The sequence below is a fragment of the Micromonospora sp. SH-82 genome (genome assembly GCF_051132485.1).
In the GTDB taxonomy this organism is placed as follows: Bacteria; Actinomycetota; Actinomycetes; order Mycobacteriales; family Micromonosporaceae; genus Micromonospora.
This window is the reverse complement of record NZ_CP148049.1, coordinates 4,934,048-5,164,733: the sequence shown is the minus strand read 5'-3', so window position 1 is coordinate 5,164,733 and position 230,686 is coordinate 4,934,048. Positions and strand designations below refer to the sequence as shown.

Here is a 230,686-nt window from a genome sequence, read left to right as displayed (position 1 = left end):
GACGGCGCAGAGCTGGTACCGGTGCTCGGGCCGGGACGGGAACCGCTCGCTCTGAACGAGGAACTCCTGAAGGCCCTTCACGCTGCCCGGACCTCGAGCAATACCTCACCACAACCCGCCGCAGGCTCGAACTGGGGCCGCACGGTCAGTATCTCCCTGACACCACAGGGTCTGGACGGCTGCGAGATCGAAGCGCGGTGGGTGGTAGGTCAGCCTGTTCGCGCAGTCAACGGCGGATTGGCCGAGGCACTTCGAGAAGCTCGTGCGGTCCTGCAGGATCGGGTGGCCCACCAGCAGGCTGAGGCCGAAAACCTGGCGACTCTCGCCCAGGACGCTCTCGCGACGCTGGCACGTCTGACCAGCAAGGAAGTGCAATCCGAGGTACGCCGGTGAAGCCGCCGAACCGAGATCAGGTCACTGTCGCCACCAACACGCTTCGACACGAGGCCACCGAATGGGACCGGCAGAGCGAAGCCGTCGGCGGAATCAGTAGGAAGGTCGCCGGTCTGGGCCTGAATCGGATCGAAGCCGGGCTGTTCCAGCTCATCGTGTCTCCGTACAACGACGTCGTCGACCAGGTCAGCGGGCGGTGCGACGAGGGCTGCAAGGAGTTGGCCGAGGTGGGGCGGACGCTGCGGTTCGTCGCGGACACCTACGACGAGGAAGACCGCACCAACGCCCACCGACTCAACAACCTCTACTGACGGGGGCTAGCCAGTGGACTTCAACAAGGCGCAGTACGAGGCCCTGATAGCCGACATCAGGGCGGGTTTGACCGACTTCGACCGGCAACTCGGCGTACTCTCGGCTGCCTCGATCGCTGCCGCAGGCCGCTGGTACATGCCCGCCCACGTCTCCGAGGCCGTCCTGACGATGGGTCGGGAGAGCGTCGACGCCGGGAAGCGGATCAAAGACCTGTACCTGGATCTGTTGCAGAGCGAGCTCGCGCCGATCTTCATGTTCGTCGACGCCTGGAACTGGATGGACGTACGGGGCGCCGCCACCGGGGTCGCCAGCGCGCTCACCACCCAGCACCTGGTGGTCGACGACTCCGACTGGTCAGGCAAAGCCCGAGACGCCTACGTCGGCAGCGTGGAAGGGCACTCCAAGGCCGCTGCCCAGATCGGATCGATCGCCTCGAGTACCGCCGTTCACCTGCTGGCCTGCGCCGCCGCCGGAGCGGCCTTCTACGCGACCCTCGCCGTCGTGCTGGCCAAGCTGATCGCCGCAACGGCACTGGCGATCGCAGCCCTCGGGTCAGCGGTCTTCTCCTGGGCCGGAGTGGCGCTGATCCTCGGCGAGGCCGGCTACAGCACCCTGGTCATCGGAACGGCCATCGGCACGTTGACCGCGTTCCTGGCAGCCCAGGCGACCGCTATGGTCAGCCTCCACGGCGAGGCGGTGGACTCGTCGTCGTTCCCCGGAGGACGATGGCCGCGCGCGAACTCCTCGACCTTCAGCGACGCGACTGTGACCGACGGAGACGCTGACTGGTCCCTGGCACCGAAGTAGTCACACGCGAGGGATCCTGTGGGGAACAGCGGTCTGCTGCTTGTGGCAGGCGATCGAGGTGAACACGGGCTACCGGCCGTCCTCCCACCGTGCTGCCTCCCACGCCTGCTCGAACTCCGCACGGTCGATCTCCTGGTTGGGCAGATGGGAGTCGAGGAGGTCCACGAGCGGCGGATTCAGGGGCCAGTCCTCGGCATCCGTTCTGACCGCGACTCCGTCCGTCACCTCCACCTGTCGGGTACGGCGGCCATCGGCGCCGACCTCCAGCAGGTACGTCGCCGGGTCGTCATCGTCCGGCATCCGACGCAGGTACAGCACCTCCCTGTCGGCGAGCGCACCGAAACCGGGCAGGCGCTTCTGCCTGTCTCGCACGGCACGGAGCTCGTCCAGCCCCGCAGGAAGTGTCTGCGCATCAGCGTGGACCTCGTCGAGAGTCCACCCTTCGGCTCGGGCGACCGCCGCAGGGTCGTCGACAACTTCGACTTCGGCGAAGGTCTCCCGCACCTCGCGGACCGACCGGGCGTGAATCCACCACCACAGTCCGCCCATGCCGTGGTCGTGAAGGACGAGATACCGCCGCGTCGACATGCGTCGAGCATGCCAGGCCCGTGACCGCCCTCAGCGCCGGGAAGGCCCCGGCTGTACGACCAGCCGGCCAGTGGTCGTCGAGGTCGTACAGCCGGCGTGGAGAAGCGGCCAGGTGTGGTCGCAACCGTGGACGGACGTTCTGCCCCCGTGTCGAATTGGTGATCGTCAGCCCCGAAGACCCGACACGAGGGGAGGGCTGACGTCTGCGTGTCGACGGTCCACCGTCGTTCTTCTCGTTCTGCTGGAGGTCATGTGTCCACGACGGAGCTTGCCCCTGTTCTGCCCGGTGAAGGCGCCACCGACTATGCCCGCTACATGCGTACCGATGAGTTGTTGTCCCTGCAGAAGGGGGCGGGGGAGTGGGTGCATCCGGACGAGCCGCTGTTCCAGATCGTGCACCAGAGCACCGAGTTGTGGTTGAAGCTGACGTGTCTGCACCTGTCCAGGGCGCTGGACCACATCGAGGGCGGAGATCCGGTGCTGGCGGAGCCGTTGGTGCAGCGTGCGGCCGACGCCGTGCGGCTTGTCACCGACCAGCTGCGCAGTCTTCGTCAGGTGTCCCCGGCGCAGTTCGCGGTCATCCGGACCGTGCTCGGTAACGGGTCGGGGTTCGAGTCCCCCGGATGGCGGCAGGTCCGTGCTCTGACCGGCGACCTGGACGTCGCCTTCGGCCGGGTGCTCGCTGCCGACGGGGTCACGGCGGTGAAGGTGTACCAAGGTTGTCCGACCGCTCCGCTGTACCGGCTGGCCGAGGCGTTGGTGGAGCTCGACGAGCGGATCGCCCTGTGGCGTACCGAGCACTACAGCATCGCTGTCCGGATCATCGGTCACGGTGTCCTCGGGACGGGCAGGACACCCGTGGACAGTCTGGCGCGTCTCATCACTCACCGGTGCTTCCCGCAGCTGTGGCAGGCCCGTACCGAGATCACCGAGACCGGCCCCGCCGGGCAGCCGGCGGGGGAGGGGCTGCGGTGACGGCGCCGACCTTCCGCCCGGCGACGGTGCGGCAACGCCTCACCGGACCGGTCGAGGGCAGCACCCACCTGGCCGCCTGCAGCGTCGCCCCGCGCACCCGAGACATGGACGACGCGGTGGCGACGATGCTCGACGACCTGTCCCGGCCCGGGTTCTGGGAGGCGTGCGAGCAACAGATGATCACAGCCCGCCGCCTCTTCGCCGGTCTCGTCGGCGCCGACGTGGACCAGGTCGCCATCCTGCCCAACGCCGGTGTCGCCGCCCACCAGGCGGTCGCAGGCAGGCGGTGGCGGCGCCGCCGTGACCTGCTGACCACCACCGCCGAGTTCCCGGGGATCGCGCACGTGTGGCAGGCGCAGTCCGGGGCCACCGTCCGCTGGTGCGGCACCACGGCCGGGCGGGTCCACGAAGGCGACTACCTGCGCTCGTTGACGACCCACACCGGGTTCGTGTCCGTCCCGGCCGTCACGTATCGCGACGGCGCGCGCCTGGACGTACGCCGGATCGTCGACGCCGCCCACGCCGTCGGCGCTGTGGTCTTCGTCGACGCCTACCAGGCGGCCGGGGTGATGCCGCTGCGGGTCGACGCCCTGCGCTGCGACTACCTCGTCGCCGGGACCGGAAAGTACCTTCTCGGGCTCCCCGGTCTCGCGTTCCTCTACGTCCGCGACCCGGACGGTCCCGCACCGACCCTGACCGGCTGGCTGGGCCGCACCGACCCGCACGCCTTCCGCACCGTCGGTCTGGACACCCCCGCGCAGGCCCGACGGTACGAGACGGGAACGCCTGCGGTGGCCGCCCTCTACACCGCCGCCGCCGGCCTGGCCCGGATCCAAACCCTGGACCTGACCCAGGTACGTCGCCACACCCAACGCCTCGTCGCGACCGCCGCGATGCGCCTCGCCGGACAGGGCGAGACCGTACGCGTGCACCCGTCGGACGCCCAGGGCGCGCACCTCGCCGTCGTCGACCCGTACGCCGAGGACATCGCCCGATGGTTGGCCGGACGCACCATCGTCACCGCCCCTCGTGGGGAGGTTCTCCGGCTCGCCACCCACGCCTACACCACGGACGACGACATCGACGCGGCCTGTGAAGCGATCGCCTCCTACCGCCACCACACCGGGACGCGGGGAGGACATCGGTGACCAGACCGCAGGCGTTGCCCCGATGGTTGGCGCAGCACCGGCCCACCGCCGGGACGTTCCCCTACGACGAGGTCGTCGACGCCTACCAGCGCCACGGCAAGCACCACGTACCGGCAGAGTGGATCACGCTGCTGCGTGCCACGCGTGAGAGACTGCCGCAGCTCGGCGACGCCCGGCAGCTCCCCGCCTTCCTCAACAGCGTGTTGGACAAGGCCGACGGCCGGTACGACTACCGCACCTACCTGGCCCTCGATCTGCTACCTATGCCCGACCCCGACGACGAATCCGCGACCGCCGGCCGGATGCTGGCCCGACGGGACCGGCTGCACGCACTTCTCCTGACGGACCTCATCAGGTTCGAGATGTTCGCCGCCGATACAGCCGCCGCGCCGCTGCCCCACCTCCGGCCGGGGCGGGACCTGGTGGTCAAACGGCTGCGTCACACGGTTCGCGCGGCGATGCCGGCACTACGCCGCCTCAGGATCCTCGACGACCCCGCCGCCGGGGACCCGGTGGCAGCGGCCCGGCACACCGTCGCCGCCGCCGACCTGGATCTCACAGCCGCCGACCGGCTCACCCTCCGCGCGACGATGCTTCCCGTCTCTACCGTCCACGACGAGTGGATGTTCATCCGTGTCCTGCAGACATTCGAGGTGACCTTCGCCCTGCTGGCCTTCGACCTCAACGCCGTCATCGCGGCGATCACCGCCGGGCGGATGTCGGCGGCGGGTAGGCGACTGTCGTGCGCCGCCGACCTGCTGGCAGAGTCCGGGGCGCTGTGGCCCCTCGCGGCCACCCTCCAACCCGAGGCGTTCCACGCCTTCCGCCCCTACACCGAGGGCGCGAGTGCCATCCAGAGCCGCCACTACAAGCTCGTCGAATCGCTGTGCCGGATGCCGGACACCGAGCGGGTCGACTCGCCGGCGTACCGGTCGGTCCCGGACGTCCTCGCCCTCATCCACGACGGGCAGCCGACCATCGACCGTACGCTGGCCGACCGCAACGACATCGCCGGGTCGACCGGAATGAAGAACGGTCTCGCCGACTTCAGCGCAGCCCTGCAGCAGTGGAGGCGGACCCACTACCGGCTGGCGGTCCGGATGCTCGGCCCCGAACGGACGGGAACGGGACACACCCTGGGCACCCCCTACCTCGCGCAGTGCCGCACGACCCCGGTCTTCACCTACGCCTTTGATCGCAGGTGACCGCCCGAGCCAGTGAAGGGACACAATCCTGACATGGTCATCGACACCCTCACTGATGCTCGGCAGGCCGTCGAATCCGCGCCTGACCCGGACGGCGTCGCCGTCCACCAGGCACTTCTCGTCGCCTACCAGGTGGGAATGTCCGCCGCCGACCTTTCCGACAATCACGCCGAGCAGTGGACATTCGCCAGCCTGGCCGTCCGGGAATGCCTCGACACCGTCGCCGACGATGCGTCCGACACCCTCACCGTCCCCGCCGGCACCACAGACACGAGCGGCATCGAGGCGGCCGAACTGGAACGGCACGTCCGCCTGCTCCTGGCTCAGGTGTCGACCGTCCTCGCCGACGCCACCGGCCGGGAAGCCGGCAACCCATGGCGACGACTGGCCTGGGCAAAGGCCCTCGGCCACCTCGACGACGCCCTCCGGGAATTGCCGTGACCTACGGCAGCCTCCTCGAAGAAGCCGCTGCCGCCCTGGCCAGCGCCCACCTCCACCTCCGCGACCCACCACCCGCGACGATCACCGACCACGCGGCCGCCGCCATCAGCCGCACCCACCTCTACCGCGCCATCGAACGACAGGTCAGGCAGCTCGTCAGGGGAACGACCAACGGACTCCTCCGGGAAGTCACCCACGCCACCTTCGTCACCGCCCCCGACATCCCACCGACTCCCGCCTTCGACCACCCGGTCGCATCGGCGCTGCACCGCGCCGCAGACGCCCTGCGACTCGGCAGCGACATCCTCCTCGCCCAGTTCGAAACCGCCACCGGCCACCCCCGGTCACCACAGGGACTCGCCATGCTGGTCGACACCTTCCGCCACAACGCCCTCGACCATCTGGCCCGCCTCGCGATCGCCGCCGCCCACGTCGACCACCCACTCGCCGACTGGCTCACCCAGGGCACCACCACCGGCAGCCGACAACCCATCGTCGTCACCGCCGCCGCCGACGCCCGCACCACGAGCAGAACCCTGCGCCACGCCGTCCGCGCCGTCGACACCCCACTGAACGAGATGCTCCACGCCCTCCAACCCCCACCCCTGGTCGACGAAGCGAACAGATGGACCACCATCCGATCACCCACAGACTGCGCGACAGCCCTCGACGCCGTACGCACCTGGCTCGTCCAACACCGCCGACACGTCACCGCAGCCGACCTCAGGACCCTCACTCGCTCCGGCATGGCCCTCTCGTACGAAGTCGACTACCTCGTCACCCTCCACGACGACCCACGACAACGCCGCCCGATCGACCCCCTCGCCTCCGCCTGGCGCGGAGCCGGACGAGCCGCCGACCACCTCCACACACTCGGACACGCCACCCCAGGAGTCGGCCCGAATGTCATGTCGGCCGCAGAGAAATGGCTCCGCGCCCACCTCCGAACCCACGGCACCTGGCGCAACCCACAAGACCTCCTCCGATCCCCGCAGGCACCGGCGTGGCAGTCAGCCGCCGTAGCCCTGGCCGCACGCCTGCCCGACCTCGTCACCCTCGTCCACGACAGCGCCCTCACCGCCGTCCGCAGCGGCACCCTCGTCGAACCCGATCCCCTGCACCGACCACGCCAAGACCTGACCTTCCGACCACGAATGGTCAAAGCAGGACCCGCCACCTACTGGGGCGCCACCCTCCTCCGCCACACCGGCCAACTCCGCCAAGAGAGCATGCTCCTGGTACGAGACGCGAAGACAACACCCCTCCCCGGCCTCTACGAAGCACTCGCCGACGGCCGCGCCCCATCCCGCAGCCGCAAACACCCGGCCCGCTCACCGGCGCAATCGCACCCCAACCCATCCGTACCGCGGCGGACACCGGCCCCCTCCGTCGGGCACGCCGCAGGACATCGTCAGCCCGCCCAGCCAGACGAGGTCAGAAGCCACGAGGATGGCCCGATTCTGTAGCTCCATGGGAGGGCACAAGCTGTCTAGCGCAGCAGACCCTTCGGTGCAGGGACCCTCCTAGGATGCCCGGCTCAAGTGAGGTGGCGCTCCCAGGAAGCGCTGGGAAGAAACGATGAGAAGCCCGGACCGTGACCGCCCACGTGTAGCGATCCCTGGAGGAGTGTGGGAACCCGGGCGGTGGGCGGGCAGGGCCACGGGTGGGATCACGAAGGACTGGGCTGTGGGCTGGGCCCCCGGCCCGCCCCCACCGGAGCCGCTGACCGCGTTGCGATCCCTCCAGGGGTGATGAGCGACCAGTGGGGCACCGCGGAGTACGGGCCGGTGGACCTGGTGTTGCGATCCCTCCAGGGGTGATGAGCGACGTCGGCGCGGCCACTCTCCAGCCGCCGGCCACACCGTTGCGATCCCTCCAGGGGTGATGAGCGACCATGCCGTTGAGCAGGTTGGCGCAACAGTTCGCCGAGTTGCGATCCCTCCAGGGGCGATGAGCGACATGAGGACACCTCCGGCACCCGCTCGAACAGGGCCTGTTGCGATCCCTCCAGGGGTGATGAGCGACTGGGGCAGCCCGGCAGCGTCACCCCCGAGCAGGTCCGGTTGCGATCCTTCCAGGGGTGATGAGCGACCCGTCAGCAGGTTCAGCCCCACACCGACCGCTGGTTGCGATCCCTCCAGGGGTGATGAGCGACACCGGGTGACCCGGGCGCGGGTGGCGTCGGTCGGGGGTTGCGATCCCTCCAGGGGTGATGAGCGACCTTGCGGGCGGTGGCGGCCGGGTCTCCGATGACGTGTTGCGATCCCTCCAGCGGTGATGAGCGACGACGCCGACCGCGAGGACCTGGCCGACGTCCTGGACGTGCCGTTGCGATCCCTCCAGGGGTGATGAGCGACAACCGCCATGTCCAGGATCACCGCCCACATGGTCGCGTTGCGATCCCTCCAGGGGTGATGAGCGACGCGTCATTCGCCGTCCAGTTTTCGCGGGGGAGAAAAAGGTTGCGATCCCTCCAGGGGTGATGAGCGACCTGTCGATCGGGTGGCGGGCCTCGCGGCCCCGGGGGTTGCGATCCCTCCAGGGGTGATGAGCGACCTCCCGGATGTCGTCCGCGCTGCCTTTCTCACCCTGTTGCGATCCCTCCAGGGGTGATGAGCGACCCGATTCTTAAGTCGCAGGTCAGAGGCGACTTTCGGACCCTGCTTCGAGCTATTTTTGCAGCGGTCCGCCGATTGTGCATCTGTGCTGGTCAGAGGGTCGAACCCAGGCGCTCGACCAGCGTCATGGCGGTCTCGTCCTGTCCGGTGTCTTCGGTTGCTGACGCTCGCCGCCTGCGCGTGCTGTCTTCTCGACTTGTAGGAGGTTGTCGATGATGGTGGCGATGCCGTCTTGGGCGGCGGGGGAGAGTTGGGTGATGGAGCGGGCCATGACGCGTACGCGGCGGTTGTGTTCTTCGTCTTCGGTCTGGTCGCCGAGGAGGTAGCCGGCGGTCGTTAGCTCAGTTTTGAGTTGTCAAGTTTCGGCTGGCAGGGTGGGTCGCGTAATGCCCGCGCTGCCATCATCGCTGGTCTCGTCCCTGTCCTGCGCACCGGATCTGACCGTTGTCGAAACACCGGTGTACGGCCAGAGGCGCTCGTCGGTCTTCCTGACGGCCGGGTCGTACGGCTTGGTGTCATCGGCCTCTGCTGGCCGCTCGTCCCAAGGTGCGGCCAACCCGAGCCCGGCAGGGCCGGCCCTGCTGCTCGCTTTGTCCGGTCCCCTGTTCAAGAAGGGCGACGGCAACGGCTGGTAACGCCGTTGCCAGAACCGGTCGAAGGAACGATTCGCGGGGGCGCCGGCGGCTCGGTCACGTCCGCAGGCGTTGCGTCGTCCTACTCGACCGTTTCCTCACCGGTCTCTCGTGCGAGGTGGAGGTGCGTGAGATCAACGTCCCTCCGGTTGGCAGGCGCGGAGGCGGGCGAACGGCGTGGAGAGGGCGGAGTCGTTCGATTGGCTGCAGTTGGCTGGAAGGAAGATTCCTCTGGTGGGCGATTGCCGTGCGTCCGGTCCCGGATGGCGTCGTCGATGATGTCTATTAATCGTTTGTGTTCGGTAAGCAGGTCGTCAACCGAATCCGGGTGACCGAAGCTCAGGCAAAGGGCTGCGTCGACCGCGTCCTGTAGCAGGGAGGGGACGTCCTGGGGTAGTGCGGCCTTTCCGGTCGGGCTGAGGCCACTCTTGGTGGCCAGGGCGTGTGCTGCCTCGGCGACTACCGCGTCCGGGTCGGTCTTCGTGCCATGGGTGATCGGCGCGCGATCACGGGCGGTGTTGAGGAGGAGCAGAATCTGAGCGGCCACTGCCTGCGGTCCGTCACGACGTGCAGCCACGCATCTCCACTCGCCGCGAACGTCACGGTAGTCCAGTGCTGACACCCCGCTTCTCTTTCGGGCAGCGATGGACGCTTCCATGGCGTCGGCCGCGAGGACCAGCAGCCGGATTCGTTCGGGCGGCGTCGCGGCGTGGGTGAGAGCTGCGCGGACAAGTGTCAGCCGCTGCGCGATCATGCCTGTCGTTCGGTGGGTCGAGTTGGCGTCCGAGGCGCGCTGTCGCTGGCCCCGGTGATCGTTTCGGACGCCGTCGCGGCTCGCGAAGGTGTCGGCCAGCATCCGGGCGTTGTCAGTGGCTTTCGTGTCGATGGCGGAGGCTGCCATGAGCCGCCAAGCAACGTCGAGTTCCAAATTGTGCAGAGCGCCCTTGGCTGCGGCGAGGAGGGGGAGGTCACCACCGGTCAGGGCTGGCCAGAGGTGTACGTGGAGGTAGCTGCCGGGGTCGTTCGCGTTCTGGCGGACGAACAGCGGAAGCCCGTGCTTGGCGCCGACCCGGCGCAGGGCACGGAGCAAGGTGAGCATCGCTGGTTTGTAGCCGGTGGGAATGAACAGCAGGGCGGCTGTGTCGCGGCTGATGCGGCTTTCGATGGTTTGCTCGACGGCCGCGGAGTCGGAGCCGGCAGGTCCGATGAGTTCCGTCCAGGCTTCGATGCCAGCCGTTCGCACTCTCAGGACGTCGTCGGTGGCGCGGTCGACGCTGGCTGGCGTGCCGTTGACGCCGAAGACGGCTGCCCGGATTTGGGGCTTCACGACACCGAGGTGTTGGGTGACGGCTACGGGCAGGCCATGGTCGATGAGTTGTTGCCCGACGGTTCCTACTGTCGGGTTGTCCTGAACCCCGGTGAGCCACACTGCCAGGACGGTGTGGGCCGGTGTGACCGGCGGGTCGGGTAGTCCGCTGTCCTGCCATCCGGATCCGTCGGTGTCGTACCTGGTGAGGTAGTCGCCGATGAGTCGCGCGTGGTCCGGGCCGGGTGGACGGAGGAGATGGCTGTCGTTGCCGACAAGCCTCAGCGCGTCGGCGACTTCTCCGGTCAGCCATGCGTAGGACGAGAGGCCGACTGAGGAGCAGACCGGCTCGGTGTTGCGCTTCTTCCTGATCTCTCCCAGCTTCTGCCCGAGCGTTCGAACGCTGCCCGAAGGCCGCCATTCGTAGTGGCTGAGCAGGTTCACGGCGTTGGGGTGAGTTTTTCGGTCGGCGTTGAGCAGTTCTTCGTACCGGCTGGTGATGTAGCGGCGGACGGCCAGGTTGGCGGTGCCGTCGCGGCGTACGACGGCGTCGGCGACGACGGCGCGCAGGGACGCGCAGTCACGGGCTTCGAAGCCGGCTCGGTGCCGCTCTGCGGCTTGTTGTACCAGGCGGCGCTGGGTGTCGGTGAGGAACACCGTGGACGGGTCCGTGTTGGCGGCGGCGTCCAGGGCGGCGAACATGCGCCACCGGACGAGGACACCGGCGACCGGGTCGGCGTCGAGGCCGTCCAGCGGGTCGACCACCTCGTACGTGGTCGGCTGGCTGGTGAGGAGGAGCTGCCACGGTAGTCCCGCCTGGGACAGGGCGGTGAGTACACCCAGGGCGAGGGAAGTGGAACCGGTGCCCCAGGTGAGCAGGGTCTGTTCGTATCGTGGCGCTTTACAGAGGTGGGCGGTGAGCGCGGCGGCCACCTGTTTCTCGGTCATCCCGGGGATGGCTACGGTAGCGGCCTTGCGGACTGAGTGGGTGTCGTCATCTGCGGCGGGCTGGTTGAGCAGGTCGGTGAGGGTCTGCGCGATCGGCAACGTGTCCAGCGAGTCGTTGCGGTTCTGGGCGGTGCCGAGCACCACGACGTCGAGGTCGGGCGTGGGGTGGAGGGTGGCCAGTGCTCCGAACAGCGGGCTGGGTGCCGGGGTGCTGAACGGTTGGTCGTGCCATGCGCCGTCGGTGAGCAGGCGACGGGCGGTGCGGGCGCCAGCCGGGCCGGCGAGGGTGGTGGCGAGTTGGGTGCGGCGTGCCGCGACCCGGTGGGCGCCGACTTCTGGGGTTCGGCCCCGTGAGTCGAGGAGGAGGTCAGCTTCTCCGGCTACGTGTACCAGCAGGCGCATTGGACCAGTGTGGACCAACACTTTTGTTGATCGTTACCGGGTGTGTCGTTGTGATGCCTAGGCTGTCGGGCATGGAGATCGCGGATGTTGTTCCCGACGTCGAGGTGGTCAATCTGACGCCGCACGTGGTGCGTCTGGTGGGGGACGAGTTGACTGTCGAGGTGCCGGCATCAGGTCCGCCTGCTCGGGTGGTGTTGCAGCCGGATGTCGTCGACGGGGCGGTGCGGGTCGGTGCACTGGTGGTTCCGTTGAAGCGGACGGCGGCATCCCCTGTGGTCGTGGGGGTGCCGGAACCTCGTCCGGGAATGCTGTTCATCGTGGCTCGGCCGGTGGCGGAGGCGCTGGCGGAGCGGGGTGACCTGGTCTATCCGCACGACACTGTGCGGGACGCCGAGGGCAGGGTTGTCGGATGTCGGTCACTGGCGCGGCCGGTGGTTGTCGCCGGGGGGTGAGATCAGGTGTGCTGGGGCACCTCGTTCGTTCGGACGGGTGGCATGGGGGTTCCTGGCGATTGAGCCGCCGACACGTTCAAGATTAGATACTTTTGTAGTTGAACTAGTGATGTATGGATCGGTAGTCTGCCTTCCGTGCACGCCTTCCCCGCTGAGATCCCCCCTGCCGAGGCTCGCCGCGTCGATGTCGTGGAAAGCCGGGTGGCCCGCAAGGTCGCGGTGCTGTTCGGTCTGGGCAGCGATCTCCCTCCGTTCCACCGCTCCTGGGTGTCTGACTTCACGGCGCTGTCGCTGGCGGAGATCGGTCGGGGAGCACCCAGCCCGAGCCGCGTCGACCGTTCCCGGCTGGAGTCCGCGCCGCCCCAGCCGACCGGCGCTGAATCCGCGGACTGGGCGTGGTCGGGTCGCGCGGTGTGGTCTGCACAGGGCACCCTGCCCGGGGCACTGACGAACGCGACGCTGAACCGGTACGGCCCGAACACCAAGGCCGCAGTCGTACTTGCTGCCGCGAACCGGATGCTTCAGGGGCCGACGGAGGCGGTGGGGGTCGTCTGCCGGCATCTGACCAGCACCGGCTGCGACGCCGAGGTTCGGCTCGCCGTGTGGGCCGGTCTGGTCCTCGAGGTCTATCGCGCCCAGCCGGCACTGGTGGTCGCAGCCGTTCAAGCCCGTCAGGTGCAACGGTCCCTGTCGGCGAGCTGGGGTACGCAGGTCGACCGGGCGGGAGTAACCGGGGCCGACACCCCGTCAGAGATCCATCCGCCGTCGGTGGAGACCGGGGGCACCGCCGAGCCGGACGAGGCGACGGCCCGCTGGCAACCCACTTCCCTGCACCTGGTCGACGCGACTCTGCCGGCCGTCGGGCTGGCCGACGACCCGGTGACCGGGCCGGGCCTGGTGACGACGGACGCACTCGACGACATCGCCTCGGCGTGGTGCCACCGGCTCCTCGGCGTCGGACGGCCCGGCCGGGGAGTGGTGTGGTTGACCGAGGACAGCGGCGGATCACGACGGGTCCACGCCATGGCGCGGGTGGGAGCCGTGGTGGCTCCGTTCGTGGCGGCCACTCTCGGCGGCACCTACAAGCCCGACCGGCCGGCCCGGTCGGTACTGCCGACGCTACCCACTGCTGCCGCGTTGGCCGACGCCCCGTTGCTGCACCGGCGTGCACACCTCCTGACGGCCCACATCACCGCGAACTACCTGAGATATCGCGACGAGCTGCTGCTCCTGACATGGCCGGAGCTGCGGCAGCAGACTCGGGAACTGGTGGCTCGTGCCGTCCGACGGTGTGCCCACGCCCTCGACTCCGACGATCCGGTGACCCTGCAGTTACGGGCGTACGAGGCGTACCTGGACGTGTGGGATCCGATGCATGCCGGGTCAACCGATTCAGGCTCATCCGCAGGCGGTGCCGCCGACCTGGCAGCGACCGTCAACAGTTTGACCGAGTCGCAACGGACCGTGGTGCAGGCATGGCGGTCAGAGCAGCTTGATCCCGGCGCGGCGGCGTACCTGCTGGAGATCGGCAACGTAGCCCTGCGGGACGCGGACGGTGACCCGTCCGTCGTCGGTGCCGCTTGGTCGGCGATTCTGGAGGCCCGGGGCCTTGATCCGGAGATCGACCTCGCGACGCAGGTCGATTCGCTCAGCGACGCGCAAGTGTTCCACCTGCACCACTACGCGGCGTGGCTCGCCCGTGGGCGGCGGCGGGTCGACCTACGGCGGGCGTTGACCGTGCAGGAACGGGTCGCCTCTGTCCGTGAACAGGTGGCCCGCCGTGAACCGGCTGGGTTCGCGGCCAAATCCGCCGCCGCCCGCGCCGGGTACGAGCTGGCCGCCGAGATCGCCACGGAGCTTGCGTTGGCCACACCCGACCGGGAAGGTCGAGCGCGAACCCAGGCCCTGCATACCGCCGTCCGATACGCCCAGCTGGTACTGGCCGACCCCAGCACCATGGAACTGCTGCGACCAGCCGGTTCGCAGCCCGCCACCCGGCGGACCGCCCGGGTGGTGGCGCGCGCCCTGTCCGTGGCCGCGACCCACGAGGTGGCGATCAGCGCGGCGGACGCCGCCACCGCCGTGGACCTGGTCGACGCCGTGACCGGTGACAGCGCGCATAGCCGCAGCGACGACGGCCACCGCGACGTCCGACCACTGAACGAGGCACAGCTGAGCGAGCTGCGCACCTGGCGCAGGCAGCTGGTCGACGTCCGCGACGCGGACAGCTCCACCTGAGGCCGGTGACAGACGCCGAAGCCCTTGTCCTTGTTCCATCCCCGAGAGACGAGATCCGGAGATGACCAGAGAAGCTCATGTGAGAGGACCCGGGGTCGACAGGCACTGGGTATTGATCGAGACCGGCGGCAACCAGGCGTACATCTTCGGCAGCAATCGGCTGCGGCACGTCGTCGGGGCATCGCAGCTCGTGCACGAGGTCGGCACCGAGTGGGTGCCCGACGCCGCCGCGACTCTCGCCATGTCGCCCGACTCGGTGGTGATGACCGCCTCCGGCAAAGCCCTACTGCTGGTGGACTCGGCGGCCGCCGGTAAGGCGGTGATCCGGGAGGTCACCCGGCGGGCGTTGACGCAGGCACCGGGGCTGCGGGTGACGGGAGTGGTCGGCCCGGGGTTCGACTCGACCGATGACACCGCGTACGAGAAGGCTCGCCGCGATACCTACACACTGCACAGCAAGGTCCGTGCCGCCCGGGCCGACCCGCTGCTGCGGGACCGGGTGTTCCCCTGGCACCGGCTGTGCCGGGACAGCGGCCGGCCCGCCGCCCGCGAGGAGGTGTACGGCGCCGGAGAGCCGCCCGTGCCGGCCTCGGCCGGAATGCTGGCCCGGTCGAGCGCCCGGAACCGGGCTCACCGGCGGCTCCGGAACAAGCTCGGTGGCCGCCTCGCTACCGTCATCCCCACGCACCTGGACGAACTGCGACACGATGGCTGGACGGCGGTCGTGCATGCTGACGGCAACGGTGTCGGGGAACTGTTCCTGAAGTTCGCCGCGCACGTCGCCACCATCGAGCGCGCCCAACAGGTTCCACTGGACACTTACGCCCGATACCAGCGGGACGTGGCCGCGCAGCTCGACGATGCCACCTGGGACGCCGTACGTGACGCGGTCGGCGCACTCGTCGACGAGCTACCCGACGACCTGACCGGGCGGCTGCTTCCGATCGTCGTCGGCGGCGACGACGTGACGGTGGCCTGTGACGCGTCACTGGCCGTGCCGTTCGTGCGGTACTTCACCGCCGCGTTCGCCCGGCGTACCGCCGAGCAGCCGACGCTGTCCGCCATCGCCCGTGTCGCGACCGGCCACGCCGGGCTCACCGCCTCCGCCGGGATCGCCGTGGTGAAGTCACACCACCCGTTCGCCACCGCGTACGGCCTGGCCGAGGCGCTCACCGTCTCCGCCAAGCAGCTGAAGTCGGACGGCCGGGCCCTGGCCGCCTTCGACATCCACGTGGCGCACACCTCGACACTGCGGGACCTCAAGCTGCTGCGCCAGTACGTCCGCAGCGACGACGGCACGCCAGTGGCCCGGCATGCTGGGCCGTACCTTATCGGCCGGGCCGAGGACCTGCCCGGCGAGTTGCGTCACCGCAGCGTCGAGCTGCTCGACGAGGTCGACGGCTGGCTCCGCCCCGACGGAGGGCTGTCCGCCGCGCAGGCCCATGCCCTGCGCGACGCCGCCGACCGCAGCCTGGCCGAGTACCACCATCAGCTGGAGCTTCTCCTGGCCCGGGTGGCTGATCCACAGCGGGTCCACGACCTGCTCGACGTGCAGTCTGACCCGGCGGTGACTGCGGGGGAGGCAGCGAATGCGACCGACGGATCCGAGGCGCGACCGGGCGACCCACCGCCGGTAGGGCAGTTCCTGCGACTGTTCGACGCGCTGCACCTTCGCGGCCTGCGCACTCGGTCTGCGGATCTTCCCCCTACGCAAGCCGTACCTGTCCTCGACGGTGGTGCCTCATGACTCTGCCCGTGACGTTCGACATCACCCTGGAGTTCCTCAGCGACTGGCACGTCGGCACCGGCCAGGGCCGGCTGGGCGTTGTCGACGCCGAGGTCCGACGCGATGCCGACAGGTTGCCGTTCGTGCCGGCCAAGACCCTGGTGGGGGTGTGGCGGGACGCCTGCGAAACGGTCGCCGACACCTTCGACCAGGCGGGCGACCGAACGGGAGCATGGACCGAATGGGTCACCTGGCTGTTCGGGTCCCAGTCCGCCCAGGGCAAAGACCCGACCGCACGAGCAGGCATGCCACCGGTACCGGCGGCTCTCCAGATCACCCCAGCCCAGGCACCGGCCTGGTTGCGGGTAGCAGTGCGGAACCGGCCCGCACTCGCACAGGCTGCCGTCGCCCTCCGGCCCGGCGTGACGATCGACGACGTGACCGGCACGGCCGCCGACCGGCTGCTGCGCGTCGAGGAACGGGCCATCCGATCCCTGCGGCTACACGCCGAGGTGCGCATCGCCATCCCCGGCACGGCCGACGCCGCGGAGGGGACCGGCGTCGGTCACCTTCCGGAACCGGCGGAACTGCTGCTCCGCGCCGGTGCCAGGCTGGTCGAAGGGGTCGGCGGCAAGCGGAACCGGGGCAGCGGGCGCGTGGCCGTCCTCCTTCCCGGCGCACGCATGGACGACACCATCGTTCACCCCACGGTCACTGACCCGCGACTGGCCGACCTACTGGCAACCGGGGCGCCGCCATCGCCGCCCGCACCGCCTGCCGCGCGGAAGCTGGTGGACATCTACCCGTACGCCCGGAGGCATGCTGACCAGCGACGCACCGTACGGGTCGCCCTCCGGGTGATCACTCCGCTGGTAGCCGCGCACGACGTGTTGGGTAACGTCATTTTCAGCCGCGACGCGATTCCCGGGACGGCGATGCTGGGCACGTTCCTGGGCCGCGCCGAGTGGGCACGTCGCGACGGTGATTCCCGCCCGGCCCGGATCGGGTTGGGGGATGTCAGTGTCGGTGACGCCGTTCCCGCCCACGCCGATCCGGGCGATCCGGCGTCGGTGACCCCCGCCTGCCCCGTGCCGAAGGTGTGGCACCGGAGCGACAAGGGCCGGGGCAAGGCCGTCCACAACATCCTGGCCACCGAGCCGACACGAGAAGACCGCGCCAAGCCCATGGCCGGGTGGATTGTGCCGGACGACGACGGCTGGCAGCACCTCGACCCGGTCAAGACCGTGTCCACCCACGCCATCGTCGACGACGACGCCCGCCGCCCCACGGTGGCCAGCGGCGGCGTCTACACCTACCTCGGCATTGCCCCTGACACGGTGCTGTGTACCGATGTCGTGCTGCCCGCAGAGATCCGACTCCGGCTGAAACGCGGGGATCGTCTCCGGTTCGGCCGCTCCCGCAAGGACGACTTCGGTCTTGTCGAAGTCGTCGAGGTGGTCGACCCGCTGCCGGTTCCACCCCCTCCGAAATGGGAGAAGGGTCTACTCCGGGTGTGGTGCGTCTCCGACGTCTACCTGCGCGACGAACGGCTCGCCCCCGACCCGTCGCCCCAAGCCCTGGCCCGAGCGCTGTCAGCCGCGTTGCCCTCGGCGACGTTCGAGGTGGTCGGTGACGGCACGGCAGTGGCGGTGACACGGCGAGAGGGCTTCGGGGTCGCCTGGTGCCGACCGCGCCCCAGCCAGGTCGCGCTACAGGCCGGAAGTGTCGTCACCCTCGCCGTGACCGGCGAGGTCGATCCGCGACGACTGGCCGAGATGGAACGCGACGGCGTCGGCGAGCGCACCGTCGAAGGGTACGGCCGGATCCGGTTCAACCCACCGGAGCTGGCTGTCGGCAGACCTGCCGTGGGCATCTCCGGCGTTTCCCCGTGCACGACGAAGAAGTCGGACAACGCAGGTGAGCCCCCAGTGGCCGCAGCCGACGTTCCCCCGCAGGCGCACCCGTTGGAGATCAATGCCTGGCGCAGGGCCATCCGCCGGGCAAGCGCCCGAACGCACCCTTGTGCACTGGTCCCGGGCATCGACGGGATGGCCGGGAACCGGGCCCAGCTCGGCTCGCTGCGGACGCAGTTGGAGCGGTTGACGCTGCCCAACGGCCCGGCCATGGTCAGCCACTGGCTGGAGGCCACGAGCGCGGTACCCGCCCGCCGCGAGACGTGGACCGAGCCCGTCCTCAAGGAACTCGCTGCGCTCCTTGTCGACGACCCGAGCCAGGTGTGGAAAAACCTCAAGCTGGACGGTGCCCAACCTGACCTGGTACTCGCCCCTGGCCGAGAGGACGACGTGCGGCAACACCTGCACACCGAGGCGGTGACGACAGCAGTCACCGACATGCTGCGGCGACTCGTACGGCAACGCCGTGGAACCACTGAAACGTCGACCACACCAGGCACGACAGCGAAGGAGCGGCGCTGATGGGCCAGTCGATCGGCACCCGCATCGAGATCCTCGGCGTCCTCACCTGCCTCGGCCCGGTCCACGTCGGCGGTTGGGACAACACCGCGGAGGCGGACCTGACCGTCGCCCGCGACGGCACGGGCCTCCCGTGCCTGCCCGGGACCTCGATCGCCGGTGCGCTACGGGCCTACCTCGCCGGGGTCGACGGCTTTCGGGGCGACCGTGCGGCCACATTGATGGACGCCCTGTTCGGGCACATCACCCAGACCGGTCGAGGAGGGTCGCCGTCCTGGATCCGCGTCGACGACGCGCACCTGATCGGCGACGACATCCCCCTGGGGGTACGGGACGGAGTCGGCATCGACCGGCGCTCGGCCAGCGCCGCCGCGAACTACCTCTACACCCGGCAGGTCCTACCCGCCGGAACCCGGTTCGCGCTGCGCCTGGTCGCCGACACCCCGACCACCGCCCTCACCCATCACTACCCAGGCGGCTGGTCGCGGCTGATCGACGACGCCGTCGAGGCGATGGTCGCCGGTCTGGCCCACGGCCGCGTCCCCATCGGCGCCGGCCGGGGCCGCGGCTTCGGAAAGGTGGAACTGAGCGAGGTCACGACACGTCGCGCCGACCTGTCCGACCCTGCCGGTCTTGTCGCTTGGCTCACCGGTACGGCCCCGGCCGTACCGTGCCAGCGGACCGGGAGCACCGCACCGGCCGACGGCCGACTGCGGGCCACCGTCACGTGGCAGCCGGCCAGCCCTCTGCTGGTCCGCGACTCGCTGCCCGGCACCGTCGTCGACGCAGTGCCGGTGACCGACACCGCCGCAGACGGAACAGTCCGGCTCCTGCTACCGGGCTCGTCGATCCGCGGTGCGGTCCGCGCGTACGCCGAGCGGATCGTCCGTACGTTGCAGGGCAGCGACGCCGCGCCCGACTTCGGTGACACGCTGGTCCACCCGCCACCCGGTGTCGACGTACTGTTCGGGGCCGCGCCCGCCCACAGCGCCGACCGCGAACGGGCCAACTCGGGTGGCCTCGCAGAGGTCGAGACGAGCCCAAACAATGCTGTTGGAGGCCGACGGGGTGTCTTGACCGTCGCCGACTGCCACAGCGTCGGACACGTCAGCACGGACCAGTGGAACAACATCGTCACCACCAGCCCCGACCCCGTTGATGCCGCCGGCAAGGAGATCCGGGAGGCACGCGGACAGCGCAACAGCGCACGCGACCAGGCCCGATCCGCCCTACACCGCCACTTGGACAGCACCAACGCCAGTTTCGCTCTCCGAGTCAGCGACCACGTCGCCATCGACAGGTGGACCGGCGGGGCCAGCGACCACCGGCTGTTCAGCGTCCTCGACCCCGACACCACCGTCAGGTGGGAACCGATCCACATCGACGTCGACACCACCCGCCTGAACGGCGACCACGGACCTGCCGAGCACACATCGACCGCACTGGCGCTGCCGCTGCTCCTGCTCGTCCTACGGGACCTGCGGGACGGGTGGCTGAGCGTCGGCTACGGCGGCACCCGCGGACGCGGCCAGATCGAAGTCACCGACGTGACCTTCACCGGCGACGGATTGACCGGAGCCTGGCAGGCACTGGCCGGACAAAACCTCGACACCATCCTCACCGACCCGCCCGCAGAGATCCTCCACACCATGACCACCTGGGCGGACACGTTCCCGGAGGCACCCGCATGAACACCGTCCACGAGGACGCGGCACTGAACGCCGTACGCGCCGTCCCAGACCTCACAGCGAGCGACGCTGTCGCCTGGTTCGTTCCCGGCACCCCGTCCGGGCGGCAGGTGATCGGCTACACCCTGTCGGCCCGAGCAGCCACCTGGCTGAGGGTCAGTCCCGCCGGAGTCGTCGAGGCAGCACCCGGCACCGGCGACATCCTCACCGAGGCGTACGAGATGGTGCTGTTCGACGGCGAGCGGGAGCTGCGCTGGTTGCGCAGCCCAGACGGGACCGGCCCGGCGATCGCCCTCGGCGAGGACCCGGCCCACCTACCGTCTGGGCGAGACGTCACCACTGACCCGCCGCCCAGACGGGGCGAGACCCACACTCGGCTGCTCGCCGGTAACCCCGATGCCCATGCCGTGGCCGGCTGGTCGACGTTGGGCAGCGAGCGCTACGCCGCCGCGCAGCTGCCGACGACGTTCACCGGCGGTGAGGTGCTGACCATCGAGACCGTCGAGTATCTCGTCGAGGACGGACACGGCAACGTCGACGTCGTCGACAGTCGAACTGTGGCCCTGCGATCGACCACCAAGGCGGCGGTGTCGGCCGTGGCTGCCACCATGACCGGCCAGGAAGGGACGGCGGCGTGAACGGCCCGGTGAACAAGCTGGAGAAGACCGTCTCGGCAGAGCTGACCAAGCGCGGCGACAGCCTTGAGGGGGTGATCCGGAGCAGCGATCGGGCCAAGGACAACAAGCCGAAGCGACTGGTCCGTTCCCAGTGGGACGGTGCCCTCGCCGAGCACGTGGACACGATGACGGACGGGGACACCGTCACCGTCGAGGTCACCACCAACCTGGCCGACAACGGCAAGCGGACCGCCCGGTTGGCCGGTGTCGCGTCGCTGGCAAAGGTCAACCAGGACCACGACCGGTCCACGCTCCTTGCGAAGACCGGCGGGTTCGTCAATCCGTACACCTTCGTGCCGACCCTGCCGCGCAGCGACCGCAAGGGCACCCGCCTGTCCGGCACCGACCTGGACGACGGCCCGCCGCGCAGCCACGCCTACCACGCGGACGGGCAGTGGAGCGGCACCCTGTCGCTGACCCTGACCACCGTCACCCCGCTGCTGCTGCCCGTGCCCGCCGCGACGCAACCCAAGGACGGCCCCCGAACCTTCGACGTGCGGGTCGATCCGCACGGACGGCCGCTCATCCACGGGGCGTCGCTCAAGGGTGCGCTGCGCAGCGCGTACGAGACGGTCACGGCCAGCCGGTACGGGGTCTTCGCCGAACACCACGAACGGCTCGCCTACCGCACCAACGCCAGCGCCGCGCTGAACCTGACCCCGGCCAGGGTGCACACCACCGGAGACGGCGAGATCGCCTTCCGCCTCTGTCGGGGCGACGCCGACTGGGCGCGGCACAGCCGCAGCGGCAACCAGGCCCAGTTCGCCGCCCTCGTCCCCGCCTACGGTCCTCGGCCCGCGAAGCTCCTCGGGGACCTGTCGGGCGAGCCCCTTTCAAGACATCACGGCTTCGAGGTCTTTGCCCGAGTCGTCCACGCCGGAGAGGACGGAAAGGGCAGCAGAGGGGCACGCACCTGGCGTGTCACCCACCTGGCGCGCACCGAGGAGGAACTGCAGACGTACCTACGGACCGACAGGTCCCGCCCGGCTGGCGGCAACGGTCGGCACCGCATCGTGCGGGGATGGTTGTCCGCCACGGGCCGGTCCATCGGCACAAAGCACCACGAGCGGCTGTTCGTGGAGACCCCAGGTCTGGACGTGCCCCGCACGGATGAGCACGTGAGCTACTGGAAATCGGTGCTGCGGGCCTACGACCTGGCCCAGGGGTACAACGACCCGCAAGCCACCTACCGCCGCGATCCTGTGACCGCGGAGGGGATAGAACGTTCCTGGCATGTGGTCAACAGCCCTCGGTTGCAGACACTGCCCGCCGGCACGCTCGTCTACGTCAAGTACGACGAGAAGCGACACGAAATCACCGAGGTTCATCCGGTCATGATCGGCCGGCTGCCGTTCGACGCCTCCCCCGGTGACTTGCTACACGAGAGCCTGCGGCCGGCGCAGACCCGTGACCAGCTTTCCCCGGCGGACCGGTTGTTCGGCTGGGTGCCGCCCGGTCGGAGCGACGACGGCACCGACACCAACGACGGCGCGTCGGGCTACCGTGGCCGCCTCCGGGTCCGGTCGATCACCTGCACCACCGACGACTGGCGGCCGTCGTCCTTTCCCGACCGCGGGGTCACCCTTGCACCGCTGAGCAGCCCCAAACCCACCCAGTTCCGTTTCTATGCGTCCCCCGACAAGGAAACCGGGGCACCCACGAGGCGTGGCATCCCGAAGGCTGACGGATACCCCATTGACGGCGGGCTTCGAGGACGCAAGATGTACCGCTGGCGTGAGGAGGAGCCCGGCTACTGGGAGCCGACCAAGGGCTGCGACGACCCGTCCCGGGGATACCTGGCGCTGAAGGACCACGAACAGCACGCTACGCAGGTGGTCTGCCACCGTGGTTGGGTGCGACCCGAGGTGACGTTCCAGGTCGACCTGTTCCTCGACGGGGTGCCTGACGCGGAACTCGGGGCGCTGATGTGGCTCCTCACCCGGGGTGAGGCAGCACCGCTGCGGCTCGGTGCCGGCAAGCCTTACGGGTTTGGCGTGATCACCGCCCAGCTCGATCTGGACCGTACCCGGATGTGGGACGCCGCCGGGGTCCGGACCGGCTGGATGCGTCTGTCCCGCCCGGAGCCGGTCGGCGCGGACCGGCTCACCGCCCTCGTGGACCGGTTCGACGCCACCGCCCGCGGCAACGAGGTCCTGCGGGAAGCCACCGAGTCGTACCTACGGGCAACGAAGCCCGTCGCTGAGCCGGTGCATTACCCGCGGATGACACCGACGCCACAGGCCGAGAGCTACGAGTGGTTCGTCGCCAACGACCGGGTCGTAGGCGGCAAGACGGTTCAGGGCTGGCCGTTGCCGCACGTCCGCGACGCCGACCAGAGGCTGCCCTACCTCGGCAGTGACCATGACGGACCCCAGCAGGCCGGACGCGGCGGGGCTGGGCGCCCAGAGCGCCGGGTGCCCTCCCCGCGCCCCGCGCCGGGAAAGGAACGACGCCCGCAGTCCGGGCAGGGCCTCGGCAAAGCTATCGGGGACGGTGCCAACCAGCGCGCGGCCGGCCGGGGACACCCGGGCGGCAAGGACAATCGCACCTCTCGTTGATCACGCGAGCCGGTGCCCCAATTCCCTATCGGACGAAGTCGGTATCCAGGCACCCCAGGGCCGTGTCCATCGCGAGCATTGCTCGTTTCCATGGTCGGGCTGACCAACGAACGGAGTTAGAACATGCGGTTCTACGTGGACGTGGCGGCACCCGCCGGTCAACTGCCCTGGAAGTACGTCCACGGCGTCGCCCACGCCGTCGTGTATAGCGTGATCGGCGACCAGGCGCCAGCCCTGGCCACGCAGCTGCACGACGCCGGCTGGGCGGGTAGCGCCCTGCGACCGGTGGGCATCTCACCCCCGGTCTTCGTGGGCGCGCCGAAGAAGCGCAGCGCCTACATGATGTCGCCGAACGGCCGCATCTGGTTCGGGTCGCCGGTGCCCGCGCTGGCCGCGTCGCTGCTGGCCGGGGTGACCAGCCGCCGCGAACTGCAATGGGGGCCGGTCACCCTGGCCGTCAAGGGCGCCCAGCTGGAACCCCTCACCGACCCGGAGTCCCCGACGGTGCTGGAGACCCGCACGCCCGTGCTGGTCAAGGCCAACGGCGACCGCTACCTGCTGCCCGAGGAGGACGGATTCGTCGCCGGCCTGGCAGCGAACATCCGCCACAAGGCCGACCTTCTCCGCCTCCCCGGCGACGTTGAGGTCGAGGTGCTGGCGGCCGGGCCGCGGCGGCGGTTCGACGTTTCTGGCGGAATCCGGATCGGGGCGACGGCCACCATTCGGCTGCACGCCGACCCTCGGCTGATCGGCGCGCTGCGCGAGTGGGGCCTGGGAGTGGGCAACATCCAGGGCTTCGGCTGGGTGAAATGACCACCACCCTCACAACCCAGCCAGCGCTGGCGTCGACCACCCATCCGCTGCAACGCTGCGGCGCCTGGGCCGTGGCCATCCTCGCCGACCGACCCGAACCTGGCGCGGTCACCCGAGATGACCTCGACACGGTCGCCGCCCGGCTGGTCGACGACATCACGACCGTGTCGACCCAGGCGGACAACCCGGACTGGTGGAAGGTCCTGTTCGCGCTCTACCCGAACGCGAAACCGACCCACGCCTCGCGGACCAGGGACGCGGTGACGCTCCGTCCGCTGGTGGCGGACCTGTTCACCCCCGACCGCCCCCACCCACACCCACTACCGTGCACGTTCTGCTCGGCACCGACCGAGGTGCGGTGGGCCAAGGTGCACCTTCCGCTGTTCGACACCGTCAACGCGCTGAACACCCGACCGCCGGGCTCGGCGGGATGGCCGGTGTGCCGGGGCTGCCGGGTGGCGATGTGGGCACTGCCCTACGGTGCCTGGGTGACGGCGGGGTCGGCGACCGTGGTGACATGCGCCGCCCCGGCCGTGGAACGCCGCTTCGCCGCCCGCAATGTCACCCGGGCGATGCGGGTCCAGCAGACAGGTTTCACGGGCCTGCCGGCCGACGCGAACGCCGAGGCGGTCACCCTGGCGGCGCTGCGGGCCCACGCCGCCGACGCCCCCGTCGACGCGGTGCTGTGGTCGTTCAAGAACGACAACCAGGAGCCATGGCTGCGGGTCAGCTCCACACGGCTGGCCATCGGCAGGCTCCTCGTCCGGATCGAGTCCGACCCGGCGTCCCGGCAGGGCTGGCACCGGCTGCGCCGCGCGCTGGCGCGGCGCGACAAGGATTCCGGCGGCTACGCGGCGGTCGCCAGGACGCTCTTCGTCGACGAGCACGGCTCGGCCGACCGGCTGCTGCGTGCCCTGCACCACCAGTTCACCACGGCACCGGCCGACCCCGTCACCACCGACGCGTGGCGGCGGCTGGCCCGCACCTACCAGGAGGAGATGTACGGGATGAACGTCGAACGTCTCGCACCAGCCCGTCGGCTGGTCGTGGCCTGGATCGTGGCCGAACGTAACCCGCGCGGCCGGTTCAACGAGTACGTGTTGGCCGCCGGGAACGCCTACGCCCTGCACAAGCTGCTGATGGAGGCCGGTGCCCGGCTGCTGCGCGACGGTGGCCAACCCGCGGACCTCAGCGGCATCGCGCCGACGCTGCTGTCCAACGGCCCGGAAGGCTGGCGGTGGCGGGCGCAGCTGTTCTTCGAGGTCGTGGCCGATCTTGTGGCCGCAAAGGCACCGATCGGGCGCAAGCCCACCGAGGATGACGCCGACGACGAGGTCGGCGACACCATCCGATTCGACCCCCACGCGGAAGAGGTGTACGCCTGATGGCCTACCTGGCCGGCAAGATCGTGCTCGCGGTGACAGCGGGCGCACCGAACAACGGTCGCGGTGAGGCGACGACGGGCCGGATCAAGAAGACCGTGATCCGGCACCAGACCTACCCGTACGTCTCGGCGCAGGCCTTCCGGCGCTGGCTGCGCGACACCATGACCGAGCTGGGGTCGCTGCCGTCACCGGCCGAGCGGATCGGCAAGAAGCAGGGCAAGGCGCAGAAGGCGACCACCGCAGCCGACCCGATCCGGTACGCCGACGACGACCTGTTCGGCTACATGAAAGCCACCGCCAAGTCCGACGACGCCGACACCACCCTGCGGGACAGCCCGTTCATGGTCGGTACGTTGCTGGCGGTGGAACCGGCCCGGCCGACGGAGGACTTCGGCGTGATGGCCCGGGGCATCGACGAGCCCGTGCTGCACACCCACGAGTTCTACACCGCCGACCTCGCCGCACCGTTCCTGCTCGACCTGCCCCGCATCGGCACCTTCACCCTGCCCACCGCCACGGGCGCGGGCAAGGCCAACTACCTGACCCAGGAGGCGGCCCTGCAGGTGGCCGACGCGGTCAGCGTCGGCGCGCAACCCCTGACCTTCCGGGGACAGCCTGCGGTGCGACTGCCGCTGGAGGTCCGGCGCGGGCGGGTAGCGCTGCTGTTGGAGGCCCTCGCCGAGATCGCCGGTGGGGCGAAGCAGGGCCTGCACTACGGCGACCGGACCCCGAGTCTGCTGATGCTGCTGCCCATGGCCGGCGGGGTCAACCCGTTGGAGTTCACCATCAGCGGCGCCGACGACGGCTCCGGGCTGCAGGTCCGCGCCGACGTCCTGCGAGCCGAACTGGACGCGTGGGGCGGGCACTGGCAGCCTCCGGTGCGGGTCGGCTGGCGACCCGGCTTCAAGGAGGTCACCCGCAAACAGTTCGAGGCGGACCTGGCAGTGCAGATCGACGCCGGCGAGGTCCTGATCGACCATCCCCGGACGATGCTGCGCGGGTTGGCGTCCGAGGTGCGCGACGGCGCGCACGACGCCTGGTTCGACGACCCGACGCGATGACGACCGACGCAGACCCGGAGCCGCCACCCGGCGGCACCGGAATCGAAGCCGTCCGGGTGGACCTGTTCGCGCCGACGGCCAGCTTCCGCGACCCGATGTTCCCCGGACTCACCCGGTGCCTGCCGGTGCCACCGCCGTCGTCGCTGCGGGGCATGCTGGCCGCCGCGACAGGAGCAGACACCGAGCCGGTATCCCTCGGCTACAGCGCTCGCGCGGCCGGCACCGGCGTGGACGCGGAGACCTACCATCCGATCGCCGCGGACGGCGCGAACCCGGCGGCCGGAGGGCGGGTCCGCGCGATCAAAGGCGGCACGACGCTCAAGGAACGACCGTTCCTCACCCACGTGACCGTGACGCTGTGGATCCCGGAACCCGACGGCACCCGGATCGCCGCCGCGCTGCGCCGCCCGGTCTGGGGGCTACGGCTGGGCCGCTCCCAGGACCTGGTGTTTGTCCGGTCGATCACCCCGGTGCTGCTTCAACCAGCCGACGCGGCCGTCGTGGGACACGCGGTGGCACCACCGGGCGGCCACGCCGCGAGGACCGCGATCACGGTACGACTCGCCGACAACGTCGCCGTCGACCGGCTGACCACCGACTACGGCGACTATCTGTGGTGCGCCGAGCCGGCAGGCCGCCTGCCGGTACGCGGCGCGCTGCGCGACGGCGACCGGGCGGTGTGGCTGCACCCCACGCCTAACCGGAGACTCCGACAGTGAACCCGACCCCTGACGTCCTCGCCGCGGCCCTCGACGAGGTGTGGGCCAAATCCGTCGACCGCAGCGGACGAACGGGCCGGCCAGGCCACGCGGAACGGCTCACCGAACACAGCCGCAACACCTGGTCGGCGGCGAGGGCAGTCGCCGACCGGATCGGGACCGCCGGGATCCTGGCAGCCTGGCCGTCCTTCTGGACACTGGTCGCGCTCGCCGCGTTGCTCCACGACGCGGGCAAGGTAGCCGAGGGATTCCAGCGGCAGGTCAAACACCGAGGACACCGGTGGGGCGAACGCCACGAGGTGCTGTCGCTGGCCTACGTCGACCTGTTCGCCGGCGCACTGCCGGCGGACGACCGGGCACTGGTCGCCGCCGGCGTCGGACTGCACCACCGCTGGCTACGGTCGGAGACCGGCAGCGGGGCACTGCGGGACCTGTATCCGCCGGCCGCGGCCTGGTACCGCAGGTTCGGCTACGACCCGGATCCGCCGTCCGGCCAACCATCCGGGCAGGTACCGGCGCGACGACACCGGACGCTCGTCGCCTGGTACGCCGACCAGCTCGGCGTACCAGTACCGGCCGACGGGGACCGGAAACTCTGGCAGCGTGCCCGGGATGAGTTCATGCTGCTGCGGTCCGCCTGGGAGGAACCGGTCGACCCGGTCCGAGGCCTCGCCGGTGTTCTGCTGCAAGGAGCGGTGACCCTCGCCGATCACTCGGCCTCCGCGCACGTTCCCCTGCAGACCCACCTACCCCTCCCCGCCGACTACCTCACCCGGTTCGAGTATCGGCCCTACCCACACCAGGAGCAGGCCGCAGACACCGAGGGGCACCTGATCCTGGTCGCACCCACCGGATCCGGTAAGACAGAATCCGGCCTCGCCTGGGCTTCGCGCCAGCTCCCCACCATGCCCGGACGGCCCCGCGTGGTGTGGGTCCTGCCGTACCGGGCGTCGATCGACGCAGCCGCCACCCGGTTCCGTCAAGATCTGCCGCCGGCGCCGGGGGAGACGGTCGCCGACATCGGAGTCCTGCACGGCTCGGCCGCGCTGTCCGTCCTCGCCGACGCGGTCCGCGAGGACTGTGCCGCCACCGCGACCGACGCCGGCAACGCGAGCGCCCGCGCGGGAGCCATGCGACTGTTCGCGCAGCGGTTCCGGGTGGCAACCGCCTACCAACTGCTCATCGGGGCGATCGCCGGCCCCCGGTACGCCAGTGTCCTACTCGAACAGGCCAACAGCCTGATCGTCCTGGACGAGCTGCACGCCTACGACCCGCAGACCTTCGGCCGGCTCTGCGCCTGCATGCGGCTGTGGGAGGACCTGGGCAGCCGCGTGGCGGTCGTGTCCGCGACCCTCGCCCCACCGATGGTGGAGCTGATCCGACAGACCCTCCGCCAGCCGGTGACCGTGCACCGCGCCCCGGCAGGGACAGCCCCCGACCGGCATCGACTCGTGCTCGACGACCAGCCGCTGAGCGCACCAGCCAGCCTGGAGATCGTCCGGTCGTGGCTCGCCGACGGTCACAGCGTGCTGCTCGTGGCCAACACCGTCGCCACCGCCCAGACCCTCTACGCCGCCCTGGCCCCGGCCGCCCTCGCCGCCGCCGACCCGGCAGACCGGGACGCCGCGCTGCTGCTGCACTCCCGGTTCCGTGCTCGCGACCGGGCGGCCATCGAACGGCGGCTCCTGACCCGGCACGGTGAACGCCGACCTGGTCAACCGGCCCGCCGCCGCGGCCTGGTGGTGGCCACCCAAGCCGTGGAGGTGTCGCTCCGGCTCGACTTCGACCGCGGTGCCACCGAACTCGCCCCGATCGAGGCCGTCGCCCAACGCGCCGGTCGGATCAACCGCCTCGGCCGACACCCGGACGGGCCGGTGGAATACCGGGTGCACCGTGGGGACACCCCACATCCGTACCAGCCAGAGGCCCTGGAGGCAGCGTGGTCGGCGCTGGCGGCGGCCCCCGGCCCGGTCATGTCCGAGCAGACCATCGACCACTGGTTGAACTTGGCCTACGACACCGACTGGGGACGGCGCTGGGCCGAACAGGCCCGCGACAGCCGCGACGCGTTCGGCGACACCTTCCTCACCTTCACCGAGCCGTTCTCCGACCGCGAGGAGTTCCTCGACGGACTCCGGGAATCCTTTGACACCGTCGAAGTCCTCCTCCAAGCGGACCGGCCCGAGTACGAGCGCCTGACCACCGGCCCCGACGGCCATGCCCTGCTCGGAGCCGGCCTGCTCATCCCGCTGCGGTACGGGCAGTGGCGCGCGCTGGGCTCGGTCGGCACGGTCGGCCGACACCGGATCCCCGTCGTCGACGCACCCTACAGCCTGGAGACAGGCCTCGACCTCAGCGGCACCGCCAGCCGAACCAGCACCGCCACCAGCCCCGAGGAAACCGTCCTGTGAACACCGACATCGACACCGACGACGAGATCGGCGGCGTCCACATCAAGTACCTGCTGCACTGCCCCCGCCAACTGTGGCTGTACAGCCACGGCTACCGACCCGAGAGCCGCAACGAGGCGGTCGCCTTCGGCGAGACCGTCGACGACACCACCTACCGCCGACACGCCGACATCGACCTTGGCGCAGCGAAGATCGACTGGGTGACCCGCGGAGCCGTCGTCCACGAGACGAAGTCCTCCCGGCAACCCTCACCGCAGCACGACGCCCAGGTCCTGCACTACTGCCTCCTGCTCGCACGACGGGGCGTGACCGTCCGAGGCGGAGTCGTGCACTACCCACTGATCCGCCGCACCACCACGATCACGTGGGACGCATCGGCCCGGCGCACGGCCGAGACCACCGAAGCGCAAGCCCGCCAGGCCATCACCGCCGACACACCCGCACCACGACTACCGCGCACCCGCTGCCGCGGATGCTCCTACCGTGACTACTGCTGGGGAGACTCATGAGCGCCCGGGGCCGCAGCTACTGGCTCACCGAACCCTGCCGCATCCGGCGTGAGGACAACAGCATCCGGATCGAACGCCCCGACGGACAACCCGTCCGCATCCCGATCACCGACATCCGTGATCTCGTCGCCTTCGACAACGTCGACATCAACACCGCAACGGTGTCGCTCCTCGGCAGGCACGGCGTCACCGTCCACGTGCTCGACCACTACGGCAACTACTCCGGCGTCGTAGCCCCCGCCGAAGACATGTCGTCCGCGCACGTGATCCGCGCGCAGGTCAACCTCACCGCCAACCCGGAAGTCCGGCTCTCCGTCGCACGAGCCCTGGTCACCGCGACCGCAGCAAACGTCGCCTGGGCCTTGGACACTCACCTGCTCGACGGACCACTCGAACGCCTCCCCGCCCAGGTCGAAGCCTGCACGTCGACCGAGGACCTGATGGGCGTGGAAGGCAACTTCAGGCGCACCGCGTGGGGGGTGCTCGACACCCTGCTACCGCCGTGGCTCAGGCTCGACGGACGAACCCGCCGACCACCCAGCAACGCGGGCAACGCCTTCGTCAGCTACCTCAACGCGATCACGTACGCGCGAGTCCTCACCGCCATCCGTTGCACGCCGCTGCACCCTGCGATCGGATTCCTGCACGCTGACAGCGACCGCCGTCGAAACACGCTGGCCCTCGACCTTGCAGAACCATTCAAGCCCTTGCTCGCCGAGCGGTTGCTCCGCCGGGCAGCCGCTCAGCGGACGCTGACCGCCGCCGACTTCGTGAGCGACGTCCGCAGCGCCTCCCTCAGCAAGGCCGGCCGGAAGAAAGTCGCTGTCATGGTGCGTGAGGAACTCGCCACCACGGTTCATCACCGCAGGCTGGGACGAAAGGTGTCCTACGAGGAGCTGATCCATCTGGAAGCGCTCAAGCTCGTCCGACTCTGCCTTGAGGGAACCCCGTACAAGGCCTTCCGACCGTGGTGGTGACACATGTTCGTCGTCTTGGTCTACGACACCGCCGTGGAACGCAACCCAGCCGCGTTGCGAACTTGTCGGCAGTACCTGCACTGGGTGCAGCGCAGCGTCTTCGAGGGTGAACTGTCCGCCGCTCAGCACCGTAGCTTGTTCGCCGCCCTCCGGCAGCAACTCGACCTGAGCTACGACAGCGTCCGTGTCTACCGGATGGGCTCGCCGCACCTCGTCGAGGTCGAGACTCTCGGCGCTGAACTCGGTCACCCGGACTCAGTACTCTGACCAGCACAGATGCACAACCGCCGGTCCGCTGCAGAATCCGCCCGATCCGGGGCGGAGAAAGCGGCTGTGACCTGCGACTTAAGGTTCGGGTCGCTCATCACCCCTGGAGGGATCGCAACCCCACGAGCACGACGACGTCGTGTCCTCGGGAGGCCAGGTCGCTCATCACCCCTGGAGGGATCGCAACAGGATGGACGGTCCCGGCGCGATCGTCACCGGCGGGCGTCGCTCATCACCCCTGGAGGGATCGCAACGCGGTGCCGAGGTGCACCCGCCAGCCCGCCTGACTGGTCGCTCATCACCCCTGGAGGGATCGCAACTCCACGAAGCCGGAGCAGCCCATGACCGGACCTGCCCCGTCGCTCATCACCCCTGGAGGGATCGCAACCTGTTCCTGGGTAAGGCTGCCCAGCTGGGTTTTTAGTCGCTCATCACCCCTGGAGGGATCGCAACACGTCCTTCCACCGCTTCAAGGCGCTGACCGGCTGCCGGTCGCTCATCACCCCTGGAGGGATCGCAACAACAACGGCTCGGGTTCAGCGACCGGCAGGGTGATCACGTCGCTCATCACCCCTGGAGGGATCGCAACTGGGGGTGCGTGGCACCCCGCCGCGGGCGTACGCGTCGCTCATCACCCCTGGAGGGATCGCAACCCCTCGGCCATGAGGGCGGCGACGGCCTCGGCCGCCTGCGTCGCTCATCACCCCTGGAGGGATCGCAACGCAAGTACCTGATGGAGCAGTACAAGACGCCGGAGTCGCTCATCACCCCTGGAGGGATCGCAACACGGCCTCGAGGCGACCACCACGGCGTGCAAGGAAGGTCGCTCATCACCCCTGGAGGGATCGCAACAGCAGCCGCCGCAACGCCATCGGCCACCCCGGTTCACCCGTCGCTCATCACCCCTGGAGGGATCGCAACCTCCCGGTCGGGGACATCGTCCGGATGGGTCCGCAGTCGCTCATCACCCCTGGAGGGATCGCAACGCCGACAGCGCGGCCGGGGGGCCGGAGACGGGCCGGGGTCGCTCATCACCCCTGGAGGGATCGCAACGCCAGCGCCGGTTGTGCGACGAACAACAGCCGGACGTGTCGCTCATCACCCCTGGAGGGATCGCAACCCATGCATCATGTGGATGCGCCGTGGCGGCCGGCGGACCTGTCGCTCATCACCCCTGGAGGGATCGCAACGTCTGGCAGGTCCGCTGCCGGTTGGGCTGCGCGTCATGTCGCTCATCACCCCTGGAGGGATCGCAACAAGGGCGTCCGCCCTCTCCCCTCGGACTGGATAACCCGGTCGCTCATCACCCCTGGAGGGATCGCAACCGGCGGGGAAGGGGAACGAGTTCGCATGACGACGTCGTTCATCACCCCTGGAGGGATCGCAACACGGTGGGGACCTGCCGGTGCTCCAGACTGCCGGGTCGCTCATCACCCCTGGAGGGATCGCAACTGGACGGCTTCGGCGACGGCGTAGGAGGCGTACTGTCGGGGTACTCGTTGGAGTGCAAAGGTGAGTACGGCTGATCTTGCAGAGGTCAGGTGTCGTGATGGGTGCCTTGTTCGTCACGGTGGGTTGCGTCTTGCAGGCGTAGGCGGGTGAGGCCGAGCATGTCGATCAGCCATCCGGGTCCGCGTGCCCTTGAGCAGCAACTCCGCCCGCAGCCACGCATCGACCACATGCGCGAACACGTCGATCAGCTGCCCACGAGCCGGCCGCGCCCCAACCGGCGGCACCACCTCGCCGCCTCCAGCAGCCAGGTACTTCTTCACCGTCCGCCAGTTCAGGCCCGTCTCACGAGCGATCTCCGAGACACTCGCACCAGCCTCGTGCAGCGCCCGGAACCGACGCACATCCCGCCACCGCTGCTCATCCAACGCCTTCACCACCAGCCGTCCCACGCCGGTCCGATCACGACCCGAGCAGCCCCACCCTCAGTCACCAGCTCACGACGGACAATCGGTGCGCACCTCTGCAAGATCAGCTGTACGTAGCTCTGCACTCCATGCCGTACCCCGACACGTACCGGTCGCTCATCACCCCTGGAGGGATCGCAACGGTGTCGCTGAGCAGGGAGTCGCCGACGATCCGGTGGTCGCTCATCACCCCTGGAGGGATCGCAACGCTCGGGTAGGGTCTGGGTCATCTGGACTCCTTGCGTGTCGCTCATCACCCTTGGAGGGATCGCAACTCGCTCACGTCCTGGCGGCCCTTGACGTCGCGGCCGAGTCGCTCATCACCCCTGGAGGGATCGCAACGCGACGTACCGGAGCGCCTCGTGGTCACGTCCGCGCTGGTGGTGTAGGAGACGGCCATCGCGGACGTGACCCGTGCTGCTGGTCGGTGCGTGAGTCGTAGGGTCAGCCGATCGTGGGCATGACCTCGGACGGTTCAGCGTGCGCTCACGAACTCGTCAACGAACTGCTCGGGCGACCGGCTCCGGACACTGACCGGGTGGTGGCGGTGGGGACTGCACCCGGTTTGGTTGACTCCTGATTTGTGAGGATGCGTTCCTCGCTGGAAGGATGTCTGTCATGCCGAAAGCGTTCCCGCCGGAGTTCCGCCGTGACGTGGTCGCGGTCGCTCGCAAGGGTGAGGCGCCGTTGCGGCAGATCGCGAAGGACTTCGGGATCTCCGAGGGCTGTCTGCACCGCTGGCTCAAGCTCGCCGACGTCGAGGACGGCGTCCGTCCGGGCGTCACCGGTTCGGAGTCGGCCGAGTTGCGGGACCTGCGACGGCGCAACAAGCTCCTGGAACAGGAGAACGAGATCCTCCGGAGAGCGGCGGCGTTCTTCGCCCGGGAGATCTCCCCAAAATGATGTACCCGCTGGTCGGTGACCTGGCCGCGGACGGGATCCCCGTCGCGGTGACCTGCCGGGTGTTGGGGTTCAGCAAGCAGGCCTACTACGCGTGGCGCGCCGACCCGGTGTCGCGACGCGACGTCGATGACGCCCACCTGATCAACGCCGCCCTGGACATCCACCACGATGATCCGGCGTTCGGGTACCGGTTCATCGCCGACGAACTCCCCGCCCACGGCGTCACCGCCGGCCGTAACCGGGTCGCCCGACTGTGTTCACAGCAGCGGATCTGGTCGGTGTTCGCCAAGCGCAAGGGCCTGACCAGGCGTGCCGGACCGCCGGTACACGACGACCTGGTACGACGCCGGTTCACCGCCGACGCCCCGAACCGGCTGTGGCTCACCGACATCACCGAACACCCCACCGCCGAGGGCAAGCTCTACCTGTGCGCGATCAAGGACGTGTACTCCGGCCGGATCGTCGGCTACTCCATCGACACCCGCATGAAGGCCTCCCTGGCCGTCACCGCCCTGCGCAACGCGATCCGACTACGGAACCCGGCCGGCACCGTGATCCACTCCGACAGAGGAAGCCAGTTCCGGTCGAAGAAGTTCGTGAAAGCACTACGCCGCAACGGTTTGGTCGGCTCGATGGGCCGCGTCGGCGCCTGCGGTGACAACGCCGCGATGGAATCGTTCTTCGCCCTGCTGCAGCGCAACGTCCTGGACCTCCAACGCTGGCACACCCGCCACGACCTACGCCTGGCGATGGTGACCTGGATCGAACGCACCTACCACCGCCGACGCCGGCAACAACGCCTCGGACGGCTCACCCCGATCGAGTTCGAGACAATCAACAGACCCGCACACGCGGCCTGAACCACTCAACCCCGCGAGTCAACCAGACCCGGGGCAGTCCCGTGTTGCATGCGCACGCGGCGACCTTGGCCTGGGTGCGGAACACGACCGGGGTGTGTACCCGGCCCCGGCGTGTGTAGCTCGCTGTCTCGACACGGCCGCGCATCGGTGCGGTTTGCCGGGACCCGGTGGTGGTCTTGGGTCAGACTGCAGTAAACGCTCTGGTGGCCTGGCGGACCGCCACCGAGTGAGCGGGTACGGCCTGGACGCCTTCCACCAGGTCAACCAGCCTGGACCCGCACAGGCGACACACCCCCTTGCATTCTCGCGCCAACCGCCCCCTCGTTGATGGGCTTGGTGGCACGGTCAGTGGTACGTCCGGTGGCCGGGGTGGTCCTCGGAGCGGCCGCCGGGATCACGGGCCGGCTCAGCGGCGGGGGAGCGGGATGGTCGACTCCCGGATCACCGGTCGGCCCGGTGGGCGGACGACGCCCTGCTGCCGTTGGTCGTCCAATGCCGCGAACGGGTGCTGCGCGGCGGTCGCCCCGAGCATCTCCCGGTCGAGATGGACAGTTCCCCGCCGTGCGCGTGTTTCGAACGTCAGGACGACTCGTCCGGCGGGGGAGTCCACGAGGGGGTGCTCTTGATGACCGTGTCGAGTAGGACGCGTAGTCGCTGGTAGTCCTCGTCGCCGAGCGAGTCGCGGATGTGGTTGTCCAGGTGCAGCATGATCCGGTCGGCTCTGGCCGTCTCGCGGCGTCCGCTGTCGGTGAGGTGCAGCTCCTGGATGTTGGCGTGGCGCGGGTGGGTCCGACGTTCGATCAGGCCGCGTTCGACGAGCTTCAGGACCAGCGGCGTGATCGCCTGTGGGGTCACCCCGACGACGCGGGCCAGCTCGGCGCCGGTCAGGCCGGGCGTCACTCCCAGGTTGGCCAGGACGGCGTAGAGCGAGCCTGAGACGCCGATCCTGCGCAGCGGCGGCTCCTTGGCGGCGAGGAGGGCGAGGTCGGCCCGGCGCAGTGTCGACGCGACGCGGCCGAGCATCTCCTCGCGGTCGAAGGTCGCTGCCGTTTCGTCGGTCACGGTCGCTGAGCTTACCGCACCTTGATTTGCCTTCACGTCTTGTGCTCTATCAAAGTCTTGATACTCTCCTGATGCGGGTCGATGTCACCGATCCCGCCGGCGATCCATCCACTCAAGCGAGCTGAGCACGGAAGGGGATCATGGTCATGAACTGGGCACAAGGGCCGGACCCGACACGGAGATCCCGCCATACCATCATCGCCAGGAGCCTCGCCCTCGGCCTGCTCACCGTCACGGGTGCCTGCGGCACCGACGGCGAAACGGCCGAGACGACCGAATCGGGCCTGACCCGACTCGTCATCGACTTCAGTCCGACCGCCAACAACGCGCAGCTCTCGCTCGGCATCGACCAGGGGATCTTCGAACGGCACGGGTTCGACATCGACCAGGTGCCGGGCTCCGGAGCCAGCGCCAACAGCGTGGCGCTGCTCCTGAACGGACAGATCCACCTGGCCGTCAGCGAGATCACCGCCGTGCCGGCCGCCGTCGCCGCCGGCTTCCCGGTGCAGATCGTCACCTCGCTGGTCACCGACTACGAGTCGCCGGAAGGTGACGCGTTCTCCCTGATCGTGCCGGAGTCCAGCGACATCCGGTCGTTCGCGGACCTGACCGGCCGGACCGTCGCCGTCAACGGTCTGGAGAGTTTCTTCGACCTGACCGTCCTCGAAGCGGTGCGCCGGGCGGGCGGCGACCCCGGCGCGGTCCGGATCCTCGGGGTGCCGTTCGAGGACCAGGTCGCCGCGCTGCGGCAGGGCCGGGTCGACGCGATCAGCACCCTGGAGCCGTTCGCGGGTCAACTGCTGACGGGCGACGGGTTCCGCTCCCTCGGCAACCCCGCCACCAGTGCGCTCGGCCCCCGCAGTGTGCCGAGCATCCTGATGGGCTCCCAACGGTTCACCGACCGGAATCCGGAGGTGATGCGCCGCTTCCTCCGGGCGTGGGGCGAGGCGACCGCGTACGCCAACGACAACCCGGAGGCGGTCCGCGCGACGATCGTCCGGACCACCGGCGCGCCCTCCGAGGCGGTGGCGGAACTACCGCTGCCCTGGTACGTCAGCGGGATCGACAGACGCTCGGCGGAACTCGTCGCCCGGCTGATGGTCGACCACGACCGGATCGACACCGCCCCGGCGCTGGACGAGTTCACCTGGTCGGAGTCGCCGGACGCGTCCGACCTCGCAACGCCCCCGCGCGGGCTCCGGGTCTCGGAGTAGCCGATGAGACCCGCCCCGCTGCTACCCGTACTCACCACCGCGGCGCTACTCGCCAGCTGGGAGGCGCTGTCCGGCACGGGCACTCTCCCGCCCGGGATCCCGCCGGTCTCCGCCGTCGCCGCCTGGCTCTGGGCCAACATCGGCACCGCAGACCTCTGGGCGGCCGTGGCGCAGACCCTGGCACACTGGGCACTCGCCCTGGTCGTCGGGGTCACGGTCGGCGCGCTCGTCGGTGCCACCATGGCGAGCGTCCCCGTGGTCCACGAACTACTGCTCGGCATTGTCGAGTTCTTCCGACCGATCCCGGTCGTGGTCTATCTGCCCCTCATGTTGCTGCTGTTCGGGGCCAGGCCGGTGGTGGTGGTCGTGCTGGCGGCGGTGGCGGCCCTGTGGCCGATGCTGCTCCAGACGCTCCACGGTGTGCGGGACGTCGACCCGGTCACCACCGACACGGCACGGGTGTTCGGACTGACCACACCGCAGCGCCTGGTCTGGGTGACGGCCCCGAACATGCTGCCGTACTTCTTCACCGGCCTGCGGATCGCGTCGACGGTCACGCTGCTGGTGGCCATCGCGATCGAACTCATCGGCGCCGTACCCGGCCTCGGCAACACCCTGGCCACCTACGCGGGCAACGGCCTGTACGACGCGACCTACGGGGTCATCGTCATCGCCGGCCTGCTCGGTGTCGGCCTCAACGCCGTCTTCGAGCGGCTGGAACGGCGGGCGCTGCGCTGGCACCCCACCCACCGGACGCAGTACTCATGAGGAGGCCAAGCGTGCGGAGAACCGGCCTTCGGCTGCTCGTACCCGTCCTGCTCGTGCTGCTCTGGTGGACCACGTCGGCCGGCAGCACCTCACCCTTCTACCCGCCGTTGCGCGAGGTGCTGGCCGCCTTCGGGGAGTCCTGGCTGTTCGCGCGACTCGGCTCGGACCTGGTCCCGAGCCTCACCCGGCTCCTGGTCGGCCTGCTGATCGCGACGATCGTCGGGATCGCCGTCGGCGCCGCACTCGGCCGCAGCCGACTGCTCCGGCAGGCCCTGAACCCGGCGGTGCAGTTCTGCCGTTCGCTACCCGGTGCCGCCCTGATCCCGGTCAGCGTCGTCCTCTTCGGCATCGGCGACGGCTCGAAGATCCTGGTCATCGCGTTCGTGTGCCTGTTCCCGGTGCTGTTGAACACCGTCGACGCGGTACGCGGGGTCGATCCGCAGCTGGAGGACGTGGCCCGTTCGTACCGGCTCACCCCGGCGCAGCGGCTGGCCTTCGTCCTGCTGCCGGCGGCGGCACCGCAGATCTTCGCCGGCATCCGCACGGCGCTGGGGATCGCCTTCATCATGATGGTCGTCACCGAGCTCTACGCCGCGACCAACGGCGTCGGCTTCGTCACCCTCAGCGCCCGCAACTCCTTCGACGTACCGCAGATGTGGGCGGGCACCGTGCTACTCGGCCTGCTCGGGGTGGCGCTGAGCGCCCTCTTCCTCGTCCTGCAACGACGCGTCCTGCGCTGGCACATCGGCATGACCGAAAGGACCTGACATGCTCTCGGTGACGAACCTCCGCAAGACGTACGGCTCCGGTGACCGGGCCGTCGAGGCGATCCGCGACCTGACCCTGACTGTCGACAGGGGGGAGTTCGTCTGCGTCGTCGGGCCGTCCGGCGCCGGCAAGACGACACTACTGAAGTCCCTCTGTGGCCTCATGAAACCGTCGTCGGGCACTGTCACCCTCGCCGGCGCCCCGGTCACCGGGCCGCCGAAGGAGATCGCCCTCGTCTTCCAGGACTACAGCCGGTCGCTGATGCCCTGGTTCACCGTGCACCGCAACGTCGGCCTGCCGCTGCGCATCCGGTACCCGTCGACGGCCGACCGCGCCGAACGGGTCACCACGGCGCTGGACGCGGTCGGCCTGAGCGGGTTCGGCGACCGCTACCCGTGGCAGCTCTCCGGCGGCATGCAGCAGCGCGTGGCGATCGCCCGAGGTCTCGCGTACGCGCCGGAGATCCTGCTGTTGGACGAGCCGTTCGCCTCGGTGGACGCCCAGACCCGCGCGGACCTCGAAGACCTGATCCTGCGGGTACGCGACGACACCGGCGTCACCATGCTGCTCGTCACGCACGACATCGACGAGGCGGTCTACCTGGCGGATCGGGTGGTGGTGTTGTCCGCCCGCCCGAGCGTCGTGCTCGAAACGGTGGAGGTCGACCTTCCCCGCCCACGTGACCAGGTGACCACCAAGCGCTCGCCCCGATTCGCGGAGCTGCGCGCACACGTCCTGACGCTGATCCGGCGCACCGCCCTCGACGGCTCGGCGTCGACACCCGACCACCACCCGACGACAGGGGAACGACGATGAGTACGCAGACTACGAGCAGCACGGCGACCCGGGACGGCGACCCGGACACCACCGGCGCCGAGGTGATCACCCTCGACCAGGGCACCGGCCTGGAACTGGCCCGCTACCCGGCGGCGGGTCCCGCGCAGGTGAGTGCGGCGATCCAGGTCGCGCGGACGGCCGCCGGACCGTGGTGGGACCTCGGATTCGAGGGACGGGCGGCGCGACTGCGTGCGTGGCGCCGGGAGATCGCCCGCGGCGGGGAGGACCTGGCGGCGCTGATCCACGCAGAGAACGGCAAGTCCCTGGAAGACGGCCGGGCCGAGGTGCTCTCCGTCGTCGGGCACCTGACCTTCGCGCTCGACAACGTCGAACGGGTCCTCGGCCGGCGCGAGGTCCCCGCTGCGGCCGCGACCCCGAACCAACGGGCGTGGGTGGAACACCTTCCGTACGGCGTGGTGGGCGTGATCGGGCCGTGGAACTTTCCGCTCGGCACCCCGGGAGCAATCGTCGTCCACGCCCTGGCCGCCGGAAACGCCGTCATACTCAAGCCCAGCCCGATCACCCCCGGTGTCGGCGTGTGGCTGGCCCGGTCCTGGCGTCGGGCCGTACCCGACCTGCCCGCCGCCCTGCAGACCGTCGTCGGCTTCGCCGCCACCGGCCAGCACCTCACCACCGGCGTGGACAAGATCGCGTTCACCGGCAGCGCCCGCTCGGGCCGGGCGGTGGCTGCGGCATGCGCCTCGCGCCTGACCCCGATGCTGCTGGAACTCGGCGGCAACGACGCCGTCGTGGTGGCCGACGACGCCGACCTGGACTCCGCCGCCGCCCACATCACCTGGGGTGCGCTCCAGAACGCCGGCCTGGGCTGCATCAGCCTCGAAGTGGCATACGTCGTGGACGCCGTGCACGACGCCCTGGTGGCGAAGATCGCCGCACACGCCGGGCGGGTGCACGCCGGCAGCGGCGACGACGACCTGATCGGCCCGGTCCCGCTGCCGGCCCAGATCCCGGTCATCCGCCACCACATCGCCGACGCCCTGCAGCGGGGCGCGACCGCCGTGGTCGGTGCACCGGCCGACGGGACCACCGCCGACCGGTACGTCCAACCCACGATCCTCGTCGACGTCCCGCCGGACGCCCTGGCCGCCACCGAGGAGACCTTCGGGCCGGTGCTGTCGATCGTCCGGGTCCGGGACGTCGAGGAGGCGATCACCCGGATCAACGCCGGCCCGTACGGCCTGGGCAGCGCCGTCTTCAGCCGCGACCGGGGCGAGGACATCGCCCGCCGCCTGCGCGTCGGCATGACCAGCGTCAACGACGCGCTCGCCTTCTCGCAGCACCCCGGGCTGCCGTTCGGTGGACGCGGCGACAGCGGCCACGGCCGTAAGCACGGCGACGAAGGACTCCGCGAATTCGGCTACCCGCACGCCGTCACCGTCAGGACCGGCCCCACCCCGGCACCCACGACCACCTTCGCCCGTCCACCCGAAACCATGGCCAGAGCCCTCGCCGCCGTGCGTGACCGGCTCGCCGAGGACGACCCGACCGAGAGGAACTGACCCGATGAGCGACCAGACGTCGCAGTTGCTGGAGCGGATCGCGGCTGGATTCAGCCACCCACCCCGCTCACCGGTGCTCCGCTCGCCGGGCGAGCTGGGGCTGGACTTCGAGGAGGTCACCTTCCCCTCCCACGACGGGGTGCCCCTGGAAGGCTGGTTCCTCCCCGCGCCCGGCTCGACCAAGCTGGTCATCGCGAACCACCCGATGGGTTTCACCCGCGCCGGTCTGCCCACCCATCTGGAGCCCTGGCACTCGGCCTGGGCAGCCAGCGGCAACGGGTTCGAGGTCGACTTCGTCCCCGACTACCGGATCCTGCACGACGCCGGCTACCACGTCCTCGCCTACGACCTGCGTAACCACGGCCTCAGCGGCGCCGCCAACGGGGGCATCAGCTCCAGCGGCCTCTTCGAGGCCCGCGACGTCGTCGGCGCACTCACCTACGCCCGCGACCGCCGGGACACCCATGGAGCAGCCATCGGCCTGTTCAGCCGGTGCCTCGGCGCCAGCGCCACCTTCGCCGCCATGACCCGGTTCCCTGCGGCGTTCGAGGGCGTACGCTGTCTCGTCGCAGCCCAGCCGGTGACCGCGCGTGTCATCATGGCCCGCCGCCTGGCGCTGCTCGGCGCGGCGGACCGGTTCGACGACCTGGAACAGCTCGTCCTCCGGCGTACCGGCATCGGCTTCGCCCGCCGCAGCCCGCAGGAATGGGCCCGCGACGTCCGCGTCCCCACCTTCCTGTACCAGGTACGCGACGACGTGCTCACCGACCCCGGCGACGTCCAGACGATGTACGACAACATCCCCATCGCCGAGAAGGAGCTGCACTGGATCGTCGGGACGACCGCGCGCTGGGACGGCTACCTGGAGTTCCAACGCCGCCCCCAACCCATGCTCGACTGGTTCGCGAGGTACCTGCCCTGACTGAGGTGATCGGTGTTTGCGGAGTGGGTCGTGGTCGAGGTCGGCGGCGAGAGACCTGTCTGCTCCGCCGGAGGTGACCATGGCACTTCGGGCGCACCTCACGAGATGGGGGCGCTCGCGATCTTCTACTGACCTGTGGGGAAGGAGCCGCCGGTCGTGTCCGGGTGAGGGGAATCCCCGGACAACGGCCGCGACCCTCCCGGACGGCCCTGTGCCCGCCCGTCGGATGGTTGTCCACCGACGGCCCCACGATCACCGGTACACAGGTGGCAGTCAGCCGTCGACTGCGAGACGTATCTGCGCGAGTGTAAGACGGAGCTGGAGCGCCTGAACCAGGACCAGGTCGGCGCCCTCGTCTGATCGTCCTTCCCACTATCCCCGGACTCCACGAGGGAGCATCCCTGATGGCGGATTTCATCACGTACGACTACGCCTCCATGGACCTCGCCGACATCCGCGGCATCGGAATCACCGGCATCGGATCGGTTGCCGCCAGCGGTACCCGCTACGCCGTGGCCCTCGTCGCGGGTACGGTCGCCCTGGTCCGGGCCGCGTACCCCAGCCTCACCCCGCAGCAGGTGGCGCACCGGGTCAAGGTGACCTCCGACCGGATGAGCGAGCTGCCCCCACCGGACGCCGGTTTCGGCTGGGGCCTGATCAACCCGGCCCGCTCGGTGACCGAGGTGCTGCCCGAGGTGGCCGCCGCCGACGGTGCCGGCCCTTCGAGCACCCGGTCCCTGCGTTCGGCCGGTGGGGCTCCCGCTCTGCTGGCCGTCGTGACGGTGGTCGCGCTGATCGTCGCCGTCCTGCTCGTACTCCGGATCCGTCGGCTGCTGCGCGAGCCCGACCCAGCCGCCTCGCGGGAGGAGCCGGAGACCCCCGCCCCCCGGACCCTCGCCGTCCCCCCCGGCCCCGACCCTGCCGGACTACCCACCCCTGTCGGCGGCAACCGGCTCCCCGGAGCACCGGGCGGTCCGGGTCGTGCTCGGGGAGCAGCCGCCGTCCCGACGGTGACAAGTTCCGCCACCGGCCAGGGTGCCGGACCCGGTGCTGCTGCGGGGGCCGACCCGAAGACCTCCACCACCTGGTCAACGCTCACGGCGGAACCATCACCGTGTCGTGCGGGTGGCCGCGAGGGTCAGGCCGATGCGGGTCGAGGCGGTGACCACGCCCAGGATGGCGACGGCGGTCAGGGCGTGCCCGAGGTCCGGCATCCACAACGACACGGTGGAGAGCCCGTCCGCACCGAAGAGTCGCGGCAGCCCCCGGACCGCGGCGGCGGCGAGCAGCAGGTACCCGATGCTCCAGGCCGTGCCGGTCACGACGGCCCGCCGGCCGGGTCGAGGCCCTGCCCGCAGCCGACGGACCCCACGGACCACCGTGGCGGCCAGGGCAACCGTGAGCCCCCCGGCGAGGGCCAGCAGCGCGGGCGCGAGCCAGGTCAGCACCGGGTCGGCGGCGGCCGGAGCGGCGCTGCCCCCGGTCAGCATCCGGACCAGGTCGAATCCGATGCCGGCCAGCGCGGCGTCGTCGGCGAGGGAGTATCGGTTGGCGAGGACGACCACCGCCAGCCCGGCGTCGGGTACCAGCAGCAGGTGGGCGAAGTAGCCCGGGGTGGAGCCGGCGTGCCAGACGATCCGTGTCCCGGCCGGGTCGACTTTGGTGTCGCGCCACCCGAGTCCGTAGGCACCACCCGAGGGTAGGGCGGTCGTCCCCCGCTGCATCTGTTCCACGGACTCCGGGGCGAGCAGCCGGGACTGTCCGTACCGGCCGCCCTCGAGTTGGGCGGAGGCGAAGCGGGTCAGGTCGGTCAGGCTGGCGGCGAGGTACCCGTACGGCGCCCCCGATGTGTCGTACGGCGAGTCGAACCGCTGCGGCCGCCCGAGGTAGGTCCGGTGTCCGGCCGGCAGACCGATCCGGGCTGCCTCGGCTGCGGTGGCGGCGGTGTGCCGCAGCTCCAACGGCTCGATCAGGGCGCTGCGTAGGTGGTCGGCGAAGGTCCGGCCGGTCACCGCCTCGACCAGCGCGCCGAGCACGATGTAGTTGGCGCCGCTGTACTCGTGGCGGGCGCCCGGTTCCGCGATCGGCCGCACGTCGGCCAGGTCCCGTAGGGATCGGGACAACCCGCCGGGATCGTTGTCGAACCGGTCGGTCAAGCCCCGGCCGGCGATCTCGGGTAGCCCGCTGGTGTGGTTCAGCAGGTGGCGAATGGTGACCCGGGCGGCGGTCGCCTCGTCGGCAGTCCGGAACGCCGGCAGGTGGCGGCGGACCTGGTCCTCCAGGCCGACCAGACCCTGCTCGACCAGGCCGAGCACCAGGGTGGCGGTGATCGGTTTGCTGACCGAGCCGATCAGGAAGGGGGTCTGGTCGGTGACCGGCTCGCCGTCGCCGCTCACCCCCTCGGTGTACGTCCGCAGGACCCGGTCGCCGTGCACTACGGCCGCCGAGAGCCCGGGTAGGTCCTCGCGGGCCTGGCGGTCCTTCAGGTACCCCGCGAGTCCGGCGGTGTCGGGTACCGGCCGGCGGTCGGATGCCGACGCGGCGGTGGCCGGTGCCCCGGTGAGCAGCATTCCGGCGACGGCCGCGATGGCCGCTCCCGATCGGATCAGGTACCGCATACCGTCTTCTCCCTTCGCCCGGTCAGCCGATCTGGCTCAGCAGTCGTTCCAGCTCGGACAGGCGGCGCGTCACCTCGCCGAGTTCCGCACGGTTGGCCTGGAGTTCGGTTCGCAGGGCGGTCAGCTCGTCGGCGGTGACCCGGGCGCTCTCGGCGGCGCTCTGCTGGGCCGCGCCGGTCTGCTCGGCCAGGGTGCGGTACTGCGCCTCCCGGGCCGCCGAGTGGCGCGCCCGGTAGACGCCGAGGGCCACGAAGAGCACGATCGCCACCAGGGCGACGACCATGGCCGTCGAGGTGATCATCGCTACGGTGGTGACGCTCGTGTCGTCGGCGGCGATGGTGTTCACTTCTCGTCCTTCCTGGACATGTCGAGGGTCGGTACGGCCGATGCCACGGTCTGTGGGGTGAGCTCCACCGCGAACGGGGCGATCTCGAACCACTTGACCGAGCTGCCGTCCGGCGCGGTCTCCAGCGTGCCGCGCACCAGCCCGGCCGCCTCCAGCTTCTGCAGGTGCATGTAGAGCAGCGGCCGGTTCATCGCCAGCCGCCGGGCCAGCTCGCTGACGTACGCCCGCCCCTCACTCAGCGCGGCGACGATGCGTAGCCGGTGCGGGCTGGCCAGCGCGGTGAGCATCCGGAGCAGCTCGTCGCCGTTCGGCGTGGTCTGATCCATGCCCTGCCCTCCCGGGTGTCAGAACTATATGACACCCCCCTTGTCAGAAGATGCTGACACCCAGGTAGGTGGCACGTCAACCGCAGGGGTACGACCGGCACCCGAACCGGGCGACCGGCTCGTGCCACACCACAGCGGCGGGGATGTCGAGGGGCCGGTACCCGCCGGCTGCTGAGATGGTGACGCCCCCGCACCGCGGCGACGCGTACCGGGGGGATCTGCGCCGTGGGTTCCCTCGGATGCACACTGACGGACCGGGAAGTCGACGTGCTGCGCGGGGCGCTCGACGTGGAGCGCACCGCGCGCGGTGTGCGGCCCCATCGGCTGCCGGTGTGGGCCCGCCCCCAGTACACCGACGGTCGGCTCGCGATGGTGGAGGCCCAGCCCGCAGGCGTGCGGCTGGCCTTTCGCACCCGGGCCACAGCCGTCGAGTTGGAGACAGTGCCCACCCGGTACAGCTACACCGGCCTGCCGGCCCGCCCCGCCGGCGTGTACGACCTGGTGGTGGACGGCCAGCTCACCGACCAGGCCGGCGGCGACACGGTGACCATCGACATGGCCAGCGGGAGCACGGAGCACCGGTCCGGTCCACCCGGCACCGTCCGCTTCACCGGCCTGCCCGACCGGGTGAAGGACGTCGAGATCTGGCTACCGCACCTGGCCCGCCGTTGCGGCGTCCCTCGGCGGCGTCGACCTGGTCAACCTCGGCTTCGGCGGCAGTGCCCTGCTCGACCCGTTCGCCGCCCGCGTCATGCGGGACACCCCGGCCGACCTCGTCAGCGTGAAGATCGGCATCAACCTGGTCAACACCGATGTGATGCGGCTGCGGGCCTTCGGCCCGGCCGTGCACGGCTTCCTCGACACCATCCGCGACGGCCATCCGACCACGCCGCTGCTGGTCGCGTCCCCGACCTACTGCCAGATCCACGAGGACACCCCCGGCCCCGGCTCGTTCGACCCTGCCGCCCTCGCCGTCGGGCAGGTGCGGTTCCGGGCCACCGGTGACCCGGCGGAACGGGCGAGCGGGAAACTCACCCTCGGCGTCATCCGCGACGAGCTGACGCGGATCGTCGCCCAGCGTGCGGCCAGCGATCCGCATCTGCACCACATCGATGGCCTGGACCTCTACGGGAAGACCGACTTCGCCGAGCTTCCGCTGCCCGACGGGCTCCATCCGGACACACCCACCCACCGGCGCATCGCCGAACGCTTCGCGAACCGGGCGTTCAGCGCGGACGGACCCTTCGCAGGGCACGAGACGGCATGACCTGACCGACGCTCAGTGGGCAGCGCGTGCGCCGCTGTTGCCCAGCGGGCGATACGCCAGGGCTTCAGCACTGACTCGACCACCGCTCGGGCGTATCAGTGCGCCGTCGGTGCTCTTCTCGGGAACCGGTCACAGATGGGGTGTCACGAGCGACACCACGCGGGCCTTGTTGGCCGGCCCGATCCAGGTCCCCACCACCTTTCCCCCTTGAACACGTGCAGCGTGGGGATGCTGTGGATGTTGTAGCGGGGCGGAGTCTCAGGGCTCTCGTCGATGTCGAGCCTCGCCACCGTGAGGCGGCCCGCGTACTCCTTGGCGACCTCCGCGAGCACGGGATCCAGCGCCGTGCACACGCCGCTCCACTCGGCGCGGAAGACTGCCAGTACCGTGCCCGTGGCCTTCGCCACCGTCCCGGGAAAGCTGCTGTCGGTCACGTCGATGACGGTGCCGCTCATGAGAGTCCTCCTTGATGGGGCCTGACCATGGGCGAAGGTTCTGCGTGGAAGTGCGGCAGACGCCCTGCAGCCGTGACCAACCGTCAGTTACCTTCAGTGAAAGCATGGATACCCTGTATTCACTCAAGTCGGTTGATCGCAAGCTGTGGATGCCCGGTAGCCCGGGTCCTCCCATTCTGCGCAGGACGGCGTCAGCGCCGTACCGAGTACTGGGCGATGATGACTCCTGTCGTGGTGGTGACGCTGCGCTGCAATTCGAGGTCGGCGCGGTCGGCGTCGCCGAACAGCCGTTGCCCGGAACCGAGCACGATCGGATGAATCTGCAGCACGTACTCGTCGACGAGGCCTGCCCGGTGCAGGCTCCGTACGAGGTCACCGCTGCCGAGGATCGTGAGGTCGCCGTCGAAGGAGGCGCGCAGCGCGCCGACGGTGTCGACCGCGTCGCCGGCCAGGAGCGTCGACTCCGGGTAGGCCAGGGTCGTGCTCGATGAGCGTGACACGACGTACTTCGGCGCGTGGGTGAGGAAGTCAGTGAACGGGTTCGACTCGGTCGCGTTCGTCCAGTAGCCGAGCAGGTCCTCGTAGGTGCGTCGGCCGAACAGCATCGCCCCCTCACCCGTCATGCCCTCAGCCATGAACGACATCGAGACATCGTCCTGATAGCCCTCGCCCCATCCACCGTGGGCGAAACCTCCGCGCGTGTCCTCGTCCGCTCGGCCCAGGCCTTGGATGACGCCGTCCAGGGTGATGCTCTCGGTCGCACTGACACGTCCCATGAAGTCTCCAGTCTTCATACTGACAAGTTTGATAAGTGAAACTAGACTGAGTGGTATGAAGAGTCAAGAGAGGCCCGGACCGGCGGACTCCTCGACAGCGCTGCGGCCGAGCTCCATCAAGAAGGTGCGGGCGATCATCGAGGCCGCCGAGGCGATCTTCTTGCGCTCGGGGTACGCCGAGGCGAGCATGGACGACGTCAGCACGCTCGCCGGCGTATCGAAACAGACCGTCTACACACACTTCGGCGCCAAGCAGCAACTCTTCGTCGCCGTCGTCACGCATGTCACCTCAGACGCCACGGCCCGGGTGCACTATGAGATCCCCGATCCCACTGACGTCAGCGCCATGCCCGCCTATCTCGAGGCCTACGCCCGCCGCCAGCTCGACGTCGTACTCGACGAACGGGTGCTCGCGGTCCGGCGGCTGGTCATCGCCGAGGCCACGCGCTTCCCGCAGCTCGCCGAGACGTTCTGGCAGCAGGGCCCAGCGAAGGCCATGGAGGAGATGCGGGTGCGCTTCACCCGCTTCGCGGACGTCGGCCTCATCGCCACACCCGATCCCGCCGCCTCGGCGAGCATCTTCAACTGGATGGTGATGGGGGGCGCCATCAACGCCGCGATGCTGCTCGGCGCGCCGGGCATCCCGGACGCCGACGCCCGCGCGCAGATCGCCGCCCACGCCACACGCGTGTTCCTCGCCGCCCACACCGCATAAGTGCGGCGGGGGCAGCGCGATCATGACAATGCCTTGACGCGCTGGCGGGAGCGGGACTGTAGGCGCCCCGATGGGCCGTCGTGGATCGTGGTTATCCCGGCGGCGATCCGGTCCTCGGACGTGACACCAGCCCATCCTTCCTCGGACCACTGTCTGGACTCAGGGTGTTCGGTCCGCAGGGGGGAAACTCAAACTGAAGTGACCCCTGTCGGCCGGACACCTCGGTGTCTGTCAGGGACTGTCGGTGGATCTTCTCGTAGGTGTCGGGGATGACGTTACCCAGACGGCTGTGCCGGCGTGGGTTGTAGAAGCCTTCGGTGTAGGAGAAGACTTCCCTGCGCACGTGCTGCCCCCCATCGCGCCGGTCACCGCGTGGTCTCCTCGCTCTTCCCGTCCTCGCGGCTTCTGGGCCTGACCGGCCCGGACTGATCACTCTGACGCGGGGACGGTTGGACGGGCAATGACCTGCGGGTGCTCTTCGGGAAGGCCCTGGCAACCGCTGCCGCAGCTGAGGACGTCCCCGACGGTTGCGAGATCGCGACCTGAGGCTCTGTCCGTGACCCTGCCGGCGTGCTTGATGAGTGGGTTTCACCGCGTGTAACCGTCAGCTCCGGACTTCGGGGCCGGGGACTGCGCCACGCCATCGGTGCGTCAGGGCTGTGGACGACCCAGTCGGTGTCCCGGAAATGAGAGGAGAGGGAACGGCCGAGCACTGTCGCGTCGAACGGTCCGCTGGACTCGAAGATCCCCAGGGACAGCGGCCTGCCCAGCGTCCTCTCCCATGCTCGGGACCACTCGGCCAAGGCGGGAAGGGCACCCATGGCAGCCTCTTTGTCCAGGTAGCCGTGGCCGTTCATGAAGTCGCCCAGGTAGCGGTCGGAGTGGTGGGATCGCCAGAACGTCCGCGCGGCGCGCACCATCGCGGTGCTGTTGATGTCGAGGTCGATGTCGCTCGGTTCTCGTTCTATGCCGAGGCGCCACATGGCGTCGTACGGGCGGCGCAGGGGACGGTCCTGGCCTGCGCCGAACCAGTCCCGGAGGCGCTGCCCGGTGATGGACTCTGCGGCGAGGTCCTGCTCTCGTGGCATCGTCTTGTGTTGCCCGGAGAAGAACCCCGCTCCGGTTCCTTTGATGCGGATGTCGACCTGTGCCGGGTCGATGCCGTCGTTGCGGAGCGCCTCCAGCATCTCCGCGCCGAACCGTCGGTAGAGGTCCGGGGTCATGCCCATGGGCGCCTCGCCGGTGAGCATCCACTTGACCTGGACCGGGTTGATGCCGAGGAAGTCCAGGTCCCGTCTGGTGACGGCGTAACCCGAGTCGTCCCGGGGCCACCACTCGGGGATCTCTCCTTGGCCGTCGAGGACGCGGATGATCCGCCTGTCCACCGGTTCGGCGGGGTCGAGCCGGGCTGTGATGGTCAGGGGGTCCCATCGCTTTGCCGGTACGTGCCGTTCGTCGGTGCCGTTCGTGGTGGCGTGTGCGGCATCTTCCAGGGACGGGGCGCCGAGACTGATGCTGCTGGCTGCGGTCTGTTCGGCTTCGACCGCCGGGGCGCTGCCGGTGACGACGCCATCCAGGGTGACCAGTCCGTCGCCCGGTAGTGTGACCAACTCCTTCTGCGCGAAGTAGCCCATCCCCGTGGCAGGGATGGAAAGTACGTCGCGAGCGGGCTTGCGGTCGACCAGGATCACGGCGTGGCCGCCGCGCTTCTCCAGCCAGTCGGCGACGATCTGCCGGTCGGCGGCCCAGCTCGCCAACGGCCGCTGACGTGCCTCGAAGGTGTCGCCGACGCTCAGGCCGGACCAGCTCGGCCGCGCTGCCCCCTCCTGCCAGGTCAGCGCCCGGTAGACGAGTACCTCGGTGATGTCGCGGCCGGCCAGGGTCTCTTGGGTCATCTCGTACTGGGTGCGCAGGAAGTCTCGTAGCGCGTCCCGGTTGTAGTCGAGTTCCAAGGCCACGGCGTTGCGGGTCTTCGAATCCATTCGCCACTCCAGCACCTCGGTGAGGCCGAACTCCTCCTTGGTGGCTTCCTGCAGGGCCAGTACCCGCACGTTGTTGTTGGATCCGTACGACCAGGAGCTCATGAGTTCGCTGACCCCGATCCAGCGCACGAGGTTCTCGGCGCGCGGATCATCCATGTGCACCACCCTGTCGGGGGCGTGTCGCGGGTTGGCCGCATCGAGCTCGTCGACGTGGAGGACGTCCGCCCCCATCGAGGGGTACTGCTCGTTGTGCGGCGCGAGGACGTACCGCCCGTCACCCAGGCGGTGCGCCATGTCGGTGCCGACGGCCAGACCGAACGCCGCCAGAACGAGTTCGGGTGTCGAGGACCGCATCCGCACGGCGATGGCCTCGATGGCGATGGTCTTGGCCTGGCCGGTTTCGGTGATCCGGCCGTCGTCGGTCAGCAGCGCCTCGCTGATCTGCTGATGGTCGGTGCGCTCCGGCGAGCCCGGAGGTGGGGCCAGGGGGGCGTGCCGCCGGGGTGCCGGGGCGGGGAGCGCGACCCGGTCTCCAGGGAGCAGTGGGAGCAGCGGAGCTGTCCCGACTGCATGCGCCGCGACTTGGCTGAACCGGTCCATGACCGTGTCATGCAGGTCCGAGCGGCCGAAGTGCTCGAAGACGGGGCGCAGGCCGTCCAGCTGTCGCCGCACGATCTCGACGTCGACGGCGGGGATCGGGTTGTCCACCCAGGCGAACACGTGGGGCTCGACCTGACGGTAGAACGTGTGGACGAAGGGGTTGGCCGCGTCTGGGAGGGCGCCGTACGAGGTGACTGAGTCGGTGACGGTGATCAGACTCTGCTGTGCGCCGAGGAGGACCTGGTCGACATCGACGCCGTGGGTGGCGGTGAGCGCGAAGAACAGACCGAGGCAGACGCCGTCGCGGGTCGCCGGTACACCGTCGTTCGCCAGGTGCGTGAGGCTGCGGTAGTGGGCGGAGGCCGGCTCGCCTGGCATGTGGTCGGTGTAGACGTCCCGGGAACCGAGTGGGTAGGTGAGAGGGACGCGGGCGCCGACCGCTCGACCGACATAGGCGTCGAGCACCTTGAGGTGTGCGTCCTGCACCTGCAGGTACTGCTCGTGGATCGCGAGGGTGCCATCGCTGAAGGTGACCAGCGCCCGGTGGGCGATGCCGTCACCATGGTCGAGTGCCGTCCGAGCCACCACCTGGGCACCGGTGGCCGGGTGCGCCGGCAACGACAGTCCGGTGGCTGCCTGCACGGTGGCAGGTGTCGCTACGGCCCTGGACGACTCGGTGCGCCACATGTCATCGAGGGCCGACTGGATCCTCGGCCAGCTCGCGGCGAAGCCGGGATGGAGTCGGAGGTCCTGGACCTCGGAAAGTGGCACCCAGTCCACCGCGACGGACTCGTCCTCGACCGGCCGTACCGGTGCGCGCTCGTCGAAGGAGACGATCACCGTGTCGTACGACCAGCCCCCGTGGTCATCGCGGACGACCAACTCGAAGCGAGCGCCGGCGGCAACCAGGTCACTCTCCTCGGCAGCCTCGCGAAGTGCGGCCTCCACCGCCGACTCGTGGCTGTCACGGGCACCACCGAGTAGCGCCCAGGTACCGCCCTGATCCGTGTGGGCACCCCGATGGTGCATGAGTACGTAGGCTTGTCCGTCGACGGCTCGGTGGACGGGCAGCAGTCCTGCCGCGCCGAACCTGCCCCAGTGCGCGTGGCCCTGGGCGCAGTTCACCCAACCGTCCCCGGCGATGGCGGGGAGGGCCGGCACCGACGTGTTCGCTCTGCTCGGGTCATCGGTGGGCTGTTCGTTCACCCGGGTTCTCCTGGTTGTGGTGTCCGTGTCCGGTCGCCCGCTGCTGCCTGTCACGTGACCGGGCGGTGGGTCCGGTCAGAGCTGGTCGAGGAAGGTTTCCGCTTGCCGGCGCAGGGTCGGGGGTGCGGCCGACCAGGCCGGGCTGCGCATCACTTCGCGAAGTTTGGCTGCCTTGACGTCTGCGGGGGCCGTGTTCCGGAGGCCTACGTGGGGCCACAGGTGGTCCAGGTCGTCGTACGGAAGGTCCCAGACGGTGCCGATGGTCGGCTCGCCGGCGGTGGTCGGCTGGTGGGGCGGGGTGTGGACCTCGTCGGCGGTGGCGGCGGGAGTGACCTCGACGAGGGTGAGGCCGAACTGCTCGACAGCACCGCGGAGCAGGGTGCGGTGGTCGGCGACGGTGTCGGCGGTGGGTGGGGTCCCCTCGAAGAACAGGGTGAGGACCCAGCCGGATTCACCGGTACGCGCGAGGTCGAGGACGAGGCGGTCGTCGGGGCTGTCGGTGACGACGCGGTGGGCGATGCTCGTCGCTGCTGCGGGTCCTTCGGTGCGGGGGATGTCGTCGAGTTGGAGCATGTGGCGGAGCTGTCGTTGCTGGCTCGTTGTCAGCTCTCCCTGGGAGAGCACCCGAAGCGCGGGCCAGAGCATGACGATGGTTCCCCTTCTGGACGTGAACGGCAGTGACCTGGATGCCGCGGTCAGTGGTCGTGACCGCGCAGGCCACCCGGTCGATGCCGGCTCAAAGATGGATCGGATTGGTCCAGGCGCGCTGTCCGTCGGAGTCCTCGACCGTGACTCGACACCAACCACGCTTGAACATCGCCAGGGGCAGAGAACACTCCTGGAGAGCCTCGCCGTGAATCACCTGGGCCCCGGGGTTGCCGCCCGTGACCAGTACCTTGCTGACGGGCGAGCAGGTGACCGTGACGAATCCCGCGTCGACCTGGACGTCGTGCAGTTCGGGGCCGGTGCTTGAGTAGTAGTGGCCGGCCTTGAGCGCGGCGAGCAGCGGGTCGGGGGCGAGGGACTCCGCACGTACCTGGACCCAGGCCGCGCAGCCCGGCGGATCCTGGGGCTGAAAGTGCGCGTCGTCGGCCGCATACGCGGTGAGCCGGTGCCCCCGGTTGAGCAGGACGTCGGTCAGATGCCAGCTGTCACCGCGGTCCTCGCGAGCCGCGAGTGCGTTGTAGACCTCGACGGCGTGCGCGGCATCCAGGCTCTCCGCGTCGACGGCGGTGAGCAGTGAGGCTGCCGGGTGGGCCATGCCGACGAATGCGCCGGCTGCTCGTGCCCGGCGTGCCAGCTGGGCTGCATCCTCGGTGGGTTCGGGCGGTGCGAAGTCCAGTGGCAGCCCGACGGCGAGGATGTGCCACTCCGAGGAGAACTCCGTACGCGGCGGGTGCAGCTCCGCGCCCAACAGTGTGGTGAAACCGGGGGAGCGCAGCTCACGGGTGTCTGCGAGCGGAAAGCCGTACGTGGCCCGGAAGTGGTCGGTGATGGCGAGGAAGTCGTAGCCGGCCTCCTGGTAGCGACGGCTGACCTCCTCGGGCGGCAGCGCCCCGTCGGAAAGGTTCGAGTGGGTGTGGAGATTCCCTCTCCAGAAGCGGCCGGGCCGGCGGAAGGGCAGGTTGATCACGGGCGGCACCGGTCAGTCACGTGTCCTCGTTTCATCCAACGGGGGTGGGGTCATGATTCCATCGGTCGACATGGTCCGGCTAGATTTCGTCCAGGTCAGGGAACTGGGCGAGGACCTCTGGCGGGGCTGGCTCGACGGGGAGTGGTCGGGGTTCGGTGTGCTTGTCGGGGTTGCAGCGGCTGAACGGTCCGTACTCGGCGGACAGCGCGGTGAGGTGGGGGTCGAGGTGGTCGCGCCACCAGATGCTCATGCCGGTCTGGGGGTCGTCGACCCGTAGGGTTTCCCAGGCTCGCCAGAGTGCGTAGAGGCGGGAGAGGGCTTCGGGGTGTGCCCACCAGCGGGGGCACCAGTTCATCCCGGAGGTCGGCCCGGAGGCGAGGCGGCGTTCGACGACGTGGGCGAGGTAGCCGGCAACGAACTCGTCGACGTTGTTGAAGGCCGGCTCGGGGGTGTCGGGGTCCTGGCTGGCCGTGTCGGGGTCGGGGCCGCTGGTGAGATGGTCGAGCAGGGTGGTTAGGTCGGCGACCGGGTCGTCGGCCGGTCCGGGTGGGGGTGTGGTCATGGGGTGGGCTCCGGCGGGGCGTCGGGGGTGAGGGTCCAGTCGGTACGGCCGTGGGGGTCCCAGTGCGCGATGGAGGCGCGGATCGCGGCGGCGTACGGGCCGTCCTGCCAGGGGGCGGTGCGGGCCAGTGCCGGTGGTGCGCCGGAGGCGTAGACGACCAGCCGTCCGCGGGGGAGGGCGTGGAGGTCGGAGACGTCGAGGATGCGTTGTCGGCGGGTGGCGTGGGAGACGGAGCGTTGGCCCCACCCGGAGCCGCTGCTGCTGGTCGACCGGGTGGTGACGTCGTGTTCGCCGATGAGTTTGGAGAGTTCCTCCAGCCAGTCGGGGTCGGCGACGCCGCCGCCGTAGGTGCGGATGTTCGCTGCGGACCACAGTTTGCGCATGCCCTCGCGGCCCCACACGTCGACGCCCTGCGGGTACGACTGGAGGATGGTGATGATGGGCAGCCCGTGGGAGCCGTAGTAGGAGTACAGGTTGGGCAGCTGCCGGAGGCGGCAGATGTTCGCGGCCTCGTCGAGGACGGCCAGCAGCGGCGGGTCGAGGCGTCGGCCGGGCGAGGTGCGGGCGCGGAGTTCTCCGGCGCGCAGGACGGCGTCGGTGAGGGCGGCGACCAGGGGGGCGGGGGAGCCGGGGCCGCCCTGGGAGAGCAGGTAGAGCACGTCGGTGCTGGTGACGTGGGTGTCCGGGGTGAACTCGGGGATCCCGCCTCGGGTGGGTGGGGTGACCCAGGCGGTGACCGACGGTTCGGTGAGGCACATGAGCATCTTCTGGGCGCCGGCGTAGATGCCGCCTCGGGTCTTGTCGGGCATGTTGACCACGCCGGAGACGGCGTCGGCGGGCATGGGGAGGCCGTTGTCGCGTAGCAGGAGGGCGGGTTCGTCGTCGCGGGGGCTGACGGCCCACCGGTACGCGGCGAGGATGTCCCGGCCGCCGACGGCGGCGGCGAGCAGGAGGTTCGCCACCAACTCCTCGGCGCTGGGGTCGAAGAAGGCGTCGCGGCTGACGCCGGGTTCGCGTTCGGCGGCGGCGAAGTGTTCGGCGAGGCGGCGGGCGTCGCTGATGGTGGTCACGGCGCGCAGGGGGTTCCACCACAGGCCCTGGTCGGGGCCGAGGAGGTGCTGCGGGTCGAACGTCCAGGCGGTGTCACCCCGGGCGGTACGGACGTCGCGGGTGGCGTCGACGATGTCGCCCTTGACGCTGGTGACCAGGGTGGGGCCGGGGGCGGCGACGATGGCGGGGATGGCCCGGCTGGTGGTCTTGCCGGTGCGGGGTCCCCAGATGTCGATGGCCATGTCCTCCCAGGACTGGCGTAGCGGCATCCCGCCGGCGACGGTGGTGCCGATCATGACGCCGAGCTGGTCGGGGTCGGGTCGGTCGACGTCGGCGAGGCTCGGGCGCAGTCGCCGGCCGCTGTCGGCGATGCCCTTGGGACCGAGGTGGGCGAGGTCGGTCCGGTTGGCCATCCGCCGGGCGGCCGAGTCGACCCGGGTACGGCGTCGTCCGACCACCTTCCGTATGCCGAGGATGCCGGCGGTCAGCAGGCCCAGGACGGCCACCTCGGCCAGGGCGACGAGGGTGCAGCCGAGGGTCCAGGTGACCTGCCCGCGCAGGACGGCGGCGACGGTGGCGATCGGGCCGCCGCCGGTGTGGCCGGGCGGGTCGGTGAGGGCGACGGGGAGCCACACCCCGCCGGTGACGACGACGGCGAGTGCGGCGAGGCCCCCGACGATCAGTCCGGCGTCGTCGTGGCCGCTGCGGGGGCCTGCGGGGCGGCTCATGTCATCGTCCAGCGGAAGTCGGTGTTGCCGAGCTGTTTCTCCACGTCGGTGGGTTCCAGGTGCACGGGGATCCCCGGGCGGGAACCGACCTTGATCAGGAAGTTTCCCCGTCCGACGGTCTCGCCGCCCTCGGCGGTGCTCCACGAGGGGGGAGCCGACCAGGAGAGCACCTCCCGTCGTTCCGCCTGGGACAGGGGCCGTACCCGGGCGACGGCGTCCAGCTCCTGGTCGGAGCAGGGGCCGATCATCAGGACGGCGGAGCGTTCGGCGAACCCGCGGGCCTTGGCCCGGTCGTGGGCGGTGGGCAGTGCCTCCAGGTCGGCCAGGGAGTGGGTGATGAAGGCCGTACCGGTGCCCTTCTGCCGGTTGAGGCGGGTGAGCCCGTCGGCCCGGTCGACCAGGCCGTGGCCGACGCGCAGCGCCCGCCACAGCTCGTCGAGGACGGTGAAGAACGTGCGGGCGGGGGCGAGGCCGAGGTCGGCCATCAGGTGTGCCGCCTCGACCTGCGCGAACCCGTACGACCAGGTGGCCAGCAGGGTCGCGGCGGTACGCAGTTCGTCGGTGTCGTCGATGCCGGAGATGTCGACGCACACGGCCGGGGTGTCGAGGCGGATCGCGGTGGTGGTCTGCCCCTCGAAGGTGCTGCCGAGCGGCCCGTGCAGCAACGCGAGGAGGGTCCGGTGCAACCCGGCGGTGTCCTCCCGGAACCGGGGGAGGTCCTCGTCCTCCTGCCACAGGGTGACCGCGCGGACCTCGTGCGGGGCGTCACGGATGACGGCCAGGACGTCGGAGATGACCGGCTGGGTGTCGGTCTCCCGTTCGGCGAGGTACCGCAGGGCGGCGGCGAGGACGGTGGTCTCGTCGGAGCTGACCGGCCCACGCCGGATCAGGGTGGCCAGGGCGACGAGCATGTTCAACCGCCGGTCGGTGACCGCCGCCCGGACGACGGCGCCGGTGCGGTCGTCGACACGGTCGAGGACCTGCCGCCACGGCCCGGCGTCGAGGGGGTTGATCCGGTCGAGGCCGGGGCCGATCCGCAGCACCTGCCCGCCCAGGGCGTGGACGAGGGCGGCGTAGTCGGGCTTGAGGTCGCCGAGGATCAGCGGGGTGACGCCCTGGGCGGTGAGCCCGAGAACCATCCGCCTGACACTGGTGGACTTGCCGGAGCCCGGCTCGCCCTGGATCCAGACGGACGGGTTGTTGATCAGTCGGGCCCGGGTGTACCAGGAGATCGGGTCGAAGCAGACCGCGCTGCCCGTGTAGAGGTGCCGCCCCACCGGTACGCCGACCATCGGGGTCGACGAGCCGGTACCGAACGGGTACAGGCCACACACCTGGACGGTGGTGCCCCGGTACTCGGTGGGCGGCTCGATCCACGACCATCGGCCTCCGCCGGGCCCGGCATGCCCGAGCCGTCCGGCGCGGCGACCGGCGGGCCGCTGAGGCGGTGACGGGGTGGAACCGGTGGTGGTGATCGTCATGGCACCGCCTAGAAGGGGATCGTGGCGTGGACGGGGAGGACCACGCCGGCCGGCAGACCGGCGGCGAATCCGGCGGCCTGGCAGCCGTACATCGGTCGCAGCACCAGCCGGGCCTCACCGGCGCGGGCCCGGATGATGCCGGTGGCCTCGTCGAGTGACTCCTCGTCGGCGACGGTGGCGGTGACCAGCACGGTGAACCGGACGACCCCCGCCCCGGTGGCCTCCTCCTCGGCGGCCTGCTCGGCGGCGGCCAGGTCGGTGAGGTCCCGGGCGCTGGGCCGGTGCTTCTTACCGGCGAGGAACCGGGCGTCACGCTTGTCGGCCTCGACCAGCCGGGCCGCCTCCCCGGGCGTGTACGGCCGGTAGACCAGCGACACGCGCTTGCGCAGCAACTGGGGATCGGGGTCGGTCAGCCGGGAGAACAACCGGCTGTAGACCACCCCGCGCGGTGCCTCGACCATGCACCAGGTCCGGGAGACCCCGGAGTCGTGCCGGTAGAAGTCCCAGCTCTCCCGGGTGGCGACCGGCCCGGCCTGCGGCCAGTCCGGGGCGAGCTGCGGGTCGCGGGCGAGGTCCAGGGCGGCGGCCGGGTCGTACGCCGCCCGGACCACCTTCGCGAGGCCGCTCGCGGACATGGGCACGATGCCGGCCCCGGTGGCACCGGTCAGCCCGGCGTGCAGGTGCGGCAGCCGGGCGGCCACCTCACGGCAGACGTCCTCGTGCGACATCGCCCGCCCGGGCGGGGCGGAGTAGGTCAACGACACCAGGGTGTCCACCGTCGCCGACCCGGCCGGATACGAGCGGACCACGTCGTCGAGCACCTGCAGCGCCAGGGCCGGGGCGTCCGGCCGGGACGTCGCGGCGACCTCGGCGGCGAGCCGGGTACCCGGATCCGGGGTCGTCTCGATCGTCACCTGCGCCTGCACGAGCTGCGGCTCCCGCGACAGGACCGACAGCCAACCGGCGAGGTGACCGACCCGGGCGTCGACGACCGCCTGGTCGACCAGGTCCATGCCCTCCGGCGCGCACCGCAGCGTGACGGTGTAGTGCCGACTCTGCGGCACCACCACCACGGCGACCAGCCCGGACCGTCCGGTCTCGACCTCGTACACCTCCGACCGGGCCAGCACCCCGGGCAGCTGGTGGGCAGACGAGACCCGGGAGGCGACCCCGGAGACGTAGACGTGATGGCGGCGGGCCCGGGCCATCCACCACGCCACCCGAGCCGAGACGACCTGGAAGCCGGTACGGCCGTTGACCCGGATCGCCAACGGCACGAGCACCATCACCCCGACCAGCGCGGTGATCGCCGCAGCGAGGGTGGAGAACGGCATCATCGCCGCGGCGAGCGCCATGACCAGCAGCCCACCGATGCTGCCCGCCGGCCCGAGCCCGAACAGCCCCGCACCCCGCCCCAACCGCCAGTTGCCGTACGTACGCTGCTGCTCAGCGCCCTGATCCCGTACTCCGGTGCTCACGAACCCTCACCATCCACCGCTCCCGACGCCGTACCGCCGACCTTGCCCACGGCCGCCGGACCGGCCTTGACCGCCATCCATGCGCCCGCGGCGGCAACCCCCCAGGGTCCCGCGCCCGCCGCAGCGGCCGAGCCCGCTCCAGCCCCGGCGCCTGCGCCTGCGCCCGTTGTCGCAGCACCGCCCCCAGCCGACACGGCTGCGCCCGTCCCCGCTTTGGTAGCCGCGCCGCCGCTGCCAGCCGACGTTCCCCCGCCGGCACCCATGCCGGTCGAGCCGCCCCCGCCTCCGCCTTGGCCGGGGCCTCCACCGGACGGACGGGGAGTGGGTACGGGTGTCGTCGAGGTCGAGCCCTCAGGGCGTTGGCTAGTGGACCCGCCGCCACCTCCGCCTCGCCCTGATCCGCTGCTGCCGCTGAGCCGGAGCGCCCCCGACGCGACCTGACCGACACTCGATGCGGCGGCCATTCCGGCACCACCGGAGCCACCGCTCGACAGCGTCGACACTGCGGGAGCGATCAGCCGCAGCAACGCGGGTAGCGCAACGATGGCCATGCAGAACATGGCTAGCCCGGTCAGAAGCGTGGTGAGGTCGTTGCCCTTGCCGAGCAGCCAGAACACGGCTGCATAGATCGTGGCTGCGGCAGGCTTGTAGAGCACCAGCGCAAGCAGCCACGTCAGGTACCGGTCCCGGATCGCACGGCCTGATCCGGAGATGCCGGCTGCGGCGGCCAGTGGAAGCAGCCCGGCGAGCAAGATCAGCCCGGCGCCACGAGCGAGGAGGAGCAGTAGCTGCACCATCGTCGTCAGGAACATCATCAGCGAGATGCCGATGACCATCAGCCAGGAGGGGTTGGGCGTCAAGGCGGCCGGAGCGAACAGTTGAAGACGCTTGCCGAGATCTTCGTCGGCGGCGGCATCGACGATCCATGTGGAGTAGGCGTCGCCGATCTCGATGAGCAGTTGCACGGCCGGCACGCCCGCACCAGCCAGTACCACCATCGTCACCAGCCCTTTGGTGAAGGAGCCGGCTGCCTGGCCGTTGCGTTCCCAGGCCAGCCGAAGTGCAGCGACCAGCACGGCTCCGACTGCGATGGCGGCGACCGCCCAGTGGGTGTACGCGCGCAGGTAGTCGACGGGCTTGTCACACAGAAGGTCCTGGGTTCCCGCGGGAGTCCAACAGGTGCCTGTGGAGACGTCAGGGGACTGGATGCTCAACCAGCCGGTGAGCAGCGCCTCCATCATGCCCGCAGCGGCCTTGGTCGACTGCTCGGCCAGATCCTCGAAGAAGCCGCCAGCCACGTTGCGGATGATCTGGCCAGGAACACACCAGGGGATAGCCGGCGGGCAAGCGGTCACTACCGGGGCCCCCAGGCAACGACACCGGTGAGGTCATCGGTCCGGCGGTTGACCGAGCCCCATGACCCTCCGGGTGGAGCCTGCATCCGCCAGTCGCCGTCTCGCCAGAGCAACGTCAGTGACAGAACGTGGTACTGCGGGGCGCCAGTGGAAGGTGCGCGAAGCACGAGTCCGATCACTGCGGTGTCGGGGGTGTAGGACTGGTAGCTGAAACCGGCGATCTGACTGAAGGCGCCAGGATCGACCTGGCTGCTGTCCAACGCGCGTAGCTCGGCCAACAGACGATCCCGGTCGTCGCTGGGAACGAACTGCCGCTCGATAGTGGGCTCCCAGTGCTTGCGCCCGAGGGTGAAGGTGGACCTCACCAGGATCTGAGTGGCGGCTATCAGGGCACCTTCTGGGGTGTGTGCGAAACCGGCGGCCGATGTCTCCGTGACCTGCTTCGGGCCGGCCGAGGTGCTGACCGGTGCAGCAAGCGGGCCGACCAACTCCCACGTCACGCCGTTCGGCGCGGTCGTCGGTACCTCAGCGGGCGACTCCTCGGTGGGGAGTGCCTGACTCGGATCTCCGCCGGCCCGCGTCGGCCCGGCTGGTGGTGCAGAGGTGCCGGGTTCCTCCTCGCCGTTCGGCAGTACGGCGATGAGCAGGCCCGCGACGATGATGGCGGCCACCAGTGCGGCGGCGGCGATGAACCCGGGCCGGGTCCACGGCGGACGGTTGGCGAAGTCCGGGGCGGGTGGTGTCGTGGTCATGATTGCCGCCTATGCGATGAGGACGCTGACGATGCCGGAGGCGCTGCCGATGATGATGCAGGCGGCGAAGACCCAGCCGAGGGCTGCGACGTTGGTGTCGTCGCCGCGGCGGTGGGAGATGGCCATCCGGGCGGCGGTGTAGAGCATGCCGCCGACGCAGGCTGCGCTGGCGAGGTATGCGACCCACTTGAGGAGGGTGAGGATCTTTCCGTCGACTCCGGGTGGTGCTTCGCCGCCGCCGGGGTCCGGCAGCGCGGTGAGCACCAGGTCGAGGGCTGCCGTGAGGGTGGTCATCGTGTCCCTTCCTGCTTTCGTGTTCGGTGCCAGATGGCGTGGCGGAGGGCCTCGACGTCCGGGGGGACGCCGACGTCCCGGGGGTCGTCGGCGGCCAGAAGGGCTTCGACCCAGCCGATGCGCCACAGGTTCGGTGTCCATCCGCCGAGGAGTCGCAGGCGGTCGGTCACGATCTTCGGTTGTCGGCGGGCTGACGCGGCGACGGCGACGACGCCGACGACGTCGGTCAGGCGGGAGACCCCGTGACGTCGCTTCCACTGTTCGATGACGCCGGTGGCGGCCCAGGTTCCGGTGGCGGTCGCCCGACAGACGAGGACCACCTGGGCGGACGGCATGTCGGGGGTCAGCGCCGGCCAGGAGGCACCGAAGTCCGCGCCGAAGCCGGCGAGTGTGGCGAGCGTGCTCGTGCCGGCACCGCCGTGGCAGCCGACCCACCACAGCGGTGGCCACCCCCTGCTGAGGTGATTCTCTGGAATCGCGGTGAGGGGGAGGCCGGGTGCGGGGCGGGGACGCGTGCGGATCGTCGCGGCGCCACCACCCTTCACGTGGCGAGAGTGTGGTGGCGTGCGTGACTACTACCCGTCATGCGATCCCTCCCCCGTGCTGCAGGTCACCGACGAGCACCAGACAGTAGCACCGTGTTCCATTCAAGATCTATGGTGATTGCTCTGCTCCATTGGGGCACGATCGACGGCACGGGGGTGCGGGGAATGGCACGCAGGGCAGAAGCCCGCGCGCACGGCGAACGTCGTCGATGGTCGACTGTGGTGACGCTCACCTTCGTGGTCGTGGCGACCACAGCTTGTGGTGCCGAGCCGGGTGACGGGGTGCGAGTACCGAGCGTGAGCGGGCCGGTGTATCCGACGCCCTCGGTAGAGGTTCCGAGCGACGAGTCGTCACGCGAGCAGCCCGGCGGGGACGACCATCGGGTCGATCCGGTACGGACACCACCGGCCGGTGAGGCGCCTCGGGTGGTGGTCGCGTTCGCCGCCGCGTGGGTGCGCTCGGACCTGTCAGCCGGACAGTGGTGGGAGGGGGTCGCGGACAGCTGCGATCCGGACTTCGCGCAGACACTGCGTACTGTCGATCCGGAACAGGTGCCGGCGACCCGGGTGACCGGCCGTCCGGTCGCACGAACCAAGCCGACCGACGGCCGAGCGGTGTACGACGTGCCGACCGACAGCGGCACCCTGACCGTGCGAGTCGCCGCAGTGGACGGCCGGTGGCGGGTCACCGGTAACGACTTCGTTCGGACTGTCCGGTGAACCGCCAGGCGGTGTCGCTGGTCGTGGCGGTGGCAGCTGTGGTGATGTTGCTCTGCGGCGGAATGGTCGGGCTTCCGCTGCTGATGTTCGGCCAGTCGGCGGCGGAGGCGGCAGCATGTGAGGTGCCCCCGGAACCCGGGGCGTCGCCGGTTCCCGCCTTCGACCAGTGGACGTCGACGCAGATCGGGCACGCGACGGTGATCGCGTCGGTCGGCCGTCAGCGTGAGGTTCCACCGCGCGGCTACGTGATCGCGTTGGCCACGGCGATGCAGGAGTCCACGCTGCGTAATCTGGCCAACTCGACGGTGCCGGAGTCGCTGTCCCTGCCGCACGACGGGACGGGCACCGACCACGACTCGGTGGGGCTGTTCCAGCAGCGGCCGGGGTGGGGCAGCGTGCGGGAACGGATGACGCCGTCGTACGCCGCCGGGAAGTTCTACGAGGCCCTCGTCCGGGTCGACGGGTGGGAGCGGATGCGGCTGACCGACGCGGCGCAGGCGGTGCAGCGCTCGGCGTACCCGGAGGAGTACCAGAAGTGGGAGGACGACGCCGAGCGGCTCGCTGCGCACGTACTGGGGCTGTCCAGCATCGAGGAGGTCGGTGGGGGCGCGCCGTTGGCACCGTGTGGGACCGGTGAGCTGGGGCCGGTTCCGGTCGGACCCGGCGGATGGGTGCAGCCGGTGAAGGCGTTCGTCGGGAGCCCGTTCGGGCCACGTAACGGTCGGTTGCACGCCGGGGTGGACATGTCGACGTCGAACGTGCGGGGCGACCCGGTCCGTGCGGCGTCGGCGGGCGTGGTGGAGCAGGTCACATGCGACTGGTACACCACGTGCGACCGCGACGGGCACACCCGGTCGCGGGGCTGCGGGTGGTACCTCGACATCCGGCATGCCGGGGACGTGGTGACCCGGTACTGCCACCTGATCCGCCGCCCGGAGGTGTCGGTCGGTCAGCGGGTGGCCGCCGGAACGGTGATCGGTTTCGTCGGCAACAGTGGGGGCTCGTCGGGGCCGCACCTGCACTTCGAGGTGCACGTGAATGTTCCGAAGGGCCCGTACAACGCCAACAGCAGCAACGCGATCGACCCGGTTCCGTGGATGCGGGAGCGCGGCGCTCCGCTGGGAGCGAGGCCGTGATCTTCGACGGACTGTCGGTCCCCCTCGATACGACGAGAGGACCGAAGCGGTGTCGTTGCGCTGCCCGATCCTCCCCGGCCAGCTCGTCGGCCGCAGGTTTTGCTGTTCGGCGGGGGTCTTCTAGCGCCGGGCGCGGCGGCGCCTCGCCGCAGTGGCCAGCCGTGGCGAGGACGAGCGCCGAGTTGTCGGCGCGGTGAGGCGCGCAGCTCGTCGACCACGTTCACGTGCAATCCAAGAGCAGCCCGCCGCAGCGGCCGGTCCACACCGTCGCGGCTCCGCCCCGGTCGTGGATCGTTGAGGAGGACGGGGTAGTGCCCGACAGTGAGATGGCCGAGATTCACCAGCGGGCCACGGCGACGGTCACCGGCGCGATCCAGGTCGCCGGGCAACTGGCCGGGTTGCTGATCGACGCCCGCATCGCGCAACTTCGCCGCGCCGCGAAGGCCGGCGAGGAGCAGTCTCGGCAGCTCCGCGCGCAGGCTCGTGCGGCGCAGCAGGCCGACGCGGCGGTGTGGCGGCGTGCGATGCGGCCGGAGTGGTGGCGTACTGCGGGCACGGAGGACGTCGTCCGGGTGTGGCGTGCCGCGTCGACGTGGCAGCACGTCGACCCTGGGGCGCAGCAGGCTCGGCAGATGGTGGTCGACCAGCTCGCCAAGAGGACCGGCCGGGTTCCTGGGAAGCGGGAATCAGCGCAGGAGCCGGACGGTGTCGAGGTGCTGTCCGACGCCGTCGACCGGGCGGCACATGAGGCTACGGACCGGCCGACGAGGTCCGCCGGGGCGGTGCGTGACGGGCAGGAGCGGATGACCGCTGAGGTTCGCAGGGCGTGGCCGTCGGGGCAGCGAGCCGACAAGGTGTTGGGGTGCGAGGCGTGGGATGCCTTGGCGTCCAGGTTGGAGAGGGCGCAGCGAGCCGGTCACGACGTGCAGAACCTCCTACGTGGTGTGCCTGACTTCGTGGACCGGGCCCGGATGCCGGCGGCTTTCGCCTGCCGGGTGGTGCAGGACCAGCTCGACGGGCGCAACGATCCCGGCGCCAGGCACCGCGGTCACGGCAACGTTCAGGTACAGGCGGCCCACACCGAACTGTCCGGTCGGGCGGTCCCGGCAGCCGCGGAGCAGGCGGGGATTCGGTACGCAGGCGGTGTCGAGGGTGAACGCCTCCGGGCGGCGGCGCTCGCCTTCTGGACCGACCGGCAGCCGGCGGCGGAGAAGATCGACGGCGAGTCCACCTCGCCCGAGACGATCGGGCAGGTCACGTACGCGGAAAACCGACTTGCTGCCTACCGCGACCCGAGGGCGACCATGCGCGTCTTCGGCGGAGAGCAGCCGACAGACCGGACGGGAATCCTGACCCGAGCGGACAGTTCCGCCACCGGCAGCGAACCGGCAACGAGAGCCGCTCGGGCCTTCCCCGCCTCGACCCGAAACGCCATGGCCGCGCCCCAGACCGGTACCAACCCAGGTGGGAAGGCTCCTGCGGTGAAAACCCCGGCAGCGGGGCTCGACTCCCCCAGCCGATAGGACTGCCACTCAGGTCGGCCCACGAGACAGGTATGAGATCCACCCGGACCGGTGAGACCAGAAGCGGCGGGGCAACTCCTAGGGATCACCCCCACGTACGCGGGGAGCAGGCCACCACCTTCGCCAAGTCCATCAGCGACACGGGATCACCCCCGCGTACGCGGGGAGCAGTTGTCGCGGCCAGGAGACGACGAGTCCGAGTCGGGATCACCCCCGCGTACGCGGGGAGCAGACTTTTGGTCACTGCTTTGGGGTCACGCGGGCCGGATCACCCCCGCGTACGCGGGGAGCAGGGTACTGCGCCCACGTCTCCAGGTCGGCTCGGCGGATCACCCCCGCGTACGCGGGGAGCAGCGTAGTTGATCACGCCTAGATGAGTTAACAACCGGATCACCCCCGCGTACGCGGGGAGCAGCCCAGCCTGCGGCGTCAGGCTGTCATCATTGCGGGATCACCCCCGCGTACGCGGGGAGTAGCCGGGGCCGGCGCCGTTCGCGCGTTCCGCTCAGGGATCACCCCCGCGTACGCGGGGAGCAGCGGTCTGGACGAACCCGCACCTCGGCAGTGCGCGGATCACCCCCGCGTACGCGGGGAGCAGACTTCTTGAACTGGGGCGCTAAAGATCAACTTTCCGGTTTTCGTTCACTTTGGTTCTGAAGGTCATCACGAGCTTCCCACGTCGCATGTGGATGACTGCTGGAGGTCGGTCGGCCTAGCGTACTGGTGCTCTCTGGACTGGTGGATCGGGCTGGGCGGCCGATCGGGAGCGGAAGCGATGCAGCCGCTTGAGACTCTTGCTCAGTAGGCCAGCAGCGGTTCATCGCTGCTGATCAACGCCTGGCGGGTGTCGCGATCCGTGGACGGCGTCGGGGAGGCTCGACGGTCGTTTGCAGGTCCGGGGCTTGTATGGCTGGGGTGTCAGCGGGCGTGGTCCTGACTGGGCCTACCGAGTTGGGTGGGTGGGCCTCGACGGGGTGGGTGGTGGCAGGCGGTCGGGTTCGCGGGCGGTGGGGACGAATGCCTTGGCGGCGATCGACGTGGGATCGGCCGGGTGCGAGTCGGTCTGGTGCTGCTGGTGGGCCTCCACCTGGGGCACGAGGCAATTCCAGGCGAGGTCGGTCATGCCGGTACGGAACGCCGGGTCGTCGTGGATATCGGTGAGGCGGTCGTGTCGGCGGGGTCGTTCAGGGCGGCGATGGTGGTGGTCAGGGCGGTGGTGAACGCGGCCTGGTCGTGGGCGCGGAGGGCGTCCTGGACGGGTTGGGTGCGGACGGCCTGCTTGGCGCAGGCGTCGAGGAATGGCCGGTCCGCTGCCGTGATGGCCTGGTGGTCGGTGTCGTCGTGTTGGGCGTCGGCCCTGGCTCGGACTGTGTCGGTGAGTCGGCCGGGGGAGAAGGCTATGGCCAGCATGGGTCGAGTTGTTCGAGGATGTGGTCCTCGCGGACGGTCGGCGGCAACGTCCGTCCGTCAGCACACCGACGATTCAACCTACCTGGGCACCTGCAACGTGTCGTGACGCCCGTTATGCGGCAATTCGGGTGTGCGGACGGTGTCGAGTTGGACCACCCTGTCGAGGGCGCTGGCGTGACTGGATGTCCACCCGGGCAGTCGGTCCCGACTCGGGTCGGCCTGCACGCTACCGTCTGCGTATCGCGGCGGCCATGCTTCCGGGTCCGCAGCGAACAGCCCAGTCCTGAACAGCACGAGGAGACACCGATGGCCGACGCCACCAGCGACGCCGATCCCACCAGCGACGCCGATCCCACCGCCGACGGCGAAGCGGGAACCGAGGAGCAGCCGCAGCCCTTCCAGAACCGGGCGGCACGCCGGTCCAAGGGCAAAGCCACCGCCAACCACATCGGGGGTACCACGAGCCGTGTCCACGGCCGTTCCGGCACGGTGCAGAGTCCTCGCCAGTATGGCAACCGTCGAAGCGGCTGATCTTCGGACATCCTGGTCACGGCCGTTTTCAGTAGCTGTGGCCGTTACCGGCGTCCAGCCGCAGGCGATGTGTCTGTTCTTCGGGCAGGACCATGCCCTGTCCCGCATCTGATCGGGGTGGCGGCGAGGAGCGGACCGAGTCCTGTTGCCGTCACCGACAGGCACCCCCCTTCACCGACTTCGGCGGCGTCACTCGCCGCCGCTCACGGTCTTGGGCAGGTAGCCGGCGATGCACAGCACCTTCACGACGAACATCAGCCGGCCGGTCGTCGAAGGCTAGGCGTCGGTGTGTGGCGGTGCGTCCTGGGGTGGTGCGAGTCGGTCGCGGTACCGGCGGGAGCCCTTGACGATGGTGCGGCCCCCGGATTTCAGGGTGAGCCGGCCGCTTTCCTGCGCCTCTTTCCGTGCTTCTGCGGCCTCCTGGTTCCCGAGTTCGATCTGACGGGAGAGTGTCAGCAGACCGATGATGACGGCATAGGCGAACAGGTCCTTCCGGTACTCGTACAGCAGGTCGGTCGGTGGGTCGACGAAGAACGTGTACCCCGTGTGTCGAAGAGCAGGCGTCCGCAGGTCGGGTTCGAGTCCCCAGCCGTAGCCGCCGTCGCCGTTGCGGTAACTCCGCGCCCTGGCGAGGACCGCGGCCCGCTGCGCCGGTGTCGCCTCGCCGGTGAGCAGGGCGAAGCGGCGTCGGTCCAGGAGGCGTCCGTGGGCGGCCAGGAACGAGTCCGCCCGGCCGATGTCGATGGTCATGTCCCCACGGTGGCACGGCCGCCCCGGGTCGTCTTGTACGAATCGGCCGACGGGTGATCCCGGACGTCGGGGCTCACTCCGAAGGGTCGACCGACCGGGGTGACGGCGTCGACGGTTGCGGCGCCTGCCCCGGGTCAGGGCGGTGGGGGGCCGACCGTCCTGGGTCGACGCAGGTGGGCTAGGGCCGCGCCCGCCGCGACCAGGACGGCCAGGGCGGCGAATCCCCAGGCGAGGGTGACCAGGGTGGCGACCGCGGCGACCAGCAGCGGACCACCGGCGTCGCCGAGTTCCCGGCCGAGTTCGGCCGAGCCCATGGTCTGGCCGAGGCGTTCGGTGGGGGTGCTCGCGGCCAGGGCGGCGAAACCCAGCGGGGTGATCAGTCCGGTGCCGACGCCGATCAGCACGGCACCGGCGAGCACCCCGGCGAGTCCGGGTAGGGCGGCGGCGGCGAGTCCGGCGGCGGTGACCGCCAGCCCGACGGTCAGCCCGGTCCTGGTGCTCAGACGTCCCTCGTCGAGGGCCCGGCCGGTGGCGGGTTGGACGACGGCGGCGCAGGCGGCGAGCAGGGAGACGGCGGCGCCGGTGGCGATCGTGCCGAGCCCCACCGCCCGGCCGGTCACGGGGAGGAAGCCGACCCCGACCGAGAGGGCTGCGGTCGCGGCGGCCAGCGCCCCGGTCGGGGCGAGGAAGGCGGGGTCGGCCAGTCGGCGGGCCAGGTCCAGCACCGTCTGCCGGGTCTTCGGCAGCGGCGCGACCACCGGTACGGCGACCAGCGCCCAGACCGCGACGGCAGCACCGAGCAGCGCGAGCACCACGAAGAGCAGCCGTAGGCCCCCGGCCCAGGCCAGCAGACCGCCCAGCAGCGGGCCGAGGGTGTAGCCGATGGACTTGTAGAAGCCGTACGACCCGAAGGCCCGGCCCTGCCGGGTGGCCGGGTTGAGCCGCGATACCAGCGTCGAGGCCGACGGTGAGAAGGCCGAGGCGGCGGCGCCCTGCCCGAGCCGGGCGGCCCACAGCCAGCTCTGACTGTCGGCGACGACGTACACCAGGGAGGCCGCCGCGAAGGCGACCAGGCCGCCGAGCAGCACCGGGCGGGCGCCGATCCGGTCGGCGAGGCTACCGAACAGGGGTTTGAGGAGGACCTCCGCGCCGTCGTAGAGGGCCAGCAACCCGCCGAGCACCAGCAGTGAGGTGACCGCGTCGTCGGAGAAGCCCCCCAGGTTGGCGGCGATGCCGTGGGCGCCGAACGCGGTGGTGAAACCGGCCGCGTAGAGGGGCCACATCTGCCGGGCCGGGGCCGCCGCCGTCGTCGTCGCGGTCAACGGTCCTCCCCGGTGGGCTCGTGCAGGACGGCGAAGACCCGCTCGGCGTAGTCCTCGCACACCGCCACGCACTGCCGGAGTCGGTGGGCCGCCTCGGTGGCCTCGGGGGCGCCGAACACGTCCCGGGCGGTGAGGTCACGGTGCCAGCGCCGCAGCCGTTCCAGCGACTGCTCCTCCTCCTCCAGCTCGGCCAAGGTGAACTTGGCGGTCCGGATCTCCTTGGCGATCTCCGCCTCGAACTTGCCGCAGTCGGCCAGGAACTCCACCCAGTCCGCCGACCTGGCGGCGGTGAACAGCGCCTGGAAGCGGGCGGCGTCCTGCGCACCACGCCCGGTCGCGGTCAGCGAGATGGCCTGGCCACCGGCCCGTTCGGTGAGGTCGACGGCGCGGGTCGTGCCCTCGTCGAAGACCGGCACGTCCGGTACCGCCCACACCCCCTGGCCGAGCGGGACCGCGCCGATGCGACGCAGCTCCCGCCAGACCGCCACCCGGTGTTTCGAGGGCACCGCCGGCACCTTCAACACCAGAAGCAACCACCGCTGCGCCCCACCCGGATCCGTCACACGCCAGAATGTAGCAGCAGTTACATTCATCCGGATGGCTGCCCCCGGTGTGGTCGACGCGCCGGTGGGGGCGGACCGGTGTGGTCCAGCAGCATCCGTCGTCCATCCCGACCCCCCCCGCCGGTACGACAGGCGTAACGCCTGTCGACACGGGAATGCCCCCGGGTCGTACCGAGGCGACTGCGCGGAAGGAGAGAACATGAGCTCGATGAACCCGTCGGCGGGTGCCCCGGATCATCCGGTCCATGCCCGTCGTGCCCGAACCGGCACCGCTGCGAAGACCAGCGCGGCCTCCACCTTCGCCCTGGTGTTCGGAGTGGCGGCGCTGATCTGCGTGCTGACCGCCGTCCTGTCCGTCGTCGGGCTGGTCCTCGGGATCGTCGGCGTCGTCCTCGGCGTCGTCGGACTGCGGATGACCCGACGCCCCGGCGTCACCGGTCGCGGTGTCGCCGTGGGTGGCCTGGTGCTCAGCGTCCTGGCGGTCGTGCTGGCGCTGGTCGCCGCAGCCGGCGTCACCACGGTCTTCAACAACCAGAGCGCGGTGAACCGCCTGGAGAGCCAGGTCCAGGATCTCCGGCAGAACCTGTCCGACTAGGACCGGCGTCGAGCAGGGCGAGGGGTCTGAACCGCCGAACCGGGCGGTTCAGACCCCTTGCCGTACGCCCAGCCGGCCACCGAGTGGCGCAGGATGTCGAGGTCCTCGGCAGGCTCGTCGTCGGTGGAGGTCAGGGGCGGCAGCTCCGTCTGCCCGCTCGGGTCGATCGGCAGCGACGTGAGGGGTTCGTGTGACATCGTCGGCCTTGACCGCTCCGAGGAGCCGCGAGGAGAAGTTTTGATCATCATTGCTGGAGTTCTGCACGTCGATCCCGCTGATCGCGATCGGTACCTCAGCGACGTCGCAGAGGTGACCCGCCTGGCCCGTGCTGCGCCGGGTTGCCTGGACTTCGTGCAGGCAGCGGACCAACTCGACCCGACCCTCATCAACGTCTACGAACGGTGGGAGTCCGACGACCACCTGCACCGGTTCCGTACCGCCGATGCTGCGCCCATGGAACTTCCTCCGTTGCGGCATGCGAGCGTCCGCAAGTACCGAGTCGCCGGAGTCGAGGAGCCGTAGGGCATCGCCGAGCGACCTCACCTCGGTAGATCGGTGCGCAGCAGCGCACGCACAGCACCAACGGTGGGTAATCGGCGAGGCTGTGGACAGGGCCGTGGTCTCGTCGTGGATTCGCCCTGTCGTACACGTCTCCGCACGAGAACCCGTACGCCGGCATCAGGGTCGAACCCCCGCTCGTTGAACGCGTGAATCACATCGTGGACGTAGTCCTCGATTGCCTTGAGCAGGTGGGCGATGTCGGGGTCGGGCCAACCCTGGGCGGACATCAACAACACGATCGTCCCCGCAGCTTCACCGGGTACCCCGCTGCCGGGTGAACCTTTGGCCCTCGGCCATCGACACCTGCAGGACGAGCACCTCCGGCCGTCTACCTGTCAGTCACCACCTCCCAGGCTCGAATCGCTGGAGGACAGCCCGCTCGATGCATCCTCAGAACCGGCGGCTTACCCGATCAACGTTCCGAGACGAGGCATTTAGTACTCCAGCAGGAGATGTGTTCTGGCCTGCTGCGGTGGTGTGGTTCTGTCCGTGGGCATGGAGCAGCCACCGCTGAGTCTCGTGGTTGTGTGGACCAAAGATACGGCGGTGGCTGCCGCCTACAGGGTAGACGTCCAGCGGTGGTCTGGGCTGTTCGACGAGCTGATGGACGTGATCGGGTCGCGGTTCGGTCGGCCGGAGCCCCGCCGTCGGGTTCGGGACTTCGTGGCCGGGTTGCTGGCGCCGCTGCCGACCAAGAACTGCTGGACGATCGCGGAGCACGCCGGTGACGACGGTCCGGGTGGCATGCAGGACCTGATCGGTCGGGCCAGGTAGGACGACGCGCAGGTCCGTGCCGACGGCGGGACTTCATCGCGGTCAGACTCGGGCACCCCGACGGGGTCCTCCTGATCGACGAGACCGGTGACCTCAAGAAGGGCGTGCACACCGTCGGGGTGCAACGGCAGTACTCCGGCACCGCCGGGAAGATCGAGAACTGCCAGCTCGCGGTGCACCTGTCCTATGCCTCACCAGCCGGGCACACCCTGGTCGACGTCGCTCTCTACCTGCCGAGGTCCTGGGCCGACGATCCCTCACGTCGGGCAGAGGCGGGAGTGCCTGACAGCGTCGGATTCGCCACGAAGCCGCAGCTGGCGCGGCGGCTGATCGACACCTCCCTCGCAGGCGGGCTGCCGTGCCGCTGGGTTGCCGGCGACGAGGCCTACGGCGGTGACCCGCACCTGGCCAAGGCCCTGCGCGGCCACGACCAGGGTCACGTCCTCACGGTCGCCTGCTCGCACCGGGTCCCCACCGGACTGGGCATCCACCGAGCGGACCAGATCGCCGCCGGCCTCCCGACACAAGCCTGGCAACGGATCTCCGCCGGCCAGGGAGCGAAAGGCCACCGCTACCACGACTGGGCGTTCGTCACCCTGCCCCTGGCCGTCGACGAACACCAGGGTCACCACTGGCTGCTGATCCGCCGCAACCACACCACCGGCGAGCTCGCGTTCTACCGCTGCTGGTCACCCCAACCGGTTCCTCTGCGCCACCTGGTGACCGTCGCCGGTCGATGGTGGAGCATCGAGGAATCGTTCCAGACCGCCAAGACCGGCCTCGGCCTGGACCAGCACCAACACCGCCGCTGGCGAACCTGGCACCGCTGGACCACCCTCGTCATCGCCGCCCACGCATTCCTCGCCGCCGCCGCCGCAGCAGCAGCAGCCAACACCACCACCGATGACCTGATCCCGATCACCGTCAACGAACTCCGACGGCTCTTTCACGCCCTGATCATCGAACCCACCCGCCACGTCGGCGACGTCATCGCCTGGTCCATCTTCCGACGCCAACACCAGGCCGCAGCCAAGACCAGCCACTACACCCGACAAGCCTCACCGAACCCTGAAACGGATCTCCTGCTGGAGTATTAGGGCACGCGAATCAGTGGATATCCGCTACTGCAGGAGTAGCTGAAGTCCGCCTTCGGAGCATCGGAGAATGTGACGGTTCCGGATGTGAACCGCCCACCCAGAGTCGAGTCCGCAGTGCTTGAGTAGGTGCCTTCCTTCCGTCCACTTGGGGTCTGCAGACACGAGTCGTCTGGATCCCGTAGGTCGGGCAGGCCAGCGGCCGCGAACGTCACCTGCAAGTCGTTGTCTCTGTTGCGAACCGCGAAGATGACGGCGAAGTATCTTTCGCTGTATGCAGCGATCCCTAGATTCGGAACCAAAGCCCGACCCAGGGTGGCGCTCGAATAGTCGCTTTCGCATGAGTACTGGAACCTGTATGTTCCGGTAAGTAGAAGAGGGAACGTTAGGGTGCCGACATGGTGTCCCGGTGTGCTGACAGTGAATCTGGATGCGTGCGGGTGGATCAAGAACTTTCCATCACTTCCGGTAACCGATATGCATGAAGTGGTGGGATCGCGTAGGTCGGATTTCCCGCGAACATCGATCTTCACGGTTAGGGTGTTGTTCTTGTTGGTGACGCCAACGACTTCCGCGGAGTAGGACCGGTCAGTGTGAGTGGATCTCCCGTAAGGCGCCCGAGTGAAGCTTGATTTGCTGGCAGTTCGGAATTGCTTTTCCCCTGCAGAGGTTGAGCCAGTTCTGTTCTTGTTGGAATCTGCTGCTGCCGATTTCGAGGAAGGGTCCGGTTCTGCAGAATCCTTGATGAGTAGTTCGGTGGTGGTGCCGTCCGAGACGTCGACTAGTGTGCGAGAGCCGAACTGGTCGATACGGAAGCGTCCATTCCCGGTAACGGTCAACCCGCGTCCAGCGGGAGTGGAATATAAAGTGTCCCTCACGGTGCCGCCCGTTCGGTGGCGAACGATAAGGGCGCCTGGTGTTTCGCCTGGACTGGTGACCTCCTGTTCGTGAGGGCGATGAAGGATGTCGGTCTCGAGGCCGAACGTTCCGATGGGTGTAGTGACGGATCCCTGTATTGAGCAGCTGATTTCTTTCAGCGTTATCAAGCATTCCATGGGTAGAACGGGGGGCTTGTAAGAAACCCCGGCATCCGCGCCGTCGCAAGCCGCCAAGGTGCAGGCTGTCACTACTAGTACCCCGCAAGTTTTCCAACGTCCCAATGATTCATTCCTTTCTAGTTCAATATCTTTTGAACGGTGATCTTTCGCAGACTGCTTTCCTGGCGGATGATGGTTGAGCACCGCCACGGCGGTCAAGGTGGTTCGGAGTGGAGTCTGGCGTTCTCCGCGTGCCTTGCGCTGACGGACCTGAGGTTCGCAACTGGCCTCAAGTCTCCCCGTGGCCTCCACTCGGTGGGTTCGCCCCGGAATGGATGCTCTGGGAACGGTTGGGAGCCGGCCGTCACGTCGCCCAGCATGCCACTTCGACGCAAGGGTAGGCCGAGTTGTGTCAGGGGTGGTAGGGGTGGAAAGACTTAGGTAGCCAGTTGAAGCCGGTCTACCTCATTTGTCCGAGTAGCTACTATCTCTGCATTACGTGAAATGACTCCTCACTGGCACTCGGCACCTTCCTCTCTCTGCCTTCTATGCGATTCAAAAGATCTGCGCCTGCCCGCGAAGTGGGTCACCGCGGAGGAGGTCTACGGAGAGGACCCGAGTTCCGGACACAGGCTGCAGCAGCAGTGCATCGGCGACGTCCTCGCCCTGTTCCGCAACCAGCGGATCCCCACAAGATGGGCAACTTCCGCCGGCGTCCTCGCCGCGGCCGCGCCGGCCCCGGCGTGAAAACGCCGCAGCTGCGGCGATGGCGCCAAAGGGCTACGGCCTCTATCACCGGGCCGTGGTCGGCCTGGCCAGTGCGACGACGGACACGCACAGTGGCTGTTGATCCGCCGCAGCATCCTTTGACCCCACGGACGTGCCCTGCTACCTCTGCTTTGGCCCGACCAGGACACTCGCCGAGGGCCTGATTCGCATCGCCGGACGCGGTGGGTGATCGAGAGGTGCTTCCAGGTCGCCAAAACCGGGTCGGCCTGGACCTCTACCAGGTCCGCCGGTACGACGCCTCGTGCCGACACACAACTCTCGTTCGGTGCGCCAACGCCTACCTCGCCGTCGCCCCCGATCCCGCCAAAAGGGAGCACCGAATCCGAGAGCGGCCCCGTTCACGCCCCCCTCACCCTTGGCGAGGTCCGCCGACTCCTGGCACCCCTGATCACCACCACCCAACCCCTCGACCATGTCCATCGATGGCCACGACGGCCACGATGGCGACACAAGTACCCTGCCCGAGAGGCCAACCACCCGCAAAGGCATCGATATTCTCCGATACTGCTGGGTGCTGGAGCGTGTTCAGAAGGTCCTGGCGTCGGATGATGTCGTGCGTGAGTCGTCGTTGCGAATTGTCTGACGTGACGTCGATGACTACATTCGCTCCCCGTAGGTCATGAGTGTCTGCTGCACCGGTGGGTGACATCCGAATTGGTGTGCCCTGGAGGTGGGAGGCGGTGGGTTGAGATGGTGCGAGCTGAGGTGCCGCCCCGACAGCGGGCTGGTCGCTGTCGTCGTGCCCGACTGGTCATGATCCGGCTGGTCGGGTCATGACCAGGTAGGTCCTCAACACGATCGTCATGAGCACGGCGGCGACGATCAAGCCGACGTACCCCAGGGCGGTGCATGCGCTGATCGCTGCGAGGCCGGTCAGGGTGAGTAGCGTCGTCCAGCCGCCGGGGGTGAGGGCGGTTCTGCGGGCGGGCCGCTGCGCGGTGGTCCCGTGGGGTCGGCGCAGCAGCGTGAGGACGACTCCTGCGGTGACGACGGCGAGGATCGTCGGGGCGAGCAGGAGGAGACCTTCGTCGCCGAGGACGGTCCATGACCAGATCGGTCCCTCGTGTACGGCGAATCCCTGGTCGACGACGGCGACGAGGTCGACCATGACGTGGCTGACCAGGAAGACGGAGTTGCCGGCGGCCACGACTGCCAGCAGGACGAGGACTCCGCTGGCGGCCGTGTGGTGTTCGGATCGGCGGCTCGCCCAGCCGGTGAGGAACCATCCGGAGACCAGGCCGAGTAGTCCTCCGGCCGCGAATCCGACCGGCATCGCGGCCGGTTCGGCCCGGCGTACCGAGACGTCGAACCGTCCCCCGTCGGTCGGTTCCAGGGAGCGGTAGGAGTTGTCGAAGGTCAGCACCCAGCCGTTCCTGGTGGCGGTCAGGGTCTCGGCTGTACGCAGGTCGGTGTGGCCCGCGTACGACGTCGGGCCGAGTCGCCACCCGGCAGCGGTGAGCCGGGCGGCCACGCCGGTGCCGTACACGTGCAGGTCGGGTATCGCTGTGACGTGGTCGGCCTGGTATCGGACGTGGCTGAACTGGGCCTCACCGTTGCCGTTGACGAAGACCCGGTCGTGCCGTTCGAGCGGTGGGACCTCGACACCCGGCGTGACCAGTTCGGCGATGTCGGCCATCTCCGTGGTGGTGGGCAGCGGCCGGTCGGTCTCGCCGTGGAGGCGGGCGGTCAGCGATGCGGTCACGAAGCCGGTGAGGATCGCCACGACGACGGCGACGGGGACCACCACCCGGTTGCCCGGTCGTCCCAGCCGGGCCCGTGGTGCATGGCTGAGTACGTCGACGACCTCGCGGGCGGTGGGCCTGGTGCGGCCCGTCTCCTCGGCGACCATGAGCAGCGTGTCGAGCAGTTCGGCCCGGCGCGGCCCGGGTGGGTAGGCCCGGGCGAGCAGCCGGTGGCGCCGGTACGACGCGGGGCGGGTCGTGTTCATCCGAACGCCACAGTGGCCGGTCCGGCGGGTGGGCGTCGGGCGTTCAGCAGGCGGGTCGAGATCTGCACGTTGCGGCTGAGTCGGTGGGTCTCCGCGGTCAGCGCGGTGTCGCCCTCGGGGGTGAGTCGGTAGTAGCGGCGGAGCCGCCCGTCGACGGTCTCCTCCCGGTCGACCTCTGTCAGGCCCTCGGCGGTCAGCCGGTCCAGCGCGGCGTAGAGGGTCGCGGCCAGCAGTCGCGTCTCCCCGCCGGAGAGCTTCGTGACCTGCTGGATCACCCCGTATCCGTGGCGGGGCCGGTCCACCAGGGCGGTCAGGATCCAGAATGTCGGTTCCCTCATCGGACGTGTCACGCCGCCGAATATACAAATGATTTGACTATCGTGCCAGGGGGTGCTGGTCACGCACGTCGAAGCAGGGTCCATCCCGACCCGGGGCGGGTGCTCAGGTTCGGACACCGGCCAATACGTCCGCCCGCACGGCGGCCAGCCGGGCCAGACAACGCTTCAGGTCGGTGGGATCGGTGGACAGCGCTGCCAGCGCCTCCTCGACGCCGGCCCGGAACCCGGGAGGGGCCGACGGGAGGGACGCCGCCTGCGTCACCGCGCCCTTCTCGTTGAGGAGGTAGCGGCCGGCGGCGGCGAACAACACCTGGCTGAGGCAGGCGACCGCCCGGTAGGCGCACCCGGCGACGTAGGCGACGTCGCCCCGGCCGGCTGCGGTGGCCGCCGTGTCGAGGCTGAACTTCGACTCCCACCCGTACCGGGTGACGAGCGCCGTGGCGAGCGGCTCGGGGTAGGGGTCGGTGAGCGTCTTCAACTCGGCCAGTGTGCCCTGCGGGTCGTGGAAGGGCAGGTTGTGGTGCACCTCGCCGGCATAGATCACGGTGCAGAACCCGTGCGGGTGGCCGACCTGGTAGTGGATTTCGGGCCGCCCGGCGACGCATGCCTCGACGACGGTGCGGACCCGGTCGATCTCGCGCAGCAGTATGTCGGTCTTGACGCCGTCGACGACGAGCCAGCCGCCACCGTTGATCCAGGGACCCCACTCGCCGTACCCGGTGCACCCGCCGTCGCCGTCGTCGTCGAGGCGGGCGAGAGCCGCGCCGAGCGTCGCGATGTCGGGCCGATCGTGGCGGTGGTAGTAGACACCGACGTCCACGTCTGAGCTCTGATCGGCGGTGCCGCGGGCGCGACTGCCGCCGAGCGCGAGTCCCGCCACGCCGGGCACCTGAGAGAGGGCCTCACGAATCCGGTCGAGGATCGCGCCCTGTTCGGTGTCGGCCATCCACGCCACCCTTCCCGATCTGGTGTCCCGGCGCATGATTCTCGTACCGTCGTCGCATGCTCACCCTCGACCTCGGCCGCGTGACTGTTGCCGGGCTTGGATCCGGGAGGACGCCGCCCGTCGGTCGGGGGTAGCGCAGGCACGCCGCGTTCCAGGTGCCGAAGGTCAGGGTTTCAGGGTCTCCAGGCACAGGATCAGCACCGTGCCGTCCTCTAGCGTCTTCCAGAAGATGTGGTCGGCCAGCGGGGCGTCGGCACATGCCTTGTCGAGGTCGTCCTGGGTCACCGGGCTCGGCGTCGTCGTGCCGTACAGGACCCGCCTGAGGGCCGTCGGGTCCGCGCAGTCGACGATGCGTACGTCCGCTTCCGTCTCCCCGGTCACGCAGTCACCGACGTCGGCGTTGAGCCGCTGGAGATCCCTGGCGCTGCGGACGAAGCCGAGGACGCAACTGATCAGGCCGACGACGACGGCGATCGCGACGACGACCCGGGCGACCCGTGAACCCGGGGACCGAGCACCCCCTCCGACAGGTAAAGGCATCGGCGCTCCAAGGCAAATCTTCGATCATTGTCGATGCATCCCATGCTAGGGATCGCCGTCAACCGATGCGGCGGGCCGGGCTGCCGCCGCTCGAACCCCCTCGGACGGCCAGGTCCAGCGCGGCGCGCACAAGGGGTGTGGCAAGTGCTGCCTCGCGGGCAGGATCAGCCAGGCGCGGGACTGTCAGCTTTCTACCAGGTACCCATGCCAGACTGCGACCTCCGCTGACACGAGGAGGAGCACGACCCGATGGACGACGGTAAACGTCCGAGACCCTCGGCCCGCTGCGGCGGGCCTGATTCATGCGGCGGTACCCGCGTCAGGAGCGTGGCACCGTGTGGGTGTTGAGTCTCCTCCTGGGGCTGTTGGTGGTGTTGGCGATCACTGCGGCCACCGGCTACTTCGTGGCGCAGGAATTCGCGTACATGGCCGTGGACCGGTCGCGGCTCAAGGCCCGCGCCGCAGCGGGTGACGCCGCTGCCAGGCGAGCGCTGGACGTGACCCGCCGGACCTCCTTCATGCTGTCCGGAGCCCAGCTCGGGATCACCGTGACCGCCCTGTTGGTCGGCTACGTCGCCGAACCGTTGATCGGTGAGTCGGTCGGCACCGCCCTCGGCGGGGTCGGCGTCCCGACCGGCGTCGGCGTCGCCGTCGGCACGGTGGCCGCGCTGCTGCTCTCGACCTTCGTGCAGATGCTGTTCGGTGAGCTGTTCGCCAAGAACCTGGCCATCTCGCGGCCCGAGCCGGTGGCCATCTGGCTGGCCAGATCCACCCAGATCTACCTGCGGGTGTTCGGGTGGCTGATCGCCTTCTTCGACAAGTCCTCCAATGCCCTGTTGCGCCTGTTCGGCCTGGAACCGGTACACGACGTGGAACACGCCGCCAGCCGTCACGACCTGGAATACATCGTCAGCGACTCCCGCGACTCCGGGGACCTGCCCGCCGAGCTGTGGGTGCTGCTCGACCGGGTGCTCGACTTCCCCGACCGCGACGCCGCCCACGCGATGGTCCCGCGGACCCGGGTGGATGTCGTGGAGCCCGACCTGACCACCAAGGAACTCTGGATCAAGATCGCCGGCGGCCACTCGCGCTATCCGGTGCTCGACGACCGCGACGGCGTGATCGGGGTGGTGCACCTCACCGACCTGCTCGCCGTCGACCGCGACAGTGCCGGCACGGTTGCCGACATCATGCGGCCGCCGGTGCTGGTCCCGACCTCGATGCCACTGCCCCGGGTCGTGCAGACCCTCGCCGAGCGGAAGGACCAGCTCGCCTGTGTGCTCGACGAGCACGGCGGACTGGCCGGCGTGGTGACAGTGGAAGACCTCGCCGAGGAACTGGTGGGGGAGATCGAGGACGAGCACGACGACGCCACGGCACCCACCTCCCCGGCCGGGCTGGCCGCGACGGACGGCACCTGGGAACTGGCCGGCACGCTGCCGCTGGACGAGGTCGAGCGCGCCATCGGGCACGACCTGCCCGAATCGGACAGCGAGACCCTCGCCGGCCTGGTCATCGAGCTGGTCGGCGAGTTGCCCGCCCTCGGCGCCGTGGCCCGGCTGAGCCTCGGCGAAGTCACCCTGACACTCGAGGTAGTGGAGTTGGAACGGCACGTCCCGTCGCTGGTCCTGCTGCGGACGGAGGAGAACCGGTGATGGGTAATCCGTGGGTGGTGGTGACTGTCACCGTGGTGCTGATCGTGCTCAGCGCCTTCTTCGTGGCCGCCGAGTTCGCGTTGCTGGCGGCCCGTCGGCACCGCCTCGACGTACGCTCCGAGCACAGCCGGTCGGCCCGCGCGGCGGTGCGCAGCTTCGACGAGCTGACGGTGCTGCTGGCCGGCTGCCAGCTCGGTATCACCGCCTGTGCCCTCGGGCTCGGCGCGGTGACCAAACCGGCAGTCAACTACGCGTTGACTCCGATCTTCCTGTCCTGGGGCGCACCCGGCTGGACGGCCGACGCGACCGGTTTCGCACTGGCGTTGCTGGTCGTGACCTTCCTGCACCTGGTCATCGGGGAGATGGCCCCCAAGTCGTACGCCATCGCCCACCCGGAGAAGACCGCCATCGCCCTGGCGCTGCCGATGCGGGCGTTCATGTGGTTCACCCGCCCGATGCTGCGTGTCCTCAACTCCAGCGCCAACTGGTGCCTGCGCCGGGTCGGCGTGGAGCCCCGGGACACCATCGCCACCGGCCAGAACGCCGCCGATCTGCGTCACCTGGTCGAGCACTCGGCCAACGTCGGCGCGCTCGACGCGTCGTACTCCGCGCAACTCACCGAGGCCCTCGACCTCGACCGACTCACCCTGGCCGACCTCACCGGCCCGGAACGGGAGTTGTCCGCGGTGGGGACGGCCGACACGGTGCTGACGGTCCGCGCGGTGGCCCGCGACACCGGTCACCTGCGGGTGGTCGTCCTGCGCGACGGCGCGGCCGTCGGCGTGGTCCACGTCCGCGACACCATGGACCAGCCGGACGACCAGACCGTCGACGAGGTGATGCGCGACGTCCTCGTGCTCGACGGCTCGACGCTCGCCTACGAGGCCCTGGCCACCATGCGGAGCACCCGTCACCACCTCGTGGTGGTCACCACCCCGGACGGCCCGGCGGTGGCCACCCTGACCGACGTGGTCGAGCGGCTGCTGCGAGCCCCCGCCGGGGCCCGCTGACCCTCCACACCCGCCCACGGGTAGGCGAAGGGGCCGGGACGCTGAGCCTCCACCCTTCCACCGGCACGCGAAGGGGCCGGTGGGAGGGTGGGCCGGCGTACCCGGAGACGGGTCACAGCCAGTCGTGTTCCCGGGCGTACCGGGCCGCTTCGTGGCGGGTGTGGGTCTGGGTCTTCTGCATGGCGTTGGAGAGGTAGTTGCGTACCGTGCCGGGTGCGAGGTGGAGGCGGGCGGCGATGTCGGCGACCGGGTAGCCCTCGCTGGTCTCCCGCAGGACGTCGAGTTCACGCTCGGTGAGGGGACAGTCGTCGATGACGGCGAGCGCGGAGACCTCCGGGTCGATCCAGCGCCTGCCCGCGTGCAGGGTGGCGATGACGGAGGTGATGTGGGCCGGCTCGGCGGACTTGCTGACGAAGCCCTGGACACCGAGCTTCAACGCCTTGCGCAGGACGCCGGGCCGGGCGTGCCGGGTCAACATGAGGATGACCTGTTCCGGGCGCGCACGGCGGATCTGCGCGACCGCGGCGAGGCCGTCCACCCCCGGCATCTCCAGGTCGACGACCAGGACGTCGGGCCGGTGCCGCAGGGTGGCCTCCACGGCCGTCGCACCGTCGTGCGCCTCGGCGATAACGGTGATGTCGCCCTCCATGGGCAGGAGCGCGGCCAGGGCGGTACGCAGCAGCGCCTCGTCGTCGGCGAGCACGATGGTCGTCATCCGCCGCCCCCCTGCAGAGCCGGGGTCATGGCGGCACCGGCGGCCGGGAACCTCGCGGCCGTACGGAACAGCCCCTGCTGCTGTTGCACTGTCAGTTCTCCTCCGTCGCCGGCTACCCGTTGCCGAAGGGCCGCCAACCCCCTGAGTTCGGGAGGGGAGCCGCCCGCCACCCCGTCGTTGACGATCGTGATACCCGCCTCGGAGAGGGTGATCTGCACCTGGTTCGCCTGCGCGTGCCGCAGGATGTTGGTGGTCGTCTCGCGCAGCACCTGACCGAGCATCTCGCTGGTGCGCGCGTCCACCTCGGCCTCCCGGGTCACCCGTACGCGGATGCCCGCAGCCTCGAAGAGGTTCTTGGCATTCTCGATCTCCGCCGTGAGGTTGAGTCGACGTTGCGCGTACGCGAGCTCCTTGGTCTGCGTGATGGTGTCGCTGACCAGGGCGTACGTCTCCCGTAGCTCCCTGTCCGCCCGATCGGCGTCGCGGAGCAGCAGTTTCTGCGCCAGCGCGATCTTCAACTTGACCACGTGCAGGGTGTGGCCCTGGATGTCGTGCAGGTCGCTGGCGAACCGGACACGCTCCCGGACGACAGCCAACTCCGCCTCGCGTTCCCGGGTCTGCTCGAGTTCCCGGACGAGGTCGTAGAACCGCTCGCCCAACATCGTCAGGACCACCACCGCGACCGTGAGGACCATCGGGACGACGACGTAGGTGAACAGGACGGCACCGACGTCGTCGCGCTCCACCAGCAGCCGTGCCGCGCCGACGGCGGCGACGTAGGCCAGGAGCCCGGCCACCGCCAGAGCCCGCCGCTGTCGCCGCACCTGGCGCAGGACGAGGGAGACCACGCCGCAGACACCCCAGTACGCGTTGGGGCTGCCGGTCAGCAGCGCCCCCAGTGGCCACACCGCTGCCGCGACGACCAGGCAGGGCACGAAGACCCGGGCGAGGTCGTCGGCCGTCCACCGTTCGAAGGCCACCAGGGCCGCGAAGGCCCCCGGAACCAGGACGAGGAGGTGCCACCAGGCGTGCGTGTCCAGGAGGACCAGGACCACGGCGGCGAACACCAGCGGCGGCAGTGACGTCGCGAGGTTGAGCCGACGCAGCCGTCCCTGTGTCGACGCGGTGAAGCGTGGCTGTCGTGCGGTCACCACCCCAGTATCCGGCCGCCGCCGACCACGACCAGTGACACCACGTCACATGCGGCCGTGACGTGGCGCCACTGACGGGTCGGGTGGCGTCCACGCTGTCATGGAGGCATGTCCACCACACCTGTCATCGACGTCGAGCGACTGAACCTCACCTACGGCGACTTCCACGCCGTGCGGGACCTCTCATTCCAGGTGCGGCGCGGGGAGCTCTACGCGCTCCTCGGCACCAACGGGGCCGGCAAGACCTCGACCCTGGAGGTCGTCGAGGGTCACCGTAGGCCCACCTCCGGCACCGTACGGGTCTTCGGGCACGACCCCGACGACCGGCGGGCGGTACGTCCCCGCACGGGGGTCATGCTCCAGGAGAGCGGGTTCTCCCCGGACCTCACCGTCCGTGAGTCGGTCCACCTGATCGGTCGGCTCACCCGACGCACCGACGACGTGGACCGGGTGCTCGACCTCGTCGACCTCACCGACCGGGCGGGCCGGAGGGTGGCACAGCTCTCCGGCGGGGAGAAGCGGCGACTGGACTTCGCCACCGCCGTCTACGGGACCCCGGAGCTGATCTTCCTGGACGAGCCGACCACCGGCCTGGACATCCAGTCCCGCGACGACCTGTGGGCGACTGTGGACCGGCTGCGGGAGAACGGCACCACCATCGTCCTCACCACCCACTACCTGGAGGAGGCGCAGCAACGCGCCGACCGGATCGGGCTGATGCACCAGGGCACCTTCCACCGGGAGGGCACCGTCGCCGAGCTGACCCGTACCCTCCCGGCGGTCATCCGCTTCACCCTCGGGCAGGTGGTGCCGACCCTGCCGCTGCAGGCCACCGTCGCCGCCGACGGGAAGGTCGTGATCGAGACCTTCGCCCTGCAGAAGGACCTGCACCTCCTGCTCGGGTGGGCGCAGGACCACGCCGTGCACCTGTCGGACCTGCAGGCCGGGCCGACCCGGCTCGACGACGTCTTCCGCGCCATCGGCACCTGACCGGTCCCGTCAGCCGACCCTTTCCCGGAGAGGAATGCCACCCGTGTTTCCGATCGCCGCGAGCGAACTGATCCAGATCTTCCGCAACCGGCTGGTGCTGATCACCAGCATGATCATCCCCGTCGCCGTCTGCGTGCTCTTCATCCGCCGACACGAGACCTTCGCCGCCCTCGGCAGCCTCGGCTACATCGCGGCGATCGTGATGTTCACCGTGGCCGCGTTCGGGCTCTACACCACCGCCGTCACCACCCTGGCCTCCCGGCGGCAGAACCTCTTCCTGAAGCGGCTGCGCTCCACCGCCGCCGGCGACGCCACCATCCTCACCAGCCTGCTGCTGCCCGTCGTCGTCCTCGCCCTGATCCAGGTGACCGCGATCCTCGTCGCCCTGGCCGTGGTCGCCGGGCACCCGGCCGACGTCGCACTGCTCGTGGTGGCGGTCCTCGCCACCCTGGCCATGATGGTCGGTCTGGCCCTGGCCACCGCCGGGCTGACCAACTCACCCGAGCACGCGCAGGTCACCACCCTGCCCGTCACCCTCGGTGTGATCGGCGTGGCGAGCTGGGTCGGCATCACCGGCACCGAGGACCTCACCTGGCTCAAGCGGCTCCTGCCCGGCGGCTCGGCCACCGAACTGACGGTGAACGCCTGGAACGGCGGCACCGCCGTGACCGAATCCCTCGCCCTCCTCGCGCCGACGCTGGGCTGGGTCGTCCTCGCCGTCGTCCTGGCCACCCGACTCTTCCGCTGGGAACCCCGCCGTTGATCCCCGCCGGGCGGCACCGCCTCGGCGCAGCGCCACGAAGACGGCGCGGCCGGCGGTGGGTGACGGCGCGTCCGGTACCCGTGCCGAGGTCGCGCTGACCGCGTCGACCAGTGACACCGCGTCACACATCGGGGTGACACCGCACCACTGTCGATTCGATGCGGCCGCTGGTGGCATGGAGACAGCGAACCAGGGGGAAGGGAAGACCCGTGCGACTATCAGTCGGAGGTAGAACGTGAAACGAAGTCGAATCGTCGGCCGGGGGATGGCCGTCACCGTCGCCGTCGGGCTCGTCGCGACCCTGACCACGGTGCCGGCCGCAGCCGACGAGCCGGTGTCGCAGGTCCAGTGGGGAGCGTGCCCCGCGCCGGTCGCCGCCGTATCGCCGTCGTTGCAGTGCGCGACGGTGCCGGTTCCGCTGGACTACGGCGACCCGACCGGCACCGCGATCGAGATCATGGTGTCGCGGATCGCCAGCCAGAACCCGACCGAGCGCCGGGGCATCCTGCTGCTCAACCCGGGCGGCCCGGGTGGCTCCGGGCTGACGATGCCGGCGGACCTGGTCAACCTCGGTCTGCCGGCCACCGTGCTTGACCGGTACGACCTGATCGGCCTCGACCCCCGTGGGGTCGGGCAGTCGGCCCCGGTGAGCTGCTCCTTCACCGGCGATCTGGACTACCGGGGCAACATTCCGCCGTACGCGGTCGACGACGCGGCGGTCGCGGCGCAGGCGACGATCGCCAAGACGGTCGCCGAGCGGTGCGCGGCCAACGACACCGAGGGTCGGCTGCGCCACCTGACCACGGCCAACACCGCACGCGACCTGAACTCGATCCGGGTCGCGCTCGGCGAGGAGAAGGCCAGCTTCTACGGCGCGTCCTACGGGTCGGCGTTGGGCGCCGCGTACGCCTCGATGTTCCCGGACACCACCGACCGGGTCGTGGTCGACAGCAACGTCGGCGACACCCACCTGAGCCGTGCGGGCCTGCGCCGGTTCGGGCTGGGCATGGAGCAGACCTTCCCCGACTTCGCGGCGTGGGCGGCGGCCCGGCACGGCGCCTACGGCCTGGGCCGGAACCCGGCGCAGGTGACCAGCAACTACTTCACCCTCGCCGAGCGGCTCGACCGGACCCCGGTGGCCGGCGTCGACGGTGCGACCTTCCGGCTCCTCAACTTCACGGCGCTCTACAGCGAGGCCCAGTACGGACTGTTGGCGCAGACCTGGCAGGCGCTGCGGAACTCCGACGGGGCTGCGGTCACCCGGCTCATGGCCAGGGCCGCCGACCCTGCGGTCGCGCAGCGCACGAACCGGGCCGAGGATCCGGCGGAGCTGCTGCCGTGGGACAACAACTGGTCGGCCTTCCTCGCCGTGACCTGCAACGACTCCGCCTGGCCGGAGAAGGTGGCGCGGTACCAGGACTCGGCGGCCACGGACCGCGAGAAGTTCCCGATGTACGGCGCCGCCGGGGCGAACATCACCCCCTGTGCCTACTGGCCGCACGAGCCGTCCGAGCCGCCGGTGTCGATCAACGACGACGGGCCGCCCAACGTGCTGATCCTGCAGAACCGGCGGGACCCGGCCACCCCGCTGCGGGGTGGGAAGCTGCTCCGGGAGAAGTTCGAGGACCGGTCCCGGCTGGTGACCGTCGACGGCAGCGGGCACGGCGTCTACGTGTTCGGTGACAACGCCTGTGCGCTCAACGTCACCACGGCCTACCTGGTCGACGGCACCATGCCTGAGGACAGGTTCTGCGGCCCCGGGACGCGGACGTTCACCCCCGAGGCCGCGCAGCAGCGGGCCGACACCCTGGACCGCCTGCACCGTACGCCCTGATCGCCGCCCGGGTCGCCGGTCGCACCGACCGGCGACCCGGGTCGCCGGTCGGTGCGGGCGCCGGGGTCGACCGGCGTGTGGTCAGCGGTCGAGGGCGGCCATGTCGGCCTCGGCGTGGCGGTCACCGGAGGCCGGTGTCAGGTTGTCCAGCCGCGTGATCTGGTCGGGGGTGAGCCGGATGCGGTCGGCGGCGCTGTTCTCCTCGATCCGGTTGACGCGCCGGGTGCCGGGGATGGGCGCGACGTCGTCGCCCTGGGCCAGCAGCCAGGCCAGCGCGACCTGGCCGGGAGTCGCCCCGGCCTCGTCGGCGACCTCGCGCACCTCGTCGACGATGCGCAGGTTCCGGGTCAGGTTGCCGCCGGTGAACCGGGGGTTGGTACGACGCCAGTCGTCGGCGTCCAGGCCGTCGAGGGAACGGATGTCACCCGTGAGGAAGCCGTGCCCGAGCGGTGAGTAGGGGACGAGGCCGATCCCCAGCTCCCGCAGGGTGGGCAGGACCTCGGACTCGGGATCGCGGGTCCACAGTGAGTACTCGCTCTGCACGGCGGCCAGGGGGTGTACGGCGTGGGCCCGGCGGATCGTCGCGGCGGAGGCCTCGGAGAGCCCGATGTGGCGGACCTTGCCCGCGGCCACCAGTCCGCCCAGCGCTCCGACCGTCTCCTCGATCGGGGTGTCGGGGTCGACCCGGTGCTGGTAGTACAGGTCGATGCGATCGGTGCCGAGCCGCCGTAGGGAGCCGTCGACAGCTGCCCGGATGGTGGCGGGTGTGCTGTCGGGGCCTGGCCGGGCGGTGTGCGAGACGAGGCCGAACTTGGTGGCCAGGACGACCTCGTCCCGACGGCCCCGGATCGCGCGACCCACCAGCTCTTCGTTGACGTAGGGGCCGTACACCTCGGCGGTGTCCAGATGGGTGACACCGAGGTCCAGGGCGCGTCGGATGGTGCGTATCGATCCACCCTCGTCGCGGCCCGCGCCGGTGTAGAACGCCGACATCCCCATGACCCCGAGGCCGATGCGCGGGACGGTGAGCGTGCCCAGTCGTGCGGTTCTCATGCGTGGTCCTTCCCTGGATCGACGACCTGCGCCGCGTTGCCCGGCCGGGACGCATCGGCAAAGCCATGAATGTGATGCTTCAACATCTGACCATACCCGTACTTGAAGCGTCAACAAGTGACGGTAGGGTGGGGGTATGACGACGAGCGCAGCGGCGGGCGATGCCGGACCGGCCACCGGAACCCACTGGCTGAACCACGACGAGCTGGCAGCGTGGCTGGCGAACTCCGCGATCATGATCAGCCTGCCAGCCGCCCTCGACGCGCGGATGCAACGCGAGGCGGACCTGACCTTCTTCGAGTACATGGTGCTCTCGGTCCTGTCCGAGGAGCCGGAACGCACGTTGCAGATGAGCGACCTGGCCAGGCGGACGTCGGCCTCGCTGTCGCGGCTCTCGCACGTCGTCGGACGGCTGGAGAAACGGGAACTGCTCCGGCGGGCCCGGATCCCCGGCTCCGGCAGACGTACCGTCGCGATCCTGACCGAGGCCGGTCACCAGGTGGTCGTGGCGGCGGCACCCGGGCACGTCACCGCGGTCCGCGAGTACCTGATCGACGAACTCGGCCCCCACGACCTCGCCGCGTTGCGCCGCATCGGCACCGCGGTCGCCGCCGCCATCGACCGCGACCGGCAGCTCGGTCCGTGACCTCGACCCCGACCGGGTGTACGCCCGGTGGATTCACCGGAGCAGAGCCTTCTGGACCTTTCCCATGGCGTTGCGGGGGAGTTCCGTCACGAAGCGGATCTCCCGGGGACGTTTGTGGGCCGACAGGGTCCGGGCCACGAAGTCGATCAGATCGGCGGCGTCGGCGGTGTCCGCCACGACGTACGCGGTGATCTGCTGACCGAGGTCGTCGTGCGGGGTGCCGACCACCGCGGCCTCCCGTACCTCGGGATGCGCGAGCAGGGCGTTCTCCACCTCGCCGGCGCCGATCCGGTAACCGCCGCTCTTGATCAGGTCGGTGGAGCGGCGCCCGGCGATGCGATGCCAGCCGTCCGGGTAGACCGCTGCCAGGTCGCCGGTGCGGAACCAGTCGCCGTCGCGCTGGGCGGCGGTGGCCTGCGGCCGGTGCAGGTAGCCGTCGAAGAGCATCGGGCCGCGTACCCACAGGTCGCCGACCGCCTCGCCGTCGGCGGTGATCTGCCGGCCCTCGTCGTCGAGGACCCGGGTGTCGACCCCCGGCAGCGGCAGACCGACCTGCCCGGGCCGACGGTCGCCGTCGGCGCGGCTGCTCAACGTGATCAGGGTTTCCGTCATCCCGTAGCGCTCGACCGGGCAATGACCGGTCAGCTCGTGCAGCCGGTGGAAGACCGGCACCGGCAGCGCGGCGCTGCCGGACACCAGCAGGCGGCTGCCCGCCAGCGCGCGGGCGGATCCGGGGTCGGCGCAGATCCGCGACCAGACCGTCGGTACCCCGAAGTACATGCTGCCCCCGGCTGCCGCGTACGCCTCCGGCCGGGGACGGACGGTGTGGGTCAGGCGGCAGCCGACCCGCAGGACGCCCAGCACGCCGAGGACCAGACCGTGCACGTGGAACAGCGGCAGCCCCTGCACGAGATGGTCGTCCGGGCTCCACTGCCAGGCGTCGACCAGGCCGTCCAGGCCCGCCTCGACCGCCGCGTGCGACAGCAGTACGCCCTTCGGCGCGCCGGTCGTGCCGCTCGTGTACATGATCAGCGCGGGGTCGCCGGGGGCTGGCGCGGGGTGTCCGGTGTCCGACCGGCGGAGAAGGTCGACGGGCACGACCGGCACCGTCGTCGGCAGTGTCGTCCCGGGCGCCGCGAGGACCGCCGACGCCCGGGAGTCGCCGAGAATGTGCGCTACCTCGGTGCTGCCGGAGTCGGGTGGCAGCGGCACGACCGCGACGCCCGCGAGCAGTGCCCCGACCATCGCCACCACGGTCTCCGCTGCGGGAGCGGCGTGCACGGCCACCACCCCGGCGCCGGAGACGTCGTCGGCGACGGCGCGGGCGCAGGCCAGCAGCCGTTCCCCGGACAGCGTCTCGTCGCCGACCCGCACCGCGTCCGGCACGTCCAGCAGATGGGCGGAGAGTCCCGCGAGCAATCGCATCCGCGTCTCCTTCCAGGACACCGTCTCGTCGATCCCTGTCGAACCGTACCGCTGACCGACGGCGTTCCGGCAGCCGGCGACGACTGCCGGACGGGTGCGCCGGTGGCGGTTTCGCGGGCGGTGAAACCACCTCCCGGTCTCGCGCGTCATGAGGCTGTATCGATCGATCTGAGAGCCTCGGGTCGCCCCAGCGGTCCGGGTGCGGTGACGCAGGAGGGTTGGTGGACGTCATGTCGGTGACCGGTGGTCCACCCACCCGGGTCCCGACCCCCGCCGCCCCCGGCCCGTCCGGCCCGACCTACTCGGATCCCGGCCGGCCACGCGCCGCTGACCACCCGGTTCCGGCTCGTCGACAACGGGGAGGCGTCCCGGGGCTACGGTGATCAGCCTTGGTCGCACCGGCCGGGTGGGCCGTGGTCACCCCGGCCGCCGCCCTCCGCCGGCTTCGATGGAGGCGGCAGAGTCGTGCGGCAGACTGACGGTGTGACGAACGCAGGCAGCAAGCTCGACCACCGGTGGGAGCTCGTCTTCAGATGGCATCCCTACTACCTGCTGGCCACGAGCGTCCTGCTGGTGTCGTCACAGCTCGACCTGACCCCCGGCCCGCAGCGGCGCCTGATCACCGGTGCGCTGCTCGTCGCGGCCGTCGCCCTGCAGCTGTGGTGGGATCGGGCTGGTCGCTCCCGGACAGCCCCGGATGTCACCTCGGCCACCTACTTCGCGCTGCGCTGGCTGATCAGCGCGGTGCTCACCGGGCTGAACCCGTTCTTCGCCTTCTACGTGGCCACCGGCTACATCGACAACGCCGTGCTGCTCCGCGGCCGGCGCTGGCAGGCGGTCGGCATCTTCGCGCACTCCCTGCCGATGGCGGCGGCGCAGGCCGGCGGGCTGCCCTTCGCCGACGCCGGGCAGTGGACCATCTTCGTCGGGTTGGTGCTGGCCAACAACGTGATGCTGGCGTTGATCGCCTACTTCGTCCGCCACGAGGAGGAGCACGCCGAGGCCCGGGCCGCCACCATCGCCGAGCTGGAACGCACCAACACCGCCCTGGAGGCGGCGATCGAGGAGAACGCCAGGCTGCACACCCAACTGGTGCGCAAGGCCCGGGAGATGGGGGTCGTGGAGGAACGCCGGCGGCTTGCGGCGGAGATCCACGACACCGTCGCCCAGGGCCTGGCCGGCATCATCATCCAGTTGCAGGCGGTGTCCGGGGCGAGCGACCCGGCCGCGGCGCGGGAACACCTCGACCGCGCCACCGAGCTGGCCCGGCACAGCCTCGGCGAGGCCCGCCGGTCGGTGCAGAACCTGGCCCCGCTGAGCCTGGCCCACGACCCACTCCCGCAGGCGCTGCGCAACACGGTCCTCCAGTGGGCCGAGCGGCAGCACACCCGCGCCGAGTTCACCCTCACCGGCACGGTCCTGGACCTGCACGACGAGACCTCCGCCGCGATCCTGCGGATCACCCAGGAGGCGTTGACGAACGCGGCCAAGCACGCCGGCGCCTCCCGGGTCGGAGTCACCCTGAGCTACCTCGACGACGAGGTCACCCTCGACATCCGGGACGACGGCTCGGGTTTCGACCCGCAGCGGCTGCCCCGGCGCGACTGGACCGGCGGCTTCGGGCTGGAGGGGATGCGGACGCGCGCCGAGCGAAACTCCGGCACCCTGACCGTCGAGTCCGAGCCCGGCTACGGCACCGCGATCTCCACCCGGCTGCCGGTGCGCCGGGGCGGGTAGGGGTGCTCCGCCGTCGAGGCGACGGCACCGATCGACGCAGCCTCCCCCGGCCGGAACAGCGCGGAACTTAAGCGCTTAGGTTACGCTCGGGTCCCGCTTCACCCCGGCTAGGAGGAGTCCGCATGCGTACGACGTTCGACCTGGCAGGACGGTGGACATGGGCGCTCGTCGCCGACGGTGAGACGCCGGTGCCGCAGGAGGCCGTCCCGCTTCTCGGCCGGACCGTCGACGCGCAGGTCCCGGGAGCTGTCCACCTCGACCTGCTGGCAGCGGACCTCATCCCCGACCCCTTCGTCGACCGCAACGAGGACGAGGTCTCGTGGGTGTCGCGATGCGACTGGTCACTGACCCGCACCTTCCCCGCAGTCGTCGGCGCGGAACGGGTCGACCTCGTCCTCGACGGTGTCGACACCGTCGCATCCGTCGCGGTCAACGGGCGGACGGTCGGGACCACCCGGAACATGCATCGTCGCTTCCGGTTCGACATCACGGCGGTCGTCGCCGAGACGAACACCGTCGACGTCCGGTTCACGTCCCCGTACACCGAGGCGGAACACTGGGAGCGGACGCTCGGCGCCCGGCCCAGCGCCTACCCGCAGCCCTTCGCGTTCATCAGGAAGATGGCGAGCAGCTTCGGCTGGGACTGGGGGCCGACCCTGCCGGGTTGCGGACTGTGGCGGGACGTCAGGGTGGAGACGTGGAGCGCGGCCCGGATCGCCGGGGTCCGCCCCCTGGTCGACGTCTTCGAGGGCACCGGCATCCTCACCGCCCACGTCGACATCGAGCGGACCGACTCGGGGGCGACGCTCCCGCTGCACCTGGAGGTCGAGGTCGCCGGGCAGGCCGTCCACGCGGAGGTCCCGCCGGGTGAGGACTCCGCGACGGTGGTCGTCGCCGTGCCCGACGTGCGACGGTGGCATCCACGCGGACTCGGTGACCCGCACCTGTATCCGGTCGGCGTGTCGCTGTGGTCCGGGAAGGAACAGCTCGACGAGCACCGCACGCGGGTCGGCTTCCGGACCGTCGCCGTCGACCGGGCACCCGACGCGGACGGCACCCCGTTCGTCGTCACGGTGAACGAGCACCCCCTGTTCGTCAAGGGCGTGAACTGGATCCCGGAGAGCGTGTTCCCCGGGGAGGTCACCGCCGACCGGGTCCGGACCCGTCTGGAACAGGCCGCCGACGCGAACGTGAACCTCGTACGCGTGTGGGGCGGTGGAGTCTACGAGAGCGACGCCTTCTACGCGGCGTGCGACGAACTCGGCCTGCTCGTGTGGCAGGACTTCCTCTTCGCGTGCGCCGCCTACCCCGAGGAGGAGCCGATCCGATCGGAGGTGCTCGCCGAGGCGCGGGAGAACGTCGTGCGGCTCAGCTCCCATCCCAGCCTCGCCGTCTGGAACGGCAACAACGAGAACCTCTGGATGCGCCTCGACAAGGACTGGGCGGCGCAGCCGGGAGGTGACCTCACCTGGGGGGAGCGGTACTACCTGGAGTGGCTCCCGGACCTCCTCCGCGAGCTCGACCCCACCCGCCCCTACACGGAGGGGAGCCCCTGGTCGGGCAGCTGGGCGCACGACCCGAACGACACCGACCACGAGACGTTCCACTCCTGGGACGCCTGGAACGAGTCCGACTACGCGGTCTACCGGGACAGCTCCCCGCGCTTCGTGTCCGAGTTCGGATGGCAGGGCGCGGCGGCGTGGCGGACGCTCCGGGACGCGGTCACCGACACCGAGCTGCGTGTCGACGCCGAGAACGTACGCCACCACCAGAAGGCCATCGACGGACACACCAAGCTCGCCCGTAACCTCGCCCGACACCTCCCGCCGACGGAGGACTTCGACAGGTGGCACCTGCAGACGCAGTGGATGCAGGTCGAGGCGGTCCGCACCGGCGTGCTGCACTGGCGGGCGAGCTGGCCACGGACCACAGGCACCATCGTGTGGCAGCTCAACGACCTCTGGCCCGTCACGTCGTGGTCGGCGATCGACAGCGCCGGCCGCCGCAAACCCCTCTACTTCGCCCTGCGTGACCTCTACGCGCCCCGGGTCCTGACCATCGAGCCGGGTGACGGCGACGGCGTCCTGGAACTCTGTGTCGTCAACGACGACGACAACCAGTGGAAGACCACGGCGCACCTCGCTCGGCGGCGTCTCGACGGCGTGCCCGTCGCGGAGCTGTCGCACCCGCTGTCGGTACCTCCGCGTTCGGTGACCCGGGTCAGGCTGCCGTCGACGCTCGCCGAGTCGTCGGATCCGGGTGCCGAGTTCGTCGTCGCGACGGTCGACGACCTGCGGGCCTTCTGGCACTTCGCCTCGCCCGGGGACGCCCGGCGCGACGCGACGCCGCCGGAGGTCACCGTCACCGCCGTCACCGGCGGGCTGGACATCGGTGTGCGCTCGGCCCACCTCGCGCGGGACGTCCTCGTCCAGCCCGACCGGATCCACCCCGAGGCGACAGTCGACAGCGGCTTCACCACGGTGCTGCCGGGGGAGACGGCGATCTTCCGGGTCCGCGCGCCGGAGCCACTCGACGCCGCATCGGCGCAGACGGCGTTCGTCGTCGCCTCGCTCAGGGATATGATCGATCCCGACTGACGGGAGCTGGCATTCGGTGATGACGGGCGCACCGCAGACCCGGCGGGTCACCATCGCAGACGTCGCGCGGGAGGCGCAGACGTCGACGGCGAGCGTCTCCTACGCACTCAACGGCCGGTCCGGCGTGTCGTCGGCGACCCGGGAACGGGTTCTCGACGTGGCGGCCAGGCTCGGCTGGTCCCCGACGAGCGCCGCCCGCACCCTGGCGGGCGCCGGCGCGGACACGATCGGTCTGGTGCTCGCCAAGGACCCTCGTGACCTCTCCGTCGAGCCGTTCTACATGCAGTTCATCGCCGGCGTGGAGTCGACGCTCGCCTCCCGCTCGATGGGACTCCTCCTTGAGGTCGTCGCCGACGCGGACGCCGAGGCCGAGGCGATCCGGCGATGGCACATGTCGCGTCGTGTCGACGGCGTCCTGCTCACCGACCTGCTCCCGGACGATCCGCGGATCTCCGTGGTGTCGCAGGGCGGTGTCCCCGCCGTCGTCGTCGGCGACCCGAGCGTCGCGGCCGGACTGACGACCGTGTGGACCGACGACGCCGAGGCGATGCGGCAGGCGGTCGGGCATCTCGCGGCCCTCGGCCATCGACGTGTCACCCGTGTCGCGGCCCCCCGCCGTTATGCGTACACGGCCATCCGCGACGACGCGTTCGAGCGCGCCGCTCGCACTGCGGGGCTCGAACACGACATCGTGCGGTCCGACCTCTCACCGGAATCGGGTGCGGCGGCCGCGCGTACCGTGTTGTCGTCGACCCGGCCGCCGACGGGTCTGCTGTTCGACAACGACGTCATGGCGGTCGTGGCGCTGACCACCGCACACGAACTGGGTCTCTCGGTCCCCGGCGACGTCTCCATCGTCGCGTGGGACGACTCGCTGCTCTGCCGCCTGGTGACGCCGGGGTTGACGGCGCTCGGCCACGACGTGGTCGCCCTCGGTGCCCATGCCGCGCGCCGACTTCTCGACGTCATCGACGGTGCGGACCCGTCCGTCCACCAGGACCCTACCCCGACGTTGCAGGTCAGGGCCTCGACCGGTGCTGCGCCGGTCGAGGCCTGACCGTCGCTGCGGCCTACCAGCGCAGGGACGGGTCCCACCGCAGCTGTACGCCTGCGCGTTCGAGGTCGCGTTGGAAGTCGTCGAGTCGGCGCGGGTCGGCGCGTACCGCCGTCGGTTCGAGGCCGTGGTCGAGGCAGTACGCGGCGAGGGCTCCCACCGCCTCGCCGATGGACCACTCGACGGGCTGCAGCCGGTAGCTGCCGTTCGAGACGTGCGTGGTGCCGATGTTCTTCGCGGCGGGGAGGAGGTTGCGTACCCGCTGCGGCAGGAGGGCGCCGAGCGGGATCTCGAACGGGTCCGGCAGACCGCCGCCGCCCGCGCTCCCGCCGGTCGTGGCGTGCCTGTCGATCCAGTAGTAGTGGCCGACGCCCACGGTGTCCGGATAGCGCTCGGCACCCCGGCCGTCGCGGTGGTCCCTGTCGAAGTCGTGTTCGAGGATCGTCCGTTCCGCCCGGATGCGGCGTGACTCCCGGAAGTACGGCATCATGGCGAAACCGTCCGACGTGCCGGTGACGCGTGGCGTGAGGCGGAGTCCGGGCCAGCCGACGCCGCCGTCGGATCGCGGGGCCTCCGTCTGCAGCCAGTAGAGCAGCGACCGGCTCAGCTCCTTCGACCGATCCCAGTGGACGGCCGCGTCGTCGCTGCCGAACAGCGGGCCGCCGACGTAGTCGTTCATCGGCCAGTTCACCACGACGATGTCGCTGGCGTACGCGCCGTCTGCGAACTGGCGCCGCGCGGCGACGCGGCGGTAGTTCCACAGCTCGGGGGCTTCGCCCATGTTGCGGTGGTCGACGTCGATGGCGAAGGGGTCGTCGTCGTCGTTCACCCGCAGGGTGTACTCCCGGGCGATCGACCCGTCGTGGGCGGCGCGGCGGAATCCGAGCATCTTCTCGCCGTCGAGCTGCGGGGGTCGCCAGTCGCGGAAGAAGTCGTAGTCCTTGGGCCGGTCGATGGTGTGGTCCTGGCCGGCGAGGTGCTCGACCGCGAAGCACCAGGTGACGCTCTGCATGTCGAGGGGGTCGGCGGTCTCGGGGGCGCTGGGTTCGCCGGTCTCGCCGCGCCCCTCGCGCCCGGTGACGAACTCGACTCCGCCGAGTTCCAGGAGGTCTCCGAGCTCGGTCGCGTCCAGCACGAACGGCGCGGAGAGGTCGCGCAGATCTCCCTCGCGATCTCGGACCGTCACCCCGGTCACGCGGTCGCCGTCGGTGTGGACGGCGACGGGTGACGTCTCCAGCATGAGGGTGAGTCGTCCGGCTGCCTCGTACGGGCGCAGCAGGCTGTGGATCACCGAGAGGATGACCTTCGGTTCGACGCTGAGCGGGCTGACCCACGCCGCGCCGGGGTTGAGATGCGGGTCGGCCCGGGCGGCGTCGGTGAGCGGGTAGTAGGCCCGGTAGTGCTCGCGGACGAGTTCGCGGAACTGGGCGTAGCTGCGGTTGCGGCCGGTCGTCTCGATGCGCCGGTGCTCGTCGCTGGGCACCAGTTGCGCCGTCAACTGTCCTCCCAGCCACGGCGTCTGCTCGGTCATGAGCACCGATCTGCCCCGGCGCAGGGCGGCGAGGGCGGCGGAGACGCCGCCGACGCCACCACCGACGATCAGAAGGTCAGCTTGCTGTCGTGTCACGGGAAGGCACCTCTCTTTCCCGGGAACTCTATGTAAAATTCTCGGTCATGTGCAAGGGAAATCCCTTCGGACGTCGCCACTCGCCGTAGGATCCCAGCACCGGAAGTGATCGAAAGGATGCCCATGCGCGAGAAGGAGCGTCGACCGTCGCTCGCCGAGGTGGCCGGCGAGGCGGGTGTCTCGATCTCCACCGTGTCGAAGGTCGTGAACGGGGCGCCGGACGTCGCCGCCGACACCCGGGTGCGGGTGGAGTCGGTGCTGCGCAACAAGCAGTACCTGTCGCCCAAGCAGCGCTCCCGGCGCGACCTGGCGACGGTGGTGGTCGTGCTCGCCAGATCGAGCATGTCCTCCCCGTTGACCGTGGAGCTTCTGCGCGGCGCCATGCGGGCGGCCCACGAGGCCGGGCTGGAACTCGTCCTTCTCGACCTGCCCGACGGGGCGCCCGCCGCAGGCTGGATCGAACGGACCAAGCGCAACGGTCCGACCGCCGTCGTCGCCCTGAAGTCCCGGCTGCGGACCCAGGAACGCGCGAGACTCGCGAAGAACGGGGTCCCGCTCGTCGAGGTGGACACCTACCGGTTGCCGGACAACGACTCGTACTCCGTCGGCGCGACGAACTTCGCCGGCGGCATGGCGGCCACCCAGCACCTCCTCTCGCTCGGGCACACCCGCATCGGCTTCCTCTGCGGGGTGGCCGACACCCAGGCCTCGATCGCCCGCAAGCACGGGTACCTGGCGGCGCTGGCCGGCGCGGGGATCCAGCCCGGCGCCGACCTCGTCGAGGAGGGCGACTTCACCTACGAGTCGGGGTTGCGGGCCGCCGCGTCCCTCCTGGCCCGGCCGGACCCCGTCACGGCGATCTTCGCGGCGAGTGACGCGCAGGCGGCCGGGGCCCTGGAGGCGGCGCGCCGGGCCGGGGTGTCCGTCCCGCACGAGCTCAGCGTCATGGGGTTCGACGACCAACTCGTCGCGCGGATGACGGCACCGCAGCTGACGACGATCAGGCAGCCGTCGGAGGCGATGGGGGCGTACGCGGTGGAGGTCGCGCACAAGCTGCTGCTCGGTGGAGCACCGCCCGTGCTCCACACCGACCTCGCGACGGAGCTCGTCGTCCGCGGTTCGACAGCGCCGCCGCGAGTTTCCGAAAAGAATCCTTGATTTTCTCGGTAGCCGCTAGGTACTTTGACTTTCCTCACAACGCGCCACGAGGCGTGGGATGAGTCTGAAGGAGTACCTCATGCGAGCTACCCGATTCCGCGGGGCCGCCATCGCGCTCACCGGAGTTCTGGCCCTGTCCCTTACTGCGTGTGCCGGCGACGACTCCGGCGAGTCCGGTCCGGTCGACCTGAAGATGGCGCTCTGGTCATCGAACAAGGATCACCTGGCGTTGCTGCAGAAGATCGGAGACGGCTACGTCGCCGAGAACGGTGACCAGGTCAAGTCGATCACCTTCGAGCCCGTCACGAACCCGGACTACATCGCCGGACTGACCACCCAGATCTCCGGGGGCGACGTCCCCGACCTGGCCTGGATCCCCGAGGCGAGCGGCCCCGAGTTCGTCGACGCGGGCATCCTGTCCAACGTCCGCCCCACCCTGGAGGGCACCGACGGCTACGACCTCGACGACATCCTCCCCGCCGCGCTCGCACCCTGGCAGGGCGACGACGACGGCGTCTACGCGTACCCGTTCTCCAACTCCCCGTTCGCCCTCTACGTCAACGAGGACCTGCTGAAGAAGGCCGGCCAGCCCGACGTGACGTCACTGGTCGGAACCCCTGGCTACACGTGGGAGGCGATCGCCGACATCGCCGCGGCGACGAACGGCAAGACGGGGGCCGTGGGGATGAACATCCCGACGTTCAACCCCACGAACTGGAGTGCGGTGACCATGCTCGGCAGCGGGTGGGGTGCCGCCCCGTGGTCCGATGACGGCAAGACGTGCACGTTCGCGTCCCCGGAGATGGTCGAGTTCCTGACCTGGTACCAGCGGCAGATCACCCGTGGTGCCATCCCCGCCGCCTCGGGCAACGCGGTCCCCGCGGCCTTCGCGAGCGGCGACGTGGCCTTCAGCATCGCCCAGCTCAGCCAGTCGGGGGGCCTCGACGACAGCTTCAAGTGGTCGTTCCTCCCGCTGCCGGCCGGGCCCAAGGGCTACCACCCCATCGTCGGTCAGGCGGGGGTGAGCGTGCTGGAACGCAGCACGAACAAGGAGCAGGCGGCCGGGTTCCTCGCATACCTGACCAACCCCACGAACGCCAAGCTCCTCGCACAGTTCTTCCCGCCGCCCCGTCAGTCGCTGCTCAACGTGGAGACCCTCGCCCAGGCCGCGCCGAAGCTCTCGCCCGAGCAGATCCAGTCGGCGATCATCGACGTGGTCCCCAAGGCCTCGGTGAAGCCGCAGCACCCGGTGCTCTCACGGTTCACCGACCGGGTTCGCGCGGGCCTCGACCCGGTGTGGTCGGGAGGCGACGTGCGGGCCGCCGTCACCGGCATCTGCGAGCAGATCTCGCCGACGCTCAAGGGCTGAACCCAGTGACCGTTCGCACCCCAGCGGCGGACGACCGGAGAGTCACGCCAAGCCACCGTCCCCGTCCTGACGGAGACCGCTGGCTCGGCGTGGCCTTCGTCGCCCCCCAGGTCCTCGGCGTCATCGTCCTCGGCGTCGTCCCCTTCCTCTTCGTCATCTGGTACAGCCTCAACGAGTGGCGGCCACTCACCGGGGAGATGACGTACGTCGGATTCGAGAACTACACCCGTCTCTTCGCCGATCCGACCTTCTCCTCGTCGGTCACCGCGAGCCTGTTGTTCAGCGTCGGCGTCCTCGTGCTGAACCTGACGGTCGCCCTCGGCCTCGCCGTCCTGCTCAACCAGCGGCTGAAGGGCATCACCGCATTCCGTACGATCTTCTTCTCACCCGTCGTGGTGTCGGTGGTCGCCTGGTCCGTGACATGGGGGTTCCTTCTCGCCCCCGACGGAGGCATCAACGGCGTACTCCGGCTCTTCGGCATCGAGGGGACCAGCTGGCTCGCCGACTCCTCCACCGCGCTCGTCTCCCTCGTCGTCGTGCAGGTGTTCAAGGGCGTCGGCATGAACATGGTGCTCTTCCTCGCCGCCCTCCAGGGCGTCCCGGAGGAGATGCGGGAGGCCGCGCAACTGGACGGCGCGTCGGCGTGGAAGTCGTTCCGGTCCATCACGGTCCCGATGATCGCGCCGACGATCCTGCTCACCGGGATCCTCACCACCATCGGATCGCTCGAGGTGTTCGCTCCCGTGCAGCTGCTCACCGTCGGTGGGCCGGGGGACGCCACGAACGTCCTGCCGTTCTTCCTCTACCGCACGGCCTTCGTCAACCAGCAGTTCGGGTACGCCAGCGCGATCGGCGTGGTGCTCTTCGCCATCATCCTGACGCTGACGATGCTGCAGTGGACCTCCCGCCGGAAGTGGGTGCACGATGAGGTCTGATCCGTCGAGCGCGGCACGCAGTCGCTCCCGGGTGACGACCGCCACGCTGTACCTGCTGCTCGTGGTCGCGTCCATTCCGTTCCTGTATCCGACGCTGTGGATGGTCTTCTCGTCGTTCAAGCCGGCGAACGAGATCTTCGTGCAGCCGCCCAGGCTGCTGCCCCGGGAATGGACACTGGACGGCCTGGCGCAGGTGTTCACGGCACAACCGTTCCTCCAGCAGTACGCCAACTCGATGTACATCGCGGCGATCGTCACCGTGGCGTCGATCCTGCTGTCGGCGATGGCGGGCTATGCCTTCGCCCGCATCCGGTTCCCGCTGCGCAACGCGGCGTTCACCCTCATGCTCGCGACGATGATGGTGCCGACCGAGGTGACGATCGTCCCGATCTTCACGGCGGTCAACGCGATGGGCCTCAACGACACGCACTGGCCGCTGATCATCCTGCCGATCTTCGGTCCCACGGCTGTCGTCTCCGTGTTCATCTTCCGGCAGCACTTCCTCAGCTTCCCCAAGGAGTACGAGGAGGCCGCCCGGCTGGACGGGATGAGCCGCGTCGGGACGTTCTTCCGGATCGCCCTTCCGCTGGCCAAGCCGGCGATCGCGGCGGTCGGGATCATGGCGTTCCTGCGCTCGTTCAACATGTACTTCGAGGCACTCATCTTCCTGCGGAGCCCCGAGAACTTCACCCTGGGCCTCGCGATCACCCGTTACCAGGACTTCTACGGCGAGCAGATGTGGAACACCCAGCTCGGCGCCGCGTCGCTGACCGTCGTGCCGATCCTCGTGGTGTTCCTCATCGCGCAGAAGCAGTTCGTCCAGGGCCTGGCCCAGACCGGGCTCAAGGGATAGCCGACCCATCACGGCGACGACGCCGACCGGGCACCGCCGCCGAGCAGACTGCCACGTTCGAGAAACGAAGGAGTCGACAAGATGCATCAGGATGAGACACGCCCACCGATGCTGCCGGCGCTCAGCCGACGGAACTTCCTGGTCGGCGCCGGCAGCGCCGCGGCGCTGCTCGCCGCCGGGGCGGCAGGAGCGTCGCCCGCGTTGGCGACCTCGGCCGGCACCGTGCTGCCGCTGGTCGCCCCGCTCCCGGCCGGGCAGCCGGTGCGGACCCAGTTCGCCCCCCACGAGCAGGTACTGGCCGCGTACCTGATGATCGTCGCCCCGCTCGCGAACAGCGTCCGGGACGTCGCGCCGAACTACGGGTGGATGGAGGACGGCTGGCAGCGCACCCCCAACCAGCCGTACAACTCCCGGATCATGGAGCACGTCGCCACCCTGTCGTGGTTCTACGCCAACGACCGGCCGTGGAACCCGTACTACCGCAACCCGGCGCTCCTCGCCCGCCTGGACGCCGCCCTCGGCTACTACCTCTCCCTGCAACACGCCGACGGGTCGTACCCGGAGTACTCGCCGACCGAGCACCACCTCTCCCCGACCGGGTTCGGCACCGTCGCGCTCGCCGCCGTCCTGCGGGACCTGCGGGCCGCGGGTGAGCTCTACGACCGCCGGGTGCAGATCCGCGACGCCATCCGCAAGAGCTCCGCCTGGCTGGTCGACACCTCCAAACCGCACTGGAACCGCCCGGTCCGGTTCGCCAACCAGGTGGTCGCAGGGCTCTCCGGGGTCGTCGACGCGGCGCACATCCTCGGCGAACCGGCCGTCGCCGCCGCCGTCCCGAACCGGCTGCAGATCATCCTCAAGGACGGCCAGGCACCCGCCGGGTTCTTCCACGAGCCCGTCGCCCCGGACGCCGGGTACAACTTCGAAGTGATGCTGCCCGACCTCGGCGCCCTGTACAAGCGGCTGCCGGACCCGGCCGTCATCCAGCTGGCCGAACGGTTCGCCGCCTGGTTCGGGTACGTCGTCGTGATGGAACCCGGCCGCAAGGAGGGCTTCATCCTCTCCGGCACCAGCGCCCGCAACATCGTCGCGACCTTCGAGACCACCCCGGTCGACGACCTGGACCGCAGCGCCCTCGCCCGGACCCTGGTGCCCCACGTGCCCGCGCTGGGCGCCTTCTTCGCCAGCGCGGAGGAGAAGACCCAGGCCCGCAACGCCTGGCGGAACTCCACGGCACCGGTGTCGCCCCGCCGCAAGCAGGACTCCTCGCCCCGGCTGCACATGCACGTCCCGCAGGCCCCGGTCGGGATCCCCGGAGCCCAGCGCGACGCACGGGTCGCCGCACTGCGCTACCTGCGCGAGAGCACGTTCACCGAACTGCGCAGGGGCACTCTCGACCAGCAGTACGTGTTCGTCCGCCGCCCCGGCTACTACACCGCCGGTGTCTACGGGGTCCGGCAGGACTCGCTCCAGCGGATGGGGACGAACGCGTTCTGGCACCCCGTCGCAGGCATGCTCGCCCTCACCGTCAACAGCTCGGGGCCGGACGACTGGACGACCGTCGCCGACACCGTCGGCACCGCCTCCTCACGCGGCTCGGTGACCGCGACCCACCACCGCGGGGCGTCGGCCTCCGGTGCCGTCATCCCGGCAAACGCGCTGACCGGGTACACGGGCGTGTTCACCACCAGGTACGTGACCGCGGACGGCGCCGTGCGGACGGACGTGACGCACCGGCCCGACGGAATCAGGCGGGTACTGACCACGCCGGGAGCCTCCCGGGAACGGATCCCCCTCATCATCGGCACCGGTGACCAGGTGGTCTTTGCCAACGGCACCCCGGCGCCCTACGGGCAGGAGACGATCACCAACACCCGCGGGATCACCGTCACCCGTGGCGGCGTGCGGTTCGTCATCGACTGGGGAGTGAACCGGGAGGCGAAGTACGCGCCGATGGACCGGTCGTACCTGGGCAACCGTACGCACCGCATCCTCACCATCAGCTTCTCCGGGACGCTCTCGGTCGACCTGCGTGTCGAGCCGGTGAGCTGACTCGTCCGGTCCGTGCCGGCGGCAGTGGAGGGCGCATGTCTCCGGTCCGAGTGACGAGGGCGTGAAGGTGACGAGCGACAGCGTCACCTGACGTGGCAGCCACCCCGCAGTCCCTTCGAGGGTTGCGGGGTGGCTGGTCGCGTCCGCGTACGGTGCGACAGGTCGTCGGTGCCCGGTCGTGGGTCAGCAGTTGCCGAGCTTGTCGTTGCGCTGCACGGAGGTCCAGGCCAGCCGCTCGCCGGGCACGTTGCGTACCGAGTAGGGCATGCCGTCGTGCTTCGCGAGTTCCTGCGCGTACTCGTCGCTGACGACGTAGACGTGCAGTTCGAATTTCTGTCCCGCCGACGTCGAGTCCCCGACGACGACCCGGTTGGCCTGCCAGGTGTGGGCGGGGTCGAAGTGGAGAGGCTGTTCGTAGAAGTAGTCCGAGTGACCGGCCACGCGTACGAAGACCACTGCTCTTCGCCCACCTGTGGGTTCATGTCCGGTGCCGGAGACGTCCGAGCAGTTCGGCACCACCTTCGGACTGGTGATCGCGAATCGCACCGGCGGCGTCGGGGGCTCCGGTGGCGTCGTGGGCGGTGGCCCGGTCGTGGGCGGCGGCGGTGTCGTGGGTTCCGGCGGGTTCGTCGTCGACGGCGGGGTCTCGGTGGCGGGCGGACTGCTCGGTGTCCCTGGTGGAGTCGGTGTGCCCGGTGGAGGTGGCGTCGGGGCGAGAGGTGACGCGTGACCGACCTGCGGGTCGGAACCCGGTCGGTTCTGCTCGGTCTTCGCGAGGTACGTCGGCACGGCCGCCGCGACACCCACGACGAGTGTCGCCAGCACGCCGAGTGCCGCCACCTGCTCGGCGGGTTTCAGCGAACGCCACCATCGCCGCATCCATGCCCTCCTCCGTCAGCAGGCACGCGGGCGTTCAGTACACCCGGTGGAGGCACGTTCGCGTTCTCGCCAGTCGCATTACCGACCCTGCGCCGGCCCGTGACGACGCCACCGGGGCCGCGATGGGGGAGTGCGCGTCCAGCCGACAGCGGATCGGTACGTCGACAGGTCCCAGGGACGCCACGACCTCATGCCGGGTCAGGCGGGTGTGGTCTGGCGCGGTGGTGGGGCGGTGGTGGGTGGGGAGGTGTGGTAGCCGGCGGCCTGGAGGGCGAACAGGTCCGCGTACCGGCCTGCTGCGGCGACGAGGTCGTCGTGGGTGCCGGATTCGACGAGGCGACCGTGGTCGAGGACGTAGATGCGGTCGGCGTGCCGGACGTTGGCGAGTCGGTGGGTGATGAGGATGGTGATGCCGTGTCCCCGGCGGTCGCGGATGGCCTGGAAGAGGGCGTCCTCGGCGCGGGGGTCCAGGGCGGAGGACGGTTCGTCCATGACGAGGAGGTCCGCGTCGCGGAGGAACCCCCGGGCGGCGGTGATGCGTTGCCACTGGCCGCCGGAGAGGTCCTGGCCGCCGGCGAAGGTGCGGTCGAGGAGGGTCTCGTAGCCGTGGGGGAGGTCGGTGATCATGTCGTGGGCGACGGCGCGGGCGGCGGCGGCTTCGATGTCATGTTGGGCGGGGGTGGTGGTGACGTCGCCGAGGGCGATGTTCGTGGCGGCGGTGAAGGGCCACTTGTGGTACTCCTGCGTGACGACGCCGATGCGGTCACGGAGGTCGTCGGTGTTCCAGTCGGTCAGCGGACGACCGTTGTAGTGGATGGTGCCGCTGGTGGGGGTACGCAGGGTCGAGATCATGGTGGCGAGGGTGGACTTCCCGGAGCCGTTCTCGCCGACGAACGCGACGGTCTGTCCGGCTTCGATGGTGAGGGTGACGTGGTCGACGGCGGGGGTGTCGCGGTCGGGGTAGCGGAGGCTGACGGCGTCGACGGTGATCTGCCGTAGCCGCTGCGGGTGGGTGTCGTGGTCGGTGGTGTGCGGTCGGGGGAGGTAGTCGGCGGCGCGGGTCATGAATCCGGTGTAGTCGCGGAAGTGTTGGCCCTCGGTGTAGACGCGGTCGACCTGGAAGGTGATCAGGGCCAGCGACCGTTGGGCGGACTGGACGGCGATCACGCAGGTGGCGGCGGCGGCGAGGGGGATCTGACCGTCGATGAGCAGCAGGCCGAGCAGGACGTAGACGACGGCGGTGGCGGTCCCGCCGATCATCGCGCCGACGGTGGTGGTCGTGGTGACCCTGCGGGCCAGGGTGAGTTGGATGCGGGTCTCGACGCCCATGACCCGGTCGTACTGGTCGAGGAGGAACCCGCGCAGGCCGTAGGTGCGCAGTTCGGGGGCGGAGTCGCGTTCGGCCATCAGCCGGTGCAGCAGCCACAGGCGGCGTCGCCTGACGGATCCGGCGGCGTAGGTCTGGTAGCGCAGGTGTCCGGCCCGCAGTGACGCCCACGCGTTGGGGACGGTGGCGACGAGCAGGGCGAGCAGCAGCAGCGGGTGGATGACGACGACGGCGACGGCGATGGCGAGGACCCCGGCGACCCCGGCGAGCAGGTTCATCGAGGACTGGACGAGTCCGGTGGTGGAGTTCGCGCCACGGGAGGCCCGTTCCATGTCGTCGGCGAAGGCGTCGGCGTCGAAGGCTTCCAGCCGTACGGCGGTGGTCACCTCGAACAGTCGGCGTTCGACCTCGCAGTCGACCTTCGGGCTGAGCCCGTTCTGCGCGTACCCCATGGCGACGGCCATTCCGGCGCGCAACATGGTCACCGCCGCGAGGGCGGCGAGGGCGGGGAGGGCGGCGACCACCTTGTCGGGGGTGGGTCCACCGGCGAACAGTTCGACCAGGACCCGTTGGGCGGCGAGGAGCCCGAATGCGGACATCACCCCCGCTCCCACGGTGGTCGCCGCCACGACCGAGGTACGGATCCGGTCGGCGCGCCAGCTCACGGTGAGGGCGGCCCAGACCAGGCGGGGCAGCTCGGAGAAGACGGCGAACAGCCCTGCCTGTGCCCGGGCCCGCACCCCGGTCTCCCACCACATCTCCCGCAGCTCCGGCAGCACTGATGCCGGTTCGGAGCCGCCGGGTGACGGAGTGGAGTGGTCTGTGGTCGGCATGGCGGTACCTCCCGGAGGTGAGGACGGCTACCTGTCACACCCGCCGGTACGCCGCGTCGAGGCGGGCGGTCCGACGACGGTCCCGTCGCAGTTCGGGCCGACGCGGAGCCCCGACGTCCGGAGGGCACCAGAGGACCGTAGGACGCCGACCGTCCGACACGCCCGAGGCGTCGCGGGCCGACATTGTCGGCAGCCGCCCGTCCTGACTTTTCGGCAAAACTCCGACATCCCTCCACGGCGTGGCCTCGCCCCCGCCGACCGGGCGCCGACGTCGTCGGCCTCCTCGTGGAACCCGGGACCGGTTCGAGCCGGTCCGCACCGCCAATCGAGTTCCATCGACGATCGTCTTGCGATAATCGTCGATGGAAGCAGGCCCTTCGATAAGGAGTCACCCGTGCGTATCCGTCTCACCCTGGCGCTCGCCGCGACCGCCCTCGCCGGCGCGTTCGTCGCCCCGGCCACGGCGACCGCCGCACCGACCGGACCGCAGCCGATCATCGGCGGCAACGTCGTCGCGTCGGCACCGTGGGCGGCGGCCGTGTTCCAGAACGGCGCGTTCGCCTGCTCGGGCTCGATCATCGCCCCGCGCTGGGTGCTGACCGCCGCCCACTGCCTGCGCGGCACCGTCTCGGTACGGGTCGGCAGCGTCCACCGCTCCTCCGGCGGCACCACCGCCACGGTGAGCGCCATCCACACCCGGCACGACCTGGCCCTGCTGCACCTGGGCACCTCGGTCGCCACCACGTACGTGGCGCTGGCCGACACCAACCCGCCGGTCGGCGCAGTCAACGACATCTACGGCTGGGGCCGGACCTGCATGACCTGCGAGCCGTCCCCCCAACTGAAGACCGCCACCGTCCGGGTGACCGCGATCAGCGGTGAGGACTCCGACGGCGGCCCGGTGATCCGCAGTGCTAAGGGCAACGGGGTGTCCTGGCAGGGCGACTCCGGCGGCCCCCAGTTCCACAACGGACGCCAGGTCGGCGTCTCCTTCAACGGCAACGGGACGACCTCGCAGAACTACTCCTCGGTGATCGCCAGCCGTGGCTGGATCACCGAGATCAGCGGCGTCTGACCGGCCCCGGCCGGTGGTCTGACCGCCCACCCGGCGGGTGGGCGGTCACCGCAGGGCGAGGAACGCCGCTACGGCGACGGGTCCGCCGACGACGGCGCCGGCGATCACCTGGCCGAGGGTGTGCTCACGTAAGTGCACGCGTGACCAGCCGACGAGCGCCACGACGGGCACTGACGCGAGGAGTGCGGGGCCGAATTCGATCACGAGGATGCCGGCCGAGCCGGCGGCGACCGCCGCGTGGATGCTGAGTTTCCACACGAGGTTCACGGCGGTCACCGCCAGGCCGAGTGCGAACATCACGACGACGATCGCGGTGACGGGTCCGGGGGCGTCGAGGCCGACCATCAGGGCCAGGCCGACCAGGACGGAGACCAGGCCGAACATCAGCGGCGTCCTGCGCTGGGCGCGTACCCGGATGTGGTGGTCGGTGAGGTGGCCCCGGCGTACGCCCCACCAGATCAGGGTGTTGGGGATGACGCTGCAGAACAGGGCGCCGACGAGGCCCCAGGCGAGGCCCACGCGAGACGGTGAGGTGCTGTGGACGCCGATGACGATCGGCATCGCCGCAGCCAGCAGCGCGGGCGCGAAGACCTCGGTCGCGGCGCGGGCCGCGCGGTGGGTCGGCGGCCGGAGGGGGGCGGTTGCATCGCGCACGCTCCGCATTCTGCCTGTCCCTCTCCTTCCGGGTCGTGCGACGGACACCCACCACGCCGACCCCGGTCACCGGTCAGACCACCACACGGTAGTGGGTGGTGAGCAGCCCCGTGTCGTCGTACACGTGGAAGGCGACGCCGGGTGGTTGCTGTTCGTCGGTGAGCGGCCCGTCGCCCTCCCACGGCATCCGCAGGGTGGAGACCACGCCCGGGGCGATGCGCAGGGGACGGCCGGCGAAGGTGCTGGCGGCGGCGGTGTGGAAGTGGCCGGTCAGCACGGCGGCGACCTGCGGGTGGTCGGCGAGCAGGTCGGCGAGCGGGTCGGCGGGGAGCAGCCGGGAGTCGTCGATGACCGGGTGGTGCAGGGCGACCGGCGGGTGGTGGAAGGCGACGAAGACGGGGACGTCGGCCGCCGTGGAGGTGAGCTGGTCGCGAAGCCAGGTCATGGTCTCCTCGTCCAGGTGCCCGTCGGCGCGCCCCGGGACGCTGGAGTCGGCGAGCAGGAAGGTCGCTCCGGCGAGGTCGTGGCGGCTGTTGATCGGGCGGTCACCGCCGCCCGTCTCACCCAGCAGCCCGCGGCGGTACGCGTCGCGCACGTCGTGGTTGCCGGGGCAGACCAGCACCGGGTGCGGCGAGGCGAAGAGTTCGGCGGCGAGTTCGTACTCGGACACCTGCCCGTGGTCGGCGATGTCCCCGGTGATCAGGATGGCGTCGACCGGGCGGGCCAGGTGGTGCAGGTAGTCCATGACCCGGGTGGTCCGCTCGGCTGAGCGGGGGTCGTGGTCGAGGTGGGTGTCGCTGAGGTGGGCGATGGTCAGCACGATTCCCCCTAATGGAACTCGCCGATTTAAGCATTAGGGAAGCTACACTGGCATCCTGGAGATCCACAACCCACCGCCACGACGGGAGACCCATGTCCAGCCAGCTCACGCTCGCCCTGGCCGGCACCATCCGGCACGACGGCGACGGCGGCGTGACCGACGACCTCGCCGACGTCCCCGGGCTCGCCCGGTGGCTGTCCGAGCAGGCCGAACCGCTGCGCCGCCACGACGACGACCTCGCACCCCCCACCGACCTGCCCGACGAACAGACCCGGCTCGACGTGGTGGCGCTGCGCCGCGCCGTACGCACCCTCCTGGCCCGCGCGGTCGCGCCTGCCCCACCCAGCCGGGCCGACCGCTCGTCCCTGCTCACCCCGGCTGACGCGGTACGGCACCTCAACGACGCCGCCGGAGCGCTACCCACCAGCCCACGACTGCAGTGGCCCGACGACGCGGCACCCACCCTCACCCGGCACTCGCCCCCGGCGCAGCCACGGACCCGGCTCACCGCGGCGCTGGCCCGCGCCGCCGCCGACTTCCTCACCGGCCCCGACCGGGAACGGCTCCGCGCCTGCCCGGCACCACGCTGCGTGCGCTACTTCCTCCAGGACCACGCGCGCCAACAGTGGTGCAAACCGTCCTGCGGCAACCGTGCCCGCGTCGCCCGCCACTACCAACGGCACCAGACCGAACGGTAGTTCGGACACGACCTGCCCGCCCCGGACGTCCGGACCGGACCGACGCCGGCCCTGGAGCGTCCGGAGCGGCGAGTCGTACCCGGATCACGTCGACGGGGCAGTGGCGCCGCCCGGGGGAGAGGACGGCACGGCGGGGATCGCCGACTGCGGATCGACCCCGGCGAACGCGAGCGCGATGACGAACCCGGCCACCTCCTCCAGTTGGCGTGCCCGGTCCAGCCCGCCGACCACCGCCGGGACACCCCCGAGGTCGCGTACGAGGGAGCCGACGATCTCCAGTGCTCTCGGGTCGTCCCCGCACATCGCGACAGTCGCCGGTGACGGGGCGGGCGTCGTCCACTGCGTCGACGGGAACAGGTGCAGCGCCTTGACCACGTGAGCGCCGGGGGCGAGTGCGGCGATGTGTTGTGCTGTCGCCCGGCCGGGTTCCGCCCGCAGCACACCGACACCGTGCTCGACGGCGTTCGTCGGATCGACCAGCGGTATGCCGGCGAGCGATCCGGCGGGTGCACCGGCTGCCGTGAGGATGTCGGCGACGCCCTCCCAGTGCACGCAGAGCAGGACGGCGTCAGCGCCCACGGCGACCTCGGGTAACGGCCGGGGCTGCGCGCCGGACGCCTTCGCCGCGGCCTGCGTTCGTTCGGCCGAACGGCCGCCGATGCCGATGTCGTGTCCGGCCCGGGTCCAGGCGGCGGCGAGGGCCGTGGCGAGGGTTCCGGTGCCGAGGATTCCGATACGCATGGAGTCAGACCGTAGGGACTTCGACGCGCACCTCTCGGTGCGTCACGCACCGACCGGTGCGCGTCGGACGTGACACGATGTCGGGATGTCCCGTGAGACGGAGGGCGGCTGCGCGGATTTCGTGGCGGACTGCCGCCTACGGATGGGCACGGATCTGTTGACGCACGTCTGGGATCCGGTGGTGTTGGCCGCTCTCACCGCCGGCCCGTGTCGTCGCCGTACGCTTCGGGTGAAGATCGGCGGCATCAGCGACAAGGCCCTCACCGAGGCGCTGCACCGGCTCGTCACCAACGGCCTGGCCGAACGGCGGTCGTACCCCGCCGTACCTCCTCGGGTCGACTACGCGTTGACGCCCCTCGGCCGGACCTTCACCGACGGGCCGATGCGCGCACTCGCCGAGTGGAGCATCCGGTACGGCGACGAACTCTTCGAGGCGCAGCACCGAGCGCGCGGGGCGTAGAGCGTCGCCGAACCGGATCACGCCGGCATCACCAGTACGCCGACCGACCCACTGGCGCACCTGCCTACCGCCGCGTCAACTGCTCGACGTGACCACCGGGGCACTCCACAACCCGGAACAGCCCCACTGTCAGTCCAGTTCGATGCGGTCGACGAGCTCCCGCACCGCGATCATGTCCAGGAACGCGTGGCAGCGCACCACCTCGCCGCCGCGCAACTGCCAGATCCAGCAGTACTCGTTGTGGTATTCGACGCCGTCGATCGCCGTGGCGTCACCCTCGAAACGGATGACCACGGTGTCGCGGTCGGTCCACATCTCCTTGACCGTCATCCTGAGGATCGACCCCAGTCGGTCCAGGATCGGTGCCGACCCCTCCGCCAGGAACTCGGCCTTCGAGGTGTAGGTACGGCCGTTGACGATCGTCCACTGGACGTCGTCGTGGAGGATCTCGTAGATGTCGCCGCCCGCGTTCTGCCGCGCGAAGGCACGCAACACGGCCGCCCTGTTGCGGTGCTCCTCGCCCGGTCTTCCGGAGCCCTGCCCACTGATCTGCCCGGTAGGTGCTGCCGAGGCGGCGCCTGCTCCGGCCAGGGCCGCCAGTCCACCGGCGACCCCTGCGGTCAGGAGCCGGCGTCGGTTGTGCTGCATGGCACTGTCCATCATCATCGATCCTCCCTGTTCTGTCGGTGAGCGTCGCTGCCCTCCCGGTAGAAGACGTATCCCGCGTGGTGCAGCACGTCGACGTCGAAGGTGCCGTCGGCGCTGAAGCCGGTGTCGTCGACGTACTCGATCCGGGTTCCGACGACCTGGTAGGAACCCGTGTAGGCGCTCTCCCGGTCGCCCCGGGCCTCGTCGTAGCGGCCGTTGGGCAGCAGCATCTGTCGGATGTGGCCGTCGGCGGTCACCCACATCCCGACGTACGGGTGCGGCGACACGTCACCGGCTTCCACCGGAGGCGTCGCGGGCTGTGCGGCAGTCGCCGGGGGCGCGGGCGCCGAACCGCCGGAAGGGGCACCGTCGCCGCCCGCCCCGGCGGAACAACCGGCGAGCAGCAGGACGCCGCACGCTCCGCTGAACACCGTCCCGAGTCTCGAATTCGCCATGTCGACCACGGTAGGTTCTTCGTCCGCCGGAAGCCTGGCCCCAGCACTCCCATGAACAGGCCACCCCCGTACCACTTCCCCCGAGGAGCGCCTGTGAGCACCGAGATCGACGTCCTCGTCCTGGGCGGTGCCGGCGTGGACACCATCGTCCACGCGCCGCAACTGCCTCTGCCGTTCGCCGACAGCTACATGGTGCCGGCGATCACGACCCGCGCGGGGCAGACCGGCGACTGCGTGGCGATGGCGGTCCACGCCCTGGGCCTGCGTACCCACCATCTCGACGTGGTCGGCGACGACCACGAGGGCGACCTGGTCCGTGCCCTGCACGCCGAGCGGGGAGTCCCCCTCACCACGTCTCCGCTGCGGGCGGTACCCGCCGTGCGGTGAACCTCGTCGCCCCCGACGGCCGGCGGCTGTCCCTGTACGACGGCAGTCGATCCGTTGCGGGTGCCCGGCTCCCCGTGGAGACTGTCACCGCCCTCGCCGCGGTGAGCCGGCACGCCCACGTGTCGATCACCCAACCGTGCGCCTCCGCCCTACCCACGTTGCGCGCGGCGGACGTGACCATCTCCACGGATCTGCACGACTGGGACGGTGACGAGCCCTACCACGAGGACTTCGCCTACGCGGCCGACCTCGTCTTCGTGTCGACGGCCGCGCTGACCGACCCGGAGAGGACGATGCGGCGCATCGTCGGACGCGGCCGAGCCCGCACTGTCGTCGCCACTGCCGGAGCCGAGGGGGCATACCTGCTGGCCGACGGCGAGTTCAGCCACGTTCCGGCGGTCGATCCGCCGGCACCGGTGGTGGACTCCAACGGGGCGGGCGACACCTTCGCGGCGGGTTTCCTGCTCGGTTGGCTCGACGGGGAGCCGGCACGACGGTGCGCCCTCTACGGCGCGATATCCGGGGCCCGCGCCTGCACCGTGGCGGCGACGAACGTCGACCCCATCGGCCGGGACGCGCTGCTCGCCCGGGCGGTGGAGCCGCGCCGGCGAGAACGGGCCGGGTGATCCCGATTCGGCGTTCGAACGAATGATGCTTGTGAATCGACGGAAGAATCTCGTACGCTCCGGACCGTCCACTGCGGGGGAGGTGTCGTGGGCGACCGAAGAGCGACGCATGCGCGCCGTGAGAGCGGGCGTACCGACGATTCTGTCGGGGCGGCCGAGCCGCCGGAATCGTCCGTCAACGGGCGAACTGCGGCATGGCGGTCGATCAGCGCACTCGCCGTTCCCATGGCCTTGGCCGAGATCGTCGACTTTCTGGTGCTGCTGGGCACCATCGCGGCCATGGGCAGAATGGGTGGCGAGGCCATCTACGTACGCTCCCTCTACCAGCCGATCGCTTTTCTGATTCTCGCGATCGGCATCGGGTTCGGAGTGTCCGCCCAGGTCTCGGCAGCCGTGAGCCGGGGATCCGACCGACCGCAGGATGTGCTGCCCACCGTGTGGAGCATGACCCGGGTGTGGGTTCTCCTGGGTGGGCTGATCTGCCTGGCGCTGGCGGTCTGCGCGCCCGGCATCGCCTCCCTGCTCGACGTCGACCCCGGCGCTCGGGACGTGTTCGTGTCCTTTGTGCGCTGGACACCGATCGCGGAGATGTCCGCCATCGCCGGGGGGCTGTGTGCGGCATGCCTACGCGGGTACGGACACGTCGGATCGGCCATGGTGGTCAGCCTCGCGGGGGGCGCGGTGAAGCTGGGGTCCGTCGTACTCCTGGGGCTGGGTGCCGGGATCGGCGTCGCGAGCGTTCCCGTCGCCGCCGCCCTGGCCGCCGTGGTGAGCCTCGTTGTCGGAGCAGCCCTTCTGCGTCGGAAGGGGTTGTGGCGGCCGGGCGGCTCGTGGGCGTGGCGACCGGAGGTGCTCGGCCGCCTGTGGCTGATCGGTGTCCCGGTGGCGGGCACCTTCCTCATCATCGCCCTCTACAACGGCGCGGTGCTCCTGGTGCTCGGCCCGTACGGTCCGGACGCCGTCTCCGGCTACTCGGTGGCGGCCATCGTCCAGGCTCTGGTCGTGCTTCCCGGGACGCTGCTCGGCGCGGCCACCGCCATCCTGATCAACCAGCAGCGCGGCGCCGGTCGCATCGACGGGATCGGGCGGACGTCGCGGGCCGGTCTGGAACTCTCCTTCCTCCTGTACGCGCCTGTCGCACTGGCCGTCTGGCTCGCTGCCGAGCCGATCGGACATCTGATGACCAACGAGACCGGCGTGGCCCAGGAGACCTCCCGATACCTGACAGTGGTCGGCCTGACCTATGTCGTGCAGGGCCCCGTCCTGGCGGCGCTGACACTGATGGAGCACACCGGTGGCGGGTTCGTCGCCGCCGCCCTCAACCTGATCTACTTCGCGATCATCGTGCTCGTCGGGTGGACGGTCGCCGACCGGGTGCAGAGCGTCGACGGCTTCTACGCCGGTCTGGCCGTCTGCAACCTGGTGGGACTCGTCGTACCGATCGTGGCGCATCGCCACGTCAGTCGGGTGAGAGCGACGGCGGGGTGATCCTGGGCCGGACCACGGCCGGATCGCCTGCGACAGTCGCGCCGGCTACGACCGGTGTAGGAAGTCGTCTACCGGGATCGCCCGGCTATCCCTTCGGTCGCTGGGGCTCGGTGGTGTCGGCCAGCATCCGTGCTTCGGCGGCTTGGATCGCTGCGGCACGACGTTGGTAGTCGGCGACAACTGCCAACTCTTCGGTGGAGAAGTCGGCGTTGAGCCCGGCCAGCCGGGTCATCAGGCCGGTGAAGAGCGCGCTGACGCGTTCGACGCCGGAGGCGGTGGCGACGACGGCGACCTTCCGCCCGTCGCTGGGGTGCGGCTGCCGTTCGACGAACCCCTTGTCGTGGAGGCGGTCGAGGGTGTCGCTGAGGGAGTTCTTGGCCATCCCGGCGTGCTGGGCGAGTTCACCGACAGTGGCGTGCTGATGCCTGTGGACCAGTTCCAGCACCTTCTCCTCGGTGGGGCCGAGGCCGACCCGCCGGGACAGGTTCGTGTGGAACTGGATCATCGCGGTGCTCAGCTCGCGGCCGGAGTCGGCGAGCGCGGCGAGAACCTCGGCACGCTGGGACTCCTCGGGGATCGCCCTACTCACCGGGTCATGGTAACGTCGAGCTAGTTCGTTCGGCCGAACGAACTAAATTCGGGGGAGGGTGGACGGCATGCGGACTCTGATCGTCGGCGGCGGCATCGCGGGGTCCGCGCTCGCCTTCGCGCTGCGTCGGGCGGGACGCGAGGCAGTCGTCGCGGAGGCGCGCCCGAGTCACCAGGACACGGGTGGGGCGTTCCTGAACCTCGCTCCCAACGGGGTGAACGCCCTGCGTTCGCTCGGGCTGGGGGAGGTGCCCGCCGCAGCCGGTGGGTTCGAGGTGTCCGGGCTGGACTTCCACAACGCCCGGGGCCGCCGGATCGCCGGGCTCGCCGGCGAGCACGACGTCGCCAGGTACGGCGCACGGAGCGTGGTCCTGCGGCGCGCACGTCTGCACGCCGAACTCGCCCGACGGGCACAGGACGCGGGGGCGACCTTCCTGTTCGGTGCCAGGCTGGTCGGGTTGCGGACGCGACCGGGAGGGGTGGAGGCGGTCTTCGCGGACGGGCGATCGCTGACCGCCGAGGCGGTGATCGGGGCGGACGGGGTCTGGTCGACGGTACGCAGGCTGGTCTGGCCGCAGGCCCCACTGCCGTCGTACACCGGGATCGTGGACTGCGGTGGATGGACGGACGTCGACCTACCCGACACCGCCCGACAGCAGATGTACTTCGGACGTCGGGCGTTCTTCGCCTACACCGTCGACAGCGGTGTCGCGTACTGGTTCACCAACGTGCCCCGATCCGACGAACCGGGCCGGGGCGAGCTCGACGACATCGACCAGGACAGGTGGATGGAGGGCATCCGTCGGCTCCACGAACGCGATCCGGCCGAGGTCCGGGCGATCCTCCGGGCGGCCCGACACTCGGTGGGGGCCTGGCCGGTCTACGACATGCCGACCCTCACCACCTGGCACGACGAGCGGGTGTGCCTCATCGGCGACGCGGCACACGCGGTGAGCCCGTCCAGCGGACAGGGGGCCAGTCTCGCCGTCGAGGACGCCGCGGTCCTCGCCCGTCGACTGCATGACGAACCACATCCGGGTGCCGCGTTCAGCGGGTTCACCGAGGAGCGGAAGGCGCGAGCGGACAAGATCGTGCGGTTCGGTCGTCGGATCGGCGACCGCAAGGTCGCCTCCGCCACAGGCAGCCTGTTCCGCGACCTCACCCTCGGGATGTTCCTGCGGATGGGCGCCGGGGCCACCGCCGACCAGTACGGCCACCGGATCCCCGCCCCACCCGTCGAACGCAGTCGGGAGGACGGGTCATGAGCGGCGTCACCGGCGACGGCCGGAGGCGGCGGTCGCCGACCAGGCGGGTGATCGTCCGGGTCGCCGCCGCCGTCGTCGCAGCCTGCCTCCTGGTCGCCGCGGGCGTCACCACCTGGTTCGCGGTCTCCTACCTCACCATCCCCGTGAACACGGTCGGCGCCGTGGACTTCGACCGCGCACTCGACATCCCGCCGCTGGCGCAGTCCCGCGTCGAGGACGGGGTACGCACCTTCGACCTCACCATGCAGAGCGGTGAGGCGGACCTCGGACGAGGCTCGCCGACACCGACGTGGGGCATCGACGGCCCCCACCTCGCACCCACCATCAGGGCCGCGAGAGGGGAACGCGTCGAGGTCCGGGTGACCAACGACCTGGACGAAGCCAGCACACTGCACTGGCACGGGATGCACCTGCCGGCGGAGATGGACGGCGGGCCGCACCAGATGATCGCCCCGGGTGAGACCTGGGCACCGGGTTGGGTCGTCGACCAACCGGCGGCGACCCTCTGGTATCACCCACACCCCCACGGCACGACCGCCGACCACGTCTACCGCGGGCTCGCGGGGATGTTCATCCTCGACGACGAGGACGAGTCGGCCCTCGCGCTGCCACGCGACTACGGCGTCGACGACATCCCGCTGATCGTCCAGGACAAGAAGTTCGACGACGACGGGACGCTGGACACCTCCACGTCGTTCATGCATTCCACGGGCATCATCGGCGACACCGTCCTGGTCAACGGCACCCCCGGCCCCTACTTCGACGTCACCACACGCACCGTACGGTTGCGGATCCTGAACGGCTCCAACGTGCGCCCGTACAACTTCGGGTTCGAGGACGACCGGGCCTTCTCGGTCATCGGCACGGACGGCGGGCTACTCGAAGCGCCCATCCGACTGGACAGGGTCCAGCTCTCTCCCGGAGAGCGAGCGGAGATCGTCGTCCCCTTCACCGCCGGCGAACGGGTCCGGCTGCAGAGCGGCCCGAGTGACACCGGTGACCGTCTCGCCGGCGGCGCGGACCACCTCGACATCATCGAGTTCCGTGCTGCCGAACGCCTGGCGGGCACCACGCAGGTCCCCGGCCAACTGGTCGACGTACCCCGGATCGACGAGTCCTCGGCAGCCCGGACCCGGAACTTCGACCTGTCCGGGGTCTCGGTCAACGGTCGGACGATGGACATGGCCCGGATCGACAACGTGGTCACCCTGGGGGAGACCGAGATATGGGCCGTCACCAACGTCGACGGCCAGACACACAACTTCCACGTCCACGATGTCCAGTTCCAGATCCTCGACATCGGCGGCCGGGAGCCACCACCGCACCTACGGGGGTGGAAGGACACCGTGTGGCTGCCCCAGGGCCAGCGCATCCGACTCATCATGACCTTCACCGACTACGCCGACGACGAGACTCCGTACATGTACCACTGCCACATCCTCCGGCACGAGGACCAGGGCATGATGGGTCAGTTCGTCGTCGTGGAGCCCGGCCGGAGCACCGACCCGTCGGACTACCGCCTCCCCGTCCACCACGGCCACGGATCGCACGGCGACTGATCCTCCCCGTCGGGGGCCGGTAGCCCCGGGTGCGCCCACGTGCTCATCCTCGACCGGTACGGGCGAGCCGACACGGTCGCGGACAGTGTCTCGCCCTCGGATCTGCCAGCCGGTACGCGGCTCATGTCGGCGGTCGCCGGGTCTGACGGGTCGAGTCGCCCCGCTGCGGATCGAGGGCGAGCGCCCGTGCTGTCCCGGTCGCGGCCAGCGCCGCGAATCCACCGGCCAGGAGGGTGCCGATCCCCGGCAGCCAGGCCCCGGCCAGCAGGTCGGCGCCTTCGCCCGGTGCCACGGCCACGAGGGCCACCGTCACCAGGTGGCGCACCCCGATCACCACCAGGATGCCGGCCGCGAGGAGGTTGTGCAGGTGGTACGCCCGACGGAACAGCGCGATCGTCGCTGCCAGGAAGGCCAGGGCCAGCGCCGCGAACAGCACTGCCGCTACCTGATTGGCCTGCTCACGCTCCGCGTTGTGCGGATCGTCGTGGACGACGCCCAGGTACGCGGAGAACCCGAGGAGCAGGACGGGCAACGACATCGCCACGGCAGCGACGTATCGGCCCCAGCCTCCTCGGACACCGCAGGCGGCGGCGGCGAACGGAGCCGTCGCGAGCAAGCCGAAAGCGATCTCCAGCTGAACGTCGAGGAAGGGATGACGGTCACCCATCAGCCCCGACGAGGCCAGGTATATGTCGTAGCCGGGAACCGTGTCGTTCGTGGAGTGGAGCAGTGCCCAGGGCAGACCAGCACAGAGCAGACCGAGCAGGGCGGAGATCAACGCGCCGACCCTCCCGACCCGACGTGCCCTCCAGGAGTCCATGGAGGATCATGTTAGGGCCGGTGGTCGGATCGTGTCGGCCCCACCTCGGCTGCCTCGGGCATCCCGTCGTCGACCGGCGGTGACGTACCGGAACCACCCCTGCCGGGACGGACACACGACCCGTACCGGCCGTTCAGCTGCGGCGGTGGTCGCTGGAGCGGCGTACCACCAGTTCGGGCTGGAAGACCACGTGCCGGTGACGGTGTGTCGGGCCGGTCTCGGCCTCCTCCAGCAACAGCAGTGCCGCCGTACGACCCAGCTGTTCGCGAGGTTGCCGGACCGAGGAGAGCGGCACTGCCGCCGCCCCGGCGAACTCGATGTCGTCGTACCCGACGATCGCCACGTCGTCGGGCACCCGTACCCCCTGCTCGGTCAGGTGTTGGAGGACGCCGAGGGCGATCAGGTCGTTGGCGCAGATCACGGCGGTGGGGCGGTCGGTGGCGGGTGGCGTCAGCAGTTCCTCGGCCGCGCGTCGGCCGGCGGCCACCGTCAGGCTCGGCGTGGTCGCCACCCGCAGGTCGGCGGTGCCGGGGTGGTCGTCCAGCGCCGCGGCGGCACCCGCGTGCCGGTCGGCGACCTGGGGGATGGAGAAGGGACCTCCGGCGTACGCGACGTGCCGGTGACCCCGGTCCAGCAGGTGCGTCATGGCCAGCCGGCCGCCGAGGACGTCGTCGACGGCCACCGAGCACCGGCTGGCCTGTCCCGACCCTCTGTCGACCAGCACCACGGGGATGCCGCGTCGGTGCAGGCGTTCCAGGTCGGGCTGGAGGCCGTGCGCGACGGGTGTGATGAGGACGCCCCGGACCCGCTGCTCCTCCAGGAGTTCGAGGTGTCGGCGTTCCCGGGCGCCGTCCTCGCCGCTGTTGCAGACGACGAGCATCATCCCGGCTTCCTCGACGGCCTGCTCGGCACCGCGTACCACGTCGGTGAAGAACGGGTTGCTGACGTCGAGGACGACGATCGCCACCGTGCGACTCCGGCCGGCGCGGAGCTGACGCGCGGAGTCGTTGCGGACGTAGCCGAGTTCGGCGATGGCGTCGAGGACCCGTTGCCGGGTGGCCGGGGCGACGGTGTTCGGTCGGTTGAGCACGTTGCTGACCGTGCCGAGGGACACGCCGGCGTGCCGTGCGACCTCCTTGATGCTTGCCGTTGCCATGGTCCCCTCGGCGGTGTCGAACGTGTGCGGCGGTCGGGCAGGGATTCTATCGCTTCTATAACGTTTCACCCGCTCGGCCCGGTGGGTGGTCGACGTCGTCGATCGCACGTGCCTGCTGGTGTTCTCCGCGCGTGACAGGGTCCCTCCACAGGGGAGACGGGGGTCGGCGAAACCCTTGACCGTGCCTCAGGTCACGCCTACAGTCGACACTTCCGTGAAACGTTTCATCGGTGTTCGCCGGTCATCCGCCCACCTGCCGAAGGAGGCCAGGTGCATCCCGTTCTCGCGCTGGAGGGCGTCGACAAGTCGTTCGGGGCGGTCGCCGCGCTCCGCGACGCCCGCCTGGAGCTGTTCGCCGGCGAGGCGCACGCCCTGGTCGGTGAGAACGGTGCCGGGAAGTCCACACTGGTCAAAATCCTGGCCGGGGTGCACGGGCCGGACGCGGGCCGGATGCTGCTCGACGGCGAGCCGGTCGTCTTCACCGGACCCGCCGACGCCCGCGCGGCCGGAGTCGCGGTGATCTACCAGGAGCCGACCCTCTTCCCGGACCTGTCGGTCGCCGAGAACATCTTCATGGGCCGACAGCCGCGCAGGGGGCTGCGCCGGATCGACACCGCAGCCATGCGGACCCGCACCGACGAGTTGTTCACCCGCCTGGGAGTCCGGATCGACCCGGCCCGGCCGGCCCGTGGCCTGTCCATCGCCGACCAGCAACTCGTCGAGATCGCCAAGGCGCTCTCCTTCGACGCGCGGGTGTTGGTGATGGACGAACCGACGGCGGCGCTCTCCGGCGTCGAGGTGGAGCGGCTCTTCGCCGTGGCCCGCGCCCTCAGAGAGAACGGGGCGGCCATCCTGTTCATCTCGCACCGCTTCGACGAGGTGTTCGCCCTCTGCCAACGGGTCACCGTGATGCGCGACGGACGGTGGATCGCCACCGACGAGATCGGCGGGCTCACCGTCGACGGTGTCGTCCGGACCATGGTCGGCCGCGACGTCTCCGCGCTGTACCCCAAGACGGAGACCACACCGGGCGAGGTACGCCTGCAGGTGCGGGGACTGACCCGGCACGGCTACTTCGACGACGTCTCCTTCACGGTGCGCGCCGGTGAGATCGTCGCGCTCGCCGGACTCGTCGGCGCCGGCCGCAGTGAGGTGGCCCGGGCGATCTTCGGCGTCGACCGCTACGACGCCGGCGAGGTCAGCGTCGACGGCGGCACGCTCCGCCCCGGCGACCCACCGGCGGCGATCGCCGCGGGACTGGCCCTGGTCCCGGAGGACCGCCGCCAGCAGGGGCTGGTGATGGAGCTGTCGATCGAGCGCAACACCACCCTGCCGCGACGGTGGGCGCTGAGTCGACTGGGGTTGCTCTTCGGCGGCACCGAGCGGCGGTCGGCTGCGGACTGGACCCGGCGTCTGCAGGTCAAGGCCGCCCGCAACAGTGATCCGGTCTCCACCCTCTCCGGCGGCAACCAGCAGAAGGTCGTGCTGGCCAAGTGGTTGTCCACCGATCCGCGCGTGCTCGTCGTCGACGAACCCACCCGCGGCATCGACGTCGGGACCAAGGCCGAGGTGCACCGCCTGCTGTCCCAGCTCGCCGCCGAGGGCCTCGCGGTGCTGATGATCTCCAGCGAGCTGCCGGAGGTGCTCGGCATGGCCGACCGGGTGCTCGTCATGCACGAAGGTCGCCTGGTCGCCGAGATCCCCCGGGATCGGGCCGACGAGGAGAGCGTCATGTTCGCCGCGACCGGGCAGCGGGAGGCCGCCGGATGACCACCCGAGACGTCCGCCCACCGGACGCCCCGACCGGTACGCCCGCACCGGAGTCCACAGCCCGGCTGACCCACCGGCTCTTCGTGGTCCGCGAACTGGGCATCCTGCTGGCGTTGGTGCTCCTGATCGCGGTGACCTTCGGGGTGAACCACCGGTTCCTGTCCGCGCAGAACGTCAAGGACCTGCTGCTCGGCTCCACGATCCTGGCGATCCTCGCGGTCGGCCAGGCGATCGTGATCATCACCCGCAACGTCGACCTCTCCGTCGGCTCGATCCTCGGCCTCACCGCGTTCGCCACCGGCGTCCTGTTCGTCGGCGAACCCGGGATCCCGATCCCGCTCGCCGTCCTGGCCGGTGTCGCCCTCGGGGCCGCCTGCGGAGCGGTCAACGGCGGCCTGATCGCCACCGCCCGGGTACCGGCCCTGGTGGTGACCCTCGGCACGCTGTACGTGTTCCGGGGCCTGGACCACACCTGGGCCACCGGACGGCAGATCAACGCCGCCGACATGCCACGGGAGTTCCTGCGGATGGGCAACGCCACAGTGCTCGGCGTCCCGGTGCTCGCCCTCTTCGCCGTGGCGGTCCTGGTCGCCGCCGGGTACCTGCTCACGAACTACCGCAGCGGCCGGGAGCTGTACGCGATCGGCTCCGACCCGGAGGCCGCCCGGCTCTCCGGCATCCCGGTGGGGCGGCGGGTGTTCTTCGCCTTCGTGGCCAACGGCGCGCTCGCCGGACTGGCCGGGGTGCTCTACGCGGCCCGGTTCGGCACCGTCGACGCCAACGCCGGACTCGGTATCGAACTGAACGTGGTGGCGGCGGTGGTGGTCGGCGGCGTCGCGATCTTCGGTGGCAGCGGGTCGGTGTACGGTGCCGCGCTCGGCGCAGTCCTGCTCACCACCATCGGCAGCGCCCTACCGGTCCTCGGGGTCAGCCCGTTCTGGCAGCGCGCCGCCGTCGGCGTGCTCATCCTGGCCGCCATCGGGCTCGACCGGGCGCTCGCCGTCCGGATGGCACGTCGTCTGCGAGGAGGCAGGACCCGTGGCTACTGACACCCTGGCCGCCCCGGCGCACACCGTCGACGGCAGGCCGCCCGCCTGGCGGCGCCTCGTCGGTTCGTGGGACGCGGTCCTGATCCTCACGGTCCTCGTCGTCGTCCTCGTCGCCACCGCCACCGTCGAGGGCGTCGGCAGCCCCCGGTTCTACCGGTTCCTGGCGCTGGAGGCGATCCCGATCGCCCTGATCGCGCTGCCGATGACCCTCGTCGTCATCACCGGCGAGATCGACCTGTCGGTGGCGAGCACCGTCGGCCTGACCTGCTCCGTGCTCGGTCAACTCTGGCACCTCGGGGTCACCTCGTTGCCGGTGCTGATCGTGGTGAGCCTGCTGCTCGGTGCGGTCCTCGGCGCCGTCAACGGGGTCTTCGTCACGGTGTTCGGCCTGCCGTCGCTGGCGGTCACCATCGGCACCTTGGCGCTCTACCGTGGCCTGGCGTACGTCGTCCTCGGGGACCGGGCGGTCGCCGACTACCCGCCGGCCTGGACGCAGAACGCCGTGGCCCCCGTCCCGGGCACCGTCGTCCCCTGGTTCGTGCTGGTCCTGGCCGCCCTCGCCGTCGGGTTCGGCGTGCTGCTCTACGCCACCCCGGTCGGCCGTTCGCTCTACGCGATCGGAAACAACGCCGAGGCGGCCACCTTCGCCGGTGTCGCGGTGCGGCGCACCAAGTTCTGGCTCTTCGTCGCCACCGGGGCGATGTCGGCGCTGGCGGGCGTCTTCTGGACGTTCCGGTTCGCCAGCGCCCGCGCCGACAACGCGACCGGCCTGGAACTGGCGGTGGTCGCCGCAGTGCTGCTCGGCGGCGTCTCCATCTTCGGCGGCCGGGGCGGCCTCGTCGGCGTACTCGCGGCGGTGGCCCTGCTCGGTGTCCTGCGCAACGCGCTGCAACTGGCCGACGTGCCGGCGAACGCGCTGACCATCGTCACCGGAACGCTGCTCATCCTCTCCGTCGTCGGAACGAACGCCGTACGCATGACCCGCGAGCGACTCCGCCGACGCCGACCCGCCACCACCACCGAAAGGAAGCCCTCATGAGCATCAGGCGTACCCGCGTCGTCACGACGGCCGTCCTCGCCGCCGTGGCACTCACCCTCGGTGCCTGCGCCGAGGAGACCGGCACCGGCCGGGAGAACGGATCCGGTGGCAACGCCTCCGGCACCATCAGGGAGGGACTGAAGGTGACCTTCCTGCCCAAGCAGGTCAACAACCCGTACTTCGACACCTCGGACAACAAGGGCGGTCGGCCGGCCGTCGAGGAGTTCAAGGGCCGGTACGCCCAGACCGGCCCGTCCGAGGCGAGCCCGTCGGCGCAGGTGTCGTACATCAACACGCTGTCCCAGCAGGGGACCGACGTCATCGTCATCGCGGCCAACGACCAGGACGCGGTCTGCGGCTCGCTGACCGAGGCCCGGACCGGCGGGGCGAAGGTCGTCACCTACGACTCCGACACCAAGCCGGAGTGCCGGGACGCGTTCGTCAACCAGGCCAGCCCGGAGGGGATCGCCCAGGCCCAGATCAAGCTGATCTCGGACGCGGTCGGCCCGGAGGGCGGCGAGATCGCCATCCTGTCGGCCACCGCCAACGCGACGAACCAGAACGCCTGGATCGAGTTGATGAAGACCGAACTGGCCAAGCCGGAGTACAGCAGGCTCACCCTCGTGGCCACCGTCTACGGCGACGACCAGGACGAGAAGTCGTTCCAGGAGGCGCAGGGGCTGCTGTCGACGTACCCGAACCTCAAGGGCATCGTCTCGCCGACCACCGTCGGTGTCGCCGCAGCGGCCCGGTACCTGTCCGGCTCGTCGTACAAGGGCAGGGTGCAGCTGACCGGCCTCGGTACGCCCAACCAGATGCGCGAGTACGTCAAGGACGGCACCGTCGAGGCGTTCGCCCTGTGGAACCCGACCGACCTCGGCTACCTCGCCGCGTACACCGGTGCGGCGCTGGCCTCCGGGATCATCACCGGCAAGGAGGGGGAGACGTTCACCGCCGGCAGGCTCGGCGAGTTCACCCTCGGCGCGAACGGCGAGGTCCTGCTGGGCGACCCGTTCGAATTCACCGCGTCCAACATCGACCAGTTCGACTTCTAGAGCGCGGGTAGGTGTGGCATGCGCCGGGTCTGTTTCACCCTTCAGGTCAGGCCGGAGCGGATGGCGGAGTACCGGCGCCGCCACGCCGCCGTCTGGCCCGACATGCTGGTCGCGCTCAAGCAGGCGGGCTGGCACGACTACTCACTCTTCCTCCGCGACGACGGACTGCTGGTCGGCTGTCTCCTCACCGAGGACCTCGACGCCGCCCAGGCGGCCATGGAGGCGACCGAGGTCAACGCCCGGTGGCAGGCCGAGATGGCGCCGTTCTTCGCCGACCTGCCCGGTGGACGACCCGACCAGGGGTTCCGCGTCCTGACCGAGATCTTCCATCTCGAAGAGCAACTGGGGGAGCGACGATGACGGAGATCGACCCGGGTACGCGGCGGCGGGTCCTCGACGCACTGCGGGGGCAGCGCATCGAGACGCCGTCCTGGGCGTACGGCAACTCGGGTACCCGGTTCAAGGTGTTCGCGCAGCCGGGGGTGCCCCGCGACCCGTACGAGAAGGTGGCGGACGCGGCGACGGTGCACCGCTTCACCGGCGTCGCGCCGACTGTGGCGCTGCACATCCCCTGGGACCGGGTCGACGACTACGCCGCCCTGGCCGCCTACGCCGAGGAGCAGGGCGTCGGACTGGGCACGATCAACGCCAACGTGTTCCAGGACGACGCCTACCGGCTGGGGTCGGTCACCAACCCCGACCCGGCGGTACGGCGCAGGGCGATCGGGCACCTGCTGGAGTGCGTCGACGTCATGGACGTCACCGGCTCCCGGGACCTCAAACTGTGGTTCTCCGACGGCACCAACTATCCCGGGCAGGACAACGTCCGGGAACGTCAGGACCGGCTGGCGGCGGCGCTGCGGGAGACGTACGACAGGCTCACCGGCGACCAGCGGATGCTGCTGGAGTACAAGCTCTTCGAGCCCGCGTTCTACCTGACCGACGTGCCCGACTGGGGCACCGCGTACGCCCACTGCCTCGACCTGGGGGACCGGGCCCAGGTGGTGATCGACACCGGCCACCACGCGCCGGGCACCAACATCGAGTTCATAGTGGCGTTCCTGCTGCGCGCCGGGAAGCTGGGCGCGTTCGACTTCAACTCGCGGTTCTACGCCGACGACGACCTGATGGCGGGGGCGGCGGACCCGTTCCAACTGTTCCGGATCATGCACGAGATCGTCCAGGCCGACGCCCTGACCCCGTCGGCCGGCATCGCGTTCATGCTCGACCAGTGCCACAACATCGAACCGAAGGTGCAGGCGGTCATCCGGTCGGTCCTCAACGTCCAGGAGGCGACGGCGAAGGCACTGCTGGTGGACGCGGCGGCGTTGGCCGCCGCCCAGCGCAGCGGGGACGTGCTGGAGGCCAACGCCGTGCTGATGGACGCGTACCACACCGACGTCCGGCCGTTGCTGCGTGAGGAGCGGGCGGACCGGGGCCTGGACCCGGACCCGGTCGCCGCGTACAAGCGTTCCGGGCACCTCGAACGGGTCACCGGCGAGCGGGTCGGCGGACACCAGGCGGGTTGGGGTGCCTGACACCCCGGCCCGCACCCACCACGTCGACCGGATCCACGCCACCCGCGCGCCCGCGCGCACCCCGAGAACCCGGAAGGACACCATGACCAATCCCGTGGTGCGTGACCTGTTGGCCCGCAGCAACCGACTCGGTGCCGACCCGGCGAACACCAACTACGCCGGCGGCAACACCTCCGCCAAGGGCGTGCAGACCGATCCGGTGACCGGCGAACCCGCCGACCTGCTCTGGGTCAAGGGCTCCGGCGGCGACCTCGGCACCCTCACCGAGGACGGCCTGGCGGTGCTCCGGCTGGACCGGCTCCGCAGCCTCGTCGACGTCTACCCCGGGGTGGAGCGTGAGGACGAGATGGTCACCGCCTTCGACTACTGCCTGCACGGGCGCGGTGGGGCGGCACCCTCCATCGACACCGCGATGCACTGTCTGGTCGACGTGCCGCACGTCGACCACCTGCACCCCGACTCGGGCATCGCGATCGCCACCGCCGCGGACGGACCCGAGCTGACCGTCAAGATCTTCGGCGACCGGGTGCTCTGGGTGCCGTGGCGTCGCCCCGGGTTCCAACTGGGCCTCGACATCGCCGCGGTGCAACGGGACAACCCGCAGGCCATCGGCGTCATCCTGGGCGGGCACGGCATCACCGCCTGGGGTGCGACGAGCGACGAGTGCGAGGCCAACTCCCGGGAGATCATCGCCGGCGCGGCCCGGTACCTCGCCGAACACGGCCGGGCCGAGCCGTTCGGCAGCCTGGCGATCCCGCCGCTGCCCGCCTCGGACCGGCGGGCCCGCGCCGCCGTACTCCTTCCGATCCTGCGCGGTCTGGCCTCCACCGACCGGGCGCAGGTGGCCCACTACACCGACGACGAGGTGGTGCTCGACTTCGTCGGCCGGGAGCGGATGGCGGAGTTGGCCGCCCTCGGCACCTCCTGCCCGGACCACTTCCTGCGCACCAAGGTCCGCCCGATGGTGCTCGACCTGCCGCCCACCGCAGGACTTTCGGAGACCGTCGCCCGGCTCAGGGACCTGCACGCCGCCTACCGCGACGACTACCGCGCCTACCACCAGCGGCACGCCGAGCCGGACAGCCCGCCCCTGCGGGGTGCCGACCCCGCCGTCGTGCTGGTGCCCGGCGTCGGCATGTTCAGCTTCGGCGCCGACAAGCAGACCGCGCGGGTCGCCGGGGAGTTCTACGTCAACGCCGTCAACGTGATGCGCGGCGCCGAGTCGGTGTCCACCTACGCCCCGATCGACGAGGCGGAGAAGTTCCGCATCGAGTACTGGGCGCTGGAGGAGGCCAAGCTTCGGCGCAGACCGAAGCCCAAGCCCCTGGCCACCCGGATCGCCCTGGTCACCGGTGCCGGCTCCGGCATCGGCCGGGCGGTCGCCCACCGGCTCGCCGCCGAGGGCGCGTGCGTCGTGGTCACCGACCGGGACGCCCACGCCGCCGAGACCGTCGCCGCCGAGATCGGTGGCCCGGACACCGCCGTCGCCGTCGCGCTCGACGTCACCGACGAGGACCGGGTCGCCGCCGCCGTCCAGGCCGCTGTGCTCGCCTTCGGCGGCGTCGACCTGGTGGTCAACAACGCCGGCCTGTCACTGTCGAAGTCGCTGCTGGACACCACCGTCCACGACTGGGACCTGCAACACGACGTGATGGCCAGGGGGTCGTTCCTGGTCGCCCGGGAGACCGCCCGGGTCCTCGTGGCCCAGGGCATGGGCGGCGACGTCGTCTACATCGCCAGCAAGAACGCGGTCTTCGCCGGCCCCAACAACGTCGCGTACGGTGCGGCGAAGGCCGACCAGGCCCACCAGGTACGGCTGCTCGCCGCCGAACTGGGCGCGCACGGCATCCGGGTCAACGGCGTCAACCCCGACGGGGTGGTCCGGGGCTCCGGGATCTTCGCCGGCGGTTGGGGTGCCGACCGGGCCGCCGTGTACGGCGTACCGGAGGAGAAGCTCGGCGAGTTCTACGCCCAACGGACACTGCTCAAGCGGGAGGTGCTGCCGGAGCACATCGCCAACGCGGTCTTCGTGCTCACCGCCGGCGACCTGTCGCACACCACCGGACTGCACATCCCGGTCGACGCCGGCGTACCCGCCGCCTTCCTGCGGTGACGGCGCGGCAGGCGGACGTCGCGGCCGTCGACCTCGGGGCGGCCAGCGGCCGGGTGGTCAGTGGACGGGTCGGCCCGGACACCCTCCGGGTGACGGTGGCCCACCGGTTCGCCAACGAGCCGGTGCGGGTCGGCGGGACGCTGCACTGGGACGTCCTGGGCATCTTCCGCGAGGTCCTGGCCGGGCTCCGCGCGGCCGGACCCGTGGCCGGTGTCGGCGTCGACTCCTGGGCTGTCGACTACGGACTGCTCGACGCCGCCGGTGCGCTGCTGGGCAACCCGGTGCACTACCGGGACACCCGCACCGACGGGGTCCTGGAGCGGGTGACGCGACGGCTCGGCGCCGAGCGTCTCTACGCCACCACCGGGCTGGCGCAGCTGCCCTTCAACACCCTCTACCAACTCGCGGCCGCCGCCGGCACCCCGCAACTCGCCGTCGCCGACCGGCTGCTCATGATCCCGGATCTGATCACCTACTGGCTCACCGGGCGGATCGGGGCCGAGGTCACCAACGCCTCCACCACCCAGCTGTACGACCTGAACACCCGCGCCTGGGCGGACGACCTGATCGCCGACGCCGGCATACCCCGGCGGCTCCTCCCACCGCTGCGCGAGCCCGGGACGCTGGTCGGACCGGCCCTGCCCGAGCTGGACCTGCCCGGTTCGCCGCAGGTGGTGGCCGTCGGGTCCCACGACACCGCCTCGGCAGTGGTCGCCGTACCGGCCGACGGCGACCACTTCGCCTACATCTCCTGCGGCACCTGGTCGCTGGTCGGCGTCGAACTGGACCGACCCGTGCTCACCGAGGCCGGTCGACAGGCGAACTTCACCAACGAGGGCGGCGTCGACGGCACCATCCGCTACCTGCGCAACGTGACGGGGCTGTGGCCGTTGCAGGAGTGCCTGCGCAGCTGGGGTGACCCCGACCTGTCGGACCTGCTCGCCGCCGCCGCCCGGGAACCCGGGTTCCGCAGCGTCGTCGACATCGACGACCCGTCGTTCCTGCCGCCGGGCGGGATGCCCACCCGGGTCGCCGACGCGTGCCGCCGCACCGGGCAACCGGTGCCACAGTCACCGGCCGCCGTCGTCCGCTGCATCGTCGACAGCCTGGCGATCGCCCACCGTCACGCGGTCCACCGGGTGCAGGACCTCACCGGCCGCCACGTGGACGCGGTGCACATCGTCGGCGGCGGAGCCCGCAACACCCTGCTCTGCCAGCTCACCGCGGACGCCTGTGGGCTGCCGGTACTCGCCGGACCGGTCGAGGCCACCGCGATCGGCAACGTGCTGGTGCAGGCCCGCGCGGTCGGTACGGTCGACGGTGACCTGGCTGCGCTGCGGCGCCTGGTGCGGCAGACTCAGCCGATCGTGCGCTACCAACCCGACCGGGGTTCCGTGGCGGCACGGTCGATCGCTGTGCGGGCGGAGGTGTGACGTGCGGATCGCGTTGTTCGTGACCTGCCTGGCGGACACCGTGTTCCCCGAGGCGGCCAAGGCGACGGTCCGGCTGTTGGAACGTCTGGGACACGAGGTCGACTTCCCCGAGGGACAGACCTGCTGCGGGCAGATGCACGTCAACACCGGTTACCAGCGGGAGGCGTTGCCCCTGGTGCGCCGGTACGCGCGGGTGTTCGACCCGTACGACGTGATCGTGACGCCGTCGGGGTCGTGCGCCGGGGCGGTGCGCCACCAGCACGCGACGGTGGCCCGGCGGGCGGGTGACCAGCGGTTGGCGTCCCGGGCCGAGTCGGTGGCCGGGCGGACGTACGAGCTGTCGGAGCTGCTGGTGGACGTGCTCGGGGTGACCGACGTCGGTGCCTACTTTGCGCACCGGGTGACCTACCACCCGACGTGTCACTCCCTGCGGATGCTGCGGGTGGGGGACCGGCCGCTGCGACTGTTGCGCAGGGTACGCGGACTCGACCTGGTCGAGTTGCCGGCGGCCGACCAGTGCTGTGGGTTCGGGGGGACCTTCGCGGTGAAGAACGCCGACACGTCGACGGCGATGCTGGCGGACAAGATGCGTCACGTCCTCTCCACCGGCGCGGACGTCTGCACGGCGGGGGACGTGTCGTGCCTGATGCACATCGGCGGCGGGTTGTCCCGGCTGCGGACCGGGGTGCGGACCGTGCACCTGGCGGAGATCCTGGCGTCGACCGAGCAGGGCGGCGTCGTCGACGAACGGAGTGACCCGGTGGTGCGGTCGTGACCCGGACCTTCCTCGGCATGCCGGCCACCGCCCCCGCCGGGGTGGGGCACCTGCGGGGCACGCAGCCGTTCCCGGACGCCGCGCGGCAGGCCCTCGCCGACCCGCAACTGCGCCGCAACCTGGGGCACGCCACAGCGACGATCCGCGCGAAGTCCGGTGCGGTGATCGCCGAGGTGCCGGACTGGGAACAGCTGCGGGAGGCCGGTTCGGCGATCAAGGCCGACGTCCTGGCACGCCTTCCGGAGCTGCTCGAACAACTGGAGGCGCGGGTCACGGCCGCCGGGGGAGTGGTGCACTGGGCCGCCGACGCGACGGAGGCGAACGGGATCGTCACCGACCTCGTCGCGGCCACCGGCACCGACCGGGTGATCAAGGTGAAGTCGATGGTGACCCAGGAGATCGGCCTGAACGATGCCCTCGCCGCCGCCGGGATCGGCGCTGTCGAGACCGATCTGGCCGAACTCATCGTGCAGCTCGGTGACGACCGGCCGAGCCACATCCTGGTGCCGGCGATCCACCGAAACCGGGCCGAGATCCGGGAGATCTTCCTCCGGGCGATGCCGGGGGTGGACCCGGCGTTGACCGACGAGCCGGCGGTGTTGGCGGCGGCGGCGCGTCGGTTCCTACGGGAGACGTTCCTGTCCACGCCGGTGGCGGTCTCCGGGGCGAACTTCGCCGTCGCGGAGACCGGCACCCTCGCCGTGGTGGAGTCCGAGGGCAACGGGCGGATGTGTCTGACCCTGCCGGAGACGCTGATCACCGTGATGGGTGTGGAGAAGGTGGTGCCGACCTGGCGCGACCTGGAGGTGTTCCTGCAACTGCTGCCCCGGGCGTCGACGGGGGAGCGGATGAACCCGTACACCTCGATGTGGACGGGCGTGACCCCGGGCGACGGGCCGCAGGCGTTCCACCTGGTGCTGCTCGACAACGGGCGCAGCGCCGTCCTCGCCGACGAGGTGGGTCGGTCGGCGCTGCACTGCATCCGCTGCTCGGCCTGCCTGAACGTCTGCCCGGTGTACGAGCGCACCGGCGGGCACTCCTACGGGTCGGTGTACCCGGGTCCAATCGGGGCGGTGCTCTCCCCGCAGCTGACCGGGGTCGCCGACAACGCCTCCCTGCCCTACGCCTCGTCGCTCTGCGGGGCCTGCTTCGACGCCTGCCCCGTGAAGATCAACATCCCGGACCTCCTGGTGCACCTCCGGGACCGGGCACCCCACCCGCGCGCGGAGGCCACGGCGATGGCCGCCGCCGCGTACACGATGGACCACCCCGCCCTGTACGCGGCCGCCCAGCGCGCCGCCCGGTCGAGTCGGCTCCTCGGCCGACGCGGCCGCGGCCTGCCACCGCCGCTGTCCGGCTGGACCACCAGCCGTGACCTGCCCGATCCTCCTGCGGAGACGTTCCGGGAATGGTGGTCGAAACGATGAACAGCCGGGAGACGGTCCTCGGCAGGCTGCGCGCCGCCGTCGGCGAGCCCGGGGCGCCCGTCCGGGTCCCACGCGACTACCGACGGGAGGCACCGCCCGACGTCGACCTGCTGGTGGACCGGCTGACCGACTATCGCGCCCGGGTGCACCGCGTGCCGGAGGCGCTGGTCGCCGACACGATCGCCGACATCCTGCCGGCGTCCGCGACGGTCGTCGTCCCACCGGGCCTGCCACCGGCCTGGCTGCCACCGACGGTGACCGCGCTGCCCGACGACGGGCTCGACGACACCCGGATCGCCGCCACCGACGGCGTCGTCACCGCCGCCGCCGTCGCCATCGCCGAGACCGGCACCGTCGTCCTGGACGGCTCGGCCGACCAGGGACGCCGGGTCATCACCCTCCTGCCGGACCTGCACATCTGCGTGGTCCGCGCCGCCCAGGTGGTGGCCGGGGTCCCGGAGGCGCTCACCCGACTCACCCCGTACCGGCCACTGACCTGGATCAGCGGACCGTCGGCCACCAGCGACATCGAACTCGACCGGGTCGAGGGCGTGCACGGCCCCCGTACCCTGCACGTCGTCCTGCTGCCCTGACCGCCGGAGACACCGCGACGCGGTGGACCGTGTCTCCCGGAACCGGCGTCAGTCGCGGTCGCGACGCCGGACGGACGTGCTCTCCCGCAGCACCACCTCGGTGGGGATCCGGATGACGCCTGCGGCCCCGTCGTCGAGCGCTACCCGCATCGCGGTCAGTCCCACCTCCCGCAGCGGTACGCGGACCGTCGTCAGAGCCGGTACGACGTCGACCGCCGACCCGATGTCGTCGAACCCGGCGACCCCGACGTCCGTGCCCGGAGTGAGCCCGGCGTCGCGGAAGGCGGTCATCGCGCCGATGGCCATCACGTCGTTGACGGCGAAGACGACGTCGATCTCCTCGACCCCCCGCTGGACGAGTGCGCGGGCCCCGTCCGCGCCTCCCTCGCGGGCGAACGCGACCTCGATCGAGTGTCGCCGTTCGACTGTGAGACCGACCTCCCGCAGGCCGTCGGTGAATCCGGTACGGCGCTCGGAGGAACTGCGGATGTCGTCGGAGCCGTGGACGACGGCGAAGGTGCGGTGGCCCTGTGCCGCCAGCGCCAGTGCCAGTCGCCGCGCTCCGCCGTAGTTGTCGACGCAGAGGGTGTCGAAGGGAAGGTCCTGCTGGCTGATCACCGCGATCCGGCCGCCGGCCGTGCAGTAGGCGGTCAACTCGTCGACGAGTTCGGCGCGGGTGTCGACGCTGGCGATGCGACTGCCGGCGATGACGATCGCGCGGGGACGTTGGCCCCTCAGCGATCGGATGATCTGGAGTTCGAGGTCGGGGGAGCGGTCCGTGACGGCCATGGTGACGATGAGACCGGCGGCCTCGGCGGCTTCGGTGACACCGGCGGCGATGGCGGAGAAGTACGGATCGTTCACGTCGCTCACGACGAGGGCGGCGGTGCTCGTCGAACCCCTGGCGATGGCCTGCGCCGACAGGTGCGGGGAGTAGCCGAGTTGCGCGGCGGCGGCGTGCACGCGGGCGAGGTTCTCCGCGCGTACGGTGCGGTCGCTGCCGTTGAGGGCTCGGGACGCCGTGGCGTACGAGACGCCTGCCGCCCGGGCCACGTCGCGCAGGGTCGCGGGTCTGCGGCCCGTGTCCGCCCGGGTCCCGTCGTTCACGCCGACGATTGTGCCCACGGCTATCCTGGGGCGCACTGCCAGGGTCGGGCGGTGTTCCACGTGCTGTGTGGTTCGAGGGGAACTGTAGCGGTGCCGCATCCAGCAAGGCCGACCGTCACGCTCCGCGACGTGGCTGCGGTGGCCGGTGTGTCGGTGGCGACGGCCTCCCGGGTGCTCGGTGGCAGCTCGCGCACCGTCGCCCCCGAGTACGAGCGCAGGGTCCTGGCGGCCGCCGCCGAACTGCGGTACACCTCCGACATCTCGGCCCGCGCGATGCGGCGCAGGAGCGACTCGATCGCGTTGGTCGCCGACGACCTCACCACGCCGACGATCGGCATGGTGGTCGCCGCGATGGAGCGGCAGGCCCGCGCGGTGGAGTCGTTCGTCAGTGTCTCCTCCACCGGTGGCACCCCGCAGCGTCAGTACGAGACGGTACGGACGCTGTGTGCGCTACGCCCCCGGGCTCTCGTCCTGACCTCCAGCCGGTTCGAGGCCGGGGCGCTCGGCGGACGGCTCCTCGACGAGCTCCTCGCCTACGAGCAGCAGGGCGGCCGGGTGGTCGTCTTCGGCGACACCGACATGCCCTTCGACTCGATCACCGTCGACGACCGTGGCTCGGCCCGGCCCGTCGGTGTGCACCTGGCGCAGACCGGCCACCGGCGGGTGGTGATCCTCGCCGGGTCACGCGACAAGGCCAACGTCAGCGCCCGTACCTCGGGTTTCGTCGAGGGTCTGCTCTCGGGCGGGGTGGACGTGCAGGACGTACGCGTCGTCAACTGCGAGGTCAGCCGCCGGGGTGGGTTCGAGGCCACCGCCCGGCTGATCGGGGAGGGGCTCGACGGGGTCGACGCGTTCGTCGCGGCGAACGACCTCCTCGCGGTCGGGGCCCTGTCGGCGTGCCGGGCCGGTGGGATCGACGTACCCTCCCGCGTCTCGGTGACCGGGTTCGACGACATCCAGCTGGCGGTGGACGTGACGCCTCGACTGACCACTGTGGCCCTGCCCCTGGCCGGGATCGGCGCGGAGTCGATCCGGCTCGCGCTGGCCCCTCGTCCCGGTGCCGAGGTGCCCGGCCGTCTCGGTGCCGAGGTGCTCGGTGTTCCCGGTGCCGAGGTGCCCGGCCGTCTCGGTGCCGAGGTGCCCGGCCTTTCTGGTGCCGAGGCGTCCGGCTGTTCGGAGGTCGAGGTGCCCGGTCGGTCCGGGGTCGACGGGCCGCAGCGGCTGACGGTGCGGGGCAGTCTCGTGGTGCGCGACAGCACCACCGTCCGTGACCGTTGAGGTGCCCTTTCGTAGTTCCTCCAGTTCGGAGGGTGTGACCGCGCGGTAGCCCTCCGGGCCCTCGACCAGTCGTCGGAGTCGATGTCACTGTGGTGTCCGAGAAGGGTCCACGGCCATCGGGCGGAAACCCTTGACGGGTGTCTCCGTCCGATGCAGACTTCCCGGAATACGTTTTCCCGGGACGTTCCGCCCATCGATCGTGGCCATCGCAGGTCGGGGTGCGTGGAGCCCGTCGCCTGTGTGAAGGAGGGGCCTGTGACTGCTCTCGGCGAGCTTCGGCGGCTGCGGGCCGCCAAGGGTGGCCCTGGGCGGAAGCGGGAGAACCGGGCCGCCTTCCTGTTCCTGCTGCCCTGGTTCGCCGGGCTGCTGTTCATCACCGCCGGTCCGATCGCCGTGTCGTTCGTACTCGGCTTCACCGACTACAACCTGATCGAGGCGCCGGAGTTCAACGGCCTGGACAACGTCCAGCGGATGCTCGCCGACGAGCGGCTGCACCGGGCGCTCGGGGTGACCTTCACCTACGTGCTGGTCTCGGTGCCGTTGCAGCTGGCCTGCGCGTTGGGGTTGGCGCTGCTGCTGGATCGGGGCCTGCGGGGACTGTCCTTCTACCGGTCGGCCTTCTACCTGCCCTCGCTGCTCGGCTCCAGTGTGGCGATCGCCGTGCTGTGGCGGCAGATCTTCGGCGCCGAGGGCATGGTCAACCAGGTGCTGGGCCTGATCGGGGTGCAGGGTCGCGGCTGGATATCCGATCCCGACACGGCGTTGTCGACGCTGGTGGTGCTGAACGTCTGGACCTTCGGCGCCCCGATGATCATCTTCCTGGCCGGGCTGCGCCAGATCCCGACCATGTACTACGAGGCGGCATCGGTGGACGGTGCCCCGAAGTGGACACAGTTCCGCAGGATCACCCTGCCGCTGCTGTCACCGATCATCTTCTTCAACCTGGTCCTGCAGATCATCCACGCGTTCCAGTCGTTCACCCAGGCGTTCGTCGTCTCCGGCGGCAGCGGCGGGCCGTCCGACTCGACGCTGTTCTACACGCTCTACCTCTACCAGCGCGGATTCCAGAACTTCGACATGGGGTACGCCTCGGCCCTCGCCTGGCTGCTTCTGGTGATCATCGGGGCGTTCACCGCCGTCAACTTCTGGGCTGCCAAACATTGGGTCTTCTACGATGACTGATCTCGACGAACTCCCCGCCGGCCCCACCGCCCGCCCCGCCGCCCGGACGCCTCGCGCCCGGACACCTCGCCCCCGGCCGGCGGCGGTCACCGCGCGGACCGTGGCCAAGCACCTCGGCCTGATCCTGCTCGCGTTGATCATGCTCTACCCGGTGCTGTGGATGGTGGTCAGCTCGCTGCGGCCCAACGACGAGATCTTCCGCAGCCCCGGTCTCGTCCTGGACGGCCTGCAGATCCAGAACTACGGTTCGGGGTGGACGGCCCTCGCTTCGCCCTTCGGGCACTACATGATCAACTCGGCGATCGTCGTCCTCGGCGCCATCATCGGCAACCTCGTGTCCTGCTCGATGGCCGCCTACGCCTTCGCCCGGCTGGAGTTCACCGGAAAGCGCTGGTGGTTCGCGATCATGCTGGGCACGATCATGCTGCCCATCCACGTGATCATCGTGCCGCAGTACATCATGTTCTCCCAGGTCGGATGGGTGAACACCTTCCTGCCGCTGATCGTGCCGAAGCTGCTCGCCACCGACGCGTTCTTCGTCTTCCTCATGGTCCAGTTCATCCGGGGGATACCCCAGGAACTGGACGAGGCGGCCCGCATCGACGGCGCCGGACACCCCCGCATCTTCCTGTCGGTCATCCTGCCCCTGATGCTGCCGGCGCTGGCCACCACGACGATCTTCACGTTCATCTGGACCTGGAACGACTTCTTCAGCCAGCTGATCTACCTGACCGACCCCGAGATGTACACGGTCCCCGTGGCGCTGCGGTCGTTCGTCGACTCCACCGTCGCCACCTCGTGGGGCTCCATGTTCGCCATGAGCGTGGTCTCCCTGATCCCGATCTTCCTCGCCTTCCTGATCGGCCAGCGCTTCCTGATCAAGGGCATCGCCACCACGGGGATCAAGTAGCCGGCCCCTGTCCCCGCAGCTGCGTCACCGCACCCCCACCAGAAGACGCCATCACCGGAAGGACCCTCCATGCGTCACATCCCGTCCCGCCGGGCCGCGCTGGCCCTCGCGGTCTCCATGGCCGCCACGGCCGTCCTCGCCGCCTGCGGCACCGGCGGCGGCGACGCCTCGGGCGAGCTCTCCGAGGAACCGGTCACCCTCCGTTTCACCTGGTGGGGTTCCGACGCCCGCCACCAGCGCACCCAGCAGGTCATCGAGCTGTTCCAGAAGGCCCATCCGAACATCACCGTGAAGGGTGAGTTCAAGGAGTGGAACGGCTACTGGGACAGCCTCGCCACCACCGTCGCCGCCAACGACGCCCCCGACATCATCCAGATGGACGAGCTCTACCTCGCCTCCTACGCCGAGCGGGGTGCCCTGCTCGACCTCGGCACCGCGAGCAAGCACCTGTCCACCGCCGACTTCGACCCCAACGCCCTGGGCACCGGCAAGATCGACGGCAAGCAGTACGCCCTGCCGGCCGGCCTGTCCACGTACGCAATCGTGGTCAACACCGACCTGCTCGCGCAGTACAAGGTGCCCCTGCCCGACGACGCCACCTGGACCTGGGACGACCTGAAGTCCCTCGGCGCGCAGGTCTCCAAGGCCAGCGGCGGCACCGTCACCGGGGTGCAGTCGTGGGGCTTCGACGCCGGTGGGGTCAACATCTGGGCCCGCCAGGCCGAGGCCTCCCTCTACGACGCCGAGGGCAACGTCGCCATCCCGCCGCAGGTACTGGCCTCCTACTGGCAGTACCTGGCCGACCTGGCCAAGGAGAAGATCGCCCCCGCCCCGTCGGTCACCATCGAACGCGCCGGTGCGGGCCTCGACCAGTCCGGCACCGCCACCAACACCTCGGCGTTCGCCACCTGGTGGAACACCCAGCTCACCTCGCTGGCCGCCGCCAGCGGCCAGAACCTCAAGCTGCTCCGGCTGCCCGGTGAGGCGGCCAACGCCGGGGCGTACTACAAGCCCTCCATGTTCTGGTCGGTCTCGGCGCGGTCGAAGCACCCGGCGGAGGCCGCCCTCTTCGTCGACTTCCTCGCCAACGACCAGCAGGCCGCCGAGGTCCTCCTGACCGACCGGGGCGTACCGGCCAACCCGAAGATCCGCACGGCCATCACCCCGAAGCTGACGGCCACCGACAAGGCCGCCGCCGAGTTCCTCGACACCGTCACGGTCAGCGAGCCGCCCCGGGTCACCCCCAACGGGGCCAGCGGCATCGAGGGGATCCTCAAGCGGCACACCGAGGAGGTCCTGTTCGGCCGGATGACCCCGCAGCAGGCGGCCGAGAGGTTCATCGCCGAGCTGCAGGCGGAGATCGACGCGGCCTGACCCTCCGGGGGTGGGCGCCCGTCACGCGCGTCCACCCCCACCCCGCCCGACACCGGGCGCGACAGTGATCCCGGCCGAACGTGCGACAAGGAGCAGCAGGACCTCATGTCCCACCCGAGACACCGGACGGCGATCGTCGGCACCGGAGGCATCGCCACCGCCCACGCCCGGGCCCTGGGCGAGCACGACGACCGCGCCGAGCTGACAGCGGTCGTCGACGTGGACCCCGACCGGGCCCGTGACTTCGCCGCGGCCTGGGGCACGCCGAGGGTCTACCCGGACCTGACGGAACTGCTGCGCGAGGAACCCGTGGACCTCGTCCACCTCTGCACCCCACCCGCGTCGCACGCGCCGCTGGCCCTGCAGTGCCTGGCGGCCGGGGTCACCGTGCTGGTGGAGAAGCCGCCCACCCTGTCGCTCGCCGAACTCGACACCCTCGCCGCGGCCGCCGGGGAGTCCGGTGCCCACGTCGCCACGGTCTTCCAGCACCGTTTCGGCACCGGCGCCCTGCGGCTGCGGGCGATGGCCGACGCCGGGCTGCTGGGCCGTTCGCTGCTGGCCACCTGCACGACCCAGTGGTACCGCGACGACGCCTACTTCGACGTCCCCTGGCGGGGGCGCTGGGAGACCGAGGGCGGCGGCCCGACCATGGGCCACGGCATCCACCAGTTCGACCTGCTCCTGTCGGTGCTCGGGCAGTGGGAGACGGTCACCGCGATCGCCGCCCGCCGGGCCCGCCACATCGACACCGAGGACGTGTCGATGGCGTTGGTGACCTTCACCGACGGCACCGTCGCCTCCGTCGTCAACTCCGTGGTCTCCCCACGGCAGACCTCGGCCCTGCGCGTCGACTACGAGCGCGCCACCGTCGAGCTCGAACACCTCTACGGCTACCGCGACGACGACTGGACGGTGACGGCGGCACCCGGGCACGCGGAGGTCGAGACCGAGTGGGGCAGGTCGCGCTCCGAGGCGACCAGTGGGCACGCCGGGCAGCTCGCCGCCGTCTACGACGCCCTCGACGCCGGCACACCCCCGCCGGTCACCCTCGCCGACACCCGCCGGACCGTCGAGTTCATCGCCGCGCTGTACGCCTCAGCGTTCACCGGGGAACGGATCCACCGGGGGCAGATCGACTCCGGCAGCCCCTTCGCCCAGCGGATGAACGGAACGGGTACCCCATGGCAACCGGCGACCGTCCGATGAACCTCCACCTCGACCACGCCCTGGGCCGCGACGTCACGGTGTCCGCCGGTGACCTGCAGCTGTTCACCTACACCTACCGGCCCGACACGGTACGCCTGGAGTCGCCGAAGCCGTACCTGCACCCGATCCGCACCCTGGCCGGTGACGTCGTGTCCTTGTTGCGGCCGCACGACCACGTCTGGCACAAGGGCATCGCGTGGTCACTGCCGCACGTCGGGGAGCACAACTTCTGGGGCGGCCCGACGTACGTGCACGGCAGCTCCTACGTACAGCTGGAGAACAACGGCAGCGCGGTGCACCGGGAGATGACGCAGCTGTCGGTGGCCGGCGGGCGGGTGGAGATCGCCCACCGGTTGGACTGGATCTCCCAGGACGGCCGGGCGGTCATCGACGAGCACCGTGCCCTCGGCGTCACGGTCCTGGACGACGCCAGCTGGGTGCTGGTCTTCGAGACGACGATGACGAACGTGTCCGGCGCGACACTGGACATCGGTTCTCCGACCACCAAGGGTCGGGAGAACGCCGGATACGGCGGCCTGTTCTGGCGCGGACCCCGGTCGTTCACCGGCGGTACGGTCCAGTCACCGGCCGGGACCGGCGCCGACGACCTTCGCGGCACCCGGGCCGACTGGTTCGCCTTCCGGGGTCGCCACGACGAGACCGGGCGTTCGTCGACGATCGTGATGGTCGACGACACGGCCAACCCGCACCATCCTCCACAGTGGTTCACCCGCAGCGAGGAGTTCGCCTGCCTCTGCCCGGCCCCCTTCTTCAGCGAGGAGTTCGCGCTCGGGGCGGGGGACCGGGTCACCTTCCGGTACGCCGTCCTCGTCGCCTCCGGTGACCACGGCGACGACGGCACCGCCGCCCTGGCCGACCGGGCGCGTGCCGTCCTGACCCGTCCCCGGACGGCGTCACCGGTGTGGGGCGTGGTGGCATGAGCCTGCCGGAGTTCCCCGGCGGCACCTCCGTGACCCGGCTCTCGGTGTACTCGGGCCGGTGCGCGGACGGGCTGGCCGGAGGCACCCCGCACCTGCACACCGCCTCCACGGAGGCCTACGTGGTGATCAACGGTACGGGTGCCCTGCAGACCCTGGACGCCTCGGGGTTCCGGGAGACCCCCCTGCGGGCGGGGTCGACCGTGTGGTTCACCCCGGGCACCGTCCACCGGGCGGTCAACCACGGCGACCTGCAGGTCGTGGTGGTGATGCAGAACGCGGGCCTGCCGGAGGCCGGTGATGCGGTGATGACCTTCCCGCCCGAGGTGGTGGCCGACCCGGCCCGGTACGCGGCGGCGGCCACCCTGCCCTCCGGGGCGGGCCCCGACGAGCTCGACGCGGCGGTACGACAGCGCCGGGACCTGGCCCTGGACGGATTCCTGCGTCTGGTGGGCAGTGCCCGCCAGGGCGACCTCGCGCCCCTGCACGACCTGTACCGCAGCGCCGTCGCCCTGGTGCGCCCCCGGGTGGGAAACTGGCGGGAACTCTGGCGGGAGGCCGTCGAGCGGCAGGTCCGGCACACCGGGGAGATCCTCGATGCGTTGGAGGCCGGCGACGGCAGCCACCTGGGGCGGTCGGTGCTGCTCGAGTCCCCGCCGAGCGACCCGCCCCGGTGGGGCATGTGCGGTCGCCTGCTCACCCACGACGTCTCCCGCCCGGTGGGCCCGTGACGGGCTCGGGCGACGGCGTGGAGAAGACCCTTCATTGCGCAGTCGGAAGGGACAACCCCTGTTCGGGCCCTTTGGAACTGCCCCGTCCCTAAGACCGCACCCCCCCCGCCTCACCGCCCCCCGCGTCACGGTCCCCCCGCCTCACCGCCCTCCCGCCTCCCCGCCCTCCCTCCTCACCGGGTTGATCAAGGGATTTGCGTCACCGATCCGGCTGCTGGTGACCCAAACCCCTTGATCAACGCCGCCAGGCGAGGTGGTCCGGCTGCGGGCGGCGCGCGGGCGGACCACCTCGCTGTGAGCGGGCCGTGCCTTGGCGGCGCGCGGGCGTGTCTTGGCTGTGTGCGGGCGTGTCTTGGCTGTGTGCGGGCGTGCCCCGGTTGTGCGGGCGGTTCCACAGGGGTGACCGGGGTCGGGGGTGCGGCCGGGAGTGGGGGTGGCGGGTGTCGGGCAGCTCGGAATGCGTTCTCCATGCGGGCGTGTCGGCCGGCACCGGTCCGACAGGAGGGCGAACAGGTCGTCCGGGAATCGGCGGCACCCTCGTCGAGCTGCCCTGACGTGCGGTGCCGCACCGGTGGGCCACCCGTGCCGCCGGCGGTGGGTGGTGTCGGTCGAGGGTGGGGTCGGGTTGTGGCACTGCGGCGGTGGTCGATCCGCTGACCGGTCCGGCCCTCCGCCGGTGGCGTGTGGGTGTCGAGGGCCGTCCGGTGGGTCCCGTTCTGCATCGATTTTATCGACGCTCATCGTTGTCCTTGTCGTATCGATGTGATGGAATACGTTTTCCGAAGGTCTCGGAAGCCACCCGTCCCGTCCGAGGTCCCCAGTCGTCCCCCGGTCCTGTGGCAGACCGGTGACGAACCCCGTCCGACCCCCCATCCACCGGACCGCCGCCGAGGAGCACGCCGATGCGCCCCGTACCGCTGCCCACACCACGTCCCCCCGCACGCCTGCGCCGCCGACTCAGCCTCCTGGTCTCCGTGGCCATGGTCGCCGCCTGCGGGTTGGTGGCCATGGTCGGAGCACCCGCCCAGGCGGCCGACACCATCTACTACGTCGACGCCGTGGCCGGACTCGACACCAACACCGGTCGCAGCGAGGCCCAGCCCTGGAAGAGCCTCAACAAGGTCAACTCGACGACCTTCGGAGCCGGTGACCGGATCCTGTTGAAGGCCGGCAGCAGGTGGACCGGTCAGCTCTGGCCCAAGGGCTCGGGTGCCGCCGGTTCGCCGGTCGTCATCGACTCCTACGGCAGCGGGAACAAGCCCCGCATCGACGGGGCCGGTGCCGTGGGCGACGCGGTACGCCTGTTCAACCAGGAGTACTGGACGATCCGCAACATCGAGGTGACCAACACGGTGGCCCCGACCTCGACCCCCGGCGCCAACCTGCGCGACCTGCGGGGCATCCACGTCAGCGGCGACAACAGCCAGACCCTCGACGGGTTCGTGATCGACGCCGTCTACGTGCACGACGTCACCGGTCAGGTCAACTGGATCGGCGGCAGCACCGCCGACAACGCCCCCGGGATCACCTTCCAGACCGGGTGGGACGCCTCGAAGAAGACCGGCGGCATCGTCATCGACACGACGGTGCGCGACATCGCCGCACCCCCCACCACCCCGACGATCATCAACGACGTGGTGATCCAGAACTCCCGGATCGCCAACACCTCCTTCGCCGGCATCACTGTCAAGCAGTACACCGGGTCCGACCCGGGTGCGGTGGCCACCGGCTGGGGCACCCGCGCCAACGCCGGTGACCCGAAGTTCAGGCCCCACACCAACGTCGTGATCCGCGACAACCACATCACCCAGGCGGGCACCGCGTACGGCTGCAACGGCATCTACCTGACCGACGTGCGCGGCGGGGTCATCGAACGCAACGTCGTCGACCGGGCCGGGACCTCCGGCATCGAGACCTACTTCGCCGACAACGTGAAGATCCAGTTCAACGAGGTCTTCGGAACCTCCAAGAAGGCGGGTGGGGCGGACTCCAACGGCATCGACGCCGACAAGGGGACCACCGCTCAGGTGATCCAGTACAACTACGTGCACCACAACGGCGACGGGATCCTGCTCTGCCAGTTCGCCTTCGGCGACGTCGCGGTCCGGTACAACGTGATCACCAGCAACACCCGCTACCAGATCTACCTGCACTCCGACGTGGCGGCGAACGCGAACATCTACAACAACACCATCTACAACGACGCGAGCGGCTACCTCATCTACGGCTACGGCAGTTCGCTGAGTTCCCGGTACGCCATCACCAACAACATCCTCTACAGCACCAGGGCGAACGCGACACTGACCACCAGCCCCACCATCACGTACCACCGGAACCTGTACGGCGGGGCGACGCTCCCGGTGCCGGCCGGCGACACCGTGGCGAGGGTCGGCGACCCGCGCTTCGTCTCGGCGCCGATCGACGCACCCTCCGGCACCCCGACCACCGGACCGGCCCTGGCCGCCGCCCACGAACTCCGGGTTGCCACCGGCTCCCCGGCCGTCGACGCGGGCGTCACCATCGGGGGCAACGGTGGACGCGACTACGCGGGGAACCCCCTCTACAACGGTGCCCCCGACATCGGCGCCTTCGAGCAGCCCGGCGGGACCGTGCCGCCCGACGTCACGCGGCACACCTTCGACGCCCTGCCCACCGGGAACCTGGCGAGCGGGACCAACGGGCTGGCCGTCAGCGCGGCGGGGGGATCGGTCGCGGTGGTCGAGGTGCCGAGCGCATCGGACAAGAGCGTGCGGCTGACCCGTACGACGAACAGCGGCAGTACGAGCCTCTCCCAGACCTTCGCCACCCCACTCGTGGGCACTGTGACGGTGGAGGCCGACGTCATGCGCCAGACGGCGTACGTCTCCGGCAACGACCACTTCGCCATCCCCTACGTACGGGGTGCCGACGGGCTCAACGCCGTCAGCCTGGCGATGACGAGGAACACCATCCGGGCGTACTCCGGGTCGACCCTGGTCACCGTCGGGTCGTACGCGCCTGGTCGTTGGTACAACCTCCGAATGGTGATCAGCACCGCGAGTCAGACCTTCGACCTCTACCTCGACGGGGTGCGGGTCCTCGACGACAGCAGGTTCCGCAACCCCCTGGCCGGAGTCGCCCAGATCGACTTCTACGCCAACAGCTCCAATTACGGCAGTGTCGTCGTCGACGACATCCGTACCTCGGTGTCGGCCGGCTGACCGGCACCACGGAGACCCCGTCGCCGGGTACGCGGGCAGGTCCCGGGCTGCGCCTCACCGCCGGTACGGGTCGGTGATCTCCTTCGGGCGCAGCGCCGGGGCGGCGAGATCGCGGAGCGTCGCAGACGCGACGTAGACCCTGCCTCGCGTCTCGCCGCGCTGTTCGAGCAGGTCCGCCCGGACCAGGGCGCGAAGGTCGCGGGTCGCCTGGTCGTCGGTGAGGTTCTCGTCGCGCTGATAGACGGTTCGTCGAACTCGGCCGCCGGTAGCGGCCAGGTGCAGGGCGCTGACCACCCGCTCCGGCAGCCCGTGACGCCGGACCCAGGTGTCGAGCAGTTCCCAGAGACGGGCGGCCTGGTCGATGCGTTGTCGGACCAGTTGGGCCTGCTGGTGGTGGGCGCTGAGGCAGAACCGGATCCACCTGCCGGTGTCGTTCCCGGGCTGCCAGTGTCGACCGCCGACCTCACCGAGCGCGTCGTAGTAGGCGTACGTGTTCCGGCCGACGCCGAGCCACTCCTCGATCGAGGAGAACTCCGGGGCGAGTACACCGTCGCGGGCCAGTACGAGGGTGTGGAGGCAGCGGGACATTCGACCGTTGCCGTCCCGCCAGGGGTGGATCTTGACGAGGTTGAGGTGGGCCATCGAGGCCCGGACGAGCAGGGGTGTCTCCGGTTCGCCGTCGGCCAGCCAGTCGATCAGCTCGGAGATCAGGGACGGAACGTCGTCCGCGTCCGGCCCGGTGTAGACACGTCGGCCGGTGTGCGCCTCGTCGATGTGGATGTCTCCCGGACGGAAGCGCCCCGGCCATCTGGCGAGGTCGTGCCGAAGCATCATGAAGTGCAGCGCGTTGATCAACATGTGTTGCCAGGTGAACTCACGCGAGCGGGCGAGTTGTTGTACGTAGGTCAGGGCGTCGCGGTAGCCGGTGATGACCTCCCACGTCTGCGGGTTCGTCTCCACCGGTTCGTCTCCGGCGACGGCTGCGGCTGCATCGTCGAGGGACACCTGGTAACCCTCGATCGAGTTCGAGCCCTGGATGGCGTGGGCGATCAGGGTGCGTCGGAGTTGTCCCGTCCAGCGATGCGGCTCGGCGAGCTGGTATCGCAGGTCGTCCCGCATGGTGTCGAGTTCGCCGAGCACGCGCTCGTCGTCGTCGGCGAGCGTGGGAGTCTGGTACAGCATCCACCAATCCTATAATGATTTCCGCATGATCCCGAGATGATTCCGGCATCACCCCTGGGTGGCAGGGCGGCGTCACCGACCGATCGCGCCTGCGGCGTCGGCCGTCGGCGTATCGCTGGGTGGAACGATCCGATTGCCGCCACCGTCGAGGTACTCGACCCTTGTGCCGGTGACTGAGCTTCTCCCGAGCATCGATTCGTTCGCCGTGGCTGCTGCTGCCGACCGTCTCCGGGTCGCCGCCTCGGAGCGTCGGCCCACCCGACCGGTACGGGACCTGATCGGTGCCGACGACGTCGTCGCGGCGTACGCCGTCCAGCGGAGGTTGGCGGCCGAACGCGTCGCCGCCGGTGCGACCCTCGTCGGGCGCAAGATCGGGCTGACGTCCGAGGCGGTGCAGCGGCAGCTCGGTGTGGACAGCCCGGACTTCGGGCTGCTCTTCGACGACATGGCGTACGAGGACGGCGAGACGGTGCCGTACGACGCCGTCCTGCAGCCCCGTGTCGAGGCCGAGATCGCGTTCGTGCTCAAGGACGACCTGGCCGACGGCCCCCTCGACGGTCCTCAGGTGCGCCGCGCGACGGAGTGCGCGGCACCGGCGATCGAGATCTGCGGCAGTCGTGTCCAGGACTGGGACATCACCTTCGGCGACACCGTCGCCGACAACGCCTCGGCCGGGGCGTTCGTGCTCGGCCCGCTGCGCCGGCCGCTCGACCTGTTCGAGCCGAGGGAGGTCGGCATGCAGATGGCGGTCAACGGAAGCGTCGTCTCCACCGGCGACGGCGCGGCCTGCCTGGGTGATCCGATCGAGGCGGTCGTCTGGCTGGCGCGTCAGGCCCGTGAACTCGGCGATCCGCTGCGAGGGGGGCAGGTGGTCCTCTCCGGGGCGCTGGGGCCGATGCGGCCGGTCCGCCCCGGCGACTCGGTGACCGCCACGTTGACGGGACTCGGTCGGGTCTCGGTCACCTTCGGCCAGTAGGGCTGCGTGCGTGGCAGCCGGTTAGGACGGTCATGATCAAGAAGAAGGTCGCCATCATCGGGTCCGGCAACATCGGGACCGACCTGATGATCAAGGTGATGCGGACCAGCCGCCACCTGGAGATGGGCGCGATGGTCGGCATCGACCCAGACTCCGACGGGCTCGCGAGGGCGAGGCGGTTCGGGTTCGCCACGACACACGAGGGCGTCGACGGACTCGTCCGGCTCCCCGAGTTCGACGACATCGAGATCGTCTTCGACGCGACCTCGGCCAAGGCCCACACCTACAACGCGGGCAGGTTGCAGCCCCTGGGCAGGCGACTCGTCGACCTCACGCCGGCCGCGATCGGACCCTACGTCGTCCCGGCGGTCAACCTCGCGGAGCACCTCGACGCCCCGAACGTCAACATGGTGACCTGCGGCGGTCAGGCGACCATCCCGGTGGTGGCGGCGATCAGCCGGGTCGTTCCCGTGCCGTACGCCGAGATCGTCGCCTCGATCGCCTCGAAGAGCGCCGGTCCGGGTACGCGAGCCAGCATCGACGAGTTCACCGAGACCACTGCGGCGGCGGTGATGCAGGTCGGTGGGGCCCGGCGCGGGAAGGCGATCATCGTCCTCAACCCCGCCGAGCCGCCGCTGATCATGCGGGACACGGTCTTCGCCCTGGTCGACGCGGCGGACCGGAGCCTCCACGACGAGATCCGGGAGTCGATCGAACGGATGGTCGCCGACGTGACGGCCTATGTGCCCGGCTACCGGCTCAAACGGCGGGTGCAGGTCTCCGAGATCCCGGACACCACGCCGCTCGACACCCTCGTCGAGCCCGACGCGCCTCGGCCGACGCATCAGGTGTCGGTGTTCCTCGAGGTCGAGGGCGCCGCGCACTACCTTCCGGCGTACGCCGGGAACCTCGACATCATGACCTCCGCCGGCCTTCAGGTGGCCGAACGGATCGCCGTCCGTCATGACAGGGAGAAGGCCGCGTGACCACCTCAGTCTTCATCCAGGACGTCACCCTCCGTGACGGAATGCACGCCGTACGCCATCGTCTCGGTGTCGACGACGTCAGGCGCATCGTCGCCGCACTCGACGCCGCGGGTGTCGACGCCATCGAGGTCGCCCACGGCGACGGCCTGGCCGGGTCCTCGATCAACTACGGACCCGGATCGCACACCGACTGGGAGTGGATCGAGGCCGCCGCCGACGTGCTGCGCAACGCCCGCCTCACGACGTTGCTGCTCCCGGGCGTCGGCACCATCAACGAGCTGAAGACCGCGTGGGATCTCGGTGTCCGCTCCGTCCGGGTGGCGACGCACTGCACCGAGGCCGACATCGCGGCCCAGCACATCGCGGCGGCCCGCGAGATCGGGATGGACGTCTCCGGATTCCTCATGCTGTCGCACATGGCGCCGCCGCAGGACCTGGCGAGGCAGGCGAAACTGATGGAGTCGTACGGTGCCCACTGCGTCTACGTCACCGACTCCGGCGGCCGACTCACGATGAACGACGTCGTCGCACGCGTACGGGCCTACCGCGACGTGCTCGAACCGACCACGGAGATCGGCATCCACGCCCACGAGAACCTCTCCCTGTCGGTGGCGAACTCGATCGTCGCCGTCGAGCACGGGGTCAACCGGGTCGACGCCTCCCTCGCCGGACACGGGGCGGGTGCGGGGAACTGCCCGATCGAGGCGTTCGTCGCGGTCGCCGACCTGTCCGGCATGACGCACGGCTGCGACCTGTTCACGTTGCAGGACGCCGCCGACGACATCGTCCGGCCGTTGCAGGACCGCCCGGTCCGGGTGGACCGCGAGACCCTGACGATGGGCTACGCCGGGGTCTACTCCTCCTTCCTCCGCCATGCCGAGAGCGCCTCCCGGCAGTACGGGGTGGACGTCCGCGACATCCTCATGGAGTGCGGCGCCAGGAACCTCGTCGGCGGCCAGGAGGACATGATCATCGACATCGCGTTGAGCCGCGCCGCCGACCGGTAGGGCGACCCGACCCGCAGACGTGGCCCCGGTGCACACCGCACCGGGGCCGCAGGCCTCCTCGCCCCGACGAGGGCGTCAGGCCCTCCCGCCGGGAACGGGCTGCCCGCGACGCCCGGGAGGGAACCGGGTCCGCGTAGATCGCCGTCCACGCTCGTCGTACAACGGCTCCCGTCTATCGGATCGTGGGTGCGCAGCGGTGCCCGCGCACCCGTCGACCGACCCCCGATCCGCCCGCACCCGACCTGGTCGGTCGGGTGCTCCCACCTGCCCGGTGAGGGCCCGGTGGGTCGAACGTGCCCAGGTCGTACGGCCGGGTCGGATTGTTCTGGTAGGCGGACCGAGCCTGGTGACTGCGTCGGTCGGACCGTCCTACGGTGTGCCGATCATGCGGGGGCCACCCCACTGCGGGGGGCGTAGACGGCACCAGCTTCGAGGGAGTTCTCGATGTCGAAGGCGACTGGCGCGGATCCGGGGCGTGCTGGCCCACGGTCCTCCGGATAGGGGCGTTCCAGTGATCAGATTCCTGTTGGGGAAGATCCCGGGCATCGCCCTGGTGTTGTTCGCCAGTTCGGTCATCGCGTTCACGCTGCCCCGGCTGGCACCGGGTGACGTCGCCGTGACCCTGGCCGGGCCGGACCCGTCGGCGGAGAGCATCGCTGCCATCCGTACCGAACTCGGACTGGACCGTCCGCTGTTCGTGCAGTACTGGGACTGGGTCGCGGGAATGTTCCGCGGCGACCTGGGCGAGTCCTACCTGCGGGGCCGCAGCGTCGCCAGCCTGATCGGTGACCGCCTGGAGAGCACCGTCGAACTGGCTGTCGCCTCCACCCTGCTGGTGATCGTCCTCGGTGCCATCCTGGGAGTCCTGGCGGGCGCGGTGCAGGTCGGGTGGGTCAAGGCCCTGCTGGACTTCGTGAACAGCTCCCTGATCGCGGTCCCCTCGTTCCTGATCGGACTCGTCCTGATCCTGGTCTTCGGGGTGTTCAACCGGATCCTTCCGATCAGTGGTGAGGTGGCCTTCCTCTCCGACCCGGAGATCGGTAGCCAGTACCTGATCCTGCCGGCGGTGGCCCTGGCCCTGCACCCTGCGGCGATCGTCGCGCGGTTCATCGAGACCGAGATGTCGGCGACGCGCAACGCCGAGTTCGTCGACCTCGCGGTCAGCAAGGGCGCCTCACCGACGCGGATCACCCTCCGGCACGTCTTCCGCAACAGCCTCGGCAGCGCGGTCGTCGCGGTGGGGCTGCAGATCGGCAACGTGCTGACCGGCGTGGTGATCATCGAGGCCATCTTCGCCCGCAACGGGCTCGGTCAGCTCGCGGTGTCCAGCGTGACCTCACGGGACTTCACGGTGCTGCAGGTGCTGATCGTCGGCGCGGTCTTCGTCGCCGCGCTCTGCCAGCTGCTGACGGAGATCATCCTGGCGGCGCTCGACCCTCGAATCCGGTTGGAGAACTGAGATGGCAGAGGTACCGGCGACACCGACGACCACCGCACGACGTCACCGAGGGATCACCGTCGGCCCGACCACGGGCCGCTACCTGTCCGCCTTCAAGACGCCCCGTGGACTCATCGGCCTGTCCCTGCTCGGCACGCTCGTGCTGGCGGCGCTCCTGGCACCGGTGATCTTCCCCGGGGGATACGACGACCAGGGCTCCGACGCGCTGACCGGGCCGAGCGCGGCACACCCCTTCGGCCGGGACGAGTTCGGCCGCGACATCCTGGTCCGCAGCATCTACGGACTACGGATCAACTTCAGCCTGATCTTCCTGGCGGTACCGCTGAGCATGGTGCTCGGCCTGGTGCTGGGGCTGGCCGCCGCACTCTCGGCGCGACTCGGTGCGGGCGTACAGCGGATCTTCGACATCATCATCGGCTTTCCCGGAGTCCTGCTGGGCATCTGCCTGGTCACGGTCTTCGGCCCCGGTCGGCTCGCCCTGTTCCTCACCATTCTGATCTCCGGGATCCCGGTCGCCGGACGGTTGGCCCGCGCGGCGTGGCTGAGCCAACAGAACCGCGAGTACGTCCTCGCGGCGCGGGTCCTGGGGATCTCCCGCTGGCACATCCTCGCCCGGCACATCGTCCCGAACGCGATGGACGCGATCGTCCTCAACGCGTCGATCTGGATGGTGACAGGCGTCTACATCGAGGCGGGCATGAGCATCGTCGGACTCGGCATGCAGCCGCCGACCCCCTCGCTCGGCGTACTGCTGAACAACGGTCTGCGTTTCGTCGACCAGTCGCCGACCTACGTGATCGGGCCGGCCCTGCTCCTCCTGTTGTTGACAATCGCGTTCAGCCTGATCGCTGACGCCCTGAACCGGGCGGTGAATTCGTGACCGACACCCAACCGTTGCTCCGAGTCCGCGGGTTGACCACCGAATTCGTGACCCCGCACGGTCGGGTGCGGGCCGTGAACGAGGTCGACCTCGACGTCCACCCCGGCGAGGTGTTGGGCATCGTCGGTGAGTCCGGCTCCGGAAAGTCGGTGACGGCGCGGTCGATCCTGCGCATGGTCCGGCCCCCCGGCCGGGTGACGGCCGGGTCCGTGCAGTGGCAGGGCGAGGAGCTGTCGACCCTGCCCGAACGTGCGATGCGGCGGTACCGGGGTGGTGACGTCGCGATGGTCTTCCAGGATCCGCAGAGCGCACTCAACCCGGTGATGAAGATCGGTGACCAGATCCTGGAGGCGCTGACCCTGCACGGCACCGATCGGCGCGCGGGCCGCCGACGCGCCCTCGAACTGCTCGACCAGGTCGGCATCGCCGACGCGGCCACGAAGATCGATCAGTACCCGCACCAGCTCTCGGGGGGCATGCGGCAGCGGGTGGTGATCGCCGTGGCCCTGGCCAACAGGCCGCGGCTGCTGCTGGCCGACGAGCCCACGACGGCCCTGGACGTCACCATCCAGGCGCAGATCCTGCGCCTGTTGCTGCGGCTGCGCGACGAACTCGGGGTCGCGATCGTGATCATCACCCACGACATGGGTGTCGTCGCCGAGATGTGCAACCGGGTCGCGGTCATGTACGGCGGTCGGATCGTCGAGCAGGGCTCCGCGGCCCATGTCCTCGAACGTCCCCGGCATCCGTACACCGCGGCCCTGCTGTCTGCCATGCCCCGCCTCGACGACAGACGCGTGGGGGGTGTCCTGCCGACCATCCCGGGTTCGCCGCCGGACCCCTCCGCCCTGCCCGACGGCTGTTCCTTCGCGCCGCGCTGCACGCTGGCCGAGGGGGACTGCCGGGAGCAGGTGCCGGCGCTCCTACCGGTCGGGGAAGCCGGTCAACACTCGGCCTGTCTGGTCGCGCAGCGGGGGGTGGAGATCAGGATCGCGGGGAGGTCCACCGCCCCGACGACCGAGGACGGTCCCGCCCCCACACCCTCGGGCGATCCGGTGCTCAGCGTGACCGGTCTCCGGGTGGACGTCGGCTCCCGACGTCTCCTGCTCGGCCGGGAAAAGCCCGTGTACGCGGTCGACTCGGTGGGCCTGGAGGTGTACGCAGGCGAGACGCTCGGACTGGTGGGGGAGAGCGGGTGCGGCAAGTCCACCCTGTCCCGCTGCATCGTCGGGATCAACACGGTGGCCGCAGGGACCGTCCGGGTGGCCGGGGAGGACGTGACGGCCATGACCGGCGACGCGTTGCGCCGGATCAGGTCCACGGTCCAGTACGTCTTCCAGGACCCGTACGCCTCCCTGAACCCCCGGCGGACGATCCGGCAGTCCCTCGGTGAGGCGCTCGCCCTGCGGGGGTTGGGCGGTGCGGAACTGGAGGCCGAGGCGCGGCTGTTGATGGAACGCGTCGGACTCCGGCCCGAGTACCTGGACCGGTATCCACGGGCGTTCTCCGGCGGACAACGACAGCGGGTCGGGATCGCCCGGGCCCTGGCTCGGCAGCCCCGGGTGATCATCCTGGACGAACCGGTGTCGGCGCTCGACATGTCGGTCCAGGCGCAGATCATCAACCTCCTCGAAGACCTCCAGCGCGATCTCGACATCGGCTACCTGTTCATCGCCCACGACCTCGCCGTGGTCCGGCACCTCAGCGATCGGGTGGCGGTGATGTACCTGGGCCGCATCGTGGAGACCGGAACCGTGGAGGAGGTCTACACCAGCCCGCAACATCCCTACACGGCAGCCCTGCTGTCGTCGTCACCCGAGCCGACCCTGGCCGCCCGGAGCAGACAGCGGATCATGCTCCGCGGTGACCTGCCGAGTCCGGCGAACCCGCCGTCGGGCTGCCGGTTCCGTACCCGGTGCCCGATCGGCCCGTTGGCCCGTCCGGACCGGACCGTGTGTCTCGACACCGATCCGGAGTTGCTGTCGATCCGGGGCGGGCAGTCCGCAGCCTGTCACTTCCCGGGTGAACTGGAACATCGTCCCCACGCCGCGTAGTCGCACGCACACACCGTTTTCGCAGCTGGCGAATCATGAATGTCGGGACCGGCGAGGTGTCGCCCGGTCCGTTGGACGGAACGGAACTGTTTCCCCGCCCGACCGAGTGTGATTGATTTTCCGCCACCGTTCGAAGGAGTTCCGATGTCGACTAAGTCACGCAGAATATTCGGCCGGGTGATAGCCGGCGCAATCGTCGTCGCACTGGCCGGCTGTACCAGTGCCGTTCAGCAGGACGGTGCGGATTCGTCCGGCGGCGAGCCCCAGCAGGGCGGGACCCTGGTGATCGCACAATCCGGTGACGCTCAGCCGGGGACGATCCTGTCGTCCGCCCTGGGGAACATGTTCATTCAGTACAGCGTCTTCGAGACCGTGACCCGGATCGATCCCGAGAACGGCGAGATCCGGGGCGTCCTGGCGGAGTCCTGGACACCGAACGCCGACATGACGGGCCTCGACATCAAGCTCCGCGAGGACGTCACCTTCCACTCCGGGCGCAAGATGACCAGCGCCGACGTGGTCTTCAGCTTCGAGCAGGTGAAGGATCCCGCGAACGCGGCCCGGACCCGCGCCATCGCCGATCACGTCACCAGCTTCGCGGCCGACGGCGACCACGGCCTCAAGCTCACCTTCGCCCGGCCGCTGCCGAACATCTTCGACCTCTTCGAGATCATGCCCGTCATCGACCGGGAGACCTTCGACGACTACGCCGCAGGCGAGACCGTCGTCGGCACCGGTCGCTTCACCTGGGTGTCCTGGACCCCGGACGCCAGCATCGTCCTGGAGAAGTACGCGGACCACTGGGACGCGGCAGGGACCCGGCTGGACCGGATCGAGAGCCTGGTGATCAAGGACCCGACCGCGCTGGCTGCCGCCCTGCGCAGCGGACGCGTCGTCGCGGCCAGCGGCCTGCCCTTCCTGGACTCCCGATCCCTGGCCGACGGTCAGGGCTACAGCCTGGTGCGAAGCGGCGGATCCTCGCTCGCCCTCGGCTTCGACGTGACGAGGGCGCCCTTCGAGAAGAAGGAACTCCGCCAGGCAGTGCACTACGCCATCGACCGCAACCGGATCTCCGAGCAGATCCACGGCGGCCTCGCCCAGGTCACCTCGCTGCCCTGGCGCGAGGGGACGGCGGGGTACGACGTCAAACAGGGCGAACACTACAACTTCGACCAGGAGAAGGCCCGGCAGCTCATCGCCGCGGCGGGTGCCCAGGGCACCGAGTTCGAGATGGTGGTGCCTGACATCCCGGAGAGCATCGCCATCTTCGAGATCGTCCAGAACAACCTGTCCCAGGTCGGCCTGACCGCGAAGTCCCGGATCATCAGTGTCGCCGACTACGACCAGCGAATGGGCGAGGCCAACATCGGCGCGCCCGCCATCCTGATGCGTAACGGGAACTCGTTCTCCCCGGCCTCGGCCCTGGCCACCCGGGCCGAACTGCGGGCGACGAACAACCTCTTCAAGTACGACACCACCGAGTACACCACCCTTGCCAATGCGGTGACGAACGCGGCGAACCCGGAGGAGAACGCCAAGGCGCTGACGGAGTTCAACGCCTACTTCCTGGAGCAGGCGATCGTGCCGACGCTCGTCAACAGGCCCGGACTGATGGCGCACTCCGACAGGGTCGGCGGAATCGTGCCCACCGCCCAGGGCTTCCTGGACGTCAGCAACGCGTACCTCACCACCAGCAGCTGATTGGACGTAGTGCGATGAATGAAAGCGTCATCCGGGTCGGGGTCATCGGTTGCGGGCTGATCTCCCAACGCATGCACCTCCCGATCCTGCGAGAGCTCGAAGGAGCGGAGATCGTCGCGGTCTGCGACATCTCCCGCGGCACCGCGGAGTCGGTCGCCCGGCACTACGGAGTGGACCGGGTCTACCAGGACTACCGTGACCTCCTCGCCGACACCGAGGTCGACGCGGTGGCCATCCTCGCCTACGACCACGGCGGCATCCTGATGGACGCCCTCCGGGCAGGCAAGCACGCCCTGGTCGAGAAGCCGCTGGCCTTCACCACCGACGAGGCCGAGGAGATCCTGGAGGTGGCGCGGCAGAGCGAGGCCGTGTCCATGATCGGGTACATGAAGCTGTTCGACCCGGCGGTGCAGCAGGCGACCGAGTGGATGCGGCAGGCCGGTGAGCCCCGCAGCGTACGGGTGCACGACTTCGGCGGACGCAAGGAGGCGCTGCACCGCCACGACATGAAGCAGCTCCGGGTCGACGACCTGTCCCCCGAGGACCTGGAGCGGGCCAGCAAGTTCAGCGGCGACGTCGAGGTGCGGATCGCCAAGGCGCTCGGATCCAGCCACGCCGGCTACGCCACGCTCTTCTCGAAGGTCCTGATGCTGGGCTGTCACGACCTGGGGGTGTTGCGGACCGTGGTCGGCAGGCCCGTCGGGGTCCGTTACGCCCAGCAGGTGAACGAGCGTCGGGCGCTGGCGGTCCTGGAGTTGGAGAACGGGGCCCCGTGCGTCTTCGAGGCGGGGGTCGGTATCCACCACGGGTACTGGGACGAGCACCTGACGGTCTACGCCGACGAGGAGGAGATGCGCCTGGAGTTCGGCAACCCGTTCTACCCCTACCAGCCCACCGAGCTGCAGTTGCGCCGCGGTGAGGCCGGGGTGCCCTCCACCAGTGTCTACCGGCACTCCTTCGACTTCGGGTTCCGGCGCGAGTGGCTCCACTTCCTGGAGTGCATCCGGGAGGGCAAGCGGCCGTCGACCGCGTTGGAGGACGGGGTCCAGGACATCCAACTCGCCATCGACATCGTCAAGGCGATGCCGGCCCGGCCGGCCTAGCCGCACCCGAGGGGAGACGCCATGGACAAGGTGCGTGTCGGCCTGGTCGGCCTCGGCTTCGGCGCCGAGTTCATCCCGATCTACCAGGAGCACCCCGACGCGGAACTCGTCGCGATCTGTCAACGCGACGGGTCCAGCCTCGCCGCGCTCGGTCGGGACTTCGGCATCGACAGACGGTACGGGGACTACGCCCGGATGCTCGCCGACCCGGATGTCGACGCCGTACACATCAACACGCCGATCCCGCTGCACGCCGAGCAGTCGATAGCGGCGCTGGAGGCGGGCAAGCACGTGGCCTGCACGGTGCCGATGGCGACGTCGGTCGAGGACTGCCGGCGGATCGTGGCTGCGGCCCGGGCCAACGACCGCCGGTACATGATGATGGAGACGGCCGTCTTCACCCGTGAGTTCCTCCACGTGCAGTCCCTGCTGCGCGACGGCTCACTCGGCCGGATCCAGTTCCTGCGGGGGGCCCACCAGCAGGACATGAGTGGGTGGCCCGGCTACTGGGAGGGGCTGCCGCCGATGCACTACGCGACGCACGCCGTCGGCCCTCTGCTGGCGTTGGCCGGATCCGCCGCCGAGTCCGTGGTCTGCTTCGGGTCGGGCCGGATCGCCCCGGACCTCGTCGCCCGGTACGGCTCGCCGTTCGCCGTGGAGACCGCGCTGGTCCGGCTGGCCGACTCGACGCTCGCCGCCGAGGTGACCAGGTCGCTGTTCGAGACCGCACGGCAGTACGTGGAGAGCTTCTCCGTGTACGCCGATCGGCGGTCGTTCGAGTGGGAGCAGACCGAGGGGGAGGGGCCGGTGATCTTCGAGGGTGAGATCGCCGACCGGATCACCGTCCCCGACTACGCCCATCTGTTGCCGCAGGAGGTGCGACGGTTCACCACGAAGGGTGTGTACGACGACGAGCACGCCCACCTGTCCTTCACCCAGGGTGGTGGACACGGCGGGTCGCATCCGCACCTGGTGCACGAGTTCCTGCGCTGCATCCTGGAGGAGCGTCCGGCCACCGTGGACGAGGTGACCGCCGCGAACTGGACCCTGGTGGGGCTCTGCGCCCACGAGTCGGCGATGACCGACGGCAGCCGGGTCCGCCTTCCCGAGTTCGCGGTGCCGTCGTGAGATCCGCCGGGGGCCGTGGCACCACCGGACCGTCGGTGGGATCCCGACGACCCGGGTAGGGGAACGGGGACAGGACACGGGCCTGTCGACCACGAGAGCTGTCATGCTCGGTGGTCGACAGGCCCGTCCGTGCTGCCGTCGTCGTCGCCGTCGGGGGCGCGGCCGCCTACCCGGTCGCCCCGCTCAGACCCGTACGCCCTCGGTGAACTCGGCCTTCACCAGGTCGACCAGGGCGGGGGTACGCAACAGCGCACCCGCGGTCATCGCCAGCATCAACGCCCCGTCCAACACCGCCCTGTCGCCGTGCTCACCGCCGACGAGTTCGGTGGCCCGGCGACTGTGCATCGTCAGCCCCGGGACGATCTCGATGGTGGGGTGGATCGACGGGACGACCTGACTGACGTTGCCCATGTCGGTGGAGCCGGGGTAGACCTCCTCGCGATGGGGTTCGGTGACCCGCCCGATCCGCCGGTAGGCGTCGTCGACGAGCTGCTCCAGCACCGGGTTCGGGGCGATCGAGAGGTACGGCGGGTCGAGGTGCGTGATCTCCGCCTCGGCCCCGGTGGCCAACGCCGCGCCCCGGGCACAGTTCTCCACCCGGGGCCGCAGGCTCTCCAACAGGACCCTCGGGTCCTCCGACCGTACCGAGACGTCGAGTACCGCACGTTCCGGGATGATGTTGTGCGCCTGACCGCCGTCGGTGACGATCGCGTGGATGCGGACGTCGGGGGTCACCTGTTGACGCAGCAGGGCGATCGCGTTCAGCGTGAGCACCGCGGCGTCCAGCGCGTTCACGCCCTCGTGCGGGCTCACCGCCGCGTGTGCGGCCCGGCCGGTGAAGGTGACCTGCATGCTCGCCCGGCTGAGGGTCCGCATGGCGGAGAGGTTCTCCCCCGAGGGGTGCAGCATCAACGCGGCGTCCACCCCCTCCAGCACCCCGGCGTCGATGATCGGTACCTTTCCGCCTCCGCCCTCCTCGGCGGGGCTGCCCACCACCAGCAGCGTCCCGCCGAGCCCGGCGGTGTCGAGCAGTTCCCTGGTGAGCAGGGCCGCGCCGAGACCGGCGGCTGCGATCACGTTGTGCCCGCATCCGTGTCCGATGTCGGGCAGCGCGTCGTACTCGCAGAACACCGCGACGCGCGGTCCGGGCCGGCCGGTGTCGAACCTGCCGAGGAAGGCGGTGGTGAGACCGGCGAGGGGCTTCTCGACGTGGAACCCGTGGTCGGTGAGGGTGGTGGTGAGCAGGGTACTGGCCCGCACCTCGTCGAACCGGGTCTCCGGATGTCGGTGGATGTCGTGGCTGACGGTGAGCAGGAGTTCGGTGAGTTCGTCGAGTCGGTCGCGGAGCAGTCGCTCGTCCTGGGGTGAGACGCCGGGCAGGTCATGGGCGGGGCTCTGGGACATGGCCCTCCTTCACGGGAGACGACGGGGGCATCCTCGGCCGCACCGCAGCCGCAGGGACAGTCGCATGGTCCGGTGACCGAGACGCCCCCCGTCCGGCGAACGCGCACGCAGCGGCGGCGACCCGGGGTCACCGCCGACCGTGGGACACCAGTGGGGTGTCGACGCCGACGTCGCCGAGGGCGCCCGCGCCACCGGGGTCGCCGAGGGGTACGTCACGGCCGGGCAGCGGCTCGTCGAAGAACCGCCGCGAGTCGGCCAGGTGGACCGCCAGGTCGGGGTCCTTCCTGGCCTTGCGGTCCACGACGATCGCCGAGACCGGGCACTCCACCTCGCAGGCGCCGCAGTCGATGCACTCGTTCGGGTTGATATAGCTCTTGCGGTCACCGACGTAGATGCAGTCGACCGGGCAGACGTCGATGCAGGACCGGTCCAGGACGTCGGTGCAGTCGTCGGCGATGACGTAGGTCATGGTGTTTCCCTTGCTGTCGTCGGCTGTCAGGTCTCGTCGGTCGAGTGGCCGGGAAAGAGGGTGAGGTCGGGGTCGAGGTCGACGGCGACGTGGTTGACGGCGAGCGCGACCTCACCGAATCCGACCGACATGAGCTTGATCTTGCCGTCGAAGTCGGCGACGTCGCCGGCGGCGTAGACGCGGGGCAGGTTGGTGTGCATCGTCCGGTCGACGGCGATCGACCGGCCGCGCAGCACCAGCCCCCAGTCCCGGAGCGGGCCGATGTCGGCGACGAATCCCAGCGCGGCGATCACGTGGTCGGCGGCGATGAACTCCTGCCTGCCGGAGGTGTGCCGCACCGTGACCTTGTCGAGGCGGCCTGTGGAGAGGTCGCCGTCGAGGGCCGTGACCTGGGACTCGGTGCGGACCGTCGTGGTCGGGGAGGCCCTGACCCTGGCGAGGGTCGCCGCGTGTCCGCGGAAGGCCGCCCGTCGGTGCACGAGGGTGACCGAGGCGGCGATCGGGGCGAGGGTGTCGGCCCAGTCCAGTGCGGAGTCCCCGCCGCCGACGACGACCACGTGCTGGTCGCGGTGCGCCTGCGGGTCGAGGACGAAGTAGGAGAGCCCGGTGCCGAGCCACTCGGCGCCGACCTCGATCGGGCGGGGGCGGGGGGTCCCGATCCCTGCGGTGATCACCACGGCGCCGGCCCGGATCACCGTGTCGTCGTCGAGGGCGACGACCGGCTGCCCGCCCTCGTGGGTGAGGGTCACCGCCTGGCGGTTCAGGAGGTACGTCGGCGCGAAGGCGTCGGCCTGCTCCTTGAGGGCCGCGACGAAGTCCCGGCCGCGAATGCCGGGCAACCCGGCGACGTCGCGGATCTGCTTCTCCGGGTAGAGGGCCGTGATCTGGCCGCCCACCTGGGGCAGGACGTCGACCACTGCTGTCGACAGGTCACGGAACCCGGCGTAGTAGGCGCCGTACAGTCCCGTCGGTCCGGCCCCGAGGATGACGACGTCCCTCGTCAACGTCTGTGCACGTGTCACGCCGACCTCCGATGGGTGTGCGGGTCGGTCCGGACTGTAGGAACAGATCCGGGGGTGGGGCTCGCCGCGTGGATCGCTGACCGGAATGCCCCTCGGCAGGATCAGCGTGTTCCGGTGGACGAACCACTCCTGTTGTTGGCCGCCGCATGCCGGTGGTCTGCTCGGACGACCCAACCCGAGCAATTGGGAGCATCCATGACCCAGACTGCGAAACCGGGGGCGGAGTCCGACGACACCGGCCCCGTGGCAGCCGATCAGCGGCGCAGGCAACCCGCCCGCAGACACCGTGCCGGCCGGCTGCCGGGGCGGCAGGACTGGTCGAGCTGGCCGCACTACCAGGCCGCCGCAGCCGGGTTCCGGGGGTACTGGTACCCCGTCTGCTTCTCCTCGCAGGTCGGAGAGAAGCCCCGCCAGGTGACGCTGTTGGGCGAGAAGCTCTTCCTGATCCGGGACCGGGGCACCGTCTACGGGATGAAGGACCGCTGCCCGCACCGGGGGGTCCCGCTGAGCTGCGGTGAGAAGGCCTTCCCCGGCACCGTCTCCTGCGTGTACCACGGTTGGACCTTCGACCTGAAGACCGGCGACCTCGTCGCGGCGCTCACCGACGGCCCGTCCTCGCCGATCTGCGGCAAGGTCCGCCAGCCCACGTACGAGGTCGCGGAGCGCATCGGCATGGTGTGGGTCTACGTCGGCGACGGGGAGGTGCCGCCCCCGATCGACGAGCAGCTCCCCGAGGAGCTGGTCGACAATCCCGGCATCGTCGGTCACCGGATCCAGCCGCGTACCGGCAACTGGCGGTTCGCCTGCGAGAACGGCTTCGACGAGGGGCACGCCAAGTACCTGCACCGCACCGCGTTGTGGCGGATGTTCAAGCCGATGCCGGCCTGGAACACGACGAGGATCGTGCAGCGGGGCCGATGGCTCTTCCGGGTCCAGGAGGACCAGTTCTGGGAGGGCGACTACCCAGGCGTCGGCACCTGGCCGAAGCTCGCCTGGTACCAGGCCCGTCCCGCGCAGGACACCGGCCGCCAGCACGTCGGCAACACCACCTCCCACCGCGAGGTGGACCCGGTCATCGCCGCCCAGGACTTCCCCGGCTTCGCTTCGGTGGCCATGCCCGGCATCCTGCGGATCGTCTACCCGAACCTCATCCACTACGAGTGGTACGTCCCGGTGGACGCCGACAACCACCTCTACGTCGGGGCGCTCGTCGAGTTCCGCAAGGGCCTCGCCACCCTCCCGTTCTACGCCAAGTACCTCGGTGCCGTCAGGTGGCTGTTCCACGGTCAGTTCTCCAGCCAGGACAAGTGGATGGTCGAGGTCACCGACGCGCCACCGGAGAGGCTCTACCGCCCCGACGAGTCGTTGCTGAGGTGGCGCAAGCTCGCCGAGGACGTCACCGAGGAGCGGGCCGAACGGCTCGCGGAGTCCGGACCGGCCCCCACGGGCCGGGACGACTGAGACGAGAGGAACGACGAGTGCCGGCGATCGCGCTCGGCGTGGGGGCGTCCCACTCCACGCTCATGAACACCCACTGGGACGAGGTGGTCCACACCGAAGGGGCCGGAGCCTTCCGCGACTCCCTGGACGAGGTGAACCGGCGACTCACCGAGATCCGACCGGACGTGGCGGTGATCGTGGGATCCAACCACTTCCGCGGCTTCTGGCTCGACCTGATCCCGTCGTTCACCCTGGGGGTCGGTGAGGTCGTCGCCTCCGGCGAGTCCGGCACGCCCCACGGCCCGCAGCGGACCGACCCGACCTTCGCCAGGGACGTCGCCGGGCACCTGGTCGAGTCCGGCGTGGACGTCGCCGTCTCGGCCCGCCTGCAGATCGACCACGGTCAGTCGCACGCCATCCAGTACCTCCTGAAGGGCATCGACGTCCCGGTCGTCCCGCTGGTGGTCAACGTGTTCGCCAACCCGCTGCCGACGCTGGCGCGCTGCGCCCACCTCGGATCGCGGTTGGCCGAGGCGATCGAGGCGACCGCCGCCGGTCGGACCGTCGTGGTGATCGCGTCCGGCGGCCTCTCCCACCGACTGCCGTGGCCCAGCGACTGGGCGGCACCACAGGGCGACGACGAGGAGTTCATGGTCGACGCGTGGCTCAACGGCCGGGGCGAGTGGGAGCGTTTCGACACACGCCGACGGGAGATCATCGTGGCGGCGCAGCCGTGCCTGTCCGAGGAGTTCGACCGCCGTTTCCTCGCCGACCTGGAAGCCGGACGGCTCGGGGACTACCTGCACCTGTCGACAGCAGAACTCGAACAGGCCGCCGGCAACGGCGGCCAGGAGCTGCGGACCTGGCTGGTGATGGCCGCCGCCCTCGGGTTCGCCCCCGGAACCGCCCTCTGCTACTCGCCGATGCCCGAGTGGCTCACCGGCATGGGCACCGCAGTCATCGAACCCGACCCGACGAGGAGGACCTGATGACGGTCACCGCAGGGCCGCTCACCTCACCGGCGGCCGGACCGATGCCGGAGAGCCGTTTCGTCCGGGCCGACGAGGTCACCTACCACTACCACGACCTCGGCAGCGGCCCGGACACCATCTTCCTGCACGGCGGTGGCCCCGGCTGCACCGGCTGGAGCGACTTCGGTCCGGTGGTGCCGTACTTCGCGCGGGACCGCCGGTGCGTCCTGCCGGACATCCTCCAGTACGGCAGGTCCGACAAGTGCCGCATCAGCGGCCCGATGTGGGACTTCCACACCACCAAGACTGTGGCGTTCATGGACGCCCTGGGGATCGAACGGGCCGACTTCGTCTGCAACTCCTGGGGCGGGTCGATCGCCCTGGCGCTCGCGGCCTACCACCCGGACCGGGTGCGTTCCCTCGTGGTCACCGGCTCGATGCCGGTGTTCTACGGGCCGTTGGCCCCACTGCCCGAACGCGGCCACCGGGGGCGTGCCGCCCGGGACGTCTACTACGGCGGTGAGGGTCCGACCCGGGAGAAGATGCGCGAGCTGATCACCCGCCTGGAGTGGTACGACGCCGACCGGTTGCCGGAGCGGACCGTCGACATGCGGTACGACCAGAGCCTCGACCCCGGTGAGCGGGAGCTGGCGGCGATGTCGGACTCCCCGCGTGGCGACTGGCAGGACCTCACGGAGCAACTCGGCCGTGTCCAGGCGCCGACGCTGTTCGTGTGGGGCCGTGAGGACGCCTTCCTCACCCCCGACTATCCGCTGATGCTGTCGAGGATGGTGCCACGCGGCAACCTGCACGTGATGGACCACGTCTCCCACCACCTCCAGGAGGAACGGCCCGGGGCCTACCACGCCGTCGTCGAGGGCTTCCTGCGTTCGGTGGACCACCCGTGACAGTCGGAGCACCCCTGCCCGTCGGACGGCTCCAGTCGACGAAGGAGGAGGAGAAGACATGACCGCATGGCGCGCGGTGCTCGCCCTGGCGGTGTTCGCAGGCGTCGGCTACGGCCTCGTCCAGGCGGCGCGCCGCAGCAACACCCAGGTGCACCGCATCAACCAGTGACCGACCCACGACCACCGGGAGACTTCCATGACGACAGCCCTCGCAGACACCATCTGGACCGAACTCGCCGGTGTCGACTTCGAGGTCACCACAGTCGACGCGGGTGGGGTTGCCACGCGCTCGCTGCAGGCCGGAGCCGGTGAACCGGTGATCCTCCTGCACGGGACCTCCGGCCACCTCGAAGCATTCGCGCGCAACGTCGCGGCACACGCCGAGCACTACCGGGTCCACGCCGTCGACATGCTCGGCCACGGCTACACCGGCAAGCCGGACCACCCGTACGAGATCCCGCGCTACCGGGACCACCTGCTGGCGTACCTCGACGCCCAGGGCATCGGGAAGGCGCACATCGTGGGCGAGTCGCTCGGCGGGTGGGTGGGTGCCCGTACCGCCATCGACGACCCCGACCGGGTCGCCTCGCTGCAACTGCTCTGCGCCGGTGGGACCGTCGCCAATCCGCAGGTGATGGAGCGGATCCGCGACAGCACCCGCAAGGCGGTCACCACCGACGACGTGGAGCTGACCCGGGCCCGGATGCGTCTGCTGATGGCCGACGACGCCGACGCCACCGAGGAACTCGTCGCCGTACGGCACCGGATCTACCACCAGCCGAGCTTCGTCGCCAACATCGAGAACCTGCTCTGTCTCCAGGACATGGAGACCCGACAGCGCAACATCCTGCGCCCCGACGACCTCGCCAGGATCACGGTGCCGACGCTCATCGTCTGGGGGCGCAACAACCCCTTCGGCGAGGTTCCGGAGGCCGACTCCATGCACCGCAACATCGCCGGCTCCGAGCTGACGATCCTCGACGAGTGCGGCCACTGGCCCCAGCACGAGCAGGCCGAGAAGTACAACCAGCTCAGCCTCGCCTTCCTCGACCGCCACCGGATCGGCTGATGTCGGCCACCATGCGGGCGGTCCGCGTACGCGACTGGGGCGCCGCCCCTGAGGTGGAGCACGTTCCGATGCCCCGGCGGGCCGAGGGCGAGACCCTGGTACGTGTCGACGCGGCCGCGGTCGGCCACCTCGACCGTACCGTCGCCGGGGGCGAGTTCAGGATGAAGCCCACCCTGCCGTACGTCGGTGGCGTCGAGGGCTGCGGCCGGGTGGTGGCCTCCGACGACCTGCCCGAGGGGACCCGGGTGATGCTGCGGGGTGCCGGCCTCGGGCTGGTCCGCGACGGGACCTGGGCGCAGTACGTCGTCGTGCCGACCACCAGCCTCTCCCCGCTGCCGGAGGGGATGTCGCCGGCGGTGGGGGCCACCTTCTTCCTGCCGTTGACGACGGCCGTCACCGCGCTGCGTACCGTCGGCAGGTTGGGATCCTGGAACGACGGGCCGGAGCCCACCGCGGCGCGGGACGAGGTGGTGCTCGTGGCGGGTGCCGCCGGTGCCGTGGGGTCGATGGTCGCCCAACTCGCCCTCCGCGACGGCGCCCGGGTGCTCGGCCTCGTCCTCGACCGGGAGCAGGCCCAGCGCCTCCCCGAGGGGGTCGAACCCCTGGTCGCCGCAGACGACGGGGAGCAGCTCTCCCGGCTGGCCGGGGAACGCCCGGTCACCCTGCTCGTCGACACCCTCGGCGGCGCAGGACTCGGCGAGCGGATGGGTTGGGTACGCGCCGGCGGTCGGGCCGTCGCCATCGGCTACGTCGCCGGGGAGACCGCCCCCCTCGACCTGCCCAACTGGCTGCTCCTCGACGTGGCGCTGCTGCCGGTGAACATGATCCGACGTAACCGGGAGGCGCGGGCGCTGGCCGAGCAGTGGGCACCCCTGCTGGTCTCCGGTCAGCTCGTCCTCGACGTGCAGGAGTTCGACTTCGCCGAGGCGGGTCGCGCGCTGGACCTGCTCGGAACGGGACAGCTGCGCGGCCGGGCCGTCCTGGTACCCCCCACGGACTGACACGGAAGACCCTGATGAGCGCTGACCTGACCCCGCCGCTGGCCCTGGCCGCAGAACGACTGCGCTACGCCAGCACCATGCACCGCACCTGCCCGCCCGTGCGGGACCTCGTCGGCACCGACATCGAGAACGCCTACGCCGTACAGCGGCACGTGGTGGACCTGCAGGAGATCAGCGGCGCCCACGTGGTGGGCCGCAAGCTCGGGTTGATGGCCCGTACGGTCCAGCGCCAACTCGGTGTGCACCAGCCGACGATCGGCACGCTGATGAACACCATGCAGGTCCCGGACGGCGCCGTGGTCCCGGTCCGGCGGCTGTTGCAGCCGCTGATCGAGGCCGAGGTGGTGTTCCGGCTCGGCGCGGACCTCGACCGGCCGGAGGTCGACGCCGACACCGCTCGCGGTGCCGTCGCCGAGGTCCTGGCCGCGCTGGAGGTGGTGGACAGCCGGATCGAGGGCTGGGACATCAGCGCTGTCGACACGATCGCCGACAACGCCTCCGCCGGCCTGTTCGTGCTGGCCGCCAAGGGGTGCCCGCTGGGCGACCGGGACCTGCGTGACCTGCGGATGGAGTTGCGCCGCAACGGCACCGTCGTGTCGACCGGCTCCGGGGGCGAGAACTTCTACGGCGACCCGATCCGGGGTCTGACGTGGCTCGCCGGTGAGGCGTACCGGCGGGGTGCTCCGCTGCGGGCCGGGCAGGTGGTCCTCGCCGGTGCCCTCGGACCGATGGTGCAGATCGACGAGGGCGACTCCTTCAGTGCCGTCATCGGTGACCTGCCGGAGGTGTCAGTGCACTTCCGGTCCAGCCTGGCCGCTCGTGAGGCGAGTGTGCCGACATGACCGGGACCGGGCGGAGCGACGAACGCCTGGTCGCTGCCGTCCTCGCCCAGGTGGAGCGCGATCACCTCCTGGAGGCGGTGTGCGGCCTGGTCGACCGACCGAGCCCCACCGGGGGTGAGCGTCCGGTCGCCGAGTGGATCGTCGGTCACCTCGCCGCCGCGGGCGTGGACGGCACCCTCCAGGTGATCGACCAGGCCCAGGCCAACGCGGTCGGGGTGCTGGCCGGGCCGGACGACGCCGAGTCGGTGCTGCTCTACGCGCCGTTGGACACCTACACCACCGGCGATCCGGCCCTCGACGTGCCGTTCGCCGGTCCCCAGATGCGCGAGGACATGCTGCCGCGCGCCACCGTCTACGGCGACCTGGTCGTCGGACTGGGGGCCGGGAACCCGAAGGGCCACGCCGCCTGCGTCCTCGTCGCCGTGGAGGCGATGGCCCGGGCCGGCGTCGACCTCCCGGTCGACGTGGTGGCGGCCTTCGGCGCGGGCGGGATGCCCAGCTTCGCCGTCGACGGGGTGGGTGTCGCGGGCCGGACGAACACCGGACACGGGGTCGGCGCGAGCTTCCTCCTCGGGCAGGGGTTCACCACCGATCACGCGGTCGTCGCCAAACCCGGCTGGACCGTCTCGCACGAGGAGGTCGGCCTCGTCTGGGTGGACGTCGAGGTGCCGGGGGAGCACACCTACGTGGGAAGCCGCCACCGGATGCCCTACCGGAACGCGGCCCGTGCGGCGGCCCGGGTGATCGAGGTGCTGGAGACCTGGTGCGAGGAGTACGCCGCGCGACACGAGGTCGGCACGATGCGCCCGCAGGGGGTCGTGTCGTCGGTCCACGGTGGCTTCGAGAGGCTCGCCGCGTCGACGAGCGCACTGGTCCGGGTGCGGCTCGACCTGCGGATGACGCCCGAGCAGACAGCGTCGTCAGTGGTCCGTGAGGTGCGGACTGCGCTGGCCCCGGTCGCCGCCGAACTCGGTGCACCGCTGGTGGTACGCCAGGTCGCGTCAGTGCCGGCCACCCGGACCGACCCCACGGCCCCGGTCGTCCGGTCCGCCGTCGCGGCATGGGAGTCGGTCGCGGGTCGGCCGCACGAACTCGTGACGGCGAACAGCGGCGCCACCGACGCGAACATGATCCGGATGAGGGGCGTCCCGACCGCCAGGGTCGGCATGCCGAAGATCGCCGAGGGTCCGCACGAGGAACGTGTCGACTTCACCCTGGGCATGAACGCGGTGGATCTCAGGGAGGCAAAACGCCTGGTCGAGGTGCTGGTGCGTACTGTAGCGGGCATCGGGGGCCACGGCGTCGGACAACGGTGAGGAACCCGGACACAGGGAGGTTGTAGTGAGCGACGATGGCGAACGACTCACAGGCGCGCGCGTACGGTGAAGGTCTGGGACAGGGCGCCAACAGCGTCCTGGGCAAGGCTCGGCTGATCCTGGAGTCGTTCCAGCACGACGACGTGGAGCTGTCGTTGTCCGAGTTGTCCCGTCGTACCGGCATCTCCAAGGCGTCAGTGCACCGGTTGGCCCAGGAACTGGTCGACTGGGGAATGCTGGAGCGCTCCGGCTTCGAGTACCGACTCGGCATGCGGGCCTTCGAACTCGGCTCCCGGGTGCCCCGGTTCCGGGTGCTCCGCGACGCCGCCCGCCCGTTCATGGAGCGGTTGCACTTCGCCACCAAGGAGGCGGTGCACCTGGCCGTGATGGACGGGCTGGAGGTCCTCTTCCTGGAGAAGGTGGCGGCGGCGCAGTCCGCCAAGCCCTCCCGGATCGCCGGCCGGATGCCCCTGCACGCAGCCTCGACCGGCAAGGTGATGCTCGCGTACTCGCCGACGTCGGTGCTGGAGGAGGTGGTCAGCCGCGACCTGGACCGCCTCACCCCGCACACCACCGTCGCGCCGGGGCTGCTGGTCGAACAGATCCGCCGGATCCGCGCCAACGGGTGGGGCGTGGAGCACGAGGAGATCATCGCCGGCTACTGCTCGGTGGCGGTGCCGCTGTTCACCGGCAACGGCCTGCTGCTGGGGGCGCTGTCGGTCACGGCACCGACCTACCGGGCGGACGTCGCCAAGCTCGCCACCGCCCTGACCGAGGTCAGCCGCCGGATGTCCTCGGCCAACCTGATCAACTGATCACCGGCCGGTGAACCGGGGCTCCCGCTTGTCGAGGAACGCCTGGAGTCCTTCGGCGGCGTCGGCCAGGTCGAGGTTGGCGCGAACACACGCACCCTCGTGGGCGAGGGCGTCCGGCAGCGGCAAGTCCATGCCCCCGACGACGGCCCGCTTGATCAGACCCAGCGTCGCCGTGGGCAACGCCGCGAGGCGCGTCGCCTCGGCGGCCACCACCGCGTCGAAGTCCTCCCCGGCCACGATGTCGACGAGGCCCTCGGCCAGAGCCTCGTCGGCGGTGAGCCGGGTGCCGTCCATCATTAGCCGCTTCGCGCGGTGCGCGCCGACGAGCCGGGGCAGACGCTGCGAGCCGCCCGCCCCCGGAAAGATCCCCAGGCGGGACTCCGGGAACCCGAACGTCGCCCGCGCGTGCAGGATGCGCAGGTCGCAGGCGAGCGACAGCTCCGCGCCCCCGCCCAGGGCGTGCCCGTTCATCGCGGCGACCACCGGCTTCGGTGCCAGTTCGAGTAGCCGCTGCACCTCGACCCAGCGGCGCATCGCCGTGTAGACGTCGGGGTCGAGCCGTCGCATCACGCGGATGTCGGCGCCACCGACGAACACCCGCCCCTTGCCCCGGATGACCAGACACCTGACGTCGACGTCCTCGGTGAGGCTGGGCAGGGCCTCGATCAGTCGCGTGATGAGCGGGGGGTCGATGGTGTTCACCGGGCCGTGGTCGAGCACGATCGTCGCCACCGCACCCTCCCGCTCGATCCGGAAGCCCCGGGTCGCCGGATCCTCGGTCGTCATACCAGCACTCCTCGCTCACGGAGATCCGTGATCTCCTGGGTGGTCAGTCCGAGCATCTCGCCGAGCAGTTCCTCGGTGTGCTCGCCCAGCAGAGGAGCCGGACGGTCCAGCCGGGGTGGGGTGTCGGTCAGGTGGTGCAGGACGCCCTCGACCCGTACCTCCCCGACGAGCGGGTGGCCGAGGGTCGGGTAGAAGCCGCGTGCCCGCAGCTGTGGATCGCCCTCGACGAGGTCACGACCGTCGCGCACCGGGTACGCCGGGATCCCGTACCCCTGGAGGTGGGCGGCGGCCCGGTCGGGGTCGGTGGCAGCCGCGTACTCTTCGAGCCCGCGTACCGGGTCGGTGCCCTCGACGGCCTCCGCCAACCGTTCGGGGTTCACCCGGCCGACCGAGAGCCACCTGTCGTCGCCGGGCGCACGGAGCACGAACGGGCCGACCCGGTCGTCGTCGGCGGCGGGGACGGTGGTGTCGAGCACGGCGGTGCCCAGGTGCGCCGCCATGGCCTCCAGTTGGGAGAGGTCGACGTGTCCGCCTCCGCCGCGCAGCACCCGGTCGAGGACGGCGACGACGGCGGCGTTCGCGGCCACCATGTCGCCGAGCCCGAAGGTCAGGCCCTGGGGGATCCCGTCGTCGCCACCTGTCGCGTGGGTCAGCCCCGACCAGGCGGCCAGGGTGTCGGCGAAGGTGACGGCCGAACGCCACGGACCGGTGGCCCCGACACCCGACATGGAGACCAACACCGCGTCGGGGTTGATCCGGCGCAGCTGCTCGAAGTCCAGACCCCACTTGGCGAGGGTGCCGGGGGAGAAGTTCTCCACCACCACGTCGACCTCGGCGGCGAGGCGGCGCAGCAGGTGCGGTCCCTGCGCCGACCGGAGGTTGAGGGCCAGGCTGCGCTTGCCACGGTTGAAGTTGATGAAGTAGCCGCTCTCCTCGGGGCCGGCGTCGGCCCGCAGTCGCATCGACGGGGCGAACCGGGTCGGGTCCTGCCGGTGCGCCGACTCGACCTTGACGATGTCCGCGCCGTGGTCACCGAGGATCCTCGTGACGTAGGGGCCGGCGAGCACCCAGGTCAGGTCGAGGACCCGCAGCCCGGCGAGCGCACCACCGTGGGCGTGCCGCATCCGCGACGGCAGCGCGGCCGGTGCGTCGGCGGCGTGCCACCGCGCCCCGGTGCCGACCGGTGTGGGTGCGGCGAGGCGGACCGGCCGTGGCCGACCGGGGGACTCGTGGGGGAAACCCGTGTCCAGCAGGGTTCCCTGCGGGGTGCTGACCTGGAGGAAGAAGTCCCGGGCCCGCAGCTGGGGGTTGGTGACCAGGTCGGTCGGCCCGGCGACCTCCGCCCACGGCAGCGCCCGACGGCGGGCGTCCACGGCGATCTCCCCGGTGGTACGCCGCCGGGTCCACGCCGTGACGACCTCGTCGACGTGTACGCGGTGCCGCCAGCGGTGCACCGGGTCCCGCCACACGTCGCCGGTGAGGTCGGCGGCCTCGCCGGTCTCGTCCATCCACGCCAGCAGGTCCTTCCACATCCGATCGGGACCGGAGTAGCCGCCGGCGACGAAGCCGTCCGCGGTGGGGAAGACCCGATGTGCGACGTGGCCGTAGACGCCCCCGGTGCGACCCGGGACGGTGCCGGCGTGGATCCAGGCGATGGCACCGGTCTCCAGGGTGGCGGCGACCGCCTCCTGCACCGACACCTCGGCCAGCTGGCCCCGTCCCGTCCGACGGCGGGCGACGACGGCCAGGAGTGCCGCGACGGCGGCGTGGGTGCCGGCGAGCTGGGTGGCCTGGCCCTGCGGCGGCGGTACGGGTGCCTCGCCCGGTCGGCCACCCAGCCAGGTCATGCCTCCGGAGGCGGCCGCGACGCCGTCGTCGGTGCGCCAGCCGCTGCGCGGCCCGGTGAGTCCGAAGGGCGTGACGACGACGTGGGCGGCACCGGCCCACCCCTGCGGGTCGGTCGGGCGCAGGTCGAGGGTACGCAGCTCGTCGACCGCCCCTGACTCGATCACGACGTCGGCGTCGACCACCAGGCCGCCCACCACCCTGTCGAGTTCGCCCTCGGGGACCGTGAGGGTCCGGGTGCCCGCGTACCAGTGCACCGCCTCCTGCGGGGTGGGCGGCGCGGCGGTGTCCGCCCGGACCCGGATGACGTCGGCTCCCAGGCCGACGAGCAACCGGACCGCGTTCGCGGCGAGACCGTCGGTGAGGTCGAGGACGCGGAGCAGCGGTGCAGGGGTCATGACATCTCCGTCGTGTCGGGAACAGTCGACTCGGCGTCCCACGCGTGGTGTGGAACGCCGCGTCGACGCAGCGCGGCGCGGTCCAGCTTCTGGGTGCCGGTGTACGGGAGGGCGGCCTCGACGGCGAGGTAGCGGGGGCGTACCGCCCGGGGCAACGCGGCACGGCAGTGCGACCACAGCTCCTCGGCGGTGACCCGGCTGCCGTCGCGGGTCACCACCAGGGCGAGGACCTCGTCCTCGGTGAGCGCGGAAGGCACGGCGACGGCTGCGGCACCGGCGACGGCCGGATGGGCGAGCAGCGCCTCCTCGACGTGGTGTGGGTCGATGTTGACGCCACGCCGCCGGATCACGTCGCCGAGTCGCCCCTCGACCGTCAACCAGCCGTCCACCAGCCGACCACGGTCCCGGGTCCGGAACCACGGGCCGTCCCAGGCCGCGCGGGTCGCCTCGGCGTCTCCGACGTACCGCAGGAACCCGAACTCCGGCCTGCGGGGCCGGACCCGGATCTCGCCGGCCTCACCGTCGGCGACCTCCCGACCGGACTCGTCGACGATCCTCACCTCGTGGTCGGCGAGGATCCGCCCGGCTGCCCCCGGCCGCAGGTCGTCCATCGGGGTGGCGGCCACGTCGCCGAGTTCGGTGCAGGCGTACGCCTGTCGCAGGACGACACCGAACCGCTGCCGGAAGTCGTGGACGAGCCGGGCCGGTGCCGGCCCGCCGTACGCCTTGGTGAGCAGGTGTTCCCGGTCCCCGCCGGTCGGCGGCTGCGCGAGCAGCATCATGCACACCGCGCCCATGAAGTTGAACGCGGTCACCTGTTCGCGTCGGACCAGGTCGAGGAAGCCGGAGGCGGAGAAGCGCGGCGCCATCACCACACGTGCGTCGCTGATGATCGCGGGCAGCAGACTGGCGTGCCGGGCGTTGATGTGCTGCCACGGGAAGAAGTTCAGCAGTACGTCGTCACGCCCGTAGTCCATCGCCCGGGCGACCCTGCGCGCCTGCCCGGCGGGGGCCCCCACCGGTAGGAGTGCGGCCTTCGCCCGGCCCGTGGTGCCCGAGGTGCTCATGATCAGCGCCGGTGCCGTGGGTGACAACTCGGCCGGACCGACCGAGTGCGCCTCCGGATGCTCGTCGAGCAGGGTCCGGTCGGCTCCGTCGAGCAGGTGCAGCGGACGCCCCACGCGCCGGGCCAGCTGCGCCGGAAGGGGGCCCTGCGCCCGGTGGGCCGACGCCACGACGACGCGGGCGCCGGTGGTGGCCACCAGGTGGTGAGCCCAGCGCTCGGGGTGGTCGTGGCCGAGGGGCAACTCGACGGCACCGAGCGCGGACACGGCCGCGGTGAGCGCCACCGCGTCCAGGCCGGCATCGACGCAGGTGACGACGACGTCTCCGCGCCCGACGGTCTCGGACAGGCCGACGGCCCACGCGGCGGCCCGACGCCTCAACTGCTCGGCGGTCCAGGCCCCGGCCCCCGACACCCGGAGGACCTCGGCCTCCGGCAGACGGCCGGCGCGGTGCCACACGGCCTGGGCGAAGGTGGTCGGCTCGTCGGTCATGTCCTGCCCCGCCGCTGCCCCGACAGCTTCTTCCTGCTGGTGAGTGGCCCGTTCATGGCACCACCATCGTCGGCCGACCGGCGTTTCACGAGCGGGCTGTTCTGTTCACCGGAACCGAGCGGCGGTAACGGTCGTCAATTGGCCGAGCCACCGAAGACCCCGCGTACCCAGGTGGCCGAGGCGACGGCGCTCTGGTACGGGTCGGGGATGTCGGGTGCATCGACCTCGACCATCAGCCACCCGTCGAAGTCCGCCCCGAGTCCGTCGAGGAACCCGGTCAACGGCAGTTCGCCACGACCCGGCTCGACCCAGAGACCGGCCCGTACCGTCGCCCGGTAGTCCCGGTCTGCCGCCCGGCTTCGCGTCGCGACGCTGAGCCGGCAGTCCTTCAGGTGCACGAGGGGGATGCGACGGGCGTACTCCTCGACCATGTCGGCGACGGCGACTCCGGCCCAGGCGAGGTGACCGGTGTCGGGCAGGAAGCCCAACCGGTCGGGTGCGACGGCGTCGAGGACCGTCCGCGCTTCGCCCTCGGTCTCGATCCAGGTACCGACGTGCGGGTGCAGAGCGGGACGGACACCCTCGGCGACCATGGTGTCGGCGATCCGGTCGACGAGTTCGGTGAGCGCGGCGAGCCGCTCCGGCGACGCGTCGTGGCCCTGGGCGGGGCGGGCGAGCCGGGACGGACTGACACCCATGCTCAGACCCAGACCGATGTCGGTGAGGCCCAGCTCGGCGTGGGAACCGGCGACCTGCGCCGCCAGCTCCAGCACCGCCTGCTCACGGCCGTCCCCGCCGTCGGAACGGCAGACGAGGTAGCCGGGCGCGAGGGAGAGACCGAGATCGTCGACGAGTCGGCGATACTCCGGCACGGTCCACCCCGCCGGTACGTCCGCCATGACGCTGTCGAACCCCGCCCGTTTCACAGCCGACAGCAGTTCCGGTTTCTCCGGGCTCCTGGCCGGATCGAGCCAGCCGTCCTCGGTGGCCATCCACTGGATCGGATTCAGCGCGATGCGAGCCCGGGGGAGGTGGCGCTCAGACATGGGATCCTTCCGGCTGGAGGACCGCATCGTAGGTAGCCACCAGAGCCGTCACCCAGTGACCCGGTCCATCAGGCGGACCGGCGCGGCGGCTCGTCTGTTCCTTCGCGCGGATGGACGACACCTACTTGTCCGGCCGTCACGGTGAGCACTACCGTCCTCACCGGATGTACCGTCAGTCTGTCCGCTTCGATGGAGGTCACGGTGAAGCTGACAATGCTCCACAAGGACGGCGGGTCCGGGGGAAACGGATGCCCGGCGGTCCATCTGGGTGAGAGCGGCGACCTGGTCGTCCAAGGGGCCTTGGTCGACCGTGACACCTTCGGCGAGTTGGAGAACGTTCTTCCGGGCGAGGGTGCGGTGCGGATCTCCGCAGAGGTGGTGATCGGTGCGATCGAGCGTTACCGCGAGTTCGGGCAGCGGTGAACGAGGGTTGACCAGATCGTTCACGTCCCTGGACGACGACGGGTTCAACCGGCTGTTCCGGGACTTCCGTTACACGGCGTACCGGTTGGAGACGCTCCAGCGGTACGACGTGTCGTACGAGCAGGACGAGTTCGCCCGGTTCCTCGCGGGTGAGACCCGTGGGGAGTTTCCCGGGATCGCGGCGTGGTGCGACACCGTGCGGGCTGCGGTGTCGGTGGGCAAGCGGATGCACCGGGTCCATGTGGTCACCGAGCCACTGTCCGACTACGTCCGATTCGAGTGCGGCTGGGCGTACGAGCACACGGTCGAGGCGGGTGAGGACGTCCGCCTGATCGTGCTGACCGGTCGTGACTGGCCGGCCGATCTGCCGCACCACGACTACTGGTTGTTCGACTCCTCCCAGCTGGTGGCGATGCACTACGACGAGGAGGGGCGGTTCGTCTCCGGTGAGGTGACCACCGACCCGGAGAAGATCGTGCAGGCCAACCGGTGGCGGGACGCCGCCGTCTCGGTGTCGATCCCCTACCGGCGGTACGCGGACCTGCCCCGCCCCAGCTCTCCGTAGCTTCACAGGTCATCGTCGTCGAGGAGGCAACCGTGCACCCGGCGCACAACGAGTCGTCAGGCGACGCCGATGCGGTCGTGCAGGCCGGGACGGTGTACGGCGGAGACGACCGGCGCCCCGGTCATCCGCGACACGGGGGGAGGGAGGTCTCGGTCGCCCGACGGCTCGGCCACCTGCGTGCTGCCACAGGCGGTCAGCGTGGTCAGGGCCACCACTGCGGCACCTAGGCGGACAACTGGACCCATGTCGTCTTCAACGATCCGTGCTCTTCAGCCGTGAGGAACTGGATCGATGACGGCCCTGGGGTGCTCATCGTGTCTGATCACCGTCCTGGGAGTCGCGCTGATGCATGAGGATCAGGTAGTCGGCGAAGGGGCCCAGCCCGACAGCGTGGCGTCGCTCGTCAAGGTGATCGGGATCCTCGATCGGCTGCGGACCCAGCGGCCCCCTGCCGTCCGGCCCGTACCAGAACTGCGTTCCGTACAACTGCGGTCTGCCCTCGCCCCGACGTACCCGATCCGTCAGATAGGCCAGGTGGGACGGCTGCGCCTCGCCCTCCCGCACCGCCTGCTCAAGCAGACTCAGGCAACGGCGCTGGAACTCCGGGTCGGAGTGCTGCGCGATCAACCATGCCCCGGTCGCGGCATCCGGACCTACCTCACTACGACGAGGCCATCCGTACGCGTCGAGGACCCTGCCGAGCCACGCCGTGTTGTCGGCGTCGACCTCCCCCACCCGGGTCCAGCACTCCTCAGATGGTTCCCGGCCCGTGGCCTCGGACCGTACCCGCTGGTCACGATCCATCCGTTGCATCAGCTCTGCGGCAAGCTCGTCGACGTCCATTCCTCAGAACCTCCACCCGCCAGACGCGGCCCGACACGTCGGGGACTCGTACGGGAGGGCGGTGCGGGGACGTCACGTACGTCCCCGCACCGCCCGAGCGGTCTCGTCGTCGTCAGCCGTTGTCGATCAGGCCGGCGATCTCGTTGTAGATGAGGTGGGCCTTCGCGCCCTGGTTGGAGGGGCAGCCGCCGAGGTGGTGCAGGGCGATCACCCGGTGGCTGCTGTTCAGCACCGGCGAGCCCGAGTTGCCGCCGGAGGTGTCACAGCTGTAGCTGATGTTCCAGGTGTTGTAGTTGGCGTTCCGGACGGTGCACCGGGGGCCGTTCTGGGCGTCCTCGAAGATGGACAGTCGTTTCGGGCTGCCGTCGCCGTGGCCGGGGATGTACATCTGGGTGCCGTTGCTGGTGGCGGTCGTCGCCAGGTAGAGGGTGCCGAAGCCCTGGATGGCGGCGAAGTTGTTTACCGAGAAGAGGGCGTAGTCCAACTGGTTGGAGCCGCCGGAGCTGACCCGGTAGAGGGTCGCGCCGCTGACCTTGGTGCCGGGGCCGGGGTTCGCCCCGCCGCAGGTGCTGCACTGGTAGTTGAACTGCATCTCGCTGCCGCTGACCGCGGCCTGGGTGGAGAAGCAGTGCTTGTTGGTCAACATCCGGTTGGTGTTGCCGACCCGCCAGGTGGTGCACATGCCGCCGCCGCTGATCAGCAGGCGGGCGACGGCGTTCCCGCGGGCGTACTCGGTGGGGTGGCTGGTCTGGTAGCAGACCGCGTCGCGGCGGGCGTCGGTGCTGCACACGGACTGTGTGGAGAGGTTGTGCTGCGCGATCTCGGTGCGGTCGTAGCCGCGCCAGAACCGGTCGATGGTCGCGACGCTGCCCCGGGTGGTGCGGTCGCCGTGCAGGGTCACCACTGCGGTGTCGCCCTCCACCGACATGGCCCAGAAGCCCGCCTGGCCGTCGGTGGTGTAGTCCGAGCCGGTGGCCCGGTTCAGGTGCCTGTCGTACCGGTGGCTCTCCCGGCCGTCGGGGCCGGCGACGGTGACGTACTCGCCGGGTGCCAGGCGCAGCGAGCTGAAGTGCACCTTGACGTACGTCGCGCCGGGGTGCCGGATGATCTGGGTCCGGCCGTCGCGGGCGTACGACAGCGAGCCGTCGACGGTGCGCAGCTCCCCGACGGTCGTGACGCCCTCGGCGGAGAACTGGTCCGACTCGGGTGCCCGGTCGGACTGTGGTGCGAGGGGCTGGGACGAGTACGCCTCGGCGGGTGCCGTCAGCAGGCTCAGTCCGAGGGTGCAGGTACCGAGTACCACCCCCACCGATCGCAGGCGTCGCAGGGCACGTCTCATCGTCGCTCCTCCCGGGGAACCGGAACCTTAACGAGTCCTAGGTCTTCATACACGAACCGAATCGAAACATGCAAGATCCTCGATATGTTTGGTCGATGTGGAACCGTCGGCCGTGCGCCCACCCGCACGGCCGACGGTCAGGATCGTTCACCCCGAGGTGCAGGACCTGATCTGCGGACGGGCTGTGGAGTTGCCGTTCGTCATCGTGGTGAAGCCGAAGGTGTTGCCGCTGCCGTCGGAACGCATCGTCATCACGTTCCCGCTGCTGTCCCAGGTGGGGCTGCCGCTCCAGGTGGCGGAGATCTTCTGCGGTGGGGTGATGGCGACGACCACCGACCAGGTGGTGGCCCCGCTGACCGTCACCGAGGTGTTGTAGCGGTCTCCCCAGGACTGGCCGGGCGTCATCGTGGCGGTGCACTGACCACCGGTGGGCGGGGGAGTGGTCGGGTTCCCGGTGGGCGGCGGGGTCGTGGGGTTCGGGCCGGTGCCGCTGTTCAGTGCGGTGAGGACGGCGTCGTACGCGGGTTTCTTCTGGCCGCTGCCGTTGAACAGCAACGGGCTCTCACCGGAGCGCCAGGAGTCGGAGTCGCGGATGCCCCAGACGGTGATGCCCTTGCAGCGTGCGACGGCGAGACAGTCGTTGACCACGTTGCGGTACGCGTCGGTCGGCGCGTTGCGGATGTCCAGCTCGGTGATGTGCACGTCGACGCCGAGTGCGGCGAAGCTGGACAGCGTGGTGCGGTAGTTGCTCGGGTAGTTCGAGCCACCGGTGAAGTGCGACTGGAGGCCGACGCAGTCGATGGGGACGCCCCGGTTCTTGAAGTCCTGGACCATGCGGTAGACGGCCTGGGTCTTGGCGTCGTTCCAGTTGTCGGTGTTGTAGTCGTTGTAGCAGAGCTGGGCGTTCGGGTCGGCCTGGCGGGCGGCGCGGAAGGCCGCCTCGATCCAGTCGTTGCCGGTGCGCTGGAGGTTCGAGTCGCGGCGGGCACCGCTCGAACCGTCCTGGAACGCCTCGTTGACGACGTCCCACCAGGCGATCTGACCGCGGAAGTGGGTGGCGACCTGGGTGACGTGGTTGAGCATCGCGTTGCGTAGCGCGGTGCCGGACATGTTCTGCATCCAGCCGGGCTGCTGCGAGTGCCAGGCCAGGGTGTGGCCCCGGACCTGCATGCCCCGAGCGCGGGCGTGCTGGACGATACGGTCGGCGTTGCCGTAGGTGAACTGTCCCTGCTGTGGCTGAAGCGCGTCGATCTTCATCTCGTTCTCGGCGGTGACCTGGTTGAACTCGCGGTTCAGGATGGTCGTGTACGCCGAGTCGTTCAGTCTGCCGGCCGCCACGGCGGTGCCGAAGTACCGGCCTCGCTCGGCTGCGGAGGCGCCCAGGGTGCTCGCGGCGCTGGCGTCACCGGGCAGGACGACGGCACCTGCCATCGCCAGCATGCCCACGGCGGAGAGGACGAGTGCTACGCGCAGTCGTCGTGAACCGGTGGGCGGTCGGGGAGAACCTTTCATTGACGCTCCTTCCGGGTCCGGTGTCGGTGAACCGGGCAGCACAGATCCGGACCTACGGTGCGATAGGGGTGATGCCCTGGAGCCCCATCGAGGGGGCGGCATCGGCCTTGGCTGCCGAAGTATTTCAGGAAGGTTTCATGAACGTCAATGTATTTCGCAGGTGTTCTCGCAACTTTCGGGCCATCGATGAAAGGGTGGTGTCGGGTGTGCGCAGGTCGCAGCCGCTGGTAGGTCGTCGGGGTGGAGGTGCAGAGCGGGATCGCATCCTCCGTGGGAGGGGTGTGACTCAATTCGGCTCGGGTTGCTCCCGCTACTTCCTCGAAACTTTCGAGGATCGGAGGCCGGGCGTCTACCGCCTGCGACGGCGACCTTGACGGATAATCAGCCGATGACCAATCCTGACCTCGATCCGGACGTCTATCCGCCCCTCGACCCCCGGGAGCCCGTGCCGGACACCGCCGAGGAGCTACTTCCGGGGACGCCCGACAGTCTCCCGGACGCACCGGTGGAGCCGATGCCCGACGACGGGGAGCCCGGAGGCGTACCCGAACCGGCGTGACGGTCCCCGACGGTCCGCCCTGCGGGCCTCACCCCTGCTCGCCGGGGCGTTCGTGCGGTACGGGCCGGGAACAGGAACGGACCCCGCGTCGCACCCGGTCGGTCCGACGCGGGGTCCGCCGTTCCCGCCGGTGACAGGTGCCGACGTACGCGCCGCCGTACGCCGGCCGGTCGACCCGTGCGGCCACCAGGATGCCGTGTGGGTCGGTCGACCCGTCAGGCCGAGCGGGAAGCCGTGGGCCTGTCAGGCCCCCGGGAAGCCGTGCCGGGAGCGCAGCAGCGGGGCGACCTCGGTGGCGAACCGTTCCATCTCGGCGAAGTGCGGCTGGAACTGGAACAGGAAGGTGTCGACGCCGGCGTCGACGAACCCGCTGATCCGGTCGGCGATCTGGGCATAGCTGCCGACCAGGCCGGAGAGGGTCCCGCCGTTCGTGCCGACACTCGCCACCCCGACGGCGTTGCGGCCCATCACCCGGGCGGGGTCCGCCCCCTCGATCGGCTTGCGCTGTTCCCGGGTCAACTGCCACAACCTGTCGAACTCCTCGGTCGCCTCCCGTTCGGTGGGGCGGGCGATCAGGAAGCTGGTCAGGCCGAACCGCAGGGGTGCCTGCCCGGCCCGGGGCCGGGACCGCAGGTCGGCGATGATCGCCCGCACCCCGTCCGGGCCGTCCGGTGGTCGACCGTTGATCAGGAAGACGTCCGCCGCGGCGGCGGCGAGAGCCCGGGCCGGTTCCGACTCGCCGCCGAAGTAGACCACCGGCGGGGTCCCGGCGTACGGCATCGGGCGCAGCCTCAACCCGTCGGCGTGGAGGTACTCGCCGGCCACCGTCACCGGACCGTCCCCCCACGCCTGCTGCACGATGGACAGCCACTCCCGCGAGTAGGCGTACCGGCGGTCGTGGTCGATCAGGGCCAGGCCGAGCTTGGTGATCTCGGGGAGGAACCAGCCCGACACCAGGTTGATCGCGAACCGGCCCCGGCTGATGTGGCCGATCTGGGTCGCCATCTTGGCCAGGACGCCCGGGTTGTAGAGGAACGGCTTGACCGCCGCGATGATCTCGATCCGGGAGGTCGCCTCGGCGATCGCCGCCGACGTCGTCCAGGTGTCGACGACGTCACCCTGGTCGTCACCGGGGTTGATGGTGTGCTGGGCGATGAGGGTGGTGTCGAGGCCGAGCCGTTCGGCCTCGACGACGGTCCGCCGGTTGTCGGCGTAACTGCCGTCGAGGTGCTCGTCGGGGTGCTCGCGTACGCCCCAGTTCCCGCTGATCGGTGTCCACACCCCGAAGCGCGGTGAGGTGCCCATGTCAGGACCCCGGCAGGACGTCGTTGAAGTCGCCGACGAAGATCTGCTTCACGTCGACCGGCTTCTCGATGAACTCGACGTCGAGCAGTTCGTCGGCGAACTCCTGCTGCTTGACCAGGAAGGTGTCGTCGATCGGTTGGTATCCGGCACCGCTGATCCGGTAGGTGGTGGACAGGGTCGTCAGGCTGTAGTCCACGTGCGGCTTGACCACCTGCGCCGCCTCGTCGGGGTGCTGCGAGGCCCAGAGGCCGAGTTCGGCCGCCGCCTGGAAGAACGACCGCAGCGCCGCGTGCTTCTGCTCGTACGCCTGGGGGCTGACCCGCAGGCAGTAGAGGTTGTTCACGGTGCCGGCGATCCCGTCGATCTCCACCAGGTCCGGGTAGCGCTCCAGGATGTCCGGGGAGCCGGGAGCGTTCGCCGAGTACGCCTCGATGTCGCCCTTGACCAGGGCGTTGACCCCGTCGGCGCCGAAGATGTTGACCGCCTTGACCTGCGTCTCGGTCAGGTTGTTCTTCTTCAGCAGCCGTTCGTAGAGCAGGCCGTGGTTGGAGCGGATCGGCATGCCCACCCGCTTGCCGACCAGGTCGGCGAAGCTGGTGATGCCGGAGTCGCGGCGCACGATGTACTTGATGTTCTGGTCGTTGGGCCGGGTGCAGCCGATCACCTTCTGCCGACTGCCGGAGGCCGCCGCGGTGATCGGGCCGATGTCGCCGGTGTCGGAGATGTCGACCTGCCCGGCCTCGATGGCCGAGTTGAGTTCGGCCGAGTTGGCGAACTCCCGGTATGTGATCTTCACGCCGGGCACCTGGAGGTCCCTGGCCTCGAACAGCGGTGTGTAGCCGTACAGGTCGGTGGTGACCAGGGTGAGCGAGACGGTGCCGTCGGCGCTGGCGGCGTCGCCCCCGCCACCGCCGCCGCACCCGGTCACGGCCAGGACGGTGGCGAGGGCGGCGGCGAGCAGGGGACCCCGCCGGAAACCGGTGTTGCGCATGATGTGCCTTTCGGGTCGGTGCCGGTCAGTGCCGGCCGAGTTCGGTCTCGTAGTGGGCGGCCCCGAGTTGTTCGAGGATCCGGATCCGGGTCCGCTCGAAGTCGGGGTCCTCGCGGGTGCGGGCGCCGGTGAAGCGGGGTCTGATCTCGTCGGCGAGTCGGCCGCCGGTCAGCACGAGGATCCGGTCGGCGAGGACGATCGCCTCGTCGACGTCATGGGTGACCAGGACGGTGGTGAAGCTGTGTGCCTTCCACAGCGAGTGGACCAGTGCCTGCATCCGGAGCCGGGTCAGCGCGTCGAGGGCGCCGAACGGCTCGTCAAGCAGCAGCACCGCCGGCCGCCGGACCAGGGCACGGGCCAGCGCGGCCCGTTGGGCCTCGCCGCCGGAGAGGGTCCCCGGCCAGGCGTCGGCGAGGGCCTCCAGGCCGACCTCGGCGAGGACCTCGACGGCCTGGGCGCGCAGTGCGGCGCGGCTGCCGCGCAGCCCGAAGACGACGTTCTCCCACACCGACCGCCAGGGCAGCAGCCGGGCGTCCTGGAATCCGACGGCGACCGGTCGTCGCACTGTCAGTTCACCGGCGTGGTCGGTGTCGAGCGCGGCCAGGGCGCGCAGCAGGGTGCTCTTGCCGCCCCCGCTCTCCCCGACGATGACCAGGAACTCCCCGTGGGGTACGTCGAGGTCGACGGTGTCGAGGATCAGCCGGGTGCCGTAGTGCTTGCGCAGCCCGCGTACGGAGATGCCGGCGGTCACCGGCTCGGGCGCGCTCACCGGTCCACGAACTCTCGACGCCAGGACAGGGTCTTCCACTCGACGACCCGGACCAGGCTCTCGATGGCGAGGCCGAGCAGCGCGTACAGGGCCAGGCAGAGCACGATCGTGTCGGTCTGCAGGAAGTCCTTGGCCCTGGTCAACATGTAGCCGATGCCGGACTCCGCCGCGACGGTCTCGCCGAAGACCAGGCTGAGCCAGGCGATCGCCAGCGAGAACCGCAGCCCGATCAGCAGGTGCGGCAGCGCCCCGGGCAGGATGATGTGCCGGATCACCGCCCACCGGGAGGCCCCGCAGCTCTGGGCCAGCTCCCGGAACCGGGGGTCGACCGAGCGGATGCCCTTGCTGAAGTTGAGGTAGATCGGGAAGATCACCCCGATGGCGACCAGGCCGACCTTGAGCGCCTCGTCGATGCCGAGCCAGAGCAGCAGCAGCGGCATCATGCCCAGCGTCGGTACGGCCCGCAGCATCTGCAACGGCGGGTCGACGAGTTCGTCGGCGACCCGGGACAGTCCGGTGGCCAACCCCAGCAGCACCCCGATCAGGATGCCGACCAGCAGGCCCAGGACCACTCGTTGCAGGGAGGCCAGCACGTGCGTCGCCAGCAGTCCGTTTCCGGCGAACTCGACGAACCGGTCCCAGACCATCCGGGGGCTGGCGAAGGTCGTCGGGTCAAGCCAGCCGACGGCCGAGGCGAGTTGCCAGACGGCGACGAGCAGGACCGGCACCAGCACCCGCCGGGCCGACGTGGACAACCGCCGTCGGACCGGACTGCGCCGGGGCGGTGTCGGGCCCGGCTCGCCGGTGGACCGCCCGACGGACACTGCCGTCCTGGAGGGGATCGTCGCGGTCATCGTGGCCCACCTCCTTCCGCGCGCACGTCGTTCACAGCAGCGGCCCCCGGGGTGCGACGCCGTTGAGGACGTGGTTGCCGATGTGGTGGTGTTTCCAGCGGGTCGGGTCGTGCAGGGTGTGTGTCCGGGCGTCGCGCCAGAACCGGTCCAGCCCGTGTTCCTCGTCGGTGGCGCTGGTCCCGGCGTAGGAGAAGAGTTCGCTGGCGGTGGTCACCGCCGTCTCGGCGGTGAAGGCGCGGGCGGCGGCGACGGCGAGCGACGCCTCGGCGACCCGTCCCGCGTCGAGGACCGGGTCCGCCTCGGCCGTGTCGACGGCGTCGGCGGCGCGCTCCAGCAGTGCGCGGGCCGCGCGTACCTGGACGGCCTGCCGGCCGACGTCGTTGATCAGGTGGTGTTCGTCGGCGGCCCGCTCCCACGGGCTGTCGGCGTAGGCCCGGGTCCGGGTCCGGACGTACTCGGCAGCGGCGGCCAGCGCCGCCTCGGCGATCCCGACGTCGATCGCCGCGTGCAGCAGCTGCCCCGCCGCACCGGCGGTCCGCAGTTCCTCGCCGTCGTACGGCCAGCCCACGATCTGCTCCACCGGCACCCGTACGTCGGTGAGCAGGGTGCTGCCGCTGTGCGTGCCGCGTTGGCCGAGGGCGGACCAGTCCTCACCGAAGGAGAGACCGGGGGTGCCCCGTTCGACGAAGGCGACGGCGTCTGCGCCGTCGGGGTCGCGGGTCTTGACCGGCACCCAGTCCGCGGTGGACGCGCCGGTCGTGTAGTACTTGCGGCCGTTGAGGAGCAGGTCGGTCGTGCCGTCCAGCGGTCGCAGCGACGTCGACGTCTCGCCCTTGCGGCGGTCGACGCCGCGCTCGGACATCGCGTTGCCGAACCGGGCGCCGCGCAGCACCTCGGCGAAGAAGAACTGCTGCTGTGCGGGGGCACCCCGGTCGCGCAGCACCCGGACGAAGACGAAGTGGTTCTGTAGCACCTGGCTGATGGAGGCGTCCGCGACGGCGAGGACCCGGAAGATCTCCGCAAGGGACCGGTGGCCGACGTCCGCACCGCCGTACGCCCGGGGCACCGTGACGCCGAGCAGGCCGGAGGCCGCGATCTGCCGGAGTTCGGCGTCCGGGACGAGACGGTCCCGGTCGCGGTCCCGGGCTCCGGGTGCGAACCCCCGCGCCAGGTCCTCGGCGACGCGTACCGCCTCGGCTCCGTCGGTGAGCACGTCGGTCACGCTCGGTGCGCTCATGTGCCGACCCTCTCCGGTACGCCGAGCAGGCGGCGGGCGTTGCCGCCGGCGACGGCGGTGATGTCGGCCTCGTCGAGTCCGGCGGCGGCGAGCGCGGCGAGGACCTCGGTCCGGTCGATCGACTCGGCCACGATCGGCGAGTCCGATCCGAGCAGGACGTGGTCGGCGCCGACGACGTCGACCAGGTAGCGGATGCTGGTCGGGTCGAAGCCCATCGTGTCGACGTAGACGTGCCGGCGCAGGTGGTCCGGCGCGTGCCTGCTGATCTTCTCGGTCAGGCCGGCGAAGGTGCCGAGCAGGAGGGCCGGTGCGCCGATCAGCGGGATGACGATCCGCAGGTCGGGCAGGTCGTCGAAGACCGTGGAGTGGAGCAGCGCCAGCAGGCTCGCGGCGTCGATGGTGCCCCGGGCGAGCAGGGTGCCGGAGCGGCCGATTCCGTCGAGCTGGTCGGTGAGGCCGCGTGGGTTGATCGGGTGCACGAACACCGGGACACCGAGTTCCGCTGCGGTCCGCAACGTCGGGTACGCGGCCGGGTCGTCGAGCAGCCGGTCGCCTCCGTCGGTGGCCGCGTCGACGACCGCTCCGCTGAGGTGGAGTTCGGTCACCGCGCGCCGGAGTTCGGCGGCGGCCTCCTCGCCCTGCCAGGCGTCGACGGTGGCCAGCCCCAGCAGCCGACCCGGGTGCGCGGCGACGGCGGCGGCCAGGTGGTCGTTGATCTCCCGGACGACCCGGGCCGGCAGGGTCGTGCCGGCGGCGGCGACCAGGGACGGCGGGGCGTTGAGGACCCGGGTGGCGATGTCGCCGTTCTCGGCCGCCGTCAGGACGTCGTCGAGGTCGACGATGCGGTGGACGGTCCGTTCGCGGAGCTTCGCCACCTCCGGCTTGGCGGAGGCCCAGAGGGCGGGGGGATGGGCGGGGTCGACGTAGTGGACGTGGAAGTCCACCACCGCCGGTGAACCGGTTTCGGACATGCTGACCTGACCTCTGTGCGTGACGGGGTGTGGACGGGCGCACCCGACCGCAGCGCGGGGGGTGGGCACGTGGAAGAGGGGTGTACGCGGGGACGCGGACCGATACGGAGGTCCGAGTGGACTCCGTCGAGGGGTGTCGCCGGCCGGGTCGTCAGGCCGACGGATCGCCTAGAACCGACACAGGGCGGCGGCGGTCCGGCGCAGATCCACGTGCCGGCGCCGCCGGTGCCAGGTGAAGTGGCTGTTGATCACATGGCTAACCCTACTAACCCGATAGGATTTGACAACAATATGCCCAGCATCCGAGACGTACGGCGGCCACCCGGTGTGAAAACCGACTTCCCGGGATGTCGTGACATCTCGGAAAGCTCCGGCCGCCGACTCCGGCCGACCGGGTCGACAATCCTCACTGACCCGGTCGGCGCGTGTCCCGGGTGGGAGAGGGTGTGGCGGGAATGGACGAACCGGCTCGGGAGGCGCAAGCGACCCTGGCCTGGTTCGTCGGCGAACTCAGACGCCTACGGCACCTGTGCGGGGCACCGTCGCTGAACACCCTGGTCGCCATGTCGACCTCGCAGGGTAGACCGCTGGCCCGCTCCACCCTCAGCGACAAGCTCAACGCCAAGTCGTTGCCCGAGTGGGCCTTCGTCGACTCCTTCGTCACGGCCTGCGTGGCCCACGCAGAACGGGCCGGCATCCGGGTGCCGGACGAGCTGACGGAGCTGGACCGCTGGGACGCCGCGCACTGGCGGCTGCTGCAGATCGCCGACGCCGACCGGATGGACGACCGACTGAAGGGCGCAGCCCGCGCCCAGCTCGCCCGACGCTCCGGCGACACCACCTCGGGACGGCGGGTGCCGCCACCCGACCAGGTGACCCCCCGGCACCTGCCGGTGGCCGTACCCGTGTTCGTGGGGCGCCGAACGGTCCTCGCCGGATTGTCAGCCCTGCTGCCCCGCCGACCCGCTACGCCGGGCACTGTGCCGGTCGCGCTGATCAGCGGCACCGCCGGGGTCGGCAAGACCGCCCTGGCGCTGCACTGGGCACACCGGGTGTCCGACTGTTTCCCGGACGGACAGCTCTACGTCGACCTGCGCGGATTCGACGCCGAAGGGCCCGTGCCGGACCCGATGGAGGTGCTCCGGGAGTTCCTGGAGGCGCTCGGGGTGCCGACACCGCGCATACCGGCGGGGCTGTCCGGCCGCTGCGGGCTGTTCCGGAGCCTGCTGGCCGACCGGCGGGTCCTCGTGTTGCTCGACAACGTCGGGACCGCCGCCCAGGTCCGACCGTTGCTGCCCACCTCGCCGGGGTGCCTGGTGCTGGTGACCAGCCGCAGCCACCTGCCCGGGCTGGTCACCATCGAAGCCGCGCAGCCCTTCGTCCTCGAACCCCTGTCGCCCCGGGAGGCCTACGAGTTGCTCGCCTGCCGGCTCGGCCCGCAGCGGATCGCCGACGAGCCACAGGCGGCCGACCGGATCGTCGCCGCGACGGCGGGGCTGCCGCTCGCCCTGGCCATCGTCGCGGGGCGGGCCGCCGCCCGGGCCGGCCTGAGCCTCACCCGGCTCGCCGAGGAACTGGCCTACCCGGGCGGCCTCGACGGGTTCGACGCGGGTGACCCGGCCCTGGACATCCGGGCGGTCTTCTCCTGGTCGTACCGGGGACTCGACCCGGCCGCCGCCCGGGGCTTCCGCCTGCTCGGGCTGCACCCCGGCCCGGAGGTCACCGTCGCGGCGCTGGCCAGCCTCGCCGGGGTGGCCCCCGTCCGGGCTGACCGGACCCTGGCGACGCTCGTCGCGGTGAACCTGCTCGCCGAGCGGCGACCGGGCCGGTTCGTCCCACACGACCTGCTACGGGTGTACGCGGCCGAACAGGTGACCGACCACGAACCCGCCCCGGTACGCCGGGAGGCCATCGGCCGACTCCTCGACCACTACCTGCACACCGCGTACGCCGCCGCCCTGCTCCTGTACGACCACCGGGACCCGCTCAGCCTCACGCCGGCGCGGGCCGGGGCGGTCGTGAGCCCGCCGACCGACACCACCGAGGCGTGGGCGTGGCTCGTCCGGGAGCACCGGGTACTGCTGGCGCTGGTCGCCCTCGCGGCACACGCCGGGTTCGACACCCACGCCTGGCAGCTCGCCTGGACCGTCAACACCTACCTCGACCGGATCGGTGCCTGGCAGGACCAGTTGGTGGTCCAGGAGTCGGCGTTGGCCGCCGCCGCGCGGGTCGGCGACCGCGACGGTCAGGCCCGCGCCCACCGTAACCGGGCCGTGGCCTGCCTGCGCCGGGAGGACCACGAACAGGCCCGCGCCCACCTGGACGCCTCCCTCGGTCTCTACGCCGCCCTCGGCGACGCGGTCGGCAGCGCCCGGGTCCACCTCAACCTCGGCATCCTGGCCGAACACCAGGGGCGGCTACCCGAGGCCCTCGACCAGGCCCGCCGGGCGCTGGAACTGTTCACAGGGGCGGGAAACCTCGGGGGGCAGGCCAACGCCCTGAACAACATCGGCTGGTACCACTGCCGGCTCGACGAGCTCGCGGAGGCGCTCGACCACTGCCGGCGGGCCCTGGAGCTGCAACAGCAGGTCGGCAACCGGTACTGGCAGGCGCACACCTGGGACAGCCTCGGCTACGTGCACTTCCGGTCGGACCGTCAGCCGGAGGCGATCCGCTGTTACGACCGGGCGCTCGCCCTGTGGCGGGAGGCGGCGGAGCGGTACTTCGAGGCGACCACCCTCACCCACCTGGGCGACAGCCACCGGGCCGCCGGTGACCGGGACTCCGCCCGTACCGCCTGGGGTCGGGCCCTGGAGATCCTGGAGCAGCTCGAACACGCGGACGCGGCGCAGGTCCGGGAACGGCTGTCCGCGTCGGGCTGACCCGGCCTGCGACGTGTGCACTCCGATGGTCGGTTCGCAGCCGCCGGAGTGCGACCCGACGTGCCGGGGCGGACCTGGACGGCCCGCCCCGGACGTGGGGTTGGTGGGGGTCAACGCCACTGCACGTAGTTGGCGAGGGCCTGCTGGGTGAACCGGACGGCGACCCCGTTGGTGAGGCCACCCCCGATGCCACCCACCCCGCTGACCAGGATCCCCAGCGCCGTCCGCAGGCCCAGCGGCGGCGGGGGACAGGGGCAGGGGATCACCAACTGCGGCGGGGTCGGGCACCAGTCGTCGGGGTGGGGCTTGTAGGAGACCGGACTGCCGTCCTGCCCGGTGCTGAAGCCGTGCTGGGTGTAGAGGTACGTCGAGTTCTGGGAACGGACGGCGTCGTCGCTGGCCCACTGCCCGGGTCGACCCGTCGGGTAACCCTAGGTGGCGGTGCAGGAGCCGGCCAACGACTGGGTGGTGTACCCGAGGCCGTACCAGCCGGTCGTGTTGCCGATCGTGCAGTCGAGCTGGGCGGCTCCGTAGTCCTGGGTGGGGTCGCCGGGGAATCCGTGGGCGGGGGAGCCGAGCCAGCCGGGGGAGACGAAGAGCCGGACCGCCCGGCAGGAGCCGAACGGTGCCGACGTGCCGTCGTGCCCCGGGTAGGCGACGACGTTGCTCCGCCAGAAACCGCGCGAGCCCCCGGTGTGCAGGCAGTGCCCGGCGGTCGCCACCGTACGGGCGCTGATCATGAACCCGGTGCACTGTCCGCCGGGGTAGGTCAGCAGCACGGTGGCGCTGGCGGGGAAGGTAGTGGTCGGGGTGACCGGCACCCGGTTGTCAGCGGCGGCGGTCACGTCGCCGCCGGCGGAACGGTCCCGGCCCGGGGCGGCAGCCGCCGACCCGGCCGTGGGGAGAACGGCACCGAGTGCCAGGGTCGCCAGGGCGGCGACCGCCCATCTTCTCGTCCTCATCGGACCTCCTTCGCCGCGAGGGTGCCCCGGTGGGCACGCCTACGCCGGTCAGCGTGCGTGCCTGCGGTGCTGTCCGGGAGGTTCCCGGAACCGCCGTCCGGCCGGACGGCGCCCCCCGACGATTCGGCGCGGGAGCGCGGCGGGCGCCTCGTCCCGCCGCAACCGATGCGGCTATCGACCCCGTTCGGTGTCGGTCGGCAGGGTGGCCCGGTCGGCGGCCTGCCGACCGGACTCCCAGCCCTCGCGGCTCTCCACCCGGCTGGCGCGGACGCGGACGGTGTGCGGGAAGACCTGTCGGATGGTCTCGCGGATCTGCTCGTCCCGGGAGGCGAGCACCGGCAGCAGGTCGGCCGGTCGGGTGCCCCCGTTCCCGTCGCCACCGCCGGTGGCCTGCGCCAGCGCCAGCTGGGCCGCGCCGGCCAGCCGTTGCTCGATCCGGACCGTGAACGCCACCAGGAAGGACTGGCGGAACGCCCGGAGCCGGCTGCGACCGGCCTTGCCGCCCGCCGGTTCGGCCTGGGCCATTGCCCGGTGCGCCTGCACCAGCAGGGAGGTGTAGAGCAGGTCGACGGCGTCGATGTCGGTGTCGAAGCCGAAGACGGTGCTGAACGCCAGTTCCGGTGACGAGACGGTGTGGCAGCGGTTGGCTCGGGCGACGGCGTCCAGGAGGGTGGCCTTCTCCCGTTCGTGCGGGTGGTCGACGCCCACCCGCCGCGCGTGCGGCACCACCGGCGTCGCGTCACCGCCCCGCGCGGCCAGTAGCGCCTCGTCGAGGCTGTGCCGGGTGACCAGTTCCTGGGCCTTCGCGGTGTACGCCTCCGCCTCGGCCGGGAACGTCGTCGACTCCGCCTTGGCGAGCAGCGCGCGTACCCGGTCCAGCAGCCGGGCGTCGATCCGGGGAGACCCGGCGGCCCCCGACCGGTCAGGGGCGACGGCGGACCCGGGTGGGGGGACGAGGACCTCGATGCGCGGGAGGGTGGCCAGGACGGCGAGCAGACCCAACAGCAGATCGAGTACGGCCACCCGGTCGAGCCGTCGACGTGCGGCGAGTTCGGCGACGTACGTCGCGTCGGCGGTCCACCAGACCCGCGCGCCGAGGGTGTCCGCCTGGGCCAGCCACCGCCCGTCGACCGTGGCCTGGGGGAACTGTCGCAGGTGCGCGGCGACGGCGTCGGTCACCAGGTCGGCGTGGTGTGGTCGACCCCGCCGGGCGACCACCCGGTGCAACTCGGCCGGCTGCCATCCGCCCCGCCACAGCCGCCCGAACGCCTCGTCCTTCGCCGCAGTCAGCTCCGGGTCGACCTCGGCCGACGGGGTGACGGTCAGCGCGTCCAGCCCCGCTTCGTAGTCGACGGTCCCGGCGACGACCGCCCTGATCCGCTCTCGTACCGATGTCACCAGCCCGAGCCTACGGAAGCCGGAGCGGGGGGTGGGCACGACGTTAGATTGATCTCGACTGTCGAGCGCAGGGAGTGGAACGTGCCCCAGGAAGCCATCCGGCCGGATCAGGTCGCCCATCACCAGAAGGTTCTGGACGAGACTCGGGTCGCCCTCCACCGGGTGTTGTTCGGGGAGAGGTTGTCCGCCCTGGTCGTCGAGCACATCCGGGATGCGGGTGACTTCACGGCCGGGCTGAACGACTACCGGTTCATGGCGGACGCGTGGAGCCGGACCTCGAAGAAGCGGTTCGAGCCGGATGAACCGGACTCGATCCGCTTCGAGCAGGCCAAAAGGTGCTATGGGCAGATCTTCGATACTCTCCGGGGCTCCGTCGACACCTCCCTTAACGGCGTGAGCGGCGACGACCGTCTCCTGCTCGCCGAGGCGGGCAGACTCCTCCGATCGGTCGGGGACCAGGAGGATGCATTACGCCGGGCACGGACGGCCGTCGGCGAGGGCATCGCGGCCTGGACGCGGAAGTCCGTCAACCTCACGAACCAGGCCGACCACTTCATCGAGACCCAGGGCAAGTGCTGGAGGGCCATCAAAGTCCATTCGGACCTGAAGGTCAGAGGCCGGGTGCCGGACATGGACACGTTCTACGGACAGAGTGCGTTCCTCGCGCTCCGTACCCGCGAGGCCAAATGCCAGGACGTGATGGCCCTCGCCTTCACCAGGGCCGACGCGCTCCTCTACGACAGGGAACGCAAGATCGGTGACCTCCTGACCAACAAGAGGCTCGAAGTCCGCGACGAGTCCCTCCCCAAGGCCTACCGGAACCACGCGCTGCTGTTCCTCGGCGACCCGGACCGTCCCGAGTCCGTAGCCGTCGACGCCTGGACGCGTCTCCCGACGGTGACCGGCGCGTTCAACTACTCATGGGAACAGGTGCACGCCGCTGTTTCGATCCATCAGGCGAATGCGCTCGGGCGGGACCTTCTCGCCGAGGGTGAGAAGCGCATCGACAAGGAGTGGCTGCGCACGAGGAAGTCGGCCGAGGACCTGCGCGTTCTCGGGGCGACGATGCAGGACGTCGCCCAGCACCCGGCGGTGAGCTACTGCTACGCCATCGACCACGCGCGCTACGACTGGCGGGACAAGCCGCATCTGGGCACGGTGCTGAACAAGGCAGCCCTGTGCACACCACTGGACCGGGACCCCCGGTTCTCGGCCACGGCGGTGGGCTCGACGACGGCAGCCGGGACGTCACGACGGCCGAGCCCCACACCACCGGCATCCTCGGCACAGGTCGCACAGGTCGCACAGGTCGCTGGTCTCGCCTCGCCCCGACAGCCGTCCGTCGACCCGACCGCCCCCGCCGTCGCCCTCGGCGTCCCCCGGCACCGGAGCCCGTCCCCGCAGGCAGCCGGTCTGCGTAGGTGAGGACGTCCGCCCGCCGACCCGGTACCCGCTGACGCCCCGATCGACCGACCTCGGCCCTCACCCGCAGCTGATCGAAGCCACCGACGTCGATCGTGACGGACCGAAGTCACTGTCGGGGGTCGCCGTGGGCTCTAGCGTCCGACCGATGACGGGCAGACTGGCAGGCAAGGTAGCGGTGATCACGGGTACCGGCGGCGGTCAGGGCCGGGCGGCGGCCCTCCTGTTCGCGCGGGAGGGCGCGACTGTCGCAGGCTGCGACCTCAAGACGGAGGGGGCGCAGGAGACCGTCGAGATGGTGCGGGCGGCCGGCGGCGTCATGACGTCGACGCATCCGCTCGACCTCGCCGACCGGGACGCCGTCGGAAGCTGGGTCTCGGCGGTGGTGGCCGAGCACGGCGGTATCGACATCCTCTACAACAACGCCTCCGCACCCCGGTTCGCGTCGATCGCGGAGATGACCGTCGACGAGTGGCGGTTCACCCTCCAGAACGAGCTGGACGTCGTCTTCCACGTGACGGCGCTGGCCTGGCCCCACCTCGTCGCTCGTGGCGGTGGTTCGATCGTGAACGTCGCCTCGATGCAGGGCATCAGTGCGATCCGCTCCGCCCCCGGCGGCTTCGCCCACGCGGCGACCAAGCACGGGATCATCGGCATGACCCGGGAGCTGGCGAACGAGGGCGGGCCGCACGGCATCCGGGTCAACGCCGTCAGCCCCGGGCTGATCATGTCTCCGGCCACCAGCGCCATGGCCGACGTGCCGGGGGTCCTGGACTCCTTCATCGAGCGTCAGGTCATCAAGCGTCTCGGTGAACCGGAGGACGTCGCACAGGCGGCCCTGTTCCTGGCCTCCGACGAGGCCGGCTTCGTCACCGGGGCGAACCTGGTCGTCGACGGCGGTTACACAGCCGTCTGACAGTCGCGTCCGTCGATCGCGGCGGCGTGCAGCCGGGCCGGGTTCGTCAGGACCAGGCGGCGCCGTCGGCGGTCGACGAGCCCTTCGGCGCGGAACCGAACCATCGCGCGCGAGACCACCTCGCGTACGGATCCGATGGCGTCCGCGATCTCCTGGTGACTCGCGTGGACGACCAGGTCCGGGCCCTCCCGGGTCGCCAGGTTGATCAGGTGGCGGGCCACCCGCTCCCGGATCGGGCGGAACACGTTCGCCGCGATGAGCTCCCGGTCGTGCACGGCCTGGACGGCGACCTCTCGGGCCAGTGCCCCGGACAGTGTCGCGTTGCTGCGGGCGGCGGCGGCCAGCACTGTCGCGGGGAGGGTCAGGATCCGGCTGGCCTGCAACGCCTCGCCGTTAATCGCCGTCTCCTCCGGTGGCGGGCACGAGGCGGGAACCAGGCCCATGGCTATCCGCCGTACGCCGACGAGTTGGCCGTGACCGGCGTACCGCACGGTCATGGCTCGCCCGTCCGAGGAGGTGAGGTAGAAGCGGAGCAGGCCGTCGACGACGACGGCGCACAGTGGCGTCTCGGCGTGGTGCGCCCCGGGGTAGAACACCTCACGTGGCGTGAGAGTGACCTCCACGGCCCGTTGCAGCAGGCTTGCCGTCAACGGCGGGGGCAGGGTGGCGAACAGCGTGGACCCCCATGCCGACTGCGCGTCGGGTGAGAGGCGGTGCACCGGATGATCCGCGTCGAGCATGTGTCCTCCTCCGTCGGATGGGGGCCGCGCGGGTCGTCGCCTGGGCAAACGCAGGACCGTCGGCGCTTTCGGGCGAAACCCTAACCGTCCCGGATTGGTTCATGATCAACCGTACGGGCTGTTCTGCCTGCTCGTCACCGGTCCGGCGGGTCGTGACACCCCGGTGCCCCGCCCCGAACGCCTTTCGCGGCGAGCTCGTGACCATGGTCACTGTCGATCGTGACGCCGTCCGCGAAGCTCGGTCCGTCCCTTGCGAATCCGTCCACCCGAGGAGAGACCATGACCGTCCCGACGCCCGCCCGACGCCTCGTCGAGGAGTACTACGCGCTCATCGACGGCGGCAACCTGCCCGAGGCGTGCGAGCTGATGACCGAGGACGTCAAGCTGACCTTCGCCAACGCCGAGCCCGTGTACGGCAGAGCTGCCGCCGCATCGTCGATCCAGTACGTCCTGGACTGCTGCGACAGCATCAAGCACGACGTGGTGACCTTCTTCGAGACGACCGACGCCGACGGCACGCGCACCGCCTTCTTCGAGATCCGGATCAAGTACTTCCTGAAGAACGGCAAGGTGTTGGACAACCCCGGGGCCGTCGTGGCGACCGTCGACGCGGAGGGCAGGTTCACCGAGCAGCGCCTGTACGGCGACCTCAACGAGGTCTTCGCCCCGTGACGTGACGTGACGATGCGGGGCCGCAGCGTGGACGTGACGGCGATCACGCGGAATCTGCACCCGATCGGGGTCGGCCCGTCGTCTTATGGGGTGTGAGAACAGGCGAGGACGCGGCTGACGAGGGAGAACTCGTACGACGTGTCGCCCGTGGAGACCGACGGGCGTTCGACGAGCTCTACCGGCGTACCGCCCCGTGGTTGGAGGTGCGCCTGCGGCGCCGCTGCGCCGACCCCGACGTGGTCGCCGAGGTCCTCCAGGAGACGTACCTGGCGGTGTGGCGGGCGGCGGGTGGCTTCGCCGGTGCCCGGACCGGCAGCGGCGGCGAGGCACGGGGAAGTGCCGTGGGCTGGCTGTGGACCATCGCCGCCCACCGGTTGGTCGACGCGTTCCGCCGCCGGGCGCGCACGGACCAGGTGCCGCAGGTGCAGCTGACGCCGAGCACGGTCCCCGCCGCCGAGGACGAGGTGATGGCGGCCCGGATCGGCCAGGAGTTGGAGCAGGCCCTGCTCGTCCTGCCGCCCGAGGTCCGGGCCGCCCTGCGGGCCACGGTCCTCGACGGGCTCTCGACTCGTGAGGCCTCGGTGCTGCTCGGCGTGCCGGAGAACACCGTCAAGTCCCGTGTCCGCCGGGCCCGGGTCGCCCTCCGGGAGGCCCTGTCATGACCCATCCCAGCCTCACCCAGATCGCCGGGTACGCCACCGGTGACCCAGGGCTCGACGATCCCGCCGTCTGGGCGATCGAGGTGCACCTGGAGGGCTGCGCCGACTGTCGCGCCCGCCTGGCCGGCAGCACCACTGTGGAGAGCCGGGCCGTCGTCGCACGGGTCGCGTCGGTGTTGGACCGCGAGATCACGGCGGCCCCCGCCCTCGTCGGGCGGCGCCGGTCCCGGTCCTGGTCGGTGCTGCACCACCGCTGGTTCGTCGGCACGTTGCTGCCCTGGCTGGTCATGACCGTCACGGTGCTCGGGTGTGCCGCTCTGCTCGGCGCGTTGTGGGTCGGGATGCCCTCGCTGGTGCTGCTCGTCGCACCGTTGGCTCCGCTGCCCGGCGTGGCGGTCGCCTGGCAGCGCCGTGCCGACCCGGCCTGGGAGCTGATCGCCGCCACACCCGCCGCCGGCCTGACCATGCTGCTGCGGCGTACTGCTGCGGTGTTGGCGGTCGTCGTCCCCGCCCTCGCGCTGGTCGGTGCCGGCACCGGGCTGTCGTCGGCCCTGATGCTGCTGCCCTGCCTCGCGTTCACCGCCGCCACGCTCCTGCTGGGAACCCTCGTCGGGGTACGCCGAGCCGCGATCGGCGTGATGGCGTCCTGGACGCTCGTGGTGATCGCCCCCAGCATCGCCGCCGCCCGGATGCCGGTGCTCCTGTCGGCGGAGGCCGCCCGGAGCTGGGCGGTGGCCACTGTCGTCCTGACCGTCGTGGCCCTCCTGCGGGTCACCGGATCCCGACGGCTCTCCCACCCCGACTGACCCTCGAACCTGCGGTACGGCCACCCGATCACGGTGCCACCGCGCCCTGCGACGATCACTGAAGGAGACGACGACGATGCGTTCTGTGAGCGCGATCGAGACGGCGACCACCACCCATCCCTGGCCGATCCACGCGGAGGGGTTGCAGGTCCGGGCCGGCCGGCACCTGGCCGTCGACGGCCTCGACCTGGCCCTGTCCACCGGCGTGCACGGGCTGCTGGGCCCCAACGGCGCGGGAAAGACCACGCTGATCCGTGCCCTGGCGACCGTCCTGGCCCCGTCCGGCGGTCGGTTGACCCTGCTCGGGCAGGTGGCCGACGGCCGTTCCGATCTGCGATCGGTCCGCCGCGCCCTGGGCTACCTGCCACAGGACTTCGGCTACTACCCACGGTTCACCGTCCGCGAGTTCGTCGGGTACATGGCCTGGCTCAAGGAGATGCCGAAGGCCGACATCCCGGGGGCCGTACAACGGGCCGTCGACCGGGTCGGACTCGCCGACAGGGCCGACGCCCGACTGAAGACCCTCTCCGGGGGCATGCTGCGTCGGGCGGGTATCGCGCAGGCCATCGTCAACGATCCGAGGCTCCTGCTCCTCGACGAACCGACTGTCGGTCTCGACCCCGAACAGCGGCTCGACTTCCGCGAGATGCTGCGTGACCTCGGCACCGACAGCTGCGTGCTGGTCTCCACCCACCTGGTCGAGGACGTGGTGGCGGCCTGCACCGACGTCGTCCTGGTCAACGCCGGCCGCCTGGTGTGGCGGGGGACGCCCGAGGTGCTCGCCGCACAGGGTGGCGGGGGCCACGCCGGCGACAGCCCGGCCGAGCGGGGCTATGCGGCGCTCCTGCGTCAGCACCGGGCGGAGGCGAACCGGTGAGCGGGCGCGGTGAGCGGGTCGTCGAGATCGCAGCGTTGGTGCCGTACGGCGGCACGACCCGACGTGGAGGGTCGGCATGAGCATCCTGGGAGTCGAACTGCGCCGCTCCGCAGCGGTCGGTGCCGGGTTGATCACAGTGGTGATCGGCGTCGTGGCGCTCTACGTGGCGACCGGCAGGTGGTCGATCGGCTGGATGGCCCTGGCCATGACCATCCGGGAGTACCTGCTCCTGTTGTGGCCGCTGGCCCTCATGGCGGGGGCCTGGCAGGGCCGCCGGGAGCACCGGGCGAAGGTCGGTGAACTGTTCGCCACCACCCCCCGACCACGCCTGCAACGGATGCTGCCGGTGCTCGTGGCGATGGCCTGCACCCTCGCCGTGGCCTACCTGGTGGTGACGGTGGCGGGCCTCGCCTGGATCGTCACCACCGCCCGGTACCTCCCCCTGGTGGACTTCGTCGTCGTCACCGGGGTCGGTGTGCTGTCGGTGATCGCTGCGGCGTGGCTCGGACTGGGGATCGGGCGGCTCCTTCCCGCCCTGGTGACGGTGCCCGTCCTGGGGGTGGCCGGGGTCCTGCTGGTCGGGGTGGGTTCCCTCGTGCCCCCGGACCGGGTGGCGGCGGCGATCTCGCCGGTCCACGGCTCCAGCCTGTTCCACGACTACCAGACGATCGACGACCGGGTCAGCGGTGCGGTGGCGATCTGGATGGTCGCGCTCGCCGTCACCGGTCTGCTGCTGTTCGTCGCGACCGGCCGACGTGCCCGGCTGGCGGCGGTGGTGCCGGTGCTGCTCGGGCTGGTGGCGGCGACCGCCGTCGTCCCCCGCGATCGGGACGTGCTCAACTGGCCGGTCGACCCGGTCGCGCGGGAGCTGGTCTGTACCGACGACACCCCGACGGTGTGCGTCAGTCGGGTCCACTCCGGTGTGCTCGACGCGGTGACCCCACCGGCCCGGGAGGGACTGGCGGTGCTGGCGAAGTTGCCGAACGCGCCGACCACAGTGCACGAAAACACCCGCACGCTCTCGTTCGGCGAGGACCGGGCGGCCCCTCAGGCGGGTGTCGTCACCATCGACGTCCGGATCGACAAGCGGGGTCGGCTCGCCCACCCGGCGTCCGTGGTCCCCGAGATCGTGGCGGGGCTGGGTGTCCCGTACGACGGGGAGTGCCGGAACCGTCATGCGGCCACCGAGCGGGCGGCGGCCTACTGGCTCCTGGGCCGCGAGCCCCGATCCGACGTCGGCGTGGTGCCCGGGATGATCGCGGAGGACCCGGAGCTCAACGCCGAGGCGGTCACCCTCTGGCAGCGGCTGCGTGGACTGCCCGAGGGTGAGGCACTGGCCCGGGTCACTGCGGTCCGCGACGCCCTCCTGGTCTGCGAGGACCCCGTCGGGATCCTGTCCGGGAGCGCCGGGTGACCTGGACGTTGCTGTACCTGCGGGCTCGACGCGTACCCCTGGCCCTGGCCGCGGCGGTCGGCGGCGGCGCGGTGGTCTGGGGGCTGTGCCTGGCCTTCGCCGAGGACCCCGACGTCGCCCCGACGGTGGTCGTCCTGACCGTGGTGTTGATGGTCGCTGCGCTCGCGCCCACCCTCGCCGGCCCGGACGAGGACCTGGAACGGACCGGTTCGCTGCGTTGGCCCTGGCGACGTGCGGCGCACCTGCTGGCCGGACTGGCGGTGGTCCTCGTGCTCCTGCTCGCCACGCTGTTCACCGAGGCCCGGTTCGGGCCGGCCGCCCTGGTGACCCGCGACGCCGCCGGTCTGCTCGGCCTGACGGCGCTGTGCGCGACGGTGCTCGGCGCCGCCAGGTCGTGGTTCCTGCCGCTGGGCTGGACCACCGTCGCGGCCCTGTATCCCCAGCAGGGCACCTGGGGGGCGATCGTCACGTGGCAGGGCCAGTCGACCGACACCCGGGCCGCCACGTGGACTGCGGCGGTGTTGGCCGTCGGTGGGCTGATCGCCTACTCGCTCGTCGGCCCGGCCCGCAGGGACCCGGCGGAGTGACCCGAGGTCACCAGCGCACCCCGGATCCTCGGCGGGGTGTGCCGGTGGCGGGGCGTCCCGGTCGACGTCGACGCCGACCGAGACGCCCCGGGCACTAGCGGGTCGCGGCGTCCGCGTGGACGGCCTGCCGGCGGGAGGCGAGGGTGTCACCGTGGCGGTGGGCGTGGTGCTCCGCGTTCGTCCTGATCTCCTCGGCCAGCTCGGTGAACGCGTCCAGCGCGGGGTTGACCCCGACGAGGGTGAACTCGCGGGTCACGACCTCCAGATCGATGCCCCACACGTCTTCGAGGATCCGCCGCATCCAGGAGGTCGCGTGGTCCCATCCCTCCTTCGGGGTGCCGGGGGAGTAGTTCCCGCCCTGGACGGTCACCAGCACCCCGGGCTTGCCCGAGGTCACCGGGGTGCGCTCAGGCGACATGCGTGCGTCGGCGATGACCAGATCCACATACGTCTTGAAGTGTTGGGAGACCCCGAAGTTGTACAGCGGCACCGCGAACAGGTAGGCGTCGGCGGCGGCCAACTCGTCGACCAGCGCGTCGGCGAGGTCCCGGGCGCGCTGCTGACCCGGGGTGCGGTCCGGGGCGGGGGTGGCCGACGCGGCCAACACCGCCGCCCACGCGTCGCTGGGTAGCGGGGTGGTGCCGATCTCGCGGTGGACGACGGTCGGGTCCGTCGCCGCGTCGCGCCACCGACCTTCGACGATGTCGGCGAGGGCGCGGCTGGTGGAGCCCTCGGCGCGGATGGACGCGTCGACACGGAGCAGGGACATGATGCCTCCAGGGTTGTTTCGACAGTGCTGGTGCGGGCGGTGGTGGTGCGGGCCGCAGTGGCCGGGGGGTGGTGGTGCCGGCCGCAGTGGCCGGGCGGGAGGTCGGTGCTTCAGAGCTGCGCGACGAGCTCTGCGGGATGCCTGTCGGGGGCGATGAAGAAGTTGTCGCGGAACAGACCGGTCGGGTCCCACACCGCCTTGAGGGCGCGCAGGCGTCGCAGGTGCTCGGCCGGGAACGCCCGGGCGAGGACGTCGGGGCCGGTGTCGGTCTCGAAGCTGATGTACATGCCCTCGAAGAGGGGGACCAGGTCCGCCCACCGCTGTTCGACCTCGCCGGTGCCGTCGCCGAGCATCGCGATCAGGAAGTTCGCCTCCCGCCACCCGTACGCGGCGGAGTCCGTGGGACGGTCGGCGACGGCACCGCCGGTGGAGCGGATGCTCAGGACGAACGACGACCGGGCGGCGAGCAGGTCCGCCAGCCCCTGCGCGACGTCGGCGGACAGGTGCCGGACGAGCCCGGAGTGGCCGTGCGGCTCACCCCGTCCGTGCTGCCGTTCGTCCCCGGCCTGCACGTCGAGGAGTGCCGCGTACGGGACCATCCGCACCGACTGGTTCGCCATCGGGGCCAGCACGGCGAAAGGCCGGAGGTGTCCGACGACGGTGTCCGGGTCGTTCTCGTCCACGACGATCAGCGCCTGGACCACTGTCGACGCCCCGGGCCGCGAAGGGCCGATCATCAGTGTCCCGGTCACTGTCGGGTCCGCGTTCTCGATCGCCGTGCCCCAGGACTGCAGGAACGCGGCGACGTCGTCGGGGACGAAGACGAACATCGCGAAGCCGACCCGCTCGGCCACGGGGTGCGCGTCGAACTCGAAGGAGACGACGACACCGAAGTTCGCCCCGGCCCCGCGCACGGCCCAGAAGAGGTCGGGGTTCTCCTCGGCGCTCGCGTGGACCAGCTCACCGTCTGCGGTGACCACGTCCACCGACCGGAGATGGTCGATCGTGAGCCCCCGCTCGCGGGCGAACCAGCCGATCCCCGCCGTCGTGGCCAGCCCGCCGACACCGACGCCGCCGTGGTCACCGGCGGTGATCGCCAGACGGTGTGGGGCGAGGGCCTTGGCGACCTCCCCCCACCGGGCGCCGGGTCCCACCCGTACCCGTCCCCCGTCGAGCACGGTGATCTCGTTCAGCGCGTCGACGGCGATGACGATCCCGCCGTCGTTCAGGGACCTGCCGGAGAGGCCGTGCCCGCCGCTGAACAGGCCCAGGGGAACGTCCCGGTGCCGGGCCGCGAACCGTACCGCCTCCTGCACCTGCGCGGACGACTCGGGACGTACGACCACACCGGGGCGAGCCCCCCGGAAGTATCCGGAGGTGTAGCGGGTGTAGCCGGGATCGCCTGGGAAGAACACCTGCCGGGTCAGCGCCGCAGGGATCGGATCGTCCCGGAACGACAGTGCCGCCGGCGTCGCCACGGCTGATCCCGCCCCGCGCCGGGCCCGCTCGACGCGGTCGCGGATCCGGGGCGCGGTCTCCCCGGCGAACCTCCGGATCTCCTGCGGATCGTCGGAGCCCAGGATGAAGACGCTCACCCCGTGCTCGGTCGCCAGCTCCGCCAGGTCCTCGGCGTCGTACTGCGGAGTCACGTTGAGCAGACGGGTCACGGCGCGTGGATCCCGTCCCGCCGCGCGGGCGGACTCGTCGATGATCCTGTTGCCACGCTCGATGTCACCCGGCTTGAGCCACGGCAGGCTCGGCAACCAGCCGTCCCCCTTGCGTCCGAGGAGCCGCTGCATCCTGGGCTTGTAGGCGCCCACCCAGATCGGGATGTCGTGTGTCGGCCTCGGGCCCCTGGCGGCACCGGCCACCCGGTGGTGCCTTCCGTCCACGTGCAGGGGTGTCGGATCGGTCGTGTCCCAGATGCCACGGATGATGTCCAGGGCCTCGTCGAGCCCGCCGACCGCCTCGGCGGGTGTGAGCAGCGGGGCTCCCATCGTCGCCATCGCCTCGAAGTACCCGCCCGTGCCGATGCCGAGCTCCACTCGTCCGCCGGTGAGCAGGTCCAGGCTGGCCACCGCGCGAGCCAGCACGGCAGGCTGACGAAGCGGCAGGTTCAGGACGTTCCCCGACACGTGGATGCGGGAGGTCCGTGCGGCGACCCACGCCAGCAGGGTCCACGTGTCCTGGAACTGCGCCTGGTACGGATGGTCCTGGAAGGTCACCAGGTCCAGGCCGAGTTCCTCACTGAGCAGCGCCATGTCGACGGGGTGCTGCGGATCCGCAGCGACAGGGGTCACGAAGCTGCCGAAGCGCAGGGGGTGCAGGTAATCGGGCATGCACCAAGCATCTGGGGCACGTCCCGTCGTTGACAAACACCGGGTAACCTACTTACCTTCAGTAAGTGAGTGCCCCTGGAACCGGTCCGACCCGCCCTCCGCTCCACATCGACGACGACGAGTGCCGACGTCTGGCCGGAGTCATGGAGATCGTCGGCAGACGCTGGGCCAGCGGCATCCTCCTCGCCCTCGGCCTGGGTGCGGAGCGTTTCACCGAGATCGAGAGGCGTGTCCAGGGGCTCTCCGGGCGCATGCTCACCGTCAGGCTCCGCGACCTCGAGGGCGCGGGTCTCGTCGACCGCCTCGTCGAACCGACGATGCCCGTCAGCATCCGCTACCGCCTCACCGAACGCGGCATCGAACTTCTCCGCTCTCTGCAACCCATCGCACGCTACGCCCAGCGCTGGGAGGGTGGGGTCGCCGGCGGCGAGTCGCGTACGGGGGCCGAGTCCTGAATCGACCTCGTCGCCGAGCGGGGTGCCGCGTGTCGACGACGGGCGGACGAGGTCCTGGTGGCACGTCGTGGTCACGGCCGTGACCAGCGAAGACACTGGTCACGGCCGTGAGGGTCGTGGGTCGGGGATCCGGCGGGCGGTCAGCCCACCAGGCGATACTGGTAGGGACCCGTCGAGCCGCAGACGTTCGTGGACCGGATCGAGTCGTACGTCCACCCGAACGGGATCGTGCAGGCCCACAGGCCGTTGACCGGGGTCCGTAGCCGGTAGCGGTACGAGAGCGATCCGCAGGCCCCGGTGGGCTCCACCTGGTCCCAGACGTAGCCGCTCGGCACGGAGCAGGCCCAGGTCCCGTCGAGGCTGAGCGCCCCCGGTGCGGAAATCCCATTCACGGCGGCTTGCTGCGCGATCGGATTCGCATGGGCAGGAATTGTCGTCTGGGAGGTGAGTAACGTGGCTGTCCCCAGGGCGACAACGGTGATGATCCGACGAAACACGGCACCCCTTCCGATCATTCTGCGACCGTCGTCGTGGTCCCCGACATTCTCTCAGATCAACTGTTCGTCATCAATTATTGGATATTGATGTAGGGGAATTGGTGGGGCGGCAGTGTGGGTGGGTCCGGCGCGTGCGCGACGGCTACCTCTTGCGGTGTCTCGTGGCGGCGGCCATCCGCCGCCAGGTGGGGGAGCGGAGCACCCGGGTGGCCGCGTTGATCTTGCGCCGTTCGACCTCGCACGTGCCTCGGGGCAGTCGGGCGACGAGGGCCCGAGCCTCGCGCAACAGCTCCCACGCGGTCGACTCCCTACCTGCCTGCATGGCGGCGACGAGACTCGTCAGGTCGCGGTTCAGGCGGTTCCTGACGTCGTTCTCCCGGGTGGGCAGCGGTCTGCGCAGAGCGGGATTGCCGAGGGGGTCGCGCAGAGGGCGCAGGTCCGACGTCAGTCCGCCGGATGTGAGGTTCACGCGTCGCGACTTCATGCCACCTGCCTTGGTGATTACCCGACCGGCAATTTCGCCTTTGCCCGCGAGGTTAGTTCCCCCGTGCTCGGGGGTTCGGCCGCGGCCGCCCGGTGCGCCATCCGAGAGGTGATCATGCGAGCGGGTGAGGCGCATGGTGATCAGTCAATCACTCTCTGTGCGGTTCTGGAATGTCCGGATGATGTCCCCGAATGGTGAAGGATGTCGCCCGCGGCGAGGCGACCTTTCGGTGATCATGGGCGTACGCTCCGTCGTTGCCCCGCCGGGGCGGTCCCGTCGTCCCGTCCTCGATCAATTGGCGTACGTAAGTCCTTGCTTGACGTGAGACGGGTGTGCAAGGCTCCCTTCCGGCGGGCGACGGGGGGAGGCCGCGCATGGTTGATCCATGCTTGGATGTATCCAGCTATGTGCTGGAGGAAATTGATAGAATCGTCGACGGAAGTGTCCCGGAGGCGATTTCCGCGGATGCCGCGAGTGAGATCAACACCGTTTTCGGGATTGATTTACCCCATCGGGAGATCGCGGCTGCGAAGTCAGTGGCCGCCCTCGGCGTCCTGGTGCAGACGGCGCTGGTCGGTCGTACCGCCGCCGCGACGGCCGACCGCGACGAGCACCGTACCGACGGGGGGCCGGTGCCGCTCTCCGGCGCTCAGCGGCGCATCTGGTTCATGCAGCAGGTGGCCCCCTCCTCGATCCTCTACAACGTGCCGACCCGACTCGACCTGACCGGACCCCTCGTCGTCGAGGCCCTGCACGCGGCGCTGACCGATCTCCTCGCCCGGTACGACGTCCTCCGGTCCTGCTATCCGGCCCGCTCCGGCGTGCCGTCGGTGGCGGTCCGCCCGGCGGCACCTGCCGACCTGCCGCAGGTCGACGTCGACTCGGACGTCGAGGTGGACCGGCTGGCCGAGGCGCAGGCGCGGATCCCGTTCCGGCTGGAGCAGGAGCCGCCCGTCAGGTTCCTCCTGGTACGCCGCGCGCCCGACCGACACACCCTGATCAGCACGTTCCAGCACATCGCCGTGGACGGGCTGACCCTCGACCTGCTCACCCGGGAACTCGGCGCGCGGTACGGCCGGCACGTCGGATCCGGTCCGGCCTCGACCTCGCCGCCCGCCCGGCAGTACGCGGACTTCGCGCGCGCCGACGCGACGGCGGCCACCTCGCAGGCCCGACGGAAGGCGACCGCCGAGCGGGCCGCGGAGCTGTCCGGGATGCCGTTCCCGCTGGACATGCCGACGGACTTCCCCCGCCCCCGGTTCCCGCAGTTCCGGGGCGACGCGGTGGCCGTGACGCTCGACGAACGGTTGGCGGTGGAGGTCCGCGGCCTGGCACGGCAGCACCGGGTGACGGCGTTCGCGGTGCTGCTCGCCGCCCTCGCGGTGGTCCTCCGTCGGGCCGTGGGCCGTCCCCACGTGGTGGTGGGGACGCCCGCCGCCGGGCGTCTGCGCCCGCAGTGGCAGGACATGGTGGGCTGCTTCATCAACATGGTGCCGGTGGCCGTCACGGTGCCCGACGGCAGCACCGGCAGCCGTGTGATCGCCGGTGCGGCCGAGGCGGCGTGGCGTGCCCTGGAACGGCAGGACGTCCCCTTCGAGGACCTGGCCCGCCTCCTGGCCCGCCGGACCGTACGGCCGCTCACTGTCATGTTCTCGTACCAGGTCAGCGCTGCTCCGGTCCGTTTCGCGGGGCTCGCCGACACCGTCCTCACCGTGACCCGGCCCCCGGGGACGGCCAAGTACGACCTGAGCCTCTACGCAGTCGCCACCGCATCGGCGCTGCGGCTGGAACTGGAGTACGACGCCGAGCTGTACACCCACGAGACCGCCACGGCGCTCCTACACGACTACCGCGCTCGACTGGCGGCGCTCGTCGCGGACCCGACGGCGGTCGTGGACCTCGGCGGCCCGGCAGGAACCGACGAACCCGAACACGTGGAGCGATGATGACGCGGTTGGAGCCGGGACTACGGGCCTGCATCCATGAGCTGTTCACCCGGCAGGTGCACGCCCGGCCGGACGCCGTCGCGGTCACCCACGAAGGCCGGGACACCACCTACCGGCAACTCGACCGGCGGGCCGACGCCCTGGCCCACCGGCTGCGCCGGGTCGGGGTGGGGCCGGAGGTGCCCGTCGCCGTCTGTGTCGAACGGTCGGTCGGGGCGGTCGTCGCGCTGCTCGGCGTGCTGAAGGCGGGTGGGGCGTACGTGCCGCTCGACCCGGAGCACCCGGACGACAGGTCGGCCTTCGTCTGCAGCGACTCGGGCGCGACCCTCCTCGTCACCGACCAGCGGGACCGGACGTTCGGTGTCGAGCGGTCGATCCTGCTCGACGACCACGACCACGACCACGACGGCCAGGACCAGGACCACCTCGACCTCGGCGGGGCCGCCGCCGACGCGGTGTCGCCGCCGCCGGTGGAGGTACGGCCGGAGCACCTCGCCTACGTCGTCTACACCAGCGGGTCGACCGGCACGCCGAAGGGCGTCATGGTCGAACACGGCAACGTGGCGGCGCTGGTGGGAAGCACGAGCGCCCGGTTCGGGTTCGGCCCCGACGACGTGTGGACCCTGTTCGCGTCGCTGGCCTTCGACGTCTCGGTGTGGGAGATGTGGGGGGCGCTGCTGCACGGCGCCCGACTGGTCGTCGTGCCGAACGAGGTACGCCGGTCGCCTGCGGACTTCCACGCACTGCTCGCCCGGGAGGGCGTGACGGTGGTCAACCTGACACCGGCCGCGTTCCGCCAACTGTCCCGTTACGAGCAGGACGCGGCACCCGCACCGGTCCGTACCCTCCGGTGGTTGATCTTCGCCGGTGAGTCGCTCACCCCGGGCATGGTCGGCCCCTGGCTGCGGCGGCACGGTGACGAGCAGCCCGCCCTCGTCAACATGTACGGCATCACCGAGACCACCGTGCACAGCACCTGGCGGCGGATCACCACGGCTGACCTGGTCGAGCCCGAGGCCAGCCTGATCGGACGGCCACTGGACCGGTGGACGGCGGTCGTCCTCGACCCGGACGGCCACGGTGTCGCGCCCGGTGAACCCGGTGAACTCCACGTCGGAGGTGCCGGGGTGGCCCGGGGCTACGTGGGTCGGCCGGACCTGACCGCCGCCCGGTTCGTCGACGGCCCCGACGGCACCCGGCTCTACCGTTCGGGTGACCGCGCCCTGGTACGGCCGGACGGGGAACTGGAGTACCTGGGCAGGCTGGACCACCAGGTGAAGCTGCGCGGCTACCGGATCGAGCCGGGTGAGATCGAGGCCCGGCTGCGTACCCATCCCGGGGTGCACGAGGCAGTGGTGGTCCTCGACCGGGACGGGGCCGCCGAACCCCGCCTGGTCGCCTACGTGGTCCCCGCAGGTCCGGCGGCACCGGCCCCGCCGGACCTGCGGGCCCACCTGGGCCGCACCCTCCCGGACTACATGCTGCCGGCGGCGTACGTGGTGCTGGACGGGTTGCCGTTGACGGCGAACGGGAAGGTCGACGTCAGCGCCCTGCCCGCCGTGACCGGGGAACGCCCGGGTCTGTCCACGCCGCTGGTCGCCCCGTCGTCACCGGCGCAGCAGCGGCTCGCCGAGATCTTCGCCGAAGTCCTGGGCCTGGACCGGGTGGGCCTGGACGACGACTTCTTCGAGCTGGGAGGACATTCGATGCTGGCCGTGCAGGTGGCCGCCTTGGCGCAGGAGCGGTGGGGGATGCCGGTGTCGCTACGGTCGATCTTCGACGCGTCGACGGTCCGTTCGCTGGCCCGCGAGGCGGACGCCGTGACGGTGGCGCAGGTGCGGTCATGAACCCGGACGACGCCGTCGCCGTCATCGGCATGAGCGGCCGGTTCCCCGGAGCACCGGACGTCGACTCGTTCTGGCGGTCGGTGGTCGACGGTGAGGTAGCCGCGACCCGGTTCAGCCGCGACGAACTCCTCGCCGCCGGGGTGCCCGAACACGAGATCGACGCCGACGGGCACGTACCGGTCGGCTATCGGGTCGAGGGATGGGACCGGTTCGACGCTGCCTTCTTCGGCTACTCGCCCGCCGAGGCGGCCATGATGGACCCGCAGCACCGGCTCGCACTCCAGGCCTGTTGGCAGGCCTTGGAACGGGCCGGATACCCGCCCGGCGACGCCGCCGCCCCGATCGGGGTGTTCCTGAGCGCCCCGTCCAGCGCCTACCTGGAGCAGCGGATCCTCCCTCAGGGCACCGGAGGGCGCGGGTCCGACGAGTTGCAGCGGGCGATCGGCACCGATCCGGGGATGCTGGCGCTGCGGGTGTCGTACCGGTTGAACCTCACCGGTCCCAGCCTCACCGTGCAGACCGCCTGCTCCTCCTCCCTGGTCGCCGTGCACCTGGCGGTGCAGAGCCTGCTCACCCGCGAGTGCGACACCGCCCTCGCCGGTGGTGCCGCGATCCGGTTGTTGGACCGGCGTGGTTACCGGTACGAGGAGGGCTCGATCCTGTCCCCGGACGGGATGTGCCGCCCGTTCGACGGCGACGCCGCAGGCACCGTCTCCGGGGACGGGGTCGGCGTCGTGGTGCTCAAGCGGTTGGCGGACGCCCTCGCCGACCACGACCACGTCGAGGCCCTGATCATCGGTTCGGCGGTGAACAACGACGGCGGGACGAAGGTCGGCTTCACCGCGCCGACCAGCACCGGACAGGCGGCGGTGATCGACGAGGCCCTGGCCGTCGCCGCCGTCTCCCCGGCCGACGTCCAGTACGTCGAGGCACACGGCACCGGGACCCTCCTCGGCGACCCGATCGAGGTGCGGGCACTGACCGAGGTGTTCGCCCGCGCCCCGCGAACCGAGCCGTGCCTGCTCGGCAGCGTCAAGTCGAACATCGGTCACCTGGACGCCGCAGCCGGGGTCGCCGCCCTGATCAAGACGGTCCTCGCACTGCGCCACGGGGTGGTCCCGGGCACCGCGCACTTCCGTACGCCCAGCCCGCACCTGAACCTGAAGCCGGAGCTGTTCCGGGTCACCGGCGAGCGGACGGCGTGGCCCACCCCGCCGCCCGGGGCACCCCGTCGGGCCGGAGTCAGCGCCTTCGGCGTCGGCGGCACCAACGCCCACCTGGTGCTCCAGGCGGCACCCACCCGCGCGGAGACCACCGACGACGGTGCCGGGGTGCGGGTGCTGCCGCTGTCGGGGCGTACCGTCGAGGGGTTGCTCTCCACCGCCGGTAGGACGGCGGACGTGCTCGCCGGCCCGGACCGGGTCTCCCTCACCGACCTGGCGTACACCCTCCAGCGGCGGCGACGTCCCCTGACGGCCCGCGCCTGCGTGGTGGCCCGTGACCTCGACGAGGCCGTCGACGCCCTGACCCGGCTCACCCCGCAGGACGTGACCACCGTCGGCACCGACGACGACCGGCCACCCGAGGTCGTCCTGATGTTCCCGGGGCAGGGCAGCCAGTACGCCGGGATGGGCGCCGACCTGTACCGCGACGAGCCGGTGTTCCGGCAGGCGATGGACGACTGCGCCGACGCCTTCCGGCCGCATCTGCGCTTCGACGTCCGTGAGGTGGCCTTCGGCGACGACGAGGAGCTGCTTCGGCAGACCGAGTACACCCAACCCACAGTCTTCGCCGTCGGGTATGCGACGGGCCGACTGCTGCTGCACGCCGGGATCGAACCGGCCGCGATGATCGGACACAGCCTCGGTGAGTACGTGGCGGCCTGCCTGGCCGGGGTGTTCACACTGCCGGGTGCGGCCCGAGTCGTCGCCGCCCGGGGGGCTCTGGTCCAACGGTCCACCCCGGGTCGGATGATCTCGGTGGCGCTCGGCCCCGAGGAACTCGACACCGTGGTACGGGGCCACGGCTCGATCGCCGCCGTCAACGGCGCGCACCTGTGCGTACTGGCCGGTACCGGGGAGGAGATCGCTGCCGCCGAACGGCTGCTCGCCGCCCGGAACGTACCGGTCCGCCCGTTGGCGACCTCCCACGCCTTCCACACCCCGCTGATGGACCCGGTCCTGGCCGACTTCGCGGCCGTCGTCGCCGACGTCACCCGCAACGCGCCGACCCGCCCGGTGGTGTCGAACGTGACAGGTCTGCTGCTCACCGCCGAGCAGGCCACCTCCCCGGACTACTGGGTGACGCACCTGCGTCGGCCGGTCCGTTTCGCCGACGGGCTGTCCGGGCTCCTCGACACCGACCGTCGGCGGGTGCTGGTGGAGGCGGGTCCCGGTTCGGCGCTGACCGCGATGGCCCGACTGACCGGGACGACAGCCGCCCTCGTGCCGCTGCTCGGACGCCGCGACCGGCCGGCGTCGCCGGTCGCCGCGCTGTGGCGGACCGGTGTGGAGGTCGACTGGTCGGTCCAGGATGCGGCGGGCCGGGTGGTGCCGCTGCCCGGCGTGGAGTTCGACGGCCGAGAGCACGTGCTGCCCCGCCCCCGTGCCGGCGAGGCACTGACCGACGAGCCCGCCGCCCCGTCACGTTGGACGTACGCGCCGGTGTGGCATCGCGGTGGCCGCCGGCCCGCCGACCCGGTGGGGACGCCGCAGACCTGGCTCGTGGTGGAGGACGCCGCCGGGCTCGCCCAGCGGATCGGTGGGCTGCTGCGGGCCGCCGGAGACGACGTCGAATCAGTGACGGCGGCTGCCCTGACGGCGGATCCGGACGAGCCCCGACGCCTGGTCCAGGCACTGGCCGACGCGGGCCGCCTACCGACCCGGGTGCTGTACGCCGGGACGATCCTCGGCGCGGAGACCGTGGCGGAGGCGGGCGGCGCGAGCAGCGTGGGTAGCGCGAGCGGCGTTGGCAGCGCGGGCACCGCGGGTGGCGTGGACGGCGCGGGTGGTGCGAACGGTCCGGTCGCCTCCCTCGGCCGCGTCCGCAGCGACGGGCTGCGAGACCTGGTCGCGGTCACGCAGGCGCTCAACGAACTCGGCCAGGTGGACGGGCTCGATGTCGTCGTGCTGACCGACCGGTTGCAGGAGGTCGCCGGGTCCGTCCCGGTCCGCCCCGAACGGGCCACCGTCCACGGTGCGGTGACAGTGCTCCCGCAGGAGTTCACCGGCCTGAGCTGCCGCGCCGTCGACGTGGACCTGCCACCGGCCGACGCGCAGGACGGCTGGGACGACCTGGCCGCGACGCTCCACGGCGAGGTGCGGGGCGCTGTCGGCGTCGACGAGTCGTTCGTCGCCTACCGCGACGGTTTCCGGTGGCGGCGGGCGTTCGCTCCGGTCGAGTTGCCGGGCGGCGCGGGGGTGTGGCGTCCGGACGGTGCCTACCTGCTGTTCGGGGTGGGCACCCGGACCGGGCTGATGGTGGCCGAGGAGTTGACCGCCCGGGGTGCCCGGGTGGTCGGTGTGACGGGTCGGGTCGCCTCGGCGGCGGACCGACCGGACGGGCTCACCGCCCTGCGGGAGCGGGCCGGGGGTCGCCTGACGGTGCTTACCGCCGACCTCCTCGACGGCGTGCAGGTGACCGCCGTGGTCCAGGAGGCGCTGGTCCGGCTGGGCCGACTCGACGGGGTGTTCCACCTGCTCGACGACCGGGCCTCCGGCATGGTCGCCATGAAGTCGGCGACCGACGTCACCGCCACCGTGGACGCCCGGGTGCGCGGCGTGTCGCTGCTGGGTGCCGCCCTGGACCGGGTGACCGGCGACCGCCCCCACGGATTCCTGGTGCTCGGCTCCTCCATCACCGGCGTGGTCGGCGGGTTCGGGCAGCTGGAGAACTGCGCGGTGGCGACCTTCCTGGAGACCTACGCCCAGGCGCGCACCGCGCCCGGACGCCCCGTCACGGCGGTGCACTGGGGACAGTGGGCCTGGGACGACTGGTTCGAGGAGCAGATGGCGGATCTGCCCGAGATCCGGGCCGACTACCGGCGGCAGCGTGAGCGGTATGGCATCCCGGTGGCCGAGGGGTGGGAACGCACCGGGGCTGCGGTGGCCGGTGGACTGCCGTCGGTACTGGTGTCGACCCGGGACCTGCGGGACGTGCTCACCGAGCAGCGGCAGCTGACCGCCGCGGGGTTCGCCTCGGCGGTCGTGACACCGGACGAGGCGGCCGACCCGGACTGGGACCCGGCCCGGCTGTGGCCCGACGACGAGGTTGCCCAGCAGATCGCGACGGTGTGGCGGGAGGTCCTGGGGGTCACCCTCGACGACCCGGACACCGACTTCTACACCGTCGGCGGCAACTCGCTCTTCGCCATCCAGGTGGTCGCCCGGCTCCGGGAGATCTTCGGCCCGTTGCCGATGAGCGTGATCTTCGATGCGCCGTCGGTGGCGGGTCTGGCCGCCGCCATCCGTACGCAGCAGACCCGATCGCTGGCCGACGAGGAGATCGCGAGCATGCTTGACGAAGTCGAGGCCATGTCACCAGAGGAACTCGAGGCGCTGCTGGCGGCCGACCATGGCTGAGGAGATCGCCGTCGACGGGGCGCTCCGACGTCGGCTGGCCACCCTGACCCCGCAGCAGCGTGCCGTCTTCGACCGCCGCCGTCGGGAGCGGGCGGCAGCCGTGGAACCGGAGGCGGGCGCCCCGCAGCCGACCGGCCCGACCGCCGGACGCCGACGCCGCCGTCCCGACAGCACCATGGAGTTCAGCGTCTTCTTCTTCTCCGGGGACGGGTCGAGCGTCGAGGAGAACCGTTACGACCTGCTGCTGGAATGTGCCCGGATCGCCGACCGGGCCGGGTTCGCCGGGATCTGGGTGCCGGAGCGACACTTCGTCGACTTCGGCGGCCTCTATCCCAACCCGTCGGTGCTCGCCGCGGCGCTGGCCGTGGTCACCGAGCGGATCCAGATCCGGGCGGGCAGCGTGGCGCTGCCGCTGCACCACCCGGCCCGGATCGCCGAGGAGTGGTCGGTGGTGGACAACCTGTCCCGGGGGCGGGTGGCGATCTCGGCCGCCTCCGGATGGCACCCCGACGACTTCGTCCTCGCACCCGGCGACGGTGCCCGGACCTACCGGGACCGCAAGGCCGTCATGTTCGACAGGCTCGAGACGGTGCAGCGGCTGTGGGCCGGCGAGACCGTCGAGGTGCCCGGGGTGACCGGGACCCCGACCGCCGTCCGGACCCTGCCGCGTCCGATCCAGCCGCGGCTTCCGGTCTGGGTCTCCTCGCAGGGCAGCACCGACACGTTCGTGCAGGCCGGCCGGGCCGGCGCGAACCTGCTCACCGGCCTGGTCGCGCAGCAGCCGGAACAGGTCAGGACGAAGATCGCCGCCTACCGGAAGGCACGCGCCGACGCCGGGTACGACCCGGACACCGGGGTGGTCACCGCGATGGTGCACACCTTCCTCGGCTCCGACCTCGACGAGGTGCGTGAGGTCGTCCGCCGCCCGCTGATCGACTACCTCGGCACCTTCCTGCGTCAGCAGGACAGCACCGACAGCGGGTACGCGGTGCTCTCCGAAGCCGAGCGTGAGGTGATGCTCTCCGCCACCTTCGACAGGTACTTCGACCACCTGGCCCTGCTCGGGACACCGGAGACCGGTGAGAGCTTCGTCGAGGACCTCGTCGACCTGGACGTCGACGAGGTGGCCTGCCTCGTGGACTTCGGGGTGGCACCCGACCTGGTGATCGAGGGCCTGACCCACCTGACCGAGCTGAAGAACCGCTACCAGCATCCCCGGGGTACCGCATGACCGACCTGACGCAACGGCTGGCCCAGCTGACCCCGGCGCAGCGGGCGGTGCTCGACCGTCGGCTTCGGGACAGGGGCGCGAAGGCTCCCCAGGTGCCGGCGATCAGCCGGCGACCGGACCTCGGCGGGCATGTACTCACCGTCGACCAGGAGCGGATCTGGCTGATCCACCAGTTCGACCCGGACGACCCGGCGTACAACATCTTCTTCGCCGCGCGGTTGACCGGGAAGCTGGACCTCGACGCGGTACGCCGGGCGGTCGACGACTTCGTCGCCCGGCACGAACCACTGCGGACCACCTTCGTGGCCGTGGACGGGCGGCCCCGGGCTGTCGTCCACGAGCACGCCCGGGCCGACGTGGTCGTGACCGACCTGCGGCAGGTTCCGGCGCAGCAGCGGGAGGCGGTGGCGCAGCGGCACGCGCTCGACGAGATCCGTACGCCGTTCGACCTGACGGTCTGCCCGCTGCTGCGGGTCCGCCTGCTCCGCACAGCCGACGACGAACACCTTCTCGTCGGCACCGTCGACCACATGGTCTGGGACCGGGCCTCGCTCACCGTGTTCAACGCCGAGTTCCCCGAGCTGTACAACGCGCACGCCACCGGGCGCCCCCACACCCTCCCGCCGGTGCGGCTGCACTACGGCGACTACGCCGAATGGCAGCCCGACTGGTTGAGCCGGGAGGTGGCGACCCGGCACCTGCCGTACTGGCGGGACCGCCTCGCCGGTGCCGCACCCGCCCTGGAACTGCCCACCGACCGGCCGCGCCCGCCGGTCCAGACGTTCCACGGTGCCCGCCACCAGTTCCGACTCACCGCGGCCCTCACCACGGCGATCCGGGAGTTGGCGCGCGCGGAGAACGTGACTGTGAACGTCGCCCTCCTGGCCGCCTGGCAGCTGCTGCTGCACCGGCTCTCCGGGCAGGACGACATCGTGGTCGCCACGACCTCGTCGACCCGGGGACGACCGGAGACCGAGTCGATGATCGGCTACTTCCTCACCATGCTGCCGCTGCGGGTGCGGGTACGGCCGGAGATGAGCTTCCGGGAGCTGCTCGGCGAGGCCCGGACGGCGGTCCTGGGGGCCTTCGACCACCACGACGTGCCGTTCGGGGTGCTCCTGGACGCGCTCGACGTGCACCGCGACCCCAGCCGGAACCCGGTCTACCAGTCGACCTTCATCTACGTCGACTTCGTCCACGAGGAGCGGGTGCCGCTGGACGGACTGCACGTCGAGACGGTCATGTTGGACAACCTCACCGCGAAGGACGACATCACCCTCGGGGTCTTCGACGACAGGTCCCTCGGCGACGACCACTTCTACGGGCTGCTGGAGTACAACACCGACCTGTTCGACGCCGACACCGTGGAGCGGATCGGTGAGCAGGTCGTCCACCTGCTGGAACAGCTCGTCGTGGACCCGGGGCGGGCCGTCGACGACTACCTGCTGACCCGCCCCGACCAGGTCCACCGGCAGGTGGTGGAGTGGAACGCGACGGCCGTCGACAGGGATCCCACGGCCACCGTCGACAGGATGGTCCGCGAGCAGGCGGTGCGGACCCCGGACGCGGTGGCGGTCCGGTGCGGTGTGCACCGGTGGACGTACCGGCAGCTCGTCGACCGTGCGGCGGTGATCGCCCGGCGGCTGCGGGGGCTCGGGGTGGGGCCGGAGGTGGTGGTCGGCGTCGGAGTCGAACGCTCCTGCGACCTGGTGGCGGCGCTCCTCGGTGTCCTCTGGGCGGGCGGGGCGTACCTGCCGCTCGACCCGTCGCACCCACGGGACCGGTCGGCCGGGATCGTCGAGCGCTCCGACGCCCGCGTCGTGATCACCACTGCGGAGTACGGCGACGGCATCCCGGCACCCGAGCTGCTCCTCCTGGACGACCTGCCGGAGCGGGAGCCGGAGCCGGGGCCGTCCGCCTCGGGGGACGGCCGGCGGCTGGCGTACGTCATGTACACCTCCGGGTCGACGGGCACCCCGAAGGGTGTGGAGATCACCCACGGCAACCTGGTCAACGTCCTGCTGGACCTCGACGACCTGGTCGGTCTGGCACCCGGTGAGGTGCTGGCCGCCGTCACCCCGGTCACCTTCGACATCGCCGGTTTCGAACTGTTCGGGCCGCTGCTGGTCGGGGCGACGGTCACAGTGGTGCCGCGCGCGGACAGCCGGGAGGGCGGTCGGCTGGCGCGGGCGCTCGCCGAGTGCGGGGCCACCGTGATGCAGGCGACGCCGACGACCTGGCGGCTGCTGCTCGACGCGGGCTGGCGCAACCCGGCCGGACTGCGGATGCTCGTCGGCGGTGAGGCGTTGCCGCCGACCCTGGCCGCCGAGATGGGGGCACTGCCCGGCAGGGCGTGGAACGTGTACGGCCCCACCGAGACCACGATCTGGTCCACCGTCTGGCCCGTCCCGGCCGACGGCGGCCCGGTGTCGATAGGTGGGCCGCTGGCGAACACCCAGGTCCACGTGCTGGATGCGCGACGTCGGCCGGTGCCGGTGGGCGTACCCGGTGACCTCTACATCGGTGGTGCGGGCGTGGCCCGTGGCTACCGGGGCGCGCCGGAGCTGACCGCGCAGCGGTTCCTGCCCGACCCGTTCGGCACCGACGGGATGCTCTACCGGACCGGTGACCGGGCCCGGTGGCGGCGCGACGGCACCCTGGTCTTCCTGGGCCGCGACGACAACCAGGTGAAGCTGCGCGGGCACCGGATCGAGTTGGGGGAGATCGAGTCGTCGTTGGAGCGGCACCCCGGCGTACGGCGGGCAGCGGTGGTCGTCCGGGAGGACCGGGCCGGTGACGCGCGGCTGGTCGGGTACGTCGAACCGGCCGGTGAGGTGCCGCCCACCGCGCCGGAGTTGACCGAGTCCCTGCGCGACACCCTGCCGGACTACATGGTGCCCGCCGCTGTCGTCGTGCTGGACACGCTGCCGACCACGGCCAACGGCAAACTGGACCGCGCGTCGCTGCCCGCCCCGTCGACCGACCGCACCTCTGGCGGTTACGCCGCCCCGCGTAACCCGTTGGAGCTGCGGATCGCCCGGATCTGGGAGGACGTCCTCGACGTCCGGCCGGTCGGCGTCCACGACCGGTTCTTCGACCTGGGCGGGCACTCGCTGCTGGTGCTGCGGCTGATGGCCGAGCTGGAGGCGGCGTTCGGGGTGACACTGCCGATGGCGGCGATCTTCCAGGGGGCGACGGTCGAGCAGTTCGCCCGGATGGTCCGGGACGGGTTCCGCCCGGAGGGCGACGTCCACGCGATCCGGCTACGGGCCGGTGCGCACTCCGAGACCCCGATCTTCTTCGTGCATCCGGCGGGCAGCGAGGTGGTCTGCTACATGCCGTTCACCGAACTCGTCGAACCGGCCGAACGCCCGTTGTACGCGTTGGCCTCACCCGACCCGGTCGACGGCCGGTTCCCGTACGAGACGTTCGAGCAGCGGGCTGCCGCGTTCGCCGGGCTGATCCGCGAGCTTCAGCCGTCCGGGCCGTACGAGCTGGTGGGGTGGTGTTACGGCGGTTCCAACGCGTACGCCGTGGCCGCCGAGCTGGAACGGGTCGGCGAGACCGCCTCGGTGGTGCTCGTCGACGCCCACCCCCCGGCCCCGGTGGAGGTGGAACCCGACCGGGCGGAGATCGTCGCGGCGATCGCCGCGAACCTGCGCTGGGACCACCAGGACGGCACGGCCGTCGAGGACCTGCGGGCGATGACCGACGACGAGCACGTCGACCACCTGCTGCGCATCGCCCGGGCGGCGAACTACCTGCCTGCCGACAGCGGGCGGGCGCAGATGGCGTCGGTGGTCGAGATGTGGATGGCGAACCTCCGTCTGCTCTGGCGCTACGAGCCACCGCCGCTGCGCGGGCCGGTGACGGTCGTCCGGGCGGAGGCCGAGGAGCCCGAGCCGTTCCGTGCGTGGGGGTCGCTCGTGACAGGACGGTTCCGGGAGGTCGACGCGCCCGGCAACCACTACACGGTGGTGCGGTGGCCACACGTCACAGTGGTGGCACGGACAGTGAGCGAGGCCCGCGATCGGGCGCTGGGGGACGAGTCGTGAGAGAACTGCTGCGGGACAAGGTCTACCTGCGTTACTGGCTGGCGGTGGTCATCTCCTTCCTCGGGGACGGCATCGTGAAGGTCACGGTGATCTATGTGGCTGCCGACGTGACCGACTCACCGGCGTTGTTCATCGCCGCCGTCGTCATCGCCCAGCTGCTGCCGTCCGGGGTCCTCGGCGCGTTCATCGGCCCGCTGGTGGACCGGATGTCCCCGCGTCTGCTGCTGGTCGGCGCGGACATCGCCCGGATGGTGGTCGTCCTGGCGATGATCTTCGCGGTGAACTCGGCCTGGCTGCTCCTGCTGCTGATCTTCCTGGAGGGGCTGGGCAAGGCGGTCTTCGAGACCGCCCGGATGGCCGCCATCCCCAAGGTCGTCGGTCAGCACAGCATCCCGGCCGCCATCGCCCTGTTCCAGAGCACCGTCCAGGCGCTGAACCTGGCCGGGCCGCTGCTCGGCGGCTTCCTGATCCTGGTGGCCGGGGTGAAGTTGTCGTTCGTGGTCAACGCGGCGTCCTTCGTGGTCTCCGCGCTCCTGTTGGGCAGCATCGCGGTGCTCAAGACGGCCACCGTCACCGCGTCCGGGCCGGGACAGTACTGGAGTTCGCTGCACACCGGGGTCACCGGTGTGCTGGGCATCCGGTCGCTGCGCCTGGTGGCGTGGGCGATGGTCCCGGTGATGCTGGCGATCGGGCTGTTCACCACGAACGTCAACACCCAGCTGTTGGCCGGGTTCGACCTGCCCGCCTTCGAGTTCGGTCTCGCCCAGGCGATGCTCGGCGGCGGTGCGGTCATCGGGGCGTTCCTCGGGCCGACCCTGGTCCGACGGGTCTCGCTGACCGGGCTGCTGGCCGGTGCCGTCGCCCTGTTCGCGGTCTCCCTGCTGGTGTTGTGGCCGATCGACGACCGTTGGCCGGGCAGCGGCCTGGCAGTGGTCTGCTCCTGGTGCGCCCTGGCCGGACTGGCCATGAGCCTGGTGCAGGTGCCGGTGGCGAACATCCTGCTCCGGGACCTTCCCGAGGAGCTGCGTGGTCGAGGGATCGCCCTGCTCAACGCGGTGATGATCAACTTCTCGATCGTCGGGGTGCTGGTCGGTGGGGTGGTGGCGAACGCCGTCGGCGCCGCCGCGTCGATCATCCTCACCGGTCTCCTCCTGCTGCCCCCGGCGGTGGTCCTGATGGTCAGGTCCCGCCACGAGCGCAGGCCCGCTCAGGCCGCCGACACCGAGGTGGGAGCCCTGCGATGACAGCAGACCACAGTCGTACGCCGCTTCCCGTGCAGACCGGCCTCCCGGACGCGGACCTGGTCGCGGCCTGGGCGATCGTCAGGGCCGCCACCCTGCGGCAACAGGCCCTCACCGTCCCCGTCGACAGGCACGGGAACGCTATCGACGTGGACGTCGACCTGGACGCCACCCCGACCGCCGCCGACCTGGTGGCGCACTGTGCGTCGGCGCTGGCGGCGTCGCGGCCTGCCGGTCACGGCCGGGGAGTCGACCCGATCACCCTGGCCGTCACCGGGACGGCGGAACTGCGGTACCGGGCCGGGGCCGTCGACCCGGTGCAGGCAGCCCTGCTGGCCGAGTTGACGGGCCGGGCCGTGCGGGAGATCCACCGTACGCCGGACCGTCGTCCGTCCGACCTGGACCTGCTCACCGACGACGACCGCCGCCAGCCGTACCGCTGGCGGCAGGCCGCCCACCGGGTCGTCGACGGGCCGGCACCCGAACGCCACCGGGCCGTCAGCGAGCAGGCGCGTCGGGACCCCACCCGCCCCGCAGTGGTCTGCGGCGACGAAGAGGTCACCTACGGCGACCTCGACACCCGGGCGAACCGGCTCGCCCACCTGCTCGGCGACCGGGGCGTCGGCACCGACGTCCGGGTCGCCCTCTGCCTGCCTCCCGGCATCGACCTGGTGGTGAGCATGCTCGCCGTGCTCAAGGCGGGCGGCTGCTACCTCCCGGTCGACCCGGGGTTCCCGAGCGCCCGGATCGCGTTCCTGCTGGACGACGCCGACGTCGCCGTGGTCGTGGGTGACGACGCCACGCCCGACGACGCCGTCGCCGGTCGGCCCGTCGTCCGGCTCGGCACGGACCGGGCACGCGAACAGTTGGCGGCCCGACCCGACACGCCACCTGCCGACCCGTCCGACACGGGGCGGCTCGGCTACGTCCTCTACACCTCCGGCTCCACCGGGGAACCCAAGGGCGTCGCGGTACCCGAGGCGGCGGTCGGCAACCTGCTGCGCTGCGTCGGCCGGCACGTGACGCTGCGGCCCGGGGACACCGCCCTGGCCAGCTCCGCGCCGGTCTTCGACATCTCCACCGTCGAGATCTTCCTGCCGTTGGTGAACGGGGCGCGGGTCGTCGTCGCGACCCGGGACCAGGCCCGCAACCCGGCCGAGACGGTCCGGCTGATCGACGCGTACGACGTGCGGTTCGTCCAGGCCACGCCGACGGCGTGGCGTCCGCTCACCGACGCCCTGACCCCCGGTGGGCGGCGGGAACGCCTCCAGGCGCTGACCGCCGGGGAGCCGCTGACCCCGGACCTCGCCGCCCGGATGCTCGCGGTGACCGGCCAGGTGATCAACGGGTACGGCCCGACGGAGACCACCGTCTACTCCACCGTCGCGCGGATCACCGATCCGGCCGACGTGACGATCGGGGAGCCGGTCGACGACACCACCGTCTACGTGGTCGACGCACGGGACCGGCTGGTGCCCCCCGGTGTCCCGGGTGAGCTGGTGATCGGCGGGCGCGGCACGGCCCGTGGCTACCTCAACCGGCCCGACCTGACCGGCCGGCGGTTCGTCCCGGACACCTGGGCGCCGGCCACCCCCGGCGAGACGGTCTATCGCACCGGCGACCTGGTGTGGTGGGCGCCGGACGGCCGACTACGGGCCGTCGGGAGGATCGACACCCAGGTGAAGGTCCGGGGTCACCGGATCGAACCCGGTGAGGTGGAAGCCCGACTCGACGCCCATCCGAACGTCACCGCCTGCGCCGTCCGGGCCCGGCGGTTCGGGCCGGACGACACCCGCCTCGTTGCGTTCGTGGTCACCGCCGACGGCCGCCCGCTGCCCCTGGCCGACCTGCGGGCCTGGTGTGCCCTGACGCTACCGGAGTACCTCGTCCCGACCGTCTGCCTGACCCTTCCCGAGCTGCCCCGCACCGGCAGCGGCAAGCTCGACGAGGGTGCCCTCCCCGACGCCGCGCAGACCCGGGCCGGGCTCACCTCCACCCCCGACGGGGACGACGGCGGGGCGCAGCCGCGTACCGCTGCGGAGCGGGCGGTGGCCCGGATCTGGCGGGAGGCGCTGTGGGCCGACGACCTCGGCGTGCACGACGACTTCTTCGAGCTGGGCGGTGACTCGCTGGTGGCCACCCAGGTCACCCTCCGTCTGCAACAGGAGTTCGTGCTCGACGTGCCGATCCGCGCCGTCTACCGGCACCCGACCGTGAGCGAGCTGGCCGCCGCCCTGGTCCGGGCGCGGGCCGCCGGCGGATTCGACGTCCCGGCACCCGCCGGAGCGGGGGAGGGGCTGCGATGAGTGACAGCGACACCCTCCTGGTCGTCTACGACCGGGGCAGCCTGGCACCGACCAGGATCGCCCGGGCCGCCGAGGCCAACGACGTCGAGCTGGTGTTCCTGGTGGGCGCCCAGACCCTGGCCGGGGGAGCCCGGGACCGGCAGGCCGAGGCGCACACCGAGCTGATGATGCCGACGCTGCGGATGCTCGGCGAGACGATCGACGCCACCGGTACGGGCGAGGAGGACCTGCTCTCCCTGGTCGGCGCGCACCGGCCGGCCGGAGTCGTCACCTTCAGCGAGTTCCAGTTGGAGTCGACGGCCCGGCTCGCCGACCGGATCGGCCTGCCCCATCACCGCCTCGCCGACCTGCCCGGGATCACCCACAAGGACGTGCAGCGTCGGCGCTTCGCCGAACGGGGTGTCGACGCCGTCCGGGTCGCCACGATCACCGACGTCGGGCAGGTCGACGCGGCTGTCGACCACGTCGGTCTGCCCGCCGTGGTGAAGCCGGTACGGGGCGCGTCCAGCCGGAACACCGTCGCCGTGCACACCCCGGCGGAGGCGTACGCGTTCGTGGCCCGGGCCCTCACCGACGACGGGCCGGGACGCCCCCGCGAGTCGGCGCTGATGCTGGAGGAGTTGCTCGTCGGCCGACCGACCCCGGCACCCTGGGGTGACTACATCGCCGTGGACTGCGCGGTGTCCGCCGGGCGGGCCGAGGCGATGTTCGTGACCAGCAAGTTCGCCCTGGCCGAGCCGTTTCGGGAACGGGGCGGCTACGGCGGCCGGTCGTTCGTGGAGGACTCCCTCGTCGCCGAGGTGGAGGCCCTCGCGTGTCGCGCGGTGGAGGCGGTCGGCGTCACCACCGGCATCGCCGACGTCGAGATCAAGCTGACCGCAGCCGGCCCCCGGGTGATCGAGGTGAACGGCCGCCTGGGGGCCTGGGTCGACGACCTCGCGGTTCGGTCCGGCTTCGCCGATCCGGCGGACGTCGCGGTCCGGGCCGCGCTGGGCCGCCCGTTCGAGGCCCGTCGGCGGCCCGCACCGGAGAGCCCGATCGCGTTCCACTACCTGCTCGTGCCGCCGGTCGACGCCGGACGGGTGCGCGACATCCAGGGGGTGTCGGCGCTGCGCCGGATGCCCCACGTCGAGCGGGTCACGGTACTGACAGCTCCGGGCGAACCAGCGGACTGGCGGCTCGGCGCGGCGGCGAACGCGGCTGCGGTGACCGGCGCCACCGGATCCCACACCGACCTGGCCGACACCGTCGCCGCCCTGGAGGAGGTGCAGTGGATCACCTACGACTGAGCGACGACTCCGCAGTGGTGGACCTGCCCCCGTCGCGGTGGCTGCGGGAGTGCGCCGGGACCCCGGCACCCGGCCCGCTGCGCGCCCTGCTGGTCCTGCTGCCCCACGCGGGTGGCGCCGCGTACACCTATCGGTCCTGGGTCCCGGCCCTGCCGGAGGGGGTCACCGCCCTGGCTGTCGAGTACCCGGGCCACGGCACCCGGATGAGGGAGTCGCCCAGCGCCGACCTCGACGGCGTGGTGACCGAACTCGCCGACGTCCTCACCGGGGTGCAGGATGCGCTCGACGGTCGTCGCCTCGTCCTCGGCGGGCACAGCCTCGGCGCACTGCTCGCCCACGAGGTCGCCGGTGCCCTCCAGGACCGTGGCCGACCCGCCCCGGACCTGTTCCTGTCCGCCGCACCGCCCCCGCACCGCCGGGCCGGACTGCCGGACCTCACCCGACTCGACGACGACGCGCTCGCCGAAGCCCTCGGCGACCGCGGCGACCTGCCCCGGGAGATCCTCGCCGACGTCGAGGCCCGCGCCCTGTACCTGCCGATGATCCGGCACGACCTCGTGCTCGCCCGGCGGTACGGCTCCGACACCCGCCCCGCCACCACTGTGGTACGGACCCGCGCCGTGGTCGTCGGCGGCGCTCAGGACGACAGGTGCCCCACCGGCGACCTGGCCGCCTGGACCGACCTGATCGACGGCCCGACGCAGGTCACCGTGCTGCCGGGGGGCCACTTCTACTACCGCGACCAACTCGACGTGGTCGGCCGGCTCATCGACGGTCTGGTGACCGCGCCGTGACCCGCCACGCCCTTCGGAAGGGGGAACCGGATGACCACGAGGAAACTGCACTTCACTCCCGCCACCGGCACCACGGCCGAACTCATCCCCGGCTACCACGGCCGGTTCGTCCACGGTGACCGGCTGACGGTGGCGATCTGGGACGTCACCGCCGGCAGCGAGGTGCCCGGCCACAGTCACCCGCACGAGCAGATCGTGAACTGCCTGGAAGGCACGTTCGAGATGCGGGTCGGCGGCGAGGTCTTCGTGATGGGACCCGGGGACAGCGTCGTGGTCCCCGGTGGGGTCGAGCACTCCGCGGTGGCCCACACCGACGTGCGCTGCCTCGACGTCTTCCACCCCGTACGTGACGACTACCGGATAGAGGAACGGTGACGCCGATGCGATCCCACGTGCACGTCCACACCCTCGGCCCGTCCGGCACGAACTGTGAGGCCGCCGCCCACCACTGGCTCGACCGGCAGCGGATCGACGACCACCGGGTGACCCTGTACGGCACGCTGGAGGAGGCCGTCGAGGTGGTCACCACCGCCCCCGGCGCCCACGTCCTGCTCGGCTGCGTGGTCTACCCGGACCTGCACCACATCGTCTTCCGCAACCTCGGGGCGCTGACCCTCGTCGAGTGCTTCGTGATGCCGACCCACAACATGGTGGTGGCCGGTGACATGTCCAAGCCGGTGCCGACCGTCGCGTCGCATCCCGCCCCGGTCAACCTCCTCGACGGGTGGACCCCGGAGATCAGTTTCGTCGACAGCAACGCGCGGGCCGCGTTGACCGTCGCCGCCGGGGCGGCGGACGCCTGCGTGACCACCTCGGTCGCCGCCGCCGAGGTGGGCCTGCCGGTGGTGCGGGACTTCGGTCCGGTGCCGATGGGGTTCAGCATCCACGCCAACGGCACCTACCGGCAGCAGCATGGCTGAGCTGTCGGTCTGGTTCGACGGTCGGGTCCACACCGGTGTCACCCCCGAGCCCACCCTGAACACCTTCGGCCTGCACTACGGGTACGCCGTCTTCGAGGGACTGCGCTCCTTCGACGTCGGCGGGACCGCGTCGATCTTCGCCCTGCAACCCCACATCGACCGGCTGCTGCGCTCCGCGGCCACCCTGGACATCCCCATCCGGTACGACAACGACACCCTCGTCGCCGCACACCACGAGGTGCTCGCCGCGAACGGGTTGACCGAGGCGTACCTGCGGCCGGTGGCCTTCCTCGGCGACGGCCTCAGCGGGCTCGGCACCCAGCGACACCGGGCGCACCTGGCGATCCTGGCGTGGCCGTGGGCCAACCCGGCACCGGGCGGAGGCGGTGTCCGGTTGGCCGTCGCCCGGCGGCGGCGTCCGGCACCGGACAGCTTCCCGCCGCACACCAAGGCCGCCGGTGGCTACCTGATCGCCAAGCTGGCCCACAACGAGGCGACGGCCCGGGGCTTCACCGACGCGATCATGCTCGACGACAGTGGCCACCTCGCGGAGGCCACCAGCATGAACGTGTTCCTGGTCCGCGACGGCGGGCTGCTCACCCCGACCACCCGGGCCTGCCTGCCCGGCATCACCCGGGGAACCGTCATCGACCTGGCCCGCCAGGCGGGGGTCCCGGTACGGGAGGCCGACCTCACCGTGTCCGACCTGCTCGGCGCCGACGAGGTCTTCCTCACCAGCACCGCAGCCGGGGTACGGCCGGTGCAGGCCGTCGAGGACCACGTGTTCGGCGACGGCAGCCCCGGCGCGCTCACCACCGATCTGCTCGGCCGCTACGACGCGCACGTTCTCACCCACTCCACCCCGCCGGCCGCGCCCGCCGATCCCACCCCACCCGGGATCCTCGGCCCGGCCGCCGCCCTGACCTCGGGAGGCCGCGCATGACGGAGCCCCGCGACATCGTCGCGAAGACGATCGGTGACGTGCAGGTGAGCACCTGCGCACTGGTCGACGTCCTGGACGGGATGGGCGTCACCGACGCCGTCCTGCCCGTCGCGCTGCGGCAGCGGGCCGGTCGACCCGCCCTGGCCTACGGGACCGCGTACACGGTGTCCTGGGTGCAGGTCCGTAAGCAGGCCTCCATCCACCAGCCGACCCCGGGGACCTGGCAGCAGGTCCGCGACTTCCTGGTCCCGGAGGTCACCGACGGCACCGGGCGGATCTACGTCGGCGGGGCCGGTGACCTGGTCACGCACGCCGCGCTGGCCGGTGGGATGTCGGTGACCTACCTGCTGGAACAGGTCGGCTTCGAGGCGATCGTGCTGGGTGGCGCGGTGCGGGACCGGGCGGTGGTGGAGGCGGCGGACCGACCGGTGGTCGCCAGCAACTTCACCCCGACCGACACCCAGGGCGCCTACCGGGTCGCCGCCACCGGCACCGAGTGCCGGATCGGCGACGTACGGATCGTCACCGGCGACTGGGTGTTCACCGACGGGAACGGCACCGTCGTGATCGCCGACGAGATCCTCCTGGAGGTCCTGACGAAGGCGGTGGCCGTGGAGAACGCCGAGGCCCGCATCCTGGCGCAGGTCCGGGCCGGTCGACCGTTGCCCGAGATCGTGGACGAGGGTGGGCAGATCTGAGTGGGCCACACCGTCGTACCGCTGTCACCGGCGCAGGAGCGGCTCTGGACCTCGACGGAGATCCGCCGGGGTGACCCGTTCTTCCACATCCCCTTCGTCGTCGGTCTCGACGGCCCGCTCGACGAGGCCCTGCTGCACGCCTGCCTCGAACTGCTGGTGGCCCGGCACGCCGCGCTGCGCGCCCGGGTGGCCTGGCAGGACGGCCGGGTCTGCCTGGTCGTCCCGCCCGCCGAGGAGGTCGCCCTGGACTGGTTCCGGGGTGCGGTGCTCGACGCCCCGGACGAGGCGACGGCCGACCGGGAGGTCGACGCCGTCGGACGCGCCCCCTTCGACCTGGCCGCCGGGCCGCCGCTGCGGGTCCAGCTGATCCGGTTGGGCCGCAGGCGGCACCGGCTCGCCGTCACCGTGCACCACCTCGTCTTCGACGGCTGGTCGTTGGACCTGTTCGTCGCCGAGCTGGCCGCGCTGTACGGGGCCGGGGGCGATCCGGAGCGGGCGTTCACCGGGCCGCCCCCGGACTACGCCGGACATCTCGCCCGGCGCGACGCGGGCCGGTCACCCGACGCGGACGTCGAGTTCTGGTCCGCCCGGCTGGCGGGGGCCCCGGCGGCGGTGGTGCTGCCCAGCGGGCGGGTGCGCCCGGTGACCACCGACCACGCCGCCGCCCGCTACACCAGGACGGTGCCGCCGGACCTCGTGGAACAGCTTCGGCAGCTCGCCCGATCCCGTCGGGTGACGATGTTCATCCTGCTCAAAGCCGTCTGCGACGTCGTGCTCAGCCACTACGGCAGCGCCGACGTGCTGACCGGGGTGGCGATGGCGGGCCGTGACCACACCGAGAGCCACGGCGTCGTCGGTTACCTGGCCCGGCCGGTCGTCCTGCGCAGCGACCTGAGCGCCGATCCGTCGTTCCGTACCCTGCTGGGTGCGGTACGCGGGGACCTCCTCGACGCCCACGAACACCCCGAGCTGCCGTTCGACGCTGTCGTACGGACCCTCGGGGTGCCCCGGGACCCCGCCTACAACCAGCTCTACCAGGTGATGTTCGCCTACTCCGGTGAGCGGGCGGCGCACAGCGCCGGTGACCTGCGGTTCACCGTCACCGAGTTCGCCCCGGCCACCATGAAGGTCGACCTGTCGGTGGTCTGCACCGACACCGCCGGGGGCCTGCGGGTGGACCTCGACTACCGGCGCGACCTCTTCGCCGAGGCCGACCTCGCCCGGGTCGCGGACCGGATGACCTCGGTGCTCGCGGGGATCGCCGTCGACCCGGACGCGACGGTGTCACAGCTGGGGCGACTCGGCGGGGACGAACTGCGGGCGGCGGTGGACGAGCCGAACCGTCCGGTCGCGCTGCCGGACTCCGGTCCGGTCACGCTGCCCGACCTCGTCGCCTCGGTCCTCGACCGGGCGACGGCGACACCCGACGCGATGGTCGTCGCGGCGACCGCAACGGAGCCCGAACTCACCTGTCGGGGCCTGGTCGCCGCGGTCGCCGCCACCACGCGGCGGCTCGCGGCGGCCGGGGTCCGGCCCGGCGATCCGGTCGCCTTCTGCGGCGAGCCGTCGGGTGCCCTGGTGGCGGCCCTGCTCGCGGTGATCCGGACGGGGGTGCGCGGCGTGTTGCTCGATCCCGGGTGGCACTCCTTCGAGCTGCGCAACGCCCAGTCCGAGGCGGGTTTCCGGGTGGTGCTCGCCGACGCGCAGGCGGCCCGGCTGTTCGACAGGTCCCGGGTCGACGTGCTCGTCCTGGACGACGTCGGCTCCGGCCCGGGCGGCACCGACACAGGCACCGACACCGACACCGGCCCGGACGGCCTCGGCGTCTGGCCCGGCGGGGCCGCGTTCGTGGCGTACGACGAGGACGCGGAGCAGCAGGCCGTCGTCCTGTCCGGCGACGTCGTCTCGGTGGTGGTGCGTACCCTGCGGCGCGAGGTCGCGTCGTCGCCGGTCCGGGTGCCGCTGGTCAGCTCGACGGCCTCGATCGGCGTCGTGATCGAGGCGTTGCTGGGCACGACTGCTGGTGGCACGCTCGTGCCGGCCCCGTCGGCGGACGAGCACCGGTCGTGGGCGGTGCACCAGGTGTTCGGCCCGCTCGCCACGGGTGGGCTGGCGTTGTTCGACGGCCGCCCCCGGCCGGGGTGCCGGGCGTACGTGCTCGGGCCGGACGGTACGCCGGTGCCGCCGGGCGCGGTGGGCGAGCTGTTCCTCGGCGGGGACCTGATCGCCGACGGTCACCTCGACGAGGAGTCCACCGAGGCCACGTTCCGGCCGGACCCGCTGGCCGGTCGCCCGGGGGCGCGCCGGTTCGCCACCGGACGGCTCGCCCGCCTCGCGGTGGACGGCCGTCTCGAACTCCTCGGCGACGCCCGCGACCCGGTGCTGCGTCAGGGGATGCGGGTGGATCCGGGGCCGGTCGAGGACGCGCTGCTGGAACATCCCGGGGTCGGCGCGGCCAGGGTGCTGCAGTGGCGTCCCGAGCGGGGCGAGCCGACACTGCTCGCGCTCGTCGCCCGTACCGCCGCCGGTGTCGAACCCGGTGCCCTCGCCGTCCACCTGGCCGCACGCCTCCCCGGCTATCTGCGGCCGGACCGGATCGTGGTGGGGGAGACGGTGCCCACCGACCATGACGGGATCGAGCGGGCAGTGGCGGTGGCGGATGCCACGGTGGACGCGGCGGAGCCACGGGCGGCGGACCGGCGGGTGATCGCGGCGGCCTGGGAGAGGGTCCTCGGACGGGCCGTACCGGTGAACCTGAACTTCTTCGACGCCGGTGGCAACTCCCTGCTGCTGATCAGGTTGCGCGACGAGCTGCGGACCGCGCTGGAGACCGAGGTGTCGCTGACGGACCTGTTCAGCCACCCGACGATCCGGGCGATGGCCGAGGCGCTGGGTCGACCGGTGGCCGCGCCCCCGCCTGCGGTGAACCGGGGCGAGGCCCGCCGGTACGCACACGTCCGCCGGGGCCGGTGACAGGTGGCCGGGACGGACCACAGCACCAATTCGGATCTTGGAGAGGTCATGCTGAAACGGACGCTGTACCAGTGGTTCGAGGAGTCGGCCCGCCGGTTCCCGGAGGCCACGGCGCTGAAGGTGGGCGAGACCACGCTCAGCTACGCCCGACTGCGGCGGCGGGCGCTGGCCGTCGCGGCCGACGTCATGGCCGGGCGTGACCGCCCGCCGACCCGGATCGCCCTGGTGGCGCCCCGCACCGCCGCCTGCGCGTACGCGGGAATCCTGGCCGCCCAACGGCTCGGTGCCACAGTCGTGCCGCTGAACCCGGACCACCCGAGTCACCGCAACATCGACATCGCCCAACGGGCCGGGGTCGAGGTGGCCCTCGTGGACCGGGAGGTCCGTGACCCGTTCCAGGACCTACCACGCCGGTTCCGGCCGTCGACCCTCGTCCTCGGCGACACCGACCCGGGGGAGGACCCCGACGTGGACGGGTTGCCGCCGGTGGTCGCCGACGCCGACGCCGAGGCGTACCTGCTGTTCACCTCCGGCACCGCAGGTGTGCCGAAGGGGGTGCCGTTCAGGCACCGGCACATCTCGCCGTACCTCGCGCACAACCTGGACCGGTTCGAGATCGGCCCGGACTGCCGGGTGTCACAGACGTTCGGGTTGACCTTCGACGCCTCCGTGGGGGCGACCTTCATGACCTGGGGGGCGGGCGCCACCCTCGTCGTGCCGAGCCGCGAGGAGCTGTTCCAGCCGGTCGACTTCATCGTCCACCACCAGCTGACACACTGGTTCTCCGTGCCGTCGGCGGTCCGGGTGGCACAGCACCTGGGCAACCTGCCGACGGGTGCCGCGACGTCGTTGCGGCACAGCCTCTTCGGGGCCGAACCGGTCACCCTCAAGCACGCCCGGCTGTGGCGTACGGTCGCCCCGAACACCGACATCTACAACCTGTACGGCCCCACCGAGGCGGTGGTGAACTGCACCGAGTTCCGGCTGACCGGCGATCCGACGGGCTGGACGGCTGCCGACAACGACACACTCCCGATCGGGGTCGTGTACCCGGGGATGGAGGCTCTGGTCATCGACCCGGACGGCAACCCGGTCGACGACGGGGAGCTGTGCCTGCGGGGGTGGCAGCGGTTCGACGGGTATCTCGACCCGGCGGAGAACGATGGCCGGTTCGTGACGTACGAGGGCACCGGCCCGGCCCTCCCGTGCCCGCCCGGCCGGGTACCGTCCCCCGACGACTGGTACCGCACCGGCGACCGGGTCACCCGTGAGGGCGTCGACCTGGTCCACCGGGGCCGCCTGGACCACCAGGTCAAGGTGATGGGACACCGGATCGAGATCGGCGAGGTGGAGGCCGCGATCCACCGCCACCCGGCGGTCACCGACGCCGCTGTGGTGGCGATCCGGGTCGACGACGACACCCGGCTGGTCGGGGTGCACACCGGCCCCGGGGTGACGGCCGCCGAACTCGACAGGTGGCTGCGCCACGAACTGCCGATCCACATGGTGCCCACCCGGCTGGAACACCTGCCCGCGATGCCGCTCAACGACAACGGCAAGATCGACCGCCGGGCGCTCACCGACAGGTTCACCGCCCGGGACGCCGTGGGCGTCACCGACGCCCCGCCGCTGGGAGCGCAGCGGTGACCGCCCCGGAGCTGGTCATCTTCGACCTGGACGGCGTCCTGGTGGACACCCAGGCCGCCGAGACCGGGGCGCTCGGACACCTGGCCCGGCTGATGGGGGTGCGGCTCGGCGGCGACGAGGCCGCCGACCTGTTCGCCGGCAAGCGGATGGCCGACTGCATCGACGCGATCTCCGAGCGGGCCGGTGCGCCTCCGCCACCGGGGGCGGTGGAGCTGGTACGGGCCCGCTGTGAGGAGCTGATCGGCGATCACCTGGAACCGATCGACGGGGTACGCGAGGTCGTCACCGCCGTGGACCGGCTGATGTGTGTCGCCTCCAACAGCCCCCGGGAGTTGATCCGTCGGCGGGTGGAGGCGGCCGGGATCGCCTGGGCCTTCGGTGACCGGCTCTTCTCCGCGTACGACATCGGCAGCTGGAAGCCCGCCCCCGACCTGTTCCTGTCGGCCGCCCGGGAGTGCGGCGTACCGCCCGCCTCGTGTGTGGTGGTGGAGGACAGCCCCGTCGGGGTGGCCGCCGCGATCGCGGCGGGCATGCCGGTGCTGCGGTACGGCCCGGACGGCTCCCCTGCCGACCCGGCCGC

Annotated in this window: 195 protein-coding genes, 3 pseudogenes and 3 CRISPR repeat arrays (2 of these 201 cut by a window edge); of the genes and pseudogenes, 127 read left to right on the top strand and 71 right to left on the bottom strand. The window is 70.8% G+C overall.

Annotated elements, in window-relative coordinates; translation table 11 throughout:
• The 3 genes in view from WHN02_RS22625 to WHN02_RS22615 are tightly spaced (at most 13 nt apart) and all read left to right on the top strand, a layout consistent with a single transcriptional unit that may run on beyond the window.
• Positions 1–393 carry the 3' portion of a hypothetical protein gene (locus WHN02_RS22625; protein ID WP_434740716.1) on the top strand. 345 nt of this gene lie to the left of the window's left edge, so 393 of the gene's 738 nt are visible here — the last part of the coding sequence; its start codon lies off the left edge, out of view; it ends in the stop codon at positions 391–393.
• On the top strand, positions 390–704 hold the full coding sequence (locus WHN02_RS22620; protein ID WP_434740715.1) for a hypothetical protein: 315 nt from the start codon (positions 390–392) through the stop codon (positions 702–704). Before WHN02_RS22625 ends, WHN02_RS22620 begins: the two co-directional genes overlap by 4 nt.
• Before the next feature lie 13 nt (positions 705–717).
• Positions 718–1,512, top strand: coding sequence for a hypothetical protein (locus WHN02_RS22615; protein ID WP_434740714.1), 795 nt, complete (start codon positions 718–720; stop codon positions 1,510–1,512).
• Positions 1,513–1,581: 69 nt separating this feature from the next.
• Here WHN02_RS22615 and WHN02_RS22610 read toward each other — a convergent pair whose 3' ends face one another.
• Positions 1,582–2,100 carry a hypothetical protein gene (locus WHN02_RS22610; RefSeq protein WP_434740713.1) on the bottom strand — a complete coding sequence of 173 codons (519 nt, stop codon included), beginning with the start codon at positions 2,098–2,100 and terminating at the stop codon, positions 1,582–1,584.
• Positions 2,101–2,415: 315 nt separating this feature from the next.
• Between WHN02_RS22610 and WHN02_RS22605 the strand changes: the two genes are divergently transcribed.
• Genes WHN02_RS22605 through WHN02_RS22585 form a run of 5 tightly spaced genes read left to right on the top strand, consistent with a single transcriptional unit; the run spans position 2,416 to position 7,335 of the window.
• On the top strand, positions 2,416–3,075 hold the full coding sequence (locus tag WHN02_RS22605; RefSeq protein ID WP_434740712.1) for a tryptophan 2,3-dioxygenase family protein: 660 nt from the start codon (positions 2,416–2,418) through the stop codon (positions 3,073–3,075).
• On the top strand, positions 3,072–4,223 hold the full coding sequence (locus tag WHN02_RS22600; RefSeq protein WP_434740711.1) for an aminotransferase class V-fold PLP-dependent enzyme: 1,152 nt from the start codon (positions 3,072–3,074) through the stop codon (positions 4,221–4,223). Before WHN02_RS22605 ends, WHN02_RS22600 begins: the two co-directional genes overlap by 4 nt.
• A complete protein-coding gene (locus WHN02_RS22595) occupies positions 4,220–5,428 on the top strand; it encodes a tryptophan 2,3-dioxygenase family protein (protein WP_434740710.1) in 1,209 nt (402 codons plus the stop codon). The genes WHN02_RS22600 and WHN02_RS22595 overlap by 4 nt, the downstream gene beginning before the upstream one ends.
• 33 nt (positions 5,429–5,461) lie before the next feature.
• Complete coding sequence (locus tag WHN02_RS22590) at positions 5,462–5,869, top strand: hypothetical protein (protein ID WP_434740709.1); 408 nt, start codon at positions 5,462–5,464, stop codon at positions 5,867–5,869.
• Complete coding sequence (locus WHN02_RS22585) at positions 5,866–7,335, top strand: hypothetical protein (RefSeq protein ID WP_434740708.1); 1,470 nt, start codon at positions 5,866–5,868, stop codon at positions 7,333–7,335. The genes WHN02_RS22590 and WHN02_RS22585 overlap by 4 nt, the downstream gene beginning before the upstream one ends.
• Positions 7,336–7,599: 264 nt before the next feature.
• A CRISPR array of direct repeats spans positions 7,600–8,490; the repeat unit is 30 nt; unit sequence GTTGCGATCCCTCCAGGGGTGATGAGCGAC.
• A 711-nt stretch (positions 8,491–9,201) separates the two neighbouring features.
• Here the strand turns inward: WHN02_RS22585 and WHN02_RS22580 are convergent.
• Positions 9,202–11,775, bottom strand: a complete 2,574-nt coding sequence (locus WHN02_RS22580; protein ID WP_434740707.1) for a hypothetical protein — start codon at positions 11,773–11,775, stop codon at positions 9,202–9,204.
• 71 nt (positions 11,776–11,846) lie between these two features.
• On the opposite strand from WHN02_RS22580, the gene WHN02_RS22575 reads away from it, so the two are divergent.
• The 15 genes from WHN02_RS22575 (at position 11,847) to cas2 (ending at position 31,688) form a co-directional block, all read left to right on the top strand.
• Positions 11,847–12,227, top strand: a complete 381-nt coding sequence (locus WHN02_RS22575) for a hypothetical protein (RefSeq protein ID WP_434740706.1) — start codon at positions 11,847–11,849, stop codon at positions 12,225–12,227.
• 411 nt (positions 12,228–12,638) lie between these two features.
• Positions 12,639–14,465, top strand: a complete 1,827-nt coding sequence (locus tag WHN02_RS22570; RefSeq protein ID WP_434740705.1) for a hypothetical protein — start codon at positions 12,639–12,641, stop codon at positions 14,463–14,465.
• A 112-nt stretch (positions 14,466–14,577) separates the two neighbouring features.
• The gene (locus WHN02_RS22565) at positions 14,578–16,212 is read left to right on the top strand and encodes a Cas10/Cmr2 second palm domain-containing protein (protein WP_434740704.1); all 1,635 of its coding nucleotides are present in this window, start codon (positions 14,578–14,580) and stop codon (positions 16,210–16,212) included.
• Positions 16,209–18,626 (top strand): RAMP superfamily CRISPR-associated protein, encoded by a 2,418-nt coding sequence (locus tag WHN02_RS22560; protein WP_434740703.1) that lies wholly within the window; start codon positions 16,209–16,211, stop codon positions 18,624–18,626. The genes WHN02_RS22565 and WHN02_RS22560 overlap by 4 nt, the downstream gene beginning before the upstream one ends.
• On the top strand, positions 18,626–20,314 hold the full coding sequence (locus tag WHN02_RS22555) for an RAMP superfamily CRISPR-associated protein (protein ID WP_434740702.1): 1,689 nt from the start codon (positions 18,626–18,628) through the stop codon (positions 20,312–20,314). Before WHN02_RS22560 ends, WHN02_RS22555 begins: the two co-directional genes overlap by 1 nt.
• Positions 20,311–20,949 carry a type III-D CRISPR-associated protein Csx19 gene (csx19, locus tag WHN02_RS22550; RefSeq protein WP_434740701.1) on the top strand — a complete coding sequence of 213 codons (639 nt, stop codon included), beginning with the start codon at positions 20,311–20,313 and terminating at the stop codon, positions 20,947–20,949. The genes WHN02_RS22555 and csx19 overlap by 4 nt, the downstream gene beginning before the upstream one ends.
• Entirely contained in the window at positions 20,946–23,546 is a 2,601-nt protein-coding gene (locus WHN02_RS22545; RefSeq protein WP_434740700.1) for a TIGR03986 family type III CRISPR-associated RAMP protein, read from the top strand. Before csx19 ends, WHN02_RS22545 begins: the two co-directional genes overlap by 4 nt.
• Before the next feature lie 123 nt (positions 23,547–23,669).
• Positions 23,670–24,359 (top strand): CRISPR-associated endoribonuclease Cas6, encoded by a 690-nt coding sequence (gene cas6, locus WHN02_RS22540; RefSeq protein ID WP_434740699.1) that lies wholly within the window; start codon positions 23,670–23,672, stop codon positions 24,357–24,359.
• Positions 24,356–25,744, top strand: coding sequence for a hypothetical protein (locus WHN02_RS22535; RefSeq protein WP_434740698.1), 1,389 nt, complete (start codon positions 24,356–24,358; stop codon positions 25,742–25,744). Before cas6 ends, WHN02_RS22535 begins: the two co-directional genes overlap by 4 nt.
• On the top strand, positions 25,744–26,805 hold the full coding sequence (cas7i, locus tag WHN02_RS22530; protein WP_434740697.1) for a type I-B CRISPR-associated protein Cas7/Cst2/DevR: 1,062 nt from the start codon (positions 25,744–25,746) through the stop codon (positions 26,803–26,805). The genes WHN02_RS22535 and cas7i overlap by 1 nt, the downstream gene beginning before the upstream one ends.
• Positions 26,802–27,524, top strand: a complete 723-nt coding sequence (cas5, locus tag WHN02_RS22525; protein WP_434740696.1) for a CRISPR-associated protein Cas5 — start codon at positions 26,802–26,804, stop codon at positions 27,522–27,524. Before cas7i ends, cas5 begins: the two co-directional genes overlap by 4 nt.
• Positions 27,521–29,935 (top strand): CRISPR-associated helicase Cas3', encoded by a 2,415-nt coding sequence (gene cas3, locus WHN02_RS22520; RefSeq protein ID WP_434740695.1) that lies wholly within the window; start codon positions 27,521–27,523, stop codon positions 29,933–29,935. The genes cas5 and cas3 overlap by 4 nt, the downstream gene beginning before the upstream one ends.
• Complete coding sequence (locus tag WHN02_RS22515; protein ID WP_434740694.1) at positions 29,932–30,444, top strand: CRISPR-associated protein Cas4; 513 nt, start codon at positions 29,932–29,934, stop codon at positions 30,442–30,444. Before cas3 ends, WHN02_RS22515 begins: the two co-directional genes overlap by 4 nt.
• Positions 30,441–31,421 (top strand): type I-B CRISPR-associated endonuclease Cas1b, encoded by a 981-nt coding sequence (cas1b, locus tag WHN02_RS22510; protein ID WP_434740693.1) that lies wholly within the window; start codon positions 30,441–30,443, stop codon positions 31,419–31,421. Before WHN02_RS22515 ends, cas1b begins: the two co-directional genes overlap by 4 nt.
• 3 nt (positions 31,422–31,424) lie before the next feature.
• Positions 31,425–31,688, top strand: coding sequence for a CRISPR-associated endonuclease Cas2 (cas2, locus tag WHN02_RS22505; RefSeq protein WP_434740692.1), 264 nt, complete (start codon positions 31,425–31,427; stop codon positions 31,686–31,688).
• Positions 31,689–31,777: 89 nt separating this feature from the next.
• A CRISPR array of direct repeats spans positions 31,778–33,140; the repeat unit is 30 nt; unit sequence GTCGCTCATCACCCCTGGAGGGATCGCAAC.
• A gap of 113 nt (positions 33,141–33,253) precedes the next feature.
• Here cas2 and WHN02_RS22500 read toward each other — a convergent pair.
• The gene (locus WHN02_RS22500) at positions 33,254–33,577 is read right to left on the bottom strand and encodes a helix-turn-helix domain-containing protein (RefSeq protein WP_434740691.1); all 324 of its coding nucleotides are present in this window, start codon (positions 33,575–33,577) and stop codon (positions 33,254–33,256) included.
• Positions 33,578–34,222: 645 nt separating this feature from the next.
• Here WHN02_RS22500 and WHN02_RS22495 point away from each other — a divergent pair.
• Positions 34,223–35,367 (top strand): IS3 family transposase gene (locus WHN02_RS22495; protein ID WP_434740690.1). Its coding sequence is split into 2 segments (ribosomal slippage): positions 34,223–34,496 and positions 34,496–35,367, totalling 1,146 coding nucleotides; the frame shifts between segments, so codons are not numbered across the junction.
• A gap of 579 nt (positions 35,368–35,946) precedes the next feature.
• On the opposite strand, the gene WHN02_RS22490 is transcribed toward WHN02_RS22495, so the two are convergent.
• Complete coding sequence (locus tag WHN02_RS22490; protein ID WP_434740689.1) at positions 35,947–36,429, bottom strand: MarR family winged helix-turn-helix transcriptional regulator; 483 nt, start codon at positions 36,427–36,429, stop codon at positions 35,947–35,949.
• A 146-nt stretch (positions 36,430–36,575) separates the two neighbouring features.
• Here WHN02_RS22490 and WHN02_RS22485 point away from each other — a divergent pair, with 146 nt between their 5' ends.
• Genes WHN02_RS22485 through WHN02_RS22460 form a run of 6 tightly spaced genes read left to right on the top strand, consistent with a single transcriptional unit; the run spans position 36,576 to position 42,458 of the window.
• Positions 36,576–37,643: an ABC transporter substrate-binding protein gene (locus WHN02_RS22485; RefSeq protein WP_434740688.1), complete on the top strand. Its 1,068-nt coding sequence runs from the start codon at positions 36,576–36,578 to the stop codon at positions 37,641–37,643.
• Positions 37,644–37,646: 3 nt separating this feature from the next.
• On the top strand, positions 37,647–38,411 hold the full coding sequence (locus WHN02_RS22480) for an ABC transporter permease (RefSeq protein WP_434740687.1): 765 nt from the start codon (positions 37,647–37,649) through the stop codon (positions 38,409–38,411).
• Positions 38,412–38,422: 11 nt separating this feature from the next.
• Positions 38,423–39,178 (top strand): ABC transporter permease, encoded by a 756-nt coding sequence (locus WHN02_RS22475; RefSeq protein WP_434740686.1) that lies wholly within the window; start codon positions 38,423–38,425, stop codon positions 39,176–39,178.
• Between the two features lies 1 nt (position 39,179).
• Positions 39,180–39,995, top strand: coding sequence for an ABC transporter ATP-binding protein (locus WHN02_RS22470; RefSeq protein WP_434740685.1), 816 nt, complete (start codon positions 39,180–39,182; stop codon positions 39,993–39,995).
• Positions 39,992–41,536 carry an aldehyde dehydrogenase family protein gene (locus WHN02_RS22465; protein WP_434740684.1) on the top strand — a complete coding sequence of 515 codons (1,545 nt, stop codon included), beginning with the start codon at positions 39,992–39,994 and terminating at the stop codon, positions 41,534–41,536. Before WHN02_RS22470 ends, WHN02_RS22465 begins: the two co-directional genes overlap by 4 nt.
• 4 nt (positions 41,537–41,540) lie before the next feature.
• Positions 41,541–42,458: an alpha/beta hydrolase family protein gene (locus tag WHN02_RS22460; protein WP_434740683.1), complete on the top strand. Its 918-nt coding sequence runs from the start codon at positions 41,541–41,543 to the stop codon at positions 42,456–42,458.
• Between the two features lie 1,109 nt (positions 42,459–43,567).
• Here WHN02_RS22460 and WHN02_RS22455 read toward each other — a convergent pair.
• The 3 genes from WHN02_RS22455 to WHN02_RS22445 are packed head-to-tail and all read right to left on the bottom strand — an operon-like array spanning position 43,568 to position 45,748.
• On the bottom strand, positions 43,568–45,076 hold the full coding sequence (locus WHN02_RS22455; protein WP_434740682.1) for a serine hydrolase domain-containing protein: 1,509 nt from the start codon (positions 45,074–45,076) through the stop codon (positions 43,568–43,570).
• A 22-nt stretch (positions 45,077–45,098) separates the two neighbouring features.
• Positions 45,099–45,422: a hypothetical protein gene (locus WHN02_RS22450; RefSeq protein ID WP_434740681.1), complete on the bottom strand. Its 324-nt coding sequence runs from the start codon at positions 45,420–45,422 to the stop codon at positions 45,099–45,101.
• Complete coding sequence (locus tag WHN02_RS22445) at positions 45,419–45,748, bottom strand: ArsR/SmtB family transcription factor (RefSeq protein WP_434740680.1); 330 nt, start codon at positions 45,746–45,748, stop codon at positions 45,419–45,421. The genes WHN02_RS22450 and WHN02_RS22445 overlap by 4 nt, the downstream gene beginning before the upstream one ends.
• Before the next feature lie 225 nt (positions 45,749–45,973).
• Here WHN02_RS22445 and WHN02_RS22440 point away from each other — a divergent pair.
• Positions 45,974–46,351, top strand: a pseudogene (locus WHN02_RS22440) (hypothetical protein); the annotation flags it as partial.
• 148 nt (positions 46,352–46,499) lie between these two features.
• Complete coding sequence (locus WHN02_RS22435) at positions 46,500–47,015, top strand: hypothetical protein (RefSeq protein ID WP_434744129.1); 516 nt, start codon at positions 46,500–46,502, stop codon at positions 47,013–47,015.
• A gap of 143 nt (positions 47,016–47,158) precedes the next feature.
• Here WHN02_RS22435 and WHN02_RS22430 read toward each other — a convergent pair whose 3' ends face one another.
• Positions 47,159–47,470 carry a thioredoxin family protein gene (locus WHN02_RS22430; RefSeq protein WP_434740679.1) on the bottom strand — a complete coding sequence of 104 codons (312 nt, stop codon included), beginning with the start codon at positions 47,468–47,470 and terminating at the stop codon, positions 47,159–47,161.
• 191 nt (positions 47,471–47,661) lie between these two features.
• Complete coding sequence (locus WHN02_RS22425) at positions 47,662–48,246, bottom strand: dihydrofolate reductase family protein (RefSeq protein WP_434740678.1); 585 nt, start codon at positions 48,244–48,246, stop codon at positions 47,662–47,664.
• A 55-nt stretch (positions 48,247–48,301) separates the two neighbouring features.
• Between WHN02_RS22425 and WHN02_RS22420 the strand changes: the two genes are divergently transcribed.
• The gene (locus WHN02_RS22420; protein ID WP_434740677.1) at positions 48,302–48,961 is read left to right on the top strand and encodes a TetR/AcrR family transcriptional regulator; all 660 of its coding nucleotides are present in this window, start codon (positions 48,302–48,304) and stop codon (positions 48,959–48,961) included.
• 365 nt (positions 48,962–49,326) lie between these two features.
• Here WHN02_RS22420 and WHN02_RS22415 read toward each other — a convergent pair whose 3' ends face one another.
• From WHN02_RS22415 to WHN02_RS22365, 11 genes are all read right to left on the bottom strand, one after another.
• A complete protein-coding gene (locus tag WHN02_RS22415) occupies positions 49,327–52,749 on the bottom strand; it encodes an NUDIX domain-containing protein (protein WP_434740676.1) in 3,423 nt (1,140 codons plus the stop codon).
• Between the two features lie 75 nt (positions 52,750–52,824).
• Positions 52,825–53,394: a hypothetical protein gene (locus WHN02_RS22410; protein ID WP_434740675.1), complete on the bottom strand. Its 570-nt coding sequence runs from the start codon at positions 53,392–53,394 to the stop codon at positions 52,825–52,827.
• Positions 53,395–53,485: 91 nt separating this feature from the next.
• Positions 53,486–54,382 (bottom strand): CehA/McbA family metallohydrolase, encoded by an 897-nt coding sequence (locus WHN02_RS22405; RefSeq protein WP_434740674.1) that lies wholly within the window; start codon positions 54,380–54,382, stop codon positions 53,486–53,488.
• A 79-nt stretch (positions 54,383–54,461) separates the two neighbouring features.
• Positions 54,462–54,944 (bottom strand): DUF4913 domain-containing protein, encoded by a 483-nt coding sequence (locus tag WHN02_RS22400; protein ID WP_434740673.1) that lies wholly within the window; start codon positions 54,942–54,944, stop codon positions 54,462–54,464.
• Positions 54,941–56,722, bottom strand: coding sequence for a type IV secretory system conjugative DNA transfer family protein (locus WHN02_RS22395; protein WP_434740672.1), 1,782 nt, complete (start codon positions 56,720–56,722; stop codon positions 54,941–54,943). Before WHN02_RS22395 ends, WHN02_RS22400 begins: the two co-directional genes overlap by 4 nt.
• Positions 56,719–58,203: an ATP/GTP-binding protein gene (locus WHN02_RS22390; protein ID WP_434740671.1), complete on the bottom strand. Its 1,485-nt coding sequence runs from the start codon at positions 58,201–58,203 to the stop codon at positions 56,719–56,721. Before WHN02_RS22390 ends, WHN02_RS22395 begins: the two co-directional genes overlap by 4 nt.
• An 8-nt stretch (positions 58,204–58,211) precedes the next feature.
• A complete protein-coding gene (locus tag WHN02_RS22385) occupies positions 58,212–59,681 on the bottom strand; it encodes an SCO6880 family protein (protein WP_434740670.1) in 1,470 nt (489 codons plus the stop codon).
• Positions 59,678–60,979 (bottom strand): hypothetical protein, encoded by a 1,302-nt coding sequence (locus WHN02_RS22380; protein WP_434740669.1) that lies wholly within the window; start codon positions 60,977–60,979, stop codon positions 59,678–59,680. The genes WHN02_RS22385 and WHN02_RS22380 overlap by 4 nt, the downstream gene beginning before the upstream one ends.
• Before the next feature lie 56 nt (positions 60,980–61,035).
• The gene (locus tag WHN02_RS22375) at positions 61,036–61,707 is read right to left on the bottom strand and encodes a hypothetical protein (RefSeq protein WP_434740668.1); all 672 of its coding nucleotides are present in this window, start codon (positions 61,705–61,707) and stop codon (positions 61,036–61,038) included.
• A 90-nt stretch (positions 61,708–61,797) separates the two neighbouring features.
• On the bottom strand, positions 61,798–62,082 hold the full coding sequence (locus WHN02_RS22370; RefSeq protein ID WP_434740667.1) for a hypothetical protein: 285 nt from the start codon (positions 62,080–62,082) through the stop codon (positions 61,798–61,800).
• On the bottom strand, positions 62,079–62,627 hold the full coding sequence (locus WHN02_RS22365; protein ID WP_434740666.1) for a hypothetical protein: 549 nt from the start codon (positions 62,625–62,627) through the stop codon (positions 62,079–62,081). Before WHN02_RS22365 ends, WHN02_RS22370 begins: the two co-directional genes overlap by 4 nt.
• Positions 62,628–62,792: 165 nt before the next feature.
• Here WHN02_RS22365 and WHN02_RS22360 point away from each other — a divergent pair, with 165 nt between their 5' ends.
• The 3 genes from WHN02_RS22360 to WHN02_RS22350 all read left to right on the top strand — a co-directional run bounded on the left by WHN02_RS22360 (position 62,793) and on the right by WHN02_RS22350 (position 66,006).
• The gene (locus tag WHN02_RS22360; protein WP_434740665.1) at positions 62,793–63,347 is read left to right on the top strand and encodes a hypothetical protein; all 555 of its coding nucleotides are present in this window, start codon (positions 62,793–62,795) and stop codon (positions 63,345–63,347) included.
• 44 nt (positions 63,348–63,391) lie between these two features.
• A complete protein-coding gene (locus tag WHN02_RS22355; RefSeq protein ID WP_434744028.1) occupies positions 63,392–64,483 on the top strand; it encodes a M23 family metallopeptidase in 1,092 nt (363 codons plus the stop codon).
• 311 nt (positions 64,484–64,794) lie between these two features.
• Positions 64,795–66,006, top strand: a complete 1,212-nt coding sequence (locus WHN02_RS22350; protein ID WP_434740664.1) for a hypothetical protein — start codon at positions 64,795–64,797, stop codon at positions 66,004–66,006.
• Between the two features lie 82 nt (positions 66,007–66,088).
• A CRISPR array of direct repeats spans positions 66,089–66,604; the repeat unit is 28 nt; unit sequence GGATCACCCCCGCGTACGCGGGGAGCAG.
• A 521-nt stretch (positions 66,605–67,125) separates the two neighbouring features.
• On the opposite strand, the gene WHN02_RS22345 is transcribed toward WHN02_RS22350, so the two are convergent.
• Entirely contained in the window at positions 67,126–67,416 is a 291-nt protein-coding gene (locus WHN02_RS22345) for a hypothetical protein (RefSeq protein ID WP_434740663.1), read from the bottom strand.
• Positions 67,417–67,722: 306 nt separating this feature from the next.
• Between WHN02_RS22345 and WHN02_RS22340 the strand changes: the two genes are divergently transcribed.
• Positions 67,723–67,947, top strand: coding sequence for a hypothetical protein (locus WHN02_RS22340; RefSeq protein WP_434740662.1), 225 nt, complete (start codon positions 67,723–67,725; stop codon positions 67,945–67,947).
• 276 nt (positions 67,948–68,223) lie between these two features.
• Here WHN02_RS22340 and WHN02_RS22335 read toward each other — a convergent pair whose 3' ends face one another.
• From WHN02_RS22335 to WHN02_RS22325, 3 genes are all read right to left on the bottom strand, one after another.
• The gene (locus WHN02_RS22335; protein ID WP_434740661.1) at positions 68,224–68,697 is read right to left on the bottom strand and encodes a hypothetical protein; all 474 of its coding nucleotides are present in this window, start codon (positions 68,695–68,697) and stop codon (positions 68,224–68,226) included.
• Between the two features lie 134 nt (positions 68,698–68,831).
• Positions 68,832–70,019, bottom strand: a complete 1,188-nt coding sequence (locus tag WHN02_RS22330; RefSeq protein ID WP_434740660.1) for an MFS transporter — start codon at positions 70,017–70,019, stop codon at positions 68,832–68,834.
• Positions 70,016–70,582: a Chromate resistance protein ChrB gene (locus tag WHN02_RS22325; RefSeq protein ID WP_434740659.1), complete on the bottom strand. Its 567-nt coding sequence runs from the start codon at positions 70,580–70,582 to the stop codon at positions 70,016–70,018. The genes WHN02_RS22330 and WHN02_RS22325 overlap by 4 nt, the downstream gene beginning before the upstream one ends.
• Positions 70,583–70,781: 199 nt before the next feature.
• Here WHN02_RS22325 and WHN02_RS22320 point away from each other — a divergent pair, with 199 nt between their 5' ends.
• The gene (locus WHN02_RS22320) at positions 70,782–71,177 is read left to right on the top strand and encodes a DUF4190 domain-containing protein (protein ID WP_434740658.1); all 396 of its coding nucleotides are present in this window, start codon (positions 70,782–70,784) and stop codon (positions 71,175–71,177) included.
• Here the strand turns inward: WHN02_RS22320 and WHN02_RS22315 are convergent.
• Positions 71,174–71,374, bottom strand: coding sequence for a hypothetical protein (locus WHN02_RS22315; RefSeq protein ID WP_434744128.1), 201 nt, complete (start codon positions 71,372–71,374; stop codon positions 71,174–71,176). The two genes, WHN02_RS22320 and WHN02_RS22315, sit on opposite strands and share 4 nt — an antisense overlap.
• Between WHN02_RS22315 and WHN02_RS22310 the strand changes: the two genes are divergently transcribed.
• Positions 71,301–71,699, top strand: coding sequence for a putative quinol monooxygenase (locus tag WHN02_RS22310; RefSeq protein WP_434740657.1), 399 nt, complete (start codon positions 71,301–71,303; stop codon positions 71,697–71,699). The two genes, WHN02_RS22315 and WHN02_RS22310, sit on opposite strands and share 74 nt — an antisense overlap.
• Before the next feature lie 642 nt (positions 71,700–72,341).
• Positions 72,342–73,609, top strand: a pseudogene (locus tag WHN02_RS22305) (IS701 family transposase).
• Between the two features lie 2,574 nt (positions 73,610–76,183).
• On the opposite strand, the gene WHN02_RS22300 reads toward WHN02_RS22305, so the two are convergent.
• The 4 genes from WHN02_RS22300 to WHN02_RS22285 all read right to left on the bottom strand — a co-directional run bounded on the left by WHN02_RS22300 (position 76,184) and on the right by WHN02_RS22285 (position 79,204).
• Positions 76,184–77,380, bottom strand: a complete 1,197-nt coding sequence (locus WHN02_RS22300; protein ID WP_434740656.1) for a hypothetical protein — start codon at positions 77,378–77,380, stop codon at positions 76,184–76,186.
• On the bottom strand, positions 77,377–77,730 hold the full coding sequence (locus WHN02_RS22295) for a PadR family transcriptional regulator (protein WP_434740655.1): 354 nt from the start codon (positions 77,728–77,730) through the stop codon (positions 77,377–77,379). The genes WHN02_RS22300 and WHN02_RS22295 overlap by 4 nt, the downstream gene beginning before the upstream one ends.
• Before the next feature lie 91 nt (positions 77,731–77,821).
• Positions 77,822–78,664, bottom strand: a complete 843-nt coding sequence (locus WHN02_RS22290; protein WP_434740654.1) for a nucleotidyltransferase domain-containing protein — start codon at positions 78,662–78,664, stop codon at positions 77,822–77,824.
• Between the two features lie 165 nt (positions 78,665–78,829).
• The gene (locus WHN02_RS22285; protein WP_434740653.1) at positions 78,830–79,204 is read right to left on the bottom strand and encodes an LppU/SCO3897 family protein; all 375 of its coding nucleotides are present in this window, start codon (positions 79,202–79,204) and stop codon (positions 78,830–78,832) included.
• Positions 79,205–79,548: 344 nt separating this feature from the next.
• Between WHN02_RS22285 and WHN02_RS22280 the strand changes: the two genes are divergently transcribed.
• Both WHN02_RS22280 and WHN02_RS22275 read left to right on the top strand, forming a co-directional pair.
• Positions 79,549–80,859: a hemolysin family protein gene (locus tag WHN02_RS22280; RefSeq protein WP_434740652.1), complete on the top strand. Its 1,311-nt coding sequence runs from the start codon at positions 79,549–79,551 to the stop codon at positions 80,857–80,859.
• Complete coding sequence (locus WHN02_RS22275; RefSeq protein WP_434740651.1) at positions 80,859–81,869, top strand: hemolysin family protein; 1,011 nt, start codon at positions 80,859–80,861, stop codon at positions 81,867–81,869. Before WHN02_RS22280 ends, WHN02_RS22275 begins: the two co-directional genes overlap by 1 nt.
• A gap of 112 nt (positions 81,870–81,981) precedes the next feature.
• Here WHN02_RS22275 and WHN02_RS22270 read toward each other — a convergent pair whose 3' ends face one another.
• Both WHN02_RS22270 and WHN02_RS22265 read right to left on the bottom strand, forming a co-directional pair.
• The gene (locus WHN02_RS22270) at positions 81,982–82,584 is read right to left on the bottom strand and encodes a response regulator (RefSeq protein WP_434740650.1); all 603 of its coding nucleotides are present in this window, start codon (positions 82,582–82,584) and stop codon (positions 81,982–81,984) included.
• Entirely contained in the window at positions 82,581–83,735 is a 1,155-nt protein-coding gene (locus tag WHN02_RS22265) for a sensor histidine kinase (RefSeq protein ID WP_434740649.1), read from the bottom strand. Before WHN02_RS22265 ends, WHN02_RS22270 begins: the two co-directional genes overlap by 4 nt.
• 108 nt (positions 83,736–83,843) lie before the next feature.
• On the opposite strand from WHN02_RS22265, the gene WHN02_RS22260 reads away from it, so the two are divergent.
• The 3 genes from WHN02_RS22260 to WHN02_RS22250 all read left to right on the top strand — a co-directional run bounded on the left by WHN02_RS22260 (position 83,844) and on the right by WHN02_RS22250 (position 87,322).
• Positions 83,844–84,725, top strand: coding sequence for an ABC transporter ATP-binding protein (locus WHN02_RS22260; RefSeq protein WP_434740648.1), 882 nt, complete (start codon positions 83,844–83,846; stop codon positions 84,723–84,725).
• A gap of 43 nt (positions 84,726–84,768) precedes the next feature.
• On the top strand, positions 84,769–85,488 hold the full coding sequence (locus WHN02_RS22255) for an ABC transporter permease (RefSeq protein WP_434740647.1): 720 nt from the start codon (positions 84,769–84,771) through the stop codon (positions 85,486–85,488).
• A 235-nt stretch (positions 85,489–85,723) separates the two neighbouring features.
• On the top strand, positions 85,724–87,322 hold the full coding sequence (locus WHN02_RS22250; protein WP_434740646.1) for an alpha/beta hydrolase: 1,599 nt from the start codon (positions 85,724–85,726) through the stop codon (positions 87,320–87,322).
• 81 nt (positions 87,323–87,403) lie between these two features.
• On the opposite strand, the gene WHN02_RS22245 is transcribed toward WHN02_RS22250, so the two are convergent.
• On the bottom strand, positions 87,404–88,375 hold the full coding sequence (locus WHN02_RS22245) for an aldo/keto reductase (RefSeq protein WP_434740645.1): 972 nt from the start codon (positions 88,373–88,375) through the stop codon (positions 87,404–87,406).
• Positions 88,376–88,511: 136 nt separating this feature from the next.
• Between WHN02_RS22245 and WHN02_RS22240 the strand changes: the two genes are divergently transcribed.
• On the top strand, positions 88,512–89,021 hold the full coding sequence (locus tag WHN02_RS22240; RefSeq protein ID WP_434740644.1) for a MarR family winged helix-turn-helix transcriptional regulator: 510 nt from the start codon (positions 88,512–88,514) through the stop codon (positions 89,019–89,021).
• Positions 89,022–89,054: 33 nt separating this feature from the next.
• Here the strand turns inward: WHN02_RS22240 and WHN02_RS22235 are convergent, their stop codons facing one another.
• Entirely contained in the window at positions 89,055–90,446 is a 1,392-nt protein-coding gene (locus WHN02_RS22235; RefSeq protein ID WP_434740643.1) for an acyl-CoA synthetase, read from the bottom strand.
• A gap of 483 nt (positions 90,447–90,929) precedes the next feature.
• On the opposite strand from WHN02_RS22235, the gene WHN02_RS22230 reads away from it, so the two are divergent.
• From WHN02_RS22230 to WHN02_RS22220, 3 genes are all read left to right on the top strand, one after another.
• Positions 90,930–92,183, top strand: a complete 1,254-nt coding sequence (locus WHN02_RS22230; protein WP_434740642.1) for a sensor histidine kinase — start codon at positions 90,930–90,932, stop codon at positions 92,181–92,183.
• 122 nt (positions 92,184–92,305) lie between these two features.
• Entirely contained in the window at positions 92,306–94,780 is a 2,475-nt protein-coding gene (locus WHN02_RS22225) for a glycoside hydrolase family 2 protein (RefSeq protein WP_434740641.1), read from the top strand.
• Between the two features lie 19 nt (positions 94,781–94,799).
• Positions 94,800–95,837, top strand: coding sequence for a LacI family DNA-binding transcriptional regulator (locus WHN02_RS22220; protein ID WP_434740640.1), 1,038 nt, complete (start codon positions 94,800–94,802; stop codon positions 95,835–95,837).
• A gap of 13 nt (positions 95,838–95,850) precedes the next feature.
• Here the strand turns inward: WHN02_RS22220 and WHN02_RS22215 are convergent, their stop codons facing one another.
• Positions 95,851–97,461, bottom strand: coding sequence for an FAD-dependent oxidoreductase (locus WHN02_RS22215; RefSeq protein WP_434740639.1), 1,611 nt, complete (start codon positions 97,459–97,461; stop codon positions 95,851–95,853).
• 123 nt (positions 97,462–97,584) lie between these two features.
• Between WHN02_RS22215 and WHN02_RS22210 the strand changes: the two genes are divergently transcribed.
• The 5 genes from WHN02_RS22210 to WHN02_RS22190 all read left to right on the top strand — a co-directional run bounded on the left by WHN02_RS22210 (position 97,585) and on the right by WHN02_RS22190 (position 103,828).
• Positions 97,585–98,619, top strand: coding sequence for a LacI family DNA-binding transcriptional regulator (locus WHN02_RS22210; protein ID WP_434740638.1), 1,035 nt, complete (start codon positions 97,585–97,587; stop codon positions 98,617–98,619).
• Positions 98,620–98,698: 79 nt separating this feature from the next.
• Positions 98,699–99,988: an ABC transporter substrate-binding protein gene (locus tag WHN02_RS22205; RefSeq protein ID WP_434740637.1), complete on the top strand. Its 1,290-nt coding sequence runs from the start codon at positions 98,699–98,701 to the stop codon at positions 99,986–99,988.
• A gap of 89 nt (positions 99,989–100,077) precedes the next feature.
• A complete protein-coding gene (locus WHN02_RS22200; RefSeq protein ID WP_434740636.1) occupies positions 100,078–100,923 on the top strand; it encodes a carbohydrate ABC transporter permease in 846 nt (281 codons plus the stop codon).
• Positions 100,924–100,954: 31 nt separating this feature from the next.
• A complete protein-coding gene (locus WHN02_RS22195) occupies positions 100,955–101,776 on the top strand; it encodes a carbohydrate ABC transporter permease (RefSeq protein WP_434740635.1) in 822 nt (273 codons plus the stop codon).
• An 81-nt stretch (positions 101,777–101,857) separates the two neighbouring features.
• The gene (locus tag WHN02_RS22190; protein ID WP_434740634.1) at positions 101,858–103,828 is read left to right on the top strand and encodes a hypothetical protein; all 1,971 of its coding nucleotides are present in this window, start codon (positions 101,858–101,860) and stop codon (positions 103,826–103,828) included.
• A gap of 183 nt (positions 103,829–104,011) precedes the next feature.
• Here the strand turns inward: WHN02_RS22190 and WHN02_RS22185 are convergent, their stop codons facing one another.
• Entirely contained in the window at positions 104,012–104,284 is a 273-nt protein-coding gene (locus WHN02_RS22185; RefSeq protein ID WP_434740633.1) for a hypothetical protein, read from the bottom strand.
• A 31-nt stretch (positions 104,285–104,315) separates the two neighbouring features.
• On the opposite strand from WHN02_RS22185, the gene WHN02_RS22180 reads away from it, so the two are divergent.
• Positions 104,316–104,558, top strand: a complete 243-nt coding sequence (locus WHN02_RS22180; RefSeq protein WP_434740632.1) for a hypothetical protein — start codon at positions 104,316–104,318, stop codon at positions 104,556–104,558.
• 347 nt (positions 104,559–104,905) lie between these two features.
• Here WHN02_RS22180 and WHN02_RS22175 read toward each other — a convergent pair whose 3' ends face one another.
• Positions 104,906–106,867, bottom strand: a complete 1,962-nt coding sequence (locus tag WHN02_RS22175) for an ABC transporter ATP-binding protein (RefSeq protein ID WP_434740631.1) — start codon at positions 106,865–106,867, stop codon at positions 104,906–104,908.
• A gap of 394 nt (positions 106,868–107,261) precedes the next feature.
• Between WHN02_RS22175 and WHN02_RS22170 the strand changes: the two genes are divergently transcribed.
• On the top strand, positions 107,262–107,942 hold the full coding sequence (locus tag WHN02_RS22170) for a S1 family peptidase (RefSeq protein ID WP_434740630.1): 681 nt from the start codon (positions 107,262–107,264) through the stop codon (positions 107,940–107,942).
• Between the two features lie 45 nt (positions 107,943–107,987).
• Here the strand turns inward: WHN02_RS22170 and WHN02_RS22165 are convergent, their stop codons facing one another.
• Both WHN02_RS22165 and WHN02_RS22160 read right to left on the bottom strand, forming a co-directional pair.
• Positions 107,988–108,605, bottom strand: coding sequence for a phosphoesterase PA-phosphatase (locus WHN02_RS22165; RefSeq protein ID WP_434740629.1), 618 nt, complete (start codon positions 108,603–108,605; stop codon positions 107,988–107,990).
• A gap of 64 nt (positions 108,606–108,669) precedes the next feature.
• Positions 108,670–109,416 (bottom strand): metallophosphoesterase, encoded by a 747-nt coding sequence (locus tag WHN02_RS22160; protein WP_434740628.1) that lies wholly within the window; start codon positions 109,414–109,416, stop codon positions 108,670–108,672.
• Positions 109,417–109,508: 92 nt separating this feature from the next.
• On the opposite strand from WHN02_RS22160, the gene WHN02_RS22155 reads away from it, so the two are divergent.
• On the top strand, positions 109,509–110,114 hold the full coding sequence (locus tag WHN02_RS22155) for a CGNR zinc finger domain-containing protein (RefSeq protein ID WP_434740627.1): 606 nt from the start codon (positions 109,509–109,511) through the stop codon (positions 110,112–110,114).
• 84 nt (positions 110,115–110,198) lie between these two features.
• On the opposite strand, the gene WHN02_RS22150 is transcribed toward WHN02_RS22155, so the two are convergent.
• A complete protein-coding gene (locus tag WHN02_RS22150) occupies positions 110,199–110,855 on the bottom strand; it encodes an NADPH-dependent F420 reductase (RefSeq protein WP_434740626.1) in 657 nt (218 codons plus the stop codon).
• Between the two features lie 85 nt (positions 110,856–110,940).
• Between WHN02_RS22150 and WHN02_RS22145 the strand changes: the two genes are divergently transcribed.
• Positions 110,941–111,315, top strand: a complete 375-nt coding sequence (locus tag WHN02_RS22145) for a winged helix-turn-helix transcriptional regulator (protein WP_434740625.1) — start codon at positions 110,941–110,943, stop codon at positions 111,313–111,315.
• Between the two features lie 129 nt (positions 111,316–111,444).
• On the opposite strand, the gene WHN02_RS22140 is transcribed toward WHN02_RS22145, so the two are convergent.
• Together WHN02_RS22140 and WHN02_RS22135 are read right to left on the bottom strand one after the other, a co-directional pair.
• On the bottom strand, positions 111,445–111,981 hold the full coding sequence (locus tag WHN02_RS22140) for a nuclear transport factor 2 family protein (RefSeq protein WP_434740624.1): 537 nt from the start codon (positions 111,979–111,981) through the stop codon (positions 111,445–111,447).
• Positions 111,978–112,265 carry an Atu4866 domain-containing protein gene (locus WHN02_RS22135; protein WP_434740623.1) on the bottom strand — a complete coding sequence of 96 codons (288 nt, stop codon included), beginning with the start codon at positions 112,263–112,265 and terminating at the stop codon, positions 111,978–111,980. The genes WHN02_RS22140 and WHN02_RS22135 overlap by 4 nt, the downstream gene beginning before the upstream one ends.
• 246 nt (positions 112,266–112,511) lie before the next feature.
• Between WHN02_RS22135 and WHN02_RS22130 the strand changes: the two are divergent.
• Together WHN02_RS22130 and WHN02_RS22125 are read left to right on the top strand one after the other, a co-directional pair.
• Positions 112,512–113,431, top strand: a pseudogene (locus WHN02_RS22130) (adenosine kinase).
• Positions 113,432–113,656: 225 nt separating this feature from the next.
• Positions 113,657–114,919, top strand: coding sequence for an MATE family efflux transporter (locus tag WHN02_RS22125; RefSeq protein WP_434740622.1), 1,263 nt, complete (start codon positions 113,657–113,659; stop codon positions 114,917–114,919).
• A gap of 85 nt (positions 114,920–115,004) precedes the next feature.
• Here WHN02_RS22125 and WHN02_RS22120 read toward each other — a convergent pair whose 3' ends face one another.
• Positions 115,005–115,508 (bottom strand): MarR family winged helix-turn-helix transcriptional regulator, encoded by a 504-nt coding sequence (locus tag WHN02_RS22120; RefSeq protein ID WP_434740621.1) that lies wholly within the window; start codon positions 115,506–115,508, stop codon positions 115,005–115,007.
• A gap of 67 nt (positions 115,509–115,575) precedes the next feature.
• Here WHN02_RS22120 and WHN02_RS22115 point away from each other — a divergent pair, with 67 nt between their 5' ends.
• Both WHN02_RS22115 and WHN02_RS22110 read left to right on the top strand, forming a co-directional pair.
• Complete coding sequence (locus tag WHN02_RS22115; RefSeq protein ID WP_434740620.1) at positions 115,576–116,772, top strand: FAD-dependent oxidoreductase; 1,197 nt, start codon at positions 115,576–115,578, stop codon at positions 116,770–116,772.
• Positions 116,769–118,331, top strand: coding sequence for a multicopper oxidase family protein (locus WHN02_RS22110; RefSeq protein WP_434740619.1), 1,563 nt, complete (start codon positions 116,769–116,771; stop codon positions 118,329–118,331). The genes WHN02_RS22115 and WHN02_RS22110 overlap by 4 nt, the downstream gene beginning before the upstream one ends.
• A 121-nt stretch (positions 118,332–118,452) precedes the next feature.
• Here WHN02_RS22110 and WHN02_RS22105 read toward each other — a convergent pair whose 3' ends face one another.
• Both WHN02_RS22105 and WHN02_RS22100 read right to left on the bottom strand, forming a co-directional pair.
• On the bottom strand, positions 118,453–119,151 hold the full coding sequence (locus tag WHN02_RS22105) for a hypothetical protein (RefSeq protein ID WP_434740618.1): 699 nt from the start codon (positions 119,149–119,151) through the stop codon (positions 118,453–118,455).
• Between the two features lie 133 nt (positions 119,152–119,284).
• On the bottom strand, positions 119,285–120,307 hold the full coding sequence (locus tag WHN02_RS22100) for a LacI family DNA-binding transcriptional regulator (RefSeq protein ID WP_434740617.1): 1,023 nt from the start codon (positions 120,305–120,307) through the stop codon (positions 119,285–119,287).
• 270 nt (positions 120,308–120,577) lie between these two features.
• Here WHN02_RS22100 and WHN02_RS22095 point away from each other — a divergent pair, with 270 nt between their 5' ends.
• From WHN02_RS22095 to WHN02_RS22045, 11 genes are all read left to right on the top strand, one after another.
• A complete protein-coding gene (locus WHN02_RS22095) occupies positions 120,578–122,077 on the top strand; it encodes a sugar ABC transporter ATP-binding protein (RefSeq protein WP_434740616.1) in 1,500 nt (499 codons plus the stop codon).
• Positions 122,074–123,126, top strand: a complete 1,053-nt coding sequence (locus WHN02_RS22090) for an ABC transporter permease (RefSeq protein ID WP_434740615.1) — start codon at positions 122,074–122,076, stop codon at positions 123,124–123,126. The genes WHN02_RS22095 and WHN02_RS22090 overlap by 4 nt, the downstream gene beginning before the upstream one ends.
• Complete coding sequence (locus WHN02_RS22085) at positions 123,116–124,165, top strand: ABC transporter permease (RefSeq protein WP_434740614.1); 1,050 nt, start codon at positions 123,116–123,118, stop codon at positions 124,163–124,165. The genes WHN02_RS22090 and WHN02_RS22085 overlap by 11 nt, the downstream gene beginning before the upstream one ends.
• The gene (rhaS, locus tag WHN02_RS22080; RefSeq protein WP_434740613.1) at positions 124,162–125,220 is read left to right on the top strand and encodes a rhamnose ABC transporter substrate-binding protein; all 1,059 of its coding nucleotides are present in this window, start codon (positions 124,162–124,164) and stop codon (positions 125,218–125,220) included. The genes WHN02_RS22085 and rhaS overlap by 4 nt, the downstream gene beginning before the upstream one ends.
• A gap of 18 nt (positions 125,221–125,238) precedes the next feature.
• Positions 125,239–125,580 carry an L-rhamnose mutarotase gene (locus WHN02_RS22075; RefSeq protein WP_434740612.1) on the top strand — a complete coding sequence of 114 codons (342 nt, stop codon included), beginning with the start codon at positions 125,239–125,241 and terminating at the stop codon, positions 125,578–125,580.
• Positions 125,577–126,758, top strand: a complete 1,182-nt coding sequence (rhaI, locus tag WHN02_RS22070) for an L-rhamnose isomerase (protein WP_434740611.1) — start codon at positions 125,577–125,579, stop codon at positions 126,756–126,758. Before WHN02_RS22075 ends, rhaI begins: the two co-directional genes overlap by 4 nt.
• An 82-nt stretch (positions 126,759–126,840) precedes the next feature.
• Positions 126,841–128,871 carry a bifunctional aldolase/short-chain dehydrogenase gene (locus WHN02_RS22065; RefSeq protein WP_434740610.1) on the top strand — a complete coding sequence of 677 codons (2,031 nt, stop codon included), beginning with the start codon at positions 126,841–126,843 and terminating at the stop codon, positions 128,869–128,871.
• Positions 128,868–130,304: a rhamnulokinase gene (locus WHN02_RS22060; RefSeq protein ID WP_434740609.1), complete on the top strand. Its 1,437-nt coding sequence runs from the start codon at positions 128,868–128,870 to the stop codon at positions 130,302–130,304. The genes WHN02_RS22065 and WHN02_RS22060 overlap by 4 nt, the downstream gene beginning before the upstream one ends.
• A 1-nt stretch (position 130,305) precedes the next feature.
• Positions 130,306–131,079 (top strand): (Fe-S)-binding protein, encoded by a 774-nt coding sequence (locus WHN02_RS22055; RefSeq protein ID WP_434740608.1) that lies wholly within the window; start codon positions 130,306–130,308, stop codon positions 131,077–131,079.
• Between the two features lie 17 nt (positions 131,080–131,096).
• Positions 131,097–132,506: a lactate utilization protein B gene (locus tag WHN02_RS22050; protein WP_434744027.1), complete on the top strand. Its 1,410-nt coding sequence runs from the start codon at positions 131,097–131,099 to the stop codon at positions 132,504–132,506.
• Complete coding sequence (locus WHN02_RS22045) at positions 132,503–133,099, top strand: LutC/YkgG family protein (protein WP_434740607.1); 597 nt, start codon at positions 132,503–132,505, stop codon at positions 133,097–133,099. The genes WHN02_RS22050 and WHN02_RS22045 overlap by 4 nt, the downstream gene beginning before the upstream one ends.
• 48 nt (positions 133,100–133,147) lie before the next feature.
• On the opposite strand, the gene WHN02_RS22040 is transcribed toward WHN02_RS22045, so the two are convergent.
• Positions 133,148–134,206 carry a LacI family DNA-binding transcriptional regulator gene (locus WHN02_RS22040; protein WP_434740606.1) on the bottom strand — a complete coding sequence of 353 codons (1,059 nt, stop codon included), beginning with the start codon at positions 134,204–134,206 and terminating at the stop codon, positions 133,148–133,150.
• A gap of 129 nt (positions 134,207–134,335) precedes the next feature.
• Here WHN02_RS22040 and WHN02_RS22035 point away from each other — a divergent pair, with 129 nt between their 5' ends.
• The 8 genes from WHN02_RS22035 to WHN02_RS22000 all read left to right on the top strand — a co-directional run bounded on the left by WHN02_RS22035 (position 134,336) and on the right by WHN02_RS22000 (position 145,025).
• Complete coding sequence (locus tag WHN02_RS22035) at positions 134,336–135,484, top strand: LacI family DNA-binding transcriptional regulator (RefSeq protein ID WP_434740605.1); 1,149 nt, start codon at positions 134,336–134,338, stop codon at positions 135,482–135,484.
• A 255-nt stretch (positions 135,485–135,739) separates the two neighbouring features.
• On the top strand, positions 135,740–136,666 hold the full coding sequence (locus WHN02_RS22030) for a carbohydrate ABC transporter permease (protein ID WP_434740604.1): 927 nt from the start codon (positions 135,740–135,742) through the stop codon (positions 136,664–136,666).
• Positions 136,659–137,576, top strand: coding sequence for a carbohydrate ABC transporter permease (locus WHN02_RS22025; protein WP_434740603.1), 918 nt, complete (start codon positions 136,659–136,661; stop codon positions 137,574–137,576). The genes WHN02_RS22030 and WHN02_RS22025 overlap by 8 nt, the downstream gene beginning before the upstream one ends.
• A gap of 69 nt (positions 137,577–137,645) precedes the next feature.
• Positions 137,646–138,950: an ABC transporter substrate-binding protein gene (locus tag WHN02_RS22020; protein ID WP_434740602.1), complete on the top strand. Its 1,305-nt coding sequence runs from the start codon at positions 137,646–137,648 to the stop codon at positions 138,948–138,950.
• Positions 138,951–139,055: 105 nt separating this feature from the next.
• Positions 139,056–140,156: a Gfo/Idh/MocA family protein gene (locus WHN02_RS22015; protein WP_434740601.1), complete on the top strand. Its 1,101-nt coding sequence runs from the start codon at positions 139,056–139,058 to the stop codon at positions 140,154–140,156.
• Positions 140,132–141,097 carry a PmoA family protein gene (locus WHN02_RS22010; protein WP_434740600.1) on the top strand — a complete coding sequence of 322 codons (966 nt, stop codon included), beginning with the start codon at positions 140,132–140,134 and terminating at the stop codon, positions 141,095–141,097. The genes WHN02_RS22015 and WHN02_RS22010 overlap by 25 nt, the downstream gene beginning before the upstream one ends.
• Positions 141,094–141,825 (top strand): cupin domain-containing protein, encoded by a 732-nt coding sequence (locus WHN02_RS22005; RefSeq protein WP_434740599.1) that lies wholly within the window; start codon positions 141,094–141,096, stop codon positions 141,823–141,825. Before WHN02_RS22010 ends, WHN02_RS22005 begins: the two co-directional genes overlap by 4 nt.
• Positions 141,826–142,727: 902 nt before the next feature.
• Positions 142,728–145,025 (top strand): right-handed parallel beta-helix repeat-containing protein, encoded by a 2,298-nt coding sequence (locus WHN02_RS22000; protein ID WP_434740598.1) that lies wholly within the window; start codon positions 142,728–142,730, stop codon positions 145,023–145,025.
• 54 nt (positions 145,026–145,079) lie between these two features.
• Here WHN02_RS22000 and WHN02_RS21995 read toward each other — a convergent pair whose 3' ends face one another.
• A complete protein-coding gene (locus tag WHN02_RS21995) occupies positions 145,080–146,207 on the bottom strand; it encodes a Fic family protein (protein WP_434740597.1) in 1,128 nt (375 codons plus the stop codon).
• Between the two features lie 169 nt (positions 146,208–146,376).
• Between WHN02_RS21995 and WHN02_RS21990 the strand changes: the two genes are divergently transcribed.
• The 9 genes from WHN02_RS21990 (at position 146,377) to WHN02_RS21950 (ending at position 157,501) form a co-directional block, all read left to right on the top strand.
• Positions 146,377–147,183: a 2-keto-4-pentenoate hydratase gene (locus tag WHN02_RS21990; RefSeq protein ID WP_434740596.1), complete on the top strand. Its 807-nt coding sequence runs from the start codon at positions 146,377–146,379 to the stop codon at positions 147,181–147,183.
• 32 nt (positions 147,184–147,215) lie between these two features.
• Positions 147,216–148,169 (top strand): acetaldehyde dehydrogenase (acetylating), encoded by a 954-nt coding sequence (locus WHN02_RS21985; RefSeq protein ID WP_434740595.1) that lies wholly within the window; start codon positions 147,216–147,218, stop codon positions 148,167–148,169.
• A gap of 41 nt (positions 148,170–148,210) precedes the next feature.
• A complete protein-coding gene (dmpG, locus tag WHN02_RS21980; protein WP_434744026.1) occupies positions 148,211–149,176 on the top strand; it encodes a 4-hydroxy-2-oxovalerate aldolase in 966 nt (321 codons plus the stop codon).
• 511 nt (positions 149,177–149,687) lie between these two features.
• Positions 149,688–150,635, top strand: a complete 948-nt coding sequence (locus WHN02_RS21975) for an ABC transporter permease (RefSeq protein ID WP_434740594.1) — start codon at positions 149,688–149,690, stop codon at positions 150,633–150,635.
• A gap of 1 nt (position 150,636) precedes the next feature.
• The gene (locus tag WHN02_RS21970) at positions 150,637–151,515 is read left to right on the top strand and encodes an ABC transporter permease (RefSeq protein WP_434740593.1); all 879 of its coding nucleotides are present in this window, start codon (positions 150,637–150,639) and stop codon (positions 151,513–151,515) included.
• A gap of 74 nt (positions 151,516–151,589) precedes the next feature.
• Positions 151,590–153,569, top strand: a complete 1,980-nt coding sequence (locus WHN02_RS21965; RefSeq protein WP_434740592.1) for a dipeptide ABC transporter ATP-binding protein — start codon at positions 151,590–151,592, stop codon at positions 153,567–153,569.
• Positions 153,570–153,911: 342 nt separating this feature from the next.
• Positions 153,912–155,270 carry an ABC transporter substrate-binding protein gene (locus tag WHN02_RS21960; RefSeq protein ID WP_434740591.1) on the top strand — a complete coding sequence of 453 codons (1,359 nt, stop codon included), beginning with the start codon at positions 153,912–153,914 and terminating at the stop codon, positions 155,268–155,270.
• A gap of 14 nt (positions 155,271–155,284) precedes the next feature.
• Complete coding sequence (locus WHN02_RS21955) at positions 155,285–156,373, top strand: Gfo/Idh/MocA family protein (RefSeq protein ID WP_434740590.1); 1,089 nt, start codon at positions 155,285–155,287, stop codon at positions 156,371–156,373.
• A gap of 21 nt (positions 156,374–156,394) precedes the next feature.
• Positions 156,395–157,501, top strand: a complete 1,107-nt coding sequence (locus WHN02_RS21950) for a Gfo/Idh/MocA family protein (protein WP_434740589.1) — start codon at positions 156,395–156,397, stop codon at positions 157,499–157,501.
• A 183-nt stretch (positions 157,502–157,684) separates the two neighbouring features.
• Here WHN02_RS21950 and WHN02_RS21945 read toward each other — a convergent pair whose 3' ends face one another.
• The 3 genes from WHN02_RS21945 to WHN02_RS21935 all read right to left on the bottom strand — a co-directional run bounded on the left by WHN02_RS21945 (position 157,685) and on the right by WHN02_RS21935 (position 160,396).
• Complete coding sequence (locus WHN02_RS21945) at positions 157,685–158,905, bottom strand: M20 family metallopeptidase (protein WP_434740588.1); 1,221 nt, start codon at positions 158,903–158,905, stop codon at positions 157,685–157,687.
• 127 nt (positions 158,906–159,032) lie between these two features.
• A complete protein-coding gene (locus WHN02_RS21940; protein WP_434740587.1) occupies positions 159,033–159,374 on the bottom strand; it encodes an indolepyruvate ferredoxin oxidoreductase subunit alpha in 342 nt (113 codons plus the stop codon).
• A 26-nt stretch (positions 159,375–159,400) separates the two neighbouring features.
• Positions 159,401–160,396, bottom strand: a complete 996-nt coding sequence (locus tag WHN02_RS21935; protein WP_434740586.1) for an NAD(P)/FAD-dependent oxidoreductase — start codon at positions 160,394–160,396, stop codon at positions 159,401–159,403.
• 195 nt (positions 160,397–160,591) lie between these two features.
• Between WHN02_RS21935 and WHN02_RS21930 the strand changes: the two genes are divergently transcribed.
• The 8 genes from WHN02_RS21930 to WHN02_RS21895 all read left to right on the top strand — a co-directional run bounded on the left by WHN02_RS21930 (position 160,592) and on the right by WHN02_RS21895 (position 168,758).
• Entirely contained in the window at positions 160,592–161,857 is a 1,266-nt protein-coding gene (locus tag WHN02_RS21930) for an aromatic ring-hydroxylating oxygenase subunit alpha (protein WP_434740585.1), read from the top strand.
• Positions 161,858–161,874: 17 nt separating this feature from the next.
• Positions 161,875–162,825 carry a hypothetical protein gene (locus WHN02_RS21925; protein WP_434740584.1) on the top strand — a complete coding sequence of 317 codons (951 nt, stop codon included), beginning with the start codon at positions 161,875–161,877 and terminating at the stop codon, positions 162,823–162,825.
• Complete coding sequence (locus WHN02_RS21920; protein ID WP_434740583.1) at positions 162,825–163,715, top strand: alpha/beta fold hydrolase; 891 nt, start codon at positions 162,825–162,827, stop codon at positions 163,713–163,715. The genes WHN02_RS21925 and WHN02_RS21920 overlap by 1 nt, the downstream gene beginning before the upstream one ends.
• Before the next feature lie 196 nt (positions 163,716–163,911).
• On the top strand, positions 163,912–164,784 hold the full coding sequence (locus WHN02_RS21915; RefSeq protein ID WP_434740582.1) for an alpha/beta fold hydrolase: 873 nt from the start codon (positions 163,912–163,914) through the stop codon (positions 164,782–164,784).
• A complete protein-coding gene (locus tag WHN02_RS21910) occupies positions 164,784–165,785 on the top strand; it encodes a quinone oxidoreductase family protein (protein ID WP_434740581.1) in 1,002 nt (333 codons plus the stop codon). The genes WHN02_RS21915 and WHN02_RS21910 overlap by 1 nt, the downstream gene beginning before the upstream one ends.
• Before the next feature lie 14 nt (positions 165,786–165,799).
• The gene (locus WHN02_RS21905; protein WP_434740580.1) at positions 165,800–166,627 is read left to right on the top strand and encodes a 2-keto-4-pentenoate hydratase; all 828 of its coding nucleotides are present in this window, start codon (positions 165,800–165,802) and stop codon (positions 166,625–166,627) included.
• Positions 166,624–167,943 carry a hypothetical protein gene (locus WHN02_RS21900; RefSeq protein WP_434740579.1) on the top strand — a complete coding sequence of 440 codons (1,320 nt, stop codon included), beginning with the start codon at positions 166,624–166,626 and terminating at the stop codon, positions 167,941–167,943. Before WHN02_RS21905 ends, WHN02_RS21900 begins: the two co-directional genes overlap by 4 nt.
• A gap of 35 nt (positions 167,944–167,978) precedes the next feature.
• Positions 167,979–168,758 (top strand): IclR family transcriptional regulator, encoded by a 780-nt coding sequence (locus tag WHN02_RS21895; protein ID WP_434740578.1) that lies wholly within the window; start codon positions 167,979–167,981, stop codon positions 168,756–168,758.
• Here the strand turns inward: WHN02_RS21895 and WHN02_RS21890 are convergent, their stop codons facing one another.
• The 4 genes from WHN02_RS21890 to WHN02_RS21875 form a co-directional block, all read right to left on the bottom strand.
• Entirely contained in the window at positions 168,759–169,544 is a 786-nt protein-coding gene (locus WHN02_RS21890) for an enoyl-CoA hydratase/isomerase family protein (RefSeq protein ID WP_434740577.1), read from the bottom strand. It abuts the gene before it with no gap.
• Positions 169,541–171,787 carry a CoA transferase gene (locus WHN02_RS21885; protein WP_434740576.1) on the bottom strand — a complete coding sequence of 749 codons (2,247 nt, stop codon included), beginning with the start codon at positions 171,785–171,787 and terminating at the stop codon, positions 169,541–169,543. Before WHN02_RS21885 ends, WHN02_RS21890 begins: the two co-directional genes overlap by 4 nt.
• Entirely contained in the window at positions 171,784–173,343 is a 1,560-nt protein-coding gene (locus WHN02_RS21880) for an AMP-binding protein (RefSeq protein WP_434740575.1), read from the bottom strand. Before WHN02_RS21880 ends, WHN02_RS21885 begins: the two co-directional genes overlap by 4 nt.
• Before the next feature lie 134 nt (positions 173,344–173,477).
• Entirely contained in the window at positions 173,478–174,389 is a 912-nt protein-coding gene (locus WHN02_RS21875) for a sugar phosphate isomerase/epimerase family protein (protein WP_434740574.1), read from the bottom strand.
• A 201-nt stretch (positions 174,390–174,590) separates the two neighbouring features.
• Between WHN02_RS21875 and WHN02_RS21870 the strand changes: the two genes are divergently transcribed.
• Positions 174,591–174,812: a hypothetical protein gene (locus WHN02_RS21870; protein ID WP_434740573.1), complete on the top strand. Its 222-nt coding sequence runs from the start codon at positions 174,591–174,593 to the stop codon at positions 174,810–174,812.
• Between the two features lie 7 nt (positions 174,813–174,819).
• The gene (locus tag WHN02_RS21865) at positions 174,820–175,377 is read left to right on the top strand and encodes a DUF6879 family protein (RefSeq protein WP_434740572.1); all 558 of its coding nucleotides are present in this window, start codon (positions 174,820–174,822) and stop codon (positions 175,375–175,377) included.
• Positions 175,378–175,686: 309 nt separating this feature from the next.
• On the opposite strand, the gene WHN02_RS21860 is transcribed toward WHN02_RS21865, so the two are convergent.
• The 3 genes from WHN02_RS21860 to WHN02_RS21850 all read right to left on the bottom strand — a co-directional run bounded on the left by WHN02_RS21860 (position 175,687) and on the right by WHN02_RS21850 (position 179,071).
• On the bottom strand, positions 175,687–176,220 hold the full coding sequence (locus WHN02_RS21860; RefSeq protein WP_434740571.1) for a DUF6624 domain-containing protein: 534 nt from the start codon (positions 176,218–176,220) through the stop codon (positions 175,687–175,689).
• A 112-nt stretch (positions 176,221–176,332) separates the two neighbouring features.
• Positions 176,333–177,559 carry a trypsin-like serine peptidase gene (locus WHN02_RS21855; protein ID WP_434740570.1) on the bottom strand — a complete coding sequence of 409 codons (1,227 nt, stop codon included), beginning with the start codon at positions 177,557–177,559 and terminating at the stop codon, positions 176,333–176,335.
• A 147-nt stretch (positions 177,560–177,706) separates the two neighbouring features.
• The gene (locus tag WHN02_RS21850) at positions 177,707–179,071 is read right to left on the bottom strand and encodes an endo-1,4-beta-xylanase (RefSeq protein WP_434740569.1); all 1,365 of its coding nucleotides are present in this window, start codon (positions 179,069–179,071) and stop codon (positions 177,707–177,709) included.
• A gap of 388 nt (positions 179,072–179,459) precedes the next feature.
• Here WHN02_RS21850 and WHN02_RS21845 point away from each other — a divergent pair, with 388 nt between their 5' ends.
• Positions 179,460–179,630: a hypothetical protein gene (locus WHN02_RS21845; RefSeq protein WP_350894721.1), complete on the top strand. Its 171-nt coding sequence runs from the start codon at positions 179,460–179,462 to the stop codon at positions 179,628–179,630.
• Between the two features lie 28 nt (positions 179,631–179,658).
• Here WHN02_RS21845 and WHN02_RS21840 read toward each other — a convergent pair whose 3' ends face one another.
• The 7 genes from WHN02_RS21840 to WHN02_RS21810 are packed head-to-tail and all read right to left on the bottom strand — an operon-like array spanning position 179,659 to position 185,757.
• A complete protein-coding gene (locus WHN02_RS21840) occupies positions 179,659–179,817 on the bottom strand; it encodes a hypothetical protein (protein ID WP_434740568.1) in 159 nt (52 codons plus the stop codon).
• A gap of 56 nt (positions 179,818–179,873) precedes the next feature.
• Positions 179,874–180,935: an LLM class flavin-dependent oxidoreductase gene (locus WHN02_RS21835; protein WP_434740567.1), complete on the bottom strand. Its 1,062-nt coding sequence runs from the start codon at positions 180,933–180,935 to the stop codon at positions 179,874–179,876.
• Between the two features lies 1 nt (position 180,936).
• Positions 180,937–181,926, bottom strand: coding sequence for an ABC transporter substrate-binding protein (locus WHN02_RS21830; protein ID WP_434740566.1), 990 nt, complete (start codon positions 181,924–181,926; stop codon positions 180,937–180,939).
• A gap of 25 nt (positions 181,927–181,951) precedes the next feature.
• Complete coding sequence (locus WHN02_RS21825) at positions 181,952–182,695, bottom strand: ABC transporter ATP-binding protein (RefSeq protein ID WP_434740565.1); 744 nt, start codon at positions 182,693–182,695, stop codon at positions 181,952–181,954.
• Complete coding sequence (locus WHN02_RS21820; RefSeq protein WP_434740564.1) at positions 182,692–183,549, bottom strand: ABC transporter permease; 858 nt, start codon at positions 183,547–183,549, stop codon at positions 182,692–182,694. Before WHN02_RS21820 ends, WHN02_RS21825 begins: the two co-directional genes overlap by 4 nt.
• A gap of 31 nt (positions 183,550–183,580) precedes the next feature.
• Positions 183,581–184,786, bottom strand: coding sequence for an SfnB family sulfur acquisition oxidoreductase (locus tag WHN02_RS21815; RefSeq protein WP_434740563.1), 1,206 nt, complete (start codon positions 184,784–184,786; stop codon positions 183,581–183,583).
• Positions 184,783–185,757 carry an amidohydrolase family protein gene (locus tag WHN02_RS21810; RefSeq protein WP_434740562.1) on the bottom strand — a complete coding sequence of 325 codons (975 nt, stop codon included), beginning with the start codon at positions 185,755–185,757 and terminating at the stop codon, positions 184,783–184,785. The genes WHN02_RS21815 and WHN02_RS21810 overlap by 4 nt, the downstream gene beginning before the upstream one ends.
• 455 nt (positions 185,758–186,212) lie before the next feature.
• Here WHN02_RS21810 and WHN02_RS21805 point away from each other — a divergent pair, with 455 nt between their 5' ends.
• Positions 186,213–188,639: an ATP-binding protein gene (locus WHN02_RS21805; RefSeq protein WP_434740561.1), complete on the top strand. Its 2,427-nt coding sequence runs from the start codon at positions 186,213–186,215 to the stop codon at positions 188,637–188,639.
• Between the two features lie 110 nt (positions 188,640–188,749).
• Here the strand turns inward: WHN02_RS21805 and WHN02_RS21800 are convergent, their stop codons facing one another.
• From WHN02_RS21800 to WHN02_RS21790, 3 genes are all read right to left on the bottom strand, one after another.
• Positions 188,750–188,908 (bottom strand): hypothetical protein, encoded by a 159-nt coding sequence (locus WHN02_RS21800; protein ID WP_434740560.1) that lies wholly within the window; start codon positions 188,906–188,908, stop codon positions 188,750–188,752.
• Positions 188,909–189,070: 162 nt separating this feature from the next.
• Positions 189,071–189,601, bottom strand: coding sequence for a trypsin-like serine peptidase (locus tag WHN02_RS21795; protein WP_434740559.1), 531 nt, complete (start codon positions 189,599–189,601; stop codon positions 189,071–189,073).
• A 171-nt stretch (positions 189,602–189,772) separates the two neighbouring features.
• Entirely contained in the window at positions 189,773–190,999 is a 1,227-nt protein-coding gene (locus WHN02_RS21790; RefSeq protein WP_434740558.1) for a DUF2786 domain-containing protein, read from the bottom strand.
• 81 nt (positions 191,000–191,080) lie between these two features.
• Here WHN02_RS21790 and WHN02_RS21785 point away from each other — a divergent pair, with 81 nt between their 5' ends.
• Both WHN02_RS21785 and WHN02_RS21780 read left to right on the top strand, forming a co-directional pair.
• The gene (locus WHN02_RS21785) at positions 191,081–192,424 is read left to right on the top strand and encodes a hypothetical protein (RefSeq protein WP_434740557.1); all 1,344 of its coding nucleotides are present in this window, start codon (positions 191,081–191,083) and stop codon (positions 192,422–192,424) included.
• 145 nt (positions 192,425–192,569) lie between these two features.
• Complete coding sequence (locus WHN02_RS21780; RefSeq protein ID WP_434740556.1) at positions 192,570–193,337, top strand: SDR family NAD(P)-dependent oxidoreductase; 768 nt, start codon at positions 192,570–192,572, stop codon at positions 193,335–193,337.
• Here the strand turns inward: WHN02_RS21780 and WHN02_RS21775 are convergent.
• Entirely contained in the window at positions 193,322–194,077 is a 756-nt protein-coding gene (locus WHN02_RS21775; protein WP_434740555.1) for a Crp/Fnr family transcriptional regulator, read from the bottom strand. The genes WHN02_RS21780 and WHN02_RS21775 overlap by 16 nt on opposite strands.
• Positions 194,078–194,356: 279 nt before the next feature.
• Here WHN02_RS21775 and WHN02_RS21770 point away from each other — a divergent pair, with 279 nt between their 5' ends.
• From WHN02_RS21770 to WHN02_RS21745, 6 genes are all read left to right on the top strand, one after another.
• Positions 194,357–194,749: a nuclear transport factor 2 family protein gene (locus WHN02_RS21770; RefSeq protein ID WP_434740554.1), complete on the top strand. Its 393-nt coding sequence runs from the start codon at positions 194,357–194,359 to the stop codon at positions 194,747–194,749.
• 92 nt (positions 194,750–194,841) lie between these two features.
• Complete coding sequence (locus tag WHN02_RS21765) at positions 194,842–195,411, top strand: RNA polymerase sigma factor (protein ID WP_434740553.1); 570 nt, start codon at positions 194,842–194,844, stop codon at positions 195,409–195,411.
• Positions 195,408–196,214 carry a hypothetical protein gene (locus WHN02_RS21760; protein WP_434740552.1) on the top strand — a complete coding sequence of 269 codons (807 nt, stop codon included), beginning with the start codon at positions 195,408–195,410 and terminating at the stop codon, positions 196,212–196,214. The genes WHN02_RS21765 and WHN02_RS21760 overlap by 4 nt, the downstream gene beginning before the upstream one ends.
• A gap of 76 nt (positions 196,215–196,290) precedes the next feature.
• Positions 196,291–197,091 (top strand): ABC transporter ATP-binding protein, encoded by an 801-nt coding sequence (locus tag WHN02_RS21755; RefSeq protein WP_434740551.1) that lies wholly within the window; start codon positions 196,291–196,293, stop codon positions 197,089–197,091.
• Between the two features lie 76 nt (positions 197,092–197,167).
• Positions 197,168–198,505 carry a hypothetical protein gene (locus WHN02_RS21750; protein WP_434740550.1) on the top strand — a complete coding sequence of 446 codons (1,338 nt, stop codon included), beginning with the start codon at positions 197,168–197,170 and terminating at the stop codon, positions 198,503–198,505.
• On the top strand, positions 198,502–199,092 hold the full coding sequence (locus WHN02_RS21745; protein ID WP_434740549.1) for a hypothetical protein: 591 nt from the start codon (positions 198,502–198,504) through the stop codon (positions 199,090–199,092). Before WHN02_RS21750 ends, WHN02_RS21745 begins: the two co-directional genes overlap by 4 nt.
• A gap of 94 nt (positions 199,093–199,186) precedes the next feature.
• Here the strand turns inward: WHN02_RS21745 and WHN02_RS21740 are convergent, their stop codons facing one another.
• Both WHN02_RS21740 and WHN02_RS21735 read right to left on the bottom strand, forming a co-directional pair.
• Positions 199,187–199,861 carry an FMN-dependent NADH-azoreductase gene (locus WHN02_RS21740; protein ID WP_434740548.1) on the bottom strand — a complete coding sequence of 225 codons (675 nt, stop codon included), beginning with the start codon at positions 199,859–199,861 and terminating at the stop codon, positions 199,187–199,189.
• 110 nt (positions 199,862–199,971) lie between these two features.
• Positions 199,972–202,200, bottom strand: coding sequence for an LLM class flavin-dependent oxidoreductase (locus WHN02_RS21735; protein ID WP_434740547.1), 2,229 nt, complete (start codon positions 202,198–202,200; stop codon positions 199,972–199,974).
• A gap of 65 nt (positions 202,201–202,265) precedes the next feature.
• On the opposite strand from WHN02_RS21735, the gene WHN02_RS21730 reads away from it, so the two are divergent.
• Complete coding sequence (locus WHN02_RS21730) at positions 202,266–202,655, top strand: winged helix-turn-helix transcriptional regulator (RefSeq protein ID WP_434740546.1); 390 nt, start codon at positions 202,266–202,268, stop codon at positions 202,653–202,655.
• Between the two features lie 140 nt (positions 202,656–202,795).
• Here WHN02_RS21730 and WHN02_RS21725 read toward each other — a convergent pair whose 3' ends face one another.
• Positions 202,796–203,047: a hypothetical protein gene (locus WHN02_RS21725; RefSeq protein WP_434740545.1), complete on the bottom strand. Its 252-nt coding sequence runs from the start codon at positions 203,045–203,047 to the stop codon at positions 202,796–202,798.
• A gap of 247 nt (positions 203,048–203,294) precedes the next feature.
• Positions 203,295–203,636: a hypothetical protein gene (locus WHN02_RS21720; protein ID WP_434740544.1), complete on the bottom strand. Its 342-nt coding sequence runs from the start codon at positions 203,634–203,636 to the stop codon at positions 203,295–203,297.
• A 536-nt stretch (positions 203,637–204,172) separates the two neighbouring features.
• Between WHN02_RS21720 and WHN02_RS21715 the strand changes: the two genes are divergently transcribed.
• The 16 genes in view from WHN02_RS21715 to WHN02_RS21640 are tightly spaced (at most 48 nt apart) and all read left to right on the top strand, a layout consistent with a single transcriptional unit that may run on beyond the window.
• Positions 204,173–205,582, top strand: a complete 1,410-nt coding sequence (locus WHN02_RS21715) for a condensation domain-containing protein (RefSeq protein ID WP_434740543.1) — start codon at positions 204,173–204,175, stop codon at positions 205,580–205,582.
• The gene (locus WHN02_RS21710) at positions 205,582–207,429 is read left to right on the top strand and encodes an amino acid adenylation domain-containing protein (RefSeq protein ID WP_434740542.1); all 1,848 of its coding nucleotides are present in this window, start codon (positions 205,582–205,584) and stop codon (positions 207,427–207,429) included. The genes WHN02_RS21715 and WHN02_RS21710 overlap by 1 nt, the downstream gene beginning before the upstream one ends.
• Complete coding sequence (locus tag WHN02_RS21705) at positions 207,426–212,009, top strand: type I polyketide synthase (protein ID WP_434740541.1); 4,584 nt, start codon at positions 207,426–207,428, stop codon at positions 212,007–212,009. Before WHN02_RS21710 ends, WHN02_RS21705 begins: the two co-directional genes overlap by 4 nt.
• The gene (locus WHN02_RS21700; protein ID WP_434740540.1) at positions 212,002–213,240 is read left to right on the top strand and encodes a MupA/Atu3671 family FMN-dependent luciferase-like monooxygenase; all 1,239 of its coding nucleotides are present in this window, start codon (positions 212,002–212,004) and stop codon (positions 213,238–213,240) included. Before WHN02_RS21705 ends, WHN02_RS21700 begins: the two co-directional genes overlap by 8 nt.
• Positions 213,237–217,295, top strand: a complete 4,059-nt coding sequence (locus WHN02_RS21695) for a non-ribosomal peptide synthetase (protein ID WP_434740539.1) — start codon at positions 213,237–213,239, stop codon at positions 217,293–217,295. The genes WHN02_RS21700 and WHN02_RS21695 overlap by 4 nt, the downstream gene beginning before the upstream one ends.
• Complete coding sequence (locus WHN02_RS21690; protein WP_434740538.1) at positions 217,292–218,539, top strand: MFS transporter; 1,248 nt, start codon at positions 217,292–217,294, stop codon at positions 218,537–218,539. Before WHN02_RS21695 ends, WHN02_RS21690 begins: the two co-directional genes overlap by 4 nt.
• Complete coding sequence (locus WHN02_RS21685; protein ID WP_434740537.1) at positions 218,536–220,842, top strand: non-ribosomal peptide synthetase; 2,307 nt, start codon at positions 218,536–218,538, stop codon at positions 220,840–220,842. Before WHN02_RS21690 ends, WHN02_RS21685 begins: the two co-directional genes overlap by 4 nt.
• The gene (locus WHN02_RS21680) at positions 220,839–222,131 is read left to right on the top strand and encodes an ATP-grasp domain-containing protein (protein WP_434740536.1); all 1,293 of its coding nucleotides are present in this window, start codon (positions 220,839–220,841) and stop codon (positions 222,129–222,131) included. Before WHN02_RS21685 ends, WHN02_RS21680 begins: the two co-directional genes overlap by 4 nt.
• The gene (locus WHN02_RS21675; protein WP_434740535.1) at positions 222,113–222,925 is read left to right on the top strand and encodes a thioesterase II family protein; all 813 of its coding nucleotides are present in this window, start codon (positions 222,113–222,115) and stop codon (positions 222,923–222,925) included. Before WHN02_RS21680 ends, WHN02_RS21675 begins: the two co-directional genes overlap by 19 nt.
• Before the next feature lie 30 nt (positions 222,926–222,955).
• Complete coding sequence (locus WHN02_RS21670; RefSeq protein WP_434740534.1) at positions 222,956–223,300, top strand: cupin domain-containing protein; 345 nt, start codon at positions 222,956–222,958, stop codon at positions 223,298–223,300.
• Positions 223,301–223,305: 5 nt separating this feature from the next.
• Positions 223,306–223,845, top strand: coding sequence for a hypothetical protein (locus WHN02_RS21665; protein WP_434740533.1), 540 nt, complete (start codon positions 223,306–223,308; stop codon positions 223,843–223,845).
• Positions 223,838–224,788 (top strand): aminotransferase class IV, encoded by a 951-nt coding sequence (locus WHN02_RS21660; RefSeq protein WP_434740532.1) that lies wholly within the window; start codon positions 223,838–223,840, stop codon positions 224,786–224,788. The genes WHN02_RS21665 and WHN02_RS21660 overlap by 8 nt, the downstream gene beginning before the upstream one ends.
• Positions 224,785–225,486 carry a hypothetical protein gene (locus tag WHN02_RS21655; RefSeq protein ID WP_434740531.1) on the top strand — a complete coding sequence of 234 codons (702 nt, stop codon included), beginning with the start codon at positions 224,785–224,787 and terminating at the stop codon, positions 225,484–225,486. Before WHN02_RS21660 ends, WHN02_RS21655 begins: the two co-directional genes overlap by 4 nt.
• Complete coding sequence (locus WHN02_RS21650) at positions 225,487–228,459, top strand: condensation domain-containing protein (RefSeq protein WP_434740530.1); 2,973 nt, start codon at positions 225,487–225,489, stop codon at positions 228,457–228,459.
• A gap of 48 nt (positions 228,460–228,507) precedes the next feature.
• The gene (locus WHN02_RS21645; protein ID WP_434740529.1) at positions 228,508–230,106 is read left to right on the top strand and encodes an AMP-binding protein; all 1,599 of its coding nucleotides are present in this window, start codon (positions 228,508–228,510) and stop codon (positions 230,104–230,106) included.
• Positions 230,103–230,686: the 5' portion of an HAD family hydrolase gene (locus WHN02_RS21640; protein ID WP_434740528.1), read on the top strand. The gene runs 139 nt beyond the window's last position; the window shows 584 of its 723 coding nt (coding positions 1–584); it begins with the start codon at positions 230,103–230,105; its stop codon lies beyond the right edge, outside the window. The genes WHN02_RS21645 and WHN02_RS21640 overlap by 4 nt, the downstream gene beginning before the upstream one ends.

Coding starts and splice junctions, on each gene's coding strand:
- WHN02_RS22155 (WP_434740627.1), top strand. CDS start 109,509: ATGTCCAGCCAGCTCACGCTCGCCCTGGCCGGCACCATCCGGCACGAC.
- WHN02_RS22410 (WP_434740675.1), bottom strand. CDS start 53,394: ATGCTCTGGCCCGCGCTTCGGGTGCTCTCCCAGGGAGAGCTGACAACG.
- WHN02_RS22420 (WP_434740677.1), top strand. CDS start 48,302: ATGAAGAGTCAAGAGAGGCCCGGACCGGCGGACTCCTCGACAGCGCTG.
- WHN02_RS21995 (WP_434740597.1), bottom strand. CDS start 146,207: ATGCTGTACCAGACTCCCACGCTCGCCGACGACGACGAGCGCGTGCTC.
- WHN02_RS22560 (WP_434740703.1), top strand. CDS start 16,209: ATGACTCTGCCCGTGACGTTCGACATCACCCTGGAGTTCCTCAGCGAC.
- WHN02_RS22125 (WP_434740622.1), top strand. CDS start 113,657: ATGGCCTTGGCCGAGATCGTCGACTTTCTGGTGCTGCTGGGCACCATC.
- WHN02_RS22400 (WP_434740673.1), bottom strand. CDS start 54,944: ATGACCACACCCCCACCCGGACCGGCCGACGACCCGGTCGCCGACCTA.
- rhaI (WP_434740611.1), top strand. CDS start 125,577: ATGACGGAGATCGACCCGGGTACGCGGCGGCGGGTCCTCGACGCACTG.
- WHN02_RS21770 (WP_434740554.1), top strand. CDS start 194,357: ATGACCGTCCCGACGCCCGCCCGACGCCTCGTCGAGGAGTACTACGCG.
- WHN02_RS21900 (WP_434740579.1), top strand. CDS start 166,624: ATGACCGGGACCGGGCGGAGCGACGAACGCCTGGTCGCTGCCGTCCTC.
- WHN02_RS21915 (WP_434740582.1), top strand. CDS start 163,912: ATGACGACAGCCCTCGCAGACACCATCTGGACCGAACTCGCCGGTGTC.
- WHN02_RS22425 (WP_434740678.1), bottom strand. CDS start 48,246: ATGGGACGTGTCAGTGCGACCGAGAGCATCACCCTGGACGGCGTCATC.
- WHN02_RS22220 (WP_434740640.1), top strand. CDS start 94,800: ATGACGGGCGCACCGCAGACCCGGCGGGTCACCATCGCAGACGTCGCG.
- WHN02_RS21670 (WP_434740534.1), top strand. CDS start 222,956: ATGACCACGAGGAAACTGCACTTCACTCCCGCCACCGGCACCACGGCC.
- WHN02_RS21720 (WP_434740544.1), bottom strand. CDS start 203,636: ATGAAGTCGCGACGCGTGAACCTCACATCCGGCGGACTGACGTCGGAC.
- WHN02_RS21835 (WP_434740567.1), bottom strand. CDS start 180,935: ATGGGCACCTCACCGCGCTTCGGGGTGTGGACACCGATCAGCGGGAAC.
- WHN02_RS22395 (WP_434740672.1), bottom strand. CDS start 56,722: ATGAGCCGCCCCGCAGGCCCCCGCAGCGGCCACGACGACGCCGGACTG.
- WHN02_RS21875 (WP_434740574.1), bottom strand. CDS start 174,389: ATGTCTGAGCGCCACCTCCCCCGGGCTCGCATCGCGCTGAATCCGATC.
- WHN02_RS21780 (WP_434740556.1), top strand. CDS start 192,570: ATGACGGGCAGACTGGCAGGCAAGGTAGCGGTGATCACGGGTACCGGC.
- WHN02_RS22240 (WP_434740644.1), top strand. CDS start 88,512: ATGACGACGAGCGCAGCGGCGGGCGATGCCGGACCGGCCACCGGAACC.
- WHN02_RS22045 (WP_434740607.1), top strand. CDS start 132,503: ATGAACAGCCGGGAGACGGTCCTCGGCAGGCTGCGCGCCGCCGTCGGC.
- WHN02_RS22290 (WP_434740654.1), bottom strand. CDS start 78,664: ATGGCCGACACCGAACAGGGCGCGATCCTCGACCGGATTCGTGAGGCC.
- WHN02_RS21695 (WP_434740539.1), top strand. CDS start 213,237: ATGACCGACCTGACGCAACGGCTGGCCCAGCTGACCCCGGCGCAGCGG.
- WHN02_RS22005 (WP_434740599.1), top strand. CDS start 141,094: ATGAGCCTGCCGGAGTTCCCCGGCGGCACCTCCGTGACCCGGCTCTCG.
- WHN02_RS21855 (WP_434740570.1), bottom strand. CDS start 177,559: ATGAGACGTGCCCTGCGACGCCTGCGATCGGTGGGGGTGGTACTCGGT.
- WHN02_RS21895 (WP_434740578.1), top strand. CDS start 167,979: ATGGCGAACGACTCACAGGCGCGCGCGTACGGTGAAGGTCTGGGACAG.
- WHN02_RS22445 (WP_434740680.1), bottom strand. CDS start 45,748: ATGGATCAGACCACGCCGAACGGCGACGAGCTGCTCCGGATGCTCACC.
- WHN02_RS22245 (WP_434740645.1), bottom strand. CDS start 88,375: ATGAGAACCGCACGACTGGGCACGCTCACCGTCCCGCGCATCGGCCTC.
- WHN02_RS21920 (WP_434740583.1), top strand. CDS start 162,825: ATGACGGTCACCGCAGGGCCGCTCACCTCACCGGCGGCCGGACCGATG.
- WHN02_RS21760 (WP_434740552.1), top strand. CDS start 195,408: ATGACCCATCCCAGCCTCACCCAGATCGCCGGGTACGCCACCGGTGAC.
- WHN02_RS21880 (WP_434740575.1), bottom strand. CDS start 173,343: ATGACCGACGAGCCGACCACCTTCGCCCAGGCCGTGTGGCACCGCGCC.
- WHN02_RS22285 (WP_434740653.1), bottom strand. CDS start 79,204: ATGCCTTTACCTGTCGGAGGGGGTGCTCGGTCCCCGGGTTCACGGGTC.
- WHN02_RS21830 (WP_434740566.1), bottom strand. CDS start 181,926: ATGCGCAACACCGGTTTCCGGCGGGGTCCCCTGCTCGCCGCCGCCCTC.
- rhaS (WP_434740613.1), top strand. CDS start 124,162: ATGAGCATCAGGCGTACCCGCGTCGTCACGACGGCCGTCCTCGCCGCC.
- WHN02_RS21810 (WP_434740562.1), bottom strand. CDS start 185,757: ATGTCCGAAACCGGTTCACCGGCGGTGGTGGACTTCCACGTCCACTAC.
- WHN02_RS21750 (WP_434740550.1), top strand. CDS start 197,168: ATGAGCATCCTGGGAGTCGAACTGCGCCGCTCCGCAGCGGTCGGTGCC.
- cas5 (WP_434740696.1), top strand. CDS start 26,802: ATGACGACCGACGCAGACCCGGAGCCGCCACCCGGCGGCACCGGAATC.
- WHN02_RS21665 (WP_434740533.1), top strand. CDS start 223,306: ATGCGATCCCACGTGCACGTCCACACCCTCGGCCCGTCCGGCACGAAC.
- WHN02_RS22105 (WP_434740618.1), bottom strand. CDS start 119,151: ATGGACTCCTGGAGGGCACGTCGGGTCGGGAGGGTCGGCGCGTTGATC.
- WHN02_RS22145 (WP_434740625.1), top strand. CDS start 110,941: ATGTCCCGTGAGACGGAGGGCGGCTGCGCGGATTTCGTGGCGGACTGC.
- WHN02_RS22075 (WP_434740612.1), top strand. CDS start 125,239: ATGCGCCGGGTCTGTTTCACCCTTCAGGTCAGGCCGGAGCGGATGGCG.
- WHN02_RS21680 (WP_434740536.1), top strand. CDS start 220,839: ATGAGTGACAGCGACACCCTCCTGGTCGTCTACGACCGGGGCAGCCTG.
- WHN02_RS22175 (WP_434740631.1), bottom strand. CDS start 106,867: ATGCCGACCACAGACCACTCCACTCCGTCACCCGGCGGCTCCGAACCG.
- WHN02_RS22430 (WP_434740679.1), bottom strand. CDS start 47,470: ATGAGCGGCACCGTCATCGACGTGACCGACAGCAGCTTTCCCGGGACG.
- dmpG (WP_434744026.1), top strand. CDS start 148,211: ATGCACGCCGTACGCCATCGTCTCGGTGTCGACGACGTCAGGCGCATC.
- WHN02_RS22140 (WP_434740624.1), bottom strand. CDS start 111,981: ATGATGATGGACAGTGCCATGCAGCACAACCGACGCCGGCTCCTGACC.
- WHN02_RS22020 (WP_434740602.1), top strand. CDS start 137,646: ATGCGTCACATCCCGTCCCGCCGGGCCGCGCTGGCCCTCGCGGTCTCC.
- WHN02_RS21850 (WP_434740569.1), bottom strand. CDS start 179,071: ATGAAAGGTTCTCCCCGACCGCCCACCGGTTCACGACGACTGCGCGTA.
- WHN02_RS22345 (WP_434740663.1), bottom strand. CDS start 67,416: ATGCTGGCCATAGCCTTCTCCCCCGGCCGACTCACCGACACAGTCCGA.
- WHN02_RS21705 (WP_434740541.1), top strand. CDS start 207,426: ATGAACCCGGACGACGCCGTCGCCGTCATCGGCATGAGCGGCCGGTTC.
- WHN02_RS21860 (WP_434740571.1), bottom strand. CDS start 176,220: ATGGACGTCGACGAGCTTGCCGCAGAGCTGATGCAACGGATGGATCGT.
- WHN02_RS22590 (WP_434740709.1), top strand. CDS start 5,462: ATGGTCATCGACACCCTCACTGATGCTCGGCAGGCCGTCGAATCCGCG.
- WHN02_RS21970 (WP_434740593.1), top strand. CDS start 150,637: ATGGCAGAGGTACCGGCGACACCGACGACCACCGCACGACGTCACCGA.
- WHN02_RS22275 (WP_434740651.1), top strand. CDS start 80,859: ATGGGTAATCCGTGGGTGGTGGTGACTGTCACCGTGGTGCTGATCGTG.
- WHN02_RS21735 (WP_434740547.1), bottom strand. CDS start 202,200: ATGCCCGATTACCTGCACCCCCTGCGCTTCGGCAGCTTCGTGACCCCT.
- cas2 (WP_434740692.1), top strand. CDS start 31,425: ATGTTCGTCGTCTTGGTCTACGACACCGCCGTGGAACGCAACCCAGCC.
- WHN02_RS21940 (WP_434740587.1), bottom strand. CDS start 159,374: ATGACCTACGTCATCGCCGACGACTGCACCGACGTCCTGGACCGGTCC.
- WHN02_RS22315 (WP_434744128.1), bottom strand. CDS start 71,374: ATGTCACACGAACCCCTCACGTCGCTGCCGATCGACCCGAGCGGGCAG.
- WHN02_RS21960 (WP_434740591.1), top strand. CDS start 153,912: ATGTTCATTCAGTACAGCGTCTTCGAGACCGTGACCCGGATCGATCCC.
- WHN02_RS22090 (WP_434740615.1), top strand. CDS start 122,074: ATGACCACCCGAGACGTCCGCCCACCGGACGCCCCGACCGGTACGCCC.
- WHN02_RS22355 (WP_434744028.1), top strand. CDS start 63,392: ATGTTGCTCTGCGGCGGAATGGTCGGGCTTCCGCTGCTGATGTTCGGC.
- WHN02_RS22480 (WP_434740687.1), top strand. CDS start 37,647: ATGAGACCCGCCCCGCTGCTACCCGTACTCACCACCGCGGCGCTACTC.
- WHN02_RS22455 (WP_434740682.1), bottom strand. CDS start 45,076: ATGCGGTACCTGATCCGATCGGGAGCGGCCATCGCGGCCGTCGCCGGA.
- WHN02_RS22150 (WP_434740626.1), bottom strand. CDS start 110,855: ATGCGTATCGGAATCCTCGGCACCGGAACCCTCGCCACGGCCCTCGCC.
- WHN02_RS22115 (WP_434740620.1), top strand. CDS start 115,576: ATGCGGACTCTGATCGTCGGCGGCGGCATCGCGGGGTCCGCGCTCGCC.
- WHN02_RS22610 (WP_434740713.1), bottom strand. CDS start 2,100: ATGTCGACGCGGCGGTATCTCGTCCTTCACGACCACGGCATGGGCGGA.
- WHN02_RS21775 (WP_434740555.1), bottom strand. CDS start 194,077: ATGCTCGACGCGGATCATCCGGTGCACCGCCTCTCACCCGACGCGCAG.
- WHN02_RS22205 (WP_434740637.1), top strand. CDS start 98,699: ATGCGAGCTACCCGATTCCGCGGGGCCGCCATCGCGCTCACCGGAGTT.
- WHN02_RS22470 (WP_434740685.1), top strand. CDS start 39,180: ATGCTCTCGGTGACGAACCTCCGCAAGACGTACGGCTCCGGTGACCGG.
- WHN02_RS22270 (WP_434740650.1), bottom strand. CDS start 82,584: ATGACGACCATCGTGCTCGCCGACGACGAGGCGCTGCTGCGTACCGCC.
- WHN02_RS22110 (WP_434740619.1), top strand. CDS start 116,769: ATGAGCGGCGTCACCGGCGACGGCCGGAGGCGGCGGTCGCCGACCAGG.
- WHN02_RS22000 (WP_434740598.1), top strand. CDS start 142,728: ATGCGCCCCGTACCGCTGCCCACACCACGTCCCCCCGCACGCCTGCGC.
- WHN02_RS22300 (WP_434740656.1), bottom strand. CDS start 77,380: ATGAACACGACCCGCCCCGCGTCGTACCGGCGCCACCGGCTGCTCGCC.
- WHN02_RS21890 (WP_434740577.1), bottom strand. CDS start 169,544: ATGACGACCGAGGATCCGGCGACCCGGGGCTTCCGGATCGAGCGGGAG.
- WHN02_RS22025 (WP_434740603.1), top strand. CDS start 136,659: ATGACTGATCTCGACGAACTCCCCGCCGGCCCCACCGCCCGCCCCGCC.
- WHN02_RS21845 (WP_350894721.1), top strand. CDS start 179,460: ATGACCAATCCTGACCTCGATCCGGACGTCTATCCGCCCCTCGACCCC.
- WHN02_RS22225 (WP_434740641.1), top strand. CDS start 92,306: ATGCGTACGACGTTCGACCTGGCAGGACGGTGGACATGGGCGCTCGTC.
- WHN02_RS21885 (WP_434740576.1), bottom strand. CDS start 171,787: ATGACCCCTGCACCGCTGCTCCGCGTCCTCGACCTCACCGACGGTCTC.
- cas7i (WP_434740697.1), top strand. CDS start 25,744: ATGGCCTACCTGGCCGGCAAGATCGTGCTCGCGGTGACAGCGGGCGCA.
- WHN02_RS22485 (WP_434740688.1), top strand. CDS start 36,576: ATGAACTGGGCACAAGGGCCGGACCCGACACGGAGATCCCGCCATACC.
- WHN02_RS21805 (WP_434740561.1), top strand. CDS start 186,213: ATGGACGAACCGGCTCGGGAGGCGCAAGCGACCCTGGCCTGGTTCGTC.
- WHN02_RS22340 (WP_434740662.1), top strand. CDS start 67,723: ATGGCCGACGCCACCAGCGACGCCGATCCCACCAGCGACGCCGATCCC.
- WHN02_RS22165 (WP_434740629.1), bottom strand. CDS start 108,605: ATGCGGAGCGTGCGCGATGCAACCGCCCCCCTCCGGCCGCCGACCCAC.
- WHN02_RS22435 (WP_434744129.1), top strand. CDS start 46,500: ATGCGGGACACCCCGGCCGACCTCGTCAGCGTGAAGATCGGCATCAAC.
- WHN02_RS21815 (WP_434740563.1), bottom strand. CDS start 184,786: ATGAGCGCACCGAGCGTGACCGACGTGCTCACCGACGGAGCCGAGGCG.
- WHN02_RS21945 (WP_434740588.1), bottom strand. CDS start 158,905: ATGTCCCAGAGCCCCGCCCATGACCTGCCCGGCGTCTCACCCCAGGAC.
- WHN02_RS22320 (WP_434740658.1), top strand. CDS start 70,782: ATGAGCTCGATGAACCCGTCGGCGGGTGCCCCGGATCATCCGGTCCAT.
- cas6 (WP_434740699.1), top strand. CDS start 23,670: ATGCGGTTCTACGTGGACGTGGCGGCACCCGCCGGTCAACTGCCCTGG.
- WHN02_RS21660 (WP_434740532.1), top strand. CDS start 223,838: ATGGCTGAGCTGTCGGTCTGGTTCGACGGTCGGGTCCACACCGGTGTC.
- WHN02_RS21645 (WP_434740529.1), top strand. CDS start 228,508: ATGCTGAAACGGACGCTGTACCAGTGGTTCGAGGAGTCGGCCCGCCGG.
- WHN02_RS21710 (WP_434740542.1), top strand. CDS start 205,582: ATGACGCGGTTGGAGCCGGGACTACGGGCCTGCATCCATGAGCTGTTC.
- WHN02_RS21955 (WP_434740590.1), top strand. CDS start 155,285: ATGAATGAAAGCGTCATCCGGGTCGGGGTCATCGGTTGCGGGCTGATC.
- WHN02_RS22360 (WP_434740665.1), top strand. CDS start 62,793: ATGGCACGCAGGGCAGAAGCCCGCGCGCACGGCGAACGTCGTCGATGG.
- WHN02_RS22010 (WP_434740600.1), top strand. CDS start 140,132: ATGGCAACCGGCGACCGTCCGATGAACCTCCACCTCGACCACGCCCTG.
- WHN02_RS22465 (WP_434740684.1), top strand. CDS start 39,992: ATGAGTACGCAGACTACGAGCAGCACGGCGACCCGGGACGGCGACCCG.
- WHN02_RS21930 (WP_434740585.1), top strand. CDS start 160,592: ATGACCCAGACTGCGAAACCGGGGGCGGAGTCCGACGACACCGGCCCC.
- WHN02_RS22555 (WP_434740702.1), top strand. CDS start 18,626: ATGGGCCAGTCGATCGGCACCCGCATCGAGATCCTCGGCGTCCTCACC.
- WHN02_RS21950 (WP_434740589.1), top strand. CDS start 156,395: ATGGACAAGGTGCGTGTCGGCCTGGTCGGCCTCGGCTTCGGCGCCGAG.
- WHN02_RS22605 (WP_434740712.1), top strand. CDS start 2,416: ATGCGTACCGATGAGTTGTTGTCCCTGCAGAAGGGGGCGGGGGAGTGG.
- WHN02_RS22050 (WP_434744027.1), top strand. CDS start 131,097: ATGCCGGCCACCGCCCCCGCCGGGGTGGGGCACCTGCGGGGCACGCAG.
- WHN02_RS21700 (WP_434740540.1), top strand. CDS start 212,002: ATGGCTGAGGAGATCGCCGTCGACGGGGCGCTCCGACGTCGGCTGGCC.
- WHN02_RS22235 (WP_434740643.1), bottom strand. CDS start 90,446: ATGCGATTGCTCGCGGGACTCTCCGCCCATCTGCTGGACGTGCCGGAC.
- WHN02_RS21755 (WP_434740551.1), top strand. CDS start 196,291: ATGCGTTCTGTGAGCGCGATCGAGACGGCGACCACCACCCATCCCTGG.
- WHN02_RS22190 (WP_434740634.1), top strand. CDS start 101,858: ATGCATCAGGATGAGACACGCCCACCGATGCTGCCGGCGCTCAGCCGA.
- WHN02_RS21655 (WP_434740531.1), top strand. CDS start 224,785: ATGACGGAGCCCCGCGACATCGTCGCGAAGACGATCGGTGACGTGCAG.
- WHN02_RS21740 (WP_434740548.1), bottom strand. CDS start 199,861: ATGTCCCTGCTCCGTGTCGACGCGTCCATCCGCGCCGAGGGCTCCACC.
- WHN02_RS22390 (WP_434740671.1), bottom strand. CDS start 58,203: ATGACGATCACCACCACCGGTTCCACCCCGTCACCGCCTCAGCGGCCC.
- WHN02_RS21910 (WP_434740581.1), top strand. CDS start 164,784: ATGTCGGCCACCATGCGGGCGGTCCGCGTACGCGACTGGGGCGCCGCC.
- WHN02_RS22580 (WP_434740707.1), bottom strand. CDS start 11,775: ATGCGCCTGCTGGTACACGTAGCCGGAGAAGCTGACCTCCTCCTCGAC.
- WHN02_RS22535 (WP_434740698.1), top strand. CDS start 24,356: ATGACCACCACCCTCACAACCCAGCCAGCGCTGGCGTCGACCACCCAT.
- WHN02_RS22210 (WP_434740638.1), top strand. CDS start 97,585: ATGCGCGAGAAGGAGCGTCGACCGTCGCTCGCCGAGGTGGCCGGCGAG.
- WHN02_RS22100 (WP_434740617.1), bottom strand. CDS start 120,307: ATGGCAACGGCAAGCATCAAGGAGGTCGCACGGCACGCCGGCGTGTCC.
- WHN02_RS21820 (WP_434740564.1), bottom strand. CDS start 183,549: ATGACCGCGACGATCCCCTCCAGGACGGCAGTGTCCGTCGGGCGGTCC.
- WHN02_RS22065 (WP_434740610.1), top strand. CDS start 126,841: ATGACCAATCCCGTGGTGCGTGACCTGTTGGCCCGCAGCAACCGACTC.
- WHN02_RS22015 (WP_434740601.1), top strand. CDS start 139,056: ATGTCCCACCCGAGACACCGGACGGCGATCGTCGGCACCGGAGGCATC.
- WHN02_RS22370 (WP_434740667.1), bottom strand. CDS start 62,082: ATGACCACCCTCACGGCAGCCCTCGACCTGGTGCTCACCGCGCTGCCG.
- cas1b (WP_434740693.1), top strand. CDS start 30,441: ATGAGCGCCCGGGGCCGCAGCTACTGGCTCACCGAACCCTGCCGCATC.
- WHN02_RS22575 (WP_434740706.1), top strand. CDS start 11,847: ATGGAGATCGCGGATGTTGTTCCCGACGTCGAGGTGGTCAATCTGACG.
- WHN02_RS21685 (WP_434740537.1), top strand. CDS start 218,536: ATGACAGCAGACCACAGTCGTACGCCGCTTCCCGTGCAGACCGGCCTC.
- WHN02_RS21795 (WP_434740559.1), bottom strand. CDS start 189,601: ATGAGGACGAGAAGATGGGCGGTCGCCGCCCTGGCGACCCTGGCACTC.
- WHN02_RS22460 (WP_434740683.1), top strand. CDS start 41,541: ATGAGCGACCAGACGTCGCAGTTGCTGGAGCGGATCGCGGCTGGATTC.
- WHN02_RS21985 (WP_434740595.1), top strand. CDS start 147,216: ATGATCAAGAAGAAGGTCGCCATCATCGGGTCCGGCAACATCGGGACC.
- csx19 (WP_434740701.1), top strand. CDS start 20,311: ATGAACACCGTCCACGAGGACGCGGCACTGAACGCCGTACGCGCCGTC.
- WHN02_RS22260 (WP_434740648.1), top strand. CDS start 83,844: ATGTCCACCACACCTGTCATCGACGTCGAGCGACTGAACCTCACCTAC.
- WHN02_RS21905 (WP_434740580.1), top strand. CDS start 165,800: ATGAGCGCTGACCTGACCCCGCCGCTGGCCCTGGCCGCAGAACGACTG.
- WHN02_RS22335 (WP_434740661.1), bottom strand. CDS start 68,697: ATGACCATCGACATCGGCCGGGCGGACTCGTTCCTGGCCGCCCACGGA.